Below are 227,300 nucleotides of genomic sequence, written 5' to 3'. Positions count from 1 at the left end.
CCCGCCGATATCAATGCGGCGGTCGTCGAATGCCTGACCAATGGCGAAGTGGTGGCCCGCTTTGCCGGGCGCGAGGAATTCGGCGCGCGCTCGCTCGGCAATCGCGCTATCCTGGCCGATCCGCGCAATTCGTCGATCATCCAGACCATCAACAAGATGATCAAGAGCCGCGATTTCTGGATGCCGTTCGCCAGTTCCCTTCAGGCGGAGTCCGAAAGCGACTATCTGATCAACGCCAAGGGCACGCCGGCGCCCTATATGATTCTGTCCTTCGATACGACGGAACTGGGCGCGAACTCACTGTCTGCAGGCGTGCATCCCTACGACAAGACCGTCCGTCCGCAGGTGGTGACGCGCGAAGGCAATCCGGATTACTGGGCGCTTATCGATCTGTTCCGCAGCAAGACGGGCGTGGGCGCGCTGCTCAACACCTCGCTGAACCTGCATGGGCTGCCGCTCGTCCATTCGCCAGCCGACGCCATCGAGGTACTGCGCCGCTCAGGGCTGGTGCGATTGCAGATCGGCCCGTTCCTGGTGACGAAGAACGTCTAGCCTGATGCGCGAAACAAGGCGCTCTGGCGAAGCAATATCCAGAGGGCCTTCGCGTGATTCTGGCGGCGAGCGAAATACTTGCCGCCAGAACACAACCGGGAACCGCGAGGCAACTTCCTCAGGATGGGCTTCCGAGCCGCTTGCGCATGATCGAAATCACCGCGGAGCGAACCGCATCGGTTTTCGATTCGAACAGGTGATAGATAAGCGTCGCCCACGCGATCGCCGCAACGCAATCCAAAGAAAATTTCGCGAGCAGGACCGGCGTCATGGGCGACATTTGCCACGGCGTATGGAGCAGCGCACACCCCAAAATCAGGAAGGGCAGGTGCGTCAGATAAAGCGAATACGAGATCTTTGAGGACCAGTCGGCAAACCGGCTATAGCGCTGCGATGTGCACGGCGTCGTCTGACACTTGACGGCATAGATCAGCGCGCAAACCGCTACCGCGACAGCCAGCTCCGCGAGATACAGCGGAAGATGAAGCCTTTTGACGCCGAGAAAGAACATCACAAATAGCAGGCCCGCGATCGAGGCCACCCGGTTTGCCTGTCGCGCGGGAATCCGGCGCGGCAATATCGACATTGCAGCGCCTGACAGCCACGTCAGGAACAAGATGCTGTTGTGAGCGCCGATTAGCCAGGCGATAACGGCGATGCCGACGCCATACGCGAGCCGGCTAAGCGTATCCGTGCCATAGCGGAACGCCAGCATGCCCATCGGGAACAGCATGTAGTACCAGAATTCGTTCGCCAGGCTCCACAACGTGACGTTAGTGCCGAGCGTCGGAACGAAGATTGTTTGAAGAAACAGGATATTTCCAGCGATCACTGGAATGCTGCGTATCTGGCTCCCATTCTCAGGCAAAACATAAATCTGTCCAGGCGGAGATGAGTAAATACTGCCGCTTCCAGCCAGATAATGAAATCCGATCGAATCGATCAGGACGCCGATAAACACGGCCGGGACCAGAACGACCCATAACCGCACAAGACGTTTGGTCAGGTAGGACGACCAGTTCCACGTGCCCGCTCTCATGTCCCTCAGGACACTGCCGCCCACGAGGTAGCCGCTCAACACGAAAAAGACCATGACCGCCTCGTCGCCGATGGTCAGCTCATGGAAACCGGTCTTTCCGGTCAGACTGGAAAAAAACAGTCCGCGCGCGTGGCCTAGCGTGACGATCAATGCCGCGGCGCCTCGAATCGCGTCGAGGTGGACCTTTGTCCATGTTGAATGCTGTTGGGCTGAAGATGTCACAATCACCCCGGTCCGCCGTTTGCCCGATGGTTCAGAGATTGAAATTCCGTCGTTCTGAAACGCCTTGATCCGCAGATGCGACTGCGGTGCGTCAGCGAACCCGGGTTAGCTGGATTTTTCTTGATCGTTGTGGCGCACACTATAGATGAAACTGAAGCGCCGTACATCTGCCAAACGTTTGCCGGCATAAAACTCCTTGATTGAGTTTCCCGGCTGTCCTCACGTGGCCGATTGGGATCGGGCGCAGACAGAGGTCGAAAGGCGGCCAAACTTCGAAGTGAAGCGCGCACCGGAAGCGGGTGTTCCGGCCAGGGGAATGGAAGCATACCGAACGAATATGACGTGATCGAATCGTTGACGGCAAGCCATGAACAACAGACGCTGGACCAGCCACGCTGATCCAGCTACGCCGCGCGAGCGCATGGTATCACGCCCGGCGCGGCAGACATCACGCCGGGCGAGGACGGCAAATAAGGGTCATGCGAGGGTCATGTGTGCGTCATGCGTGCGGGCGGCTGTCGTCGACGAATAAGCCTCGGCGTTCGATAAAGGCGATCACCTGATCGAGGCCGTCGAGCGCCTTGAGATTGCACATCACGAAGGGACGCTCGCCGCGCATCTTCTTTGCGTCCGACGCCATCACGTCCAGATTCGCACCTACCAGCGGCGCGAGATCGGTCTTGTTGATCACCAGCAGATCCGACTTCGTGATGCCAGGGCCGCCCTTGCGCGGAATCTTTTCGCCGCCCGCTACGTCGATCACGTAGATCGTCAGGTCGGACAGCTCGGGGCTGAAGGTGGCGGCGAGATTGTCGCCGCCCGATTCGATAAAGACGATGTCCGCATCCGGAAAGCGCGTGAGCATCTGGTCGACAGCTTCGAGGTTGATCGAGGCGTCTTCGCGGATCGCGGTGTGCGGGCAGCCGCCCGTTTCCACGCCCATGATGCGCTCGGCGGGCAGGGCGCCCGCGACCGTCAGCAGGCGCTGGTCTTCCTTGGTGTAGATGTCGTTGGTGATGGCCACGAGGTCATAGCGCTCGCGCATGGCCTTGCAGAGCATTTCGAGCAGCGTGGTCTTGCCGGAGCCGACCGGGCCGCCAACGCCGACGCGCAGCGGCGGCAGGTTCTTCGTGCGTTTGATGTTCATGAGTCGTGCGATGCAGGTGCGTGCAGATGAGTTCGGGAGCGAATTCAGAAGCGAATTCAGGAGCGGAACAAGCGCGAATACTGCGATTCGTGCCGCGCGGACAGAATGCCGAGTTGCGGCGCAAAGGTATTGAGCGAATCGGGCGGCGTGGCGAGTGCGCGCGCGAGCGCCGCTTCGATCTTCGGCCGCAGCGCCACCACGATGCGCTGGCCTGCGAGCTGGCCGAGCGGCACGGCCTTGAGCGCCGCCGCTGTCTGGTTCTCGACCCAGCTGAATGCATAGGCGGCGAGCGTGGCCTGCGTTGACGCATCGTGCGCCCACGCCGCGAAAGCGAAAGCGGTGGGCTGCGCGATCGGCGTCATGCGTTCGAGTGTGGCGCGCCGTTCGGGGTCGCCCCATTCAAGTTGCGCGCACAACTGACGCAGCGACCAGCCCATCTGCGCGGTCTCGCGCCGTAGTTCCGCCGATTCGCGGCTGGCGATGAATTCCGCATTGGCTTCGATCAGCGCTTGCGTAGCTCGTGCGTCGTGCGCGCGCCAGCGTTCGAGCTGGTGTGCGATGAAAGGGAGTTCGCCGGGCGCGAGTACGTTGTCCAGACCGTTGGCGATCCAGTGCGCGGCATCGTCCGCCTGAGCGATCAAGCCAGCCTCGATCGCCGCTTCGAGGCCCTGCGAATAGCTGAATGCGCCGATCGGCAGCGCGGGCGAGGCAAGATGCAGGAGCGCTGTGAATTCAGCGATGTTCATGGCTGTGATCGTGAGCGTGGCCGTCGCAGTGGGCGTGATCGTGGCCGCAGTCGTCGTCATGCGCGTGGCCGTGGGAATGCGCGTGACCGTGGTGCTCGTCGAACACGCGCTGCGCGAGCGCGTAGTCCTCGGCGAAGGTCTCGTCGTGACCATGCCGATGACCGCCGCCGAGGTGGCGTCCATACGCGCCGGACTCGGGCTCGAACGGCAATTCCACGCGCTCGACCAGCGCACCCAGGCGCTTGAGCATGTCTTCGAGCACCGGGTCGGCTTCGAGCTTCAGTTCTTCGGCGCTCACTTCCACCGGCGTGTGACGGTTGCCGAGGTGATACGCCGCGCGCGTGAGCGTGAGGCGATCGTGCGCGCGCACACGCAGCACGCTTTGCGCCGCGGCGACCACGCGCACGAGAGCGCCGTCGTTGGCCACGAGCATGTCGCCTTCGCGCAGGATCGTGCCGCGCGGCAGCACCACGCCCACTTCCTCGCCGCTGTCGAGCGTGGCCGCAAAGCGGCTCTTGCAGCGCATGTCATACGGCAGCGTGAGCGTGGGGGCGCGCTTCACCAGCACGCTGGCGAGCTTCGCGGTGAGTCGTTTGTCGATCGTACGCATATCAGTGCTTCAAAACGTGAGGGCAGAACTCAGAACAGGAAATAGCGCTGCGCCATCGGCAGGACCGTGGCGGGCTCGCAGGTGAGCAATTGTCCATCGGCGACGACCTGATAGGTCTCGGGATCGACGCTGATCGACGGCTGCCACGCGTTGTGGATCATGTCCGCTTTGGTGACGTTGCGGCAGTTGCGAACCGCGACGATACGCTTTTGCAGGCCGTAACGCTCGGGCATGCCTTTGTCGAGCGCGAGTTGCGAGACGAAGGTGAGCGACGTCTGCGTAAGCGCGCGCCCGCGCGTGCCGAACATCTCGCGATAGTGCACCGGTTGCGGCGTGGGAATCGAGGCATTCGGGTCGCCCATCTGCGCGAGCGCGATCATGCCGCCCTTGAGAATCAGCGAGGGCTTGATGCCGAAGAACGCCGGGTCCCAGAACACCAGATCGGCCCATTTGCCCGGCTCGATCGAGCCGACTTCGTGCGCGATGCCGTGCGTGAGCGCCGGGTTGATCGTGTACTTGGCGATGTAACGTTTGGCGCGGAAGTTGTCGTTGCGCGCGTTGTTGCCAACCTGATCCTCAGGCAGTGCGCCGCGTTGCACCTTCATCTTGTGCGCGGTCTGCCACGTACGGATGATGACTTCGCCCACCCGGCCCATTGCCTGGGAATCCGAAGAAAGCATCGAAAGCGCGCCAAGGTCATGCAGGATATCTTCGGCGGCGATGGTTTCGCGGCGGATGCGCGATTCGGCAAACGCGATGTCTTCGGCAATCGACGGGTCGAGGTGATGGCAGACCATCAGCATGTCGAGGTGCTCGTCGAGCGTGTTGACGGTGTAGGGGCGCGTCGGGTTGGTCGAGGAGGGCAGCACGTTGGCTTCGCCGCAGACCTTGATAATGTCCGGCGCGTGGCCGCCGCCCGCGCCTTCGGTGTGATACGTGTGGATCGTGCGGCCCTTGAATGCGCCCACGGTGGCTTCCAGGAAGCCCGATTCGTTGAGCGTATCCGTGTGGATCGCCACCTGCGTATCGGTTGCGTCCGCAACGGTGAGGCAATTGTCGATCGCGGCGGGCGTCGAGCCCCAGTCCTCGTGCAGCTTCAGACCAATTGCGCCAGCGGCGATCTGCTCTTCGGCGGGCCCGGGCAGGCTCACATTGCCCTTGCCGAGAAAGCCGAGGTTGATCGGCCAGCCGTCGGCGGCCTGCAGCATGCGCTCCATATGCCATGGGCCCGGCGTGCAGGTGGTGGCGTTGGTGCCGGTCGCGGGACCGGTGCCGCCGCCGAGCATCGTCGTCACGCCGCTGGCGAGCGCCTCGTCGATCTGCTGCGGGCTGATGAAGTGAATGTGCGTATCGATGCCGCCCGCCGTGACGATCTGGCCTTCGCCCGCGATCACTTCGGTCGACGCGCCGATCGGAATCGTCACGCCCGGTTGCACGTCCGGATTGCCGGCCTTGCCGATCTTCCAGATGCGCCCATCCTTGATGCCGATGTCGGCCTTCACGATGCCCCAGTGATCGAGGATCACGGCGTTGGTCACGACGGTGTCGGCCACGTCGGCGTGCAGGCGCTGCGACTGGCCCATGCCGTCGCGGATCACTTTGCCGCCGCCGAACTTCACTTCGTCGCCATAGACGGTGTAGTCGCGCTCGATCTCGATGAGCAATTCAGTGTCGGCGAGACGCACGCGGTCGCCGGTGGTGGGGCCGAACATCTCCGCATAGGCGCGGCGGCCGATCTTCAAAGTCATATCGGATTCCTGATGAATTCGAAACGTGATGCGGGCGCGCCGCTCAGAGCGGGCCCATCACCTTGCCGCTGAAGCCATAGACGGCGCGCTCGCCTGCAAGCGCGACCAGCTCGACCGTGCGCTCCTGGCCAGGCTCGAAGCGCACGGCCGTGCCCGCCGCGATGTTCAGGCGAAAGCCGCGTGCGGCCTCGCGGTCGAACGCCAGCGCGTCGTTGACTTCGTAGAAGTGGAAGTGCGAGCCGATCTGCACGGGACGGTCGCCCGTGTTCGCGACGGTTACCGTCACGGTGTCGCGGCCCACGTTGAGTTCGATTTCGCCATCGTCGATGAGCATTTCGCCGGGAATCATGCGCGCAGCCTCAGGGGATCGGATGATGGACGGTGACGAGCTTGGTGCCGTCGGGGAAGGTGGCTTCGACCTGGATGTCGGGGATCATCTCGGGCACGCCTTCCATCACGTCGTCGCGCGTGAGCAGGGTGGTGCCGTAGTGCATGACCTCGGCGACGGTCTTGCCGTCGCGAGCCGCTTCCATCAGCGCCGCGCTGATGAAGGCAACGGCCTCCGGGTAATTGAGCTTGAGGCCGCGGGCGCGGCGCCTTTCGGCGAGCAGCGCGGCGGTGAAGATCAGGAGCTTGTCTTTCTCGCGTGGCGTGAGCTTCATCGTTCTGGGTCTTGGGCGGTGTGCTGGGCGGTGTGGTGGGTGCGGGGTCCGGGGGCGGCCTCCAGCGCGCGAGCCGGCGAAGCTGATGCAAAGCGAATACGCGCGCCGTCCACGTTTGTGCCAGATCAGCTTACGGGAGGCAGGTTACGGCCAGCTTGCAGCCTCGCACGCCGCGCGCGCGAATCAATGCAAGCTAACAGCAAGGGTTGTGCCAATGAAGGGGACAGCGTGAATGCACCAGATGCGATGCGTTTTTGCACTGCATTGCCGATTGTGTGATGGCTTGTCGTGCGCGGGCGCGTGTACGTGCGCCGCAGTGGTGCACGCCGTTCAGGTTGTCCATAGGCGCAGTGGCGCGCCCTTGACGCCATGCACGAAGGGCCGTAGCTGAGACCAGCATTGCGCGAGCGTGTTTTGCAGCGGTTCCATCGAGCGTGCGACGACGCGCACGAGCAGGACGTCGGGCGCAACGCAGCTCGCGCCAGAACGCAACGCATCGTCGAAGGGCAGCGTCGCGGCCAGATCCTGCGCCAGCGCGTCGTTGCACGCCGGGCCGATTGCCCACAGCACGCCAAACGCCGGAAAGCCCGCAAGCCCTTGCGGCGCGTCGCGCAGCGGATCGGCGGCGTCGATCAGCGCGCGCTCGAACCACAGCAACTGTTCGCTGGCGGCTTCTTCGGCGTGTTCTTCTGTGCTTTCTTCAGCATGAGGCGTCGCGGCGCGGACCACGCGCGTGAGCGAACGCACCTTACCTGCGGACCAGCGTTCGCCTGCCGCCTGCCGCCCCAGTTGCATGGCGTCCCAGCCGATGGCCGTCGCGCCTTCTTCGAGCGTCAGCACAAAGTCCAGTTCCGCGTGGGCGTGATCGAAGACGAGATTGTTCTGCGGCAGCCAGTCGAACTTCGCGCCCGCGCCCACGCGCACGTGGATGCGCTGGCGCGCGGTCCGGCCGTTCGACTTGTACCACTTGGTCGCGCCTGGCGTGGTGATGACCGCATGCGCGCCATCGCCCACTTTGACGTCGATGTCGAGCCGGTCGCCGCCCGCGATGCCCGCAGGCGGATGCACGATCACCGCGTGGCAGATCGCATCGCCTTCGGGGTAGAGCGGTCGTTGCACGCGCAACGGACCGGAATGCAGCCGATGCGTGAGCGCCGTGCGCGCTTTCTGAAGCTCGAAGCCGAGTTCGAGTTTCGCGGCCCATTCGGGCGGCGCGGTGTTGCGCAACGTGGCGTCGGCGAGCGCGGCGTGGTCTTCGTGGAGCGACATGCGCGATGAAATGCAAAGGCGGGAAGGAGTGGGCGAGGATAGCACGCGGGCCCGTGCGCGCCGATTGGAGAAAAAATCAGGCGCTCAGCAGCCTGCGCGTAAGTAGCAATTGCATATCCCGTCGGCCATCGGCAATAACGTAGATAACGAGCTGCGTATCGATGATGCGATAAATCGAGCGGTAAGGCTTGAACATCGCTTGCCTTCATTGGCAATACGGTCGAATTCAGCAATGTAATCGTAAATGGACTCCAGATCGTGTTTGGCGCCCTCAGTCATGAGAACGTGCGAAACGCACACCCCGGACAGCCATCAGTCGGTGTTCCGTTTGGCTCGCAACCTTGCGATCACGTCGGAGCCGTCGGTCCCCATCAACGGCCCCTCAAACCGCAATCAACTCCCTAACCCCGTCCGCATCCATCTGTGCGCCCGCGCCGCCTGCGACGATCTCACCACGGCTCATCACCCAGTAGCGGTCTGCAATTTCCTTCGCAAAGTCGTAATACTGCTCCACCAGCAGCACGGTGAGATTCATCTCCTCCACGAGCCGCCGCAATGTGCGCCCGATATCCTGAATGATCGACGGCTGGATGCCTTCGGTCGGTTCGTCGAGAATCAGCAGTTGCGGATCGCTCATCAGCGCGCGGCCAATTGCAAGCTGTTGCTGCTGACCGCCCGACAGATCGCCGCCGCGCCGCGCCTTCATGTCCTTGAGCACGGGAAAAAGCGCGTAGATATGCTCGGGCACGCCTTTCGGCATGCGCTTTTTGCTCGCGGCGCCCACCAGCAGATTTTCTTCGACCGTGAGGCGCGGAAAAATATCGCGCCCCTGCGGTACATACGCAAGCCCTTGCGCCACGCGCACATGCGTGGGCAGTTTCGTGAGCGCGTGATCGTCCCACGCGATCGTGCCGCTCTTCGTCGGCACCACGCCCATCAGGCAGCGCAGCAGCGTGGTCTTGCCCACGCCATTGCGACCGAGCAGCACGGTGAGTTCGCCTTTGGGCACCGTCATCGAGACATTGCGCAGGATATGGCTGCCGCCGTAATACTGGTTCAGCGATTCGATATTCAGCATGGCTAATCAGTCAGGTTAGCGTCCCAGATACGATTCGATCACGGTCTCGTCGCGCTTCACTTCGTCAAGCGTGCCATGCGCGAGCACGCGGCCTTCGGCCATCACCGTGACGCGGCCGGTCTCGCCCGCAAGCGCAGCAACGAACTCCATATCGTGCTCGACCACCATCATCGAGCAACTCCCGCGCAGGCGGTTGAGCAGGGTGGCCAGCTCCATCGTTTCGTCGTCGGTCATACCGGCGGCGGGCTCGTCGAGCAGCAGCAATTGCGGCTTCTGCATCAGCAACATGCCGATTTCGAGGCGCTGCTTTTGCCCATGCGACAGCTCGCCTGCCAGACGCCGCGCATCGCTTTCGAGGCGGATGATTTCCAGCGTCTGCTCGATCTTCGCCTGCGCGTCGCGGTCCAGCCGCGCGCGCAGCGTCGCGAACCAGCCCTTGTCGGCCTTCATCGCGAGTTCGAGGTTTTCCCACACGGGATGCTGCTCGAACACCGTGGGTTTCTGGAACTTGCGCCCGATGCCCGCGCGCGCAATCGTCGGTTCGTTCATGCGAGTGAGGTCGAGCGTCTGGCCGAGAAACACCTTGCCCGAATCGGGCGAGGTTTTGCCGGTGATGACGTCCATCATCGTGGTCTTGCCCGCGCCGTTCGGGCCGATCACGCAGCGCAACTCGCCCGCGTCGATGGCGAGCGAGAGCTTGTTGAGCGCGCGAAAGCCGTCGAAGCTCACGCTCACGTCTTCCAGATAGAGGATGGTGCCGTGCGAGATGTCGATCACGCCTGGCTCGATCACATGGCCCATGCTGGCCACGCCCGAGACCGTGAGCGTGTCGGCTTCGTCGAATGGGTTGTGATTGAGCGGATCGTTGAGCAGGATGTGTCCGTTCATGCGCGCTTGCCTCCCAGGCGTTTCGCCGCCGCTTCGATCAGGCCCATGATGCCGCCCGGCAACAGCAGCGGCACCAGCACGAAGATCAGGCCGAGAAAGAACAGCCAGTACTCCGCGAAATACGCCGTGAAAAAGCTCTTCGCGCCGTTGACCGCGAACGCACCGATGATCGGGCCGATCAGCGTGCCGCGTCCGCCCACGGCCACCCAGATCGCCATTTCGATCGAGTTGCCGGGCGACATTTCGCTCGGATTGATGATGCCGACCTGCGGCACGTACAGCGCGCCCGCGATGCCGCACAACACCGCCGATAGGGTCCAGATAAAGAGCTTGTAGCCCAGCGGGCTGTAGCCGAGGAACATGAGCCGCGTTTCGCCGTCGCGCATGGCGGTCACCACGCGGCCGAGCTTCGAGGTGACGATCGCGCGCGCCGCCAGAAACGCGAGCACCAGCGTGGCGAAAGTCAGCAGGAACAGCACGGTGCGCGTGCCCGGATGTGTGATCGGCATGCCCGCGATGCGCTTGAAATCGGTGAAGCCGTTATTGCCGCCGAAGCCGGTTTCGTTACGATAGAACAGCAGCATCGCGGCGAAGGTCATGGCCTGCGTGATGATCGACAGATACACGCCTTTCACACGCGAGCGGAACGTGAAGAAGCCGAACACCCACGCAACCACGGCGGGCGCCAGCACGACCAGCAGCAACGCCACGCCCAGATGCTGCGTGCCCTGCCAGTACCACGGCAGCGCATGCCAGTCGAGAAACACCATGAAGTCGGGTAGATCGCTGCCGTATTTGCCGTCGTGGCCGATCTCGCGCATCAGATACATGCCGATGGCGTAGCCGCCCAGCGCGAAGAACAAGCCGTGCCCGAGGCTCAGGATGCCGCAATAACCCCACACGAGATCGAGCGCGAGCGCGGCGATCGCATAGCACATCAGCTTGCCCGCGAGCGTCATGGTGTAGGCGGACAGATGCAGTGCGCTCGATTGCGGCAGCACCAGCGCGCACAGCGGCACGCCCACGCCCATCGCGATGATGAGGGCGATCAGCGCGATCCAGGCGCGGCGCGAGAGCAGGGCGGGGCGTGCGGGCAGGCCAAGCGCGAAAGTTTCGGCGGCGCTCTCGCGCGCGCCGAGTGCGTGGGGCGAGGGAGTGTGCGTAACAGAAGTCATATCAAGCCTCCGCGCTACGGCCCTTGAGGGCGAACAGCCCCTGCGGACGCTTCTGGATGAACAGCACGATCAGCACGAGCACGGCGATCTTCGCGAGCACCGCGCCCCAGAACGGCTCGATGGCCTTGGACACCAGCCCCAGACCGAAGCCGCCGATCACCGTGCCGGCGATCTGGCCCACGCCGCCCAGCACCACCGCCATGAACGAATCGATGATGTAGCTCTGGCCGAGGTCCGGCCCTACGTTGCCGATCTGCGAAAGCGCGCAGCCGCCCAGCCCCGCGATGCCCGCGCCGAACGCAAACGCCCACGCATCCACGCGCGCGGTGCGCACGCCCACGCAGGCGGCCATGCGGCGGTTCTGTGTGACGGCGCGCACGAACAGGCCCAGACGCGTTTTTGTCAGCACGGTCCATGCGATGCCCACGACAATCAGCGAAAACGCCAGGATCGCGAGGCGGTTATACGGCAGGATCAGGTTTTGCATCACCGTCACGCCGCCACTCATCCACGCCGGGTTTTCGACCTGCACGTTCTGTGCGCCGAACAGCATGCGGGTGGCCTGGATCAGGATCAGGCTGATGCCGAAGGTGGTCAGCAGCGTTTCCAGCGGGCGGCCATAGAGATGACGGATCACCAGCCGCTCGATCACTGCGCCGATCAGCGCGGCGGTGACGAACGAAACGGGAATCGCCAGCAGCGGATACCAGTCGAACGCGCCGGGCGCGTAGCGCTGGAATAGCGTCTGCACCACATAGGTTGCGTACGCACCGATCATCAGGAATTCGCCGTGCGCCATATTGATGACGCCGATCAGGCCATAGGTGATCGCCAGACCCAGTGCGGCGAGCAGCAGCACGCTGCCCAGCGACAGCCCCGCGAACAGCGTGCCAAAGATCTGGCTGCGGCGCTGGATCGAATCGAGCGCATCGAGGCCTTGCTGAGCCGCGGCGCGCACATCGACGTCGGGTTCGTTGTACGCGCCGCTCGCGTTCTTCGCGACGAGCGGGCGCAGTAGTTCATACATGTCGAGATCGTGGCGCGCGGCAACCAGTTTTGTGGCTTCGAGGCGCGTTGCGGCGTTCGGATCGCGCAGGGCGCTCATGGCCCAGAGCGTGTCAAGGCGGCGCTTGAGCGTGGGGTCGGTTTCCTTCGCGCGCGCCGCGTCGATCATCGGCTTCATCGATGGATCGGGGTTCTTCAGCAGCTCCGCGATGGCCGCGCCGCGCGCCTGCACGTCGGGCGACGCCAGTTTCAGGCCCGAGAGCGCGCCGGCCACTTTGGCGCGCAGCTGGTTGTTCAAGGTGATCGACTGGGCGCTCGACGCTAGATTGGCAGCGACCGGTTTGCCGGTGGCGGCGTCGCGTGCACTATCGCCATCCTGAATCAGCACTTCGCCGCTATCCGTGGCCGCGACGTTGTCTTCCGACAAAGCCTTCAGGAGTGCTAGTGAAGCCGCGTCGTGCGTGGCGATAAGCTTGTCGATGGCAGCGGACTTCGCGTCGAAGTCATCGGCGCCCAGCGGCGCGACATCGGCGGTTTCGAGTGCATAGGCACTCGTGCCGAGCATCGCAAAGAGCGCAGCGGCGGCAAGCGCATGGCGCAGCCCCTGGCGGGTAAAACTCGGGGCGAACCTCGGGAATGAGAGAGCCATGATGTTTTCTTCTTGATGCGGGGCGCGGCGCTTATGTAACGCGGCGCGCCCCGTTCGGGCAGATCGCGCTTCCCGCAAGCCGCTGTGCGTGAAGCGCCGGTGCTTCAATCGAAACTCAATCGAAACTCAATCGAAACTCAATCGAAACTCAGGCGGATATCGAGCGGATATGAAGCGGATATCTAGCAGATATCAAGCCGTGCGCGCGCGGCGCAGCAAATCCGGCAGGACGTCCTGCGTGACGACATCGGGCTTGCCTTCGTTGCCGGCGATGAACGGGCTCCACGGTTGCGCGCGGATCGCCGTTTTGGTCTTCCACACCACGTTGAACTGACCGTCGCCGCGAATCTCGCCGATCATCACCGGCTTATGCAGATGGTGATTGCCGTCCATCGTCAGCGTGAAGCCCGAAGGCGCTGCAACGCTCTGGCCGATCATCGCGATGCGTACCTTGTCGACATCGGTGCTCTTCGCCTTTTCGACGGCCTGTTTCCACATGTGGATGCCCACATAAGTCGCTTCCATTGGATCATTGGTCACGCGCTTCGATCCGCCCGGCAGGTTGTTGGTGGCGACCCACTGCTCGAACTGTTCCTTGAACTTCGTGTTGTTCGGGCCTTTCACCGACATGAAGTAATTCCACGCCGCGAGGTGACCGACGAGCGGCTTGGTGTCGATGCCGCGGAGTTCTTCTTCGCCCACCGAGAACGCCACCACCGGCACGTCCGTCGCCTTGATGCCCTGGTTGCCGAGTTCCTTGTAGAAGGGCACGTTCGAATCGCCGTTGATGGTCGAGACCACCGTGGTCTTGCCGCCTTGCGAGAAGGTCTTGATGTTCGCGACGATGGTCTGGTAATCGCTGTGACCGAACGGCGTGTAGACCTCCTGAATATCGCTGTCCTTCACGCCCTTCGAATGCAGGAAGGCGCGCAGGATCTTGTTGGTCGTGCGCGGATACACGTAGTCGGTGCCCAGCAGGAAGAAGCGCTTGGCGCCGCCGCCTTCGGAGCTCATCAGATATTCGACTGCGGGGATCGCCTGCTGATTGGGCGCTGCACCCGTGTAGAACACATTGCGCGACATCTCTTCGCCTTCGTACTGCACCGGGTAATAGAGCAGGCCGTTGAGTTCTTCGAACACCGGCAGCACCGATTTGCGCGACACCGAAGTCCAGCAGCCGAACACGCACGCGACCTTGTCCTGGGTGAGCAGCTGGCGGGCTTTTTCGGCGAACAGCGGCCAGTTCGAGGCCGGGTCCACCACCACCGGCTGGATCTGACGACCCATCACGCCGCCGTTCTTGTTGATCTCGGAGATCGTCATCAGCGCCGTGTCCTTGAGCGACGTTTCCGAAATCGCCATCGTGCCCGAGAGCGAATGCAGAATGCCGACCTTGATGGGACCGCTGCCCGTGTCGGCGTGCGCGAACGGCACGCGCCCGGCGAGTGCGAGTGCGCCCGACATCGTCCCGAATTTCAACAGACTGCGACGTTTCATTGCATTGCCCCTTTGGGTGAAGTCATGGTCGTGGCGCAGCGGTGTCTCTGTTTTTGCGCCGGCTGTTCGTGTCAGTCTTGCCGGACCATTACTGCAAGGGCTATGCCAGTGCGCCGAATATGCGCGACGCGTGCAGCAGCAAGGCGCGCACGGTGTGCATGGCGCGCAGCGCGGCGCACAGCGCGGCCGAATCTGGTGCAATGCGACGCATGTTCGGGCGTGCTGCATCGTTGCAGTGCGCAAAGGCAGGGCGGTGCGGTGCATGACGATGCGCGAGGCGGCCATGCGCGCTGCTTCGTTGTGCATGTCATGGGCGCGCATCGACCGTCTTTCCCTGCCTACACTGCTTGTAGATGCTTCGTTGTTCTTCGATCGTTCTTCGATGCCCGCCAACTTCGAAAGGGAGATGCAGATGAATGCCAGCTTGCCCGATCTGTCCGCGTTCTGGATGCCCTTCACCGCGAACCGGCAGTTCAAGCGCGCGCCGCGTCTGCTGGTCGGTGCGAAGGGAATGCACTACACCTCGCACGATGGCCGGCAGATTCTCGACGGCACGGCGGGGCTGTGGTGCGTCAACGCCGGGCATTGCCGCGACGAGATCGTCGCCGCGGTGCAGGCGCAGGCCGCCGAAATGGACTTCGCGCCGACCTTTCAGATGGGCCACCCGATTGCCTTCGAGGCGGCCGGGAAAATCGCGAAGCACACGCCTGGCGATCTCAAGCACATCTTCTTCACGAACTCGGGTTCGGAAGCCGTGGATACGGCGCTCAAGATCGCGCTGGCCTTTCATCGCGCGCGCGGCGAAGGGCAGCGCACGCGCTTTATCGGGCGCGAGCGTGGCTATCACGGCGTGGGTTTCGGCGGCATTTCGGTGGGCGGCATCGCGCCAAACCGCAAGGTCTATTCGGGGCAACTGCTGCCCTCGGTCGATCATCTGCCGCATACGCTCAATATCCGCGAGGCCGGCTTTTCGAAGGGGCAGCCCGTGTGGGGCGCGCATCTCGCCGACGATCTGGAGCGCCTCTGTGCGCTGCACGATGCGTCCACCATCGCTGCCGTGATCGTCGAGCCGGTGGCGGGTTCGACCGGTGTGCTGGTGCCGCCGCAGGGCTATCTGCAGCGTCTGCGCGAGATCTGCGACAAACACGACATCCTGCTGATCTTCGACGAGGTCATCACGGGCTGGGGTCGTCTGGGCGCGCCGTTCGCGGCCAACTATTTCGGCGTCACGCCCGATCTGCTGACGATGGCCAAAGGCACCAATAACGCCGCCGTGCCGATGGGCGCCGTTGCCGCGAGCGCGCGCATACACGACCAGATCGTGGGCGCCGCGCCGGGCGGTATTGAACTGCTCCATGGCTACACCTACTCGGGCCACCCGCTTGCGGCGGCGGCGGCCTGCGCGGCGATCGATCTGTACGAGCGCGAGGGCTTGTTCGGCCGCGCCGCGCAGATGTCGCCGGTGTTCGAGCGCGAGATTCACAAGCTACGCGGCGAGCCGCATGTAATCGATGTGCGCAATATCGGCCTGGTGGGCGGGGTGGAACTGGAGCCGCGCGAAGGCGCGCCCGGCGCGCGCGCCTATGAGACCTTCGTGCGCTGTTACCAGAAGGGCGTGCTGGTGCGCTTCACGGGCGACATTCTGGCGTTCTCTCCGCCGCTGATCGCCGACGAGAAACAGATCGAGGAGATTTTCTCGACGGTGGCGCTGGTGCTGCGGGAAATCGACTGACGACGTCGCATTAAAAAGGGCGCGGCCTTTGCAAGCCGCGCCCTTTGCGCATCTGGACAGTGAGACGAGCCGCGATCGGGGGCGTTGTCGTGTCCTGAACGGATGGTGATCAGTAGGTCGGCACTTTAGGGTCGACCTGACGCGACCAGGCGTCGATGCCGCCTTGCAGGTTGAACACCTTGGTGAAGCCGCGCGACTCCAGGAACATCGCGACCTGGGCGCTGCGCGCGCCGTGATGGCAGATGCAGACGACTTCCGCTTCATCGTCCAGTTCTTCGCTGCGCGCGGGGATCTGCGCCATCGGGATCGAGACGATGCCGTCGATCTTCGCCGTTTCGATTTCCCACGGCTCGCGCACATCGAGCAGTACGGGCGCGGGGCGCGAGGAATCGGCGAGCCATTCGGCGAGGGCGGGGGCGGTCAGGATCTGCATGGAAGACTCAATTCTCTGGAATGAACCGGCCGGGCGCGCGGCCCGGCTTCGGCAATGAAGCGGTAGTGAAAGCCGATTTCAGAACTTGAAGCGCGACGGCTGGACGGCGTTTTCAAGCGCTTCGACATAGGTTTCGAAGACGCTGGCGACGCGGTATTGCTTGTCGTCCATGCGCGTGATGATCTGCGCTTCCATGACCGGCGCGCCGCCCACGAATGCGGCCAGGCGCCCGCCCACCTTCAGTTGTTCGAGCAGTTCCTGCGGCACCACGGGCAGGCCACCCGAGACGCAGATTACATCGTAGGGCGCGTTCGCAGCCCAGCCGCGCGAGGCGTCGCCGTGCACGACTTCGGCGTTGAGCACACCGTTCTTGACGAAGTTCGCGCGCGCGAACTCGGCCAGTTCCGCATCGATTTCGACCGTAACGACCTTTTGCGCACGGTGCGCGAGCAGCGCCGCCATGTAACCCGACCCCGCGCCGATCTCCAGCACGTTCTCGTGCTTCTTCACCGCGAGTTCCTGCAGCATGCGCGCTTCGACGCGCGGATGCAGCATGTGCTGGCCGTTGGGCAGCGGCAACTGAAGGTCGGCGAAGGCGAGATCCGCATAGGCAGCGGGGACGAAGTGCTCACGCTTGACGATCGAGAGCAGATTCAGCACGTCCTGGTCGAGCACCTCCCAGGGGCGGATTTGCTGTTCGATCATGTTGAAACGCGCTTGTTCGATGTTCATGGTGACTCGGCGTTGGGTTCTTTCGGATTCTGGGCAGGCAGCCGGGCGCTGAAAACGGTGCCAGGCAACCGCGAGATTGTACCAAAGCGCTTTCGCGCCGCGCCTTGCCGCCGACAGGGGAAAACGCGCAGCGTGCGATGGGAATAGCCATTCGGCTGAGTTTCGCGAATCCAGCCGGGCAGGGAAACTTGCAGCGTGTTTAACCTGCTTCAAGGAACCAGCATGTCTCATGTCATACAGATGAATTACAATGCGGCTTCGACCATCACGCGTAGGAGCTGGGGAATGACTGCAAGCGCATTGGTACAGGTCCGCATCGATCCGGCGTTGAAAGAGCGCGCGTCGACGGTGCTAGACAAGATGGGGCTCACCGTGTCCGACGCGGTGCGTATCCTGCTCACGCGCATCGCCAATGAAGGCGCGCTGCCGTTCGACTTTGCGATCGATCCGGCGACGCACGACGCCTGGTTTCGCGCCAGGGTGCGCGAGGCGCTGGAAGATCTCCGCCCGGCCATCGCGGCTGACGACGTGGAAGCGCATTTCGCGAAGCGGCGAGCGGCGACAGCGGCCAGCGCGCTGGAGGAGGACGGCGAAACGACCGCGCACACTGAAACACGGAAGCGTAAAAGTTGAAGGTCGAATGGTCGCCGCTCGCGCTGGCCGACCGCGAAGCGATCTTCGACTTCTCCGAAACCCGTAGTCCGCGCGTGGCTATCGTGCGCGACGAATACATTTCCGCCACGGTGCGGCGCTTACGCCTGTTTCCTGAAATCGGCCGTCATGGGCGTGTTGCGGGCACGCGAGAACTTGTCGTGCGGGGTGCGCCGTTTATCGTGGCTTACCGGCTGGAAGACCAGACCATCACCGTATTGCGTGTGCTCCATTGCTCGCGGCGTTGGCCTGGCGCGATCGACTAGCCGGGGAGTCGGGAAAGGCGCGGCGTCCAGCCCTGCGCCTACTGCCCCAGATACACAAACTTCCCGCCGCGGATCGTGCCCATCACGCTCGCGCGCTGGTCCAGACCCACGTGGTCCTTCTCGCTGGTGTTGACCATGCCGTTGGGCACGACCACTTCGTGCGCGTGTTCAAGCTCGCTGCGCAGCGCGACCCGGAACGCCTCGGTGCCCGGCTGCGCGCTCTTGAGCGCGCGCGCCACCGCATCCTGCAGGCGCGGATAGACGCCCGCCGCGTCGCCCGCGAACTGGGTGACCGTGCCGGGGCCGTATTTGGCTTCGTAAGCATCCACGAATGCCAGAGCGGCTTTCTGCGCCGGTTGATCGGCGGGCAGCGTGCGCGCGACCACAACGGGTTGAGTCGGGAACAGCGTGCCCTCGACGTCCTTGCCGCCCAGCTTGATGAACTCCGGCGTGGCGATGCCGTGAGTCTGATAGATCGCGCCCTTGTAGCCGCGCTCGACCAGCGTGCGCTGCGGCAGCACCGTGGGCGTGCCCGCCCCGGCGATCAGCACGGCGTCGGGCTTCGCGGCAATCAGCTTGAGGATCTGGCCGGTCACGCTTGCATCGGTGCGGTTGAAGCGCTCGCTCGCCACGATCTGGATGTTGCGTTCCTTCGCGAACTTCGTGAATTCGTTGAGCCAGCTATCGCCGTAACTGTCCGCGAAGCCGATGAAGCCCACTGTTTTCACGCCGTGTGCGGCCATGTAGCGCGTCATCACGTCGGCCATCGCGGCGTCCGTCTGCGCCATCTTGAACGCCCAGACGCGCGTGCCTTGCTGCGGCTCGACCACGGAGGCGGAGCCCACGAGCGTGATCATCGGCGTCCTGCTTTCCGCCACGGGATCGAGTGCCGCGAGCGCGGCGGGCGTGATGTTCGGCCCGACGATCACGTCCACGTGGTCTTCGTTGATGAGCTTGCGGATGTTGCGCACGGCCGCGCCCGGGTCGGAGCCGTCGTCGAGCACGATGTACTCGGCCTTTTGCCCCGCGATCGTCGGCGGCCACATCAGCATCGCATTCTTGCTGGTGATGCCGATGGCGGCGGCCGGGCCGGTGCTCGACAGGTCGATACCGACTTTCAGGTCGGCGTGCGCGGTGGGGGCGATCGTGGCCAGCGCGAGCGCGCAGGCCGTCAGGCAAGGACGCAGATACGACTTCATGCGACGGTCTCCAGGCAGGAAAAAAGCGGGAAGCGTTTTGTTATCTGGCGGTGCGATGCAACCAGGAGCGATTGGCGGCTAGCCATGGCGGCGCGGCCGCCGCGTCTTTACAGTTCGTAAGTCTCGTGTTCGCCCTTGAGCGCCTGTTCGATCAGCTTGCGGTTCAGGCTCGGCGAGAGCAGTTCGACCAGCGTGTATACATAACTGCGCAGATACGCGCCTTGCTTGAGCGCCACGCGCGTCACGTTGCTGCCGAACAGGTGGCCGACGGGCACCGCGCGCAGATGGCGGTCGCGCTCGGCGTTGAAGGCGATATCGGCCATGATCCCCACGCCCAGCCCCAGCTCCACGTAGGTCTTGATGACATCCGCGTCGATGGCTTCGAGCACGATGTCCGGTTGCAGCCCGCGCAGGCGAAACGCCTCGTTGATCTTGGTGCGGCCCGCAAAGGCGTTGTCGTAGGTGATCAGCGGATATTGGGCCAGATCGTCGAGCGAGAGCGGCTTGCGCTCCAGCAGCGGATGATCGGGCAGCATCACGGCCACGTGGTGCCAGGTGAAGCAGGGCAGCGAAACCAGCTCCTTGTAGTTGGAGATGGCTTCGGTGGCGATCGCCAGATCGGCCTGGTCGTGCAGCACCATCTCGGCCACCTGGGTGGGGCTGCCTTGCAGGATCGACAGATGCACCTTCGGAAAGCGCCGCTTGAACTCGGCGATGGCCGCGGGCAGGGAGTAGCGCGCCTGCGTATGCGTGGCGGCGATCACCAGGTTGCCCTGGTCCTGCGCCGCGTAGTCCTTGCCGACGCGCTTGAGGCTCTCCACTTCCTGAAGGATGCGCTCGACCGACGCCAGAATGATCCGGCCCGGTTCCGTGAGCGAGCGCACGCGCTTGCCATGGCGGGTGAAGATTTCGACCCCTAATTCGTCCTCGAGCTCGATGATGGCCTTCGAGACGCCCGGCTGGCTTGTATACAGTGCCTTGGCCGCTTCCGTGAGGTTGAAATTCTGTCGTACGGCCTCGCGGACGAAGCGGAACTGGTGGAGGTTCATATATAACCCCTTGGCATATCAACCTGATTTTTAGATCGTTTGAAATATAAGGCGAGTTTATTACCATTTCCCCAACTTTTCCAATATGGATATCTGTTTTGGTCATTAGCAAATGACCGGCGACTTGAAGGCGCCGGCCAGGCTGGAACAGAAATAGCGAAGTCGAAGTCGGAGAACGCGGCGTAACCGGAACGCCGCGATTGATACAACCCTGGGGTCCCCGAATGTACCAATACGATCAGTACGACCAGACCATCGTCGACGAGCGCGTCGCGCAATACAGCGACCAGGTTCGCCGCCGCCTGTCGGGCGAATTGAGCGAAGAAGAATTCCGCCCGTTGCGTCTGCAGAACGGCCTGTACTACCAGCGCCACGCCTACATGCTTCGCGTGGCGATTCCGTACGGCAATTTGCGTAGCGACCAGTTGCGCATGCTCGGCCAGATCGCGCGCGAGCACGACCGCGAATACGGCCACTTCTCGACGCGCTCGAACATCCAGTACAACTGGATCAAGCTCGAAGAAACGCCCGAAATCCTCGCCAAGCTCGCTTCGGTCCAGATGCACGGCATCCAGACCTCGGGCAACTGTATCCGCAACATCACCGCCGACCAGTTCGCGGGCGTGACGCCAGACGAAGTCGTCGATCCGCGCCCGTGGGCCGAGATCATGCGTCAGTGGTCGACGTTCCACCCCGAATTCGCGTGGCTGCCGCGCAAGTTCAAGATCGCCGTGTCCGGGTCGAAGCAAGACCGCGCGGCGGTGCAGATTCACGATCTGGGCGTGTACCTGGAGCGCAACGAGCAGGGCGAAATCGTCGCCAACATTCTGGCGGGCGGCGGTCTGGGCCGTACGCCGATCATCGGCGCGATCATCAAGCGCAATCTGCCGTGGCAGCATCTGCTGACCTACTGCGAAGCCGTGCTGCGCGTGTACAACCGCTACGGCCGCCGCGACAACCTCTACAAGGCGCGTATCAAGATTCTCGTGAAGGCGCTCTCGCCCGAGAAGTTCGCGCAGCAAGTGGAAGAAGAGTGGCAGCACATCAAGGACGGCCCTTCGACGCTCACGCAGGCCGAAGTCGATCGCGTCTCGCAATACTTCGCGCCGCCGGCCTACGAAAAGCTTGCCGATACCGACGCCTCGTATGAAACGCATCTGCTCGAAAACCGCGCGTTCGCGCGCTGGGTCGAGCGCAATACGCGTCCGCATCGCGTGCCGGGTTATGCATCGGTGACGATCTCGCTCAAGCCGCGCAACATCGCGCCGGGCGACGCCACCGACAAGCAGATGGAAGCGGTGGCCGACTGGGCCGACGAATACTCGTTCGGCCAGATCCGCGTCTCGCACGAGCAGAACCTGATTCTCGCCGACGTGAAGAAGCGCGACCTGTTCGCGCTGTGGGAAAAGGCCAAAGAGCAAGGTTTCGCGACCGCCAATATCGGCCTGCTGACCGACATCATCGCCTGCCCGGGCGGCGACTTCTGCTCGCTTGCAAATGCGAAGTCGATCCCCATCGCGCTGGCGATCCAGGAGCGCTTCGACAACCTCGATTTCGTCTACGACCTGGGCGACCTGTCGTTCAACATCTCGGGCTGCATGAACTCGTGCGGTCACCACCACGTCGGCAACATCGGCGTGCTGGGTGTGGATAAGGACGGCTCGGAGTGGTATCAGGTGTCGCTCGGCGGCGAGCAGGGCAACGGCGCCAACGGCGCACGCCTTGGCCGCGTGATCGGCCCGTCGTTCTCGGCGGAAGAAATGCCCGACGTGGTGTCCAAGGTGATCGACACGTTCGTCGAAAACCGCATCGACGGCGAGCGTTTCATCGACACGTACGACCGCATCGGCATGGCCCCGTTCAAGGAGCGCGTGTACGCCTCGCGCCAGCCGGCCCACGCCTGATCAACGAGAAACGAGAGTTAAAAGCATGACAACATTGATCATCAGGAACCGCGAGATCGTTGAAGACAACTGGCAGGTCGTGCGTGCAGCCGAAGACGGCGCGCTGCCCGACGTGGGCGCGCTGCCCGCGGGCAAGCTGCTGGTTCCGTTCGCGTACTGGCAGGCCAACCGCGAAGCGCTGGCCGCGCGCGGCAAGGACGATCTCGGCGTTTGGCTTGCGCCGGACAGCGAACCGGCTGACGTGGTCGCCGATTTCGACAAGGTCGCGCTGATCGCGATCGACTTCCCGGTGTTCCGCGATGGCCGCGGCTATTCGATCGCGCGCCTCTTGCGCGAGCGTTATGGCTACAAGGGCGAAATCCGCGCGATCGGCGACGTGCTGCGCGATCAACTGCGCTTCTACGAGCGCTGCGGCTTCAACGCCTACGCACTGCGCGCCGACAAGGACATCAACGACGCACTCAAGGCGTTCACCGAATTCACGGTGCAATACCAGGGCGCGTTCGACGAGCCGTCGCCGCTGTTCCGTCGCCGTCTGGCACAAGCGGGCGCCGCCGCATGAGCACCGCTTCTTCCACGCCAGCCAGCGAAGTCACGGCTGACTTGCAGGCGAAGATCGGGCGCCTCGATGCGCTGCTCGATTCGATCGCCGCACGTCACGCCAAGGTGAAGCTAGCCAGCAGCCTCGCCGCCGAAGACATGTTGCTCACCCACGCGATCCTGTCGCGCGGCGTGAACATCGGCATCTTCTCGCTGAATACGGGCCGCCTGCATGCGGAAACCCTCGGCATGATCGATACGGTGCGCGAGCGCTACGGCTACGAGATCGAGCAGTTCCATCCGCAGCAGGACGCAATCGACGAATACGTCACGCAGCACGGCTTGAACGCTTTCTACGAAAGCGTCGATCTGCGCAAGCGCTGCTGCGAGATCCGCAAGGTCGAGCCGCTCAACCGTGCGCTCTCGGGCGTGTCGGCATGGGTGACGGGCCAGCGCCGCGAGCAGTCGGTCACGCGCGCTGAGCTGCACGAGGAAGAACGCGATGAAGCCCGCAACATCGACAAGTTCAATCCGCTCGCGGACTGGACCGAAGCCGATGTGTGGGACTACCTGCGCGCCTTCGAAGTGCCCGTGAACCCGCTGCATGCGCGCGGCTATCCGAGCATCGGCTGCGAGCCCTGCACGCGTGCGATCCGTCCCGGCGAAGACAGCCGCGCGGGCCGCTGGTGGTGGGAATCGCGCGATACGAAGGAATGCGGACTGCACATCACCTCGGTGTCGGCGATTCCGGTGGTGGAGGCTTCCGGCGAGGCATCGCCGCTGGTTTCCCCAATCGGCCACGCAAGCTAAGATTGAAGTTTTCGCGCCGCTTTCAGCGTTACAGCGAACGGTAGCGAAGTCGAATACAGAGTAACGCGCCCTGATTTTTCCGAATCTCCGGAACGGGCGCGATCAGACGAAGGATTCCGAACATGAGCACGACGCTCGACTCCGCAGTGAACGCGCCGCTTCAGGTCACGGCGAATCGCATGGACCATCTCGACTGGCTCGAAGCCGAGTCGATCCACATCCTGCGCGAACTGGTTGCCGAGTGCAGCAAGCCCGCGCTGCTGTTCTCGGGCGGCAAGGATTCGGTGGTCGTGCTCGCACTCGCGCTGAAGGCGTTTGGTCTGGGCGCGAACCGCAAGACTTCGCTGCCGTTCCCGCTGGTGCACATCGACACGGGCCACAACTACGAGGAAGTGATCGACTTCCGCGATCGCCGTGCCGCCGAAATTGGCGCGGAACTCGTGGTCGGTCATGTCGAAGATTCGATCAAGAAGGGCACGGTGCGTCTGCGCCGCGAAACCGATTCGCGTAACGCTGCGCAAGCGGTCACCCTGCTTGAAACCATCGAGCAATACGGCTACACCGCGATGATCGGCGGTGCGCGCCGCGACGAAGAAAAGGCGCGTGCGAAAGAGCGCATCTTCTCGTTCCGCGACGAATTCGGCCAGTGGGACCCGAAGGCGCAGCGCCCGGAACTCTGGAGCCTGTACAACGCGCGTCTGCACAACGGCGAACACCTGCGCGTGTTCCCGATCTCGAACTGGACCGAACTGGATGTGTGGCAGTACATCGAGCGAGAAAAGCTCGAACTGCCGTCGATCTACTACGCGCACCAGCGCGAGATCGTGCGCCGCAACGGCCTGCTCGTGCCGGTCACGCCGCTCACGCCGATGAAGGAAGGCGAAGTCAGCGAAATGGCGCAGGTGCGTTTCCGCACCGTTGGCGACATCAGCTGCACCTGCCCGGTGGCGAGCGATGCCGACAACATCGAGAAGATCATCGCTGAAACGGCCGTGACCGAAATCACGGAACGCGGCGCCACGCGCATGGACGACCAGGCGTCGGAAGCCGCGATGGAACAGCGCAAGAAGCAAGGTTATTTCTAAAGAGCACGCAGAGGAAAGATTAGACATGGTTACGACGCATCAACCTGAAGACCTCGGCGTGCTGCGCTTCATCACGGCGGGCAGTGTGGACGACGGCAAGAGCACGCTGATCGGCCGCCTGCTGTACGACAGCAAGGCCGTTCTCTCGGATCAACTCTCGGCGCTTTCGCGTGCGAAGAACAAGCGCACCGTGGGCGACGAAATCGATCTCTCGCTGCTCACGGACGGCCTCGAAGCCGAGCGCGAGCAGGGCATCACGATCGACGTGGCGTACCGCTACTTCGCCACGGCCAAGCGCAAATTCATCATCGCCGATACCCCGGGCCACGAGCAGTACACGCGCAACATGGTGACGGGCGCGTCCACTGCGCACGCCGCGATCATCCTGATCGACCCCACGCGCGTGACGGTCGAAAACGGCGTCACGCAGTTGCTGCCGCAAACCAAGCGCCACAGCGCCATCGTCAAGCTGCTCGGCCTGCAGCACGTGATCGTCGCCATCAACAAGATGGATCTGGTCGATTACAGCGAAGCCACCTTCAACCTGATCCGCGAAGCGTATGTCGAACTCGCGCGTCAACTGGGTCTGGAGAACGTGCGCTTCGTGCCGGTGTCGGCGCTCAAGGGCGACAACATCGTCGGCCTGAGCGAACGCATGCCGTGGTATGCGGGCCAGCCGCTGCTCGACGTGCTGGAACAACTGCCGGTCGCGCAGGCAACGGGCGACGCGCTGCGCTTCCCGGTGCAGTGGGTGGCGCGCCAGGACGGTTCGAGCGCCGACGACTTCCGCGGCTACATGGGCCGTGTGGAAGCGGGCGAAGTGAAGCTCGGCGACGCCATCACGGTGCTGCCGGCCGGTCGCTCGGCAACCGTTGCGGAAATCATCGCGCCGGTGCCGGGCGGCACGGCGCAGGTCGATCGCGCCTTCGCGGGCCAGACCGTGACGATTCGCCTGTCGGAGGATGTGGACGTGTCGCGCGGCGATACCTTCGTGCCGGCCAGCGATGCGACGCAACCGGCGAAGAAGCTCGAAGCGGACCTCTGCTGGTTCGACGAGGAGCCGCTCTCGCCGCAGCGCAAGTACCTGCTCAAGCAGACCACCAGCACGGTGTTCGCGAAGATCGGCGCGATCAAGGAAGTGCTCGACGTGCATACGCTGTCGCACGCCGTGGACCGCCAGGACCTCGCCATGAACGACATCGGCCGCGTTTCGCTGACGCTGCAAAAGCCGGTGGTCGCGGACCTGTATGATGTGCATCCCGGCACCGGCGCGTTCGTGCTCATCGACGAGGCGACGCATCACACGGTGGCTGCGGGCATGATCCGCGCGCTGACGGCTTAAGCCGCTTCAAGCGCACGTGCTCGCTCCGGTCGATACAGGGTTCTGAAACATGGGTAAGGTCTATCTGATCGGCGCCGGACCGGGCGCCGCGGATCTCATCACCGTACGCGGCGCGCGCCTGCTTGGCCAGGCGCAGGTCGTGCTGCACGACGCGCTGGTCGAACCGGCGATGCTCGACTATGCGCCGCAGAGCGCGAAGTTCATCGCGGTCGGCAAGCGTTGCGGCCAGCGCTCGACGGCGCAGCAGTTCATCAACAAGCAACTGGTGGATGCGGCGCGCGAGCACGATATCGTCGTGCGTCTGAAGGGCGGCGATCCGATGCTGTTCGGTCGCGCGGATGAAGAGATGCGCGCGCTCGAAGCCGCGGGCATCGAGTTCGAAGTCGTGCCGGGCATTACGGCGGCGCTCGCCAGTGCGGCGACGCTGCAACGCTCGTTGACGCTGCGTGGCGTGTCGCGCAGCGTGGCGCTGGCCACCTATTCGCGCGCGGCGGGCAGCGACGAGATCCGCGAGCACGTGAACGCCGATTCGCTGGTGTTCTACATGGGCCGCGACAGTGCGCCCGATATCGCGCAGCAGTTGATCGATGCGGGCCGTCCGGGCTCCACGCCCGTGGCAATCGTCGAAGCGTGCAGCACGCCGCGCGAGCGCATGCTCACGCTCACGCTGGCGCGGCTGGCGGCGGGCGAGGCGCAGGACTGGCTCGATGCGGCGCAGCCGAGCCTGCTGATGATCGGCGAAGCATTCGCCGAGCGGGCACGGCAGCAGGCCGATGCCGACGAGGCCGGAGCCAACGCGCTGGCCGCCTGAAGAATCAAGACGGGGGTTGCGCCATAAGAAAGCAGAAGGGCCGCTGAAAAGCGGCCCTTCTTGCGTTTATAGGCGTGCTTTCAGGGGGCGTGCTTTATTGGCCGTGAGTCAGGCAGTACTGCACGATCGCGTCGAGCACGCCATCGTCTTCGCCCACGGCCGTCGCGCAATCGATCTTGATGTCCGGATGCTCCGCCTGGCACTGCGCGATCAGTTCGGGCAGATCGCGGCGGATATGGCCGCCCTGACCGAAGAACACCGGCACCACGGTGATCGCCGTGACGCCCTGCGCGAGCTGCGCGGCGACGGCTTCGGGCAGGCTGGGCGTCATCAGTTCGAGAAACGCGAGATCGACGGGACCGACGTTGCCTTGCGAAGCGCGCGATGCGGCCAGCTTGCCCGCAAGACGCGTGAACGGCTCTTTCCAGCGCGCGTCGCGCGCGCCGTGGCCGAAGAGAATCATGCCGTGTGAGCCTGTCGTCATCGTTATCGTCGCCGTCAGTGTCGATCCACCCACTTCAAGCCCAACAACCCAAGCGCCAGATAGATCAACGCTGGAGTCGCCGCCGTGAGCGGCGCGGGCCAGGTATTCAGATTGCCGATGTGCGAGAACAGCGTGTTGACGAGCTGGAAGCTCATGCCCAGCATGATCCCGCCGAACACCTTCACGCCCACCACGCCCGCGCGCGTATGCAGATACGCGAACGGCAGCGACAGCACCAGCATCACGAACACCGCGAACGGGTAGAGCAGTTTGCGCCACAGCGCGATTTCATAGCGCTGCGTGTCCTGGTGGTTCTCGGTCAAGTGCTGGATGTAGCGGAACAGATTGAACATCGACATGCGATCCGGCGACACCAGCAGCACCGACAGAATCTGCGGCGTGAGTTCCGAGCGCAGCGAGTATTCAGGCGTCGACGTCTGCGTGGCGCGATAGATCGGCGCGAGCGCGTCGCCCGGCTGATTCTGCGGCGGCGGCACGCTGATCAGTTCGGTGTCCGTCACGTCCTTGAGCAGCCAGTGGCCCGGCGGCTGGTACTTGCCGCTTTGCGCCACACGCACGTTCGACAGGCGGAACTGCGAATCGAATTCGTAGATGCGCACGTTGGTGATGGTCGCATCGGGCAACAACTGGCCGACGTTGACGAAGCGCGTGGCCTGCTCGCCATCGGCGCGCCTGGTCAGCGTGTCCTTGACCCACACACCCGACTTGAAGTCGGTCGAGACCGCCGAACCGAGTGCTTCCAGACGCACCTTTTCCGACAGCTGATCCGTGTACGGACCGACCACTTCGCCGATCAGATAGGTGAGCAGCACCAGCGGAATGCCGATCTTGAGCAGCGAGCGCAGCGCCTGGCCGGTTGCCAGACCCGAGACGCGGAAGATCGTGAATTCCGAGCTGGCGGCCATCTGCGCGAATACGTAGATCGCCGCGATCAGCGCCGCGACCGGGATGATTTCATAGAGCCGCGACGGCGCCTGCAGCGCCACGCGCAGCACCGCATAGGTGAACTTGTAGTTGCCGTGGCCGACCGAGTTCAGCTCGTTGATCAGGTCGAAGAAGAAGAACAGGCCGGAGAAGGCGAACAGAATGAAGATGAACGTCAGGTAGATCTGGCGCGCAAAGTATTTCTCGTAGATGCGCATCGGTCAGTTCCCCTGCGACGCGCGGCTGAACATCGCGCGGGTAAAGAGCGGCCGGTTGCGCACACGCAGCCAGAAAATAAACACGACGAGCGCGAGCACGATGATGTGCAGGATCACAAGGCCAACGCCGAAGGCCATCTTGCCTTGCTCGATCTGCGACTGCACCACGTTGAGCAGGTTCGAATAAGTGAGGTAGATCAGCACGGCCATCACGAGGTTGATGGTGCGGCTGCGGCGCGGATTCTGGTACGCGAGCGGGATCGCCAGCAGCATCAGATTGATCGCGATCAACGGCAGACCCATACGCCAGGCGAACTCGCCCAGGTTGTCGTTGGTCGGGTTGCGCAGCAGATCCGGCGTGGACGTGGTGCTGGACGTGGGCGTATTGACCACCGGCTGGCTCTGGATCTTCACGCCGTAGCGCTGGAATTCGGAGATGCGGAAGTCGGGGTGGCCCGGTTCGCCATCGTAACGGCGGCCATTCTCCAGCACGATGAAGCGGTCGCCGTCCCTGGTGATTTCCGTGTGGCCGGTCTTCGACACGATCACGTTGACCTTGCCGTTTTCCGTGCTGGTGACGAACACGTTCTCCACGCGCGCCTGGTCGGGGCTCATGCTTTCGATGAAGAACACGCGATGCGTGGTGGGCGATTCGCGGAACTGGCCAGGCGCGAGCAGCGACACTTCATCGCGCTGCTGGAAGCGCGCGCGAATCAGCTTGCTCTGCGCGTTCGACCACGGCCAGCCGATAAAGGCAAAGAACACGATCGCAAGGATGATCGGCGTGGAGAACACGGCGATCGGCTTGATCAGGCGCGTGAGGCTCACCCCGGAGGCGAGCCAGACGACCATTTCGGAATCCTTGTACCAGCGCGTGAGCACGAACAGGATCGACACGAAGAGCGTGACGATGAGCATCACGGCGAGATAGCCGATCACGGTCAGGCCGATCAGGACCAGCACGTCGCGCGGGTCGATCTGGCCCGATGCCGCGAAGCCGACGATGCGGATCATCATCGTCGTCAGCATGATCGTGAGCAGAACCATGAACACGGCGCCGGCCGTGTACGCGAGTTCGCGCTGCAGGGAACGTTCGAAGATCATTCTAGATGGGCAGGGCGGGCGGCCTGCGCCGGGCGCCGCGCAGCTTGCGCTACCACCCAGGAGCCGCCGCGGGAAAAATAGCGGATAATTGCGGCTTTCATCCTAAGCCCTGATTTTATCCGAGGACAAGCGCGATGGACTTTAGCATAAAAGCCTGTGATTGGAGCAAAGGCGGGGAAGGCCCCTTCCTGACCGGCAAGTCGGATTGCGTCGTGGTCGGTGTCTTCGAAGCGCAGACCCTCTCCGGCGCGGCGTTCGTGATCGACGGCGCGCTCGGCGGCACCATCGCCCGCGTGGTCAAGGCCGGTGACATGGACGGCAAGCCCGGGTCGACCTTGTTCCTGCCGGAAGTCACTGGCATCGGCGCCTCGCGCGTGCTGCTGGTCGGCCTCGGCAAGCAGGATGCATTTGGCCAGAAGGCCTATGGCGAAGCGGTCCGGGCGGCATGGCGCGCGATTCTCGGCACGCGCATCGCCCAGGTTACGTTCTCGCTCGCGCAGTTGCCCATCCAGGAACGCACCGGCGAATGGGCCGTGCGCGCCGCGATCCTCGCGCTGCGCAACGAGACCTACCGCTTCACGCAGATGAAGAGCAAGCCCGATGTGGCCCAGCGCGCGCTCAAGCGCGTCGTCTTCAGCGTGGACGCCGCCGACGAAAAGGCCGCCAAGGTTTCGGCCAAACAGGCGGTGGCGCTGGCCAACGGCATGGACCTCACGCGCGACCTCGGCAATCTGCCGGGCAACGTCTGCACGCCCACGTATCTTGCGGCCACGGCCAAGAAGCTCGCCCGCGACTGGAAGCTCAAGGCCGAAGTATTGGGCGAGCGCCAGATCGAAGCGCTCAAGATGGGCTCGTTTCTTTCTGTAACAAGGGGCTCCGTCGAACCGCCGCAGTTCATCGTGCTGCACTACCAGGGCGCCAGCGCCAAGGCCGCGCCGATCGTGCTGGTTGGCAAGGGCATCACGTTCGACACGGGCGGCATTTCGCTCAAGCCCGGCGAGGGCATGGACGAGATGAAGTACGACATGTGCGGCGCGGGTTCGGTGCTGGGCACGATGCGTGCGGTCGCGGAAATGGGCCTGAAGCTCAACGTGATCGGCGTGGTTCCGACCTGCGAGAACATGCCGGCCGGCAACGCCACCAAGCCGGGCGACATCGTCACGACGATGGCGGGCCTCACGGTGGAAGTGCTCAACACCGATGCCGAAGGCCGCCTGATCCTGTGCGACGCGCTCACGTACGTCGAGCGCTTCAAGCCGGCTGCCGTGATCGATATCGCCACGCTCACGGGCGCCTGCGTGATTGCCCTCGGCCATCACAACAGCGGTCTGTTCTCGAAGGACGATGCGCTCGCCGGCGAGCTGCTCGACGCGTCGCGCGAAGCGAACGACCCGGCCTGGCGCCTGCCGCTCGACGACGAGTATCAGGACCAGCTCAAGTCGAATTTCGCGGACCTCGCCAATATCGGCGGACGTCCGGGCGGAGCGGTGACGGCGGCGTGCTTCCTGTCGCGCTTTACCGAAGCGTATCCGTGGGCTCACCTGGACATCGCCGGTACGGCATGGAAGGGCGGCGCGGCCAAGGGTGCGACGGGTCGTCCGGTGCCGCTGCTCGCGCAGTTCCTGATCGATCGGGCCGCGGACGGTCGCGCGGGGCAATGACGTTGAACGTAGTGAAGGTAACGAAAGAAGGGCACGCGGCATGACGCGCATCGACTTCCACACCAACGTGGGCGATGCGCTGCTGTACGCTTGCCGCCTCGTGCGCAAGGCGTATCTGGCCGACCAGCAGGTTGTCGTGCTGGCCGAGCCGGCGCGCCTGCGTACCTTCGACGAGCTGCTGTGGACCTTCTCGCCGCTTGAGTTTGTGCCTCACTGCATGGCCGACAACGCGGAGGCCGTGCAGACGCCCATCGTGCTTACCGCCGATCTCGAACGTGCGCCGCATCATCGCGTGCTGCTGAACCTCGGCGCTGCGGTGCCGCCGCAGTTCGCGCGCTTCGAGCGTTTGCTGGAAGTGATCGGCGATGCGCCCGAGGAACTGGCGTCGGGCCGCGAGCGCTATCGTTTCTATCGCGACCGCGGCTATACGCTGAACAACTACAGGCAGGGTGGTTGAGCGCTCGCAGCAGCGCTCGCCTGCCGCGCCTGGTGATTTGCCGGATCGATATCCGAAGGAGGTGATCGTGTCCGACCTGCATGAGATCGAAGAGGCCCCGATCCCGCTTTTGAGCGACATCCTCGTGGCGGGCAATCTGCTGCGCGCGCGCTCGCCGTTCGAGCGTTCGCGGGTGCCGGAAGCGGCGGACGCAGCCGCGCTGGCCGGTTTGGTGCCGGCGTCCGCCCCGGAACCATTCGCGACGCCCACGTCTGCCGAGACGATGGCAGCGGTGCATTCGGTGCACGAGCCCACGCTCGCTCCTGAGCCAACACCTGAGTTCGCGCATCAAGCCGCGCATGGAGCCGCGAGCGAACCCGTCACCGCGCCCGTGCGCGAAGATTCCTATGCGCTCTACGCCCAGGATGCCGACGCGCTGGTCGAACGCCTGCGCGGACGTGCGCTGAGCTGGCTGACCGGCGAGGGGCGCGGTGTGATCGAACAGCGTTGCAGTGCAGCGATGCAGGAGCATTCGCACTGGATCGTGGGGCAGGTGTCGCGCGAGATTGGCCTCGCGCTCGAAACCGAGCTCAAGGGCTGGGTGAAGGCGGCGGTGCGCGAAGAACTGGCCGCGCGCGCCACGCATGGGACCACGACGGGTCAAACGCCCAGCGCGTGATCTCCAGGATCACTTCAACGTAAGAATCCAGCTCGCGAGCATGGCCGCCTGGCCCGGGCTCAGTTGCGTGTTGGCGGGCATCGGCACCATGCCCCATACGCCCGCGCTGCCTTCCATGATCTTGTGCGCAAGATAGGTCTGCGCTTCGGGCCTGGCTGCGTATTTCGACGCCACATCGCGCAGGGCGGGACCCATGAAGGTGCGCGTGACCGAATGGCAGCTCATGCAGTTCTGTTGCTGTGCGAGCGCAAGGCCGCCAGGGGTGCTGCCCGGTCCCCCTTGCGCGTGGGCGGCCGGGGCTGCAAACGTGCAGCTCAACGCCAATGCGGCTAGTGCTGCGATGCTCCGTGCCAGCGGGGCGGCTGGCGTCGCTGTCTTGTTCTTCGCTTGCGACTTCAGTTTCATGCTGGTCTCCGCCAGCGTGGTCGCCGGCTGTGTCGTCGCATTATAGAAGCAAAGGGCGCGCGTTCTGACAGCGCGCCCTTTTGTCTATTGATGCATGGCGACAAACACGCGTCCAGCCTTATCCCGTCACCGCTCCCAGGTTCGAGGGCCGCGTGAGTGCCGCGAACTTCGCCAGCACACCACGGGTGTAACGCGGCGCGGGCTGCTTCCATGCCGCCCGGCGGCGCGCCAGCTCGGCGTCGTCGATATTGAGTTGCAGCAGGAGTTGATGCGCGTCGATGGTGATCGAGTCGCCTTCCTGCACCAGCGCAATCGCGCCGCCCTCAAAGGCTTCGGGCGCGACGTGGCCCACCACCATGCCCCAGGTGCCCCCCGAAAAGCGCCCGTCGGTGATCAGGCCGACCGATTCGCCCAGCCCCTTGCCGATGATCGCCGATGTAGGCGCGAGCATCTCCGGCATGCCCGGCCCGCCCTTCGGCCCAAGGTAGCGCAGCACGACGATGTCGCCGGCCTTGATCTTGTCGGCGAGGATGGCTTCCATCGCGCTCTGCTCGTCGTCGAATACGCGCGCCGGGCCGGTGATGACGGGGTTCTTCAGGCCGGTGATCTTGGCGACGGCACCGTCGGTGGCGAGATTGCCCTTGAGGATCGCGAGGTGCCCTTCCTTGTAGAGCGCCCGCTCGATGGGGTAGATCACCTTTTGATCGGCGCGCGGCTTCGACGGCACATCCTTTAGTTCTTCGGCCATGGTGCGGCCGGTGATGGTCATGCAGTCGCCGTGCAGCATGCCCGCGTCCAGCAGCAGCTTGAGCACCTGCGGAATGCCGCCCGCCGCGTGCAGATCGGTCGCCACGTATTGCCCCGAGGGCTTGAGATCGCAGATCACCGGCACTTTCTTGCGCATGCGCTCGAAGTCGTCGATGCTCCAGTCGATTTCGGCGGCATGCGCGATCGCCAGATAGTGCAGCACGGCATTGGTCGAGCCGCCCGTGGCCATGATGAGCGCCACGGCGTTCTCGATCGACTTTTTCGTGATGATGTCGCGCGGCTTGAGGTCCTTCTTGACGGCTTCCACCAGCACGCGTGCCGATTCGGCCGCCGAATCGACCTTTTCCTGATCGGGATTGGCCATCGTCGACGAATAGAGCAGCGACATCCCCAGCGCCTCGAACGACGAACTCATCGTATTGGCGGTGTACATGCCGCCGCACGAACCGGTAGACGGACAGGCGTTTTTCTCGACGCCCTCGAAGTCCTCTTCGCTCATGCGCCCGGCGGTGAATTCGCCCACGGCTTCGAACGCGGAGACGATCGTCAGGTCCTTGCCCTTCCAGTGGCCCGGGCGGATCGTGCCGCCGTACACATAGATGCCCGGCACGTTGATGCGCGCCAGCGCGATCATGCCGCCCGGCATGTTCTTGTCGCAGCCGCCGATCACGACCACGCCGTCCATCCATTGCCCCTGCACGCAGGTCTCGATGCAGTCGGCGATCACTTCGCGCGAGACCAGCGAGTATTTCATGCCTTCGGTGCCCATCGACATGCCGTCGGAGATCGTCGGCGTGCCGAAGGTCTGGGCGTTGGCGTCGGCGCGCTTGACGGCTTCCACGGCCGCGTCGGCGAGGCGCTGCAGGCCCGCGTTGCACGGCGTGATGGTCGAATGGCCGTTGGCGATGCCGATCATCGGCTTGTCGAAATCGGCCTTCTCGTAGCCGAGCGCGTAATACATCGAGCGGTTCGGCGAACGCGCGACGCCTTGCGTGATGTGCTTCGAACGACGGTTGTAGGGCATGGGGAGTCTCCGTTGGACGTGTCTCGGCTCTGTCAAAACAGGATGGTCCTTGAAACGCCCAATGTCCAGGCTATTATTCGGGCCATATCTTTACAGGGGCTGCGACCAGGCGATGTGTCGCGCGCGCATGGCGCTTTCATATCCGGCCCCTAAAGTGCCCGATGTGCAAAATGGCTCGCGGCCCTGCGCGTCGGCGATAATGTCACGCTTCGGCGTCGCCAGGCGCGGCGCATCCTGCAATCCGCTTTCACAGCTCACCGCCGACAAGAACGCTTTCTACGATGCTCATTCACCCGAATTTCGACCCTGTCGCCATCCATCTGGGGCCGCTCGCCGTGCGCTGGTACGGCCTCATGTATCTCGTCGGCTTCATTCTCGCGATCGTGATCGGCCGTCTGCGCCTGCGCCTGCCGTTCGTGGCCGCGCAGGGCTGGACCGTCAAGGACATCGACGACATCCTGTTCTACGGCGTGCTGGGCACCATCCTCGGCGGTCGGCTGGGCTACGTGCTGTTCTACAAGGCGAGCTGGTACTTCGCGCATCCGCTCGACATCTTCAAGGTGTGGGAAGGCGGCATGTCGTTCCACGGCGGCTTCCTGGGCGTGACCTTCGCGATGGTGCTGTTCGCATGGCAGCGCGGGCGCACGTGGCTGCAGGTAACCGACTTCGTTGCGCCGATGGTCCCTACGGGCCTGGCCGCCGGGCGTCTGGGCAACTTCATCAACGGCGAACTGTGGGGTCGCGTGACTTCGCCCGATTCGCCCTGGGCGATGATGTTCCCGGGCGCGGCGAACGACGACGCCGCCTGGCTGCAGACGCATCCGGCGCTGGCTGCGAAGTGGCATCTGAACGAAGTGTTCGCGCAGTATCACCTGCTGCCGCGTCATCCGTCCGAACTGTATGAAATCGCGCTCGAAGGCGTGGCGCTGTTCATCGTGCTGATCCTGTTCTCGCGCAAGCCGCGTCCGGTGGGCGCGATCTCGGCGATGTTCCTGATCGGCTACGGTCTTGCGCGCTTCACGGTGGAGTTCGCGCGTGAACCCGACGACTTCCTCGGCCTGCTCGCGCTGGGCTTTTCGATGGGTCAATGGCTCTCGCTGCCGATGATCATCGCGGGCGTGTTGCTGATGGTCTGGGCGTATCGCCGCGCGAAGCGCAATCCGGCTTCGCAGCAGACGGTTGCCGCGAAGAGCTGATTCGGCGCGCTGATGCGCGCGCCGCCGCATTAAAAAAGCCACGGTTTTTGCCGTGGCTTTTTTAATGCGGCGGGCGCCGGGTGAGCCTTTACTTCATCTGCACCGAGCCCGACACGTTGACCGTGACCGTCGACGTACCGCCTTCCAGCGGCATCGGCGCCATCTTCGCATCGGCACTGGCGGCGCGTGCGCTCATCATCATCATCGGACGCGGCGCGACGCCGTTGTGGCCCACGTTCACGTCGCGGATCGAGTAGCTGCCGTAGCCGAATGCACGCGCGGCAGCGGAGGCCTGCTCGCGGAACGAGGCGATCGCTTCGCCGGAGAGCTTCTGTTCGGCGGCGCGCTGCGCTTCGGGCGACAGCGAGAACTGCACGTTGCCCACCTGCATCACCGAAGCCATCTCGCCTGCGAGTTTCGACGCCGCCGCGAAGTCATGCGACTCCAGCACGACTTCCGTGCGGCCGCGCCACGCGGAAATGCGGCCATCGCGATCGGTGGACGGATAGATCGAGAACTGGCCCGAGCGCGCGGTCACGCCCGCGACGCCCCTGGCTTTTTGCAGCGCCGAATCGGCGCGTTGATTGAGCGTGTTGGTCAGCGTGGCGGGATCGCTCGCTTCCTGCTCGTAGAACAGCGTGATCGTGACGACGTCCTGCGGGACTTCGGCGCTTGCCTGCGAGGACAGCGAGAGCACGCCCGAAGGTTGATAGCGCGCTTCGCTCTGTGCGTACGCAGCACGCGGCGCAAGCGTCATGGCCAGCGGTACAGCAGCGGCAAAAGCGGCGGCGAGCGTGACGGCGGTTGTTCTCTTCATTTTGGGCTCCTTGCAGAACGGATTGCGCAGGCGGCCGGCACACGTACATCGACACGACCATGGCCCGCGCGAGCGCATGATTGTGCGTAAGTTCGCGAGGGCGTGTCGGCTGTGTGTGCAGGGCCGTGCGTGTTCTTTGAGCGATGCGCCGCGCGCGCGGTTCCCGCTATCGGCAGGGCGTTTTGCAATCTTTAAAGATTGCCCCGAATGAAGTCGAAGCGTTACATCAGTCGCTTCGTAATGAAGTCCCACTCGGACTTCGTAACCGGCGTAATGGAAAGGCGATTGCCTTTGGCGAGCACGCGCATCCCGGCGAGTTCGTCATGCTCGCGCAAGGTGGCGAGCGGTATCAACGCAGACTTCTTCTTGAACACTACGTCGACGAGCATCCAGCGCGGATTCTCCTGCGTGGATTTCGCATCGTAGTAGGGGCTGTTCGGATCGAACTGGGTGGGATCGGGATACGGCGTCGACGACACCTGCGCGAGTCCCGCGATACCTGGCTCAGGACAGCTCGAATGATAGAAGAGCACGCCATCGCCGACCTCCATCGTATCGCGCATGAAGTTGCGCGCCTGATAGTTGCGCACGCCGGTCCACGGCAAGGTGCGTTGCGGCGCGTTCGCGAGATCGTCGATGCTTGCTTCGTCGGGTTCGGACTTCATTAGCCAGTAGCGCATGAGTCGAAGGAGAACGTCGGAAGAGGGAGAGGTGGGGGAGGCCCCAACGGAAAACGGCATCGGACGCAATGTCCGATGCCGTTTGAATAGGTCCCCGCCTTAGCCGCTAGGCCGGCATCCTGAACCGAGGGTTCAGAATTGGTCGCAGTTAGCAGCACTTCGGGTACATCAGACTAGTGACGCGCACACCCGTGCTACAAATTTCCGCAACCGTGCACATGGCATTGGTTCAAGGAATATATGACCTTGGCGAACCAGGCAGGGAAACTGACTAAACTGTTTCGAAACGTACTGTGTACGCTTCCATGAACTGCATTCTAGCGCATGATGAGGCTGCTTTTACAGCGCCAGGTATCGAATACTGTATTTCGAACACCGCGCTTATTGCACACCGTACTGCTGGATCACCGCGCCAAGCTGTTCATTCATTTGGCGCATTGTACGACGGATTTCTTCGGCTGGGAATGCTTCGCCGTGTCGCACGCTGGTCTGCAAACGCAGCAGTTCCGAGGCCAGCGAAAGCGCGGCCATCACTGCAATACGGTCCTGACCACGCACGTTGCTGTGATTGCGGATCTTCGACATTTCCGCATCCACGCGCGCGACGGCTTCAAGCAACGCGGCTTCGGTTTCCGGCGAACAGGCGAGGCGATAGGTCTGGCCCAGAATCGTCGCTTCGATCTGTTTGTTCGTCATGCATTTTCTCCGTGGCGAGCGGCATTGTCGTCGGCGGCGTCCTGCGATGGGGCGAGCAGATCGAGCTGGTTCTCGCGATCTGCACCCGCGCGGGCGCGGGGCAGCTTTTCGAGGATCGCGTTCAGTCGGACCTGCGCGTCGTCGATCTTGGCGGACAGGCCATCGCGCTCGGCCTGCAGCGCGTTGCGCTCTTCGCGCACCTGTTCGAGTTCGACGCGCGTCGCTTCGCATTGCGCGCGCAATTGCGCGAGTTGCTCTTCGAGCGCCACGCGTGCTTCATGATGGCGCTGATTGATCTCGATCAGCCGCCCGATGTTTTGTGAGAGTGTTTCGAGTTCGTTGAGCATGTGCTGCGTCCTCTAAAGACAGGCATTCTAGCGCGGATTGTCGCGTATTCCGACATCCGCGACGTTTCCAGACGTAACAACCCTACTTCTTGCCCGTATCTTGCAGTTTCAGGCACAAAATGCAGACCCGCGGCAATGCGATTGGACGGACGCGAAGCCCTCGCGAGTGCATGTGCGCCGCAATAATGACGCTTTGTTGACGCGCGCGATCGGGCGTTTCTACACACGAGAGCCATCCAGGGCCGCCTGAAAGAGGGCACAAGACGTGGCTGGCGCGGCCTTGTTGCGTGCATGTTGCGTGCATGTCGCGTGCTGCATTGCGCCCGTGATTTACGGCCATTTCATCTCAACAGGCAAAAAAACGGACAATAGCGAAACCTGCTAAGCAGACCTTCTGAGACTCGCCGATACCGACTGGATTTCGACCACCGCCCACGATGCGAACCGTAAGCTCCGACGAACCGCGCCATGCCCACGCGCCGCCGACATCGCGCGCGCCTGGCGCCGCTCGCCCGGCGATGCACGCGCGCCGTGCCGTGACGATCTGGTGCGTGCTCGCGCTCGCTTCCTGCGCGGTGTTTTTCGCGTCGCTCGTAATCGGCAGCGTGCCGGTGAGCTTCACTCAGGCAGTGCACGCGCTTTGGCCCGATGCAGGGCCGCGCGAACTTGCGGTCGAGATCGTGCAAACGCTGCGTCTGCCGCGCGCGCTTGGCGGCTTTGCGTGTGGCGCGTTGCTGGCGCTGGCGGGCGCGCTCTTGCAGGTGCTGCTGCGCAATCCGCTGGCGGAGCCCTACGTTCTGGGCGTCTCGGGTGGCGCCGCTGCTTTCGCCCTCGTTGCGATGATCGCGGGCTTCGCATGGTGGGCCGTGCAGGCAAGCGCCTGTGCGGGCGCCTTCGTGTCGATCCTGCTGGTGCTGGGCCTCGCGCGCCGCGAACTCTGGCGCGGTGAACCGCAGGACAGCTCACCGCGCCTGTTGCTCACCGGTGCGGTGACGGCAGCGGGGTGGGGCGCGCTCATCACCCTGCTGCTCACGCTTGCGCCCGACGCGCGGCTGCGCAGCATGCTGTTCTGGCTAACGGGCGATCTCGACGGTATCGGCAGGGCATGGCCCGCGTGGATCGCGCTGGCACTGGTGCTGATCTTCGCTGTGAGCGCGGCGCCGCGTCTGAACGTGCTGCTGCGCGGCGACGCCGCCGCGCAGGCGCTCGGCGTGCCGGTGCTGCGCCTGCGTCTGGGCGTTTATCTGGCGGCGTCGCTCGCGGCGGCCGCGGCAGTGACGACGGGTGGCACCATTGGTTTCGTCGGGCTCGTCGTGCCGCATGTGTTGCGGCTTGCGTTCGGCAACGACCAGCGCATGCTCGTGCCCGCGGCGGCGCTCGCGGGCGGCCTCGCCGTGATGGCCGCCGATCTCGCGGCGCGTACTCTGGCCGCGCCCACGCAACTGCCGGTGGGCGTCGTGACTGCGCTCGCGGGCGTGCCGATGTTCCTGTGGATGTTGCTACGCAGGCGCCCGACATGACCACGCACGTGCCATCGATGTTGGCCACGCATGCGCTCGCGTTGCGCGTGGGCTCACGCACGCTCGTCGAGAATCTCACGCAGTGCTTCGGCGCCGGCGAAATCTGGTGCGTGGCCGGAGCGAATGGCGCGGGCAAGACCACCTTGATCGCCACGCTTGCAGGCTTGCGTTCTCCCGCTGCGGGGCATGTCGAAATCGATGGCCTTGCCTTGCGCGACTGGAAGCCCGCACGTCTCGCGCAACGTCGCGCACTGATGCCGCAAGATGTGCGCGACGCCTTTAGCGCAAGCGTGCTCGACATCGTGCTGCTCAATCGTTATCCGCACCTCGCGGGCTGGGGCTGGGGGTGGGAAAGCGACGCGGACCGCGCCGCCGCGCATGCCGCGCTCGCACAGCTTGGCCTCGAATCGTTCGCGGCGCGCGACGTGTTATCGCTCTCGGGCGGCGAACGCCAGCGCGTGGCGCTTGCGGCGGCGCTGTGTCAGGACGCACCGCTGCTCCTGCTCGACGAACCGCTCGCGCATCTGGACCTGCATCACCAGATTGCCTGCCTCGAAGCGTTGAAGCGATGGGTATCGATCGAGTCGCGCACGGTGGTGCTGTCCTGCCATGATCTCAATCTCGCGCGCCGCTACGCGACGCATGCCTTGCTGCTCGACGGACGCGGCGCTTGCTGGGCCGGGCCGGTGCGCGACGTACTCACTGCCGCGCGCGCAAGCGAAGCATTCGGCCATCCGCTCGCACTGATACGCGACGGCCCGCACGAGGCGCTGGTGCCCGCGCTGGGGGCCGCTACGCCCATTGAACACACGTACGATCGCTGAATCGCGTTCGTACGAAACCGAACACATCGCATCGCATCCCATATAACCGAACCGCTATGACCATCACGCTTTCCGATCTGATCACTGTCGAGCCGCTGGATACTTCGCTGCGCGAAACGCTGCAGCATCTCATCGATACCAGGACCAAGCCGCCTGGCAGTCTCGGCCGCCTCGAAACCCTCGCGCGCCAGCTCGGCATGATCCAGCGCAGCACGCAGCCGCGCGTCGTGCGTCCCGCGATGATCGTGTTCGCCGGCGATCACGGCATTGCGCACGAAGGCGTGAGCCCGTATCCGCAGGCCGTTACCGCGCAGATGGTGGCGAATTTCCTGGCGGGCGGCGCGGCGATCAACGCGTTCAGCGGCGTGACGGGCCTGGAGCTTGAAATCGTCGATGCGGGTGTGGCGACGCCGCTGCCGGGCGTCGATACCTCGAAGCTGGTTTCGCTGCCCATTGCGCCAGGCACGCGCAACTTCGTACACGAAGCCGCGATGACGCGCGAGCAGGCCATCGCGGCACTCGCGGCGGGCGCGGCGCGCGTGCGTCATCACGCGGCGCTCGGCACCAATGTGATCGGCTTTGGCGAAATGGGCATCGCGAATACATCGGCGGCGGCATGCCTGATGAGCCGTCTGTGCGGCGTGCCGATCGACGAATGCGTCGGGCGCGGCACGGGTCTCGACAACGCGGGCCTCGCGAAAAAGCGCAACGTGCTGGCGGCGGCGCTCGCGCGCCACGCCGATGCGCGCGATCCGATCGATGTGCTCGCAACCTTCGGCGGCTTCGAAATCGCCATGATGGCGGGCGCGTATCTCGAAGCGGCGCGACAGCGCATGGCGATTCTCGTCGACGGCTTTATCGCGACCTCGGCGCTGGTGGTGGCCGATGCGCTCTCGCCGCATGTACGCGATTACTGCGTGTTCGCGCACGCGTCGAACGAAGCGGGGCATCGGCGCATGCTCGATCATTTCGGCGCGCGCGAACTCCTCACGCTCGATCTGCGCCTGGGCGAAGGCACGGGCGCGGCGCTCGCTGTGCCGTTGCTGCGTGCGGCCACGGCCTTCCTCAACGAGATGGCGAGCTTCGAATCGGCAGGCGTCGACGACCGCAGCGAGCGTGGGCGTTGAGCGAGCCGGATAAGAGCGCGAAAGGCGTGCAAGGCGGCGCGCGTGAAGCGCGTGCGAGCGCATTCAAGCCGCTCATGGAAGTGCGCTACTTCTTCACGGCACTTGGCTATTTCACGCGCGTGCCGGTGCCGCGCTGGGTCGGCTTCGAGCCGCCGTGGCTCAATGCGGCGGCGCGCTATTTTCCGCTCGTTGGCGTGTTGGTCGGCGTGCTGGCGGCGCTCGTCTATCTGGGCGCATTGCACGTGTTTCCCGCCGGCGTGGCCGTGCTGCTTTCGATGGCGGCAACCTTGCTGGTGACGGGCGCCTTCCACGAAGACGGTCTCGCCGATTGTCTCGACGCCTTTGGCGGCGCGTATCGGAAAGAGGACGTGCTGCGCATCATGCACGACTCGCGCATCGGCGCGTTTGGGGCGATAGGTCTGGTCGTGATGCTGGCCTTGAAGTGGCAGACGCTCGCCATGCTGCCGCCGCTACGCGCGGCCACGCTGATGATCGCGGGCCATGCGGCGAGCCGTGTGTTGGCGATCAGCTATCTGGCGTCGCTCGAATACGTGCGTCCCGAGGGCAAGGCCAAGCCGGTGGCGCAGCGCTTGAGCGCGTCTGCGCTGCTGCTGGCGGCCGGGTTCGGTTTGCCTTGGCTGTTCTGGCCCGCGTGGCCGGACTGGCGTGCGGCCATCGCGACGCTTGCCGTGCTCGGCGTGCTGCGCTTGGCGCTTGGGCGTTACTTCGTGCGGCGCATCGGCGGCTACACGGGTGATTGCCTGGGCTTTGCCCAGCAGATTTTCGAGCTCGCGATCTACCTCATGGGACTCGCATGGATCTCGTCCTGATCCGACATCCGGCCGTGGCGGTCGAGGCCGGCATCTGCTATGGCCGCTCCGATGTGGCGCTTGCCGCCGATGCCGAAGCGGGCGCGGCGTCGATTGCCGCGCGGCTGGCGGTGCTGGGCGTGCGTGCGCCCGCGCGCATCGCAACGAGTCCGCTCACGCGCTGCGCGAGTGTGGCGCGCGTGCTGGCGCGCGCGCACGGCGCGCTCGTGCCGCAAGAAGACGCGCGTCTCGCGGAAATGGATTTCGGCACGTGGGAGATGCAGCGCTGGGATGGCATCGAGTGCACGCAGATCGATGCGTGGGCCGCGAACTTTCTGCACGCGCGGGATCACGGCGGCGAGAGCGTTGCGCAATTCGATGCGCGTGTGACGGCGTGGTTCGAGGCGCTGGGTGCAGATCAAACGGATGCGCGCGCAACGATATGGGCGGTCGCGCATGCGGGCGTAATCCGCACGGTCGCCGCACGCGCGCTAGGCGTATCGCTCGAACGTTGCGTGCGCTGGCCGCTGGAAATGGCCGCGATCGTGGTGCTGCGTCGCGAATCGTCGAGCGGCGAATGGCTGCTTTCTCGCTGGAATGCCTGACGCGTGCGTGCCGATTGATTCGGATGCCGGATCAATTGGCGCGCGCACGCTGCAAATCTTCGCACAGCTTCTGCGCACCCTGGGCGATGCGCGGCCCCGCGCGCGAAAGCAGATCGCCGTCGATGGCGTAGAGCTTGTTGTGCGCGACCGCCTTCAACTGCGGCCACGCGCGCCAGCGCTCCAGCGCTGGCAAGGGGCGGTCCGGTGCGGTCGCGCCCGCCGAGGCGGTCACGATGGCATCGGGATTCGCGGCGATGACGGCTTCGGTCGAGAGCGTCGGCACCAGCGGGCGCAGCGCGGCGAACACGTTGCGCCCGCCGCATAGCGCGATCGCATCGGAAATCATCGATTCGCCGTTGATCGTCATGAGCGGTTGATCCCAGACTTCATAGAACACGCTTACCGGCGCGCGCTGCGCGTAGGTCGCGCGCAACTGCGCGATCTGGCGGCGGTAAGCGCTTGCCGCCGCCAGCGCTGTCGGCTCCGTGCCGAGCAGCACGCCCAGGCGCGTGAGCGAGGTCGCCACGTCGTCCAGCCGATGCGGTTCGCTGAAGAACAACGGAATATGCAGATCGCGCAGACGGTCGAGTTGCTGCTGGGCGTTGCCGTGTCGCCAGACGACGATCAGATCGGGTTTGAGCGCGGCAATGCGTTCGAGGTCGAGCGCGCGGTTGTCGCCCACGCGCGGCACGGCTTTCGCTTCGGGCGGGTAGTCGCTGTAGCTCACCGCGCCCACCAGCTTCGTGCCACCGCCCGCCGCGTAGATCAGCTCGGTGATGTGCGGCGCGAGGCTCACCACGCGCTGCGCGGGCGCGATGAGCGTGACGGTGTCGCCGTTATCGTCGACGGCGCTCACGGGCGCGGCGTGGGCGATATCGATGGTGAGCGCGGCGGTGAGCGCAAGCGCGAGACAGGCAAGCGTGAGGCGGCAAAGCGCGCGCATCAGCCGATTACCCGAACCGCTTGCGCGAGCGCGCTGGCAAAGCGCTGCCATTGCGCTTCGCAAGCCGGCAGACCGAAACGCAGGCTGGCGGGCGAATCGAAGCGGCGCGTCCATACCGCGCGTGCGGCGAGCGCGTCCTGCAAGTGCGCGGCGCGCGCGTCGGCGATCCATGCGTAAAGCGGCGTGGCGTGCGGCGTGAAGCCTTGCGCCGAAAGCAGCGCGGCGAGGCGCGCGCCTTCGGCGGCCAGACGCTCGCGCATTGCGGCTTGCCAGGCGGCGTCTTCGAACGCGTGCCTGACGGCGTGGCGCGCTGGGCCGCTCACCGTCCAGGCGCCCAGACGCGCGCGCAAGGTGGCGAGCAAGCCGGGCTGCGCGAGCGCGAAGCCGCAGCGCGCGCCCGCGAGGCCGAAGAACTTGCCCGGCGAGCGCAGCACCACGAGGCCGCCGCGATCGACCGCATCGGCCAGCGACTCGGCGCGCGCCTGAGCATAGGCATCGGCGAACGCTTCATCGACGATCAGCGTGCCGCCGCGCGCCGCCAGTTGCGCGAGCCAGCGCAGCAGCGTGTCGCGCGCGACGAGCGTGGCGGTTGGATTGTTAGGATTGACGACGACGGCGTGCGTGACGTCATCGGGCAACGCTGTAGCGCCGATGTCGAGCGGCACGACCGTGTGCCCCGCTTGTGCGAAAGCGGGCGCGTACTCGCCGTAGGTGAGCGGCGCGATGGCCACGCCCCCGGGCGGCAGCAGCGCGGGTAACGCGCGGATCGCCGCCTGGCTTCCCGCGACCGGCAAGACGTGTTGGGCATCGGGCGCGCCGTAATAACGCGCGGCGCAGGCGGCAAAACCATCGCCGTCATCGGGCAGACGTCGCCATGCCGAAGCCGGCACCGGCGGCACCGGATAGCCGTGCGGATTGATGCCGGTCGACAGATCGATCCACGTCTCCCAGCCGATGCCGTAGCGCTGCGCGGCCTCATGCAGATTGCCGCCGTGCGCGACCATGCGCGGTGTGTCAGACATGGGTCGCCACGCTCACGAAAGCCAGCGCGATCAGCGCGGCGAGCCAAAGGATGGTTGTACGTTCGACCAGGCGCAGCGCGGCTTGCACGTCCTGCGCACGCGGCGGCGAGCCCGCGCCCAATGGCGGGCGTTGCTCGATCGCACCGTGATACACCGCCGCGCCGCCCAGCAGCACGTTCAGGCTGCCGGCGCCTGCGGCCATCACCGGCCCGGCGTTCGGGCTTTCCCAGCGGCGCGCCTGCTCGCGCCAGCAGCGCAGCGCCACGCGCGTATCGCCGAGCAGCGCGTAGCTCGTGGCCGTGAGGCGCGCGGGAATCCAGTTGAGCACGTCGTCGATACGCGCGGCCGCCCAGCCGAAGCGCAGGAAGCGCGGCGTGCGGTAGCCCCACATCGCGTCCAGCGTGTTGGCGAGGCGAAACGCCAGCGCGCCCGGTCCGCCCGCGATGACGAACCAAAACAGCGCGCCGAAGATCGCATCGTTGCCGTTTTCGAGCGCCGATTCGCAAGCCGCGCGCGACAGCGCGGTGGCGTCGGCGTTGGCGGTGTCGCGCGAAACGATGCGCGCCGTGAGCGCGCGCGCCGTGGCGAGGTCGCGTTCGGCGAGCGCCTGGGCGATCGGCGCGATGTGCTCCTCGAGGCTGCGTGCGCCAAGCGCGAACCACAGCAGCGCGACATGCACCGCCCAGCCGAACGGCCAGGGCAGCGCCGCGCAAAGGAAGGCGGCCATCGCCACGGGCGGCGCGACGGCGAGCAGCCAGGCCAGCAGGCCGAGCGGACGGCCGCGTCGTCCCGTATTCAGACGTTTTTCGATGCGCCCGGCGAGCGTGCCGAAAGCGACTAGCGGATGCGCGCGGCGCGGCTCGCCCAACCAGCGGTCGACGGCAACGCCGGCCACGGCGAGTGCGGCGGTGACGGGTAGACTCAGCATGACGGATTGGACGGTGCCGGCGACTTCAGCACAAGCGGCAGTCCAGCCGCGACCAGCGTCGCGCGGTCTGCGATGGCGGCGATGCGCTGGTTCAGGCGGCCGAGTTCGTCCACGTAGAGGCGGGTGGCTGCGCCCATCGGCACGACGCCCATGCCGATTTCGTTGCTCACCACCAGCACCGTGCCGCGCGTGCGCTGGCAGGCCGCCGCGAACGCGTCGATGCGCTCGCGCCAGTCCGGGCGCGGATCTTCGGAATCGGGTGGGCACAGCAGCGTGGCGAGCCAGAGCGTGAGGCAGTCGATCAGCACGCAGCGGCCGGGCGCGGCGGCGGCGCCGAGCGCGCCCGCCAGATCGAGCGACGCTTCGACGAGGCCCCAGTGCGTGGGCCGCCGCGCGCGGTGATGGTCGATGCGCGCGTTGAATTCGGCATCCGCATGTGCGCCCGTGGGCACCGCGGCGGTGGCGATGTAGGTGACCGGCAGGCCGCTGTCGGCCGCGAGGCTTTCGGCGTAGGCGCTCTTGCCCGAGCGCGCGCCGCCGACGATAAAGGTGAGATCGCGTGAAATCATCGCGTGATTGTACTGGCTGCGTTCGCGGTATCCGCAGGCGGTAACCGCGCGCCGCGCAGGGGCGCGCTGTGGAGAGGGTAAAGGCGATGGGATAATGCGCCTTCGTCCGAACGCCCCAGCCACGATGTCAGCCGACTCTTCTGAACCCTCCGTTTCGTCCACCGTTACGTCCGCCGTGCCGCGCGGCACGCTCATGATCCAGGGCACCACGTCCGACGCCGGCAAGAGCACACTGGTGGCCGGACTGTGCCGTCTCGCGCGGCGCGCGGGGGTGCGTGTGGCGCCGTTCAAGCCGCAGAACATGGCGCTCAACAGCGCCGTCACGGCGGATGGCGGCGAAATCGGCCGGGCGCAGGCGTTGCAGGCCATCGCCGCAGGGATCGCGCCGCATACGGATCTGAACCCGGTGCTGCTCAAGCCCAATAGCGACATGGGCTCGCAGGTCATCATCCACGGCCGTGCGCGCATGAACCTCAATGCGCGCGCCTACCAGAGCTACAAGCCGATCGCGCGCGAGGCCGTGCTGGAGTCCTACGGGCGCTTGCGCGCGGGCTACGACACCGTGTTCGTCGAAGGCGCAGGCAGTCCCGCCGAAATCAACCTGCGCGCCAACGACATCGCCAATATGGGTTTCGCCGAAGCGGTCGATTGCCCGGTCGTGCTGGTCGCCGATATCGACCGGGGCGGCGTGTTCGCGCATCTGATCGGCACGCTCGCGTGCCTGTCGCCAGGCGAGCGCGCGCGCGTGAAGGGCTTCATCATAAATCGTTTTCGCGGCGACCCCTCGCTGCTCAAACCGGGCCTCGACTGGCTGGAGGCCCAGACCGGCAAGCCCGTGCTGGGCGTGGTGCCGTATCTGCACGGCCTCGCTCTGGACGCCGAGGATATGTTGCCGGGCGCGGCGCACACGCACGCGCAGATCGATGACGAACCCCGCGCCCAGACGCTGCGCGTGGTCGTGCCGGCGCTGCCGCACATCAGCAATCACACGGATTTCGACGCCTTGCGCGTGCACCCGCAGGTCGAATTCAGCTACGTGCGCGCGGGCAACGCGCCGCCGCCCGCCGATCTGGTGATCCTGCCGGGCTCGAAGAACGTGCGCGACGATCTGGCGTGGCTGCGCGCGCAGGGCTGGGACAAGGCGCTGGAGCGGCATTTGCGCTACGGCGGACGCGTGATCGGCATCTGTGGCGGCATGCAGATGCTTGGCCGTTCGATCGCTGATCCGCATGGCGTCGAAGGCGAGCCGGGCACGACGGCGGGTTTCGGCTGGCTCGACTACGAAACCGAACTCACGCGCGAGAAGGCGCTGCGCAATGTGACGGGGCGGCTCGTGCTGGGCGGGAGCGCCACGCCCGCGCCGGTGCGCGGCTACGAGATTCACATGGGCGTGACGCGCGGCGCGGCGCTGGATGCGCCGGCGTTGCGCATCGATTCGATCGAGGGTGAAGCGGAGGAAGCGGACGAAGCGCGTGGCCAGCTGCGCGTGGACGGCGCGCAATCGGCCGACGGGCAGATTCTGGCGACCTATCTGCACGGTCTGTTCGACACGCCGCAAGCCTGTGCCGCGCTGCTGGGCTGGGCGGGGCTGGCCGCCGCCCGGCAGCTGGACTATCCGGCGCTGCGCGAGGCCTCGCTCGAACGGCTCGCCGATACACTGGCGGCGAGCCTGGACCTGCCGCGTCTGTACGCGGCGATGCGCTGAACGCCGAGGGCTGCCCCCGCAATTCGGCTCCCGCAGTACAGCCCGCTCAGTGCAGCCCGCTCAGTGCAGCCCCCTCAGTAAAGCACCATCTGCGTGCAACGGAACAGGGCGGTGGTCTTGCCGTCCGGGCCGGTGACGGTGGCGTCCCAGATCTGCGTGCTGCGTCCCAGGTGCACGCCGGTCGCCACGACGCTCAGGCGCCCCTCGCGGGCGGTGCCGAGGAAATTGCTTTTCAGCTCGATGGTGGTGAAGTTCTTCGCGTTCGGCGGCAGGTGCGCGAGGCAGCCATAGCCGCAGGCGGTGTCGGCGAGGCAGACGACGGTGGCCGCGTGCAGAAAGCCGTTGGGCGCAAGCAGTTCGCTGCGGATATCGAGTTCCGCGCGCAGGATGCCCTGTTCCAGCGCGACCGGGCGAAAGCCGATCAGCGCCGGCAGGCAGCCTCGCTGGCGCTCGCGCAGGAAGTCGAGGGTGATGTCGGTGCGCAGCGTGCTCATGGGGCGAGGGTCTCCGTGGGACTCGATTTGATCGCGTGTTTGCAAACCGGGGGCTTCGACCCCGCGGCATTTGCCGATATTATCGGACGGTTGCGGAAACGGCCGTGCCCGAATCCGCAGTGGGAATCAGCAAAAGAAGGATTGGCAGAATCGGATTGGCAAAATCGGCAAACCGGCTGGCCCACGCGCCAGCCATCCTGACGGGAGCATTCATGACGGTGATCGTGGTGGCGAACCCCAAGGGCGGCGTCGGCAAAAGCACGCTGTCCACCAATCTGGCCGGCTATTTCGCGGCGCAAGGCGAGTGGGTCGCGCTCGCCGACCTGGACCGGCAGCAGTCGGCGCACGCGTGGCTCGACCTGCGCCCCGCGGCGCTGCCGGCCATCGAAAGCTGGCAGGTCGATCTGGATCATCCTGCGAAGCCGCCCAAGGGCCTGGAGCATGCCGTGATCGACACGCCGGCGGGTCTGCACGGCAATCGCCTGAACGCGATCGTCGAGCTGGCGGACAAAGTCATCGTGCCGCTGCAGCCGTCGATGTTCGACATTCTCGCGACCAAGGATTTCCTCGACCGTCTGGCCAAGGAAAAGGCGGTGCGCAAGGGCGCGATCAAGGTCGGCGTGGTGGGCATGCGGGTGGACGCGCGCACCCGTTCGGCCGAACAGCTGCAGCGTTTCGTGGAAGGGCTGGATCTGCCCGTGCTGGGCTATCTGCGCGACACGCAGAACTACGTGCAACTGGCGGCGCACGGCCTGACGATCTGGGACGTCGCGAAAAGCCGCGTGGAGAAAGACCTCGACCAGTGGCAGTCGATCCTGGCCTGGGCGAACGAGAAGTAAGCATCCTGACCGGAAAGAAGCGGGAAGAAAAACGGGAGCCCGAAGGCTCCCGTTTTTTCGACTGGCGTGCGTGAAAAGCGCTCAGGTCCAGTTCTGGGTCGGCACGTGGTCGCGGCTGCCCTTGATGCGGTTGTTTTCGTCGACGAACACGAGATCGGGCTTCCAGCCGGCCTTGAGTTCGGCTTCATCGACGTTCGCGAAGGCGGCGATGATGACCAGATCGCCCAGTTGCGCGCGGCGCGCTGCCGAACCATTGAGCGAAATCATGCCGCTGCCGCGCTCGCCCTTGATCGCGTAGGTCGAAAAGCGCTCGCCGTTGTTGATGTTCCAGATGTCGATGCGCTCGTTTTCGACGATGTTGGCCGCTTCGAGCAGGTTCTCGTCGATCGCGCACGAACCTTCGTAGTGCAGCTCGCAGTGCGTGACGGCGACGCGGTGGATCTTCGACTTCAGCATATGGCGTTGCATGGATGTCTCCTCAAGCGGGCGGGCGCTGGGCCCGCCGCGGCAGATTCGGAAATGGCGTGATGGAGGGGCCGGCGGCGCGAGGTCGCGCCGCTCAGATTTCCAGGTTGTCGATAAGGCGCGTGGGGCCGAGCTTCGCTGCGGCCAGCACGACGAGCGGGGCATCGGCGTCGGCGGCGACGCCCGGCGCCGGCGGCAGCAGGTTCGCGCGCTTGCGGATGGCGATGTAATCGGGCTTCCAGCCGCGCTGGGCGAGCTTCGCCATGGCGTCGAGTTCGAGCTGCTGGAGGTCGCGGCGGCCCGCCAGCACCGCTTCGCGGATGCCTTGCAGGGCGGCCGCCAGCTGCGGCGCTTCGGCGCGCTCGGCGTCCGAGAGGTAGCGGTTGCGCGAGCTGAGCGCGAGGCCGTCCTGATCGCGCACGGTCTCGGCGGCGATCACTTCGGTCGGCAGCGCGAACTGCTGGCACATCGCGCGCACGATCATCAACTGCTGGTAATCCTTCTTGCCGAACACGGCCACGCGCGGCTGCACACACGACATCAGCTTCATGACGACCGTGCACACGCCTTCAAAGAAGCCGGGACGGAATTCCCCTTCGAGGATGTCGCCCAGATCGTGCGGCGGGCGCACCCGGTATTCCTGCGGCTGGGGGTAGAGGTCGCGCTCGGTGGGCGCGAACAGCACGTAGACGTTTTCCTTCTGCAGCTTTTCGATATCGGCTTCGAGCGTGCGCGGATATTTGTCGAAATCCTCGTTCGGGCCGAATTGCAGACGGTTGACGAAGATGCTCGCGACCACCGGGTCGCCGTGCTGGCGCGCCAGGCGCATCAGCGAAAGGTGGCCTTCGTGCAGATTGCCCATGGTCGGGACGAACGCGGTGCGGTTTTGGCCGCGCAACTGGTCGCGCAGTTCCTGAATCGAGCTGATGACTTTCATGATCGGATGCGTTGTGCCTCGCGCGGGGCAAGACGGGGTTGCTGCACACGGCGGGCCCGCAAGGCGGCCGGCCGGAAGGCGTGCCAGTCCCTGTCAGGGCAGGCGCGGGCGATTGTAGAGGATTTGTGCGTGCTGCGCAGCCGCCCGGGATGGGGGATTGACCTGGACTGGAAAGAAGGGGACGCATGGCTTGTCCGCGATGCAATGACTGCGAAAATGGGGCCATTGCAGGCGGGACGGGTCGTGCACAGGGAACAAGCCTGCTTGGGCAGCTAAATCAGCAGGCAACTCAGGAAGCCAAATCAGGAAGCCAAATCAGGAAGCCAAATCAGGAAGCCAAATCAGGAAGCCAAATCAGGCAGGCAAATAAGCCAGACGCACGTAGATGGGCGCGAACGGTTCGGCCTGGGTGATTTCGAGCAGCGACTCGCGCGCCAGTTCCAGCATGGCGATGAAGTTGACCACCACCACGGGCACGCCGCGCGTGGTGTCGAAGAGTTCCGTGAATTCCATGAAGCGCGCGCCTTGCAGCTTGCGCAGGATCACGCTCATATGCTCGCGCACCGACAGTTCCTCGCGCGAGATCTTGTGATGCTGGACCAGCTTCGCGCGCTTGATGACGTCGGCCCACGCGGCGCGAAGGTCGTTGCTGTCGACATCGGGGAAGCGCGGCGTGATGCTTTGCTCGATATAGACCTCGGCGCGCAGGAAATCGCGGCCGAGTTGCGGCAGCTTGTCCAGCCGCTGCGCGGCAAGCTTCATCTGCTCGTATTCGAGCAGGCGGCGCACGAGTTCGGCGCGCGGGTCTTCGGCTTCATCGCCGGTGTCGGCCTTCTTGACTGGCAGCAGCATGCGCGACTTGATCTCGATCAGCATGGCCGCCATCAGCAGATATTCGGCCGCGAGTTCGAGATTGGTCTTGCGCAGTTGCTCAACATAACCGAGGTACTGCACGGTGACGTCCGCCATCGGGATGTCGAGCACGTTGAAGTTCTGCTTGCGGATCAGGTACAGCAACAGATCGAGCGGACCTTCGAACGTTTCGAGGAAAACCTCAAGCGCATCGGGCGGGATATAGAGATCTTGCGGAAGCTTGAAGAGCGGCTCGCCGTACAGACGCGCGAAAGCGACGCCGTCGACCGTGTCGGGCGTCGAATCCGTGGCGGGGGCGGCGAGCGCCTCGGCGGCGCTGGACGGCGCGGGAGGGGGCGGCTGGACGCCCTTATCACCTCTTTCGCCTTTTTCACCCGGTTCACCGCCCGCTGGACCCATGGACATCTCGGGGCGTTCGGCGCCGTCGGCTTCGGCCATCAGAAGTTCTGGTAGTAGACGTAGGGCGTCTGCTTGACGCGCGAAGCCTGCTGGCGCTCGCGTTCTTCGAGGTCGATCGGCTGCTTGTCCCACAGCAGCGAGCGGCCCTTGCGCTGCTGCTCTTCGAGTTGCGGCTTCTGCTCTTTGAGCTGGTTCAGGAACTGCGTGATGTCCGACTGATACATGGCTGACGTCCGTCGAGTGGGGCGGCCTGTGCCGTTTCGTCCAGTGTGTTGTGACGTCTGGCGGCCGCTGGTGATTCCGGTGTTTCTTGTCGGCGCCAATTTTACCGCATGCGCTGCGCGCGGAACATCCGCGCGGGCGATGCGTCGAAGCCGCGTTGCGGGCGGGCGCGGGGCCACATCGGCTGGCGCTCGCAGGCGTCTCGAAAATGCGTGCGGGTGTGCCGGTTCTGGCCGCAGTTGCAACCTGTTGCACACGTTTGCGCCTCCTCCTGGGGTTTTCACGCGCTGATGTGGTGAAATAATGCGTTTGCGCCGGTCCGGTCAGGGAACCGCACGGCAGTGGGGCGGCGCGCGTCGGGTACAACGAGAAGACAAACGAAAGCTGGAGGTCCTGTTTGGCGGGTAGGCTGATTGAAGCAGCACGCGTATGGCCGTTCGTGCGGCGCGTGAGCCATGCGTGGACAGGCCGCGCCGCGCGCTCCTCTGCGTGCATGGCCGCGTGGCTCGCCGCGGGATTCGCCTTCAGCCTGCTGGGCGCTGCGCCCGCGAGCGCCGCGCTCACCGACCTGCTGCCGTGGTCCCATGGCAAGACGTATTACGACGTCGATATCCAGGCCTCGCCGCGCGAACTGCGCAAGCTGCTCGAAGCGCATCTCGATATCGCGCGCTTCGCCAGACGCGAAGACATCAGCGACGACCAGTTCGAGTTTCTCGTTACCGCCACGCCGCAGCAGGTGCGTGATCTGGCGTCCACCGACGGCTATTTCACGCCGGTCGTGCGCACCGATGTCCACACCGACGAAAACGGCCGCCGCGTCGTGCACGTGATGGTCGATTCCGGGCCGCGCACGATGATTTCGTCGATTCAACTGGGTTTTGCGGGCCCCGTGCTGACCGAAGACCACGCGCAGGAAAACGCCACGCGCTTCGCGTTTTCGCTGCACGAAGGCGACGCCTTCACGCAATCCGACTGGGACGGCGCCAAGAACGCCGCGCTGCGCGCGCTGCAGTCGCGCCGCTATCTGGGCGCGAAGATCGTCCATTCGGAAGCGCGCGTCGATCCGCTCAAGCATGACGCGAAACTTTCTGTGACCTTCGACAGCGGCCCGACCTTCACGATGGGGCAGCTCGATATCTCCGGGCCGCGCCGGTATCCGGAAAAGATCGTCACCAATGTGAACCCGCTGTCGCCTGGCGAGATCTACGACCTCAACCGCGTGACCGAACTGCAACGCCAGCTGCAGAACACCCCGTACTACGCAAGCGTGGCCATCGACGTCGATGACAACACGCAAAAGCCGCTCAACACGCCCGTGCACGTGAAGGTGAGCGAGTACCCGTACAACAATTTCCGCGGCGGCGTGGGGTACTCGACCGACACCGGCGCGCACGTGCAGGGCTCGTACACCTATCTGGACACCTTTGGCGCGGCGTGGCCGTTCCAGGTCGCGGGGCGTCTGGACCAGATCCAGCAGTACGGGCAGATCCAGCTATCGATGCCGCCCGGGCCGCGCGCCTGGACCAATAGCGCGCTGGTTTCCTACACCACAACAGACGTATCCGACACCAACATCTATAGCCTGCGCATGGGCGTGCAGCGCACGCGCACCTCGCAGAACATCGACTACGCCTACTCGCTGCTCTACTACCAGGACCGGCTCACGCAGAACGCGGCGGGACCCACCACTAGCCGCGCGCTGGTGCCCTCGTGGTCCTGGACGCGCCGCAACGTGGACGATCCGCTGTTTCCGCGCTCGGGCAACCTGGTTCGCGTGGAAGCGGGCTTCGCGGTCAAGGGCGCGGCTGCGGACGCCACCTTCATGCGCGGCTATATGCGGGGCCAGCAATACCTGCCGATCGGGCGTAGCGACCTCGTGCTGTTCCGCGCGGAACTGGGCGGCGTGTTCACGTCGAGCAGTTCGTCGAACGTGCCCGCCTCGCTGCTGTTCCGCGCGGGCGGTTCGAACTCGGTGCGCGGTTATGGCTTCCAGAGCATCGGTAACGATGTCGACGGCTCGATCCTGCCGGCCAAATATCTCGTCACCGGATCAGCCGAGTATCAGCACTGGTTCAGCCACGACTGGGGCGGCGCGGCCTTCTTCGATGTGGGCACCGCCACCGATACCTGGGGCGAGAGAGTCTTTTATCCGGGCGCGGGCCTGGGCGCGCGCTGGCGCAGCCCCGTCGGCCCGGTCAACCTCGATCTGGCCTATGGCTTTCGCGAACGCAGAGTGCGGCCCTATCTGACGCTGGGAATCGCATTCTGATGATGAAGTCCGCTTCCGCTCCGTTCCTCCGCTTTGCCTCGTCGTCCCTATCGAGGGAGGCGGCATGAGCGTGCGCGACTGGCTGCGCTGCTGCGCCATTCCCGTGGCGACGTTCGCGGTGCCGCCGCAGGGCGAGGGCGCGCCATCGGCGCAAGGCGCAGACCCGCAAGCCGCGCCGCCTGCGCCGAGGCGCCGTGGCCGCACCTGGCTCAAAGCGCTCGTCTGGATCCTGGCGACGCTGTTGCTGATCGTCGCGCTGGTGGGCGGGGCGCTCTATGGCGCGCTGACTACCGAGCGCGGCACGGCCTGGGCGTGGCGCGCAGCGGTCAAGGTGCTGGGTGGCCAACTGGCGGGCACGCTCGATGGCGGAGCGCTTGCCACCGGCGTGCGCCTGCGCGACGTGAGCTGGCATGGCGCGGACGGCACGACTGCCGCAATCGACCGTGCGAGCGGCGAGTGGAAGCTGGAGATCAACCGGAAGCGGCCGTGGCGTTTCGTTGTGAGTTATCTGCACGTGGGCGATATCGACCTGCGAGTGGTGCCGTCGGGCGAGCCGTCTTCCTCGCCGCTGACGTTGCCCAGGGATCTGCGCCTGCCGCTCGCGCTCGACATTCGCGACGTGCATGTGAACAAGCTCACGCTGCATCAGGGCGCGACCGCCACCGAATTCTCGAACTTCTCGTTCCACGGCCGCAGCGACGGGCAGCATCACGAAGCCGCCGTCGAACAGCTCGATACGCCTTATGGCGCGGTGAGCGCCGAAGCGAAACTCGATGGCGTGCGGCCGTTCGCGCTCGCGGGCACGCTCGGCTATTCGGGCAAGGTCAACAACGAAGACGTGCAAGTGAACGCGAACCTCGGCGGCTCGCTGGAAGCACTGGGCGCGGATGTCACGGCGAGCGGCATGAAGCTCACCGGCCAGGCGCATCTGGAGGCTGCGCCGTTCGCGGCGGTGCCGCTCAAGCGCGCGACGCTGGCGTTCGATCACGTCAATCCGCAGGCCTTCGCGCCGGGCGCGCCGTTCGCCGATCTTGCGCTGCGCGCCGATCTGCAGCCCGCGCAAGCGGGCGTCAAACCGTTCGTGCCCGAGCCGCGGGCTGCGGTGGCGTCGGCTGCATCGGCTGCGTCCGTCGCGAAAGCGCAGGGCGCATCGGCAGGCGCGCGCGCCGATGCGCTCGCACCGGCGCCCGCATCGGGCCTCAAGTCCGCCAGTGAGAACCCCAATGCCGCGGACTTCACGGTCGCGGGCAGTGTCTCTATCGTCAACGCCAAACCTGGCGCGATCGACGCGCAATTGCTTCCGCTCATCGACGCCCGTACCGACGTCGTGCTCGACGCCCACACGCAGCGTCTTTCGAACCTCGACGTGCGGCTCGTGAAGAACGCGACTGTCACGGGCGGCGGCGTCATCAGCGGACGCAATGGCCGCTTCGATCTCAAGGTCGCGAACCTCGACCTCAACGCGCTGCAGGCGAGCGTGCGCCCGACTCAGCTCGCCGGGCCCATCACCGTGCGTCTGGCCGACGACGTGCAAAGCGTCACCCTCGATCTCGCCGATCCGAATTCCGCGCTGCGCGCCCAGGGCAAGATCACGCTGGACCCGGCCCGCATCGCCTTCAACGACGTGCGCGTGAGTTCGGGCGCGGGCCGCATCGATCTGTCGGGCGCGCTCAAGCACGACGCTAAATCGAGCTACAACCTCAAGGCCACGCTGACCAATTTCGATCCGCTTTCGCTGCTCTCGCAGGCGCCCAGCAAAAGCGCGGAACACCGGCCAGCAAGCGTGACGCCGCAGCCTTCTGGGCCGACCGAAGCGCGGCGCAAGGCGCAGGCCGATGCGCTCGATCCCAAACACAGTCTCGCGCTCAATCCGGCGGCGAATCCTGCGCTGAATCCGGCGCAATCGAGTGAACAGGCGGCCGCGCATAACGTCGCGCGCAATACGGTACAGCAGCCTGCGGGTGCGAAACCCGCACGCAAGCCCGCACGCAAGCCCGCTACCAAGGCCCCGGCGCGGCGCGTCGAAGCGCGCGTGAACGGCACGCTCACGGCCAGCGGCACACTCGCGCCGGAACTCACCGCCAAGGCCGAATTCAAGCTCGGTCCGAGCGTCTACGACAACCTGCCGCTCACCGGCGAAGGACTGATCCAGCTGGCGGGCATGCGCCTGCTGCCGAGTCGCGCGAATCTCTCGGTGGCCGGCAATACGGTGGATCTGCAAGGCAGCTTCGGCGCGCGCGGCGACCGCCTGCGCTTCAAGGTCGATGCGCCGCAGCTCGATCGGCTGGGTTTTGGCGTGGCGGGACAAGTTGCTGCGCATGGCGACCTGACCGGCACCATTGCGCACCCCGATGTCGCGCTCGACTACAAGGCCGATCACGTTGCGTTTGGCGAGAACCGCCTGGGCCATGCCGAAGGACACGCCGAACTGCACGACGGCGCGAACGGTGCGCTCGCTTTCACCGCCGACGCCAGCGGCATCGCGGCTGGCGGTGTGGAGATCGCCACGCTCACCGCGCGCCTGACCGGTACGCGGGCGAAACACGCGCTCACTGCGAGCGCGAAGGGCAAGGTGCAGGGCCAGGCGATCGACGTGCAGGTGGCGGCCAACGGCAAGCTCAGCGAAACGCGCGAAGGCACGCGCTGGGACGGCACCGTCACGCAGTTGCAGAACCGCGGCGCGCCGGACATCGATCTGCAAGCGCCGCTCGCCGTCAGCGCGGGACCGGGCAAGGTGACGCTTGGCGCGACGCGGCTTACGGCACTCGGCGCGACGCTCGACCTCAAGTCCTTCGATCTCGATCACGGCCGCATCCGCTCGGCGGGTTCGCTCACGACCGTGTCGCTCGCTCGCATCCTGCAGTTCCAGCAGCAGCTCACGGGCAAACCGTCCAGTCTCAAGACCGATCTCGTGTTCGATGGCGACTGGGACTTTTCGGTCGGGCCGACGGCCAGCGGTTATATCCAGCTCAAGCGCCGCTCGGGCGACATCACTGCGGAAATCGGCCGCGGGCTCGCTTCGGTTGGCATTGGCGATCTGAGCGCGCGCGCGGCCTTCAGCGGCGGCAATCGCCTCGCGCTCACGGCGCACGCGCAGGCCAGCCGCGTGGGCGTGATCGACATCGACGCCAATACGGCGCTCACGCCGCGCGACGGTATGCTCACGCTCGGCGACGAAGCGCCGCTGGGCGGCACCATCAAGGCCGATGTGCCTTCGCTCAAGACCACGGGCGGGCTGCTTGGACCGAGCTATCTGCTCGACGGCCACTTCGCGCTGCAACTCGCGCTGGGCGGCACGGTCGCGAAACCCAATCTCTCGGGTTCGCTGATTGGCGATGGACTTTCCGCGACGCTCGTCGATCAGGGGCTGCAACTCAAGGACGGCGTGGTGCGCGTGATGCTGTCGAAGAATCTGGTCGACTTCCAGCAGGTGGAGTTCCACGGCGGCGACGGCACGCTGCGCGCCACCGGCCGTGTGCGTCTGGACAATGACGAGCCCGATCTCACCGCGAGCATCGTCGCCGACAAGCTCGAATTGTTCGCCGCGCCCGATCGTCATCTGTCGCTCTCGGGCAGCGCGAGCATCGCCAACGGCGGCAAGCTGGGCGGCATGCAGATCGACGGCAAGTTCACGGTCGACCGCGCGCTGTTCGACATGCCGGAATCGGCCGCGCCAGAACTGGGCGACGATGTCGTGATCGTGCGCCCGGACGGCACCACGCGCGGCGGTACGCCGCCGCCCGCGGTGCAGGCGCAGCAGGCGGCGGACAAGCCCGCGCCGCGTTTCGCGCCGCGCGCCAATATCGACATCAATCTGGGCCGCAATTTCCGCTTCCGCGGCATGGGCGCGGACCTGGGCCTCGCCGGCACGATCACGGCGATGAGCGCGCCCGATGTGCCGCTGCGCGCCGTGGGTAACGTGCGCGTGACCGAGGGCTCGACTTACACCGCGTTCGGCCGCAAGCTCAATATCGAAAACGGCTTCTTTACCTTCAACGGGCCGGTGGCCAATCCCGGCATCAACATTCTCGCGATGCGCCGCAACCAGCAGGTGGAGGCGGGCGTGCAGGTGGTTGGCACGGTGCAGGCGCCGGTGGCGAAGCTGATCTCCGAACCCAATGTGCCCGATAACGAAAAGCTCTCGTGGCTGCTGTTCGGCCACGGCACGGACCAGGGCAATAACGTCGGCCAGCAGAGTGCAATGACGACGGCGCTGGCGCTGCTCGGCAGTGCGAGCGGCAAGCGCATCGCCCAGGAGGTGGGACTCGACGAATTCTCGATCGGACGCAGCGAAGTGGGTCTCACGGACCCGCAGGTGGTGATGCTCGCCAAGGCGATCAACGAATGGCTCGTGATCGGCTACGAGCAGGGCTTGCAATCGGCCTCGAACGCGGTCAAGGCCACGCTCAATCTGACGCGATACTGGTCGGTGACCGCCTATGGCGGCACGTTCTATGGCGCGGATATTCTCTATACGCGACGCTTCGACCGGATTCGCTGGTAGGAAGGCCGCCGCTCATCGAGCATAAAAAAAGCACACCCGTGGGTGTGCTTTTTTCGTTCGGCGGCGGCGCCTGATAACAGCGCTTAGCGCACGCGCATGCCCGGCTTCGCGCCGCTATGCGGTTCGAGGATATAGAGGCCCGGATCGGCCTTTTCATCCGCAGCCGAAGCCGCGAGCACCATGCCCTCCGACATGCCGAACTTCATCTTGCGCGGCGCGAGGTTCGCGACCATCACCGTCAGCTTGCCCTTGAGATCTTCCGGCTTGTAGGCCGAACGGATGCCCGAGAACACGTTGCGCGTCTTCTCTTCGCCCACGTCGAGCGTGAGTTGCAGCAGCTTGTCCGAGCCTTCGACGATATTGCAGTCGACGATCAGCGCCACGCGCAGGTCGATCTTCGCGAAGTCGTCGATGGAGATGACTTCCGGCGTTTCAGGTTCTGCGGCAGGCTTCTTCGCTTCCTTCGACGCCTTCGACTTCTTGTTGGCGTCGGCGGCAGCGGCGGGGGCGTCCGTGGCTTGCAGCGAGTCGCGGTTGGCGGCCAGCAACGCCTCGATCTGCTTCGGATCGACGCGCGTCATCAGATGCTTGTACGCGTTGATCGGCTGTTGCGAGGACAGCGCCTTTCCAGCATCGGCCCACGTGAGCGGCTCGATCGCAAGGAACTGCTCCACGCCTTGCGCCAGCTGCGGCAGCACCGGCTTGAGTGCGAGCGACAGCAGACGGAACGCTTCCAGGCTCACGCTGCACGATTCATGCAGCGCGGCCGCGTTGGCCGGATCTTTCGCCTGTTCCCACGGTTTGGCCGCATCGACGTAACCGTTGACCGCATCGGCCAGCTCCATCGTCGTGCGCAGCGCGCGGCTGTATTCGCGGGCTTCGTAGTTCGCGGCGATCTGCGGCACGGCGGCGCGCAGTTGTTCGAGCAGCGGATGCTTCATCGCGCTGTCCTGCACGCGGCCTTCGAAGCGCTTGATGAGGAAGCCCGCCGCGCGGCTGGCGATGTTGATGTACTTGCCCACCAGATCGCTGTTCACGCGCGCCTGGAAGTCTTCGAGGTTCAGGTCGAGGTCTTCCATCGTGCTGTTGAGCTTCGCGGCGAAGTAATAGCGCAGCCATTCCGGGTTCAGGCCCGTCGTGATGTAGCTTTCCGCCGTGATGAAGGTGCCGCGCGACTTCGACATTTTCGCGCCGTCCACCGTCAGGAAGCCGTGGGCGAACACGTTCGTGGGCGTGCGATGGCCCGAGAATTCGAGCATCGCCGGCCAGAACAGCGTGTGGAAGTACAGGATGTCCTTGCCGATGAAGTGGTACTGCTCCGTCTTCGAGCCAGGTTTGACCCACTCTTCGAAGTTCAGGCCGCGCTTCTCGCACAGGTTCTTGAAGCTCGCGTAGTAGCCGACCGGCGCGTCGAGCCATACGTAGAAGTACTTGCCCGGCGCGCCCGGGATTTCAAAGCCGAAGTAGGGCGCATCGCGCGAGATGTCCCAGTCGGCGAGCTTCGATTCGCCCGCGTCGCCCAGCCACTCGCGCATCTTGTTGGTGGCTTCCGGTTGGGCGAGACCGGCCACCCAGCCGCGCAGGAATTCTTCGCAGCGCGGGTCGGACAGACGGAAGAAGTAGTGCGTCGAGGTCTTGCGGATAGGCGTTGCGCCCGAAACCACCGAGTACGGATTCTTCAGGTCGGTGGGCGCATAGGTCGAGCCGCACACTTCGCAGCTGTCGCCATATTGGTCCTTCGCGCCGCACTTCGGGCATTCGCCCTTGATGAAGCGGTCCGGCAGGAACATGTTCTTGACCGGATCGTAGGCCTGCTCGATATCGCGCGTTTCGATGAAACCCGCTTCCTTGAGCGCCAGATACACCGATTCCGAGAGCACGCGGTTCTCGTCCGAATCGGTGGAGTAGTAGTTGTCGAAGAACACGCCGAAGCTGTCGAAATCGCGCTTGTGTTCCTGCCAGACGCGCGCGATCAGCTGCTGCGGCGTGAGGCCTTCCTTCTCGGCGCGCAGCATGACGGGCGTGCCGTGCGTGTCGTCGGCACCGACGTAGTAGACCTCGTGCCCATGCATTCGATGCGCGCGGACCCAGATGTCCGTCTGGATGTACTCGACCAGATGGCCGATGTGGATCTGGCCGTTCGCATACGGCAGAGCAGACGTGACGAGAATCTGGCGGCCGCTCTGGACGCTGGAGGCGCCGGCGGCGAGGTCGGTGGCGGGTGCTGACATAAGTGGCTGGACGTCCGATGTTGCGGGGAAACCGCGATTTTAGCAGGGCGGGCGCGCGACGCGGCTGGGCCCCGGCGCGGCGCGGTGCAGAAAACGCGGGCAAAAAAAACCGGGGCAGGATGGCCCCGGAGCAACAACGACAAGAGGAGAATGGTGACGCGGCGGCATGACCGCACACGTACCGTAAAGACAGACAGCGCTATTTCGCGAGAGTTCGAAAATTTTTTCACATTGCCGGAACGGCGTTGCAGCGGCCTTCCCGGCCGCGTCCGGTGGCTCGAAATGCAAAACGGGACGACTTTTCAGCCGTCCCGTTTGTTGTGTCGCTATTTATCCGGCGGCCTTCAGAGAACCGCCGGACGCGAAGCGCATTACTGCTGATGCTGTGCCGTGGCGCGCAGATAGATTTCCACGCGGCGGTTGGCCGTGCGGCCGGCTTCGGTGCTGTTGTCGGCGATCGGTTGCGTGTCGCCGCGACCTTCGGCGGCCATGCGCTGCATCTGGATGCCGCGGCCTGCCAGGTAGTTCACCACGCTTTGCGCGCGGTTGACCGACAGCGTCTGGTTGTACGCCGGCTGGCCGGTGTTATCCGTATGGCCCACCACCTGCGCGACCACTTCCGGGTTCTGCTGCAGCGTCTGCGCAACCTGGTCGAGCACCGGTGCGAACGACGGCTTGATCGCGTAGCTGTTGGTGTCGAACGTCACGTTGCTCGGGATGTTGAGCTTGAGCGAGCCGTCCGGCTGCTCGGTGATCTGCGTGCCGGTGCCCTTGGTCGCGCCCGACAGCTTGTTGTGAATGGCTTGCCAGTTGTAGCCGGTGATGCCGCCCACCAGCGCGCCGGCGCCCGCGCCGATCGCCGCGCCCTTGCCGCCGCCGAAGATCGCGCCGATCGCCGCGCCCGTGCCAGCGCCGACGCCGGTGCCCACGGCCGTGTTGGTGCCCTGCTGGGTCGCGCAGCCGGCGACGAGCGCGCCGGCGACAGCGAAGACGGACAGACGGGTCAAGATTCTTGTGTTCATTTTCAATCCTCTCTTGAGTGAAACGGGAAGGCTGCACTGTGCCGGCCGCCGGCCCCGACTGGGTTCAGGGTCATAGGACGGCGCGCGGCGGCAGCTACTACAATGACGGCTTGAGCGCTTGCAAAAGCGCTAGCCTGGCGCGAAAAGACTGCTGCCGCGAAGCGTGCCCTGCCGCAGGAATTTGCGCAATCCAGCTTAACAATTTCTTTCGATTTACGGCGTCTAAGCGGCACCCCACGGGCCGTTCGGGGCGCCGGGTCGTTTATCCCCACGGAGTTTCAATGAGCATTGATCGGGCATTGGTGGACGCCGCCCTGGCGGCCCTCGCGGATCCGAACACGGGCCGTCCCTACACGACGGCCAAGGGCGTGCGCAACGTCGCGATCGACGGCGAAACGGTCGACGTCGAGATCGTGCTCGGCTATCCCGCGAAGAGCCAGTACGAGGCGATCCGCGCCCAGGTCGCGGCCGCGCTCGCTGCCGTTCCCGGCGTGCAGGCGAGCCGCGTGACGGTGCGCCATGAAGTGACCGCTCACACGGTGCAGCGCGGCGTGAAGCTGCTGCCGAACGTGAAGAACATCGTGGCCGTGGCCTCGGGCAAGGGCGGTGTCGGTAAGAGCACGACCGCCGTGAACCTGGCGCTTGCGCTGGCCGCCGAAGGCGCGTCGGTGGGCGTGCTCGACGCCGACATCTACGGCCCGTCGTTGCCGATGATGCTGGGCATCGAGGGCCGCCCCGAGTCGCCCGACGGCCAGTCGATGAACCCGCTCGAAGGCCATGGCGTGCAGGCCAACTCGATCGGTTTCCTGGTCGACCAGGATAACCCGATGGTCTGGCGCGGCCCGATGGCCACCTCGGCGCTCGAACAGCTGCTGCGGCAGACGAACTGGCGCGAGCTCGACTATCTGGTGGTGGACATGCCGCCGGGCACCGGCGACATCCAGCTCACGCTCTCGCAGCGCGTGCCGGTCACGGGCGCCGTGATCGTGACGACGCCGCAGGACATCGCGCTGCTCGACGCGAAGAAAGGTCTGAAGATGTTCGAGAAGGTGGGCATCCCGATTCTCGGCATCGTGGAAAACATGGCCGTGCACGTCTGCACGAACTGCGGTCATGCCGAGCACATCTTCGGCGCGGGCGGCGGGGAGCGCATGGGCAAGGAATACGGCGTCGAGGTGCTGGGCAGCCTGCCGCTCGATATCTCGATTCGCCAACAGGCCGATTCGGGTGCGCCGACGGTGGTGGCCGCGCCCGATAGTCCCGTCGCGCAAACCTACAAGGCGATCGCTCGGCGCGTGGCGATCCAGATCGCCGAACGTTCGCGCGACATGAGTTCGAAATTCCCGACCATCGTGGTGCAGAACACCTGAGCACCTGAGCGCATTCGCGTATCTCAGCTGTTTTCAAGGCACGCCGCGTGCGCCTTGCATGACAAGGCCCGCGGCGTGCGCGTCTGCGCGCATGACGGGCTGTTCAAGGCCTCGGAAGGCCACCGAAGGCCCGCGACGGCGCGCGTGCGCGGTATCATGTTGGATTCATGGGTCCGGATCGACAGCCGCAAGGGGCGGGCGTGCGCCGGCAAGAGGAACGCATGGTTAAAGGAAACGACAGGCAGGCGGGGAATGCAGTCCTGGTGGCCGTGGTTGCGTGCATGCTGCTGGGCGGCTGCACGAGCTTCATGGGCCAGCAGGACAAGCGTGCGGGCACGCAGTTGCAGCCCACCGTCGGCAATCTGGTGCGCGGCACCGTGTCGTTCGTCGAACACTCTGACGGCGTGCAGGTGAGCTACAACCTCGCCGGCCTGCCGCCCGATTCCGACCATGCCCTGCAGATCCACGAGCGCGGCGACTGCAACGCCACCGACGCCTCCAGCGCCGGCCCGGTCTTCGCGCCCGCTGCTGAACGTCTGAAGCCCGGGGCGCGGGTTGCCGGCGACCTCGGCAATATTCATGCGGACTCCAACGGCGTGGCCACCGGCTTTCTGGTTGCGACCGACGTGTCGCTCGACGGCGTGCGCTCGGTGCTCCAGCGCGCGGTGATCGTGCATCACGACGCCATCGATCCTTACGCCTATCCGCAACGCGGCACCGGCGCGGCGCTGGCGTGCGGCGTGGTCAAGGTGCAATGAGCGGATGCCATGAGCAACGCGCAACGTACAGCGGGAAGCGCCTGTAAGCCGCCTGCAAAACGTCTCGAACGTGCCCGAAACCCCCGCTAAAGCGTCATGGCGGCGCATTCGAAGCGCACTTCCAGGCACACAGACTCACATCGCGTAAAATAGTCGCCTTTCGCAAGGCAACGCCACGGCCAGAGGGCCTCGGGCGGGTTTTGCGAGCCTTCTTCTTTTTTGTTCCCCGTTTTTTCTGGACCGTAGCGAAACATGGCAATCAAATCCGACAAGTGGATCCGGCGCATGGCCGAAGAGCAGAACATGATCGAGCCGTTCGCACGCGACCAGGTCCGCATGTCGGAAGACGGCCGCAAGATCGTGAGCTACGGCACCTCCAGCTACGGCTACGACATCCGCTGCGCCGACGAATTCAAGATCTTCACGAACATCAACTCGACCATCGTCGATCCGAAGAATTTCGACGAAAAGTCGTTCGTGGACTTCAAGGGCGACGTCTGCATCATCCCGCCCAATTCCTTCGCGCTCGCGCGTACGGTCGAGTATTTCCGCATTCCGCGCAGCGTCCTGACGGTGTGTCTGGGCAAGTCCACCTATGCGCGCTGCGGCATCATCGTGAACGTCACGCCGTTCGAACCCGAGTGGGAAGGCTACGTCACGCTCGAATTCTCGAATACGACACCTTTGCCTGCCAAAATCTACGCGAACGAAGGCGTCGCTCAAGTTCTCTTCTTCGAGAGCGACGAGGTCTGCGAAGTGTCTTACGCCGATCGCGGCGGCAAGTATCAAGGCCAGCACGGCGTTACCTTGCCCAAGACCTGACGTTCGAGCGCACTTAACCCACCGGATTTACGACATACGGGGACCGCTGCGCGTTACATGCAGCGGTCGTTTCATTTGGAGAATCGCCCATGAAGTTTCGTTTTCCCGTCGTCATCATCGACGAAGACTTTCGCTCCGAGAACATCTCGGGTTCCGGCATCCGCGCTCTCGCCGAAGCCATCGAGAAAGAGGGCGCGGAAGTCCTCGGGCTGACGAGCTACGGCGACCTCACCTCGTTCGCGCAGCAGTCGAGCCGCGCCGCGTGCTTCATCCTGTCGATCGACGACGACGAGCTGCTGCCCTACGTGGAAGGCTCGGACGGCGAAGCGCCGGAGCACGCACCCGCGATCGTCGCGCTGCGCGCCTTCATGGAAGCGGTGCGCAAGCGCAACGCCGACATCCCCATTTTCCTGTACGGCGAAACGCGCACCTCGCGCCATCTGCCCAACGACATCCTGCGCGAGCTGCACGGCTTCATTCACATGTTCGAGGACACGCCGGAGTTCGTCGCGCGCCACGTGATCCGCGAGGCAAAGGTGTATCTGGACGCGCTGTCGCCGCCGTTCTTCAAGGAGCTGGTCAAGTACGCCGACGAAGGCTCGTACTCGTGGCACTGCCCGGGTCACTCGGGCGGCGTGGCGTTCCTGAAGAACCCGCTTGGTCAGATGTTCCACCAGTTCTTCGGCGAAAACATGCTGCGCGCGGACGTCTGCAACGCCGTGGAAGAACTCGGCCAGCTGCTCGACCACACCGGCCCGGTTGCGGCGTCGGAGCGCAACGCCGCGCGCATTTTCAGCGCGGACCACGTGTTCTTCGTGACCAACGGCACCTCCACGTCGAACAAGATTGTCTGGCACGCAACGGTCGCGCCGGGCGACATCGTGCTGGTGGACCGTAACTGCCACAAGTCGATCCTGCACGCGATCACGATGACGGGCGCGATTCCCGTGTTCCTCAAGCCCACGCGCAACAACTTCGGCATCATCGGCCCGATCCCGCGCGACGAGTTCAAGCCGGAAAACATCCGCAAGAAGATCGAGGCGAATCCGTTCGCCCGTGAAGCGCTGGCTAAGAACCCCAACGTCAAGCCGCGCATCCTGACGATCACGCAGAGCACCTATGACGGCGTCGTCTACAACGTCGAGATGATCAAGGATCTGCTCGGCGACATGCTCGACACGCTGCACTTCGACGAAGCGTGGCTGCCGCACGCCGAATTCCACGAGTTCTACCAGGACATGCACGCGATCGGCGCGGGCCGTCCGCGCACCAAGGCGCTGGTGTTCGCGACGCACTCCACGCACAAGCTGCTGGCCGGCATCTCGCAGGCTTCGCAGATCGTCGTGCAGGACTCCGAAGACAGCGCGTTCGACCGCCATCGTTTCAACGAAGCCTATCTGATGCACACGTCCACCTCGCCGCAATACGCGATCATCGCGTCGTGCGACGTGGCCGCCGCCATGATGGAAGCGCCGGGCGGCCCGGCGCTGGTCGAAGAGTCGATCGCCGAAGCGCTCGACTTCCGCCGCGCCATGCGCAAGGTGGACGCCGAATACGGCGACGACTGGTTCTTCCAGGTCTGGGGTCCGGACGATCTGGCCGAGGAAGGCATCGGCTCGCGCGAGGACTGGATCCTGCGCCCGAACGACCACTGGCACGGCTTCGGTGCGCTGGCCGAAGGCTTCAACATGCTGGACCCGATCAAGGCGACCATCGTCACGCCGGGTCTGGACGTGGACGGCGAATTCGGCGAAACCGGCATTCCGGCCGCGATCGTCACGAAGTACCTGGCCGAGCACGGCATCATCGTCGAGAAGACCGGTCTGTACTCGTTCTTCATCATGTTCACGATCGGCATCACCAAGGGCCGCTGGAACTCGATGGTCACGGAACTCCAGCAGTTCAAGGACGACTACGACAATAACCAGCCGCTGTGGCGCGTGCTGCCCGAGTTCGTCGCGCAACATCCGATGTACGAGCGCGTGGGCCTGCGCGATCTGTGCCAGCAGATCCACAGCGTCTATCGCGCCAACGACATCGCGCGTCTGACGACCGAGATGTATCTGTCGACGATGGAACCGGCGATGAAGCCGTCCGACGCCTTCGCCAAGCTCGCGCACCGCGAGATCGATCGAGTGGCCATCGACGAACTCGAAGGCCGCGTCACGTCGATCCTGCTCACGCCGTACCCGCCGGGCATTCCGCTGCTGATTCCGGGCGAGCGCTTCAACAAGACGATCGTGAACTACCTCAAGTTCGCGCGCGAATTCAACGAGCGCTTCCCGGGCTTCCACACCGACATCCACGGACTCGTGGGCGAGACCATCAACGGCCGCATCGAGTACTTCGTGGATTGCGTGCGGGCCTGAAGCGGGAGGCGCGCGGCATGACGGTGCGGTTTCTGCGGGGTTCGGTGCAAGAGTCGTTGCATTCGCTGGTGAAGGCGGGATCGGTGGCGGCGGCGCTGTGGGTGGTGCTGGCGTCGCCGCTTGCGCACGCTGAAGTGTCGGCGGCCGATCCGATCGATGCGGGCATGCGCGCGTGTCTTGCGCGCGCCGATCGTTCCTCGACGGCGGGCCAGGTTCAGTGCATGGACGAGGCGCGTTCAGCCTGGCGCGCCGCCGCCGATGCCGCGCTCGCGCAGATGGTCGCGAGGCTGCCGGCGGCGCAGCAAAAGCGCTGGAAGGCGAGCCAGCAGAAGTGGGTCGCCTGGCGCGACGCCGAAGATACGATGCTGGGCGCGGCGTTCGCCACCTCCAGCGGCTCGTCGTATCAGCTTTACGAGGCCGATATGCGCCTGCAGCCCGTGCGCGATCGGGCGCTCGCGCTGCGCGCGTCGCTCGCCACGACCACAGGCAGGCCCGTGCGTGCGCGCGCCTGCAGTGCCGATGCCCGCTGCGAGCACGTGAGCTACGACCTGAACCGCTACTATCGGCAGCTATACGCGCGCATGCCGCAACACGCGCGGCCTGCGGTGGCGCGCGCGCAGAGCGCGTGGCGCGCCTACCGCGACGCGACCACGCCGCTCATCGACGAACATGCGCGGCTCGATCTGCTGGGCGCGCGACTGGCGACGCTCAAGCGTCTGTCGGAGACGGTGAATAATCGCTGAGCCGCTGTGAAACCTCATGCAAAAACGGGCGTGAATCCTTGCGATTCACGCCCGTTTTGTTTGGCGGTTTAGTTTTTCGGGCCGCGGCTAGTCGATGACGAAATCGTCGGGCGCATGAGTAGGCAGCGTCGTCGGATCGCCCAGCAGGTCGTGCAAGGCGGCCTCGATATAGATGGACATGGCGCTGAGCGCAAGGTCGTTGTCCTCGGTGCCGAACGGATCTTCGATCTGCGAAGCAATGGCTTCGTGCGCCATGAACGCATAGGCGACGAACACCGCGAAGATCGGCGTCAGCGCGCCGATGCTGTCCACCAGACCGAACGGCAGCAGCGCGCAGAAGAAGTACACCGTGCGGTGAATCATCACCGTGTAGGCGAAGGGTAGCGGCGTCGACGCGATGCGCTCGCAGCCGCCGATCACATCGGATAAACCGTTCAGATTGCGTTCGAAGGCGAGCACCGCGAAACCGTCGAGGCGGCCTTCGCGCGTTTCGTTGCGCACCCACTCGGAGGCGCAAAGCAGCAAGGTCATGGGCCTGAAGCGCGAGGCCATCACGCGCGCGAGCAAAGCGGGCGGCAGCAGCCGTTCGAGATCGGCTTGCGGGTCGGTGTGGCGCAATTGATGGCGCAAGGCGTGCGGCAGCGCGCTGAGCACGGTGACGAAGGCGCGTGCGCGCGCGATGGAGCCGGTGGCATCGCCGCCGTTGGTCAGCGTCAGGGCCTCGCGCGTGAGCGAGCGCGTTTCGTTGAGCAACTGGCCCCAGAGCTTGCGGCCTTCCCAGTAGCGGTCGTAGCTGGCGTTATTGCGAAAGCCGAGAAAAACGGCCAGCGCGATGCCGATCAGCGAAAACGGCACGGTACTCAGATTGACCGTCACGCGCAGGATGTGATCGTGCGCGGCCACGGCGACGAACGACAGGCACAGCACGATAAAGAGGCGTGGCAACAGTTGCGGCAACACGGAGCCGCGCCACGCCAGCAGCATGCGGAACCATTCGAGATGAGGGCGGACGATCATGAGTGCGAGCAGGTCGAGTCAGACGGGCAACCCTGCAACGATACGATGCCGTGGGCTGCTTCTGCAAAAAATCATAGCCGCCGCCGCACCCGCAGCAGGCGCACACTTCGCCCAATCTGGGGCGGGCACAGCGCCACGCCATGATGCGCGGATAGAAAAGCGGGGCGCGCCACGGTGATCGTCGCGCGCCCCGCTTTCAGGCATGTCCGCCGCTGAAGGCTTACTTCAGCGCCGCACGCGCCGCTGCCACAGCAGCGCGAACCTGTTCCGGTGCGGTGCCGCCCGGATGGTTACGCGCCGACACCGAGCCCTCCAGCGTCAACACTTCAAACACGTCTTCGGCGAGCAGATGCGCCACGGCCGGCAGTTCGCCGCGCATTTCATCGAGCGTCAGATCGGCCAGATCGCAGTTGCGGTCCACGCAGATACGCACGGCGTGCGCCACGGCTTCGTGGGCGTCGCGGAACGGCAGGCCCTTCTTCACGAGGTAGTCGGCCAGATCGGTGGCCGTCGAGAAGCCTTGCAGCGCGGCGGCGCGCATCGCATCGGCCTTGACCGTGATGCCCGCGACCATCTCCGCGAAAATGCGCAGCGTGTCCGCGACCGTATCGACGGTATCGAACAGCGGCTCCTTGTCTTCCTGGTTGTCCTTGTTGTACGCGAGCGGCTGGCCCTTCATCAGCGTGAGCAGGCCGATCAGATGGCCGTTCACGCGGCCGGTCTTGCCGCGCGCGAGTTCGGGCACGTCCGGGTTCTTCTTCTGCGGCATGATCGACGAGCCGGTGCAGAAGCGGTCGGCGATATCGATGAAACCGACGCGCGGGCTCACCCACAGCACCAGCTCTTCCGAGAAGCGCGACACGTGCGTCATGACCAGCGCCGCCGCCGCGGTGAATTCGATCGCGAAGTCGCGGTCGGACACGGCGTCGAGCGAGTTCGCGCAGATGCCGTCGAAGCCCAGCGTCTTCGCCACGGCATGACGGTCGATCGGGTAGCTGGTGCCCGCGAGCGCGGCCGCGCCCAGCGGCAGACGGTTCACGCGCTTGCGGCAGTCGATCATGCGCTCGGCGTCGCGCGAGAACATTTCGACGTAGGCGAGCAGGTGGTGGCCGAAGGTGACCGGCTGCGCCACCTGCAGGTGCGTGAAGCCCGGCATGATGGTGCCCGCGTGCTGCTCGGCGAGGTCGAGCAGCGCGCCGCGCAGATCGCCCAGCAGGCCGCCGATGCGGTCGATTTCGCCGCGCAGCCACAGACGGATGTCGGTCGCGACCTGGTCGTTGCGCGAGCGGCCAGTGTGCAGGCGCTTGCCGGCGTCGCCGATCAGCGCGGTCAGGCGCGCTTCGATGTTCAGGTGTACGTCTTCGAGGTCGAGCTTCCATTCGAACTCGCCGCGCTCGATCTCGCCCTTGATTTGCGCCATGCCGCCCTGAATGGCGGCGAGGTCGTCGGCGGAGATGATTTTCTGCGCGGCCAGCATCGACGCGTGCGCAAGCGACCCTTCGATGTCGACCAGCGCAAGGCGCTTATCGAAGAAGACCGACGACGTATAGCGTTTGACCAGCTCCGACATGGGCTCGGAGAAGCGAGCCGACCAGGCTTCGCCTTTTTTGTGCAGTTGGGACGTCATGGTGATGGGGCTTGAGCGAACGGTGAGAAAGCGTGCCGCGCGGCAGGGCGCTTCAGGGTGCATTCGGAGTGCATTCGAAGTGCGCTCCAGCGCCGCGCGCAGCGGGAAAGTTAGCGATTTTAACATCGGCGCGCGCCGTGCCCGAGGCGCCCGGCGCGGCGGGTCTCGCTTACAGGCGCACCAGCACGACCAGCTTGAGGTCTTCGCGATGCGCGGGCTTGAGCGTGATCTGGTCGTAGGCGATGCGGCCGTGGCGCGGATGGTTGAATTCGCGCCGCCCGCCCTCGCGCTCGAACACATCCTGCGAGCCCCAATAGCGCGCGAATTCGTCGCTGGTGGCCAGCAGCGAATCGATCAGCGCGCGGGTGGGCGCGTCGTTCAGATGACGGATCGAATCGGCGCGGAATTCGGCGGCCAGACGCCGCGCGCGCGTCTCCCAATCGACGATCAATGCGCGCCCGAGCGGCTGCGTGAAGGTGAAACGCAGCAGATTGCGGTCGTGCTCGCCGTCGAGCCAGCCGGTGAAGAGATCCGCTGCATGGGCGTTCCACGCGAGCGCGCTCCACTGGCGGTCGAGCACGTAGGCGGGCGCCTCGATCAGCTCCACGGTCTGCAGCAGCGTTTCGGGCGCCGCGCCCGCGCCCGGGGCGTCGGGCTCGGCGGGGTCGCGTTGCGCGGCCAGTTCGAACAGATAAGCGCGTTCGGCGCGCGACAGGCGCAACGCCGCGGCGATGCGCGCGAGCGCCTCCGCCGACGCCGACACTGGCCGACCCTGTTCGATCCACGTGTACCAGGTGGGACTCACGCCGCACAGCTGTGCGACTTCCTCGCGGCGCAAGCCAGGCGTGCGGCGGCGAGGGCCCGGCGGCAAACCGACCTCCTCGGGCGAGAGCCGCTCGCGATGGGCGCGGATAAATTCGCCGAGCGCGCGCGCGGGCGTGGCTTCGAGGGTTCTGGCGGAACCGCTTGCCGGGGAAGCGGGCGACGCTGCGGGGCTATCGATGCTCATAAGACTGGGACAGGTGCTGTTGATACCAGAATAAACGCTTAACTTGTACTGGTACAGATGGGGCTCTATTGTAGCGGCACGCCGTCCAATTCCCCACAGACAGGAGCATGCGATGAAGCATCACGATCAGGTCGCCGACGCCTTCGGCTCGACCGCTGCCGCCTACCTCACCAGCCAGGTCCACGCGAGCGGCGCGGATCTGGACAAGCTCGCCGCCACCTTCGCAGCCACCTGCGGCAACGCGACGGTGCTGGATATGGGCTGCGGCGCGGGCCACGCGAGCTTCGCGGTCGCGCCGCACGTGAAGGAAGTGGTGGCTTACGACATCGCGCCGCAGATGCTTGCGACCGTCGAAGCCGCAGCGAAAGAGCGCGGCTTGAGCAGCGTGCGCACGCAGCAGGGCGCGGCCGAGGCCCTGCCGTTCGACGATGCGCGCTTTGACTGGGCGATCAGCCGCATGAGCGCGCACCACTGGCGCGAGGTGCCGCGCGCGCTCGCCGAAGTGCATCGCGTGCTCAAGCCGGGCGGGCGGCTCAGGTTCATCGATATCGCCGGTATCGACGATCCGCTTTACGACACGTATATCCAGGCGGTCGAAGTGCTGCGCGACGCTTCGCACATCCGCGACTATCGCGCCGACGAATGGATCGCGATGCTCGACCGCGCAGGGTTCGATGCGAAGGTGAGCGAGCGCTGGCGCATAGACATCGATTTCGATACGTGGGTGGCGCGCATGCGCACGCCGCCCGAGCGCGTGACGGCGATCCGCTCGTTGTGGGGAAGTGCGCCAGATGAGGTGAAGCAGTATTTCGACGTCAAGGCCGATGGCTCGTTCAAGCTCGATGCGCTGACGATCGAGGCGACGCGGCGGGGGTGAGGAGGAGGGCTGCTCAGTGCATCGGCGACGTATGCGCCACGTCGAATCGTCCTGCGAGCGACTGAAGGCGTTTGTCGAGCGTCCACAACTGCGCACCTGGCGTGATCAGGACCGAGCCGAGCAACATCAGGTCGATCAGCCCGCAGCCCAGCCCGTAAAGCTTTTCCCGGTCGATAAAGGCGACGACTTCTTGCAGGCTGATCTGGTTCGCCGCTTGCAGGAGGGCAATATCGCCAAGCGTGCGCTCGCGAGGAGCGGGCGGCGTGCCGCACGCCAGTTCCGCGACGACGAGCGGGTGGCTCAGCGCCAGATCCCATGCCATCAGTTCGACCAATTCAGCGTTGCGGTGCCGGAAATGGTCAACCCAAACCGACGAATCGACGAGTACGTTCATGCCATGTCCGGATCCACGCGGCGGCGCGGGACGTCGTTCATATCGGGGACGCTGCCGCCGAGCGCGGCGAGCCGCTTGGCGGCCTGAACACGCACGAAGGTTTTAATGGCTTCGCGAAAGAGGTCAGATTTGTCCATGCCGGGATCGGCCATTTCGAGCGCTTTTTCGTAAAGCGCGTCGTCCAGCGTGACGGTTGTTCGCATAAAGTCCTCCGTGATTCCCTATTTGATGCAATTGTGCATCAAAATCAATCATCTCGTTATTGCCCTTAAAACAAAAAAGCCTCGCAGATCAACCATCTGCGAGGCTTTTCAATCAGTCAGGCACTAATCCACAACCCGCTCAACCCGTATTACGCAAGCCCGCCGCAATCCCGTTGATCGTCAGATGAATCCCTCGCCGCACGCGCGGGCTCGGGTCGCCGGCGCGATAACGCTTGATCAGCTCGACCTGCAAGTGATTGAGCGGATCGAGATACGGGAAGCGGTTCTTGATCGAGCGCGCGAGCAGCGGGTTATCGGCCAGACGTCCGTTCGAACCGGTGATCTCGTCGAGCACCCTGGTCGTGCGATCCCATTCGGCGACGATGCGCTCGAACACGTGCTTGCGCAGCTTTTTATCGGCGACGAGCTGCGCGTAGCGCGACGCCACCGCCAGGTCCGTCTTCGCCAGCGTCATGTCCATGTTCGAGAGCAGGTTCGAGAAGAACGGCCAGCTCTTGTACATCTTCTTGAACATCGCCAGACGGCGCGTGCGCTCGGCGTCGCTGCCGGCTTCGTCGAGATACGCCGACACCGCGCTGCCAAAGCCATACCAGCCCGTCAACAGCAGACGGCATTGGCCCCACGAGAAGCCCCAGGGAATCGCGCGCAGATCGTCGATCTTGCGGTTCTTCGGGTCCTGCAGCTTGCGCGAAGCCGGGCGGCTGCCGATGTTGAGTTCGGCGATTTCCGTGATCGGCGTCGAGGCGAAGAAGTAGTCGGTGAAGCCCGGCGTCTCGTAGACGAGCGAGCGGTATGCGGCCATCGCGTCATCCGAGAGCTTTTGCATCGTTTCTTCGAATGCGGCGAGCTGATCCGGCGCATGCGTGCCGGCCTGCTTGCCCATCGGCAGCAGCGTGGCTTCGAGCGTGGCGGCCACCACGGTTTCCAGGTTGCGTCGGCCGATTTCCGGATTGCCGAACTTCGAGGCGATCACTTCGCCTTGCTCGGTCAGGCGGATCTGGCCTTCGACCGTGCCCGGCGGCTGCGAAAGAATCGCGTTGTAGGTCGGGCCGCCTCCGCGTCCAACCGTGCCTCCGCGGCCGTGGAACAGGCGCAGCGTGATGCCGCGCTGCTTGTAGAGCGCCACCAGCGCGAGTTCGGCGCGATACAGCTCCCAGTTCGAGGTGAGGAAGCCGCCGTCCTTGTTGCTGTCCGAATAGCCGAGCATGATTTCCTGCTCGTTGCCCCAATGCTCGACCACACCGTCGATGCCCGGCAGCGCCAGCAGGTCGCGCATGATGCCCGAGGCGTGGCGCAAGTCGGGAATCGTCTCGAACAGCGGGATCACCATCAGCGCGGCTTTTGCGGGATCGTCCGCGTGACCCAGACGCCCCCTCAGCAGGCCGGTTTCCTTCTGCAGCAGCATCACTTCCAGCAGGTCGGAAACCGTTTCGGTGTGCGAGATGATGTAGTTGCGCACCGCGCGCGCGCCAAACTTCTCGCGCGTCACGCGCGCCATTTCCAGCACGCCCAGCTCGCTTTTCACCAGATCGGAATAGTCGAGATACGGCGAACGCAGTGTGCGCGGCTCGGCCAGTTGCGCGAGCAGCAGGTGCTGCTTGTCTTCTTCGGAGAGCGCGGCGTAATCGGCTTCGACGCCCGCGCGTGCGAGCAGTTCGGCGATGACGGCTTCGTGGATGTCCGAGCTTTGACGCAAATCGATCGACGCCAGATGGAAGCCGAACACTTCGACCGCGCGCAGAAGCGGCGCGAGACGCGGCGTGGCGAGCGACGCGCCGTGATGCTCGGCAAGCGAATCCATCAGGATGCGCAGGTCGCGCGAGAATTCCGCGGCATCGGCATAAGGCGTCGCGCGCACCGGCGCGGCGTTGCGGCCCGCGCTGCGCACGGCCACCACGCCTTCGCCCAGACGCACGCGCGCGCTTGCCGCCAGGCGCGTGTACACGCCGATCAGCGCACGGCGATAGGGCTCGTCGACGCGATGCGGCGACTGATCGGGCGAGGCGTCGGCCAGCGCCTTGAGTTCGTCGCTCGCGCCCGCGAGCAGGTCCGAGACGGACAGTTCCGCACCGAGCTTGTGCACTTCGTCGAGGTAGTGCTGCAGGATCACCTGAGCCTGACGCTCGCTCGCATCTTCGAGCGTGGCGGCCGTGACGTTCGGATTGCCGTCGCGGTCGCCGCCGATCCAGCTGCCCATCTGCAGGAAGGCGGGCAGACGCGCGGCCAGGCCGTGTTCCTTCAGCTGCGTTTCGATCTCGCCGTACAGCGCGGGAATTTCGCTGAGGAACGTCGTGTGGTAGTACGACAGCGCGTTCTCGATTTCATCGCCGACGGTCAGGCGCGCGTCGCGCAGCATGCGCGTCTGCCACAGCGAGGTCACGCGTGCGCGCAGCAGCGCTTCGTTGTGCTCGCGTTCGCGATGCGTGAGCGGCTGTTCGCGCTCGGCGAGCAGCCGCGCGATATCGTGCTGCGAATCGAGCGTGCTCTTGCGCTGCACTTCGGTGGGGTGCGCGGTCAGCACGGGCACGATCAGCGCGTCGTTGAAGAATTGCTGGAGCACCGGCGTGGCGGCCGCGCCCGCTTGCGCGAGACGTTCGAGCGAATGCGCGATGGTGCCCGCCTGCGGTGCGGAACCGGCCAGATCGTGGATGCGGCGGCGACGGTTGCGATGGCGGTCTTCAGCGATGTTCGCGAGGTGCGAGAAGTAGCTGAAGGCGCGCACAACGCTCACGGTCTGCTCGGGCGAGAGCGCGCGCAGCTGCTTTTCCAGCGCGAGCGCGGCGGCGTTGTCGTCTTCGCGGCGAAAGCGCACAGCGGTCTGGCGGATCGTTTCCACCACGTCGAACACGGCGTCGCCTTCCTGTTCGCGCAGCACCTCGCCGAGCAGGCGGCCCAGATAGCGGATGTCCTCGAACAGCGGCTGGTCCTTGTCGTCGCGCGCGCGGCCGTTGCGGCCAGATTGGGCGGACTTCGCGGCCTTGTCGGCGAGCCTGGGCGCCTTCGGCACCTTCGCGGCTTTTTCGGCCTTCTGCGCCTTTGGTTCCTTTTGTGCCTTTGGTGCTTTCACCGCCTTCGAGGCTTTCGCGGCTTTCGACGCGCTGGCGGATTCGGCCGCGCTGCGCGTCGTGGTCTGCGTGTCGGACTCAGTCGTGGCTTTCGCTGTCTTCGTGGTCTTCGTGCCAGTGGATTTTTCCGCCTGCACGTCGGCGGCGGAAGTTGCGTTCTGCGATGCGTTGTTGCGGCGCTCTGCGCGCGCCGATCCGGAAGACTTCACGATGTTTTCCTTAAGACAAGCCAGCAATTGCCCTGCACGGGCCTGATTCGGGCGCGATCGTCCCGCATCAGGCCCACAGGGGTGGACAGATTATTGTTTGGGGACTGCCAACTGCATGGCCGCGGCCGGGGCCGCGACTCAGTACGACTTCGAGGTACGACTTCGAGGTGCTACTTGGGGTGATGCCTGGGGTGCTGCCGGGGTGCTGCCGGGGTGCTGCCGGGGTGCTGCATGAGGTGCGACTCGGGTGCAACCAGGAGCGCTACGCGCGTGCTCAAACAAAAAAAGACGCAGTGGGCGAATCGGGAGCAGGCCTTGCGGGGCAGCGTCGCCGTGCGCACACATGACGGCCCGATGGACGGAAAGGGAGAGAATGAGGCAACGCGCGCGTCATGGCAATGCCATGGGGGCGCTTTGCCCGTGCATTGAAACGCACGTGCGGCCCTTGTGGAGCCCGGTCTCTTCCTTGCCGCCGCACACGCCTGGCTCGCCCCGTGTAAGGGCATGCCGCCGGGCGTTTCGCCCCTTTCGCTCGCCTGGCGGGCAAGCGGAAAAAGGGGCGCGTGCTAACATTGCCTGTTATCCGATTCTGTTTTTTTCGAACCCGTCATTCGATGTGCTTGCCATGAATTCCGAGACGTTATCCGCGCCTGATTCGGCTACACCGTCGGCCACACCGCGCACGCTGGTCATCGCGTCGCGAGAGAGCCGCCTTGCGATGTGGCAGGCCGAACATGTGCAAGCTGCGCTGCACAAATTATATCCATCCTGCGAGGTGAAAATCCTCGGAATGACGACCCGTGGCGATCAAATTCTCGATCGCACGCTGTCGAAAGTCGGCGGTAAGGGTCTGTTCGTCAAGGAGCTGGAGCAGGCGTTGGCTGAAGGCCATGCCGATCTCGCCGTCCACTCGCTCAAGGACGTGCCGATGGAGCTGCCCGAAGGCTTTGCGCTCACGGCCATCATGGAGCGCGAAGATCCGCGCGATGCCTTCGTCTCCAATGAGTACGACTCGCTTGCCGCGCTGCCGCCGGGCGCCGTGGTCGGCACCTCCAGCCTGCGCCGCGAATCGATGATCCGCGCGCGTTATCCGCATCTGGATGTGAAGCCGCTGCGCGGCAACCTGGACACGCGTTTGTCCAAGCTCGATCGCGGCGATTACGCGGCCATCATCCTGGCGGCGGCGGGGCTCAAGCGTCTGGGCTTGAGCGAGCGCATCCGCGCGCTGCTCGCGCCGGAAGACAGCTTGCCCGCAGCGGGGCAGGGCGCGCTCGGCATCGAGATTCGCGCCGACCGCGCCGATGTCGCCGCATGGCTCGCGCCGCTGCACGACGACGCCACCGCCAAGGCCGTCGAGGCCGAACGCATGGTGTCGCGGGCGCTGGGCGGCAGTTGCTCGGTGCCGCTCGCGGCCTACGCGCAGTGGCAGGACGGCAAGCTCGCGCTGCGCGGCACCATTGCCACGCCCAACGCGAGCCGCGTGCTGGCGGCGCAGGAAGCCGCCGCGCCCGCCACGGTGGCGGACGCGGTCGCGCTCGGCCGCAAAGTCGCCGACGATCTGATCGCCCAGGGCGCGCTAGAGATCGTGCGTGCGCTCGCCGAAGCCGGTCCCGACGAGCAGCGCGTGCCGAATCTGGCACCCTCGGCGGCGCCGTCGAAGCCCGCGTCCAGCGGCGCGGACGGACGATGACGAGCCCCTGGCAGCCGCGCCGCGACGGCACGCCCGGTTCGGCCCGGCCAGGTTCGGCCCGGCGCGATGAGCGGCGCGGGCCCGCCGATGGTGCGCAGTCCGAACCAGTTCAGGGCCACACCGGCGCGCCGTTCGCGGTCGTCATCACCCGGCCGGCCGGTCAGTCGGATACGCTCGCCAGCCAGCTCGCCGCACGCGGCCTCAAGCCGCTCGATTTCCCGCTCATCGCCATCGCGCCCGTGCGCGACGACGCGCCGCTGCGCGAAGCGCTCGGCGCGCTCGACCGCTATGCGCTGGTGGTGTTCGTTTCGCCCAATGCCGTCGAGCGCGCGTTCGATTGCTATCGCGAGATCTCGTCGATCTGGCCGCACGCGCTGCCGGTTGCTGTGGTCGGCCCGGCCAGCGTCGCCGCACTCGCACGCCAGGGCGTGCAAGCACCCGCTCATCGGGTCATCAGCCCCGCAGGATCCGCCGACGAAGAACCGGCGCGCTTCGATTCCGAATCGCTCTATGCCGCGCTCGAAAAGACGCTCGGGGAGAACGCCTTCGCTGGCAAGCGTGTGCTGATCGTGCGCGGCGATGGCGGGCGCGAATGGCTTGCCGACCGCCTGCGCGAAGCGGGCGCCGAAGTCGAGGCCGTGGCGGCCTACCGCCGCGTCGTGCCGGAGCCGCCGATCGGCGCGTGGGCGGCGGTGCATGCGCTGCTCGAAGGCGCGCCGCACGCCTGGCTCGTCACCAGTTCCGAAGGCGTGCGCAATCTCGACGAACTCGCGCGCGAACACCTCACGGCCGGCGAAATCGTCGAGCTGCGCCACGCGCACCTGGTCGCGCCGCACCCGCGGATCGCCGAGACCGCGCGCTCATTGGGTTTTGATAGGATTACGGTGTCCGGTGCGGGGGACGAGCGCATCGTCGACACGCTGGCCGGGCTCGCAGCGTCATCGTCCCCGTCAGCGCAATCAACATCAGCGGCATCCTCGGCTTCTTCAGAAGGATCCTCGGAAGTTTCCTCGGAAGGTTCTTCAGCCGCACAGTTCGCGGCTCAACCGGTTCAGAACACCCCGGCCTCGCCGCCGGCACAATCACGCATGACTGATCAGAACGATTCCAGCCACGTTCCCCATTCAGGCGCAACGCCCGCCGCCGCGTCCGCCGTGACGCAAAGCGCCGCTGCGGCTTCGTCAGCTTCTGCAGCCTCCGCGCGCCCTGCATCGTCGTCGTATGCATCGGCTCCGCCGCCGTCCAGTTCCAATGCGCGCCGCAGCGGCGCGGGTTCCGCGATCCTCTGGCTCGTGGTGGTGCTGGTGGCGGCAGGCGCGGGTGCGGGCGGCTACGCGCTCAACCGCAAGCTTGAGCGCATGGACGCAGCGCTCGTGCAGCGCCAGCAGAGCGCCGAACAGCAGACCGCCGCGCTGCGCGCGCGCGCCGATCAGGCCGTGACCAGCGCCCAGCAGATCGACAAGCAGATGGCGCAGCTCGAAGGCAAGATCGCCGATGCGCAGACCGCGCAGCAGGCGCTCGCGCAGCAATATGCCGATCTCGCCAGGAACCGCGACGACTGGACCCTTGCCGAAGTCGGCCAGATGCTCTCCAGCGCCAGCGAGCAACTGCAGCTGACCGGCAACACGCAGCTCGCGCTGTTCGCACTGCAAAGCGCCGATACGCGCCTCGCCGCCTCGGATAGCCCGCAGGCGCTCGCGGTGCGCAAGGCCATCGCGCAGGACACCGACAAGCTCAAGGCCGCGCCGTCCACCGACCTCGCCGGGATGGCGATCAAGCTCGATACGGCGCTCGCCGCGATCGACAAGCTGCCGCTCGCGGGCGAAGCGCTGGTTGCGCACACCCGGCCCGAAGCCGCCACGCCGGCGGATGTGACGAAGACCGCCGCCGCGACCGGCGAGCCGCGCTGGAAGGCCTGGCTCGATACGTTCGTGAACGGCATCGGCCAGCAGATCGCCAGCCTCGTGCAGGTGCGCCGCATCGATAACGCCGACGCCATGCTGGCCTCGCCCGATCAAGGCTACTTCGTGCGCGAGAACGTGAAGCTGCGCCTGCTGTCCGCGCGCCTCTCGCTGCTCTCGCGCAATGAGGCCACGCTCAAGTCCGACCTCGCCGCCGCCGACGCCGCGCTCGCGCATTACTTCGACAGTGCGTCGAAGGAAACGCAGAACGTGCGCGACCTGCTCAAGCAGGTCGATGCGGGCTCGGCTGCGGTGGCGCTGCCCACGCTCGACGAGAGCCTGAAGGCGATCCAGCAATACAAGAGCCGGGGGTAAGCATGGCGATCCGTGGACTTCTCTGGCTCGCGCTCCTTTTCGCGGTCGCTGTCGCGCTCGCAACGGTGGGGCGCTTCGACGCGGGGCAGGTGCTGTTCGTCTATCCGCCGTATCGCGTCGATGTCTCGCTGAACCTGTTCGTGGTCGGCATCGTCGTGGCGTTTTTGCTGCTCTACGCCATCCTGCGTTTCGCGCGCAATGTCGTGACGATGCCGCGCCGCGTGGCCGCGTATCGTGCGCGCGCACGCAAGGAAAAGGCGAATTCGGCGTTGCGCGACGCGGTGAGCAATCTCTATGCGGGCCGTTTCTCGCGCGCGGAGAAAGCCGCGCGCGATTCGCTCGTCGACGAGAAAAACAAGGGGGCGGCCGGCCTGATCGCCGCGAATGCCGCGCATCGTCTGCACGAGTACGCGCGCCGCGACGAATGGCTCACGCAGGTTGAAGATCCCGAGCTTCAGGAAGCGCGCCTGATGGCCACCGCCGACATGCGCGCCGATGGCCGCGACGCCGACGGGGCGCTTGCCGCGCTCACCGAAATGCGCACCCAGGGCGGCCGCCGCATCCACGCGCAGCAGATCGCGCTGCGTGCGCAGCAGCAGCTCAAGAACTGGGGCGAAGTGCTGAAGCTCGTCAAGACGCTGGAAAAGCGCGAGGCGCTGCATCCGGCCGTGGCGGTGCGCCTGCGTCAGCTGGCGGCGGAAAACCTGCTGCGCGATCGCCGTCATAACGCCGATGCCTTGCTCGAACTGTGGCACGCGCTCACGCCGGTCGAGCGCCATTCGCCGCGTCTGGCCGATTGCGCTGCTGAACTGCTGATCGCGCTGGAACGCCAGAACGACGCTCGCAAGATCGTCGAGGAAGCGCTGGCGCAGAACTGGGATGCACGTCTGCTGCGACGCTATCCGGATACCGCTGGCGACGATGCCTTGCCGCTGATCCAGAAAGCCGAAGCCTGGCGCAAGGATCGTCCCGAGGACGGCGACCTGCTGTTCGCGCTGGGCCGTTTGTGCCTGAAGCAGCAGTTGTGGGGCAAGGCGCAGTCGTTCCTCGAAGCGGCGCTCAAATCGGCCAACGCGGGCCATAACGAGCCGCTCAAGATCCGCTCGCATCGCGCGCTCGCGCGTCTGCATGAAGAGCTTGGCGATGCCGGCAAGGCCGCGGCGCACTATCGCGAAAGCGCGCTGGCGATGAACGTGGTTTAAGGCCTGGTTCGATCGTATCGTGATGCAAAAAGGCCGCTTTCCAGCGGCCTTTTTCGTTGCGCGAGAGGGGCGGTCGTATCAGCGATTCACAAGCTTTGCAGGCGCGCAAAGCGCCAGAAACCCGCCGAGTATCATGCACGCCGCGAGCAGGTACATGCCCGAGTCGTTCGCCGAGGTGGCCTGCTTGAGCCAGCCCACCGCGTAGGGACTCAAAAATCCCGCCAGATTGCCGATCGAATTGATCAGCGCGATGCCCGCCGCCGCGCCCGTGCCCGCGAGCCACGCGGTGGGCAGGCTCCAGAACAGCGGCAAGGTCGTGAGGATGCCGAAGGTTGCCAGCGTGAGCGCCGCCATTGCCAGCACGGTGTCGTGCGCCCACGCCACCGAGAGCACCAGACCGAGCGCGCCGATCGCAGCCGGAATCGCGATATGCCAGCGGCGCTCGCGCAGGCTGTCGGCGCTGCGTGCAACCAGCACCATGCCGAACACCGCCGCCGCGAACGGAATCGCCGATAGCAGGCCAATGGCGAGTGCATCCTTCACGCCCGTCGCCTTGATGATGGTCGGCAGCCAGAAGCTCACGCCGTAAAGCCCCATCACGAACGAGAAGTAGGTGAGGCTCATCAGCAGCACGCGCGGGCTGGTGAGCACCGTCGAGAGCGGCAGGTCTTCCTTGGTGGCGTCTTCGGCGGCGATATTGCGTTCGAGCAGCGCGCGCTCCTCGGGTGTGAGCCATTTGGCGTTGCCGATGCGGTCGTCCAGTACGAAAAACACCAGCACGCCGACGATCACCGAAGGCAGCCCTTCGAGCAGGAACAGCCACTGCCAGCCCTGCCAGCCGTGCGCGCCGTCGAAGGACTTGAGAATCCAGCCCGACACCGGCCCGCCGATCACGCCCGACAGCGCGATGGCCGTCATGAACCACGTCGTCATGCGCCCGCGCCGGTGCGCCGGATACCAGTACGTGAGGTAAAGAATGATGCCGGGGAAGAAGCCCGCTTCGCACAGGCCGAGCAGAAAGCGCATCACGTAGAACATGGTGGGCGTGGTGACGAACATCGTGAAGATCGACACGAGTCCCCACGTGACCATGATGCGCGCGATCCACACGCGCGCGCCCACGCGATGCAGGATCACATTGCTTGGCACTTCGAATAAAAAGTAGCCGATGAAGAAAATACCTGCGCCGAATCCATAAACCGCATCGGAGAGTCCGAGCGCCGTGCTCATCTGCAACTTGGCGAAGCCCACGTTCACGCGGTCCAGATAGGCGACCACATAGCAGAGCATCAGAAGGGGGATCAGACGCCACGCGACCTTGCGGTAAGTGGCTTCCTCGAAGGCGGGCAGGGGCGCGCCCGCGCCCGCATGCGGCAGGTGATTCGCTGGACTGGCCATGGTGTCTCCGTGCGGGCCCTGGATGCGCTCCGCTGGTAGTGCCGTCTTGTTATGGCGGCTATTCGTGGACAAAGCACGACCATTCTATACGCGCCGCCAGGCCCAGGCGGCGCGGGAAAACACCAATGCGTCAATGACTTAGGTGGAGGCTAAACGCAGCGCCCGCCATCCACTTCCACGCAGGTTCCTGTGATGAACGACGCTTCGTCGGACGCCAGATAGAGGCAGGCGTTGGCCACATCCTGTGGCGTGGAAAAGCGCCCGAGCGGGATCGTGGCGATAAAGCGCTGACGGTTCTCGGGCGTATCGGGCACGCCCATGAATTCGGCGGTCAAGCCCGTATCGCCGATCACGGGATTCACGCAGTTCACGCGGATGCGGTCGGGGCCAAGTTCGGCGGCCAGCGCCTTGCTGGCGACGATCATCGCGCCCTTGCTGCCGTTGTACCAGACGAGTCCAGGCCGCGGCCGGATGCCGGCAGTCGAAGCGATATTGACGAACGCGCCGCCGCCGCGCTCGCGAAAATGCGGCACGAACGCGCGCACGCTCCAGTAAAGGCCCTTCACGTTGACGGCGTAGACGCGGTCGAATTCGGCTTCGCTCACCTCCATCACGGGCTTGTTGCGATGCGTGGTGCCTGCGTTGTTGACGACGATGTCCACGCCGCCGAAGTCGTCGACGGCGGCTTTGCGCAGGGCGTGCCAGTCGGCCTCGCGCGTGATGTCGCCCTGCACGGCGATGGCCTTGCCGCCCGCGAGCGCGATTTCGCTGGCCACGCGCTGCGCGGCCTCGACATGGAGATCGTTGATAACGAGGTTCGCGCCCTCGCGCGCGAAGGTTTTGGCGATGCCTTCGCCGAAGCCCGAGCCCGCGCCCGTGACCACGGCCGTCTTGCCTTTGAGTCGCATGGTGTCTCCGTTCTTGTGAGGTCGATGGGCGATGTGACTAGCCGTGGCGGATCGCGATCGTCTTGAGCACGGTGAAGCCGTAAAGCGCTTCGAAGCCCTTCTCACGGCCGTGGCCCGACTGGCGGGTGCCGCCGAACGGCAGTTCGACCCCGCCGCCCGCGCCGTAGTTGTTGACGAACACCTGGCCCGCGCGCACGCGTCGCGCGAGGCGCATCTGGCGCGCGCCGTCGCGCGTCCAGATACCGGCCACCAGCCCGTAAGGCGTGCCGTTGGCAAGCGCCAGCGCCTCGCTTTCGTCGTCGAAGGGCATGGCGGCGAGCACCGGCCCGAACACTTCTTCCTGAGCCAGGCGGCTTTGCGGCGGCACGTCGCGCAACAGCGCCGGGACTTCGTAGAAACCGTGCTCGCTCGCGCGGGCATCGAGCTTGCCGCGCGCGACCACGGCGATGCGTTCGCCCTGCGCCTCGTCGAGGAAATCGCGCACGCGGCGGCGCTGTTTTTCGCTGATGAGCGGGCCGCAGTCGAGATCGGCCCCGGGCGGCCCGACACGCAACGCGTCGAACGCCGCCGCCAGCCGGTCGAGCAGCGGTTCGTACGCGCCGCGCTCGATCAGCACCCGGCTGCCCGCTGAGCAGGTCTGCCCTGCGTTCTGCACGATCGCGGCGACCAGCACGGGGAGCGCCGCGTCGAAATCGGCATCGGCGAAGACGATTTGAGGCGACTTGCCGCCCAGTTCGAGCGTCACCGGAACGTGATGCTCAGCGGCCATTCGCGCGACCAGCTTGCCGGTGAGCGGCGAGCCGGTGAACGAAATGTGGTCGATGCCGGGATGCGCGGCGAGCGCCGCGCCCGCTTCCTGACCGAGTCCCGTGACGATGTTGAGCGCGCCCGGCGGCAGGCCCGCCTCGCGCGCAAGCGCCGCGACGTGCAGCAGCGAGACGCAGGCATCCTCGGCGGGCTTGACCACGCAGGCGTTGCCCGTCGCGAGCGCCGCGCCCACGCTGCGCCCGAAGATCTGCATCGGATAGTTCCACGGCACGATGTGTCCGGTGACGCCGTGCGGTTCGCGGATCGTGAGCACCGTGTAGCCGGGCTGGTAGGGCAGCGTCTGGCCGTGCAGCTTGTCGGCGGCGCCCGCATAGAACTCGAAGTAGCGCGCCAGCGCGGCGACGTCGGCGCGGGCCTGCTTGAGGGGCTTGCCGGTGTCCTGGGCTTCGAGTTGTGCGAGTGCTTCCTGATCGCGCGTGACCAGACCCGCGAGCGTGAATAGCAGGCGGCCGCGTTCGGCGGGGGACAGAGCGCCCCAGGGGCCTTCGAAGGCACGGCGCGCGGCTGTGACGGCGGCGTCGATGTCGGCCGCATTGCCGCGCGCGAGCTGGGCGAAAGCTTGGCCGGTGGAGGGATCGAGCGCGGCAATCGTCTCGCCGCTGGCGGGCGGGCACCACTCGCCGCCGATGAAATGCTTTGCTGCTTCCATGCATGCGCCTCGCTGGTCAGGGAGTGAAACGCTGGACGGGACAGAAGGAAAAAGCAGACAGCCAGGGCATTATCGCGCCATTCGCAGCGGCGGCGCACGGGAATTCAGTAGACGCTTCATCCGGGCCGCCCCTCCGCGCGATGGAATGCTGCGGGCCGCCTCAGGGTTCGTCCTGGACGGCTTGCCAGATTGGCTATAATGCCCGACAACCTCGAACGTCCGGTTTCGCGCCGGCGCGCCCCGCGTGGTCTGCCTCGCGTGCGCCGCCGTGCCGTGCAACCGTCGCTTTTTTCCCTTTTCAACTGAGAGCGCTCATGAGCTTCGCAAACGTGCCCGCCGGCAAGGATCTGCCGCAAGACTTCAACGTCATCATCGAGATTCCGGCGCAAAGCGACCCGGTCAAGTACGAAGCCGACAAGGAAATGGGCGTGCTCGTCGTCGACCGTTTCGTCGGCACCGGCATGCGCTACCCGGTCAACTACGGTTTCATCCCGCAGACGCTGTCGGGCGACGGCGATCCGGTCGACGTCCTCGTGATCACGCCGTTCCCGCTGCTGGCCGGCTCGGTGGTGCGTTCGCGCGCCCTCGGCATGCTGCAGATGACCGACGAGTCGGGCGTCGACGCCAAGCTGATCGCCGTCCCGCACGACAAGGTTTGCCCGATGACGGCCAACATCAAGTCGCTGGACGACGTGCCCGAGTACCTGAAGGACCAGATCAAGCACTTCTTCGAGCAATACAAGGCGCTCGAAAAGGGCAAGTGGGTCAAGGTCGACGGCTGGGCAGGCATCGAAGCCGCTCACAAGGAAATCACGGAAGGCTTCGCGAACGCGCAGAAGTAATCGTTCCTGCGTAAGCGTTCCTGCCGTCCGCGAAATTCGCTGCGAATTTCGCCGGGAAAAAACCGCACGGGCCGCAAGGCCGTGCGGTTTTTTTATGCTTCGGGTTCGGCGCTTTCGACCGATTCCGCGGATTCTGCCGGTTCGGCAGGCTCCGGCGGCTCCGGCGGCTCGGGCTGCACCGGCAGCACCGAATCGATCGAGCGCTCGCCCAAAGCGAGCGCGCGCTTTTCGGTCGGCTTCAGTCGCTTGACCCAATATTCGGCGCTCGATGCGCTGGAGCGGTTGGCGAACTCGAATTGCGCAAGCACCTGCACCGGCTTGCGCGCACGCGTGTAGCGCGCGCCCGTGCCGTTGACGTGCTGGGCGAAGCGCGCTTGCACGTCGATGGCAATGCCCGTGTAGACGCTGCCGTCGGCGCATTCGAGCAGGTAGAGAAACCACGCCATGATCAGCTTCGGAAGGGATTGTGCTCGTTCAACTCGTGCACATACGCGTGGATCTGGTTGGTCTCGCTTTCCAGAAAGCGCGCGACCGCATCCGAGAAGGCCGGATGCGCGAGCCAGTGCGCGGAGCGCGTGACCGTCGGCATGAAGCCGCGCGCCATCTTGTGCTCGCCCTGCGCGCCGCCTTCGAACACGGCGAGCTTTTCCTCGATGCAGAATTCCAGCGGCTGGTAGTACGCGGTCTCGAAGTGCAGGCAGGGCACGTGTTCAAGCGCCCCCCAGTAGCGGCCGTAGAGCGTACCGCCTTTGCCATCGGCATCACGCTGATAGACCACCAGCGAGCTGGCGATCGGCTTGCCTTCGTATTCGGCGATCACGAGCAGCAGGTTCTCCGGCATGCTCGCGCCGATCATGCGGAAGAAGTCCAGATTCAGATACGGCGACGAAAAATGCTCGCGGTAGGTCTGGCGGTAGCAGCGGCTGAAAAAGCGCCAGTCTTCGTCGCGGATGTCTTCGCCGCGAATGCGCCTGAGCGTCACGCCCGCGTCGCGCACCTTGCGGCGTTCGGCGCGGATGTTCTTGCGCTTCTTCTGTTCGAGCGTCGAGAGAAAGTCCTCGAAGTCGCGATAGCCGTCGTTGAGCCAGTGAAACTGCACGCCTTCGCGCTGCATCATGCCCAGATCAGTGAGCGCGGCCGCGTCCTCCGCGGTCGGAAACAGCACGTGCAGCGAGGACACATCGGTCTGCTCGGCGAACGCGAGCAGCGTGGCGGCCAGATGGCGATGCGCGGTTTCGTCGGTGGCCATCAGGCGCGTGCCCTGGACCGGCGTGAACGGCACGGCGCACAGCAGCTTCGGGTAGTACTCCAGGCCGTTGCGCTTGTAGGCATCGGCCCAGGCCCAGTCGAACACGTATTCGCCGTAGGAGTGGCCTTTGAGGTAGACCGGCGCGGCGGCGGCCAGCCGGCCCGTGCGCGCATCGGTAAGCGTGACGAATTGCGGGGCCCAGCCCGCGTCGGGCGTGGCGCAGCGCGCGGCGTCGAGCGCCGCGAGGAATTCGTGGCGCAGAAACGGCGTCGGCTGCGCCTGGCGCGCGAGCAGAGTGTTCCATTCGGCGGCGTCCAGCTCCGACGGTGAGCCGATAATGCCCGTGCGATAATCGAAATGTTCCTTGTCCAACTGGCGTGCCCGTGTTTGCTGCGCTGTGCAAACGGCCATGGTAAAGCAAACGACCCGAACGGGTGAGGCCGCGGGTTGAGACCGCGAGGTTAGACCGCACTCGCCATCCTGCCTCCACGGCCTTCGAGCTATTCGCTTATCGGTTATCGAAATGAAAGAGCGCTTCTTCAATCTCTACTCGCACGGTTTCGCGCGCGTGGCCGTGGGCGTGCCGCGCTGCCGCGTGGCCGATCCGGCCTTCAATGCCGCCCAGACGCTCGCGCTCGCGCGCGAAGCCGCCGCCAAAGGCGCGGCGCTGGTCGCGTTTCCGGAACTCGGTTTATCGGCGTATAGCTGCGACGATCTTTTCCATCAGCAGGCGCTGCTCGATGCCTGCGAACAGGCGCTCGCGCAGATCGTGGAAGCTTCGGCGCAATTGCCGCTGGCGATGATCGTGGGCCTGCCGGTGCGCGTGGGGCATGCGCTCTTCAACTGCGCGGCGGTGGTCGCGGGCGGCCAGGTCGCAGGCATCGTGCCGAAGAGTTTCCTGCCGAACTACGGCGAGTTCTACGAGCCGCGCCAGTTCAGCGCCGCCGATTGCGCGAGCGTGGATAGCGTGCACATTGCGGGTGCCCAGGTGCCGTTCGGCGCGTCGCTGCTGTTCGAGGCGGCGCAGATTCCGGGGCTGCGCTTTCACGTGGAAATCTGTGAAGACGTCTGGGTGCCGATTCCGCCGTCGTCGTTTGCGGCGCTGGCCGGCGCTTCGGTGCTGGTGAATCTCTCGGCGTCGAACGTGGTGGTGGGCAAGGCGGGTTATCGGCAACAACTGGTGTCGCAGCAATCGGCGCGTTGTCTGGCGGCGTATCTCTACACCTCGGCGGGCCAGGGCGAATCGACCACCGACATGGCATGGGACGGCCAGGCACTGGTTTGCGAAAACGGTGAACTGCTCGCGCAGTCCGAGCGTTTTCTCGCCGGTTCGCATCTGATCTTCGCCGATGTCGATCTCGAACGGCTGCAGCAGGAGCGCATTCGCCAGACCACCTTCGGCGATTCGGTCCGCCGTTACGCCGACGAAGTCGCGAAGTTCCGCGTGATCCGCTGCGAACTGGGGAGCAAGTCGGCGGGCGAGGGCGCGTGGACGCGTGAGGTGCTCGCGCTCGAACGTCGCGTCGAACGCTTCCCGTACGTCCCGGCCGACCCGAAGCGCCGCGACGAGCGCTGCAACGAGGTCTACAACATTCAGGTGCAGGCGCTGGTGCAGCGCCTGCAACAGGCGGGCATCAAGAAGGTGGTGATCGGCGTGTCGGGCGGACTGGATTCGACGCACGCACTGCTGGTTTGCGCCAGGGCGATGGACCGCCTCGGGCTGCCGCGCGCCAATATCCTGGCGTACACCATGCCGGGCTTCGCGACCAGCGAGCGCACGCTGCGCCAGGCGCGCGAACTGATGAACCTCGTGGGCTGCACGGCGCGCGAGATCGACATTCGCCAGAGCTGCATGCAGATGCTCGAAGACCTTGGCCATCCGTATTCGGAAGGTAAGGAGGCCTACGACATTACTTTCGAAAACGTGCAGGCGGGCGAGCGCACCAATCACCTGTTCCGCCTCGCCAACTTCAATCACGCGATCGTGATTGGCACGGGCGATCTGTCCGAACTGGCGCTCGGCTGGTGTACTTACGGCGTGGGCGATCACATGTCGCACTACAACGTCAACGCCAGCGTGCCCAAGACGCTCATCACGCATCTGGTGCGCTGGGTCGCGGAAACCGGGCAGATCGGCCAGAACGGCGAAAGCGGCGCGGACGTGCTCGAAGCGATCCTCGCCACCGACATCAGCCCGGAGCTGATCCCCGGCAAGACCGACGGCGCGCCCGAGCAGAAGACCGAAAGCACCATCGGCCCGTACGAGTTGCAGGACTTCAACCTTTACTACACGCTGCGCTTCGGTTTCGCGCCCACCAAGGTTGCCTTCCTTGCGCGTCACGCCTGGGGTGACCGCGAGGCGGGCGCGTGGCCCGAGAACGCCAGGGTCGCGCGCAATGCTTACGATCTGGCGGCGATCAAGCGCAATCTGCGCATCTTCCTCGACCGCTTTTTCCGCACCAGCCAGTTCAAGCGCACCTGCATTCCGAACGCGCCGAAGGTGGGCTCGGGCGGCTCGCTCTCGCCGCGCGGCGACTGGCGTGCGCCGAGCGACTCGGAAAGCGTGGTGTGGCTCGCCGATCTCGATCGCGTGCCCACGCACGAGCCCACGGCGTGAGCGGCGCGCGCGCAGCGTAGAATTGCAGGATCAACGCCGTTTTAGCGTGACTGCTTAACCGAACAACACAACCTGCCTAGAGGTACGCCATGAAACGCATTACCGCCGTCATCAAACCGTTCAAGCTCGACGAAGTGCGCGAGGCGCTCGCCGAAGTGGGCCTCACCGGGCTGACCGTCACCGAAGTCAAGGGCTTCGGCCGCCAGAAGGGCCATACGGAGCTGTACCGTGGCGCCGAATACGTGGTGGACTTCCTGCCGAAGGTGAAGATCGAAGTGGTGGTCGCCAACGATCAGAGCGATCAGGTGATCGACGCGATCATCGGCGCGGCGCGCACGGGCAAGATTGGCGACGGCAAGATTTTCGTCACCGACGTCGAACGCGTGATCCGCATTCGTACCGGCGAAGAGAACGAAGCAGCGGTTTAAGCCGCGCGTCGATTCAAGCCGCAAAAGAACAAAGGGACGGCGCTGCAAGTCACACTCGCAGCCCGTCCCACAATAAAAAACGGTGCAGTACCCTTTCGGACACCGCACCGATACGCGCCTCTCGCAGCAGCGTGAAAACGTCGATGTAGCTGTTCTGTCTACACCCGGTTCAGGTGTTGGCGCGGGCTGCAACGCCCGCGCTCACACACTTAGAACGAGTGCTGGATGCCCGCGTACACACCGCTCTGGCTGTGGCCGACGAGCGGGTTGCCGGTCGCAGCCGACGTACCGTAGTTGTTCGCGTTCAGACCGAAGTTGGCCGACTTGCTGTTCTGCACCGTGGCTGCCTGAATATCGAGCAGCGTGCGCTTGGACAGGTTGTACGAGCCGCCGACCGTGTACAGCGTGGCGTTGCCGCCGCCGTTGTTGGCGTTCACGTGGTAGACCGCTGCGATCAGCGCGGCTGCCGGCGTCAGCTGCCACGTCACACCGCCCCATTCGTGATCGAGCGTGCTCGGCTGGCCGATTGCCAGACCCGTCATGCCCGACGAGCGGATGGCTTCATAGCCGCCTTGAATCTTGAACGGGCCCAGGAACACGTTGACCATCGCCATATAGTCACGCGAGAAGGCGAACACGCCTTGTCCCGTGTTGGCCGAGTTCACGCCGGTCGGATCGTATGCGCCGCCGAGCGTACCGTTGGTCGGGTTGCGGATTTCGTCGTACAGGCCGCGGATCTGGAACAGCGAGTTCGTGTACGTCAGTTGCAGACCGTCTTCACGACCTTGCGTGGTCGTACCGTTGCCGTTCCAGCTCGTTGCGTTCGAGAACGAGTACTGGCCGTACACGTCGAAGCCAGCGAACTTCGGCGACTGGTACGAAATGTTGTTGCTCGACTGCGGCCAGTTGCGGCCACGCACGAGCGACGCCGACGACCAGTTCGACTGACCGAACGGGTCGAAGTCCCAAATGCCGTTGGAGATGAACAGTTCGCGGCCCAGCAGCAGGGTACCGAACTGGTCGTTCGACATACCGACCGTTGCCCAACGATTGAAGAGACCGCCGCCGCCCGGGCCTTGACCCGTTGCGGTGCTGAAGCTGCCTTCCAACTGGAAGAGTGCCTTGTTGCCGCCGCCGAGGTCTTCAACGCCCTTCATACCCCAGAGGCTGGTGCCCCAGTAGCCGCTTTCGAGCTGAACCTGGCTCTTGCCGCTGGTTGCAGCGCCCGTGCCGCCGCCCGTGCCAACACCATTGATGTAGGCGAAACCCGCGTCGAGGCGGCCGTACAGCGTCACGCTGCTTTGCGCATGCGCGAGAACGCCAGCAGACATCAAAGCCGCGGCGAGCAATGCTTTCTTCATCTTCTCCTCCATACCCTGTCAAAGAGTCAACCTTAGTACTGCGAAAGACGTCCGCGCGCCTTCGGGGTGCTGCGGACAGAAATAGTCGCGTAAAGGGAGTGTGACCCGAGGGATCGGCGTATTACGGAACGATGCGAGCAGGACAACCTGTTCGAGTCGTCATGCAGATCCCCTGGTTGACTGGCATCTCCCGTTCTTATTTGAAGTGAAACTACTTTTAATGAACTTTGTTTTGCTACTTTGGTTACTAATTTAGCAAAAAAGGTCCGCTCTGGCGAACGAAATCGCGCGCGGCCTGCGGGGTGTCGTCAAATTGCAATATGCACTTCCTGGATGGTGGTCAGCGCAATCCGAAAAGTATGCCTAAATCCTTGTAGGACAAGGCACGCACGGATTCCACCAGGGCATCTTCAGGATTGCCACTATTGACGGACGAAACGGGCAGGAGTAATGCGAAAAGCGCGCTTTTTACCGAAAATTCCGCTCTGTCAGTGGTTCTGTGAAAGAAAAAAGAAAAGGCGCTGAAAGCGCCTTGAAATACTACTTTTACTACATCGCAAGTTGACGGATGCTGGCAACTACATGCCGTAGTTCGTCAGTCGACGATCACTTGAGGCTGCCCGAAAGGAACTGGCGCAGACGCTCGCTGCTGGGGTTGGCGAACACCTCGGCGGGCACGCCTTCCTCTTCCACGCGGCCTTGATGCAGGAACATCACGTGGTTCGACACGTTGCGCGCGAAACCCATTTCGTGCGTGACGACGATCATGGTGCGGCCTTCCTCGGCGAGCTTCTGCATCACCTTGAGCACTTCGCCCACGAGTTCGGGGTCGAGCGCGGAGGTGGGCTCGTCGAACAGCATCACGTCGGGGTTCATGGTGAGCGCGCGGGCGATCGCCACGCGCTGCTGCTGGCCCCCCGAGAGGTGCGAGGGATACTGCTTCTCGACGCGGGGCGCGAGGCCCACCTTCTCCAGATAGACGCGCGCGCGGTCCTCGGCTTCCTTGCGCGAGAGGCCGAGCACATGCACCGGCGCTTCGATCACGTTTTCCAGCACGGTCATGTGCGACCACAGGTTGAAGTGTTGGAACACCATCGCCAGCCTGGTGCGCACGCGCTGCAGCTGCTTGACGTCGGCGGCCACCAGCGCGCCGGTGCGGCGGTCGGTCCTGGTCGCGACTTCTTCGCCGTCCACCACGATGCGCCCGGAGTTCGGCTGCTCAAGAAAGTTAATGCAGCGCAGCATCGTGCTCTTGCCCGAACCCGACGAGCCGATCACGCTGATCACATCGCCCGCGTTGGCCTTGAGCGAGACGCCCTTGAGGACTTCGTTGTCGCCGTACTGCTTGTGGATGGAATCGACGAAAAGTTTTTGCTTCTGGGAATTCATCTATGACCTCGATGGCTCACTTGCCTTGCGGTCGCAGGTATGCGAGCCAGCGGCGCTCGGCCTGGCGGAACAGCCACACGAGCGTGAAAGAAATGATCAGGTACAGCACGGCGGCGATGCCGAAAGCGCCAAACGACTGATACGTGGCCGAATTGACGTCGCGTGCGATCTTCAGGATGTCCGGCACGGTCGCCGTGAAGGCCACGGTGGTGGCGTGCAGCATCAGGATGACTTCGTTGCTGTAGTAGGGCAGCGCGCGGCGCAGCGCCGACGGCAGGATCACGCGCCGATACAGCGTGAACGGGCTCATCCCGTACGCGCGCGCCGCTTCGATCTCGCCATAGGGCGTGGCCTTGATGGCGCCCGCGAAGATCTCGGTGGTGTACGCGCAGGTATTGAGCGTGAACGCAAGCAGCGTGCAGTTCATGCCGCTGCGAAAGAACGCGCTCGTCAGCTCGTGATTGCGGATGATGTCGAGGCTGTAGAGGCCCGTGTAGCACAGCAGCAACTGCACGTAGAGCGGCGTGCCGCGGAAGATGTAGGTGTAGAGCCACACGAGGCCCGACAGCCACTTCTTCTTCGAGACGCGCGCCACGGCGAGCGGCACCGAGAGGCAGAAGCCCAGGCCGATCGACACCACCAGCAGCCACGCCGTGATGGCGACGCCGCTGAAGTGATAGCCGTCGGAGTAGAGGTAGTTGCGCCAGTATTGCTGGATCAGCTCGATCAGGTCTTGCATTGTCGTTGGCCTTGTCCTGTGCCTGAGTCGCTTCAGAGATCCGCTTTGCGCACGCCGGTGGAGTAGCGCTTGTCGAGATACATGAGCACGAAGTTCGAGACGGTCGTGATGACGAGATAGATCGCGCCCGCGAGCAGCGTGAAGAAGAAGAACCGCAGCGTGCCCTTGCCGGCGTCCTGGCTGGCCTTCACCACGTCGGCCAGACCGATGATGGAGACCAGCGCCGTGGACTTCACCAGTACCTGCCAGTTATTGCCGATGCCGGGCAGCGCGAAGCGCATCATCTGCGGAAACATCACGCGCGTGAACACCTGCCAGTTGGTCATGCCGTAGGCGTGACCCGCTTCCAGTTGCCCGCGCGGCACAGAGAGAAATGCGCCGCGGAAGGTCTCGGTGAAGTACGCGCCGTAGATGAAGCCCAGTACGATCACCCCCGCGAGGAACGGATCGATGTCGATCTGATCCATGCCGAAGTGGTCGGTGACCATGTTCAGCCAGATCTGGATGCTGTAGAACAGCAGCAGCATCAGCACGAGATCGGGCACGCCGCGAATGATCGTGGTGTAGGCCGTGCCCGCGCCGTGCACGACGCGGTTTTTCGACAGCTTCGCCGCCGCGCCCAGCAGGCCCAGCACGAAGGACAGCACGAGCGAGAGGACGGCCAGCTTGACGGTCTGCCAGGTGCCGGCGAGGATCAGCGGGCCGTAGCCTTGAAGAAACATAGGTGAGTCCCTGACGGGGCGCCCTCGAAAAACGTGGGGCGTGTCCCGCGAAAGACGCGGCAGTCGCTGCCGCGGTTCAATTGCCGTTCATGCGCGACCGCAGAGGGTCACACTCCCCCTTGCTGGCCGCGTTCCCGTTGGTGCGATGGTCCGTTGTTCTGCCCGGGCACGGCGGATTGCCATTGCCCGGTTCCTGCGGTGAGCTTGCAACTGCGAGGTTGACGATGCGAGCTTGCCACTTTATACGATGGCCCCGCGCGGTCTATCGGGGCAGCCCCCCGGACGCTCCAGCCTGCTTACCTGCCTTTGTAGATATCGAAGTCGAAGTACTGCTTCGCGATCTTGTCGAAGGTGCCGTCCTTGTGCATCGAAGCGAGCGCCGCGTTGAACTTCGCCTTCAGGTCAGCATCGTCCTTGCGCAGGCCGATGGCGGTGCCGTCACCGATCGTTGCCAGATCCTCGACTTCAGGGCCGGCCCAGCCGAAGCCCTTGCCGCGCGGCGTCTTGAGGAAGCCGTAATCGGCCTGCACTTCATCCTGCAGCGTGGCGTCCAGGCGGCCCGACATCAGATCCTGGTAGACCTGGTCCTGGTTCGCGTACGAGACCACATTGACGCCCTTCGAGGCCCAGTGCACCTTGGCGTAGGCTTCCTGGGTCGAGCCTTGCTCGACCCCCACGTTCTTGCCCTTGAGCGATTCCGCCGTCGGCAGCAGCGGCGAGCCGGTGCGCGCGATCATGCGCGCGGGCGCGTCGAACATCTTGTCGGAGTAGTCGATCTGCTGGCGGCGCTGCGGCGTGATCGTCAGCGACGAGACGATCGCGTCGAACTTGCGGGCCTTGAGCGCGGGGATGATACCGTCGAGGTCGTTCTCGACCCAGACGCACTTCACGTTCATGCGCGCGCACAGCTGCTTCGTCAGATCGACGTCGAAACCGGTGATCTGGCCGCTGGCGGCCTTGGACTCGAACGGCGGATAGCTCGCATCGACGCCGATACGCACGGTTTTCCAATCCTTGGCCGCGACGCTGCCTGCAACGAGGGCGAGCGCGAAGCACACTGCGAACTTCTTCATCTTTCTCCTGATACACGGGCGCGGCTCGTCGCGGGGTGTCGCGAGGAGCCATTCGATCGACGCCGCGGCGCGGGCCGCTCGCCTGCGGGCCGGCTCATGACCGGGCGCCGCCATTTTAGGCGATCAAAAATGCGGGTCGGACGCGTGATGCGTCCCCGACCGATGCGTGCCGGCTGGCGGCCCCGAACGTAGTAAAGCCGTGCGAAGACGCGGACGGTGGCGCCGGCCGAAAAGGGCGGTATTTTACCCGAAGCGCAAGCCCGCGCGGATCGTTCCCAATGCCGCTGTGGCTTCGGTCTGACAGGGTAGCGCTCCAAATGAAGCTAATCGGCGTTCGGGGGACCTTGATTGATGTTGCTGGCGAAACGATCCGGTGCGCTGCTGCGGATTGTCCGCGCGCCCGATCGCCCCTATCTTCTGTCATCGACACGAACATGACCCCAGCGGAGAAACCCATGCTTGCCATCCGACGCTCCGACGAACGCGGCCACGCCAACCACGGCTGGCTCGACTCGTATCACAGCTTTTCGTTCGCCGACTATTTCGACGAAGAACACGTCCACTACGGCGCGCTGCGCGTGCTCAACGACGACCGCATCGCCGGCGGCCAGGGTTTTGGCGCGCATGGCCACCGCGACATGGAAATCGTCACCTATGTACTTTCGGGCGCGCTCGCGCACCGCGACAGCATGGGCAACGGCTCGACCATCCGTCCCGGCGACGTGCAGCGCATGAGCGCGGGCACCGGCGTGATGCACAGCGAATTCAACGCCTCCCAGGACGAAGAAGCGCATCTGCTGCAGATCTGGCTGTTGCCATCCGCACGCGGCGGCGCGCCGGGCTACGAGGAAAAGCGCTTCGACGACGCCGACAAGCGCGGCCGTCTGCGCGTGATCGCATCGCCCGACGGGCGCGATGGATCGGTCACGGTGCAGACCGACGCGTCGATCCACGCGGCGCTGATCGACGGCGACGAACGTGCCGACTACGCGCTGGTGGCGGGGCGTCGCGCCTATGTGCATGTGGCGCGCGGTACGCTCGATGTGAACGGCCGGCGCCTGGGCGCGGGCGACGCGGCGATGATCGAAGCCGAGGCAACGGTCACGCTTGCGAATGGCGACACGGCCGAGGTGCTGCTGTTCGATGTCGCTTGAGCGCCGACGCAAGCGCTAACAAAAAACGCCGCGGGATGCGAAATCCCGCGGCGTTTTTTTTCATTCAGGCGGGCAATCAACCCGCCGGTTCAGGCGCCTGGCTAATGCTCGCTGTCCAGCGCTTACTGTCCAGCCGGAGCCGACGCCGCGCCCTTTTCATGCTGCTCCCAGCGCTCGCGCATCCTCTCGTGGCGCTGTTCCATCTTCGCGAAGTGCTCCTTGAGCGCCGCGCTCACGGTGGTCTTCTGCTGATCGTTCAGGCCGTTGTAGAAGGTCAGCCAGGCCTGGGCGGTCTGCTCGCGCAGTTGCGCATCCTGCTGATCGATCTGCTGATGCGCGTTGTGCATTGCGCTCAGATCGAGGATCGGCTGGTTTTTCTGGGCGTCGAACTGCTGCTTGAGCTGCTCGTGGTTCCTGTGCATCGCTTCGCCGTTCTGCTTCATGGTGTCGACGGCGGCTTGCCACTGCTTTTCCTGGGTGGCGTTCAGGTTGAGCTTGTCGTGCAGCTTTTTGGCGGCCATCATGAAATCGCCGTGCATGCCCGGGCCGCCGGGCCCACCGTGGTGGCCGTGCATCATGCCGGGACCGCCCGCGGGCGGGGGCGGCGTCTGGGCGTGGGCGGCGGTGGCGCCGAAGGTCAGTGCGAGAGAGGCAGCGGCGATCGCGAGAAGGCGCAAAGGGGTCTTGTACATGGTGAAGCTCCTGACAAATCCTTGAAGGTTTGGTCCGGTGTGTCACGTCGCTTCGCTTCGCAAAAAGGTGCGGGCGTTCGCAACCGGTGCCCCTAGCGTATCGAGCGATTGCGCCCCACGTGTTACCGCCTGGGGCGCGGACATTACGCGACATTACGGCGCCCTTTCGCGGTAACTTCCCGTAACCCAAACCCGGTCCGTGTAAGCAAACGGCCCTCACACGCGCGTTAAACTTCGTCCCATGGCTACTCAAATTCTGGTCGTCGATGACGACGTCGAACTGCGCGATCTGTTGCGCGACTATCTGGCGCGGCAAGGCATGGAAGTGTCGGTGCTGCACGACGCGGGCTCGCTTGAGCGCCGCCTTGAGCGCGAGCGCCCCGATCTGATCGTGCTCGATCTCATGATGCCGGGCGTGGACGGCCTCACGGCGCTGCGCAAGCTGCGCGCGTCGGGCGACGACATTCCCGTGATCATGCTGACCGCGCGCGCGGACGACGTGGACCGCATCGTCGGCCTCGAACTCGGCGCCGACGATTACCTCGGCAAGCCCTTCAACCCTCGCGAGCTGCTGGCCCGCGTGCAGGCCGTGCTGCGCCGCCGCCGCACGGTGCCGTCGGCGGCCGCGCCCGAACAACGCGAGCCGTTCTCGTTCGGCCGCTTCACGCTCGATTTCCAGTCGCGCACGCTTCAGCAGGAAGGCAAGCCCATCATGTTGTCGGGCAGTGAGTTCGCGCTCCTGAAGATCTTCGTTAATCACCCCATGCGCACGCTCACGCGCGAGCGCCTGCTCGAACTGCTGCACGGTCCGGAATACGACGGCACCGACCGCGGCATCGACGTGCAGGTGTGGCGTCTGCGCCGCATTCTCGAATCCGATCCGTCCACGCCGCGCTTTATCCAGACGGTGCGCGGCCGCGGCTATGTGTTCGTTCCGGACGGCGAGCAGGGCAGCCATGCGCCGGCCGGTTGATTCGTTGTTCGGGCGGCTGGCGCTGCTCTTTATCGGCGTTCTGCTTTTCTCGCATGTCGCCTGGTTCGCGCTCATGCGTCTTGAGCGCGACCAGATGCAAACGCGCTACGCGGTGGAGGAGGCGATGTTCCTCGTCGACGCCGTGCGTCAGCACGTCGAACGCGAGCCGGACCAGCCGTTGCCGTCGCGCGTGCGCGTGGTCGAGGCGGATAGCCCCGACGTGCCCGCGCTGCGCGACGATTATCCCGAGCCGCTGCGCCGCTTTATCGACGACATGCGCGAGCGCATGCCGCCTGGCACCGAGGTGCGCGTGGGCCTGCCCGGCCGTGCGCCCACGCTGTGGGTGAAAGGCCCGGCCGACGCGCAATGGATCGTCGTGCCTGGCCAGCCGCTGCGCATCATGCGCCCGATCGACCGCGCGCCGTGGTTCATCATCATTTTCTCGGCGGCGCTGGTGGCCGCGCTGGTGGCGGCGTGGATGGTGCAAAAGCCGCTGCGCGCGCTCGCTCATGCGGTTGCGCGCTTCGGCCGCGGCCAGCCGGTTCCGCCGCTGGCCGAGCGCGGGCCGCGCGAGTTGCGTCAGCTCACGCGCGGCTTCAACCAGATGGTCAAGGAAGTCGAGCGCACCGATAAAGACCGCGCCGTGATGCTCGCGGGCGTGGCGCACGACCTCAAGACGCCGCTTGCGCGCTTGCGCCTGCGCGCCGAAATGATGGACGAGCAGAAGATGCGTGACGGCGTGGTGCGCGACGTCGAATCGATGGCGCATATCGTCGATCAGTTTCTGGTGTTCGCGCACGACGGCGCGGACCGCAGCGAACCGCTCGAAGTAGACGACCAGTGCGAGCGCATCGCTCGCAACTACCGCACGGTGGGCGGCGAAACGCTCATGATCGAGCGGCGCTTCAAGGCCGGGCCGGACTTTCGTCTGCCCGCGGCCACGCTCGACCGCGTGGTGTCGAATCTGCTCGACAACGCGCATGCCTATGGCGCGCCGCCGGTGGTGATCGAGACGTCGCGCGGTTCGCACGGCTTCACGCTCACCGTGCGCGATCACGGCAAGGGCATCGCCGATCAGGATCTCACGCAGGCCAGCCGGCCATTCGTGCGGCTCGATCCGGCGCGCGGCGGCAACGGCCATAGCGGTTTGGGGCTGGCGATCGTGGAGCGTCTGGTGCGGCGTGCGGGTGGCGAGATCGCCATCGGCAACGGTGAAAACGGCGGCCTGGCCGTGCGGATGACCTTCCCGTTCGAAGTCGTCGAGCGCACGGTCGCCGAGGCGGCGCAGATCTGGTGAGCGCCTCGCGGCGCAGATCTGGTGAGCGCTTGGGAGTGAGTTTCGGAGTGGGTTTCGGCGGGCGCGCCCGTGTTGCAGTCTGCAAGACGGGGCGCAAATCTAGCGCGGATCAGATCCGGCTCCAGCCTGAATCAAACGCCAATTGAGCGTCGATCAAACAGAAAACAGCGTGTCGAGCGCGGCGGCGGCTTCGTTGTCGACGGTGTTGTACGTCACGCTGCCCGCTTCGAAGATGTAATGCGTCGTGTACTTGCCCAGGCGCGCGAGAATCTCCTCCTGCACCAGTTCAGGCGCGGCCTCAAGCTTCAGGTACCACGCGGTCGATGACAGGCGCGTTTGAAACGCCCCGTATTCGACCATCAACTGGTCGAACGCGAGAGCATCCTGATCGCGACAGACGATGACCAGATTTCCCTTCATGCATGCCTCCTCAATGTGCTGTGACTACGGTGCATCGCTTCACGCACGCGCGCCGCATGACGCCGCACGGCACGGGCAAACGACGCACCCCGCTTGACTGATTTAACCGATGATACCGCGTTAGCGGCGATTGCCCCGGCCGAGTCTTGCAGCGCACCATGCGGGCGGCTTTCGGTTTGTTACGCAGATCACCATGTTTCGGCGGCAGTGCGCGGCGGCACCGCGCCATCGGCGGTCATGGCTTCGCAGCGGTCGCGCCCGCCCGCCTTGGCCATATAGAGCGCGAGATCGGCGCGGCTCATCAGGCGCTCGGGCTGATCCTGGGACGACGCGAGTTCGGTGATGCCGATGCTCACGCTCAGGTTGGCTTCGGCGGGCAGCCCCACGCAATGACTCGCCTTGACTTCGCGACGCAGCCGCTCGATGACGTCGTGGCCGGTGGCCAGCGCGGTGGCGGGCAGCAGGATGCCGAACTCCTCTCCGCCCAGCCGCCCGACCGCATCGTCCGAGCGCAGTTCGGCGCGGCAGGTTTCGACGAAATGCTGCAAGGCGCGATCGCCCGCCGGATGGCCGAAGCGGTCGTTGATCTGCTTGAAGTGATCGAGATCGGCGATCGCCATGCACAAGGGCTTGCCGCTTGCGTAGGCGGCGTCGATTTCGCGGCGCAGCAGGTCGAGGAAGTAGCGCCGCGACAGCGACCCCGTGAGCGCATCGTGGCGCGCCTCGGCGGCCAGCAGCGCATTCGCGGCCTGCAACTGGCCGGTCAGATCGCGGCTCGCGCGGTGCAGGCGCCGCTCGCGCACCCATGAAATCGAAATCACCGCGGCGAGCGCCGCGGAACCGGCCAGCGTCAGAAAAATCAGCAGCCGGTCGCGCCGATGATTGGCAAGCAGTTCGGGCCACGCGGTGACCGGCTCGACCAGATGCGCCGACAGACCCGAATTGAGGCCGCCGCGCTCCTCGTACAGCGCGGGGGCGTGATGGCCGGGCAGATCGACGAGCGACTGCGCGTCCGCCTCGGGCATCCACGGCGCCTGCGAGGTGGCGGCGCGCGCAGCGCTTTGCAGGGAAATCTCGCTGAAACGCTCGCGCAGATAGGTGTTCACGCGATCGACGGCGTTCATCTCCTCGACGTGCGAACCGGGCATCGCCAGTCCTTCGAGGCTGCTGTCGTGCGCCATCACTATCACGCCATTGCCGTCGGAGACAAAGGTGCCCGGATGCGTGACCCAATGCCGCAACCGCGCGATGCTGACCTTGGCGACTACCGCGCCGACCAGCAGGCCGTTGTCGTAGGCGGGGGCAGCCACGAAGATGCCGGGCTCGCCGCTGGTGCTGCCCACGCCATAGGTTTCGGAGAACGCGCCGAGCAGCGTGTCGGTGAGGTAGGCGCGCGGGCGCATGTCCACGCCCACGTAGGAAATCTTGTCCATCGCGTTGCTGGACGCGATGCAGATGCCGTTGGCGTTCACCAGCCAGATCGCGTCGAGGCCGGAGAAGCCCTGGGCGTCGTGCAGGAAGCGGTTGACGCCCGTGAGCTCGCTCACGTGCTGGAGTTCTTCGCGCCGCGCCAGTTCCGTCGAGGCGTGCGAGGCGGCATAATGCGCGGCCGTAGTCAGCGCCTGCTGAACAATTTGGGTTTCGGCCATGGTGGCGGGGATGGCGCGCGACATCGACAGGTCGCTGGCGATGACCTCGGCCATGTTGTCGACCACCGAGCGCGTCATCTGACGTTGCGAGGCGAGCGCACTATCGAGTTCCTGGCGCACCATGCGATCGGCGAGCCAGCCGGCGCCCAGCCAGCAGACGAGCGCGACCACCACGACCCCGATGGGTCCGGCAGCCTGACGCAAGAGTCTCCTGTTCATCGGCCTTCTGGTTCGTGAATGCGGGGGTGGGCGCTCGGGTAACCCGGCGTCGTGACACGGCATCCTTCGGCTCCCGGAATTGTCGGGACTGTCTGGACGGTCGGCGAGCCTTGCCGTGACGCGATTTTAACTCTCGAATGACAGGGAAGAAGGCGCAAAAGGTGCGCATAGGTCCGGTATACCTACACAAAACCTGCGCCTGCGACCTTTAGCGCTCTGTTTGGCGCTGCGCATCATGCAGTGCGCATGGCAGGGCGGGGCGGCAACGCAGCCGCGGCGAAATCGCCGCAAGGCCAGCAGCGCAACCGCGCCGACAGCCGCTGGAAGGTCGCCGGAATGCCCTCGAAAGCAGCCCGAAAGCCCCGTCTGGCGGGACTTTGCGGCGTATCGCCGATATCGCCTGCAAGGTTGAATCTGTCACGAATGTTGGTGTAGTGTCGTGCCGTTCCTGAGCAAGGCCGACCCGCGCCGCTTACCGCGCCCAAGCATATCCACGCTAACGAAACACCGAGTCCATGCGTCTTGCCTTTCCCGTCGGCGTTTTCCGCCTCTTCCTTTCTCCGCTGCAGCTTGCGCGTCGTGCCGTTGTGCGCAGCGCCTTTGTGTCTCGTATTCATCTACCGCAACGCGGGGAGGGCGCCTGAATGGACTTCAGCTTCAACCTGAGCCGCACGGCCAATGCTTCGGCGTGGCGCGTGCTGCCCAATCGCTGGGACTTCGTCGCGTTTCCGCTCATCATCTGCCTGATTGCGATGGCGGCCGTCGGGTTCCACGAGACCATGGCGCCGATCGCCGTGCTCAAGACCCAGGCGATTTCGCTCGATCCGGCCAATCTGCCTGAGTACGCGCTGCGCACCACGCTGCGCATGCTGGCGGCGATGGTCGCTTCGCTGATCTTCACGCTGGTGTACGGCACGCTCGCGGCCAAGAGCCGCCGTGCGGGCCTGGTGCTGGTGCCGATTCTCGACATTCTTCAGTCGGTGCCGGTGCTGGGCTATATCTCGTTTACGGTCACGTTCTTTCTCGCGCTGTTTCCCTCGCGCGTGCTGGGCGCCGAACTCGCGGCGATCTTCGCGATTTTCACCAGCCAGGCGTGGAACATGACCTTCAGCTTCTACCAGTCGCTGCGCACGGTGCCGCGCGATCTGGACGAGGTGTCGCGAGGCTTCCATCTGACCAGCTGGCAACGCTTCTGGAAACTGGAAGTGCCGTTCTCGATGCCGGGCCTCATCTGGAACATGATGATGTCGATGTCGGGCGGCTGGTTCTTCGTGGTGGCTTCCGAAGCCATCACGGTGGGCAACAACACCATCACGCTGCCGGGTGTCGGCGCGTATCTGGCTCAGGCCATCGCCGAGAAAAACATGCACGCCATCGGCTGGGTGATTCTGGCGATGACGGTCGTGATCCTGGCCTATGACCAGTTCCTGTTCCGCCCGCTGGTCGCCTGGGCCGACAAGTTCCGCATGGAAAACACCAGCTCGGGCGACGCACCGGAATCCTGGCTCCTGAACCTGTTTCGCCGCACCCATCTGATCCATCAACTACTGGTGCCGCTTGGCTGGCTCTTCGCCAAGGCCGCGCGCGTGCCGTTGCGTTTGCCGTTCGCGCTGCCCTCGTTCCCGGTGGTGCAGCGCGCCGCGCCCGCGAAGGCGGGTGCTGGCGGCCTGCGCGGCAAGCTCGGCGACGCGCTCTGGACGGTGTTCGTCATCGCGCTCACGGTTTATGTGGTGTGGCGCGTGGTCGCCTTTGTGCGCACGGGCGTGTCGCTCGACGAAGTGGGCCATGTGCTGGTGCTCGGCTTCATCACGCTGTTGCGCGTGATCCTGCTGATCGCGATTGCATCGGTGATCTGGGTGCCGCTGGGCGTGATCATCGGTCTGCGCCCGGCGCTTGCCGAAAAAATCCAGCCGCTCGCGCAGTTCCTCGCCGCCTTCCCCGCGAACCTGCTGTTCCCGGTGTTCGTGATCGTGATCGTGCGCTTTCACCTCAATCCTGACATCTGGCTGTCGCCGCTGATCGTGCTGGGGACGCAGTGGTATATCCTGTTCAACGTGATCGCGGGGGCGAGCGCCTATCCGAACGACTACCGCGAGGCCGCGAAGAACTTTCATATCCGCGGTGCGCAGTGGTGGCGTCAGGCGATGTTGCCGGGCATCTTCCCGTACTACATCACTGGCGCGATCACGGCGTCGGGCGGCGCGTGGAACGCGAGTATCGTCGCCGAGTTCGTGCAGTGGGGCGACACCAAGGTGGCCGCGCACGGTCTTGGCGCGTATATCGCGCAGACGACCGCCGCCGGCGACTATCCGAAGATCATCCTCGGCATCGCCGTGATGTCGTTGTTCGTCACGCTGTTCAACCGCGTGCTCTGGCGTCCGCTGTACACCTACGCCGAGTCGAAGCTGCGGCTGGACTGATCGCGATTGAGTCGCGACCGACGCATAAGCGCCATAAGCGCGCCACGAAACTGATCGAAAAATCGAACGCTGGAAGGCAAAGCGATGCAAAACCCGAAGACCCTCAGCACTCCGCACGGCGACGTTCAGACGGCGCCGAATCCGCCGCGCATCGGCGAAGAACTCCTGCGCGTGCAGAACGTATGCCGGGGTTTCAACAAGAACCAGGGCGAACTGCTCGTCCTCGACGACGCCAATCTGTCACTGCGCGAAGGCGAGATCGTCGGCCTGCTGGGCCGCTCGGGCTCCGGCAAATCGACGCTGCTGCGTATCATCGCCGGCCTGATCGAGCCGACGGCGGGCGAGGTGACGTGGCGCGGCAAGCCGCTGGACGGCCCCGCCGAAGGCGTGGCGATGGTGTTCCAGACCTTCGCGCTGTTCCCGTGGCTCACCGTGCTGCAGAACGTGGAAGCGGGCCTGGAAGCGCAGGGCGTCGGCGCACGCGAGCGCCGCGAGCGGGCGCTGGCCGCCATCGACCTGATCGGTCTGGACGGCTTCGAGAACGCCTATCCGCGCGAGCTGTCGGGCGGCATGCGTCAGCGCGTGGGCTTTGCGCGCGCGCTGGTGGTCGATCCGAATCTGATGCTGATGGACGAGCCGTTCTCGGCGCTCGACGTGCTGACCGCCGAAACGCTGCGCACCGACCTGCTCGACCTGTGGACGCAAGGTCGCCTGCCGATCAAGTCGATCCTGATCGTCACGCACAACATCGAAGAAGCGGTGTTCATGTGCGACCGCATTCTGGTGCTGTCGTCCAATCCTGGCCGGGTGGTCGCCGAGATCAAGGTGCCGTTCAAGCATCCGCGCAACCGCCTGGACCCGGCGTTCCGCAAGCTGGTGGACGACATCTACGCGAAGATGACCGCGCGCCAGACCGACGAATCGACGAAGAAGGGCCTGGAACTGGGTAGCTGGCTGCCGCGCGTGTCCACCAACCTGATGGCGGGTCTGATCGAAACGCTGGCGGCGGCGCCCTACCACGGCCGCGCCGACATGCCGGAAATCGCGCGCTCGCTGCATCTGGAAGTGGACGATCTGTTCCCGATCGCCGAAGTGCTCCAGCATCTCGGTTTCGCCGATGTGCGCGAAGGCGATGTGCTGCTCACGCCGCCCGCGCGCGTGTTCGCGGAGTTCGGCACCCAGGAGCGCAAGATGATGTTCGCGGAACATCTGCTGCGGCATGTGCCGCTCGCGGCGCGGATCAAGAAGGTGCTCAACGAGCGTCCGGGCCATCGTGCGCCGCGCGTGCGTTTCGAGCAGGAGCTGGAAGACTTCCTTTCGGACGGCGCGGCGGAAGAAACGCTCGATACCGTGATCGACTGGGGCCGTTACGGCGAAATCTTCTCCTACAACGACCAGTCGGAAGTCTTCAGTCTGGAAGACGTCGAGTCCTGATCCAGCGGTTTTTGCGGATCGGAAATGAAAAACGGTCGCTGCGGCGACCGTTTTTTTCGTGCAGCGCGAAGCGTTATTGCAGCGTGCCCCAGCGCTCGACGGCGGGTTCGGCGGTGGCCCATTTCCAGCCGCTTTCGTCCTGACAGGCGCTCGCGGTGTACCACTGCTCGGGCGAATCGGGTTTGTCGCCGCCCTGGACCGAGAACGCGAAGTCCTTGCACAGCGCCAGCGCCGACGCGAACGCGCGCGTCACGCGCACCTCGCCGTGACCGTTCTCGACCGGCAGCTTGTGCTTGATGCGCCAGCTGTCGCTGCCGCCCACGGGCAGGCGTCCGGCGGTTTCAGCGATCATTTCCTGCTGATCGGCGTGCATGCTCTTCATGAAGCGGGCGACGGCTTCGTCGGTGGCTGCCTGCACGGCGATGCCCACGCCCACGCCGATGGCGGGATTGGCCGTGGCGATGCCGGTGGCCGCTGCCGCCGCCGCGCCGCTCGCCGCGCCAATCGACGAGCAGCCGCTCGCGCCCAGCGCCACGCCCGTGCACAAAGCCGCGAGCGCCAGCAGGCGAGCGCCCGGCATGGCGAAGGCGGCGCGGGCGGCGCTCAGGCTTACGCGCATGGCGCCGCTCATTGCAGCGCGCCCCAACGGTCGGTGGCGGGTTCGGCCGAAGCCCACTTCCAGTTTTCGCCGTCGCGGCACACCGAAGCCACATAGAAGGCGCTGGCGGCGGCCTTGTCCCTGGTCGCGTCGTGATCGACCGAGAACACGATCTCCTTGCAGTCGAGCGCGCCCGTGCTGATCGCGCGGCTCACGGTCACGCGGCCATGCGCGGCTTCTTCGATCGGAAACGAATGGACGATGGACCAGGGCGCGACGCCGCCCACGTCGAGCGGGCCCGCAGCCTTGGCGATGCTGTCCTGGGTGTTGCGGTGCACGACGCGCTCGGAATACTGCACGCCGGCTTTGGCAGCGGCAACCGCGCCCAGACCGATGCCGGTGGCGACCGCGGCGTTGCTGGTGACCTTCGAGGCGATCGCCGCGCCGCCGATACCGGCGCCCGTGATCGCGCCTTCGGAGTAGAGCGAGCTGCACGCGGAGCAGGCGAGGCTGGTGGCTGCCGCGAGCAGCGTGAGCGACGCGCTGCGTCGCCAGCCTGCCACTGCCGTCATGAGGATTCGGGTCCGCGAAACCGCGAGGCCGAAGCCCGGCGCATTGCGCGGTGCCGACGATGGCGCATTGCACGCCCAGGCACGTCGTTCTTGCATGTTCATTCCCTGCAGCTGGCGGCTGGACGTCGCCCAGCGCAACGTTCCAGCACGTATTGAGGCACCTTTGAATGAGAACAGGGTGCTATTTCGTGCTGCGGATTGTGCAGGATGACAATTGCAAACGGGATAGGGAAAATGCAAGAAATTGCAAAAGGTCGTGCGCCGCTTGACGTTGCATGGTTGCGAGCACGACCTTTTTGTGCGTTTTAGCGCGGTTTTATCCTGCGTTTTTAATCACTCGGAGCTTAGCCGGCGTCGCGTGCCTCGTCGTCGTTTTCCCCATCGTCGGCCAGCGGCGCATCGCCGCCTTCCGCACCATAACTGCCCAGACGGTTGTAGAGCGTCTTCAGGCTCACGCCCAGCGTGCGCGCCGCGAGACGCTTGTCGCCGCCGCAAAATTTGAGCGTGCCGAGGATGATCTGCTTTTGCGCGTCGGCGAGCGGCGTGCCGATCCACACGCTCATCGCATCACCCTGCGTGACCGGTTTTTTCACCTTGGGCACGAGTTGCGGATGGGCGATCTCGACCTGCTTTTCGGCGAGGATGAACGCGCGGTACACGGCATTTTTCAGCTCGCGGACATTGCCGGGCCAGGACCAGTTGCGCACGGTTTCGAGCGCACGCTTGCTGAAGACCTTCTGCGTGCCGCTTTGCTCATTGAGCTCGGTGAGAAAGAGCTGGGCGAGCAGTTCGCGGTCGCGCTCGCGCTCGCGCAGCGGCGGAGCGCGCAGCGGGAATACGGCGAGGCGATACATCAGGTCCTCGCGTAGCGCGTTGTCCTTCACGGCCACGACGGGGTCGCGGTTGGTCGCCGCGATGATGCGCACATCGCCGTGGATCGTTTCGTTGCTGCCGACCGGACGATAGTCGCCGGTTTCGAGCGCGCGCAGCAGCTTGACCTGATGCAGCAGCGACATCTCGGTGACTTCGTCGAGGAACAGCGTGCCGCCGCGCGCGTGCTCGAAGTGGCCGTCGCGCGCCTGCACCGCGCCGGTGAAGCTGCCTTTCTCGTGGCCGAAGAGTTCGGCTTCGATCAGCTCGTCGGGGATCGCGCCGCAGTTCACGGCGATGAACGGACCATCGCGGCGATCGCTGCGGTCGTGGATCGTGCGCGCGACCAGCTCCTTGCCGGTGCCCGATTCGCCGACGATCAATGCAGTGGCGTCGGTGACCGAGACGCGCTCGATCTGCGCGTAGAGTTCCTGCATGATCGCCGACGAACCGTACAGCAAGCCATAGGATTGCAGACCTGGAACGCGTGGTTGAGCCGCAGGCGCTTCACGGCCAGATTCACGGCCAGATTCACGGCCTGCCTTGCGACTTTGTTCGTTACCCTTCTCGTTGCGGCGCGCTTCGCGTTCGTCACGCGTGGTGCGCGGTTCATCTCGTTCGGCGGCGGGCGAGCCCGGCTCGATTGACGCCATAGGTTATTCGTCCTGCAAAGTTGGTAAGTGGCACGGAGCCGGTATGCCCCAGGCCGATATGCATTCGTGTGGCGCGCCGCTTGCGCGCATTTGCGAACCTTGCTGCGCGCACGATGCTTCATATGGCCGGGTGCGCTGCTTCGGACGGGCCGCCGCCAGCCAGGATACGCGCGAACGATGTCGCGCCGGCGGTCGCAGGATTTCCATCTCGTAAACATTTAACCACTGCGACGCCTCGCAGGGCAATGGACGTGCCCGGATCTTCGCTCCAATGGCGGTTGCGGGCCGGTCTCAGGCGGCTGTCAGGCGGCTGTCAGGCGGCTGGGCGCTGGCTGCCCATTAGCGCACTATCGGTGTTTTTTGCAACGATCGCGTTATTTTTGCCGGTTTTCGGCCTGGCTGGCACGCCTCGTGCTGCGCAACTTCGATAGGGCGTACGCGTCTACGTTAGATGCGATGCGTCGAACCGGATAGCCGCACGCACGGTATGCGCCAACCTATCTGTCGCGCGTCTGGCAAAAATACTGGGAGAATCGAAATGTCGAAGAACAAGCCTGGCCTGTTCGGAACCCTGTTTGCGGTGGGCGCGCTCGGCGCGACGGCCGGCATGCTGGCCTTGCGCTGGTCGCAGCGTCACCGCATGCAGCGCCAACATCTGCATGGCGATTTGAGCCGTTGGGAGGACGAGGGCGGCTCGCTGTCCGAATCGGCCAATAAGGCGGAGCATGGAGCAACGGCGAAGTCAGCCTCGGCGACGGCGCCTGCATCGATGAACGAGCACAACGCGGCGCGCGACGATACCGGCGCCGCATGGCCGTTTCCGACCAGCGACGCGGATTCCGCAACGCGGCATTGATGCTACGGATGGACGTGAGGCCCGTTAGAGCGGGCCGCAGGGCGAGGCCCATCGCGCGCGCGGCGCTCGGCAGGTTTGTGCACGAGCGTTGGGAAACGCGCGCCGGGCGATCTCGAAACTGTCTATAATAGTGATATCTACAACAATCGAGGTTCGGGTTGCGCGTTGCGCGCGGTATTGTTGCGCATTGTCGCTACAGTGCAGCTAAAACCGCGCGTTAGCCGTCTTGAACGCACCCGACCGTTTCGCACCCCACTGCAGCGCATCACATGCACCGCCCAGGCTCGCGGCGCCGGCTGAGATTGTCCGGCGTGTCCGTCCTGCTCGCGGCGTGGCATGTATCGCGCATGGGAACCACTCACCTTTCAGGGCTGACGAGACGCGATGCCACATGTATTGATTGTCGATGACGACGCAGAAACGCGCGAAGCGCTGGCCGCCGTGGTGGGCGAAGACGGGCTCACCACCGCCCAGGCCGGCGATCTGCGCGAGGCGCGCATCCAGCTCATCCGGCAGATGCCCGACGTGGTCTTCACCGACCTGAAGCTGCCGGACGGCAGCGGCACCGACCTGTTCCAGGACCTCGATCCGCGCTCCGGCGTGGAGCTCGTCGTCATCACGGGCCACGCGACCGTGGAGACGGCCGTGGACGCGCTCAAGAACGGCGCGATCGACTACCTCGTGAAGCCGATCAACCTGCAGCGCGTAAAGGCGATCCTGAACCGCCTGCCGCGCGCGGGCGATCTCAAGGCCGAAATCGGCAATCTGCGCGGCGAACTGCGTCGCATGGGCCGCTTCGGTCTGATGCTCGGCAATTCGCCGGCCATGCAGGACGTGTACGACCAGATCAGCCGCGTGGCGGTCACGCCGGCTTCCGTCATGCTGGTGGGCGAATCGGGCACCGGCAAGGAAGTGGCCGCCCAAACCATTCACCAGCTGAGCCTGCGCCGCAAGCACGAATTCCTCGCCGTGAATTGCGGCGCGATCTCGCCGAACCTGATCGAATCGGAGATGTTCGGCCACGAGCGCGGGTCATTTACCGGCGCGGATCGCCAGCACAAGGGCTATTTCGAGCGCGCGAACGGCGGCACGCTGTTCCTCGACGAAATCACCGAAATGCCGATCGAGCTGCAGGTGAAGCTGCTGCGCGTGCTCGAAACCGGCATGTTCATGCGTGTGGGCACGACCAAGGAAATCGAGACCGACGTGCGCCTGATCGCGGCCACCAACCGCGACCCGGAGCAGGCCGTCGCCGAGGGCAAGCTGCGTCTGGACCTGTATCACCGCCTCAACGTGTTCCCGATCAACCTGCCGCCGCTGCGCGAGCGCGGCAAGGACGTCGAACTGCTGGCGCAGGCCTTCCTCGACGAACTGAACGAGCGTCACGGCACGAAGAAGCAGTTCCCGGCGGCGGTGCGCGAGATGCTGGCTACCTATCCGTGGCCCGGCAACGTGCGCGAACTGAAGAACTACGTGCAGCGCGCGCACATCATGGCCGGAAACGAGGGCGATCTGACGGCGGCGGTGCCGTTGCAGATTTCGCTGTCGAAGCCGGTGGCGGGGACGGCGGTGACGATCCCGTTTGGCACCTCGCTTGCCGATGCCGATCGCCAGCTGATTCTCGCGACGCTGGAGCAGTGCGGCGGCGTGAAAACACGCGCGGCGGAAATTCTCGGCATCAGCCTGAAGACGCTCTACAACCGCCTCGTCGAGTACGGCAATGAGACGGGCGGTGGCGGCGGCAAGAGCGAAGCGCCCGCGCGTGCCGCGAGCTGATGTTCCGCTCGTTTTGCCACTTGCTATCTCTTGAGCAGGCAGCGCCCATCTCGCGGCGCTTGCCTGCAAGCGATGTAAATCCCACCTCTGCGTAGTCTCTCCGCTTGCTCTGCATTTGCATCCTGCGATCCGTCGAGCGCCTCGCGCGCCGGGGCGCGCATGGCTTTGCGCGGTTCCCGGTGCACTGCTTGGGGTGCTGCTTAGTGCGCAGCTTGGTGCGCTGCTCTGTGCGCTGGTACGTGGCTTGCAATGCGCTCCATGGAACCTAGCGAGGAGCGCGCCATGCCAATCTGCCGACAATCCGATCCATCCCGCGTGAAGCCCTGGCTCGCGCACACCCCGCGACCCGATCCGCAGCCCGATCAACCCGGCACGCCCGACGTGCCGCCGGTGGGCGACCCGCCGCCGCAACCGGGCGAGGTGCCGCGCTCGATCGATCCGCGACTTTATCCGGCGATGCGCGTGGCGTCGTCTTCGCAACGGGCGCGCGAGGAATGGGCGCGTTTCGCGAGGACCGCCCAGTTGGCCACTCGCGCCGCGTGGGCTGGATGGGCTGGATGGACCGGGTGGGCACACTGGGCCGGCTGGACCTGTCACGCCGATTTAGGGCCGAAGCTCGCCGCGCAGGGCGTGGGCGCTTTCGACGTATCCGAATGAGCTTGTGGCGGCGCAATATCCGGCCGCCTGACGTCGCGAGCCGGACGATCGTTACCGATTCTGCCCTTTTATGTACGAGTTACAAACGCCCGGCCATATTTACCGGCAATTTCACGCGGCGATTCCTAGACTATAAAAATGCCACCGCCGTGTGACGGCCAGTACGCAGGAGACATCGACATGAGACATCCCGCTTTGCGCCGGTCCGCACGTCACTCGGGCAAACGTGGCCCGCGCGACGCCGATCAGAAGGCCGGCAACTTGGCCGATTTCGGTCGCAGCGGTGCTGCCGATAGTGCTGCCAATACTGCTGCCGGTTCCGGCGATCTCCCGCCGGCTCACACGCCCGATCCCGCCAGCCAGAATCGCCCCGCGCCCGGCGTGCCGCCCGATGGCGAGCACAACCAGGGCGGCGCGCGGGCGGAAGGAATCGACTATCAACGCGATCTCGGCTCCGAGCAGGACGCCTGATTTCATCGCCGTCGTCGCGCGCGCCGGACCTCGAAGATCGCTTTCGCTGCAACGCGATTGAACCGGCTCCAGCCGGTTTCGCGGCGCTTCGCTTCGTTCAAAAGCACCGTCGTCGGTGCTCAAAAATTCGTGCCAAGAATCCGCGCAAAAACGCAATAAGGTCGCGATCACGACGCGATTCACCAGGATGAGGCATGCATCTTGCGTGATCTTGCATTGCACCGTCTACGGACCCAACGAAACAGGAGGTTTAGCCGCAATGGGCAGACTGATCGTGGTATCGAATCGCGTTGCACCGACCCAGGAAGGGCGTCCCGCCGCTGGCGGCCTCGCGGTCGGCGTACTGGATGCGCTCAAGGAAACCGGTGGCGTTTGGTTTGGATGGAGCGGCGAGACCGTTGCCGAACCCACCGAGCCGGTCATCGAACAACAGGGCAGCGTCACATACGCGACGGTAGGTCTGACCCGGCGTGACTATGACCAGTACTACAAGGGCTTCTCGAATACGACGCTCTGGCCGACGTTCCACTACCGCAACGACCTGGCACGCTATGAGCGTCAGGAATACAACGGCTACCTGCGCGTGAACGTCACGCTGGCGCGCCAGCTCAAGCCGTTGATCCAGCCCGACGACATCATCTGGGTTCACGACTATCACCTGATTCCGTTCGCACGTTGCCTGCGCGACCTCGGCGTGAAAAACCCCATCGGCTTCTTCCTGCACATTCCGCTGCCGGTACCTGAAGTCATGCGCTCGGTGCCGCCGCACGAAGAGTTGATGAAGTTCATGTGCCACTACGATGTGGTGGGCTTCCAGACCGATGCCGATCGCCAGGCTTTCCTCGACTATGTGGAGCGCGGCGGTCACGGCACGTCGAGCGACGACGGCATGGTGCACGCGTGGGACCGCTTCCTCAAAGTGGGGGCGTACCCGATCGGCATCTATCCCGAAGCGATTGCCAAAGCCGCCACGCAGTTCACCGACCGCAAGCCGGTGCGCAGCCTGCGCGATGCGATGCGCGGCCGCAAGCTGATCATGAGCGTGGACCGCCTCGATTATTCGAAGGGACTCGCCGAGCGCTTCCAGGCCTTCGAGCGCATGCTGCAGAACGGCCCGGGCTGGCATGGCCGCGTCTCGCTGCTGCAGATCGCGCCGCCAACGCGCTCCGACGTGCAGACCTACCAGACGATTCGCCGCAACCTCGAAGGCGAGGCCGGGCGTATCAACGGGCGCTTCGCGCAGCTCGACTGGACGCCGATCCACTATCTGAACCGGAAATACGAGCGCAACCTGCTGATGGCGCTGTTCCGTCAGGCTCACGTGGGTTACGTTGCGCCGCTGCGCGACGGCATGAATCTGGTGGCGAAGGAATACGTCGCGTCGCAGAATCCGGAAGATCCGGGCGTGCTGGTGCTCTCGCAGTTCGCGGGCGCGGCTGAGCAGATGCCTGGTGCACTGGTTGTGAATCCTTACGATCTGAACCAGACCGCCGAGGCGCTGGAGCGGGCGTTGTCGATGCCGCACGCGGAGCGTCAGTCGCGCTACGAGGACATGATGGCGGCCCTGCGCGAGAACAATCTCTCGGTGTGGCGCGATACATTCCTCGCCGATCTGCGTAGCGTGGCGACCGCTGCATCTGTAACCGAAAAAGCGCGTAGCGCCGCGCCAGCGGCAAAGGCGCAGGTCGACACCGCCGCAAGCAAGGCGGCAAGCACGACCAGCAAGGCCAGCTAGCGCGCGCTTGCATGGCACACGCGTAACCCCACGGCGGCCTTCGGGCCGCCGTTTTTATTGCGCCGTGCTGCGCGTCGGCCGCGTCGGCCTCAGTGTGCCGCAGCGGCGTAGGGATGCGGCGCTTCGGTCGGATCAAAATCGGCCCAGTGACCGGCGTGCCATTGGCCTGTGGCGCGTTCGACGTCTTGCGCGCCGCACTCGCGCAGCACCTCGGCAGCCAGCGCCTGATTGTCGGGGCTGACATGCACGGTGAGCAGCACGCCCGACTGACGCATTTCGTGAAGCACGCGCGCCTCGTGCCTGGCAGGGCGTTGCCAGCCGCGGCCGATACGTGCGCCGATCCATGCGCCCACGCCCGCGGCGATCAGCACCGAGGGCAAGGAGGCGGACAGCAGCGCGCCAAACAACGCCACGCCGACCACCGCACCCGCCACCGCGCCCGCGGTGAGATTACGCATGCGATGGGGCGGTGCGGCGGCGATCGGAATGGGGTGAGGCGTATGGCGCGCATGTTGCCCGCGCGGATTGACGAAAAAGAGGTTGACGTCTTCCTCGACGAAACCGCGCGAGAACAGCTTCTCGGCGACGGATTCAGCGACGGGGAAGGTGGTGAACCGGCCAGCGATGATCAGAGACATGGGAATCCCCCTTGATGCATCAGGAAGGTTGACTCGCCAGAAGAACAGGACTACGGCGCGCGATGCGCCGTAGATTCATGGTAGTGCGTGCGGGCCGTAAAAACGAGGCGGCCCGCATCACCGTTGAAGAATCGACTGACAGGCTTCAGCGGCTTGCCTGCGCCGCGCGGCTAGGCACCAGCCGCATCATGCTGACAACCGCCGCAGCCGCCGCGAATGCCGTAGCCACGAATAGCGCAAGCGTCGGACCGTGTTGCGGCGCAACGCCGAAGATCAGCGCGACCAGCGCCGCGCCCAGCGTTTGCCCCGTCAGCCGCGCGGTGCCGAGCATGCCGCTCGCGCCGCCGCTGCGCTCGCGCGGCGCGGACGACAGAATCTGCCGGTTGTTCGGCGACTGAAAGATGCCGAAGCCCACGCCGCACAGCGCCATGCGCCAGGCGATTTCCACCTCGGTGGGATGCCCGTGCAGCGTCGCCAGCGACAACAGCCCGAGCGCGAACAGCGCGAGTCCGACGCCCCCCAGAATGCCGGCGGGATAGCGGTCGGACAGCACGCCCGAAACCGGCGCGGCGACGATGATGACGAGCGGCCAGGGCGTCATCAGCAGGCCGGTTTGCACCTGCGAGAAACCGTAGGCATCCTGCAGCATGAAGGGCAGCGCGACGAACGCCAGCATCTGCGCGCAGAACGAACAGACCGACGTGCTGATCGAAAGCGCGAAGAGCGGATTGGCGAGCAGATCGACGGGCAACAGCGGCGCGGGCTGATTGAGCTGGCGGCGCACGAAGAACCAGCCGATCACGACCGCGCCGGCGAATTCGAGGCCGATCAAACCATAGTTCTCGCCGTGGCCCAGACCATCGACGGCGAAGATCAGCAGTCCGAACACCAGTGCGTTGAAGAGCGCGCTCAGATAGTCGTAGGGCGCCGGATGACGCGCGTTGAGCGGCAGCGCGCGCAGGCCGAGCGTGAAGGCGGCGATGCCGATCGGCACATTGATCGCGAAGAGCCACGGCCACGCCGCAATCGACAGCACGCCCGAGGCGAGCGTCGGCCCGATCGCCGAGGCGATGGCCACCACCATCGCGTTGATGGCGACGCCGCGCCCGAGCTTCGCACGCGGATAAATCATGCGCACGAGCGCGGTGTTCACGCTCATGACGCCCGCGCCGCCGAAGCCTTGCACCATGCGCGCGATGGCCAGCGCTGGCAGCGAAGTCGCGAGCGCGCAGCCCAGCGACGCCACCGTGAAGAGCGCCAGCCCCCACAGATAGACGCGCCGGTAGCCGATGCGGTCGCCCAGCGAGGACAGCGGCAAAAGCGCGATCGTCACCGAAAGCTGGTACGCGTTGACGATCCAGATCGAGTTCGCGGCGCTCGCGTGCAGATGATGCGCGATGGTCGGCAGCGCGACGTTGGCGATGGCGCCGTCGAGCACCGCGAGCGTGATGCCGAGCGCGACGACGAGGATCGCGTGATAGCGCTGCGGGAAGGGCAGACCGCTTTCGGGGTCGTGCGGATCGCCAGCAGGCGCGGCGCGCATGGTTGCGGGCGGTGGGTAGTGCGTAGGTGTGGGCATTGATGAGCGGGACGTCGCGCATCTCCTCGCGCGCTGTCTTCAAGTCGATTCAAGGAGTGCAGAGCGTGGTGGTGGCGCGCGGCGCACGATGCGCCGCGCTGGCGGCTTCAAGCCTGATTCGTGCTCATTTCGGTGCTTGTGTGGGTACTTGTGTGAATGCTTACTTGAGCTCATAAAGCCCGACATACGTGGTCGAATCCAGCTCGTTCAGATGCGTCATGAAGCGCGCGACCGCGTTGGTGGTATCGGGCGTCACCGGCAGTTGCGGCGCCTTGAGCGCGTGGAGGCGGAAGATATAGCGATGCGGCTTGTCCCCGCGCGGCGGCGCCGCGCCGCCGAAGCCCACCGTGCCGTAATCGTTGCGCACCTGCACGGCGCCCGGTGGCAACAGGCTGCCATCGGCCTTGCCTGCGTTGCGGGCGAGCGCGCGCGCGTCGGGCGCGATATTCACGACCACCCAATGCCAGAAACCGCTACCGGTGGGCGCGTCCGGATCGTAGACGGTGAGGGCGAAGCTTTGCGTGTCGGCGGGCGGCGCGTCCCATTGCAGCGCCGGAGAGAGATTGTCGCCTTCGACGCCGAAAGCGCGATCGTCGAATTCCTGCGCTTTCGGCATGAAGCCGTTACCCGGAAATTCGTCGGACCAGAGTCGGAAATCAGCCATCGCTTGCCTCCTTTCTCATGAGTTCTGCTTATCCAATCGAGTTTAGCACCGCGATGCGCCGTGCTCAGTGGCAGGCTCCGCGACGCTTCAGGGCGCATCCTGTTGCGCGGCGCGCGCTTCGAACCAGCTCTGGCTGTCGTCGCGCAGCCACGCCGCGAGCCGCTCGACCACCGCTTGCGGGTCCTGCGAAGCACCGCGCAGCGCGCATTCCCAGATCACGGCGACGCGCCAGCCCTGCGCGGCGAGGGCGGCGATTGCTTTGGCGTCGTGGGTGCGGTTGCGGCCGATCTTGGCGCGCCAGAACTCGGGCCGTGTGGCTGGCCATTTGAAGAGCGCGCAACGGTGGCCGTGCCAGAAGCAGCCGTGCACGAAGACCACGGCGCGATAGCGCGGCAACACGATATCGGGGCGTCCCGGCAGTTCGCGCACGTCGAGCCGGAAGCGAAAGCCGCGCCGATGCAGCAGGCTGCGGATCAGGACTTCGGGCCTGGTGTTGCGCCCGCGGATGCCGGACATCATCCGGCTGCGGGTCGCGCTGTCGACGACGTCGACCATGAGGTGTCAGGCGGCCAGCGCCGCTTGGTCTTTCGCTTGGTCTTTCGACTTCCTGCCGGTGCTCGCGCGGGCGCGGCGCCGTGCAGCCGCTTTCGTTTTCGCCTTGGCGGGCGCGGCCTCGCGGGCCAGTGCGGCGTCGAGGTGCGGCATCATCGTGCGCGCGACTTCGCGCATCACCGGCATCACCACGCTGTTGCCGAACTGACGGTACGCCTGGGTATCGCTCACGGGAATGCGGAAGGTGTCGGGCAGGCCCATCAAGCGCGCGCACTCGCGCGGCGTGAGGCGGCGCGGACGCAGCCCTTCGCCCTGATGCACGAGGATTTCGCTGCCGTCCTTGTGATACCGCGCCGACAGCGTGCGCGTGACGCTATGCGGAAACGCCAGGCCGTAGCCGAAGCCATTACCCGCCGCGCGGTGCTTTTCGGCGTATTGCTGCAGATAGGCCCAGAGCCTGGGCGTGAGCGTGTACTTCGGCTGCACGCGGCGCGCGCTGTGATCGAAGAAGCGCTCGCCGTCCCACGGCAACAACGGCTCGCTGCCGTCGGTGCGATGCAGGACCGAGGCGAGACGCGGGCCTTCTTCGGGCAGACTGAGCGCGTCCCAACTGAACGGCGTCGGCTCCCGAAAGCCGACGATGATGATGCGCTCGCGATGCTGCGGCGTGAAATGACGGCCGTCGATCACGCGGTAATGCACGTCGTAGCCCAGCTCGTCGCGCAGCACTTGCAGGATCACCTCGAAGGTGCGGCCGTGATCGTGCGAGAGCAGGTTCTTGACGTTCTCCAGCAGGAAGGCGGCGGGGCGCTTTTCGGCGATGATGCGCGCGACGTCGAAAAACAGCGTGCCTTGCGTCGTGCACTCGAAACCGTGCGGACGGCCGAGCGCGTTCTTCTTGGACACGCCCGCAATCGAGAACGGTTGGCACGGGAAGCCTGCGAGCAGCACGTCGTGATCGGGCACTTCGGCGGCGGGAAACTCGACGATATCGCCCACGTAGGCATGGCCTTCGCCATCCTTCGGGCCGTAATTCTCCAGATAGGTCTTTTTCGAGAACGGGTTCCACTCGCTCGTCATCACGCAGTCGCCGCCGTGGGCCTCGAAGCCCATGCGGATGCCGCCGATGCCCGCGAACAGGTCGACGAAGCGAAAGCGTGCGGGCGCAGCAGGCGCGGCGGGCTTGGCGAAAGCGGGCTCGGTGCTGCGCAGCAACTCGCGCAGCGCGGCGTCGAGCATGGCGGGGCACGCCGTTTCGCCCTTTTCCCAACGACGCACGGTCTTGACGTCCTTGCCGACGTGGGTGGCGATCTGCTGCTGCGTGAATCGCTGACGTGCCTGCGCAAGCAGGTCTCGCGGATTGGCCGGGTGCACGAAGTCCTCTCTGGGTATTTTGGCGGACATTATGACCGATGCCTGACCCAGTGCGCCAGGAATTACGGGCGCGATCGTGCGTGATTGTGTGTGATTGTGCGTGTTTGTGCGCCAGGGTACGCAAACGCCTGCGCCCCGGCTCGCGGAGGGCGGACCGGGGAAGGCAGATCTTGAAGGGAACGACGCGAAACTATTGGTTCGCGATCTGACCCGCAGCCTGTTTTGCAAGCGTCGCGGTCATCGAGGCGGCGTTCAGCTCGTGCAAGTCGATCTGCACCAGCAGGCTGTCGATGTCGGCAAGCTGGCCTTTATTGATATGGCCAGTGTCGAGCAGCCGGTGCAGGCGTGCGCGCCAGTAATTCGCGGAGAGGATCGGTCCGCCGAGGTCGCCCGTGAGGGAGAGCGGCATGACGCGACGGATGTGGGCAATGTCCTGATCGATCAGATTCGACATCAGGTAGCCGGGCGGGAGGGGACGGAGCGTGTCCATGTAAGGAGATTACGACAGCTCCGACCCTAACTTTAATCGAATCATACTCCACGTTTACCCTGGTATCGTGCCCTTTTGTCCCGTTTGGTCTGTCAACGCGGACGATTCGACGCTGTGATCTGGCGCAAATTAGCGCCTGCCGGTTCAGCCAAGCAACAGCATCGTCAGCGACGAATAGACCACGGCGGTCAGCGCGGCGATCAGGGCGAAAATGTAGGGCGAGGTCATGGCGGAGGACTCCGATGGTCTGCGGCTTTGCGCCGGTGTGCTGGAGACCATCGTAGGCGAGGCGCGAGCGCGTGAAGGTTAACAATTGACAAACCTTGGTGCGCTCGCGGACGCAACCTTCAAGCGCTGCCGCGGACCTCCGCGATCCGCCGGGTTGCTTACTCGTCGGCGGCCGGGTCAGGTTCGGCGGACGTGGGTGCCGGTCCTTGCACGGCGCCTTCGAAGAAGCGGCGGGTCGCTTCGAACGATTGCAGCATTTGCTCGGGCCACGGCGATTGCAGCATCACGGCCTGATGGTTTTCGAATGTCGACGACAGCAGCTTGATCAGTTCCGGCGAGCTGAAATGGCGCAGCAGCACGCTCACGGCGATCGCGGTGGCCTGGCTCGCGCCGGCGGTCTGCAGTTCGGAGTGGGTGAGAGCGGCGACTTGCTTGTTGATGTCCATAATGGATCTGCCTCGAAAGAGCGCGCTGCGGCGCGCGTGGCTTCAAGCTCAAGCGAACCGCGTGCCGCGCAGCACTGGAAAATGGAAAACGGGAACCGGGATGGCTCTGGGTGAGAGCAGACTGAACGTGGGCGACGGCGGAGCGGGCGAAAGAGACTGGCGGCGCGATCGGCCGCGCCAATTGCGCGACATCGATCTGGTCCCCCTGGCAGGAATCGAACCTGCATCTAGCGCTTAGGAGGCACTTGTTCTATCCATTGAACTACAGGGAGCGCTCAGTAACCGCTCAGTAACCGCTCAAGGGCATCGGAAGCCCCGACTCCGCCCAACCGCCATGTTTCCCAAGTCACCCGTCATGGCGCGGAGTCCGCGCGAGGACGTTGCCTGCGCAGGCGCAAGAGTATAGCAAAGCCAATGCGGCTGGAAAACGTCGCCCTGAGGGTATTCAGGGGGCTGCCTAACTTCAGAACTCGACGACGGCGAACTCCGGCTTGCCCACGTCGCACAGCGGGCAACGCCAGTCGTCCGGGATATCCGCGAAGCGCGTGCCCGCCGCGATGCCTTCGTCGGGCAATCCTTCTTCTTCGTTATAGATCCAGCCGCAAATCAGGCAGACCCAGCTCTTGTACTCGATGACTTCGCTCACAACACACCTTTCTCAATGCAGTACGCGGCGCGCGGCCGCGGAGAAACCCTTTTATATGGCCCCGTTTAGCCGGGGCGAGGGCGAGCCGCGATGTTACCGGAAAACGGCAGGCGCACCTTCAGCTTGACGTTTGCAATGCTGCGGCAGGCGCGCGGCATCGCAGCGTCGCGTCATCGCTGCGGTGTATGCTTGGCCGCGAGTGGAGTTCACCCAAGGAGCGATCAATCATGAAAAAATCCTGGCTGGCCGGCATGACCTTCGCGGCGTGTCTTTTGGCAAACGGCTTCGCAAGTAGCGTCGCGCATGCCGAGGGCGTCTATTTCATCGAGCCGGCGGACGGTGCGACCGTGAGCAACCCGGTGCATATCAAGTTCGGCATCGACGGCATGACGGTCGCGCCCGCGGGCACTGTCACGCCCAATACGGGCCACCATCATCTGCTGATCGACGGGCAGCCGCTGCCGCAAGGCACGGTGGTGCCGGTCAGCGACAAATCGATTCACTACGGCAAAGGCCAGACCGAAGCCGATATCACGCTGCCGCCCGGCGATCACACGCTCACCGCGCAGTTCGCCAACGGCGCACACCAGTCCTACGGCCCCGAGTGGAGCAAGACGATCACGGTGCATGTGAAGTAAGCCGCGCGAAGTCCGCCGCCGGGGCGCACGCCGCGCCCCGGTACAATATGCGCTTGCTCTCCAACGCAGGCCACGGTTTCCATCCATGTCGCTTTACACCATCACCGGCGCGCAACTCGCGTTCGGCCACGTCGCGCTGCTCGATCACGCGGACTTTTCGCTCGAAGCCGGCGAGCGCGTCGGGCTGATCGGCCGTAACGGCGCGGGTAAATCCTCGCTGCTCAAGATCGTCGCCGAGCTCGCCCGTCCCGACGACGGCCTCGTCACGCGCCAGCAGAACCTCACGACCGTCTACGTGCCGCAGGAGCCGGATTTCGATACCGACGCCTCGGTGTTCGACACCGTCGCCTCGGGCCTCGCGCAGGTGCGCGCGCTGCTCGACGAATACGACGCGGTCGCGCATCGACTCGCGGAAACGCCCGAAGGCGCGGAACACGACGCGCTGATGGCCCGCATGAATTCGCTGCAATCGTCGCTCGACATGCACGACGGCTGGAACTGGCGCACGCGTGTCGCCACCACGCTCGCGCAGATCGGCCTGGAAGGCGAGGCCCGCGTGGGCGCGCTTTCGGGCGGCATGCAAAAGCGCGTGGCGCTGGCGCGCGCGCTGGTGCTCCAGCCCGACGTGCTGCTGCTCGACGAACCGACCAACCACCTGGACTTCGACGGCATTCGCTGGCTCGAAGAGCTGCTGGTCTCGCAGCGTTCGAGCCTGCTGTTCATCACCCACGATCGCGCGTTCCTCGACCGCGTGGCCACGCGCATCGTCGAACTCGATCGCGGCAAGCTGCTCTCGTATCCGGGCAACTTCTCGCAGTATCAGGAGCGCAAGGCGCTACAGCTCGAAGTCGAGCGCGTCGAAAACGAGAAGTTCGACAAGCTGCTTGCGCAGGAAGAAGTGTGGATCCGCAAGGGCGTGGAAGCGCGCCGCACGCGCAGCGTAGGGCGCATCGCGCGCCTCGTGCAGATGCGCAACGACCGCGCCGAGCGCCGCAACGTGCAGGGCAACGTCAAGCTCGACGTCGCGCAGGGCGAAAAGTCGGGCAAGATCGTCGCGGAACTCACGGACGTGGTGAAGCAGTATGGCGGCCGCCGCATCGTCGACCGCTTCACGGGCACGGTGATGCGCGGCGACAAGATCGGCTTTGTCGGCCCGAACGGCGCGGGCAAGACCACGCTGCTCAAGCTGATTCTCGGCGAACTCAAGCCCGATGAAGGCACGGTGCGCGTGGGCACGAACCTGCAGGTGGCGTACTTCGACCAGATGCGCGCGCAGCTCGACCTCGAAAAAACGCTCGCCGATACGATTAGCCCGGGCAGCGACTGGGTGGAGATCAACGGCGCGAAAAAGCACGTGATGAGCTATCTGGGCGACTTCCTGTTCGCGCCGGAGCGCGCGCGTTCGCCCGTGAAATCGCTGTCGGGCGGCGAGCGCAACCGTCTGCTGCTCGCGCGCCTGTTCGCGCGGCCCGCCAACGTGCTGGTGCTCGACGAGCCCACCAACGACCTCGACATCCCCACGCTCGAACTGCTCGAAGAGCTGCTCGCCGATTACGACGGCACCGTGCTGCTGGTCTCGCACGATCGCGCGTTCCTCGACAACGTGGTGACGTCGGTGATCGCGTCGGAGGGCGAAGGTAAGTGGCGCGAATATGTCGGCGGCTTCACCGACTGGCAGACCCAGAGCGCGCGCTCGCAGGAAATCGCCGAAGCGCGTGCGCCGAAGGACGCCGCCCCGGCTGCCGCAGCGCCCAAGGACAGTTCGGCGGGCCGCAACGCGCAGCGCAGCGTGAAGCTGTCGTTCAAGGAGCAGCGCGAGCTGGACGAGCTGCCGAAGAAGATCGAGGCGCTGGAAACAGAGCAGAAGACCATCGGCGCGCAAATCGAAGACGGTTCGATCTTCGCGAAGGACGGCAAGGAAGCGACGCGGCTGACGGAACGTTACGCGGCAATCGACGAGGAATTGCTCGTGGCGCTGGAGCGCTGGGAAGAACTGGAAGCGAAGCGCAAGTGATGGAGTGAGAAGGAAGCGGCCTGCGGGCCGCTTTTTTATGGCAGCGTTCAGGGATGGTCATCGCAAACCACGCAACGAACAGTCCAGCAAACCGCGCAAAATCTCCCTTAGACCCGCCGCCCCCAAGCCCCGGCCGCAAGCGGCCCATTCCACGCGAGTCGCCCTTGCGGGCGCCCGCTGGCCGAACGGCCGACCCTCAAGCAAATTGCCGCGCGGTCCCAAATCAGTACAATACCTCGCGAATACGGCGGACCGGCCTGGCGCGCCGCGCCTGCGCGCCAGGCGAGCAGTCTGTTCACGCCATTGTTTCGTCACGGTTTTTTTGAACACTCAACGCGTTTTCCCCGCAGATGTCCACAGGCTCTGTGGACAAGCGCGCGGACAACTCCCTGCGGATCACCATGTCAACGAAGAAGTCAAACGCTGCAAACGCTGGATATAGCGAAGCGTCGATCAAGGTGCTCAAGGGCCTCGAGCCCGTCCGGCAACGGCCGGGCATGTACACGCGCACCGAGAATCCGCTGCACATCATCCAGGAAGTCATCGACAACGCTTCGGATGAAGCGCTCGGCGGCTACGGCAAGCGCATCACCGTCACGCTGCACGCGGACCATTCCGTCTCCGTCGAGGACGACGGTCGCGGCATCCCGTTCGGCCTGCACCCCGAAGAAAAGGTGCCGGTCGTCGAGATCGTCTTCACGCGCCTGCACGCGGGCGGCAAGTTCGACAAGGCCGCTGGCGGTGCGTACACGTTCTCGGGCGGCTTGCACGGCGTGGGCGTGTCGGTCACGAATGCGCTGTCCACGCGTCTGGATGTGACCGTCTGGCGCGACGGCAAGGTTGCCGAACTCGGCTTCTCGCACGGCGACGTCACCCGACCGCTGACCACGCGCAACGCGGCGCGCGACGAGAAAAAGAGCGGCACGCGCGTGACCGCGTGGGCCGATCCGAAATATTTCGATTCACCGAATCTGCCGCTCGGCGAGTTGCAGCGTCTGCTGCGCTCGAAGGCCGTGCTGCTGCCGGGCGTCGAAGTCACGCTGGTGATCGAGAAGACCGGCGAGCGCCAGAGCTGGAAGTACGACGACGGCCTGCGCGGCTATCTGCTCGAAGGCATGGGCGGCGCCGATCTGCTGATTCCGCTGTTCGAAGGCGAGCGTTTCGCCGACGGCCGCAGCAACGACGACACTTTCGCCGAAGGCGAGGGCGCGTCCTGGGTGGTGGCATGGAGCGAGGAAGGCTCGCTCACGCGCGAGTCCTACGTCAACCTGATCCCCACGCCCGCCGGCGGCACGCACGAAAGCGGCCTGCGCGACGGCTTGTTTCAGGCGGTCAAGAGCTTTATCGAGCTGCACAATCTGCAGCCCAAGGGCGTGAAGCTGCTGCCCGAAGACGTGTTCGCGCGCGTGTCGTTCGTGCTCTCGGCCAAGGTGCTCGATCCCCAGTTCCAGGGGCAGATCAAGGAGCGCCTGAACAGCCGCGACGCCGTCAAGCTGGTGTCGTCGTTCTCGCGTCCGGCGCTCGAACTGTGGCTCAACCAGCACGTCGAGCACGGCAAGAAGCTGGCCGATCTCGTCATCAAGCAGGCGCAGGCGCGCACGCGCGCGGGCCAGAAGGTCGAGAAGCGCAAGAGCTCGGGCGTGGCCGTGCTGCCGGGCAAGCTGACCGACTGCGAAGCGACCGATATCGCGCGCAACGAACTGTTCCTCGTCGAGGGCGATTCGGCGGGCGGTTCCGCGAAGATGGGCCGCGACAAGGAATACCAGGCCATCCTGCCGCTGCGCGGCAAGGTGCTCAACACCTGGGAAACCGAGCGCGATCGCCTCTTTGCGAACAACGAAGTGCACGATATTTCGGTGGCGATCGGCGTCGATCCGCACAGCCCGGACGATACCGTCGATCTCTCGAATCTGCGCTACGGCAAGATCTGCATTCTCTCGGACGCAGACGTCGACGGTTCGCACATCCAGGTATTGCTGCTCACGCTGTTCTTCAAGCATTTCCCGCAGCTGATCGAGCGCGGCCACGTGTACGTGGCGCGTCCGCCGCTGTTCCGTGTGGATGCCCCGGCGCGCGGCAAGAAGCCGGCGCAGAAGCTCTACGCGCTCGACGAAGGCGAGCTCGAAGCGATTCTCGACAAGCTGCGCAAGGACGGCGTGCGTGAAACGCAATGGTCGATCAGCCGCTTCAAGGGGCTGGGCGAAATGAGCGCCGAGCAGCTGTGGGACACCACCATGAACCCGGACACGCGCCGCCTGTCGCCCATCCTGCTCGGCGACCTCGATTACGAGGCCACCGTGGCGCGCATGACGATGCTGATGGGCAAGGGCGAAGCGGCTTCGCGCCGTTCGTGGCTCGAAGAGAAGGGCAACGAAGTCGAAGCGGATATCTGATCCGCGCCTTCTACACAACCTGCCCCTACAGATTACGGACTGATTGAAACATGGACGATCTTTTTGTTGAAGCGAATGGCGCGGCCGACGGCGGCGACACGCTCACGCTCGGCCACTACGCGGAACGCGCCTACCTCGACTACGCCGTGAGCGTGGTCAAGGGCCGTGCGCTGCCCGACGTCTGCGACGGCCAGAAGCCGGTGCAGCGCCGCATCCTGTTCGCGATGAACGAGATGGGCCTCGCCGACAACGCCAAGCCCGTGAAGTCGGCGCGCGTGGTCGGCGACGTGCTCGGTAAGTACCACCCGCACGGCGACCAGTCGGCCTATGACGCGCTCGTGCGTCTGGCCCAGGACTTCTCGATGCGCTATCCGCTCATCGACGGTCAGGGCAACTTCGGTTCGCGCGACGGCGACGGCGCGGCGGCGATGCGTTACACGGAAGCGCGCCTCACGCCCATCGCCAAGCTGCTGCTCGACGAAATCGACATGGGCACCGTCGATTTCATGCCGAACTACGACGGTTCCTTCCAGGAACCCAGGACGCTGCCCGCGCGCCTGCCGATGCTGCTTCTCAACGGCGCATCGGGCATTGCCGTGGGGCTGGCCACCGAAATCCCTTCGCACAATCTGCGCGAAGTGGCGACGGCGGCGGTGGCGATGATCAAGAATCCGAAGCTTTCGCACGCGGAAATCATGGAGCGTCTGCCGGGACCGGATTTCCCGGGCGGCGGCCAGATCATTTCGAGCGAAGCGGAAATCGCGGCGGCTTATGAAACCGGCCGTGGCAGCCTGAAGGTGCGCGCGCGCTGGAAGATCGAAGACCTCGCGCGCGGCCAGTGGCAACTGGTCGTCACGGAACTGCCGCCGAACACGTCGGGCCAGAAGGTGCTCGAAGAGATCGAGGAGCTGACCAACCCCAAGCTCAAGCTCGGCAAGAAGACGCTCACGCCCGAGCAGTTGCAGAACAAGCAGACCATGCTCGGTCTGCTGGACGCCGTGCGCGACGAGTCGGGCAAGGACGCGCCGGTGCGTCTGGTGTTCGAGCCGAAGACCAGCAAGATCGATCAGGGCGAGTTCATCAATTCGCTGCTGGCCAACACCAGCCTCGAATCGAACGCGTCGCTGAACCTCGTGATGATCGGCGCCGATGGCCGTCCGCGCCAGAAGGGCATCAGCGAGATTCTGGGCGAGTGGATCGGCTTCCGTTTCGCAACGGTCACGCGCCGCACGAAGCATCGCCTCGCCAAGGTCGACGACCGCATCCACATCCTCGAAGGGCGGATGATCGTCTTCCTCAATATCGACGAAGTCATCCGCATCATCCGCGAGTCGGACGAGCCGAAGTCGGCGCTGATGAGCGCGTTCGGCCTTTCCGAGCGTCAGGCCGAAGACATCCTCGAAATCCGTCTGCGCCAGTTGGCGCGGCTGGAAAAGATCAAGATCGAGAAGGAACTGGCCGAGTTGCGCGAAGAGAAGGCGAAGCTCGAAGAACTGCTTGCCAACGAAGCGTCGATGAAGCGCCTGATCGTCAAGGAAATCGAAGCCGATGCGAAGCAGTATGGCGACGATCGCCGCACGCTGATCCAGCAGGAAAAGCGCGCGAGCTTCGAAGTGCGCGTGGCGGACGATCCGGTCACGGTGGTGGTGTCGCAAAAGGGCTGGGTGCGTGCGCTCAAGGGCCACGGTCTGGACCAGCAGGGCTTCACGTTCAAGGCCGGCGACGGTCTGTACGCGGCGTTCCAGTGCCGCACACCCGACACGCTGATCGCGTGGGGCAGCAATGGGCGCGTGTATTCGGTGTCGGTGGCGCAACTGCCGGGCGGTCGCGGTGACGGCGTGCCGGTCACCTCGCTGATCGAACTCGAATCGGGTTCGCATCTGCTGCATTACTTTGCGGCACCTGCGGACACGCAACTGCTGCTGGCGTCGAGCAACGGCTTTGGCTTTATCGCGAAGATCGGCGACATGGTCAGCCGCGTGAAGGCGGGCAAGGCCTTCATGACGATCGACGAAGGCAGCGTGCCGCTCGCGCCGATGCCGATGCTGCCGGACGCGATCCAGGTGGCGTGCCTGTCCTCGGGCGGTCGTCTGCTGGTGTTCGGCCTCGACGAGATGAAGACGCTCTCGGGCGGCGGTCGCGGCGTCACGCTGATGCAGCTCGAAGACAAGGAGACGCTCGTGCAGGCGCTGGCGATCAACGCGGCGGGTGTCGTGCTGGAAGGCACGGGCCGCGGACAGAAGCCGGGCGAAGACCTGATGGCCGGTCCGGTGCTCGCGCCGCAGATCGGCAAGCGGGCACGCAAGGGCCGCGCGCCGGACTCGAAGCTCAAGGTCATCACGGGCATGCGCCCAGTGCTGCCGCGCCAGGCCTGACGCGGCCTGCGCATGGCAACGCCTGGCCAGCCAAAGCGGGAGCCAGCCAACGTACGCCCGTGAACGGGCGTACACGTCCAGTGCGCGACCGTGGGCGGCATGAAATAATGCCGCCCACATTACATCCGGGCGTTCGCACCGGAAATCTTTTAAGTACAAGGAAATATCAGCATGGGTCACGCGATCGAAATCGCGCTGTTTGTGCATCTGCTGAGCGTCGCCGTGTGGGTGGGCGGGATGGTTTTCGCGCACTTCTGTCTGCGCCCCGCGCTCGAAGATCTCTCGCCGCAATTGCGGCTTCCGCTCATCGAATCGGTGTTTGGCCGCTTCTTCAACTGGGTGGGCATCGCCATCATCCTGATTCTGCTGAGCGGCGGTTTCCTGCTGATGCAGTTCGGCGGCGGCCATGCCACCTGGCAACTGCACGCAATGGCGGGCCTGGGCGTCATCATGATGCTGATGTTCGGCCATATCCGTTTTGCGCTGTTCCCGCGCATTCGCCGCGCGGTGCAGGCGCAGAAGTGGCCCGACGGCGCGCGCGCGGTGGGGTCGATGCGCCGCCTTGTGATGATCAATCTGGTGCTGGGCGTCGTGACTATTGGTGTTGCGGTGCTGGCGCGCGGGTATTGAAGCTGCTTGATCGTTGTTGATGCAACGTTCGCGCGGCGTTGCCTACAGCCGCTGCGCGAGCGCATAGCGCTGCATGCAGCGCTCCATCGCGCCGAAGAACGCCTCTTCGGCCGCATTGCGCTTTCGCTCGCGATGCCACAGCAAGTGGATATCCACATCCGCGAGACCTTCCTCCGGCGGCAATTGCCACAGACGCTGCCGCGCCAGATCGTCCTTCACGATATGTTCCGGCAGGCAGCCAATGCCATAGCCCGCGTAGATCAGCCGCCGCACTTCATCGAGACTCGGCGACGATGCCACGATGCGCCCCGTAAAGCCGCGCTGATCGCGGAACACCGTGAGCGGCGAAAGACTGTCGCCGATCTGGTCGCTGGTGAACGACACGAAATTCTCGGCCAGCAGATCCTCCATCGTCAGTTGCGATAGCCCGAACAGCCGGTGATGCCGGCCGCAATAAATCGCGTAGCGCTGGCGCAGAAAGCAGCGCATTTCCAGCTTGTCGACGGGCGTGCGGCACAGGCTCAGACCCGCTGTCGCGGTCTTTTGCAGCAGCGATGAAATGATGTCGGTCGAGCGCATCACTTCGATCTGCAACTCGATGCGCGGATAGGCGACGTGGAATTCCGCGAGGAATTCGTCGTAGACGCGCGATTCGATCCGGCTCACCGTGAGCAGGCGGATCGAGCCGGAGATATCGGCTGTGCGCTCGTCGAGCTCCGTTTCCAGCCGCGAAATATTGCCGTAGATGTCGTTGGCGATCCGATACACCTCTTCGCCCGCCTGGGTCGGCACGAAGTGCGCGCCGCGCCGCTCGATCAGCTTGCGGCCGAGCGCATCTTCGAGGCGCTTGAGCGCCTGGCTGACCGCCGGCTGCGTCACGTAGAGGCGCGCGGCGGCGCGGCTCAGGCTGCGCTCCTGCATGATCGCCAGATAGGTGCGCAGCAAATTCCAGTCGAGCCGGTCGTTGAGAAAGCGGGTGGTGTCGGCACGCATGCGCGGTTTCCGTCCAAGATATTAGCCAGATTTATGTGCTGAATAATAACGCGAAATTTGACTAATGTTTTCTGGCTGGCGATAAAGCCTGCATGGCGAATGCGCTGTTTTAGCGCCGCAAACCGCGCCTCGACCACACTCATACCGCACGCGCCCCGAAGGAGACTCACCTCATGGCCCTATCAGCCACCCCGCACCCGACCACACGCCAGCCCGTGCGCGCCGCCGCCGCGGCGTTCATCGGCACCATGATCGAGTGGTACGACTTCTACATCTACGCCACGGCCGCCGCGCTGGTGTTCGGCGAGCTGTATTTCCCCTCCGAAGACCGCTTCGTCAGCACCATGGCGTCGTTCGCCACCTTCGCGGTGGGATTTTTCGCGCGTCCGCTGGGCGGCGTGATCTTCGGCCATCTGGGCGACCGCATCGGCCGCAAGAAGGCGCTGATGACCACGCTGATGATGATGGGCGTGGCGACGGTGTGCGTCGGCTTGCTGCCGTCGTATGCGAAGGTGGGCGCGCTGGCGCCCGTGCTGCTGGTGCTGCTGCGCGTGGTGCAGGGCGTCGCCGTGGGAGGCGAGTGGGGCGGAGCGGTGCTGATGGCGGGCGAACACGCGCCCGAAGGCCGCCGCACCTTCTTCGCCTCGTTCGCGCAACTGGGCTCGCCTGCTGGACTGATTCTTTCGTTGCTGGCGTTTCGCTCGGTCACGTCGCTCGACAAGGCCGATTTTCTTTCGTGGGGCTGGCGTCTGCCCTTCCTCATCTCCGCCGTGCTGCTGATCGTCGGCATCATGATCCGGCTGGGCGTGAACGAATCGCCGGAATTCGAAAAGCTCAAGGATCAGCGCCGCACCGCCAAGCTGCCGATCGCCGAAGTGTTCAGTTCCTCGTGGGGTCTCGTGCTGCTGTGCATCGGCGCGAACACCATTGGCATCGCGGGCGTGTACTTCACCAACACCTTCATGATCGCGTACACCACGCAGTACGTCGGCATCACGCGGTCGATGATTCTCGACTGCCTCTTTATCGTCGCCTTCATCCAGTTCTTCTCGCAGCCGCTCGCGGCGTGGCTGGCGGAACGTCTGGGCGGCGCGCGCTTTCTCAAGATCGCGGCCATCGGCGCGATGCTATCGCCGTATCCGATGTTCGTGCTGGTGCAAAGCGGCCATGTCCTGCCGATGGTGATTGGCATCGCCATCGCCGTGGTCTGCATGGCCAGCTACTACTCGGTGATCGCGGGCTTCGTGTCGGGCGTGTTCCCCACGCGCGTGCGCTATTCGGCGATCTCGCTCTCGTACCAGGTGTGCGGCGCGATCGCGGGCGGCCTGACGCCGCTGGTCGGCACGTGGCTCGCGCATCGCTACACGGGACAGTGGTGGCCGCTCGCGGTGTTCTACACCTGCCTCGCGGCGATTTCGCTGCTGTGCATCGTCGGACTCGATGCGCGCCGCAGCCAGCACGCGCATGACGAAGCCACTACGCAGGCGCTCAGCTCGCACTGAGCCTGCGCGCAACCAACGATTCGATCTAAACGGAAGGACCGATGAAAGACCTCTTGCAAATCGACGGCCCGCGTCTGTGGGTGAGCCTCACGGAAATGGCGCGCATCGGCGCGACGGCGGGCGGCGGCGTGCGCCGTCTCGCGCTCAGCGAGGAAGATCGTCAGGGTCGCGAACTGTTCGCGCGCTGGTGCCGCGAAGCCGGCATGACGGTGTGGACCGACGAAATCGGCAACCTGTTCGCGCGCCGCGCGGGCACCGATGCCAACGCCGCCCCTGTGCTGATGGGCAGCCACCTCGACACGCAGCCCGAGGGCGGCCGCTTCGACGGCGTCTACGGCGTGCTGGCCGCGCTCGAAGTCGTGCGCGCGCTCAACGACGTCAGCGCGACCACGGAAAAGCCCATCGACATCTGCTCGTGGACCAACGAGGAAGGCGCGCGCTTCACGCCTGCGATGCTGGGCTCGGCGGTGTTCGCGGGCGCGATGACGCTCGCCGACGCCCTCGCGCGCGAAGATGCCGATGGCGTGACGCTCGGCGCGGCGCTCGATACGTGCGGCGCGCGCGGCGCGAAGCCGGTGCAAGGCGTCGCCATCGACAGCTACTTTGAAGCCCATATCGAACAAGGCCCGATTCTGGAGGCGAACGGCACGACCATTGGCGTGGTGACGGGCGGCCAGGCGATCCGCTGGTTCGACGTCCACGTGACGGGCGTGGCCGCGCATGCGGGCACCACGCCGATGCGCTACCGCAAGGACGCCTTCTTCGGCGCGGCGCAAATGGCGCTGGAAATCGAGCGCGTGATGGCGCGTTACGCGCCGCTCGGCCTCGTGACGATCGGGCAGATGCAGATCGCCAATTCGTCGCGCAACACCATCGCCGCGAATCTGACCTTTACCGTCGATTTGCGCCATCCCGACGATGCGCAACTCGATGCGATGGAGCGCGATCTGCGCGCGGCCTGCGCGGCGGTGGGCGGCTCGCGCGGCCTGGGCGTGAACATCGCGCATTGCTGGACCAGCCCGGCCACGCCGTTCGATCCCGCCTGCGTGGCGCTGGTCGCCGACGCGGTCGAGCGCCTGGGCTACTCGAACGAGCGCATTGTGAGCGGCGCGGGGCACGACGCGATCCACCTCGCACGCTACTGCCCGACGGCGATGGTGTTCATCCCCTGCGTGGACGGCCTCTCGCACAACGAAGCGGAAGACGCGCTGCCCGAAGACGTGACGGCGGGCGCCAATGTGCTGCTCAACGCGGTCGCCGCGCGAGCGGGCGTGCGCGTGCCGGAAGCGGTGGCGGTCTGAGCAAAAGCTAAGGAAAACGAAATATGAAAACGTGGTTCCATCCCGACCAACTGCTGCACCATCCGTGCACCTATCTGTCGCGCGGCCAGATGCGCGAGCCGCAGGAAGTGCCGCAGCGCGCCACGCGTCTGGCGGCGGCGGCACGCTCGCTGGACTTCGACGTGCGCGAGCCCGCCGATCTCGGCACCGCGCCGCTCGCGGCGGTGCACGATATGAGCTATCTGCGCTTCCTCGAAGAGGCGCACGCCGACTGGAAACGCATGCCCGATGATTGGGGCGACGAAGTGATGTCGAATATTTTCGTGCGCGAGCCGAATCCGCTGCGCGGCGTGCTGGCCCAGGCGGCGCGCTATCTCGCCGACGGCAGCTGTCCTGTTGGTGAGAATACGTGGCGCGCGGCCTACTGGTCGGCGCAAAGCGCGCTGGCGGCGGCACACTGCATCAACGATGGCGAGCGCGAGAGCTACGCGATCAGCCGTCCGCCCGGCCACCATGCGCGCGCCGATGCGGCAGGCGGTTTCTGCTACCTGAACAATGCGGCCATCGCGGCGCAGTCGTTGCGCAGCCGCTTCAGGCGCGTGGCGATCCTCGACACCGATATGCATCACGGCCAGGGCGTGCAGGAAATCTTCTATGGTCGCGACGACGTGCTTTACATCTCGATCCACGGCGATCCGACCAACTTCTATCCGGTCGTGGCGGGTTACGAGGAGGAGCGCGGCGCGGGCGAAGGCGAGGGTTACAACGTCAATCTGCCGATGCCGCATGGCGCGAGCGAAGCGCAGTTTTTCGAGCGGGTGGACGCGGCGCTGCGCGTGCTCAGGCGATTTGAGCCCGACGCACTGGTGCTGGCGCTGGGCTTCGATATCTACAAGGACGATCCGCAGTCGAAAGTGGCCGTGAGCACCGAAGGCTTCGGCAAGCTCGGTCAGGCGATTGGCGCGCTCGATCTGCCTTCGGTGATTGTGCAGGAAGGCGGCTATCACCTCGAAAGCCTGGAGGACAACGCGCGGGCGTTCTTCGGCGGCTTTATGGGGGCGAGGTCGCGCTAAAGGCGCGAAGGGTAGTGCGCTGTCTCGTTCAGCGCGCTGCCAGGGTTTAACGCGACTGCTGTGTGTCGCTCAAACGTTCGTTGCGCTGCTCGCCGGTCTCGTCCGGCGTATCGCCGCACACGCCAAAGCGCTCGATCAGCGCGGGCACGCCTTCCACCGGCACCGGACGCGAGAACAGGAAGCCCTGCGCCTCGATCGGCCCGAGCGCGGCGAGCCAGGCAATCTGCTCCTCGGTTTCGGTGCCTTCCACCACCACGGTCAGGCCCAGCGAGCGCGCCAGATTGACGATCGCCGAGACCATCACGCAAACGCTGCGGTCGGCGGGAATGGCTTGCACGAAGGAGCGATCGACCTTGAGCGTGTCCACCGCGAAGCGATTCAGATAGGACAACGACGAATAACCCGTGCCGAAGTCGTCGAGCGCGACGCGCACGCCCAGTCGCTTCAGGGCGAAAATTTTCTCGGAGACCAGTTCCGGATACTCCATCATCGCCGTCTCGGTGATTTCGAGTTCGAGCTTGTGCGCGGCGATGCCGGTTTCCTCGATGGCGCGCGAAATCGTCTCGTAGAGATCGCCGCGCCAGAATTGCACCGCCGATATATTGATCGCCAGCGACAGCGTCTCGTAGCCTTGCTGCTGCCACAGCGCAAGCTGCGCGCAGGCCGTGCTGATGACGAAGTCGCCCACCGGCACGATCAGGCCGGTCGATTCTGCCACCGGAATGAATTCGCTCGCGGGGATCAGGCCGTATTGCGGATGGTTCCAGCGCACCAGCGCCTCGAAACCCGTAATGCAGCGGCGGCGCAGATCGATCTTCGGCTGATAGGCGAGAAACAGTTGCCCTTCGGCCAGCGCCACGCGCAACTGCTGCTCCCACTTCATCAGATGATCGGCGCGATGCGCGAGCTGCGGCGAGTAAAAGCGGAAGCAGTTGCGGCCCGCTTCCTTGGCGGCGTACATCGCCAGATCGGCCTTCTTGAGCAGATCGATTTCGCTTTCGTGCGCCACGGCGAACAAGGCGATGCCGGTGCTCGCATGCAGCACGAAGGCGCTGCCGCGCACATCGAATGGATGCGTGAAGGCGGCGTTGGTGGTTTCCGCGAGCGTGCTGGCGCGCTTCTCGATCTCGTCGCCCTTGACGATCACCACGAACTCGTCGCCACCGATACGCGCGAGCGTGCCCGCGCCGCCCACCGCATCGGCCAGACGCGCGGCGCTCATCTGCAGCACGATGTCGCCCGCGTTGTGGCCAAGCGTGTCGTTGACGGTCTTGAAGTTGTCGAGGTCGATAAACAGAATCGCCAGCCGCCCGAGATTGCCCGGCTGCGAGACTTCGTGGCGCAGCCGTTGCAGCGTGGCATAGCGGTTGGGCAGGCCGGTGAGCAGGTCGTATTGCACGAGTTGCGACATCTCGCGCTCGCGCCCGAGCAGCTTGCCGATCAAACCCGTCGCCACCGCGAAGAACGACAGCATGGCGAGCGAGATGAACGTCGCCATCATCAGGTAGACGTCGCGCGTGTGGTTGTAGTCGGCGAATTCTTCGGCCTGCGAAAGGCCCACCAGCACGGCGAGCGGATAACCGTCGATATGGCGGTACGAAACGATGCGCGTCACGTGATCGATCGGATCGACATAGATGCCGGACACATGTTCCGAAATCGGATAGACGCCGCTGGCGGAGAACCCGCCTGACGCGTGTTCGGCGCTGCCGGTACGGCGGGCGAGCACGGCGCCGGTATCCGAGATCACGGCGATCACGCCGTCACGGCCAATCGCCGCATTGTTGTAGAAGTCGCTGGTGAAGTAGCCCGGATCTTCCGAGACCACCACCACGCCCGCGAAGGAGCCGTCCTGGTGATTGAGGCGGCGCGTCATCTGCAGGGTCCAGTGACCCGATACGCGGCCCAGCACCGGCTTGCTGATGAAGAGTTGGTCGTCGTTCTCGTGCTCGTGCACCTTGAAGTGCTCGCGATCCGAGAGATCGATGGGCTTGGGATTCGGGTCGGCGGTATTGGCGACCAGCCTGCCGTGCTCGTCGATGATCGACACCTGCACGAGCGAGTCGCTTTGCACCACGCCTTTTTCGACCGTGGTGGCGAGATTGAAGTGATCGGGCGTCTTCTCGAACTCGTACTTCACGAAGCGCGTGATCTGGTCGACCTGATGGATCGCCTTGACGGTGTGCTGTTCGAGCGCCGCGGAAAGGATTGCAGCGGAGGCCGTTGCCTCGCGCAGCGTCGCTTCCTTTTCGACCGAGAGGCGCGTGAAGATCACGGCCCACAGCAGGACCAGCACCAGCACGCCCAGCAGCGGAATCGCGAGCAGCGTGCGCGGGCGCGTATAAGCGGGATCGGGCGCGCCGCGCAAGGTGGCGTTGCGTGCGAAGGGGCGCCAGTTCGTGCTCATCTGGCCCGCCGCGCATGCGGGTTGCCGCACCGCAGATGCGGCGGCCGGGACGACTGCCGGGACGTCAGTACGGCGCTCGGTGGGATCGGCGGCATCGGATGCGAAACGGCTACGGAAGGAGCGCGAGACGCGCGGAAAAAAAGTCACGGCGGACGCCTCTTTTGCGTCCGATGTCTGGATCTTAATGGTTGGGGAATGATTAAGGAAGCGGTCCCCCCCCGGGTATACGCGAGTTGGAGGAACAAGGGCGTCGACGCTCGATGTGCGACGCATAGACGCGCGGACAGGCATAGCGTCGCGGCGAGCAGGGAGAGGGGCGGGGTGGCCGCTGGCGCAGCGGGCGCGCCGGGGCGTGCCCGGTGGTGCCCGTTACGCCCAAGTCCGCGCGAAATCCTGTGCCGCCGTTGTCCCGGCGACGCGTGGATGCAGCGTTCCCTGCGCGGGCCTGCATGCACGTACGCCACGCGTACTTATGCGATCTGAATCGAACCGTCCACGACGGTCAGCGCCGCGCCGCCGATCCAGATCTTGTCCGCTGCATCGTCGTAGTTGACCGAGATGCGTCCGTCGCGCCCCATCGCCGTGCCCTGCCGCACGGTGTAACGCTCGCCGGGGCGGCGGTTCTGCTGGGCGAGCAATAGTGCGATGGCGGCGTTGGCGCTGCCGGTCACCGGATCTTCGCCCTTGCCCAGGCCGGTCATGAGGCAGCGCACTTCGAAGCTGGCGGGGCCGTTGGCGGCGTGCGGGCCGTAGGCCGCGAGACCCTGGCCGCCCACGCTTGCGGCCACGGCGGCAAGTGCCTCGTAATCGATATCGAGCGCGAGCACATCCTGCGCCGACGCAAGACGCACGACGATCCACGGCGCACCGTTATCGACGCCGCACGGCTGCGCCTCGAAGTCGATCGCGTCCGAGCGCAGCGCGGCGCGCAGGGGCTCGTACTGGGTGGCGGGCAGCGGCGTTACCGTGGCGGGCGGCGCGGCGAAGGCCCACTGCGCGGGGATGCCACCATCATCGCCGGCGCGTGCCGCGCTCTGCTGCGCCAGTTCGATGAGACCCGCGCCGCATTCCTGCACGAGTCGGCCAGGCGTTTTCGGCGTGCGGCCGCTGTCGAGAAACGCATGCGCCGAACCGATGGTTGGATGGCCCGCGAACGGCAGTTCGCCCTGGGTCGTGAAGATGCGCACGCGATAATCGGCGCGTTCGTCGGTGGGTGCCAGCAGGAAGACGGTCTCGGACAGGTTGGTCCAGCGCGCGATGGCCTGCATTTGCGCGGTGTCGAGCGCATCGGCGTCGAAAATCACGGCCAGCGGATTGCCCTTGAAAGGCTGCGACGTGAACACGTCGACCTGTTTGAAGCGGACGCTGCGTAGAGTCATGGTCGGCACTATCAGGATAAAAACTCGCGGCGAAAAAGCGGCGAAAAAGCGGCGAAAAAGCGGCGAAAAAGCGGCGAAAAAGCGGCGAAAAAAAACCGCACCTTGCGGCGCGGTTCGAGATCACTGAGGCGCGCCGGCGCGAACTCGCGCACCGGCCGCATCGACATGAACGCTTACTCGACTTCGGCGATCAGTTCGATCTCGACGCATGCGCCGAGCGGGATCTGCGCGACGCCGAACGCCGAACGGGCATGCTTGCCCTTTTCGCCAAACACGTCGGCGACCAGTTCCGATGCGCCGTTCGTAACGATGTGCTGCTCGGTGAAATCGAACGTCGAGTTCACGAGGCTCATCAGCTTCACGATGCGCTTGACCTTGTTCAGGTCGCCCGTGTGGGCGTGCAGCGTGGCGATCAGATCGATGGCGATCGAGCGCGCGGCGGCCTTGCCTTCCTCGGTCGAGAGCGTGTCGCCGAGCTTGCCGGTCCACACCTTGCCATCCTTCTTCGCGATGTGACCCGACAGATAGACCGTGTTGCCGCTCTGTGCGCTCATCACGTAGGCGGCGGCGGGTGCGCCGGCCTGCGGCAGTTCGATGCCGAGCTGTTCGAGACGGTCGTAGATGTTGATGTCAGCCATGTTCAGGAGTCCTTGTACAGGTAACGGGTTGGTCGACGATGGGGCGTCAAATCACATGCGCGCGCGGATCAGCTTCGCGAGCTTCGCCACGCCTTCCTCGATCTTCGCCGGCGGCACGGTGACGAACGACAGGCGCAGCTTGTTCCGTTGCGGCTCGCGCGCGAAGAAGGGCGCGCCCGGCACGAAGGCCACGTTCTGCGCAACGGCTTCTTCCAGCAATTTCATACTGTCGATCTGTTGCGGCAGCGTGACCCAGATGAACATGCCGCCTTCCGGGCGGTTCCAGCTTACGCCTTCGGGCATGTTGCGCTTGAGCGAGTCGAGCATCGCTTCGCATTGGTCGCGGTAAAGCGCGCGCACCTTGGGGATATGGGTGTCGAGGAAGCCGTCCTTGACGACTTCGTAGACGATGCGCTGCGTGAAGCTGGGCGTGTGCAGGTCGGTCGCCTGCTTGGCCTGCACGAGTTTGAAGTGCAGGTCTTCGGGCGCGATGATGTAGCCCACGCGCAGGCCCGGAGCCAGCACCTTCGAGAACGAACCCAGATGGACGACGTGATCCGGCGCCATCGAGTGCACCGTCGGCAGCGGTTCGCCCGCGTAGAGCAGCGCGCCGTAGGGATCGTCTTCGATCACCGGGAACGGCGAGGTCTGCGCGAAGGCAGCGAGCGCCTGGCGGCGTTCGAGCGGCAGGCGGCGGCCCGTCGGGTTCTGGAAGTTCGGGATCGCGTAGAGCAGACGCGCGCCGGCCGTGATTTCGGGCGTGAGGCCTTCGGTCACCAGACCTTTGTCGTCGGTCGGCACCTGCACGTAGTTCGGCTCGTAGAGCGAAAACGACTGCAGCGCGCCCAGATAGGTGGGCGTTTCCACCAGCACGGGGCTATCGGGCGAGACCAGCACTTTGCCGATCAGGTCGAGCGCCTGCTGCGAGCCCGTGGTGATGAGCACCTGCGAGGGGCGCACCTTCGCGCCGTTCACCGAGTGGCGCTCGGCGACCCATTCGCGCAGCGGCATATAGCCTTCGGTCGCGCTGTACTGGAGCGCGCCCGACGGATCGTCGCGCAGGATGCGATCGGCGGCGGCGCGCATTTCCTCGGCCGGGAAGCTGGCCGGAGCGGGCAGGCCGCCCGCGAAGGAGATGACTTCGGGCCGTTCGGTGACCTTCAGGATTTCGCGAATCGCCGAGCTGGTCAGCTTGATTGCGCGCTCGGACAGTTGCCACGCGGGGGCGGCCTTGAGATCGCTCTGGTCCATGGGGTCTCCTTTTTAGGGTCGGGCGAATGTGACGGGAAGTACGGGGAAACGAGTGAATCTGCGTAGTCTGACTGGCGGTCGCGGGATCTTGTCCGCGACCGCCAAAACCTTCGATTATGACGCGAAAACCGCTCAAGCGCGCGCCGGCACAGGCGCGGTGCGGATCGCGGCGCGCCTGCCCACCATCACGGTGGCAATCACGGCGGCAGCGTAGAGCCATGCCGAGGGCGCGACCTGCTCGCCAAACGCCAGCGCGGAGAACGCCATCGTGAAGAAAATCTGCAGCAGTTGCACCTGGCCGACGCGCGCGGTGCCGCCCATGGCGAGGCCCGCGTACCAGGCGAAGAAGCCGATGAACTGCGAAAACAGCGTGACATAGCCGAACGCCAGCCAGGTCTTGAGCGCGACCGGTTCCGGGTGCGCGACGTGATGCGCCCACGCCAGCCAGCCCACCGGCAGGACGAGAAAGGGCGCCGACAGCACCAGCGCCCAGCAGATCACCTGCCAGCCGCCCAGTTGCCGCGCGAGGCGCGCGCCTTCGGCATACCCGAGCGCGCCGATGCCCACGGCCACCAGCATCCACGCGTCGCCGGCGTGCAGGGCCCCGCCGCCCGCCTGCAGCGCGAAGGCCACGACCAGCGCACTGCCGATCAGCGCGCTGATCCAGAATGCCTTCGAAGGACGTTCGTGCGAGAGCCACGCGGCGTAGATCGCCACGGCGAGCGGCTGCAGGCCGTTGACGATGGCGCCGTGCGAGGCGGGCACGCTTTTCATCGCCCAGGCGGAAAACACCGGATAGGCGACGATCACGCCCAGCGAGACGACGGCGAGACTTTTGACCTGCGGCCAGGTGGGCCGCTTTTCGCGGCGGATCCACAGCAGCAAAGCGGCGGGCACGGCGGCGGCGAGCGCGCGGCCCAGCCCGTTGAGCAGCGGATGGAATTCGAGGACGACGATGCGCGTCATCGGCAGGGTCAGACTGAAGATCATGACGCCGACGAGGCCGAGCAGCATGCCCTGGGTTTCACGTGCTTTCATGGTGGTGATTCACGCTCGTCAAACCAAAGTGCGGGGCGCGCCGAGCGATCGCGTTCCCGACGGGGTTTCGAACTGCGCGACCAGCGCAGGACTCAAGGAATCTTCCACATTAATCAGATGGGCCGCGCCCAGCCATTCGAGTTGCTCGCGCAGCGCCTGCGCTTGCGGGTGATACGAGGTGAGCGAGCGCAGGGCGATGCCGGTGTCGGCGAGTGTTTGCGACGGATGGCGCGGCGTGTCCCACTGGATCAGCGAGGGCAGCGCGCCGTCGCCCGCGCCTTGCCACTGCGGGAACGAGCCGTCCAGCGGCACGCTGAGTCGCCAGCTCAGGTCGCCGCGCGTCATCGGCACGAGTTCGGGGATGCGCTGCGGGTACTGCGCGCGCCAGCGGGCGAGATCCTTGGGCGGTTCCACGCGCGCGACCCAATGCGACAGGTACGGCCCTTTTTCGAGGCGCGCCTGCACGTCGGCAGTATCGAGTTCGAACAGGCGCGCGCGAGCGGGCGTCTGCGACGCGCCCGCGCCGCGCGCGTTGGGATCGGCGGCGATCACTTCCAGATAGATGCCGCCCCACAGGCCGAGCAGCCGGTTATGGGTGCGCATGAGCGGATGCGCGCCGCCGCCGGCGGGCGTCGCGCCGAGTTTGTCCGCGACATACTGGACACCTTCCTCCAGTGTGCGGGCGCTGACGACGAGATGATCGAGACGAAGCGGCGTGGCGGTCATGGAAGCAGCGGGAAGGGAGTCAGATGGACCGGAAAGCATACCGGTACGCGTGCGATCAAATGTACCGGTATGGTCGCGGACAGTAACGGTACAATCGGCCCGATAGTGTTCGGTACAGTTGGAGCCGCCATGTCGTCCGTCCCGCTTGACCAGATTCCCGCCCCGCATGACGCGGCCACCGTCACGCTGGTCGACCAGCTCGTACAGTGGGGCCGCCGCCGCATCGAGGAGCGCGTGTTCCGCCCCGGCATGCGCATGCCGTCGATCCGCAAGCTCGCGCTCGACAAGGGCGTGTCGCGCTTTACCGTCGTGGAGGCCTACGAGCGGCTGGTGGCGCAGGGCTATCTGGATTCACGGCGCGGCTCGGGCTTTTATGTGCGCGAGCGGCTGGCCGCCACCGTCACGCCGATCGACCGCCGCGCGGCCACCGCCGCCGCCGAACCGCACCAGCCGCCCACCATCGACGTGGTCTGGCTGCTGCGCAACATGCTCCATCAATCGACGCATCCGGAAAAAGGGCCGGGCCTCGGGTATCTGCCCGCGCGCTGGCTCGACGGCGAACTGCTCGCGGGCGCGATGCGCTCGCTGGGCCGCCAGAGCGGCTCGCAACTGCTCGGTTTTGGCTCGCCGCAGGGTTTTCTGCCGCTGCGCCAGCAATTGCAGACGCGCATGGCGGAAATGGAAATCGGCGCCACGCCGGACCAGATCGTGCTGGTCTCCGGCATCACCCAGGCGATCGACCTGCTGGCGCGCATCTACGTGCAGCCCGGCGACACGGTGATCGTCGGCGATCCTGCGTGGTTCCAGATGTTCGGGCGCTTCGCCTCGCAGGGCGCACGGCTGGTCGGCATGCCGTACACGCCGGACGGGCCGGATCTCGATGCGCTCGAAGCGCTGGTCGAGGCCTGGCGGCCGAAAATGCTCGTCATCAATTCGGTGCTGCAGAATCCCACCGGCACCTCGCTCACTGCCGCGCAGGCGTTTCGCATCCTGCGCCTGGCCGAGCAATACGATTTCATCGTGGTCGAGGACGATGTCTACGGCGATCTATGCCCGTCGGGCTATCCGGCCACGCGTCTGGCGAGCCTCGACCAGCTGCGCCGCGTGATCTATCTGGGCAGTTTCTCGAAGACGCTTGCGCCCAATCTGCGCGTGGGTTTCATCGCCAGCGCGCTGGACGTCACCCAGGCGGTCGCCGACCAGAAAATGCTGGTCGGCATGACGAGCCCCGAAATCAACGAGCGCGTGCTGTTCCGCGTGCTCACGGAAGGCCACTATCGACGGCACGTCGAGCGCCTGCGCGCGCGGCTGGATTCCGTGCGCGACAAGGCCGCGCGCATGCTGGAGCGCACCGGCTGCAGGCTCTTCACCGCGCCGGGCGCCGGGATGTTCCTGTGGGCCGACACCGGCGTGGACGCCGACGCGCTCACCGCAGCCGGCCACGAAGCGGGCTTTCTGCTGACGCCGGGCAGCCTGTTTTCGCCGCACCAGTCGCCTACCACGTGGATGCGCTTTAACATCGCGAACTGCGCGGATCCGGCGCTGCCGGGCTTTCTCGCCGGATATCTGGACGGCGTGGCGCGGCGGGGCTGAGTCGAGCTGAATCGAGCGCGGCGCTGCGTGCACGCCCCCCTTGAAATCACATCGTCCGCCCCTATCTGGGCGGGCAACGCGTCGCGCCGCAGGGAAAGCGCTTTTCCCGTGCGGCGCACGAATCGCTTACGGATCGACTGATCGGCAACGGATCAGCACTGCAACTGCAACGAAAGAGGACTAACGGGCATGGCACAAGAAACCAGGAGCTTTCAGGCCGAAGTGAAACAGCTTCTGCACCTGATGATCCATTCGCTGTACAGCAACAAGGAAATCTTCCTGCGCGAACTCGTCTCGAACGCCTCGGATGCGGCCGACAAGCTGCGCTTCGAAGCGCTCGAAAACAGCGCGCTCTACGAAAACGATCCCAACCTGCGCATTCGCGTGGGCTTCGACAAGGCGGCGCGCACCGTCACGATCGAGGATAACGGCATCGGCATGAGCCACGACGAAGCCGTTGCGAACCTCGGTACGATCGCGCGCTCGGGCACCAAGGAATTCTTCGGCAAGCTTTCGGGCGACCAGCAGAAGGATGCGGCGCTGATCGGCCAGTTCGGCGTGGGCTTCTACTCGGGCTTTATCGTCGCGGACAAGATCACGGTCGAAAGCCGCCGCGCCGGTCTGCCGGCCAGCGAAGGCGTGCGCTGGGAAAGCGCGGGCGAAGGCGAATTCTCGGTCGACACGATCGAGCGCGCGCAACGCGGCACCACCATCACGCTGCATCTGCGCGAAGGCGAAGACGAACTGCTCTCGTCGTACAAGCTCAAGTCGATCATCCAGAAGTATTCGGATCACGTCGGCCTGCCGATCGAGATGAAGGCCGAAGAATGGGATGCCGAAAAGAGCGAGATGGTCACGAAGGACGAATTCGAGACCATCAATCAGGCAAGCGCGCTGTGGACGCGTTCGAAGAGCGATATCAGCGACGAGCAGTATCAGCAGTTCTATCAGCACCTCGCGCACGATCACCAGAACCCGCTCGCCTGGACGCATAACCGCGTCGAAGGCCGCAGCGAATATACGCAACTGCTCTACGTGCCGGCGCGTGCGCCGTTCGACATGTGGAACCGCGATCACAAGAGCGGCCTGAAGCTCTACGTGAAGCGCGTGTTCATCATGGACGACGCCGAGCAACTGCTGCCGAACTATCTGCGTTTCGTGAAGGGCGTGGTCGATTCGGCCGATCTGCCGCTCAATGTTTCGCGCGAAATCCTGCAGGAAAGCCGCGACGTCAAGGCGATCCGCGACGGCGTCACCAAGCGCGCACTGTCGATGCTCGAAGAACTGGCCTCGGCGCAAACCGACGCCGAAGCTTCGGAAGAAGACAAGGCGAAGTACGCGACCTTCTGGGGCGAGTTTGGCCAGGTGCTCAAGGAAGGCATCGGCGAAGATCACGCCAACAAGGACCGCATTGCGAAGCTGCTGCGTTTTGCCTCGACGCATAACGACACGGCCGAGCAGAACGTGTCGCTGGCCGACTACGTCGCGCGCATGAAGCCCGAGCAGTCGAAGATCTACTACGTGACCGCCGACACCTGGCAGGCCGCCACCCACAGCCCGCACCTGGAAGTGTTCCGCAAGAAGGGCGTGGAAGTGCTGCTGCTCACGGATCGCGTCGACGAATGGATGCTGTCGTTCCTCAACGAATTCGACGGCAAGCCGCTGGCGAGCGTGGCGCGCGGCGACCTCGATCTGGGCGCGCTCAACGACGAAGAAAAGCAGCAGCAGGAAAAGGTGGGCGAAGCGTTCAAGCCGCTCGTCGACAAGATGAAGGAAGCGCTGCAAGGCAAGGCCAAGGACGTGCGCCTGACGTTCCGCCTGACCGATTCGCCGTCGTGCCTCGTCGCCGACGAGAACGACATGAGCGGCTACCTGCAGCGCATGCTCAAGGCGGCGGGCCAGCAGGCGCCCAATATGCAGCCGATCCTGGAAGTGAACCCGGAGCATCCGCTCGTCAAGGCGCTGCGCACCGATAGCGCGGAGTTCAACGACTGGGCGCATCTGCTGTTCGATCAGGCGCTGCTGGCGGAAGGCGGTGCGCTGGAAGATCCGGCGAGCTTCGTGAAGCGCACGAATGCGTTGTTGCTGGCGAAGGCCGGTTAATACGCGTATCGCTTGAGCCATTGCGTTCGAGTACGACCCCTCGTGGCCGCGCGCCACGAGGGGTTTTTTCTTGGGGTTTTGTCCGCTGGGCGGCACTGCGCCATATGGCCCGGCTGGCGGCGGATCGAAACCCTCGCAGCCTATAATGCCCGCCATGCCCATCCGATTCGATGCCGCCGACGCGCACTGGCGTGTCGCGCCCCTCGCGGCCTTCAGTGCCGATCAAAAAGACTGGCTCACGCGCGGCGGTTCGCTTACCGCGCATCTGCGTGCGCTGGGTGCCGTGGAAGTGCGCGTGACGCGTGAAGCCGTCGCGCTGCCCTGGTCCGACGAGTGCGACGCGCTGGGTCTCGCGCCCCGCGAACGCGCGTGGGTGCGCGAGATCGTGCTGGCCGTCGACGGCGTGCCGTATGTCGCTGCGCATAGCGCGACGCCGCTTGGCGCGAGTCACGGCGTCTGGCAGGCCATGCGCCGTCTGCGCACGCGGCCTTTGGCGGAACTGCTGTACACCGATAGCGGCGTGTCGCGCTCGGCGCTCGTGAGCCGCAGGGTGGGCGCGCGGCATCCGCTGCACGCGCTCGCCGCGCGCCAGACGGCGGGCGAAGCGCCGCATGCCTACGTTGCGCGCCGCTCGGTGTTCGAGCGGTACGGCGCGCCCTTGCTCGTTACCGAATGCATGCTGCCCGCGTTGTGGACACATCTCGCGCGCGATGCGCAGCCGGCGCTGCCCGCGCATTCGGCCCGCGAACGAGGGCCGCTCGGCCATACGGCGTCACGCGCGCGCGTTTCAACATGAGTTTCAAGCGCTGCTTTCCTCCTGTTGTCGATGCGCGCACGCGCGTGCTCATTCTCGGCAGCCTGCCGGGCGAGGCGTCGCTCGCGCATCAGCAGTACTACGCGCACAAGCAGAACAAATTCTGGCATCTGGTCGGCGAGGCGATCGATGTCGATCTGCCCGCGCTCGACTACGAGGCGCGCTTGCTGGCGCTGCTCGACCATCGCGTCGGGCTGTGGGACGTGGTGGCGCAGGCGCGTCGCGAAGGCAGCCTCGACGGCAATATCCGCGATCACGCGGGCAACGATCTCGTCGCGCTGATCGAAAGTCTGCCCGCGCTCAAAGCGATTGCGTTCAACGGCGGCACCGCCGCGCGCATCGGCGAACGTATCCTGGGCGTACATGCGCGGCGCTATCGTTTGCTCAATCTGCCGTCCAGTAGTCCTGCCTATGCGTCGATGAATTTCGCCACGAAGCTCGTGGCGTGGCGAGCGCTCGCCGATGTCATCGACGAGGCTGAGGATGCGCCCGCAACGAAGCGCGGCACGCCGTAAGCGCACTGCAATCTCACCGCGCTCGCATGGTCTCGCGCACGCCGAGGTGCACAATCCGAGGTGCACAATCAGAGCGCATCAAAGCGAGGCCATAATGAAAAAGAACCATCGGCTCCTGATCGCTTTTTCCTCCGCTTTGGCCTTGCTATTGGCCTTGAACGGCTGTGCATCCGACGACGCCGCTCCGGCGGGCCCGCACGTGCGCGCGACGCCGGAGCAGGTCATGAACCGCTGCCTGAATACCGTCGCGACGCAAGGTTTCGGCACGCCCACCGAATCGACGCTGAGTTCCTGGCAATGGAAGCGTTACGTGAGCTGCAAGTTGGGCGGCAATATGTGGATGAGTCAGAAGAAGGTGCCGCCCGACGGCGATGCCCTGGTGTCGATCCGACTCGCGAGCGACGGCTCGATCGTCTCCGTGAAGCTGCTGCATTCGAGTGGCAACGACGATCTGGACGACGCCGTTGCGCGCGCGATCGATGCGGCTTCGCCACTGCCGCCTGCGCCACTCGCCCTGCATCTTTCGCGCGTCGATCTGCACTTCCAAACGGCGCGCGTGAATCCGGCCTTTCTGCAAGGCGGCATGCCCGCGATTGGCGGCACGAATGCGGGCGGCGGTATCCACGACGAAACGCATTGGCGCATCAAGAATTGCAACATCGTCGGTGGTGTCGGCGCATGTGACTGAGCACAGGCGATCGGGTTTGTGTCCTGAAAAACGAGGCCGATGCGCGGCGAATGCTATGCTCTCGTTCGCCCGCGCAGATGCGTTCGAATCGCATGTGTTTCTCGCGGTTGAAACGACGCCGTAATACGCAGCGCGAATGCTCAGCAAAGCGCATCTGCACCCGCTCCTCACAAGCAAGACATCTTTACATGACGACTCTCATCAAGCGCGCTTCGGCCGAAGCGCGCGCATTCAACAAGACGCCCGCCACCACGACCGCAGATGCCGCAGCGCCTGAACAGGCTGCGCAGGCAGAGCAGGTCGCGCAGGCCGCACAGGCCGAGGTGGCTGCAGCGGTTGCGCCGCAAGTCGAAGCGCAAGCTGACGCACCGGCCGCGAAGCCGGCAGCCAGGGCGGCGGTCAAGCGCGCGAGCAAAGCCGCTGCGAAGCCGGCTGCAACGCCTGCTGCAAAGCCGGCAGCGAAGCGCGCAACGAAGGCAGCGGCAAAGGCAGCAGCAAAGGCTGAAGCAGCGCCGCAGGCAACTGAAGCGAAGCCGCAAGCAAAGGCCGCAGCAAAGCCTGCTGCAAAGCGCGCCGCCAGGACCGCAGTGAAGGACGTCGCCAAGGTCGTCACGAAGGTCGTCGCCGAGGAAGCCGCCAAGGAAGTCGCTCCTGCGAAGCCCGCGCGTGCAAAACGCGTCAGCGCGAAGGTCGCGAAGGCCGCTCGTGCCGAAGCCGCACCGAAGGTCGAAAAAATCACGAAGCGTGCGCGCCGCGCAGCCGACGCTGACGATCTGGACAACGCCCCGGTCATCGAAGCGCCGCGCAAGCCGCGTTTCGCGCCGGTCACGTTCTCGGAAGAGGGCGGCGTGCGTTACCTGCACTTCGGCACCGAATGGGTGCAGGGCGCGATGCGTCTGTCGAAGCCGCAACACATCGAACTCGAATACGCGCAGCAGATGATGTCCTGGCTGCTGTTCCTCGCCACGCCCGCACGCATCGTGCAACTGGGTCTGGGCGCCGCGGCGCTGACCAAGTTCTCGCACCGCTATCTGCGCCCGGCGAAGGTCGAGGCGATCGAGCTGAACCCGGCTGTCGTGGTCGCCGCGCGCACGATGTTCGATTTGCCGCACGACGACGCGCGTCTGAGCGTGCGCGAACTCGACGCATGGGATTTCGTGCAGGACCGCGCGAACCACGGCACCATCGGCGCGCTGCAGATCGACATCTATGACGCGACCGCACGCGGTCCGGTGCTCGACAGCGTGGCGTTCTACCGCGCCGTGCGCGCCTGTCTGAGCGATGCTGGCGTGGCAACGATCAACCTGTTCGGCGATCACCCCAGCTACGTGCGCAACATGAAGCGCCTGAAGGAAGCGTTTGATGGCCGCGTGATCGCGCTGCCGGAAGTGCACGATGGCAACCGCGTGGCGCTGGCGTTCTCGGGCCCGGCGCTCGACGTGAGCTGGACGGCGCTGGACAAGCGCGCGCGTCTGCTCGAAAGCAAGCTCGGCCTGCCCGCGAACCAGTGGGTCAAGGCGCTGCGCGCAGCGAGCAAGGAAATCGGCAAGGAAGGCGCATCGTTCTCGATCTAAACCATCGATGAATTGCGCGGTCTGACGCTTTTTAGCGTTGGATGAAAACCGGCCCCGCTTCACGCGAGGCCGGTTTTTTTTCGCCTCTCGGATGCTAGTGCTTTCGGATAGCTGACAATTTCGGGTCCGAAATGTTGGAAAAGGTTGGGGTGAGCCCCGGCTTGACCCGCCGTCATGGCGTCGGTAGTCTTTTCAGCGCTTTCGGGGACCTTGCGAGGCCACAAGCTCGCGGGCCTGCACCGGCCTTGATTGCCGCAATGAGGCCGCATAACTACATATAAGTCGCGAGGAGGAGACGTCATGGCTCACGACGCCGACGCCGCAAAGGCCAGCAAGCGCTGGCTCTGGCTGCTGCTCTTGCCCTGGATCGCCATGATCTGGGTCCCGTCGTACAACAAGGTGGAACCCACCTTGTGGGATTTCCCGTACTTCTACTGGTATCAGCTCCTCTGGGTGCTGATCAGCGCCGTCATTACCGCGCTCGTCTACTTCAAGACCAAGGACCGCTCGAAGGGCGGCAAGGCAGGAGGCGCGCGATGAATGCCACTGCAACCTTCGTCTTTATCCTCTTTTTCGTCGGCGTGACGATCATCGGCTTTCTGGCCGCGCACTGGCGCAAGGGCGACCTTGGCCATCTGGAAGAGTGGGGCCTGGGCGGCCGGCGTTTCGGCACCGTCGTCACCTGGTTCCTGCTGGGCGGCGATCTCTATACCGCGTACACGTTTGTCGCGGTGCCGGCGCTGGTGTTCGGCGCGGGCGCGACGGGTTTCTTCGCGCTGCCGTACACGATCCTGATCTATCCGTTCGCCTTCGTGGTGTTCCCCAAGCTCTGGGCCATCGCCAAGCGTCACCAGTATGTGACCTCCGCCGACTTCGTCAGCGCACGCTACGGCAGCCGCATGCTGGCGCTGGCGATCGCGGTGACGGGCATCGTCGCGACCATGCCGTATATCGCGCTGCAGCTGGTGGGGATCGAAGTGGTGATCGGCGCGCTCGGCTTCGATACGACCGGTTTTGTCGGCGACCTGCCGCTCATCATTGCGTTCGCGATTCTCGCGGCCTACACCTACACCTCGGGCCTGCGCGCGCCGGCCATGATCGCGGTGGTGAAGGACGTGCTGATCTATATCACCATCGCCGTGGCGATCATCGTGATTCCGGCGCAGATGGGCGGCTTCGGCCATATCTTCGGCTCCGTGCCGCCGGCCAAGTTGCTGCTCAAGGCACCGGACGCGTCGAGCCTGAACGGCTATAGCGCCTACGCGACGCTGGCGGTGGGGTCGGCGCTCGCGCTGTTCCTGTATCCGCACTCGGTCACGGCGATCCTGTCGTCGTCGTCGGGCAACACCATTCGCCGCAATATGGCGATGCTGCCCGCGTACTCGCTGGTGCTCGGTCTGCTCGCGCTGCTCGGTTATATGGCGCTCGCCTCGGGCGTGAAGGACATGCCGCAATACGCGCCGTACTTCAAGGCCTTCGGTCCGAACTTCGCGGTCCCGGCACTGTTCCTGCACTTCTTCCCGTCGTGGTTCGTGGGCGTGGCGTTCGCGGCGATCGGCATCGGCGCGCTGGTGCCGGCGGCGATCATGTCGATCGCCGCCGCCAATCTCTACACGCGCAACATCCACAAGGAGTTCGTCAACCGCAACATGACGCACGAGCAGGAGACCAATATCGCCAAGATGGTTTCGCTGATCGTGAAGGTGGGGGCGGTGGCGTTCATCCTGGGTCTGCCGCTGACCTACGCGATCCAGCTGCAACTGCTCGGCGGCATCTGGATCATCCAGACGCTGCCCGCGATCGTGCTCGGCCTGTACACGCGCATGCTGGACTGGCGCGGCCTGCTGATCGGCTGGGCGGTGGGTATCGCCACGGGCACGTGGATGGCGATTTCGCTGCACCTGAAAGGCTCGATTTTCGTTCTGCATCTGTTCGGCATGGACGTGCCGGGCTACGCGGCGGTGTGGTCGCTGATCGTCAATCTGGTGGTGTCGGTGGTGGTCTCCGCGCTGGTGCATCTGTTCGGTATGCAGAAGGGTCAGGATCGCACCCGCCCCGAGGATTATCTGGACGTGCTCGAAAGCTGATCCGGTTCCGTGCGTTTCAAACGATGAGGGCCCGCAACTTCACGGTTGCGGGCTTTTGTTTTTCTGGTGCACGATGTTTGCCATGGCCGAATCCGATTCTGAAACCCGTCTCTCACGTGGTCCCCTGCGCCCGCGCTCGCGCGTGGCGCGCATGTGGCGCGCGCTCACTTCGCCGTTCTATCGTTACCGCAATGCCGGCTTGATCCACGCGGTGCGCGTGGGACTGGCGATGCTGGTATCGATCCTCGCGACCACGGGCATCGACATTCCGCATGGCATCTGGTCGTCGGTCACGTTGCTGGTGGTGATCGGCGGTCTGCAGCATCACGGCAATATCCGCAAGAAGGCCACCGAGCGGGCGCTCGGCACGCTGCTCGGCGCGTTGATTGGCTTGACGCTGATCGTGGTGCAGGCCGTGACCGGATCGACGTGGCTCACGTATTCGCTGATGTCGATCGTCGCGGCCGTGTGCAGCTATTACGCGATCGGCAAGCCGGGCTATGTGGCGCTGCTGACGGCCATCACGATGTGCATCGTCGCCGGCCACGGCGACAATCTCATCGACACGGGCCTGTGGCGCACGCTCAACGTGATGGTCGGCATCGTGATCGCGCTGGCGTTCTCCTTCGCGCTGCCGCTGCACGCAACGTACTCATGGCGCTATCGCCTCGCCGACAATCTGCGCGAATGCGCGCGCGTGTACGCGCAGATCGTGAGCGGCCAGCACGTCGAAACCGAAACCCAGGTTGCGCAGTTTCGCCGTCTCAACACGCGGCTCGTGGAGTTGCGGGCATTGATGCCATCGGTGGCGAAGGAGATCGACGTGCCGGTGGCGCGGCTCGAACACGTGCAGCGCCTGCATCGCTCGATCCTCAGTTCGCTGGAAATGATGTCGACGGGACTTGGGCACTACGAGCAGCAACTCGTGCGCGTGGCGTTTGCCGAGCGCAGCGCGTGCGTGCGTGAAGCGCTGCTGACGACCGCACGGGCGCTGCGCTTTGGCGGCGCGCGTCATCCGCAAGCGGCGGCCCGGGCCTTGCGTTCGAGCCCGCTCGACACGGGCGGCGAGGCGGCGTTGGCGCCATCCGCGCCGCTCGCGCCGGAAATGCAGGGACCTTACTGGCTCGAACAGCGTTTCGAGGAGCAGGTGGGGCAACTGCGTGCCGTGCTCCTTGAAACCGAGCCGAGATGGAATATCGAGCGCGCCCATCTGCACCGCATGGTGTGAGGCGCGTGCGTTTTCAGGACATCAAGGCGCAGGGTTTTCGAGCGGCGGCGCGGTGATCATCCACGGTACGCCGAACTTGTCGGTCAGCATGCCGAAGCCGGGCGACCAGAAAGTCTTCTGGAACGGCATGCCGATCTGCGCGCCCTTCGAAAGCGCATCGAAATAGCGCTGCGCCGCGGCGGCGTCGGGCGCCGTGAGCGAGACGTTGAAGCCCGCAAACTTGTCCTGTTGCGTCATGCAGCCGCCGTCGGACATCATCAGTTGCGCGTCGCCGATCTGGATCGTCGCGTGCATGATCTTGTCGGCGATTTCTGGCGGCATGGGGCGCTGCGGATCGGGCGGGCCTTCCTTGAAGCGCATCTTGAACAGCTCCGTGGCGCCGAGCGCTTCGCGATAGAACGCGATCGCCTCCTCGCAGGTGCCGTTGTAGAACAGATAGGGCTGGATTTGCATCGTCATCTTCCTTGACGGATGGACGTCTGGCCGGTCCCTTGAGCCGCGTTCATGCGTTGCATGCGCGGCGCGTCGTTGCGCGTCTGTGGGGTCACGTCGCCCGACATCGGAGACCGGAATCGCGCGGCTCGTGGGCCGCTGCCCTGATTCTAGGCGTGCGCGTGCACCATACGGATGAACGTGTCGCCAGGGTTTGCGAGAGCGCAGAGTGGAATAGAGGTTGCAGGACGCGCTGGGCATGAAAAAGGCCGCCCGTCGGGTAACGGGCGGCCTTTGCTGCGTGCCGCATACAGCGCTTAAAGCAGCGCTTACTTCGTGCGCAGTTCCTCGACCATCTTGTCGAGTTTGACGGCATCGGCGGCGAATGCGCGGATGCCTTCGGCGAGCTTCTCGGTCGCCATGGCGTCTTCGTTGAGCAGGAAGCGGAACGACGGTTCGTCGACGGCCACGCGCTCGATCTGCTCGTTCGCGAACGCTTGCGGCGAGAGCTTGCGCTCGATCTTTTCGCTGCTGTCATGGAGCTTTTGCAGCAGATCGGGGCTGATCGTCAGCAGGTCGCAGCCTGCCAGTTCGACGATCTGGCTCGTGTTGCGGAAGCTCGCGCCCATCACTTCGGTCTTGTAGCCAAACTTCTTGTAGTACGCGTAGATCTTGCGCACCGACTGCACGCCCGGATCGTTGGCGCCGCCGTCCTTCGCGTCGTCCCAGTCCGCGCCCTTGGCCTTCTTGTACCAGTCGTAGATGCGGCCAACGAACGGCGAGATCAGCTGCGCGCCCGCTTCGGCGCACGCCGCGGCCTGCGCGAGCGAGAACAGCAGCGTCATGTTGCAGCGGATGCCTTCCTTCTGCAGCACTTCGGCCGCGCGGATGCCTTCCCACGTGGAGGCGAGCTTGATCAGCACGCGCTCTTTTTCGATGCCGGCCTTCTTGTAGAGGTCGATGAGGTGATGGGCCTTGTCGATCGACTTCTGCGTGTCGAACGACAGGCGCGCGTCGACTTCGGTCGAGACCCGGCCCGGAATGATCTTGAGGATTTCGGTGCCGAAAGCGATCAGCAGATGGTCGATGATCGCTTCGACCGACTCGCCTGCGTGATCGCGCACGGTTTTTTCGAGCAGCGGACGGTATTCCGCCTTCTGCACGGCCTTGAGGATCAGCGACGGGTTGGTGGTCGCGTCCTGCGGCTTGTACTGGACGAATTGCTGGAAGTCGCCCGTATCGGCGACGACGGTGGTGTACTGCTTGAGCTGATCGAGTGCGGTAGTCATGTCTGGCCTTGTGGGCGCGTGCGCGCCGGCGTCGGTAAAAATTTAACGGCCTGCGCGCGCGAGCGGCTGGCTCGTGCTGTGCAGGGCGGAACGCAAAACGCTAAGCGTCGATTACGCCTGAATGCGAAAGGGCGATGCTGCGCCGCGGGCCTCGAGCGGCAGTTGGGTCGGCGCGGCTCACACATTATTTTATGGCGGATCGGCAGGCGGTGCGATGACGCGGGCGTGCCGAACAAAAATAGGCGCAAATTGGGTGCCGGGGCTTTCAATCCGCCCACGACCCCGCTATTTCGCGCCGTCTCGCGCCCTCACGCTTTGCGCGCGTTCAGCACGACCTGCGTGAGCACGCCCGCGACCAGCCCCCAGAACGCCGCGCCGATCGACAGCAGCGTCAGGCCCGAGGCCGTCACCATGAAGGTCACGAGCGCCGCCTCGCGCTCTTTGGGGTTCTGCATCGCATTGGTGAGGCCGCTCATGATCGAGCCGAACAGCGCCAGCGCCGCGATCGACACCACCAGCGCCTGCGGAAATGCCGCGAACAGCGCAGCGATGGTCGCGCCGAAAATGCCCGCGATCAGATAGAAGATGCCGCACCAGACGGCGGCCATATAGCGCTTGTTGCGGTCCTCGTGCGCGTGCGGCCCGGTGCAGATTGCCGCCGTGATGGCCGCGAGGTTGATGCCGTGCGAGCCGAACGGCGCGAGCAGGAGCGAGGCCAGACCCGTGGTCGCGATCAGCGGCGAGGACGGCGTGTCGTAGCCATCGGCGCGAATCACGGCGATGCCGGGCACGTTCTGCGAAGCCATCGCCACCACGAACAGCGGAATACCGATGCTGACGATTGCCTGCACCGAGAACGCGGGCATCGTGAACACGGGCTTCGCCACGGCCACGCGGAAGTGGCTGAAATCGAGCAGGCCCAGCGCCGCCGCAGCCGCGATGCCCACCACCAGCGTGCCGACAATTGCATAGCGAGGCATGAAGCGCTTCATCAGCAGGTAGGCGAAGAACATGGTGAGGACGAGCGGCGTCTGCACCTGGGCGGCGTGGAAAATTTCGATGCCGATTTCGAACAGGATGCCCGCGAGCAGCGCCGCCGCAATGCCGGCGGGAATGCGTTTCATCAGCGTATCGAACCAGCCGGTCAAGCCCACGGCAGTCAGCAGCAGTGCACAGACGATATACGCGCCGATGGCTTCGGCATACGGCACATGCGGCAGCGAGCTGATCAGCAGCGCCGCGCCCGGCGTGGACCACGCGACCACGGTGGGCGCGCGGAACCACAGCGACAGCCCGATGGTGGTCACCGCCATGCCGATCGACAACGCCCAGATCCAGGAGGAAATCTGCGCGTCGGTCAGGTGCGCGGCCTGCCCGGCCTGAAACATCAGCACCAGCGAACTGGTGTAGCCCGTCATCATCGCGACGAAACCGGCCACGATGGTGGCCACCGACGTATCGGCGAGCGGCCGCAGCGGTGCCGGCCGGACGCTCGCCGGCAGGTCGGGGGATGAAGGCGCGGTCATGCTGAAAACTCCTGATTTGTTGTTGTGTGCGCAACCGTCTGGTCAAGCGGCGCGGTGATGCGAGGGGGAGGGAAGGGTTACTTGCTCAGCACGCGCATGGCCGTTTCCAGCCCGGCGACGGTCAGCGGATACATGCGATGCCCGAGAATCTCGCGGATCACGGAGACAGACTGGCGGTATTCCCATAGCCGCTCGGGCTCGGGATTGAGCCACGCGAAATGCGGGAACTGGTCGGCAAGACGCCGCAGCCATACGGCGCCCGCTTCCGGATTGTTGTACTCGACCGAGCCGCCCGGCTGCAGCACTTCATACGGGCTCATGGTGGCGTCGCCCACGAAGATGAGCTTGTAGTCGGGCGTAAATTTGTGCAGCAGATCCCAGGTGGGCGTGCGTTCCGCGTGACGGCGGCGGTTGTTCTTCCACAGGTAGTCGTAGACGCAATTGTGGAAGTAGTAGAACTCCAGATGCTTGAACTCGGCCTTGGCGGCCGAAAAGAGTTCTTCGGTGCGTTTGATGTGATCGTCCATCGAGCCGCCCACGTCGAGCAGCATCAGCACTTTCACATTGTTGTGGCGCTCCGGCACCATCTTGAGGTCGAGCCAGCCCGCGTTGGCGGCCGTGCTGCGGATCGTGTCGTTCAGATCGAGTTCTTCGGCCGCGCCTTCGCGCGCGAAACGGCGCAGGCGGCGCAAGGCCACCTTGATATTGCGCGTGCCGATTTCGAGCTGGTCGTCGTAATCGCGATACGCGCGCGCGTCCCACACCTTCACCGCGCTGCGCTGACCGCCTTCGCCGCCGATGCGGATGCCCTCCGGGTTATAGCCGCCGTTGCCGAACGGCGACGTGCCGCCCGTGCCGATCCACTTGCTGCCGCCTTCGTGGCGCTCCTTCTGTTCCTCGAACAGCTCTTTCAGGCGCTCCATGAGCTTATCGAGCCCGCCCATCGCTTCGATCTGCGCGCGCTGTTCGGGCGTGAAATCGCGTTCGAGCTTTTTCTTGAGCCAGTCTTCCGGAATCTCGAAGGCCTGCTCGGACTTCTTTTCGATGCCGCGAAAATACGCGCCGAAGGCCTGATCGAAACGGTCGAAATACTGCTCGTCCTTCACCAGCGTCATGCGCGCGAGATAGTAGAAGTCGTCGAGCGACGGCGCGATCACGCGTTCCTTGAGCGCCTCGACCAGCGTGAGGTACTCCTTCACGGAAACCGGCAGCTTCGCGTCGCGCAGCGTGTAGAAGAAGTCGATCAGCATGCGGTGTCTCCGTGCTTTTTTCCGTTTCCGGCGCGGCCTGGCGGCCTAGCGGTTGTGGCGGTTCATGTAGATCAGGCGCTCGAACAGCGTCATGTCCTGTTCATTCTTGAGCAGCGCACCGGCGAGCGGCGGCATTGCCTTCGAACCATCCACGGCGCGCAGCGCTTCGGGCGGAATATCTTCGGCGAGCAGCAGCTTGAGCCAGTCGAGCAGTTCGGACGTCGAAGGTTTTTTCTTCAGGCCCGCGACGTTACGCAGTTCGAAGAAGCTTTCCATCGCGGCGGCCAGCAGCTCTTTACGGATGCCCGGATAGTGGACTTCGACGATGCGCTGCATGGTGGCCGGATCGGGGAAGCTGATGTAGTGGAAGAAGCAGCGGCGCAGGAAGGCGTCCGGCAGTTCCTTCTCGTTGTTCGAGGTGATGATGACGAGCGGGCGCTGCTTAGCCTTGATGAGTTCGCGCGTCTCGTAGACATAGAACTCCATGCGGTCGAGTTCGCGCAGCAGATCGTTGGGGAATTCGATGTCGGCCTTGTCGATCTCGTCGATCAGCAGCACGCTTTGCTGCTCCGACTCGAATGCCTGCCACAGCACGCCCTTGACGATGTAGTTGCGGATGTCCTTGACGCGCTCGTCGCCCAGCTGCGAATCGCGCAGGCGCGAAACCGCGTCGTATTCGTAAAGACCTTGCTGCGCCTTCGTGGTGGACTTGATGTGCCATTGCATCAGCGGCATGTCCAGCGCGGCGGCCACTTCTTCGGCCAGCATGGTCTTGCCGGTGCCGGGCTCGCCCTTGATGAGCAGCGGCCGCTTGAGGGTGATGGCGGCATTGACCGCAAGCTTGAGATCGTCGGTGGCGACGTACTGCGAAGAGCCTTCGAAACGCGTGGCGCGCATGATGAACCGCTCGCTGAAAAAAATCCCAGTATAAGTCAGATGGGGTGTTGCTTCAGAGGGGGCTCGCGTATCGTTTCCTGCGCCCGATGCGGTACTCATTGAGCGCCGCCTCACCCATGTTTGCGGACCGAACCGTCAGGGTTTTATCCGTCGTTGCGTGCGGCATGCAGGTCGCGTGCAGCGCATCAGGGATGACCCGCACGAGTCGCCGCAAAGGCCGTCCGCATAACGCCCGAGCCCCGTCTGGCGGGCCTGAGCGGGCACGCGACGGGCGGCAGCCCCGTGGACGGGCTGCGCGGCGTCGCGGTATACTCAGACCGATTTTTTTCGGCCTGCACGGCGACCCAAAAGTAAAACAGCAGTAATGCGGCGCAGGTCGTGGCCTGCGGTTCGGGCGTTCGAATCCCCTCAAGCCAGGTTGGATGCTATGAAAAAAATTGTCGGCAAGCGCGTCATGCTCGGCGTTGTGACCGCGCTGGCGGGCTTCGCGGCCACGGCACACGCGGATGTCGTGGGCGACGCGAAGGCAGGTCAAGGCAAGGTTGCGATGTGTATCGGCTGTCATGGTATTCCCGACTACCGCACCGCCTATCCCGAGGTCTACCACGTGCCGATCCTGGGCGGCCAGAACGCGCAGTACATCCAGAACGCGCTGCACGGCTACAAGAAGGGCGATCGCCACTTCGAAACGATGCACGCCATCGCGACCACGCTGACCGACCAGGATATCGCCGATATCGCGGCTTATTACGCGTCGCAGACGGCCACGTCCAAGAACAACCCCGAGAAGTAACCGGCACGGGAGACAGGAATCCATGAACAAGCCCTTTATGGCCGTGCGTGCCGGTGCGCGCGCCACGACGCTTCGCGAATCGATCTTCAAGGCCGCCGTGCTGGCGTCGGGCGCCGCTGCGCTGGCGGCAACGCTCGCGCTGCATCCGGCGCATGCCGCCGATGCCTCCAACGGCAAGGTGCTCGCCGACAGCCACAACTGCGCGGCCTGTCACGGCGTGAACCTGAACAAGCCCGTGAGCCCCGAGTATCCGAAGCTCGCCGGCCAGCACGCCGATTACATCTACTGGGCGCTGCGCCAGTACCAGATGGGCAACGGCAACCCGCATCTGGGCCGCAACAACCCGATCATGCAGGCGCAGGTGCAGAGCCTCTCGCAGGGCGACATGAAGGATATCGCCGCCTATATCGAATCGCTCAAGGGCGATCTGATCGACAAGAAGTAAGTGAGTCGGCGCGCGATTCTAGACGCGAAGCGATGCGCACTGCATAAGACGCGCGCGAAACGACAACACCCCGCTCGTAGCGCTGGAAATCGCGCTGCGAGCGGGGTGTTTGTTTATGCGATTGCGCGTTGGCGCGCTGGAAACGCTTAGTCACGCGTGGCGCGACGTTCGATGCGCTGCAGATAGGCGTCGGTGTCGGGCGGCGTGTTGGTGCGCTGCGCTTCCCAGATGGTTTCGCCCAGACATTCCATGATTGCGTGCTGCGCGTCGTGCGTGGAGCCCATGCGCGCCGCGAGGCGCTCGTGCGCCGCGCGGATGCCCGGCGGCTGGTCGATCGACAACTGTTCGCTGATCGCCAGATGCATCGACAGATGCAGGAAGGGGTTGGTCTGGCCGCGCTCGGGCGAATAATCCTGCGCGGCGGCCTGGTCGGCGTCGGCGAGTTCCGCGTGATATTCGGGATGCTCGACGATCCAGTCGGCGGCGATCGCTTCGAGCGGCGTGAGGATTTCGCCTGCGCGCTGCTTGCGCCAGGTCTCGGTGAAGAAGCGGCGGACTTCGTCGCGGCTGGGATTGAACATCGTGATTCGTGGGGTGGTGGGATCTTTACGGGGCCAGAAGGCACGCGGCCACCGGGCGCTTCATTCTACGTCGCGGCGCGCAGCCGCGCTGTCACAGCTCGGGCGGCGGCGTCTTCGGCTTGAATTCGCACAGCGGCTCGATCACGCAATGCCAGCATTCGGGACGGCGCGCCTTGCAGACGTAACGTCCGTGCAGGATCAGCCAGTGGTGCGCGTCCTGCAGGAACTCCTTCGGCGTGAATTTTTCCAGCGCGATTTCCACCGCCTTCACGTCCTTGCCCGGCGCGAGTCCCGTGCGGTTGGCGACGCGGAAAATGTGCGTATCCACGGCGATGGTCGGGTGCCCGAAGGCCGTGTTGAGCACGACGTTGGCCGTCTTGCGGCCCACGCCCGGCAGACTTTCGAGCGCCTCGCGCGTCTGCGGGACCTCGCCGCCGTACTGCTCGACGAGAATCCGGCAAGTGGCGATCACGTTCTTCGCCTTGGTGCGATACAGGCCGATGGTCTTGATGTAATCGGCCACGCCTTCCTCGCCCAGCGCAAGCACCGTTTCCGGCGTGTTCGCGACAGGAAACATCCGGCGCATGGCCTTGTTCACCGAGACATCGGTGGCCTGCGCGGACAGCAGCACGGCGATCAGGAGTTCGAACGGCGTCGAAAACTCCAGCTCGGTCGTCGGGTTCGGATTGAGGCTTTGCAGCGTTTCGTAGATGGCGCGGCGCTTGGTGGCGTTCATGGCTCGTGTGGGGGCCGTGGGTTGTCAGGCGGGCTTGTCGTCCGAGCCGCGCGGGTCGCTTTTGCTGGCGTCGCCGGCATCCTTGTCGTCGAGGCCCAGACGCTTGCGGCGGGCTTCGGCGGCATCGATCTGCGCCTGCACGTCGGCGCTCACCTGATCGGTGTTGCGCGGACCTTCGCCACGCGCGGCCAGCTCCGCTTTCTTCTGACGTGCACGTTCGAGCGCGGCCTGGATGATCGCTTTCTTCTTCGCTTCGGCGTCGTTGGCCGGGGCGGCGGCAGCGGTGTCGCCCGGCGCTTCGGCCGTGGCCGGCGTTGCCGCGGGTGCGGCCGCTGCCGCGCGGCGGGCGGCAGCGCGCGCTTCGGCGGCGTCGCGCTCGGCTGCCAGACGCGCCTGATGGCGGTCGTGGCGCAGACGCGCCGCGTCGGCCTGCTGTTGCGTCCAGGCGTTCCAGCCGGTTGCTTCGCCGGTCACGGGGATCATCGCGATGCAGTCCACCGGGCAGGGCGCCACGCACAGATCGCAGCCCGTGCAGAGATCCTTGACGATGGTGTGCATCTGCTTGGGTGCGCCAACGATCGCATCGACCGGGCAGGCCTGCATGCATAGCGTGCAGCCGATGCACACCTGCTCGTCGATCAAGGCGACGGGGCGCGGGCGCTCGACGCCGTTGGCGGGATTGATCGGAATGACGGGTTTGCCGAGCAGATGCGCGAGGCGCGCGACGCCTTCGGCGCCGCCCGGCGGGCACTGGTTATAGCTGGCGGCGCCATCGGCGACGGCTTCGGCGTAGGGCCGGCAGCCGTCGTAGCCGCACTTGGTGCATTGGGTCTGGGGCAGCAGATCTTCGATGCGATCTGCGAGTGTTCTGGAATTGTTCACGGTCGCTATTTCTACGCTGCCCCGGCTACGCTGGCCCAGTGGGGTTCAGACGGGCAGTCGGGCAGTCACGCAAGGCGGGCGAAGCACAGGCGCGCGCAAGCCGGAGGCGTCACTTCGAACGCAGGGAGGTGCGTGCATGACAGGGCTACGTCGGCACCTGTCGGATCATCTGCGGGGGCTGCGCGCGTGCGGCGCCAAAGCTCGCATTATCGCCGATTTCCCGCATTGCCATCGGCAGGGCATGTGCCATAATCAAAGTGCTTAATTCGAATGTCCTGGCCGTCGAATGGCTGGCCCTTGCGGCGAGCCTTCTCGTGCAGGTCATGCGAATGGGGCATTGCCGGACGGCTTCAAACATGCAGCGCCGCACGAGGGCTCCAGGCGGTCTGCGAAAAACGAAAACTAACGAAGATCGAAAACGAAGGGTGTCAGTCCATTAACCTGGCTCGCCCCGTGAATCGCTGCCGCTACATGGGTTTTTTGGAGAGGCCCGGCAGTGCCCAGCGGGAACCCGCGCGCCTATCGAGCGATCCTGCCACCATGAATCAGCCGAAAATCAAAAGAGATCCTGAAGGGACACGCCGTCGCATCCTGCTCGCAGCGGCCGAAGAATTCGCGAGCGGCGGCCTGTTCGGCGCACGCGTCGACCAGATCGCGCGCCGCGCCGAAACCAACGAGCGCATGCTCTATTACTACTTCGGCAGCAAGGAGCAACTGTTCACCGCCGTGCTGGAGCACGCCTTTGGCGCACTCAACGAGGCCGAACGCGCGCTCGATCTCGCGGGCCTCGCGCCCGTCGAGGCCATCACGCGGCTTGCGCATTTCGTCTGGGATTACTATCGCGATCATCCCGAACTGCTGCGACTCGTCAACAACGAGAACCTGCACGAAGCGCGCTACATGCTCAAGTCCACGCGCATCCACGAGATGGTGTCGCCGATCGTCGCCACGCTGGGCAGCATCCTCTCGCGCGGCGAAGCAGCGGGCCTGTTCCGCGCGAACATCGACCCGCTGCGTTTGTACGTGACGCTCTCGGGCATGGGCTATTACATCGTGTCGAACCGCTATACGCTCAACGCCACGCTGCGCCGCGACTTCAGCACGCCCAGCGAGCGCGCCGAAATCATCCAGCTCAACACCGACATGCTGCTCGCGTTCCTGTTGCGAAAATAAGTAAGACTACTAACTGGATCGGTACAGAAAAAACGCCGCGCTCTCATCTTCATGAGGCGCGGCGTTTGTGTATTCAGCGGGCGCAACAGGTGGAGAAAACCTGCCACAAGCCCGTGAGAGGCTTACACGACAGCGCTTTCCTTGGCCGCCTGCTTCGCGTGCGGCTGATGCTGACGGATGAAATCGCGCAGCTGCGGATAGATGATGGTGCGCCAGCGGCGGCCCGAGAAAATGCCGTAGTGGCCGCACTTCTCCGCGGTCAGATGATGTTTGTCCTGTTCCGGAATACCCGAGCACAGGTCATGGGCGGCGCGCGTCTGTCCGGAGCCCGAAATATCGTCGAGTTCGCCTTCGATCGTAAACAGCGCCGTGTCGCGGATATCCTGCGGCCGCACGCGCTCGCCCGCGACGTCCCAGGTGCCTTCGGCCAGGCTGAATTCCTGGAACACCGTGCGGATCGTCTCGAGGTAATACTCGGCAGCCATGTCGAGCACCGCGTTGTATTCGTCGTAGAACTGACGATGTGCTTCGGCATCCTCTTCGTCGCCGCGCAGCAGGCTCTTGTAGAAGTCCCAGTGCGCCGTGGTGTGGCGGCCCGGGTTCATGGCGACAAAGCCCGCGTGCTGCAGGAAGCCCGGATAGACCTGGCGGCCTTCACCCGGATAGTTGGCCGGCACCGGATGGATCACGTTGTTGGCAAACCATTCGAGCGAGTGTTCGGTGGCGAGCGAGTTGACGGCGGTGGGACTGCGGCGCGCATCGATCGGGCCGCCCATCATCGTCATGGTGAGCGGAGTGGGCTCGCCGCGGCTCGCCATCAGCGAAATGGCCGCGAGCACCGGCACCGTCGGCTGGCAAACCGACAGCACATGCAGATTCTTCGCGCCGATATGGCGGATGAATTCCTGGATGTACGCGATGTAGTCGTCCAGATGGAACGCGCCTTCGTCGAGCGGCACCATGCGCGCGTCGATCCAGTCCGTGATGTAGACCTTGTGGTCCTGCAGCAGCGTGCGCACGGTGTCGCGCAGCAGTGTCGAATGGTGGCCGGACAGCGGCGCGCACACCAGCACCGAAGGCTCGTCCTTGAGCGCGGTCACGGCAGCGGGATCGTCCGCATAGCGCTTGAAGCGCAGCAGGCGGCAGAACGGCTTTTCGACGATCGTCTGTTCGACGATCGGGATGTGATGACCATCCTTTTCGATCTGCTTGATATTGAATTCGGGCTTTTCGTAGTCCTTGCCGAGCCGGTAAAGCAGTTCATAGCCGGCGGCCAGACGCGAGGCGCCCGGCACGAGCGAGAACGGGCTCGACGGGTTGGTGAACGACTTGGAAGCAGCCTCGGCCCACGCGGTGAGTGGACTAAGCAATGCGCGCTGGTATTCGCGGATTTGGTAGAGCATGGATGCTCCAGCATCAGGGGCCGGATCGAATCCCATACGCGCGTGTCAGGCGCGGCGAGGATACGGCCCGCATGTTGATCGGTCAGGCCTTGAATCAGGCTTTAGTCATACTGTAGACAGGCTATATATCGGCTGCGCATCGCGCCGCTTGAGCGAAAAATCAGCGGCGCGCCGCGGTCGTACCTGCCCTCATCACCTGACAGGCTGCACGACTGCGGGTCATCCTATCGGACCCCAGAACGTTGTGCAACGCAGCAAGTCAAGTTTAGCGCACCTCCTACAAACGTGTCGGCGTGTTCCTGCGTTGACGCGTCGTTCAGTCCTTTCTGATCCTGACTGCGCGCCATCCTCACGATGACGCGGCAGCCTCGAAATCGGCTTCCAGCGGCGGCACGCCCTCGGGATGGCCGGTCTCGCTGGCCATTTGCTGCTCATGACGCATCAGGTTCAGGCCGGTGTGAACGAGCGCAACGTGCGAGAAGGCCTGTGGGAAATTTCCCACAAGGCGGCCTTCGACCGGATCGTATTCCTCGGCCAGCAGGCCGACGTCGTTGGCGAGCGCGAGCAGGCGCTCGTACATCTTGCGCGCATCGTCCATGCGGCCCTGGAGCGCGAGGTTGTCGACCATCCAGAAACTGCAGGCGAGGAAGGTGCCTTCGCCGGGCGGCAGGCCGTCGTTGAACTCGGTGGTGCGATAGCGCATCACAAAACCTTCACACATGAGATCGCGCTCGATGGCCGCGACGGTGCCCGCGATGCGCGGGTCGTCGGCGGGCAGGAAGCCCACCAGCGGCATGAGCAGCAGGCTGGCGTCGAGGTCGGTGCCGCCGTAGATCTGCGTGAAGGAATTCAACTCCTTGTTGAAGCTGCGCTCGCAGATCTGCGCATGGATGGTTTCGCGCAACTCGCGCCAGTGAGCAAGCGGGCCGGGCAGATCGAACTTTTCGGCGCTGCGCACGCAACGGTCGAAGGCGACCCACGCCATCACCTTCGAGAAGGTGAAATGCTGGCGTCCGCCGCGCGTTTCCCAGATGCCTTCGTCCGGCTCGGTCCAGATCGTTTCGAGGTGTTCGAGCATCGCGCACTGGATCGACCAGGCGGTGTCGTCGGCTTGCAGCCCGCCCACGCGCGCGAGGTGCAACGCGTTCATCACTTCGCCGTAGACGTCGAGCTGTAGTTGCCCGACCGCGTTGTTGCCCACGCGCACGGGCTTCGAATTCTCGTAGCCCGGCAGCCAGTCGAGCTCGATCTCGGGCAGGCGGCGCTCGCCCGCGATGCCGTACATGATCTGCAATTGCGAGGGCGAACCGGCCATCACGCGGCCCAGCCATGCACGCCAGGCGCGCGCTTCGTCGTAGTAGCCGCCTCGCATCATGGCGAGCAGGGTGATGGTGGCGTCGCGCAGCCAGCAATAGCGGTAGTCCCAGTTGCGCGTGCCGCCCAGTTGCTCGGGCAGCGAGGTGGTGGGCGCGGCGACGATGCCGCCGGTGGGCTCGTAGGCCAGCGCCTTGAGCGTGATGAGCGAGCGGCGGATCGGCGCGGCCCAGCGGCCCTCGACGGTGCCGCGGGCGGCCCATTCCTCCCAGAAGTTTTCGGTGCGCGCGAGCGCAGTGAACGGATCGCGCGGCGGCGGCAGACGCAGATGCGAGGGTGCATAGGCCATCGAGAACGGCACGCGCTCGCCTTCCTTGACCTCGAATTCGGCGACGGTGCGCATGTTCTCGCCTTCGAGGTCGACCGGCGTGCGCAGCACGATGGTGTCCGGGCCGACGGTCGCCTTGATGCCGCTTTCGTAGGTCAGACGGCTGACCCATGGCACCGAAAAGCCGTAGTCGAAGCGCAGCACCAGATCGCATTTCATCCGCACGGTGCCGCGGCGGCCCACCACGATGCGCACGAGCTCGGTCCAGCCATTGCCGGGCGGCATGAAATCGATCAGCGTGACCGCGCCTTCGGGCGTTTCGAAATCCGTTTCGAGGATCAGTGTCTCGCCGCGATAGCGGCGCGTGGCGGTGATCTTCGCGGCAGCGGTGGTTGTCGGCGTGCCGTCGGCGGCGAGAGCGGAAGTGGGAGTGGGTGCGGGAGCGATCTGCCAGCGGCCGTTTTTCTCGTCGCCGAGCAGTGCCGCGAAGCAGGCGCCCGAGTCGAAACGCGGCCAGCAGAGCCAGTCGATGGAACCTTCGCGGGACACAAGCGCGGCCGTGTGGCCGTCGCCGATCAATGCATAGTCTTCGATGAGTGCGGGCATGGTAAGCGGATTGACAGCTTCTTGTTGCGGTAGATGAGTCGATCGGGAGCGTCGACTTACGGCGACAGCGCATGCACGCACAAGAGTAGTGGCTGCGGGGCCGAATGCGCAACGCGTTTCGCGGCGCAAGGCTCGCCGGCGCACGCAGGCCAAGGCTGCGGGAGCTTTCGCGGCGCGCCGCTCAGGGCGCGCGCATGCGCATCACGGTGGGCCAACGGCGGCGCGCGCGTCGCTCAAAAATGCCCGCCTGTGCCAAACAGACCAATGATGCCGATGATGATGAGATAGAGCGCAACGATGTAGTTGAGCAGGCGCGGCACAACCAGAATCAGAATGCCGGCGATGAGCGCGACAAGCGGGCCGATGGCGACATGGATATTCATCTTCACTCCTTGGTGGGCGAGGTCGCGCGATGCGCGCCGGGAGCGCGATGGCGCGCAACCTCTCGTATACTTGCCTTCCAACCCTCATAAGATCCGGCTCGCGCAAACCGCGTTGAACAAGGCTTGCGCGCCGCCGGTCAGCTCCAGATTCGACAGTTCGACAAGAAGAAAGGAGGTCGACATGTTTCAAGGCCATGCAGCCGCAATCGCCGTGCCCATGCAGACGCGCAAGCGCGGGCTCGTTCATCAGATCATCAAGGGTATTGCCATGATGGCCACAGCCGCCGCATCCGTTGCCGCTCCCCAGGCGTTCGCGCAATCCGGCGCGGGTGCAGCGACCGCCGCCAACGGCGTCTACGATCTGATCGTCGGCACCTATACGGGCGGCAAGAGCGAAGGCCTCTATGTCTACCGCTTCGACTCGAAGACGGGCGACGCGCAGCAGGTGAGCGTCGCGAAGACGGTGAATCCGTCCTACCTGGTCGTGAGCCACGACAAGCGCTTCGTCTACGCGGTGAACGAACTGCCCGGCGACAACGGCCCGGCCACCACGCGCGGCGACGTGAGCGCATTCGGCTTCGATGCCGCGAGCGGCCAGCTCACCTTTCTCGACAAGGTCTCGGCCCAGGGCAACGATCCGTGCTACCTGAGCCTGTCGCCGGACGGCAAGTATCTGTTCGTTGCCAACTATTCGGTGGCGGCCGATCCGGGCGGCAGCTTCGCCGTCTTGCCGGTTGAACCCGACGGCAAGCTCGGCCAGTCGGTGCTGAGCGTGCATCACGAAGGCGGCGGCCCGGTGAAGGGGCGCCAGGACAACGCGCACGTGCATTCGACGGTGTTCTCGCCGGATGGCCGTTATCTGTTCACGCAGGATCTGGGCACGGACAAGCTCTGGACCTACCGCTACACGCCGGACGGCACGCGCGGCCTGGTGAGCCCGGCCGAGTGGCGCTACACCGACGTGAAGGCGGGCAGCGGCCCGCGTCACCTCGTGTTCGGCAACGACGGCCGTCACGCGTACCTGACGAGCGAACTCTCGGGCACCGTGAGCGTGTACAACTATGACGACGGCCGCCTCAAGCTCGAACAGGTCGAGAAGCTGGCGGACCCCGACTTCAAGGGCGCGGTGGGCGCAGCGGCGCTGCATCTTTCGCCGGACGGCAAGTTCCTGTATGTCTCGAATCGCGGCGACGCCAACGACATTTCGATCTTCGCGGTCGATCAGACGAGCGGCAAGCTCAAGCGCGTCGGCCGGCAGGCGAGCCTTGGCAAGGCGCCGCGCGAGTTCGCCATCGACCCGACTGGGCAGTGGCTGATCGTCGGCAACCAGAACAGCGATACGATGTATGTGTTCCGCCGCGATCAGGAAACGGGTTTGCTCGAAGCGAATCCGAAGAAGATCGACATCGGTTCGCCGGTCGACTTCAAGTTCGTGACGCCTTGATGCGCTCGCGTTAGTCGTTAGCCATCAGCCTGCTGACAAAAAACGCCGCGTGGATCAGCTCCACGCGGCGTTTTTCTTTGCAGCTTCAGACGAGGCGGTTTATTCCGGCTGCCCCGGCACGAGCACTTCGCGGCTGCCGTTGATGCCCATCGGCGAGACAAGGCCCGCCGCTTCCATCTGTTCGACCAGCCGGGCCGCGCGGTTATAGCCGATGCGCAACTGACGCTGCACCGATGAGATCGACGCGCGCCGCGTGCGCACGACGAACGCGACGGCTTCGTCGTAAAGCGGATCGGCTTCGGCCTCGGGCGACTCGCCGAACAGGTCTTGCGGCGCGCCTTCGCCAGCCGGGCCGTCGAGAATGCCGTCGACGTATTCCGGCTCGCCGAACTGTTTCAGATACTCGACCACCGCATGCACTTCCTCGTCGGCGACGAATGCGCCGTGGATGCGCTGCGGATAGCCCGTACCCGGCGGCAGGAACAGCATATCGCCCTGACCGAGCAGCGATTCCGCACCCATCTGGTCGAGAATCGTGCGCGAGTCGATTTTCGACGACACCTGGAACGCCACGCGCGTCGGAATGTTCGCCTTGATGAGACCCGTGATGACGTCCACCGACGGACGCTGGGTGGCGAGAATCAGGTGGATGCCCGCCGCGCGGGCCTTCTGCGCGAGGCGCGCGATCAGTTCTTCGATCTTCTTGCCCGCGACCATCATCAGGTCGGCGAGTTCGTCGATCACCACGACGATCATCGGCAGCGGCGAGAGTGGCTCGGGCGCTTCCGGCGTGAGCGAGAACGGGTTGCCGATCTTGCGCTCGTTGGCTTCGGCGTCCCGGATCTTCTGGTTGAAGCCGGCGAGATTGCGCACGCCCACCGCCGACATCAGCCGGTAGCGCTTTTCCATTTCGCCCACGCACCAGTTGAGCGCGTTGGCCGCGAGCTTCATGTCGGTCACGACCGGCGCGAGCAGATGCGGAATGCCTTCGTAGACGGACAGCTCCAGCATCTTGGGGTCGATCATGATGAGGCGCACGTCTTCGGGCGTCGCCTTGTAGAGCAGCGAAAGGATCATCGCGTTGATCGCCACCGACTTGCCCGACCCGGTGGTGCCCGCGACCAGCATATGCGGCGCCTTGGCGAGATCGGTGACGACCGGCAGGCCGACGATGTCCTTGCCCATCGCGATCGTGAGCTTCGATTGCGAGCGCTGGTACGGCGTCGATTCGAGGATCTCGGACAGACGAATCATCTGACGGCGCGCGTTGGGCAATTCGAGACCCATGCAGGTCTTGCCGGGAATCGTTTCGACCACGCGGATCGACGTGAGGCCGAGGCCGCGCGACAGATCCTTCATGAGGCCGACGATCTGGCTGCCGCGCACGCCCAGTGCAGGCTCGACTTCGAAGCGCGTGATGACCGGGCCCGCGGACGCACCGACCACCGTGACCGGCACCTTGAACTCCTGCAGGCGCTGCTCGATCAGCTGGCTGGTTTCGGCGAGCTTTTCCTCGGAGACGTATTCGATTTCCTGCGACGAGCGCTCCAGCAGATCGAAGCCCGGCAGTTCGACCGCCGAGGCGCTGAGCGGCTGGAATTCGAACGACGTCGGCGCGTGGCCGCGCACCGGCTGGCGTGCGGATTCTGCCGTGGGCGCGGGTGGCGGCGCTTCGGCAGGTGCGGCAAATGTGACTGGTGCTAAGGCCGTGGGCGCAATCGCGGGTGCCTGCGCGGGCGCTTGCTCCCACGGTGGCGTGAGGCCTGCGGGCGGGGCGATGGGCGCGATCGGCGCAATCGGCGCAATCGGCGCAATCGGCACGATAGGGTCGAGCGGAGCGAAGCTGGTCGCCGCGCCCGGTTCCGGCGGAAGGTGCCATGCGGGCGCAGGCGGGATCGGCGCGATGGGAACGACTGCTGGTGGCTCGACCGATGCTGCTGGCGTGAGTGCCTGTTCCCACGGCGGCACGACCGGCGAACCCGGCTCGATTGCGCCTGGGGGCTGAATGATCGGCATGTGCCACGCAGGCGAGGCCAGCTCGACTTCGAGAGCTTCGGTGGTGCTTGCACCGGCAGGAACTGCAGACGTGATCGCGTCGGTTGCGGCTGCAGCCGTTTGGGGCGCAACGATGGCTGGAGCAATCACGTCGATTGCCGCACTCGCGGCTTCCGGCGTGACGGCTGCCACGGACTCAACAGCGGCCGCTGCGGCGACTGGCGCGGCGTTGGCAAACGGCTCGCTGACTGGCTGCGGCTCGACTGGTGCGCTTTCAACCGGAGCAGGGGCCGGACGAACCAGCTCGATAGCTGGCGCTTCGGTCGCGAAGCTGGCTTGCGCAATGAGAGGCTCGGGTTCGGGCTCTTGTTCTGCCGGTGCGGATTCAATCGGTTCAACGTCAGAGGCGACGGGTTCTTCAACCGGCACGGCTTCGTGAACAGGCGTTTCGTCGTGCACTTGCGGCGCGTCAGCGGTCACGACGCCCGGGCAGGGCTGAGCTTCGACGATGGCCGGTGCATCGGCCTCGACATTGGGTTCTTCCGCGGCATTCGCTTCTTCCTCTTCGGCGGCTCTCGCAATGAACGTCGGCAGCGCAGCGCTGAATGCGGCAGTGAAGGCGTCGACGGCAGGCAACAGCGGAGCGACTTCGGGCTGCGGCGTTGCGATGCTCGTCACGGGCGCGTGCGCAATCTGCGCTTCGACTGCCGGTTCCTCGATTGCCGGTTCATCGATTGCCTCCTGCGGTTGCGCGACCTGCGCCAGTGCCGTCACGAGGCGCGGGAAGCGCACGATGTTGCTGGCGGACTCGAGCGCCGGTTCCGGTTGCGAGACTTCGGGCTCCGGTGCGCGCTCGACGGCCTGCGCCGTGTCGACGTGCGCGAGCGCAGGCTCGGGCGCTTCGGCTTCGGCTTCGTCGGCCACCGGTTCGTCGTCGAGCATCACCCACGGCATGCCGTTGTCGAAGTTCGGCCAGTTCACCGGCGTGTCCTCGGTCGCGGCAGGCTCCGCAGCGGGGGCAGGCTCATTCTCTTGTGCACCGACGAGGAAATCGGGCAGATCGGGGGCCGTGCCCTCGCTTGTGTCGATAGACGGTGCTTGCGCTTGCGCGGTCGCAACGGGCTCGGGCCCGGTATGAACGGTTTCAGGCAATGCAACCGGCGCTTCGCGAACTTCAGGCGCGGGTTCGTGCCCGGCCGCGCTCGACGGTTCCGCGAGGGTGTGGGCAGGCGCTTCGGGTACTTCAGCGGCAACGTGCTCGCTGTGATCCACTACGTCAACCGGCACTGCAATCTGCGGCGCGGCCAGCGGCGCTTGCACGAGTTCAGGCGACGCCGCCGGCGACTCGGCAACGTTGGCGACCGGCGCTGCGTCGGCCTGCACCACCGGCTCATCGACACTGTTGCGGCGCGCGAGGCTCGCGCCTGCCAGCGACGTCCAGCGCGCGGCGTTCTCTTCGATCGAGCGCAGCGTTTCGAGCACGCTGGAGGAGAGCGGCGCCTGTTCGGCGGCGGGCGCGGGCGTGGTCGGGCGCGAGTAGGCGGGCGTGACTGGGCTGACCTCGGCCAGCGGTGCGGTGACCGGCGCGGCGATTTGCGGGCTGATAGGGGTCGGCGTGCGTACGGCGGTGCTGGGCGTCGTTTTGGTCGGCCACACGAAGGGGCGCGCTGGCTTGGCCTGGTGGCGCGGTTGCGGCGCGGCGGCGGCAGCCGCGCGTGCGGCCGTGCTGCCCGCGACCGGCGGCGGCGCGCTGCGGCGCGCGGGAGCCGGGCTCGCATAGGGCGAAACGATCGGATCGACCATGGCCGGCGCAACGCTGCGCGGCATGACGGGCACAGAAGCGGTTGACGCGAGCGGCGCAGCCTTTGCGGCTTGCGGCGCGAGCGGCGTGGGAGGAGCCGGCGGGCGCATCGAAGGTGCGCGAATCGGCGTGCTGCCGGGCGTCGCGGCCATGGCACCGCCCGACGTGGGGCGTGCGGGGGCAACGCGCCAAGGCGGCGTCCCGCCCGCAGCGCCAGCCATCGCGGCACCCGCCATCGCCGCGCCTTGCGCGCCGGAACCTGCGGCTGCCACCGCGACACCGCCCAGACCGGTCATCGCCTGACGCTGAACATCGGCAGGGAAGGGCGCGGCGGCGGCCGGCATCGGCGCGCCACGGCGAATCTCGCCAGCCATCGCGCCCGCTTGACCGGATTGGCCAGCCTGGCCCCCGCGCAGCCAGCCAGCGGGCGCAGTCGGTTCGCTGCGCGCCCACGCGGCCGAGTGGCTCGGCGGCGGCGAAGCGAAATCCGGCTCGGTGCGCCACGGGGAATTGCCCGTCGGCGCGACGCCAGGTGCGCGTGCCGCGCCTGCGCCCTGCGCGGCATTCGCGCCCGCCGCTGATGCACCCGTTGCAGCAGCACTCGCTGCCGCGCGCTTGCCCGGCATCTGCGGACGCCAGACCGTCGGGCGCTTGCGCGGCGGGTCGTCGTGCGGAGCGGGGGTGCCTGCGCCCGAGCCGATATTCGGCCCTTCGCCCGCGGCGAGACCGCCGCCCAGTCCGAGCGCGCTACCCAGACTGCCCAGGCCCGCGAGCCCGGCGCTCATGCCGGTCGCTGCGCCCGACGCCTTCGCGCCGTCCTGCGCCGCGCGGCGGCTGCGGCGCGACACGCGCTCGCCGTCCTCGTCGTCGTCATGGGACGGTCGGATGTTCAGGCCAAGGCCGAGCGAGACGTCGGCCCAGACGAAAAAGTCGCGCCAGCGGAACTCGATCAGCCACGGCAGGCTGATGAAGAACAGCGCCGTCATCGCGAGCGGGGCGGCGACGTGGCCGATCAGTTTGCTCAGGCCACTACCCAGCGCGTGGCCGAGCGCGTCGAACCCCTCGATATTCAGGAGCGAGGCTTCGAGCGCGCAGCTCGACAGCAGCACGCAAAAAAAGCCGAGCCACAGGCGGATCGTGCCGGGGCCGCGCAGTCCCGCGCCGCCGGGCAGCACCGACTTCACGAGACGCCAGATCAGAGGGATGAACCAGACGGCCGATAAGCCGAACCAGCCAGGAACTACCGTGTGCATGCCAGAGATCTACGATGAAAGTTTGGGCAAGGTGTCGAGTGTAACCGCTCGACCCTGGTGCGCCGCCATGCGCGTTGTCGCGGCGCCGCGTTGGCGGGGGAGCATCGTCAGGGAAGCAGTCGGCCAGTCGACAGGAAACCTGGAAAACGCGAAGGAAACACGCGACGAATATTCGGAGCAAGCAGGAGCAAGCAGCAGCAGTCGTCAGCAAAGTCAGCAGCAAAAAAACAGCCGCGCGGGATGAGCGCGCGGCTACGGGGCAGTGCGCTAGCGCTTCACTGACCCTGCTGACCTTGCGTCGCGGAGGCAGCCGCGGGGACGGCTGCGCCAGCCTGTGCAAACGTCAGGTGATCGCCGTTTTCCAGGATGAGCAGCAGCGCCTGCGGCGAGCGCATCTGCACGCCGGTGCGGGCGATATGCGCGAGCGCGTCCAGATACGGGCCTTCGATCTCGCCCCCCGCGCCGACGCACGCCATGCGCGTGCCCGCGAGCTGGTCGAACGACAGCAGGCCGTTCTTGAGCGTGTAGCGGCCCATGTAGCGGTTGCAGCCCGAGAAGCCGCTGGCGCGGCGCTGGCCGTTCGCCGTGGACAGATCGAGGGTGAGCGGACGCGCGGGCGGCGCGGCTGCCGCGCCGGCATCGGCGCTCGCGCCCGGAATGGCGCGCAGCGTACCGTCGGCGCGCTTCCATTCGACGAGCTGCCATTGCGTGTTGTCGAGCAACTGCGTGGCGGCGGGATTGAACGGGTCGGGCGCGGGTGCGGAAGCGTCCTGGTGAACCGGCAGCTTGCATGCGGCAAGCATCAGTGCTGCGCCGATGGCGGCCGCGAGCGGCGCCGCGCGCGACGCGAGCAGGCGCGTCATCGTTTGCCCGGCGGGGCGTGTGCTCAAGCGGTGGGACATCGCATTTCCTCGTAACTGGCGAAGGCGTAAGCGTAACGCACCAGGAGACGCCATGCGAGCGCAAACGTTCGCTATTGGGTGACTTCTTCGCGCGAAAGCCCTTCACCTGTAACAGTTAGTTGGAAACAGCGGCGATGGACCGCATTGCACCCGCATTGGCCATCCGGCCAGGCAAAACGCATGGGGTGCGCGTGTTAACATCGACGCTTCCTCGCATTCGTGCGTCATCCATGGAGCGCGCGCCCGTCGTGCGCCTCGTCGTCATTTTTCACCGTGATTTCTGGAGACATCATGCAGACCGGCCCCCGCATCGGCACGCCGCTTTCCGCTTCCGCCACCCGTGTCATGCTGCTCGGCGCTGGCGAGCTGGGCAAGGAAGTGATCATCGCGTTGCAGCGCCTTGGCGTCGAGGTGATCGCCGTCGACCGTTACGAGAACGCGCCCGGCCACCAGGTCGCGCATCGCGCGCACGTCATCGACATGGCCGATCCCAAGGCGCTGCGCGCGCTGATCGACGCTGAGCGTCCGCATCTCGTGGTGCCGGAAATCGAGGCCATCGCCACCGATGCCCTGGCCGCGGTCGAATCCGAAGGCGTGGCCGAAGTCATCCCCACGGCGCGTGCAGCCCAGCTCACGATGAACCGCGAAGGCATTCGCCGTCTCGCCGCCGAGGAACTCGGTCTGCCGACCTCGCCGTATGCGTTCGCCGATTCGCTCGACCAACTGAAGGCCGGCATCGCCACGGTGGGTTACCCGTGCGTGGTGAAGCCGGTGATGTCCTCGTCGGGCAAGGGGCAGTCGGTGCTGCGCAGCGACGCCGATGTCGAGCACGCGTGGCAATACGCGCTTGCGGGCGGCCGCGTCAATCATGGCCGCGTGATCGTCGAAGGCTTTATCGATTTCGAATACGAAATCACCCAGTTGACGGTGCGCGCGACCGACTCGGGCACCGGCCAGGTGCAGACGTATTACTGCGACCCGATCGGCCACAAGCAGGTGGACGGCGATTACGTCGAATCGTGGCAGCCGCAGCCGATGAGCGCGAAGGCGCTGGAACGCTCGCGCGAGATCGCCCACAAGGTTACCGAGGCGCTGGGCGGGCGTGGTCTGTTCGGCGTCGAGCTGTTTGTGCGCGGCGACGAAGTGTGGTTTTCGGAAGTCAGCCCGCGCCCGCATGACACGGGGCTGGTCACGCTGGCTTCGCAGCGCTTCTCGGAGTTCGAACTGCACGCACGCGCGATTCTCGGTCTGCCCGTCGATACGACGGCGCGCGGCCCGAGCGCATCGGCGGTGATTTACGGTGGCATGGATGCGCGCGGCATCGCTTTCGAAGGCATCGCCGATGCGCTGGCCGTGCCGGGCGCGGACCTGCGCCTGTTCGGCAAGCCGGAAAGCTTCGTCAAGCGCCGCATGGGCGTTGCGCTCGCGACCGGCGCCGATCTCGAAGAAGCGCGTGCACGCGCGCGGGCCGCCGCGGCGGCGGTGCGTCCGGTGGCGGCCGAGGCGTCGAAGTAAAGCGTCGAAGTAAAGCGTCGAAGTAAAGCGTCGAAGTAAAGCGTCGAAGTAAAGCCGCGCGGCGGCGCTCATGGTCGCCGCCCAGGCGCGCGCAGCTTGATGTCGCGTAAGCCGCGCGCGCCGCATATGCCCGATAATCGCGCGCTCGGTCGACGCGCACTCGCAACACGCCGTCGGCGTATCGCAGCTTATTGTGTCGGCAGAGGCAGGGAGGTGAGGATGAGCAGGTCGCGTGTGTTTCGTTTTGCTTGCTGGGTGAGCGCGCTGTCGTGCGCTTTTGCGTTGTCGGGTTGCGGGCTGGCGGCAGCGCCTTGCCGCGTGGCGTCGGCGGGACTGAAGATCGTGCCACTGGTCGGCCACGTCGCGGCGGCGCCCACCGATGCCTGCGCCGACGTGATCGATCCTTGATCCGCGGTTCCGATTTTTCCTCCCAACCGGCTCCAACCGGCTCCAACTGGTATGCCACCTCAGGAGTACGCCTTGATCGATCCCCGCAGCGGTGTATCCCGTTTCCTCGCGCTCTGTAGCGCGCTCGCGGCAGTTGCCGTCCCGGCCGCACATGCGGCATCGGGCAATGGCAATGGCGGCGCGCCGCTCGCCGTGCGCGACATCCACGTGCAGTCGCGCCAGACCTTCAGCTATACCTGCGCCAGCGGCAAGACCTTCAAGGTCAGCTATTTCAACGCGTCCAACGGCCAGAGTTTCGCGCTCGTGCCGGTCGACGGCCGCAAGATGCTGCTCGTCGGCGTGGTGGCGGCCTCGGGCGTGAAGTATGTCGGCGACCGCTATGCGTGGTGGACCAAAGGCCCCGGCGGCGATCTCTACGACACCATGGCCGACCCCAATGCCAAGCCCATCGTCGCCGGTTGCGCGACGATCATGCGCTAGTCCCGCCGCCCTCACACCTTCACACCTTCACGCCTGCGCGCCTGGCGACGCATTCCGTCCTGCGGGAGTAATCTGTCGGCCATGCGATGGGCGGCGGCCCTCGCTCCTATCTGCGAGGTGGTCGATGAAGGCATCGGATCTGTTCGTGAGGGCGCTCGAAGCCGAGGGCGTGGAGTACATCTTCGGCATTCCGGGCGAGGAAAATCTCGATCTGCTTGAGTCGCTGCGGCGCTCGAAGATCCGTCTGATTGTTACGCGCCACGAGCAGGCCGCCGGTTTCATGGCCGCCACCTATGGGCGGCTGACAGGACGCACGGGCGTGTGTCTTGCCACGCTTGGCCCCGGCGCGACCAATTTCGTGACCGCCGCCGCCTACGCGCAACTGGGCGGCATGCCGATGCTGATGGTCACCGGCCAGAAGCCCATCAAAACCAGCAAGCAGGGCCATTTCCAGATCGTCGACGTGGTGCGCATGATGGAGCCGCTCACCAAATACGCGCGCCAGATCGTCTCCATCGGCAATATTCCGGCGCTCGTGCGCGAGGCGTTCCGGCAGGCCGAGCAGGAGCGCCCGGGTGCGGTGCATCTGGAGTTGCCCGAGGACGTCGCCGATGAAGAGGGCGACGGCAAGCCCATTCCCAAGAGTTTTAGCCGCCGCCCGGTTGCCGAGGAAAAAGCGGTCGCGCATGCGGTGGCGGCGATCTGTTCGGCACGCCATCCGGTCCTGATGATCGGCGCGGGCGGCAACCGCAAGACCACGCGCAACGTGTTGCGCGAATTTGTCGATCAGACCGGCATCCCGTTTTTCACCACGCAGATGGGCAAGGGCGTGATCGACGAGTCGCATCCGCTGTGGCTGGGCAACGCCACGCTCTCGGATGGCGACTTCGTGCACCGCGCCATCGAGCACGCCGACTGCATCATCAACGTCGGCCACGACGTGATCGAAAAGCCGCCGTTCTTCATGCGCAGCGCCGAAGGCAAGACCGTGATCCACGTGAACTTCCTGGGCGCGGAAGTCGATCCCGTCTATTTCCCGCAGATCGAAGTGGTGGGCGATATCGCCAACGCTGTCTGGCAACTGAAGGAAGCGCTCAAGCCGCGCCAGCACGAATGGGATTTCGCGCGTTTCGAGGAGATCAAGCGCCACTTCGACGCCCATCTCGCCAAAGGGCAGCACGACGAACGGTTCCCGATCTATCCGGTGCGGCTCGTGCACGATGTCTATCAGGCAATGCCCGAGGACGGCATCCTGTGTCTCGACAACGGCATGTACAAGATCTGGTTCGCGCGTTACTACCGGGCCCGCGAGCCGAATTCGGTGCTGCTCGATAACGCGCTGGCCTCGATGGGCGCGGGTCTGCCTTCGGCCATCGCCACCAAGATCGTGCATCCCGAGCGCAAGGTGGTGGCGGTATGCGGCGACGGCGGCTTCATGATGAATTCGCAGGAACTGGAGACGGCGGTGCGCCTGAAGCTCGACATCGTTGTGCTGCTGCTGCGTGACGACGCTTTTGGCATGATCCGCTGGAAGCAGGAAAACATGAATTTCCCCGATTACGGCATGACGCTGCAGAACCCCGATTTCGTCGATTACGCGCGCAGTTATGGCGCGCACGGGCATCGCGTGACGGCGGCGGACGAACTCGGGCCGCTGGTCACGCGCTGTTTCGCCGAGCCCGGCGTGCATGTGATCGACGTGCCGATCGATTACTCGGACAACGAGCGCGTGCTCAATCGCGAGATCAAACGGCTGAGCGCGCAGCTTTAACCATCGCATTGGTATTGCAAACATCGTCGGCGCGGCCTCACCTGCTGTGACGTGGCGCGCCGCGTTTTTCCGGAGAACGCGTCATGCTCAAAGCGACTTATCCGTACTACCTGGCGAACGAGGCCGTCGCCGCCAACACCGACCTGGAAGTGACCGACAAATACAGCGGCGAAGTCGCCACGCGCGTGGCGCTCGCCGACGGCCGGGCGATCGACCAGGCTATCGCCGCCGCCGAGGCCGCCATGCCCGCGCTGCGCGCCTTCCCGCCGTTCAAGCGCCAGGCCGTGATCGATCACTGCGTCGCGCGTTTTCGCGAGCGCTTCGACGAACTGGCGATGGCGCTGTGCATCGAGGCCGGCAAGCCGATCAACGATGCGCGCGGCGAGGTCACGCGCCTGATCGACACCTTCCGCGTGGCCGCCGAAGAAAGCGTGCGCATCGACGGCGACATCGTGAATCTGGAAATTTCAGCGCGCGCCAAGGGCTATCACGGCTACGTCAAGCGCGTGCCGATCGGCCCGTGCTCGTTCATCTCGCCGTTCAACTTCCCGCTCAATCTGGCCGCCCACAAGGTTGCGCCCGCGCTGGCGGCGGGCGTGCCCTTCGTGCTCAAACCCGCGAGCCGCACGCCCGTGGGCGCGCTCATCATCGGCGAGATTCTGGCGGAAACGGATTTACCCAAGGGCGCGTTTTCGATCCTGCCCGCCCATCGTGACGGCGCCGATCTCTTCACCACCGACGAGCGTTTCAAGCTGCTGTCCTTCACCGGTTCGCCGGCCGTGGGCTGGGATCTCAAGAAGAAGGCGGGCAAGAAGAAAGTGGTGCTGGAACTGGGCGGCAACGCGGCCGCCATCGTCGATGCGGACCAGGGTGCGAAGCTCGATTACGTGGTGGATCGGCTTGCGTTTGGCGCGTACTACCAGTCGGGGCAAAGCTGTATCGGCGTGCAGCGCATTCTCGTGCACGCGTCGCTCTACGACGCGCTGCGCGACAAGCTGATCGCCAAGGTCAAGACGCTGAAAATGGGCGATCCGAAGGACGAAACCACGTTCGTCGGGCCGATGATCTCGGAGTCGGAGTCGAAGCGTCTGGCGGGCTGGATGGAGAGCGCGGTGCTGGCGGGCGCGAAGATCATTGCGGGCGGCAAGGTGGACGGCGCGATGTTCGAGGCGACGCTGCTGGAAGACGTGGGCCGCGGCACCGATCTGTATCGGCGCGAGGCGTTCGGGCCGGTGGCGATTCTCGAACGTTTCGACGATTTCGGCCAGGCGCTCGACATCGTCAACAAAAGCGATTTCGGCCTGCAGGCAGGCGTGTTCACCGATTCGCTGGCCCATGCGCATCGAGCGTGGGACGGGCTCGATGTGGGCGGCGTGGTCATCAACGATATTCCGTCATTTCGCGTCGATAACATGCCGTATGGCGGCGTGAAGGATTCGGGCCTGGGCCGCGAAGGCGTGCGCTACGCCATCGAGGATATGACCGAGTTGCGGCTCATGGTGATGCGTCAAACGTGGTGAAGCGTTAAAGCAGGGCAGGGCGGCGCTGCGGATCTGGCCGGGCCGTAACCAGTCAAGGGGCCTGACCATAAGCGCCGCGCCGTTGCAGAAGGCCGCCCTTGGGGCCATAGGGATTTATGCCAAGGTGTTACAATACCGGCCTTTCGCCGGATTGCGCCTGCTCGATCGAGCGCCGCGCCGGCAGCACCCAGGCGGCCAGGTCAAACCGGCACGAGCCGCTACGCAGCCAGGTGCGCGCGCCGTCAGGGCCCGTGCATCGATGCGTAAATAAGGGAACGAGCCCCGGTGATCTCACCGGGTAAGTCGAGCGCAGTGGGTGCAAAAGCGGGTCGAGCGCGGCAGCAAGCCTGCGCACCCCGTGCCAGAGCACTCCCGTCCGCGCAAGCGGCCCGTTCCGCAAGCTGTCCGCCACGACCGGCGCTGCCGGTCGCTCCCGGGCAATCCAGAGAGACAAGGCCGCGCGCCTTGCACCATCTGCCAGCACGACCGCAGTCCCGCAGTGATTATTTGAGGCGCATGGCGCCTCGTGCGCCTAGCGCCTTTATAGCGAAACCCACCATGTCCGACACCGACGTCAAGCCCAGCACTGCGACCTTCGATCAGTTCGGCCTCGCGCCCGACATCCTCAAGGCGATCCAGGAGCAGGGCTACACGACGCCCACGCCGATCCAGGCGCAGGCCATTCCCGTGGTCCTCACGGGCCGCGACGTGATGGGCGCCGCCCAGACCGGCACCGGCAAGACCGCCAGCTTCTCGCTGCCGATCCTGCAGCGCCTCTTGCCGATGGCGAGCACGAGCGCCTCTCCCGCACGCCATCCGGTGCGCGCGCTGATCCTCACGCCCACGCGCGAGTTGGCCGACCAGGTGGCCAGCAACGTGCGTACCTACGCGCAGCACACGGCGCTGCGCAGCGCCGTGGTATTCGGCGGCGTCGACATGAACCCGCAGTCGGACGAGCTGCGCCGCGGCGTCGAAATCCTGATCGCCACGCCCGGCCGTCTGCTCGACCACGTCCAGCAGAAGACCACGAATCTCGGCCAGGTGCAGATGCTCGTGCTCGACGAAGCGGACCGCATGCTGGACATGGGCTTCCTGCCGGACCTGCAGCGCATCCTGAACCTGTTGCCGAAGGAGCGTCAGACGCTGCTGTTCTCGGCCACGTTCTCGCCGGAAATCAAGAAGCTCGCCGCCACCTATCTGCGCACGCCGCAGACCATCGAAGTCGCGCGCAGCAACTCGACCAATGCGAACGTCACGCAGATCGTCTATGAAGTCGCCGAAGGCGACAAGACCGGCGCGGTGGTGCAACTGATCCGTTCGCGCGGTCTGAAGCAGGTGATCGTGTTCTGCAACAGCAAGATCGGCGCGAGCCGTCTGGCGCGCCAGATCGAGAAGGCCGGCATCGTGGCCGCCGCGATTCACGGTGACCGCTCGCAGAACGAACGCATGCAGGCGCTCGACGCCTTCAAGCGCGGCGAGATCGAAGCGCTGGTGGCCACCGACGTGGCCGCTCGGGGTCTCGATATCGCCGAATTGCCGGCCGTCATCAATTTCGACCTGCCGTTCAACGCCGAAGACTACGTGCACCGTATCGGCCGTACCGGCCGCGCGGGAGCGACCGGCGATGCGCTGTCGCTGTGCAGCTCGAACGAGAGGAAGCAACTGGCCGATATCGAGAAGCTGATCAAGCGTCCGCTGACGGTCGAGCATCTGGTCGTGGATACGCCGGTGGCGCATCACGAAGGCGGCAGCCGCCGCCGTGAGCGCGACGGCCACGAAGGCCGTGAAAGCCGCGAAGCGCGCGGTGATCGCGAGGGTCGTGGCGAGCGCAGCGAGCGTGGTCATCGCCGCACGGGGAGTTTCGATCGTCCGCATCATCACCGTTCGCAGCCTGTCGACGACTTCTTCCTGAAGCCCTACGAGCCGTCCGCCGCCGCGCGCAGCAAGACCGAGAGCAAGCCCGAGCAGGCCGCCGCGCCGCAAAAGTCGAAGCAGCCGCTGGCCGCGCTGCTCGGCGGACTGGGTTCGTCGTGGCGCAACAAGCCGACGCCTTCGTCGTCGTCCTGATCTGACGCGTTCCAGACGTGAAAACGGCGTGCGGGTGAAAACCCGGCACGCCGTTTTTTTCGCCTGCGCTTTTATGCTGGCAGGTGCGTGAGACGCCGCTTCCAGGCGTCGATTGCATCAACCTGAAAGGCGTCGATCGAGACGGGCGCGGGTTCGCACAGTTCGAGCCCCAGATGTTTCGCAGCGGCGAGTAAGGCTTCCAGCGGGCGCGACACGTCGAGCGCCTGCGCGCCGGTCTGCTTCGAAAGCTTTTCGCCTTGCGCATTGGTGACGACGGGCACGTGCAGATACGTTGGCGTCGGCGCTTTCAGGCACTGTTGCAGCCAGATCTGGCGCGCGGTGGAGTCGAGCAGGTCCGCGCCGCGGACGATGTGCGTGATGTCCTGCGCGGCATCGTCCACGACCACGGCGAGTTGATAGGCCCATTGCCCATCGGCGCGCAGCAGCACGAAATCGCCCACTTCGTTCGCCAGATCCTGGTGCTGCGGACCTTGCCAGCGATCGTCGAAGCGGATCAGCGCGGGGTTCCCGGCGTTTTGATCGGCGTTTTGATCGGCGTTTTGGTCGGCGTTTTGGTCGGCGTTTTGGTCGGCCTGATCGGCCTGATCCGGCTGATCGTCCGGCACGCGCAGGCGCCACGCGCGCGCGGTCTTGCCGTGCAGGCCGTCGCGGCAGGTGCCGGGATAGATCAGCGTGGTATTGCGCCGGTGCGCGTGCAATTGCGAATCGGCGATTTCCTTGCGGGTGCAACCGCACGGGTAGACGTGGCCCGCAGCGATCAGCGCGTCGAGCGCCTCGCGATACAGGCCAATGCGCTGGCTTTGCCGCACCGGCGGTTCATCGGCGTGAAAGCCGAAGCGCCCGAGCGTGGCGAGAATGTCCGCAGCCGCGCCGGGCACGGTGCGCGGGCCGTCGATATCCTCGACGCGCACGAGCCACGCGCCGCCATGCGCGCGCGCGTCGAGCCAGCTCGCCAGCGCTGAAACCAGCGAGCCGAAATGCAAAGGGCCAGTGGGCGAGGGCGCAAAGCGCCCACGATACCCACGTTTGCGGCTGGCGGGTGCGCTCACGCGCGTGTTACGCGGCGTGCGCTGCGGCGGGGGTGCCTGCTGCCTGCTCGCGCGCCGGATGGCACGCCGGGCAGCTCTTGCCGATTTCGTACAGCGGCGAGGCCTGTTCCTCGGCCGTCACCACGGCGCGGCACGCGAAGCACTGCACCTTGTCGGTGGGTTCGAGTTGCGGGTTCAGCGCGGTGCGCTGGTCGAACACGAAGCAATCGCCGTTGTAATGCGCGCCGCCCACTTCTTCGAAGTACTTGAGAATGCCGCCTTCGAGCTGATAAACGTGCTCGATCCCCACTTCCTTCATGTGGATCGCGGCCTTTTCGCAGCGGATGCCGCCGGTGCAGAACGACACCACGGTCTTGCCTTCGAGATCGGCGCGGTTGGCTTCGATCACAGCGGGAAATTCGCTGAACTTCGTCAGACGGTAATCGAGCGCCTTGTCGAAGGTGCCGACGTCGATTTCGAAGTCGTTGCGCGTATCGAGCATGACGACAGGACGGCCTTCGTCGTCGAAGCCGCGATCGAGCCATTCCTTGAGCACGACCGGCGCGACCGACGGCGCGCGGCCTTCTTCGGGACGGATCGCCGGCTTCTTCATCGTGATGATTTCGCGCTTGAGGCGCACCAGCATGCGATTGAATGGACGGTCTTCGGAGAAGCTCTCCTTGAACTGCAGCGTGGCGAATTTGCCTTCGAAAAGCGGGTCGGTACGCAGGTAATCCATGAAGGCGCGCACGTTCGGCTCGTCGCCGGCGACGAACAGATTGATGCCTTCGGGCGCGAGCAGGATCGTGCCCCGCAGATCGAGTTCATTGCAGCGCGCGAGCACGAGCGGACGCCATTCGGCGGTCTTGTCGAGCGTCGCGAACTGGTAGGAGGAAAGGTTGAGGATACGCATGGCCAACAAACACTCAAAGCTGATTCGGACGGGCCCGCAGTCAGAGAAGCAGTTAGAGCAGCGGTCAGTGAGGCGGGCGCAATCCACTATTATCCCTCAACCGGGCGGCGAGTCGCCTGCAGCGCGTTGTCCCGGCGGCCACAGTGTCGCGCGGCGCTGACGGTGCGCAAGTTCGCGCGCTGATTTCGCCTCGCTGTCGGCACGCGCGCAAACTCGCCGAAACCGCTGCGCCCAAGCCGCCGGCGGCGAAAATCGCCGGACCGTAGAGGTACAATAACGCCCATGTCAGATCCCCGCTTCGTCCATCTCCGCGTCCACTCCGAATTCTCGATTGCCGACGGCATCGTGCGCCTCGACGACCTCGTCAAGGCTGCGGCCAAAGACGGTCAGGGCGCGCTCGCGCTCACCGACCTCGGCAACGCATTCGGCCTCGTTCGTTTTTATTCGGAAGCCCGTGGCAAAGGGGTCAAACCCATTGCCGGCTGCGACGTCTGGATCATGAATCCGGACGACCGCGACAAGCCTTCGCGCCTGCTTTTGCTCGTGAAGGACAAGACCGGTTACCTGAATCTGTGCGAACTGCTGTCCAAAGCCTGGCTCACGAATCAACATCGCGGGCGCGCGGAAGTCGATGTCGCGTGGCTCGAAAGCGGCCTGGGCGAAGGTCTGCTGGCGCTCTCGGGCGCGCAGCAGGGCGACGTGGGTCTCGCACTCGCTGCGGGCAATGTCGAAAGCGCGAAGCGTCACGCGCAGCGCTGGGCCGGGCTGTTCCCGAACGGCTACTACATCGAACTGCAGCGCTGCGGCCAGCCCGGCGGCGAGCAATACGTCGAGCAGGCCGTCGCGCTTGCCGCGGATCTGCAACTGCCGGTGGTCGCGACGCACCCGATGCAGTTCATGACCGCCGAGGAATACACCGCGCACGAAGCCCGCGTGTGTATTTCGGAAGGCGACATCCTCGCCAATCCGCGCCGTCAGAAGCGCTTCACGATCGATCAGCGTTTTCACACCCAGGAAGAAATGGCCGCGCTGTTCGCGGACATTCCCTCGGCGATCGCCAACACCATCGAAATCGCCAAGCGCTGCAATCTGACGCTCGAACTCGGCAAGCCCAAGTTGCCGCTGTTCCCGACGCCCGACGGCATGTCGCTCGACGATTACCTCGTGCAACTGTCGCGCGAAGGGCTGGAAAAGCGCCTCGTGCAGCTTTATCCGGGCGAAGCGGAACGCGAAAACGAACGCGCGCGCTACAACGAACGGCTGGATTTCGAGTGCGGAACCATCATCAAGATGGGCTTCCCGGGCTACTTCCTGATCGTTGCCGACTTCATCAACTGGGCCAAGAACAACGGCGTGCCGGTAGGGCCGGGCCGGGGTTCGGGCGCGGGCTCGCTGGTGGCGTACGCGCTGGGCATTACCGATCTGGATCCGCTGCGCTACAACCTGCTGTTCGAGCGTTTCCTGAATCCGGAACGCGTCTCGATGCCCGACTTCGACATCGACTTCTGCCAGCACGGCCGCGACCGCGTGATTCAGTACGTGAAGGAGAAATACGGCGCCGATGCGGTCTCGCAGATCGCCACCTTCGGCACCATGGCGGCGAAGGCGGCGGTGCGCGACATCGGCCGCGTGCTGGACCTCGGCTACAACTTCACCGACGGCGTGGCCAAGCTGATTCCGTTCAAGCCGGGCAAGCACGTCACCATCGCCGACGCGATGAAGGAAGAGCCGCTGCTGCAGGAGCGCTACGACAACGAAGACGAAGTGCACCAGCTGCTCGACCTCGCGCAGCTGGTGGAAGGTCTCACGCGTAACGTCGGCATGCACGCGGGCGGCGTGCTGATCGCGCCGGGCAAGCTCACGGACTTCTGCCCGCTCTACACCCAGGGCGACGAAAGCGGCGTGGTGAGCCAGTACGACAAGGACGACGTGGAGGCCGTCGGCCTCGTGAAGTTCGACTTTCTGGGTCTGACCACGCTGACGATCCTCGACTGGGCCGAGCGCTATATCCGCATGCTCGACCCGTCGAAGAAAGACTGGTCGCTCGCGGAAGTGCCGCTCGACGATGCACCGTCGTTCCAGATCCTCAAGAAAGCGAATACGGTCGCCGTGTTCCAGCTGGAAAGCCGCGGCATGCAGGGCATGCTGAAGGACGCACAACCTGACCGCTTCGAGGACATCATCGCGCTGGTGGCGCTGTATCGTCCGGGCCCGATGGATCTGATCCCCAGCTTCTGCGCGCGTAAGCACGGCCGCGAAGTGGTGGAGTATCCGGATCCGCGCGTCGAACCTGTTCTGAAAGAGACCTACGGCATCATGGTCTATCAGGAGCAGGTGATGCAGATGGCGCAGATCATCGGCGGCTACTCGCTGGGCGGCGCGGACTTGCTGCGTCGTGCGATGGGTAAAAAGAAGCCCGAGGAAATGGCCAAGCACCGCGAGATTTTCGCGGAAGGCGCGGCGAAGAACGGCCTCACGCGCGAGAAAGCCGACGAAACCTTCGACTTGATGGAAAAGTTCGCGGGCTACGGCTTCAACAAGTCGCACGCGGCCGCGTATGCCTTGCTCGCGTATCACACGGCATGGCTCAAGGCGCACCATCCGGCCGAATTCATGGCGGCGAATATGTCGCTCGCCATGGACGACACCGACAAGGTCAAGATCCTTTTCGAAGACTGCGCGACCAACAACCTCAAGGTGTTGCCGCCGGACGTCAACGCGTCGGCGTATCGCTTCGAGCCGGTCGCCGATCAACACGTGGCCGAGGGCAAGCGCTCGCGCACCATCCGCTACGGTCTGGGCGCGATCAAGGGCAGCGGCCAGAACGCCATCGAAGAAATCCTGCGCGCGCGCAAGGAAGGCGGCCTCTTCAAGGATCTATTCGACTTCTGCGAGCGCATCGACCGTCGTCTGGTCAATCGCCGCACGATCGAAGCGATGATCCGCGCGGGCGCGTTCGACACGATACATGCCAATCGCGCGCAGCTGATCGCCTCCGTGCCGATGGCGATGGAAGCCGCCGATCAGGCCAGCGCCAACGCCATGCAGGCAGGTCTGTTCGATATGGGCGACGCGCCGCTGGCGGCGCACGAACTGGTCGACGAACCGGCGTGGGACGAAAAGCGCAAGCTCCAGGAAGAGAAGGGCGCGCTCGGCTTCTATCTGTCAGGCCACCTGTTCGATGCGTACAAGGACGAAGTGCGCCGCTTCGTGCGCCAGAAGATCGGCGAACTGAAGGAAGGCCGCGACAAGCTGGTGGCGGGCGTGATCGCCTCGCTGCGCACGCAGATGACGCAGCGCGGCAAGATGCTGATCGCGCTGCTCGACGACGGCACCGGCCAGTGCGAGGTGACGGTGTTCAACGAGCAGTACGAGGCACACAAGGCGCTCTTCAAGGAAGACGAGCTGCTGGTCGTGCAAGGCGGCGCGCGCAACGATGCGTTCACGGGCGGCATCCGTTTCACGGTGGATACCGTGATGGATCTGGAGCGCGCGCGCAGCCGCTATGCGCAGGCCGTGAAGGTGCAGATGAACGGTAATGCCGATGCGCTGGCGCTGCGTTCGGTGCTCGAAGCGCATCGCGCCAAACCCGACGATTCGCTGCCCGCGCCGGTGGTCGAGACGCGTGGACGAGGCGGGCGCGATGGCGGCGGTGGCGGATATGGCGGCGGCCGTGGCCGCGAGCGCGAACAGGTGGTGATCCCGAACGGCCTCGCGGTGCAGATCGTCTATCGCAACGAGCGCGCGCAAGGCGAGGTGCGTCTGGGCGACGCCTGGCGCGTCAAGCCCAGCGACGAACTGCTGGCCGCACTGCGCGGCGAGTTCGCCGGTAGCTCGATCGAGATCGTTTATTGATCCGGGGACGCGCTGCGGCGGTTGAGCAGCGCGAGCTTGAGGAAGCGGTAGTACACCGTTTCCGCGTTGAACACCGCAATCATGAAGCCCGCGCGACCGTCGAGGAAGCCCGCGCGCAGCACGTAGGTGCGCACGAAGGCCCAGGCGCCGCGCGCCACCGCCTTGCCGAAGCTGCCGCGCTTGCCGGCCGCGGCGCGTTGCTCGGCGCCCGCGCTCGAATAGGCGTCGAGCTTGCGCAGCACGCCGTCGAAATCCTCGTAAGAGTAGTGCAGCAGCTTGCCTTCGAGACGTTGGGCGCTCGCGCTGAACACCAGTCGTTCGTGCACCAGATCGTCCGAGAAGCGCGCCGCGCCGCGCCGGAACAGACGCGGGATCCAGTCGGGATACCAGCCGCTGTGGCGGATCCACGCGCCGCAGAAGCTCGACAAACGATCGACCGCATACACGTCCGTTTGCGGCGCCGCGATGGCCGCGCACATGGAAGCGGCGAGTTCGGGCGAGACGATTTCGTCGGCGTCGATGGACAGAATCCAGTCGGTGGCAAGGGCGTCGAGCGCGCGGTTCTTCTGCGGGCCGAAGCCCGGCCAGTCGGTCTGCTCGATGACGCGCGCGCCGTGAGCGCGGGCGATCTGCGCGGTGCCGTCGGTGCTGCCGCCGTCGATCACGACGATGTCGTCGGCGAACGACAGCGCGTCGAGGCATTGAGCGAGCCGCAACGCGGCGTTTTTCGTGATGATGGCGACGCCGAGCGTGGTCTGTGTCATGCAGCGGTGAAAGAGTCGAGGTGCGCGCAAAGGCGCGCGCGCCGGCAGGCAGTATACACACCGCGCATACCTGCGCGCGGCCTTCTCGCAGGTATGCCGGGCGCTCCCGCCAACCGTATACAATGCGTACCGCGCTGACGCGGCGTCTTCCCGACGCTGCCGCGCCCCGTTTTCAGAACACGCTTTCCAGAGGATTCCTTGAGCGAGCAGCCCCGACAATCTACCCTCAGCAAGCCGATCGGCGAAGGTGAGGCCTCGAACCCCGGCTCCGTAGGCCGTCGGCTGTGGCCGTATCTGAAGCCGCTCATCTGGGTGGCGATCGGCGCCGTCGCGACGCTGGCAATCGTCGCCGCGACCGAGGCCGGTATCCCCGCGTTGCTCAAGCCGCTGCTCGACCACGGCTTCGGCACCAAGGGCAGCCCGAGCGCGACCTGGATCGTGCCGGTCGCCGTGATCGGCCTTTCGCTGGTGCGCGGCCTTGCACAATACGCGTCCGGCTATCTGCTCCAGTACGTGTCGAACAAGATCCTGCTTGAACTGCGCCTCAAGATGTTCGAGCGCATGATTCACGCGAGCGTCGGATTCTTCCAGCGCGAGACGGCGAGCACGGTCATCAACGCCATCGTGTTCGAGGTCAATCAGATCCTGAACGTGCTGATGTCGGTGCTGGTCACGGCGGTGCGCGACTCGCTCACGGTGGTCTTTCTGCTCGGCTACCTGTTCATTCTCAACTGGCGTCTCACGCTGATCGTGGCCGTGCTGCTGCCGCTGATCGGCTGGCTCGTCAGCAAGATCAACCGTCGCCTGCGTCGCCTGAACCGCGATTACCAACTGCTCACCAACGACCTGTCGTACATCGTCGAAGAGACGGTGGGGGGCTACAAGGTGGTCAAGGTGCACAACGGCGAGCAGTACGAGATCGACCGCTTCACCGAACTCAGCAAGCGCCTGCGCGGCTACCAGATGCGCATGACGGTCTCCGGCGGCCTGGCCCAGCCGATCACGCAGTTCCTCGCCTCGATCGCGCTCGCGGTGGTGGTGACGATCGCCGTGGTGCAGGCTTCGCACGACCAGACCACGGTGGGCGGCTTCGTCTCTTTCGTGACCGCGATGCTGCTGGTGATCTCGCCGCTCAAGCACCTGATCGACGTGAACCAGCCGCTGCAACGCGGCATGACCGCCGCCGAACTGATTTTCGGCCTGATCGACGAGCCCGCCGAACCCGAAGGCGGCGGCAAGCCGCTCCAGCACGCGCGCGGCGAAATCGAGTTCCGTAATGTCTCGTTTGCCTATGGGCCGGAAGGGCGCCCGATCCTCGAAAGCGTGCATTTCACTGCCGCGCCGGGCGAGATGATAGCGCTGGCGGGCCCCTCGGGCAGCGGCAAGACCACGCTGGTGAACCTGCTGCCGCGCTTTTTCGATCCGAGCGGCGGCCAGATTCTTGTCGATGGCGTGTCGGTCGCCGACTACAACGTGCATGCACTGCGCAGCCAGATCGCGATGGTGAGCCAGGACGTCACGCTGTTCAACGACACGGTCGCGAACAACGTGGCCTACGGCGAAACCGCCGATCTGGAGCGCGTCGAACGCGCGCTGCGCGCCGCCAATCTGTGGGACACGATCGCGGCGCTGCCCGAAGGCGTCAACACGCTGGTCGGCGACAACGGCATGAAGCTCTCGGGCGGCCAGCGCCAGCGTCTGGCGATCGCGCGCGCGATCTACAAAGACGCGCCGATCCTGATCCTGGACGAAGCGACCTCGGCGCTGGATTCGGAATCGGAGCGTCACGTGCAGGCCGCGCTGGAAACGCTGATGAAGGGCCGCACCACGCTCGTGATCGCCCACCGTCTGTCGACCATCGAGCGCGCGGACCGCATCCTCGTGATGGAAGCCGGTCGCATCGTCGAGCGCGGTTCGCACCAGCAACTGCTCGAACAGCGCGGTCTCTACGCGCATCTGCACCAGATCCAGTTCCAGCAGAGCGCGGCTTAAGCTCAGCGCTCAGCGGCTCTCAAGGCCGCTGCAGCTGGACAAACGGCCCATCGCGTCAGACGCGATGGGCCGTTTTTTTATTGGCTTGATTTGAGGCTGGAGAAGCAGCGGCGGATCAGTTGCCGGCCGCGATCTCGCGCCGGCGCGACACGATGGTTGCGAGGAAGGTCGCGGTGAGCAGCGAGATCAGCACCATCACCTGGATCGGCACCAGCACGTCGATCGTGAGGCCGAACAGGATCGTGCTGAACGAAACGGCGAGGCCGCTGCACGCTGCCGTGCGGATCACGGCATCGGTGTCGCGGCGTGCGCGCCAGAAGTACACGGAGGTGCCGAAGTAGATCGTCAGCAGGCTCAGCGCGCCGATCGCGCCCATTTCGGCGATGGCCGAGAAGAAGTCGCTGTGCGCGCGCTCGTTGACGATGGCCTGGGCAGCTTCGCCGTGGCTCGCGAGATCGCCGAGCGCCGCTTCCAGATGGCCCTTGCCGACGCCATAGACCGGATGGCGCTCGAACAGGCGGATCGACGCGCTCCAGAGTTGCAGGCGCAGGCCCGTGGAGGTGTCCTTGTCGCCGTGCTGCATGAGCGCGACGTCGGAGCTGACATCGGCGAGACGGTGCTGGATGCGCTCGGTCGACAGCAGCGCGCCCGCGGCCACCGCTACCAGCACCAACGCCACGACGACGCGTTTCCAGTGCGTGAACCAGCCATATTGCACGCCCAGCACGAACATGAACACGGGGATCGCGATCCAGCCGCCCCGCGTACCCGAGAGGTAGGAGACGAAACCGCCCGCGAGCAGTGCGGCGAGCTTCACGACGAGCGCGAGCGGACGCGCCTTGCGGTCCCAGCCGAACGTAAAGACGGCGAGGAAGGCGAACAGCAGGGCCGTATCGCCGAACGGGATGGCGTTTGTGTAGTAGTTGTTCAGGCGTTCCGCATCGCTCCAGCCGCCCACGGGACGATCGACGAACACCCATGCGCTGGCCGCGAGCGCGCCGAATGCGCAGCCCCAGCCGATAGCCGTGAGATTGCGCGAAGGCACGCGACTGAGCAGCAGGAAAACCGGCAGGGCGAGCGTGAAGCGCGACAGCGCGTCGAATTGATGGGGCGCCCAATAGCCCATCAGGAGCTGCTGCACGACGACCACGGCGAGCGGCACGAGCATGGCGGCCGTGTACCAGCGATACTCGCGCCATGGCGCGAAGTAACCCGGCTCACGCCGGCAGGCGTACAGGCCCCAGAGCGCGAATGCCAGCAGCAGGAAAAAGCAATAGCCCGTGCCGCCGCGCCAGACCAGATTGGTAGCCGGGCCGAGGATCAGCAGCAGGGAGACGATTGGAGCCAGGCGGCGAGGGAGGGTGGTTGTTTCGTGATTCATGGCGGCCGGCGCAAATCGGACGGGCAGTCAGTTTTCAGGTCGATGTGGCCGGTGGCGCGTTGCCGACGCCGGGCGGCCAGGGATGGACGCTCTTGTGCCCAAAGTCATGCTCAAAGCCGGTCGATTATACCGGACGGCCTTTTGCCCACGCGCTTGCGGCCTGGGCGGCGCGCGGGGCCGGGCATTACGGTGGCTTTCCTTCGGCGATGCCTGGATGTGGGGCTATATAATCGGGCCCACGCGATTTATGCAAAAAATTCACATGTCGGACGGTTCATGAAGGTTGGTATTTCCGCAAACGCGCTCAAGCATAGCGGCGGCCTCGAACGGTATGCGATGGACCTCGTCCAGGGGCTGGCTGCGCGGCGCTTGCGGCCTGCGTTTTTCGCACGCAAGTTCGACCCGTCTCTGGCCGAATATGCGCTGGTCGAGCCGCATCGCATCAACGTGTCGCTGCTGCCGGGCAAATGGCGCGATGGCTGGTTCTCGCGGCGGCTGACCACGCTGCGCCGCCGCGCTGGTGTGGATGTGCTGATCGGCTGCAATCGGGTCGATACGTCGGAGATCGCAATCTGCGGCGGTACGCACCGCGGTTTTCTGCGCGCGACGGGGCGTCCTGCGCGCGGCTCGGACCGACGCCAGATCGAACTCGAAAGCCGGCAATATGCGCGATCGCGCGTGATCGTCGCGCATTCTGCGCTCATGCGCGAAGAACTTCTCGAACTCTACGGCGTGGACGACGCGAAGATCCGTGTGCTTTGCCCGCCGGTCGACGGTACGCGCTTTTCGCCCGTCGACGACGCGGCGCGCGCTGCGCTGCGCCGGCAATATGGCTTTGGCGAACACGAAACCGTGCTGCTGTTCCCGTCGAGCAGCCACGAGCGCAAAGGCTTGCCGTTGATCCAGTCGGTGGTGGACGCGATCGACGCGCCCGTGGTCGTGGCGGTGGCGGGGCGAGCGCCGGAGCGCACCAGCGAACGCGTGCGCTACATCGGCTACGTGAAGGATCTGGAGAACGTCTACCGCGCAGCGGATTACACGATTCTCGCCTCGAAGTACGAGCCGTTTGGCCTTGTCGGCATCGAATCGGTCATGTGCGGCACGCCGGTGATCTTTTCGTCGAATATCGGCTGCTGTGACGCCATCGCCGACGATGCCAAATACGTGTTCCGTCCCGATGACGCCGCCGATCTGCGCCGTGTGCTGGACGCGGCGCTTGCCGCGCGTGGCCAGCGCATTGCCGGGCTTGCCGGGATTGCCGGAATCACGGGTTCGAGACTGCACCCGGCCATTCGCTACGACATCAGTGTGACGGCCCACGTCGACGCGCTGCTCGGCCTCGCGGCGGACATCCTTTCGTCTCGCTAATTGCCTGCCGCGCCCGCTTCCTGCGGGCGCAACTACATCGGACCCTGCGCAATCGCCCGCCCCGTGGGCTTTCCCGCGATCCTTCCACCAGATGGAAAAGTCTTGTTTGGATTTAGGGGTTAACCCTAGGGATCGGGAAGTCTACGATGTGTACATCGGTCGCATGCACATACCGTCGCACGTCGACCGCTCAGTCCAAACTGGAGGTCGCATCATGAAGTCCCTGATTCAAGCCGTTGCCGTTGCCGCTGCCCTTATCGTTCCGGTTGCTTCGTTCGCCCAGCAGGCACCCGTCACCCGCGCCTCGGTGCGCGCCGAACTGGTTCAACTTGAGCAAGTCGGTTACCACGTTGGCGATGGCGACCAGGCTCACTACCCGGAAGCGATTCAGGCCGCCGAAGCCAAGGTTGCCGCGCGTAACGGCAACAGCGCCTACGGCGGTGTCGCGAATGCGTCGGAATCGGGTGTGCGCGGCGCCACGGTGTCGCAGCAAGACTGGAACGCGATGTACACGCGCTAAGCGCATCGCAGTCTCGCAGTCTGATAGTGCGTGCGCGTATCGCTGGAGGGCGACGCGGCGCGAGTGGCAGGCGGGTAGCGATGCGGTGTGAAGACACTGGCTCAGCGCGCTATCCACCTGAGAACACTTTGCAAGATACCTCCACCATCGGTCACTCCGATGGTTTCGCCCGGGCACGGAATGGGTGTCCGGGCGCTTTTTCGTGAAGGCCGCCGGGCGTGATTGCTGGCGGCCTTCGTGCATTTGAGGGGCGTTATCGGCTGGAGAAGTCGCTGGTCTGAACGGTGCTTTCCAGTTGCGCGAGCAGTGAACGCGCTTCTTCGACGCAATCCGCCGACATCGGATGGAACGTGAAGTGCGGCGCGCGGGCGAGCGCCTCGAAGTGCTTGCGCGTGCTGCGCGCATAGGCCGGATCGTAGTGCTGCATCACGAGCGCCTCGGACAACTCGGCACGGCGGTCCTCATCGAGCAACTGGCACCATGCCGCGATTCGCTCGCGCCCATGCAGCGGCGTGAGCTTGTGCAACTGCTCGCGAAAGTATTCGCGCTCGTTGAGCAGATGGCCGTACTCCTCCAGCAGCAGCGCGACACGTTCGTCGCGCGCCACATCGACGACAACGCACGGCGCGCCGTGCAGGCCTTCGACCAGCGCAATCGGCAAGGTGATCGCGCCGATGCGGCGGCTCTCGGCTTCGACGAAAACCGGCCGCGTGGTATCGAAACCGTGCAGCACCTGCACGAGCGAGGTATCGAACGCCTTCTGCGGCGGCTGCGCACGCGAGGGCAGCGCACCGAGCAGCGAGCCGCGATGCGCGGCGAGCGCCTCCAGATCGAGCGTTTGCGCGCCGGCGCGGGCCAGTGCCTGCAGCAGACGCGTCTTGCCGCTGCCCGTCGGCCCGGTGAGCACGATGAAGCGGAACTGCGCGGGCAGCGTGTGCAGCGCTTCGAGCACGCTATGGCGGTACGACTTGTAGCCACCTTCGAGTTGACGCGCGCGCCAGCCGATCATGTTGAACATGGCCGTCATCGACCCGGAGCGCTTGCCGCCGCGCCAGCAGTAGATGAGCGGGCGCCAGTTGAGCGGCCGCCCGGCGAAGGTGGTGTCCAGGTGCATCGCGATATTGCGCGCGGCGATGGCCGCGCCCACGCGCGTCGCGTCGAACGGAGACTGCTTGTAGAGCGTGCCGACAAGCACACGCTCTTCGTTGCTCAGCACGGGGGCGTTGATGGCGCCGGGGATGTGATCCTCCGCGTATTCGAGCGGCGTGCGCACGTCGACGACTTCGTCGAATTCGCCGAGCTGGGACAGGGTGACGCGCTGGTGATTCAACTGCGGTGCTCCGGTGAGGCGGATGATGCTTTGTGCGCTGCATCAGGATGCCCGTTAGTGGGCATTGGCGTAGATACGGGATGATACACACTGGCTGGCCGCAGGCGTTGCGGGAGCAAGGCCGGGCGTTGCAAAAGCTGGCGGTTCACTGCACGTGAAAACCGCTCCGCACCTGAACAAAACTGAACATTCCGCCAGGCGCGAATGAGGCGCTTTTGCTGTTCCCAACTGGTGCCGTGACAGCAGCCCGGCGTGGACGCATCCCGCAAACCTTCACCGGCCGATGCGTTCGGCATCAAGTCAACTGGCCTCCCGCTTATCGCAAGGTGCGGCACGAGGGCGCGTGCTAGATATACGCGCCTCAGATTGATGCGGAGGCGAGATGTCGTTACCCGAATGGGGATATTCATACAACGCGCTGCGCGTACCGCTCACGAGCGACTGGCAATGCTCGCGTGTGCCTGCCCGCGACGTAGGAGAGCCCACCTCATGGTGGAGCTTGTCTTACGATGAACGTCAGCAGAGGCGAAAGGACCGCGAAAAGCAAATCGAACACGATCGGCGGGACTTCGACCGGCTGTTCCGCGTTTCCACCAGCCGCCGCGCTGCGCGGGCCTGTGGCGATTTCAGTGCCTGCACTGCATTTATCCGCGAATATCTACTTATCTCGGGATTGTCCGCGCCCGTTGATGGGAACGGTGTGACGCGCATCCTTCGCGACGCGGTGCGCGATGGCTCGATCATCCCGGCAATTGACCGGGCTTGGCGCGGGAGTCGGCGAGTCAGCAGGTTCTACGCGCCGCAAAGCTGGCCAAAGCGGGCGCCGGACCCGAAGCCCACTGTCTACGGTGTGCGCGACGCCCAGTTCATCCGCTCGACGCTTATGGCCGCTTTATCGACAACACGCCATACGTCCCGCTCAAAGATCGGGTTGCTGCTGCTGCGGCTGCTGCGGCTAGCAGCGCCGCCGGGGCTGGCGGCGGGCTTGATTGGTCAGGCGCGGTCGAAACAGCGGCGGCTCGGGTTCTGGGTGGCGCTGCCGCGTTGGGTGATGATGCAGCATTCGACGGTGATTTCGCGAGCGGCGTGGGGGAGGATTCAACGCCGCTTGATGATGTGCAGGCATTTGACTATCAGCGGGATATGCCGGATGGCGACGTCGATGAACTCGCTGGGATGCCCTTCAACGGTGAGCCGGGGACGTGGATCTCAAGTATGCCGTGGACGATGCCGCAAATGCGCCAGTACGGGCCGAACGGCACGCCGCTAACCGATTTCGACTTTGAGGCGCATCACGGGAACCCCAATCCGCACGCGCATAACGGGGATGGCTATAACCGCGACGAGGGCGCGCCGGTCTCCCTGCTTCCTTGGTAGATCAACATGACAGACGAACTATTGAAGGCGTGGGGCTACTTCCACGATTGGTCTCTGGATAGCGTAACCGTCGGAGCGAATGCCGAGCCACGTACGCTAACGCTCGGCCTGTACATCGGTGAGAGGCGCGTCGCCCTGACCTTCAGGGGCGTGACCTGTGTTTCGGTCAAGCAATTTGGCTTACTGAACATCGTCTACGGGATTCATGTTGTAGGGCCCGGTGACACGAAGCACGCGCGAGCCAGTGCTGTGCTTGAGACCGGCGAGCGGCTCACGCACAGGCGAGCCGCGCTGCTCGTTTTCGTCTATTCGACACTTGGCGCGGAACTCGCCATTGAATGCGATTCGCTGGAGGTTCGCGAGACCGAAAGTGGGCCGGTTCTTTGAGAGTGAAACGGATGCGGGCGCGCCTGGCTGTCGAACTGGGGCGCTTCGTTCAGCAATACGGCTGCAAAGCACACCGGGGCTTGCTTAACCCAAACGACCGCCGCTATGACAAGAAGGTCGAGAAGGCGATGCGGGCGTTACGCCCTGACGAGCTTTCCGATTTACTGTCTGGCGACGGCGACGAGACCGGGCAGCCAGCGATGGAATGCCCAATCGAGATTGATGAGAATCACTGAGGGCTAGAGCTGGCGTGCCACACCACGGCAAAACTGCGCTGAACCTGAACATTCCGCTAGCAACGAAAAAGCAGCTTTGCTGTTGCTGGCGGCGCAGCGGCCCCAACGCCTCGCCGGTCTATTCATCCGGCATCTAGTCATGCAACTTCGGTTTGCCGCAAGGCTGGACGCGCGTGCGCGTGTTATCAATACCGCCCACGACAACCGCGTTTGACGGTAAGACCATGAGCTACAACAGCCTTTCCGTTCCGCTGGCCATGGGCTCCTGGAGTTGCGAGCTCGTGCCGGTCCGGGACTACCGAAGCCCTTCTGGAGAGGCACTGCCGTTCATCCCGGCAGACGAGAAGCGACAGCTTGAAAGCGACCGCAGCGACTTCGCACGGTACTTTCGTCCCAACTACGATTTTCGGCGAACTATTACCTGCGACATCGACGAGATCCGGGCCTTCGCGCGTGACTGCATAAGCCTTTCGAGCGGGAACCAGCTCACCGACAACGACAATATCCGGCGCATCCTTTGCGAGGCCGTTAGCAGCGGCCGGATCGTGCCAGTGGTCGACCGTGAGCGCCGCACGCCTGTTCGTACCGCACGCGCTTCTTTTGCGCCGCAGTCCTGGAGCGAGGCCGCACCGATCATGCGCAGCGGCAGCGGTGGTGCTGCCGCTCCAGCCAGCCGGTCATTTCACCAACTGGCGATGGACTGGTTGGGGCTGGACTCAGATGGCGCATATGCCTATATCGAGAAGTACAACGCGATGGTCCAGCGCGTCGAGGAAGTGGCGGCCAGGACGGCAGCCGCACGCGCGGCCGCTTTGGCCGAGAGCGATAGCGGCCTGTTTGATGCGGCCGAGGACGTAGCTAGTTCAGCGTTGACCAGCCTGGACGCTGGATTCGGTGATGATGCCGCGAGTGCTGACGATGGCGGGGATTCGTCGCCGTTCAGCGATGCGCAGCCGTTCGACTATGAGTCTGATATGCCGGATGGCGACGCAGAGGAATTAGCGGCGAGGACTAACGACGAAAACTATGCCGCCAAGATGCTGGGCTATAACCGAAAGACCTTTGGAACGATGATTCACGTAATGAAGGAAGAAAACCAGTTGCGCGGCGACGACAATGTGATCTGGCACGACGACGGCGGAGTCGAGTTTGGTGGTGAGATCATAGACAACATGCACAGCTACGCGCCTTGAAAGGAATAAAGCAATGACGGACAGGCATCAACTTGCTCACGCTACTTTCAACATCTATCAAGACATCGAGCCGCCCGAGTTTTGGACCAGTTATTTTGGTGTCTCGCCATCACGCGCTGGGGCGAAAGGACAACAACGCGTGATGGCATCAGGGCGAGTGAGTGAATACCCATGGCGACAGGGCACGTGGAGCCTATCGAGTGGACTGGTAGTGGAAAGTGACGAACTCACCCCTCACCTTCGTTATCTCGTGGATCGCCTCGCACTTCCCCGAGCAGACCTGCGCGGACTCGTCGAACGCACGGGCGCTCGAATGCGCTTCTTTTGCTACTGGATGAACGAGAGCGGCGACCGCGTACCCGACGTGCCCGACGACATTCGGATGATGATGGAAGCGATGGGCGGCACGGTTGAAATCGACGAGTACCGTTAGCTCGAATCGAGTCGCCTTTGCGGATACCGAGCGGCGACCATCGCAGAAAGCGCAGATCACCGCCCCCATCCCCTACATCAGCACAATGTCGTACTGCTCCTGACTCAAATTCGACTCCACCTGCAGCGAAACCGGCTTGCCGATAAAGTCGATCAGCATCGCCAGATGCTGCGATTCCTCTTCCAGAAACAGATCGATCACCTGCTGCGACGCCACCACGCGGAACTCGCGCGGATTGAACTGGCGCGACTCGCGCAGAATCTCGCGCAGCACGTCGTAGCACACCGTACGCGAAGTTTTCACCTGCCCCTTGCCCAGGCAAGTCGGGCACGGCTCGCACAGCACGTGCGCGAGCGATTCGCGCGTGCGCTTGCGCGTCATCTCCACCAGACCGAGCTGCGAGAAACCATTCACGGTCACGCGCGTGCGATCGCGCGACAGCGCTTTCTTCAGCTCGCCGAGCACCTGATCGCGATGCTCGATGTTCTCCATGTCGATGAAGTCGATGATGATCACGCCGCCCAGATTGCGCAGCCGCAATTGACGCGCGATCGTATGCGCCGCTTCCAGGTTGGTCTTGAAGATCGTGTCGTCGAAGTTGCGCGCGCCCACGTAGCCGCCCGTGTTCACGTCGATCGTCGTCATCGCCTCGGTCTGGTCGATCACGAGATAGCCGCCCGACTTCAGATCGACGCGGCGTGACAGCGCGCGCTGGATTTCGGCCTCGATGTTGTAGAGGTCGAACAGCGGTCGCTCGCCGGTGTAGTGATGCAGCTTGGGCTGCACGGCCGGCGTGAATTCAGTGGCGAATTCGCTGAGCTTCTGGAACGTTTCGCGCGAATCCACCTGGATGCGCGTGGTCTCGTCGTTGACGAAGTCGCGCAGCACGCGCTGGCCCAGGTTCAGGTCCTGGTAGAGCAGGCTGGTCGCGGGCAGGCGCTGTGCCTGCGCGAGGATGGTCGCCCACGTCTTGCGCAGATAGGCCACATCGGCGGCGAGTTCTTCGCTGCTCGCGTCTTCGGCGATCGTACGCACGATGTAGCCGCCTTTTTCATCGGCGGGCAGCACGGCGGTCAGACGCGCACGCACGGCTTCGCGTTCGGCCTCGCTCTCGATCTTCTGCGAGATGCCGATATGCGGTTCCTGCGGCAGATACACGAGCGTGCGGCCCGCGATGCTCACCTGCGTCGACAGGCGCGCGCCCTTGGTGCCGATCGGATCCTTCACGACCTGCACCATCAGCGTCTGGCCTTCGAAAACGGTCTTCTCGATGGGCTGATGATGGGCGCTCGTATGCGGTTCGCCAGCCAGACGCGGATGCCAGATATCGGCCACGTGCAGGAAGGCGGCGCGTTCGAGACCAATGTCGATGAACGCGGACTGCATGCCCGGCAACACGCGCACGACCTTGCCGAGATAGACGTTGCCGACGCGCCCGCGCGACAGCGTGCGCTCGACGTGAAGCTCCTGTACTGCGCCTTGCTGGACCAACGCGACACGCGTCTCCTGAGGCGTGACGTTGATCAGGATTTCTTCATTCATGATTGGTTTTAGAAGTCGATGCCCGCGGCGCGCAGGAGGGCGGCTGTTTCGAAAAGCGGCAAACCCATGATACCCGAATAGGAACCGTCGATTCGCTCGATGAATTCGGCGGCGCGGCCCTGGATGCCATAGGCGCCGGCCTTGCCGAACGGCTCCTTGCTGGCCACATAGTGGGCGATGGCGGCGGGCAGGACGGGGGCGAAGCGCACGTGCGAGCGTGACACCGCCACCGGCAGGCACACGCCTTCGGCGTTGACCACGGCCACGGCGGTGAGCACCTCGTGCTCGCGTCCGACGAGGCGTTCGAGCATCGCGAAGGCGTCGGCGGCGTCGTGCGGCTTGCCGAGGATGTGGCCGTCGATGCTCACGGTGGTATCGGCGGTGAGGATCGGCGCGTGCGCATGGGCGCCCGCCACCAGCCGGGCGCGCGCGGCGTCGGCCTTGGCCGCGCACACGCGCTCGACGTAGACGGCGGCGCTCTCGCCGGGCAGCACCGCTTCGAGCGCTTCGGCGTCTTCGTCGGGACGCGGCAGCAGCAGCTCGAATCGCACGCCGAGCTGCTGCAACAGTTCCTGGCGGCGCGGGCTCTGCGAGGCGAGATAGACGAACGGATAAGTCGCGGAATGGTTCATCGGGCGTAGTGACGTCAGAGGAGGCGGAGTTCGGATGAGCGCCTCTACGTGCACGTAACGGCCCGCACGCGCCGCAAGATGCGGCGTGCATGGCCCGTTACGTGCTTCAGGCGCGCTTAGACGCGATGATAGGGGTGATTCTGCGTGATGGTCCAGGCGCGGTAAAGCTGCTCGGCGAGCAGCACGCGCACCATCGCATGCGGCAGGGTGAGGGACGAGAGGCGCAGCAGCGTGTCGGCGCGCGCCTTGAGCTGCGGATCGAGCCCGTCCGCGCCGCCGATCAGGAACGCCACGTCGCGTCCGTCCTGCTGCCAGCCGGGCAGCGCCTGGGCGAGCTGCATCGTGGTCCAGTCGCGGCCGCGTTCGTCCAGCGCGACGATGCGCGCGTTCTTCGGCAACGCCGCTTCGATGCGCGTGCGCTCGGCGGCCATCACGCTTTCGGCTGCGCGGCCTGACGAGCGCTGCTCGGGCTTCACTTCGCGCAGCTCGATACGCAGCTCGGGCGGCATGCGCTTCGTGTACTCCTCGAAGCCTTCGGCGATCCAGTCCGGCATCTTGTGGCCGACGGCGACGATATGCAGTTTCATATGCCAGGCAGTGCGAACGTGCGGCGCTTACTTCGCGGTCTTGCGCGCAGCCGTCTTGCGGGCGGGTTTCTTCGCCGCGACCGGTGCCTTGTCGCTGCCTTCGTCTTCGTCTTCCTCGTCCATCGGCTCGCTCGGACGTGCGCCCACGAAGCCCGTGTTGGCCGCGAGCTTCAGACGCACCGGCTTGTCGCCCCAGATTTCTTCGAGGTTGTAGTACTGGCGCAGCGCCGGTTGCAGGATGTGCACGACCGCGTCGCCGCAATCGACCAGCACCCATTCGCCGATGTCTTCGCCTTCGGTGCTGACGATGTCGCCGCCGGCTTCCTTGACCGCTTCGCGCACGCTATTGGCGAGCGCCTTGGTCTGGCGGTTCGAGGTGCCGCTCGCCACGACCACGCGGTCGAACAGCTCGGTCAGATGGCTCGTGTTGAAGACGCGGATGTCTTGCGCCTTGACGTCTTCCAGAGCGTCGACGATGGTGCGTTGAAGTTTGCGGATGTCCATATTTACCCGTGGTGCCTGTACAGATGATGTTGATGAATATAGTCCCACACGGTTGCGGGGACTTTCCCGGCGGCCAGGCCACCGGGCGTCGTTGTTTGCGCGCCGCTCATATCGTCTTGACCGGACGAGCCGACGGCGCGGCGGATTTCGGTCGCCGAGACATCGAGCGCAAGCGTCTCGTCGATCAGCAGATGGCCGCAGCGCGTGGCCGCGAGGGTGGCGGCGTCGGCGCGGCGTGCGGCGACTGTTGCGCCCACTTCGGGCGGCAGCGCCGCGAAATCGAAACCGGGGCGGCTTGCCACGCCCAGATGCGCGAGCGCAAACAGCTCGCGCCATTCGTGCCAGGAATCCAGATGCAGCAGTTGGTCCGCGCCCATCAGCAGCGTGAGCGCGGCGTTGGCGTTGCTCGCGCTCTTCGCGCGCCAGCGGCGCAGCGTCTCCACCGTGTAGGTGGGACCGTCATGCTCGATCTCGTCGGCGTCGACCGTGACCGTCACGCCCGGCAGATAGAGCGTGGCGGCGGCCAGACGCGTCATCGCCAGGCGATGCGCGGCGGCGCTCACTTCCGGCTTTTGCCACGGCTGGCCGGCGGGCAGCAGGATCACTTCGGTCAGATCGAGCACGCGCGCGAAATGGCGCGCGAGCGCAAGATGGCCGTCGTGGATCGGATCGAAGGTGCCGCCGAGCAGGCCGACACGGCGCTCAGGTGCAACAGGCGCGACAGGCGCCTGCGTTGCCGGGGTGACAGTCGAAGTCGTCACGGTGTCAGATCCAGTCGCGCACCGGCAGGAAGTCGCTGTAAAGGCGCGCTTCCGGCGTGCCCGCCTGCGGCTGCCAGTCGTAGCGCCAGCTCGCGCCCGGCGGCATCGACATCAGGATCGATTCGGTGCGTCCGCCGCTTTGCAGGCCGAAGTGCGTGCCGCGATCCCAGACGAGATTGAATTCGACGTAACGACCGCGCCGGTATGCCTGGAATTCGCGCTGCGCTTCGTCATAGGGCATGACGCGGCGCTTTTCGATGATCGGCAGATAGGCCTTCAGGAAGCCGTCGCCGACGCTGCGCATCATGGCGAACGCCTGGTCGAAGCCGCCTTCGGCGTAATCGTCGTAGAAAATGCCGCCCACGCCGCGCGCTTCGTTACGGTGCTTGAGGAAAAAGTACTCGTCGCACCAGCGCTTGAAGCGCGGGTAGAGCGTCTCGCCGTAAGGCGCGAGCGCGTCGCGGCAGACCCGGTGGAAATGCTGCGCGTCTTCCTCGAAGCCGTAGTAGGGCGTCAGATCCATGCCTCCGCCGAACCAGAACACAGGCGGCTCGCCGGCCTTGGTCGCCAGCAGCAGGCGCACGTTCATGTGCACGGTCGGGCAGAACGGGTTGCGCGGATGCATCACGAGCGAGACGCCCATCGCCTCGAAGCCGCGCCCGACCAGCTCGGGGCGTGCGGCGGTGGCGGAGGGCGGCAGGGCGTCGCCCTGAACGTCCGAGAAGCCGATGCCGCCGCGCTCGAAAAACTGGCCGTTTTCGAGGATGCGCGTGCAGCCGCCGCCGCGCAGTTTTTCGCCGGGCGCGCGCTGCCATTCGTCGGTCGCGAAGGGCGTGCCGTCGAACTCGCCGAGCGCGTCGGCGATGCGCGTCTGCAGGCCGGAAAGCCAGCTGCGCACTGCAGTGCTGTCATGCGTCGCGCCCGCGGGCGTCACGCCGGATTGAATCGTTTCGGTCATCGATGAAAGGGCGCTCGCGGCCGTTGTGGCCGGCGCATCGCCAGGATTGCTTTCGGATTCGGAATGCAGACCGCGCGCGGCGCGGTTTTGTCGGAGTACTTGTGCTGCTGGAGCAACAAGTGCAATAAGTTTACGCCGATCTGCGCGGGTTTAGCCTCTTACGCGACCCTTGGGCAGCGCTCCGGACGCCCGTTGGGGCCGGATGACGCGGCTGGGCCGCAGGGTGGCTGACAGGGCTATTCACCCAACAGCGTCAGCCCGATCGCGCGGCGTGCCCATGCGTCCTGCGCTAGAGCAACAAGTCGCATGGGCACACCGCGAGTCGGGCGAAGGCCTGCGACAAACGCCGCAAGCCCGCGCCCGCCACAGCGTTACTGCTTGCGTCCCGCGGCGCGGTAGCCGATGTCGTGGCGATACTGCATGCCATCGAACGAGATGCGGTTCACCGTTTCATACGCCACGTTCTGCGCGCTGCGCACCGAATCGGCCAGGCCGACCACGCACAGCACACGGCCGCCCGAGGTCACGAGCTTGCCGTCGACGAACTGCGTGCCCGCGTGGAACGTGACCGAATCGGCCGTTTCCGCCGGGATGTCGCTGATCCGGTCACCCTTGCGCGGCGTATCCGGATAGTTGTGCGCGGCCAGCACCACGCCCAGCGCCGTGCGGCGGTCCCATTCGAGCTCGACCTGGTCGAGCGTGCCGGCGATGGCGTGCTCGAACACCTTCGAGAAGTCGCCCTTCAGACGCGCCATGATCGGCTGCGTTTCCGGGTCGCCCATGCGGCAGTTGAATTCGAGCGTCTTCGGGTTGCCTTGCGCGTCGATCATCAGACCGGCGTACAGGAAGCCCGTGAAGCGAATGCCTTCCTTCTCCATGCCTGCGACGGTCGGCAGGATGATTTCGCGCATCACTCGGGCGTGCAATTGCGGCGTGACGATCGGCGCGGGCGAGTAGGCGCCCATGCCGCCCGTGTTCGGGCCCTGATCGCCGTCCTGCAGGCGCTTGTGATCCTGGCTCGACGCCAGCGCCAGCACGTGCTTGCCGTCGACCATGACGATGAAGCTCGCTTCTTCGCCCGCGAGGAATTCCTCGATCACGACGCGCGCGCCGGCATCGCCGAGCTTGTTGTCGGCCAGCATCGAATCGATCGCCTGATGCGCTTCTTCCAGCGACATCGCCACCACCACGCCCTTACCTGCGGCGAGGCCGTCGGCCTTGATGACGATGGGCGCGCCGTGGGTGTCCACGTAGGCGTGCGCTGCGGCTGCGTCCGAGAAGGTCTCGTAGGCGGCCGTCGGGATGTTGTGGCGCTTCATGAACGCCTTGGCGAAATCCTTCGAGCTTTCGAGCTGCGCGGCTTCTTTCGTGGGGCCAAATACCTTCAGGCCGCGCGAACGGAACACGTTGACGATGCCCGCTGCGAGCGGCGCTTCCGGGCCGACCACGGTGAATGCCACCTGTTCGCGCTCGGCGAAATCGGCGAGCTCGTTGATGTCCGTGATGTCGACGTTGGCGAGCCGCTCGTCCTGCGCGGTGCCGCCATTGCCCGGTGCGACGTAGACGAGCTGGACACGTTGCGCCTGGGCGAGCTTCCACGCCAGTGCATGTTCGCGGCCGCCAGAACCGACGACGAGTAACTTCATGAGAATCCCCGAAAGACCAGAACCAGAAACAGTTGCGGCTGACGCACGATGCGTCAGCCGTGAAAAGCGGTGGGGCGCGCCGCTGCGCATGAGCCGATCTTGCCCGTTGCGCGCGCGCCGCCGTTGCGCCCGGGACCCGCCCGCGGCGCCGCGCCGATGCCGTTATTCGTCGGCGATCGAGGCGTTGGTGTAGACCTCCTGGACGTCGTCCAGGTTTTCGAGCGCGTCCAGCAGCTTCTGCATCTTCACGGCGTCGTCGCCCGTGAATTCCACTTCGGTCTGCGGCTTCATCGTGACTTCGGCCATTTCCGCCTTGAAGCCGGCGGCTTCGAGCGCGTCCTTGACCTTCTGGAACTCGAACGGCGGGCAGACCACTTCGATCGAGCCGTCTTCGTTGGTCACGACGTCTTCGGCGCCGGCTTCCAGCGCGGCGTTCATGAGGTCGTCTTCCGGGGTGCCCGGCGCGAACACGAACTGGCCGACGTGATCGAACATGAAGGCGACCGAGCCGTCCGTGCCCATGTTGCCGCCGAACTTCGAGAACGCGTGGCGCACTTCCGCGACCGTGCGGGTGCGGTTGTCGGTCATGGTGTCGACGATCACGGCCGCGCCGCCGATGCCGTAGCCTTCGTAGCGGATTTCTTCATAGTTCGCGCCATCGACGCCGCCCACGCCGCGCTGGATCGCGCGGTTGATGTTGTCCTTGGGCATGTTGGCGTCATAGGCCTTGTCGACGGCCAGACGCAGACGCGGGTTCGAATCGATGTCGCCCCCGCCCATGCGCGCCGCCACCTGGATTTCCTTGATCAGGCGCGTCCAGATCTTGCCGCGCTTCGCGTCAGCAGCGGCTTTCTTGTGCTTGATGTTGGCCCATTTCGAATGACCCGCCATACCTTTCTCCGTCGCACGCTACCTGCGTGCATGGTGCAATTGTCGTTGCTGCAGTGTCGAAGCCGCAGTGCTCAAGTCACGATGACAGGGCGCGGCACGGTGCGCTTCGCGCGCCATGCGGCCTCAATGTCTTCGAGTGTCTGTCCGCCTGGGGCCGGTGCGCCGTGCGTTGCATCCGGGGCGCTGCGCGTTGCTGCTTCGCGCAATAGGGCAGGTGCGCCCGCTGTGCGAGGGCGGCCGGGGCTGGCAGGGCGTCGCCGCCGTCTTTGCCCTGTTTTTCGCACCGCTTGTTGCGCCGCTCGTTGCCCCGTTGTCGCCATTCGGAGCCGTCGCGACCGTCAGGTGGACCAGAATTTTATCACGCCGCACCTGCGCGGCTGCGGCCGTCCGGGAGATTGCGCGCGGATTCGGCATCCGGCGGCGGCGATCCGCGCGCGCCGGGGCATGCCGCCCCGAAACGCTCAGTTCTTGGTGCCGAACAGGCGGTCGCCCGCGTCGCCCAGACCCGGAATGATGTACGCGTGGCTGTCCAGATGCGAATCCAGCGACGCCACGTAGAGCTTGACGTCCGGATGCGCCTTCTGGAACACCTCCACGCCTTCGGGCGCGGCCACCAGCGCGAGGAACAGGATGCGATCGCCCGGCACGCCGCGCTGCTTGAGCACGTCGATGGCGTGCGCGGCGGAGTAGCCGGTGGCGACCATCGGATCGCACAGGATGAAGGTGCGGTCTTCCAGGTCCGGCAGGCGCACGAGGTATTCGACCGGGCGGTGGTCGTCGGCGCGATACACGCCGATGTGGCCCACGCGCGCCGACGGCACCAGCTCCAGCAAGCCGTCCGACATGCCGACGCCCGCGCGCAGCACCGGCACGATGGCGAGCTTCTTGCCGGCGATCACCGGCGCATCGACTTCGACGAGCGGCGTCTGCACGCGGCGCGACGCGACCGGCAGATCGCGGGTGATTTCATAGCCCATCAGCAGCGTGATCTCGCGCAGCAGCTCGCGGAACGTGCGCGTGGACGTGTCCTTGTCGCGCATATGGGTGAGCTTGTGCTGGATCAGCGGGTGATTGAGGATGAAAAGATTCGGGAAACGGCTGTCCTGTTTCATGGCGGGGCGCACAAGGCTGCAAGAGATATCGGGGGATTCGGGCGGGCCGGCCGCACGCGGCGGCCGTGGCGGACGGGGCGTCCGGGCGGCTCGCGGCAGCGCCGGGCCGCGCTACAGCCGCAAGTATACGGGAAGCGGGCGCGAACCGATCCACGAACTGCGAGGGCAGTGGCTTCCTGGGGGCGCTCCACGCGCTTTGGCCGATTCTTCTAGAATCGCAAAAATCGGGCGGGGTGGACGACGCCGTTATCGGATTGAACTGAAGTCAAGCGACGAGGAAGATCAGCATGGACATGGGCATCGCAGGACGCAGCGCGCTGGTGTGCGCGGCCAGCAAGGGATTGGGGCGCGGCTGCGCCGAGGCGCTCGCCGCCGAAGGCGTCAACGTGACGATCGTGGCGCGCACGCTGAGCACGCTTGAGGAAACCGCCGCGCGGATCCGCGCGAGCACGGGCGTCGAGGTCAAGGCCGTGGCCTGCGACATCACCACCGAAGCGGGCCGCGCCGCCGCGCTGGCCGCGTGCCCGTCGCCGGATATTCTGGTGAACAACGCGGGCGGGCCGCCGCCGGGCGACTTCCGCAGCTTCACGCGCGAGCAGTGGCTCGCCGCGCTCGACGCCAATATGCTCACGCCGATCGCGTTGATCCAGGCCGTGATCGACGATATGACCGCGCGCGGGTTCGGGCGCATCGTCAATATCACCAGTTCCTCGGTGAAGGCCCCGATCGATGTGCTGGGCCTGTCGAACGGCGCGCGCTCGGGCCTCACGGGCTTCGTCGCGGGCGTGGCGCGCCAGGTGGCGAGTACAGGCGTGACGATCAACAACCTGCTGCCGGGCGTGTTCGACACCGATCGCATCAAGACCACCATCCTCGCGCAGGCCGAGAAAAACCAGCTTTCGCTCGACGAGGTGCGCGCGCGCCGCATGAAAACGATTCCGGCGGGGCGCTTCGGCACGCCGGACGAGTTCGGGCGCGCCTGCGCGTTCCTGTGCAGCGTCCACGCGGGCTATATCACAGGGCAGAACTGGCTCATCGACGGCGGCGCCTATCCGGGCACCTTCTGACGTGCGAGGATGCGCACGATTCGTCCGCATTCGTCCGGATCCGGATGAATCGATCACGCCAACCCTATAAACCAGGCCAGGAGCCGAACCCATGCTTACCCGCGTCGCACTGATCGCGCACGATCACAAGAAAGACGAAATCGTCAAACTGACGGGCGAATACGTCGATACGCTGCGCCGCTGCGTGCTGCTCGCGACCGGCACGACGGGCGGGCGTATCGCCGCCGCGCACGGTCTGGACGTCGAGCGCCTGCTCTCGGGCCCCCACGGCGGCGATTTGCAGATCGGCGCGCGCCTGGCCGAAGGCAATGTCGACGTGGTGATTTTCCTGCGCGACCCCATGACGCCGCAGCCGCACGAACCCGATATCAATGCGCTGGTGCGCGCCTGCGACGTGCACGACGTGCCGTGCGCGACCAATATTTCCACCGCGCGCATGATTCTCGACGCGCTCACGCTGCGTATGAAAGACGTGATCTGAGTGTTACGCCCGCAGGCGCAGACCAACTCTTGACTGGAGACATGATGACCAAGGCAATCCGATACGATCGCACCGGCGGCCCGGAAGTGATGCAGTGGGTCGATGTCGAAGTGGGCGAGCCTGGCGAGGGCGAAATCCGCGTGAAGCAGAGCGCGTGCGGCCTCAACTACATCGACGTGTATTTCCGCTGCGGGCTGTATCCGCAGCAGTTGCCCGCCGGGCTGGGCATGGAAGCAGCGGGCGAGGTGACGGCGGTCGGCCCTGGTGTGAGCGGCGTGAAGGTGGGCGAGCGCGTGGCCTATGTGGGCCGCCCGCCCGGCGCTTACGCGCAGGAGCGCGTGCTGCGCGCCGACCAGGTGATCCGTCTGCCCGATGCGATCAGCGACGAGCAGGCCGCCTCCGTCATGCTTCAGGGTCTCACCGCGCAATACCTGCTGCGCCGCACGTACCGCGTGAAGGCTGGCGACACGATTCTGATCCAGGCGGCCGCGGGCGGTGTGGGCCTGATCGTGTGCCAGTGGGCCAAGGCCTTGGGCGCGACCGTGATCGGCACTGTGGGCTCCGATGAAAAGGCCGAAATCGCCAGGGCGCACGGTTGCGATCATCCGATCGTCTACACGCGCGAGGACTTTACCGCGCGTGTGCGCGAGATCACCAACGGCGCGGGGGTGCCGGTGGTGTACGACTCGATCGGTAAGGATACGTATGTGAAGTCGCTCGACTGCCTCGCGCCGCTGGGCATGTTCGTGAGCTTCGGCAATGCGTCGGGTCCGCTGCCGCCGATCGATTCGTCGGAATTCTCTTCGCGTGGTTCGCTGTTCTTCACGCGCCCGACGCTGTTCTCGTACATCGCCCGTCGCAGCGACTACGAGGCGATGACGGCGGAACTGTTCGAGGTGATTACATCGGGGCAGGTGAAGACCTCGATCAACCAGCGTTATGCCTTGCAGGATGTGGGCCAGGCGCACACCGATCTCGAAGCGCGACGCACCACGGGGTCAACGGTCTTGACGCCCTAAATCGATACATTTCAAGGTGCGCGTTTGCGTAGCTTGCGTATGCCGCGCACAACTGCGACGTGCTGCACGAGCCAGGCATGCCGGTTCAGGCGGTGCCGGCTTCGTGCGCGGCGTCGTCGGCAGGCGCATACCCGGTGACGACGTCGCTGCCGATACCACGGGCGACGCCGCGCCTGCCAACGCGCCCGGCCCCTTCGTCCACGCCATCCTCGACGCCGCCAAGGCGTGATTTCCGCACGCCAACGCGCCCTGTTTACGCGTTTTTTATACGCGCGCCCCAAGCTTTGATCCGGATTTAACGCGATAAACCTTACCTTACGGCCATCCATCAATGGAGAACACGAAAATGGATGTGCTGTATATCGGGGGGCTGGCGGTCTTCGCCGCGCTCACATACGCGTTGATCGCCGGCTGCGCGAAGCTCATGCAGTACCGTCGCGTCGATCAGACGGCCACGGGAGCGCGCTCATGACCTGGATCTTCTGGCTTTCGGGAGCGGCGACGCTGTTGCTGTTCGTCTATCTCGTCCATGCGCTGCTGCGCGCGGAGGAGATCGAATGAACGCCAACAATCTGCTGCAGACGGGGATCTTCCTCGTTGTTCTGCTTGCGCTGGCGGTGCCGGTGGCGGGCTATATCACGCGTGTGCTCGATGGGCGTTCGCGCGTCGTGCGTCTGTTCGCGCCGGTGGAGAATCTGCTGTACCGCATCGCGGGCGTCGATCCGAACGCGGAGATGAACTGGAAGCGCTACGCGTTCGCCACCATCTCGTTCAACGTGCTGGGCGTGGGCTTTCTGTATGTGCTGCTGCGCGTGCAGGGCTGGCTGCCGGGTAATCCGCAGGCGTTTAGCGCGATGACGCCGGACGGCGCGTTCAACACGGCGGTGAGCTTCGTCACCAACACCAACTGGCAGGACTACACGCCTGAGCAGACCGTGAGCTATCTCACGCAGATGCTTGGTTTCACCGTGCAGAACTTCCTGTCGGCGGCCACCGGCATTGTCGTGGTGATCGCGCTGATTCGCGGTTTCGCGCGCCATTCGGTGCAAACCATCGGCAACTTCTGGGTCGACCTCACGCGCACGACGTTTTACATTCTCGTGCCGATGTCGGCGCTCATCGCCGGGCTCCTGATGAGCCAGGGCATGATCCAGAACTTCAAGTCGTATCAGGACGTGCCGACGCTGCAGACCACCACCTACGCCGCGCCGAAGCTGGACGCGCAGGGCAACGCCATCAAGGACGCCAAGGGCAACCCCGTCACCGTCGATACCAAGGTGACGACGCAGACGCTCGCAATGGGGCCGGTCGCTTCGCAGGAAGCGATCAAGATGCTCGGCACCAACGGCGGCGGCTTCTTCAACGCCAATTCCGCACATCCGTTTGAGAATCCGACGCCGTTCGCGAACTTCGTCGAAATGTTGTCGATCCTGATCATTCCGGCGGCGCTGTGCCTCGTGTTCGGCAATGTCGTGGGCGACCGCAGGCAAGGCGTGGCGGTGCTCGCGGTGATGACGATCGCGTTCGCGGTGGCGGTGGGCGTGGAAGTGTCGGCCGAACAGGCAGGCAACCCGATGCTCACGACGCTCAACGTCGATCAGCACGCCAGCGCCCTGCAGACGGGCGGCAACATGGAAGGCAAGGAAACGCGCTTCGGCATCGCGCAGACGGGCATTTTCGTCGTCGCGACCACAGCGGCCTCGTGCGGCGCGGTCAATGCGATGCACGATTCGCTCACGCCGATCGGTGGTCTCGTCCCGCTGCTCTTCATCCAGCTGGGTGAAGTGATCTTCGGCGGCGTGGGTTCGGGTCTCTACGGCATGCTGGTGTTCGCGCTGCTCGCGGTGTTCGTGGCGGGTCTGATGATCGGGCGTACGCCGGAGTATGTGGGCAAGAAGATCGAATCGTTCGAGATGAAGATGGTCTCGATCGTCATTCTGCTCACGCCGCTGCTGGTGCTGCTCGGCACTTCGATTGCGGTACTTTCCGATGCGGGCAAGGCCGGCATCGCTAACCCGGGCGCGCATGGCTTCTCCGAAATCCTCTACGCGTTCAGTTCCGCCGCCAACAACAACGGCAGCGCGTTCGCCGGCCTGACCGTCAGCACGCCGTTCTACAACTCGCTGCTCGGTATCGCGATGTGGTTTGGCCGCTTCGGCACCATCGTGCCGGTGCTCGCCATCGCGGGTTCGCTTGCGAGCAAGAAGCGCATCGCCGTGACGGGCGGCACGCTGCCCACGCACGGCCCGCTGTTCGTCGTGCTGCTGCTCGGCTGCGTGCTGCTGGTGGGCGCGCTCACCTATGTGCCGGCGCTTGCGCTCGGTCCGGGTGTCGAGCATCTGATCATGCTCGGCGTGCATTGAACGGGGATCTTTCGAAATGACACAACATAGTGCAACACGGTCCATGTTCGATCCGGCGCTGGTGCGTCCGGCCATCGTGGATTCGTTCAGGAAACTCAAGCCGCGCACCCAGTTGCGCAACCCGGTGATGTTCTGCGTCTACGTGGGCAGCGTGCTCACGACGATTCTCTGGATCGCGGCGCTGATGGGTCAGGCCGAAGCGCCCGCGGGCTTCATTCTCGCGGTCGCGCTGTGGCTTTGGTTCACGGTGCTGTTCGCAAACTTCGCGGAAGCGCTTGCCGAAGGCCGTTCGAAGGCGCAGGCCGCGTCGCTGCGCCAGGCCAAGCGCGACGTGATGGCGAAAAAGCTCAACGAGCCGCATCCGAAAGCGCCGATCCGCATCACCACCGCCACCGATCTGCGCAAGGGCGACGTGGTGCTGGTCGAAACCGGCGATGTGATTCCCGCCGATGGCGAGGTGATCGAAGGTGTCGCCTCGGTCGACGAATCGGCGATTACGGGCGAATCCGCGCCGGTGATCCGCGAGTCGGGCGGCGACTTTTCGTCGGTGACGGGCGGCACGCGGGTGCTGTCCGACTGGATCGTCGTGCGTGTGACGGCCAATCCGGGCGAAGCCTTCCTCGACCGCATGATCGCGATGGTCGAAGGCGCCAAGCGCCAGAAGACGCCGAACGAGATCGCGCTGACGATTCTGCTGGTCGCGCTGTCGATCGTGCTGCTGCTGGCAACCGCCACGCTGCTGCCGTTCTCGATGTTCTCGGTCGAAGCCGCGAAGATGGGGCATGTGGTGACGATCACGGCGCTCACCGCGCTGCTGGTGTGCCTGATTCCGACCACCATCGGCGGGCTGCTGTCGGCGATTGGCGTGGCGGGCATGAGCCGCATGATGCAGGCCAACGTGATCGCCACCTCGGGCCGCGCGGTGGAGGCCGCCGGCGACGTGGACGTGCTGCTGCTCGACAAGACCGGCACGATCACGCTGGGCAACCGTCAGGCATCGGCCTTCGTGGCCGCGCCGGGCGTGAACGAGGAAGCGCTCGCGGACGCCGCGCAACTCGCCTCGCTCGCCGACGAAACGCCGGAAGGCCGCAGCATCGTCGTGCTGGCCAAGCAGCGCTTCAATATTCGCCAGCGCGATATGGCCGCGCTGCACGCCGTGTTCCTCGCCTTCAGCGCGCAGACGCGCATGAGCGGCGTGGACATGCCGGGCCGCGAGATCCGCAAGGGCGCCGCCGACGCCGTGAAGAATTACGTCGAGCAGCACAATGGCCGCTTCCCTTCGGAAGTGAGCACGGCCGTCGACGAAGTCGCGCGCCGTGGCAGCACGCCGCTGGTGGTCGCTGAACTCAACGATGGCGTCGCGCGCGTGCTGGGCGTGATCGAGTTGAAGGACGTGGTGAAGGGCGGCATCAAGGAGCGTTTCGCCGAACTGCGCAAGATGGGCATCAAGACCGTGATGGTGACCGGCGACAACCGCCTGACCGCCGCCGCGATCGCCGCCGAAGCGGGCGTGGACGATTTCCTCGCGCAAGCCACACCGGAAACGAAGCTGGCGACCATTCGCGAACATCAGGCGCAAGGCAAGCTGGTGGCGATGACGGGCGACGGCACCAACGACGCCCCGGCGCTCGCCCAGGCCGATGTGGCCGTGGCGATGAACACGGGTACGCAGGCCGCGAAGGAAGCGGGCAACATGGTCGATCTCGATTCGAACCCGACCAAGCTCATCGAGATCGTCGAGATCGGCAAGCAGATGTTGATGACGCGCGGTTCGCTGACCACGTTCTCGATCGCCAACGACGTCGCCAAGTATTTCGCGATCATTCCGGCCGCGTTTGCTTCGACCTATCCGCAACTGCGCGTGCTCGACGTCATGCATCTGACTTCGCCTTCGTCGGCGATCCTGTCGGCGGTGATCTTCAACGCGCTGATCATCGTGATGCTGATTCCGCTCGCGCTCAAGGGCGTGAAGTACCGCCCGCTCGGCGCGGCCACGCTGCTGCGCCGCAATCTGCTGATCTACGGTCTGGGCGGCATTCTTCTGCCGTTCCCGTGCATCAAGCTGATCGACATGGTGCTGACCGCCTTCGGTTGGGTTTAAGCCGCGCGCGCGACTTTTTAGACAGGAATGCATATGAAAGCGCAATTTCGTCCCTTGATCGTGCTGTTCGCCGTGCTCGCGGTGATCACCGGTCTCGTCTATCCCGCCGTGATGACGGCGTTCGGCCAGGCGGTGTTTCATCGCCAGGTCAACGGCAGCCTGGTGGAGGTGAACGGCAAGGTGGTGGGCAGCGAGTTGATCGGCCAGCAGTTCGACGCGCCTCAATACTTCTGGGGCCGTCTGTCGGCCACTTCGCCGATGCCGTACAACGCGCAAGGCTCGGGCGGCTCGAATCTCGGGCCGACCAACCCGGCGCTCGCCGATGAGGTCAAAGGCCGCATCGAGGCGCTGAAGGCCGCAGGCACCGACGTCTCGCAGCCGATTCCCGCCGATCTCGTGACCTCGTCGGCCAGCGGTCTCGATCCTGAGATTTCGCCTGCCGCCGCCGCGTATCAGGTCGCGCGCGTGGCCAAGGCGCGCCATATCAACCCCAGCGATGTGCAGGCGCTGGTGGACCGCTACACGAAGGGCCGCCAGTTCGGCCTGTTCGGCGAGCCGCGCGTGAACGTGCTGAAACTGAATCTGGCGCTCGACGGCAAAGATGTGAGCTGAGCGATCTTGCTCGATGGGATGGTGCCGCACGCCGTGCAAGCGGCGTGCGGTTTGCCATTCTGCGGCCGCAGTGAGACCATCGACTCCTGGCGCGCTACCTATGAAATCGACGTATCAATCGGGCTAAATTCGGCCTGAATTCGGCATATACCGGCATAAAACTGCATGAACCGCCCCGATCCCGACGAACTCCTCGACCGCCTGCAGCGCGAGGAAGAAAAACGCCGCCGCGGCAAGCTCAAGATTTTCTTCGGCGCCTCGGCGGGCGTCGGCAAGACCTATGCGATGTTGCAGGCCGCGCGACGCCGCGCCGAAGACGGCGTGGACGTGGTGGTCGGCATCGTCGAAACGCATGGGCGCAGCGAAACCGCCGCGCTCACCAATGGCCTTGACGTGTTGCCACGCCAGCGTCTCGCGTATCGCGGGCGCATGCTCGACGAATTCGATCTGGACGCCGCGCTCGCGCGCAAGCCGCAACTCGTGCTGGTCGACGAACTCGCGCATTCGAACGTGCCCGGTGCGCGGCACCTGAAACGCTGGCAGGATGTCTACGAACTGCTGGACGCGGGCATTGACGTGTACACGACCGTCAACGTCCAGCATCTGGAAAGCCTCAACGACGTAGTGGGACAGATCACCGGCATCCGCGTCTGGGAGACGGTGCCCGACCGCGTGTTCGACGGCGCGGACGAAGTCACGCTGGTCGACCTGCCCGCCGAGGAACTGCTCGATCGCATGCGCGACGGCAAGGTCTATCTGCCTGCCCAGGCCGAGCGCGCGGTGCGCAACTTCTTCCGCAAGGGCAATCTGATCGCGCTGCGCGAGCTGGCGCTGCGCCGCACCGCCGACCGCGTCGATGCGCAGATGCACGAGTACCGCGCCGACCGCTCGATCCAGCATGTCTGGCAGGCGCGCGAGCGGCTGCTGGTGTGCGTCGGCCCCGGTCCCGAAGCGCCTGCGCTGGTGCGCGCGGCGGCGCGTCTGGCCGCGAGTCTGCGCGCCGACTGGATCGCCGTGTATGTGGAGACGCCCAGACTTCAGCGTCTGCCCGATGCGATTCGGGAGCGCACGCTGGGCGCGCTCAAGCTCGCCTCGGAACTGGGCGCGGAAACCTCGACGCTCGCCGGGGAGGACGCCGCCGTCACGCTCGCGGGCTACGCGCGGCTGCGCAATGTGTCGAAGCTGATCGCGGGCGCGTCGCTGCGCTCGGGGCTTTCGCGCTGGCTCAAGCGTCCGTTCGGCGAGCGCCTCGCCGAAAAAGCGGGTGACGCCGATCTGACGCTGGTGCGCGCCACCGGCAACGAGATCGACCGCCTCAACGGCCGCGAACTCGAAGGCGGCTCGGCGGCCGCGCGCGCGGCCAACGCCTGGCGCGCTGCGATCGGGCAGGGCGGCGCGAACCGCTCGCCGCCGCGCGCCTATGCGGCGGCAATGGTGATCTGCGCCTGCATCACCTTGCTCGCGAACCAGTTGAACGACCGCATCGCGCTGGCCAATCTGGTGATGCTGTATCTGCTCGGCGTCATTTTCACGGCGACGAAGCTCGGGCGCGGCCCGGGCGTGCTGCTCTCGTTCGCGAGCGTGGCGGCCTACGACTTTTTCTTCGTGCCGCCGCGGCTGTCGTTTTCTGTGAGCGACACGCAATATCTGCTGACCTTCGTGGGCATGCTGCTGACCTCGCTGGTCATCAGCCATCTCACGTCGAGCTTGCGGCGCGAGGCGAGCGTCGCGCAGCGGCGCGAACAGCGCACCGGCGCGATGTACGCGATGGCGCGCGAACTGGCGGCGGCGCTGGCGACCGAGCAGATCGTCGCGATCGGCAGCCGCCATGTGAGCGAGGTGTTCGGCGCGCGCGTGGCGATCCTGCTGCCCGATAGCGCGGACAAGGTCCAGCAAAAGATCGAGGACCCCGATCCGCAGATCATGCTCGATGCGTCGAGTCTCGATATCGACGTCGGCCAGTGGGTCTACGACCAGCAAAAGCCCGCCGGCCACGGCACCGACACGCTGCCTGCGGCGGCGGCGCGCTATCTGCCGCTCAAAGCGCCGATGCGCACGCGCGGCGTGCTCGCCGTGGTGACGCGCGATGCGCGCGAATTGCAGGTGCCGGAGCAGCAGCGCATGCTCGACGCCTTCGCCGCGCAGATCGCGCTCGCGCTGGAACGCGTGCACTACGTCGAGATCGCGCGCGACGCGCTCGTCAATATGGAGTCGGAGCGGTTGCGCAATTCGCTGCTGTCGGCGATCTCGCACGATCTGCGCACGCCGCTTACGACCATCGTCGGTTTCTCGTCGATGCTCGCGCAGACGCACGAGCCGAGCACTGCTACGCACGATCCGCAAACCGCGCGCGAGGGCGAGCTGATCGAGGCGATCCACGACGAGGCGCTGCGCATGACCGGCATCGTCACGAATCTGCTCGATATGGCGCGGCTGCAGGCGGGCAGTCTCAAGCTCAACCGCCAGTGGACGCTGCTGGAGGAAACGGTGGGCGCGGCGCTGGCTGCGTGCCGACGTGTGCTGGCGCGTCACCCGGTCCAGGTGAAGCTCGAAGAAGGTCTGCCGTTGCTGCAACTCGACGCCGTGCTGATGGAGCGGCTGTTTTCCAATCTGCTGGAAAACGCCGCGAAATACACGCCCGCCGATACGCCGCTGACGATTGCCGCGCGTCGCGTTGACGAAGGCGGCCAGTCCTTCGTGCGTGTGAGCATCGACGATCGCGGGCCGGGCCTGCCGCACGGCATGGGCGAGCGCGTGTTCGAGAAGTTCACGCGCGGCGAGAAGGAGTCGGCCAAGCCGGGCATCGGCCTGGGGCTCGCGATCTGCCGCGCGATCGTGGAGGCGCACGGCGGTACAATCGGCGCGTCCAATCGCGTGGATGCCGATGGCCATGTGCTGGGCGCGTCGTTCTGGTTCGCGCTGCCGGTCGAAGAGCCGCCGCCGCTGCCCGCCGATGTTCCTGACGATGCGCACGACGAGGCACACGAAGAAGCAGACGACGGCGCACAGCTCGATCACGCGGACGATCCGCACGCAGTCTCCACCAAACCTCTCGATTCGAATGCCGCCCATGAGTGACCCGAGTCTCGCCGTTGTTCTGATCGAAGACGAAAAGCAGATCCGCCGCTTCGTGCGCGCCTCGCTGGAAGGCGAGGGCATCGCCGTCTACGACGCCGAAACCGGCAAACAGGGGCTGGTGGAAGCGGCCACGCGCAAGCCCGATCTCGTGATCGTCGATCTGGGGCTGCCCGATACGGACGGCCTCGACGTGATCCGCGAACTGCGTGGCTGGAGCGATCTGCCGGTGATCGTGCTGTCCGCGCGCACCCAGGAAAGCGAGAAGGTCGCCGCGCTCGACGCCGGGGCCGACGATTATCTGACCAAGCCGTTTGGCGTATCCGAACTGCTCGCGCGCATTCGCGCGCATCTGCGCCGCCGTAATCGAGGCGGCGCGAACGAGGAACCGCAAGTGAGCTTTGGCGCAGTGACGGTCGATCTGGGGCTGCGCCAGGTGACGCGCGAGGGCGCGCCCGTGCATCTCACGCCGATCGAATACCGGCTGCTCGCCACGCTCGTGCGCGACGCGGGGCGCGTGCTGACGCACCGGCAATTGCTGCGCGAAGTCTGGGGGCCGTCGCACGTGGAAAGCAGCCACTATCTGCGTATCTATATGGCGCATCTGCGCCAGAAACTGGAGCGCGATCCCGCCCAACCCGAGCACATCATCACCGAGACAGGCGTGGGTTATCGGCTCGTGGGCGTGCAGTAAGCGAAGTGAGCGGGCGCAGTGGGCCAGCTTTGACGCCCTTTGATATACTTACAAAAGCGTAAGGACGACCTGGCGCTTTTCTTTTTTCGGGGACGGCCCCATTTTGCTTATGGAGCGTTCCTGATGCCCTGGCTCTATCTCCTCATTGCCGGCGTGCTCGAAGTGGCTTGGGCCACCGGTCTCAAATCTTCCGAAGGTTTTACGCGGTTGTGGCCGTCGGTCTTCACCGTCGTAACGGCGCTCGGCAGTTTCTGGCTGCTCGCGCTGGCCATGCGCCAGTTGCCGCTGGGCACCGCCTATGCGGTCTGGACCGGTATCGGCGCGGTCGGCGCGTTCGTGCTCGGCATCGTCGTGATGGGCGAAGCCGTCAGCGTCGCCCGCGTGCTGAGCGCCTTGTTGATCGTGGCGGGTCTGGTTGGTCTCAAGCTTTCGTCGGCGGCCTGAACTGGGCGGGTCCTGAGCGCGGCACCGTGATGCGGCGCGCATTTTCGCGCCATTTATCGTGCGATCGGCGTGGTTTCGACGCACCAGGATGCAAAAACCGCACTGCGGCGGCGCAGCGTGCGTGGCTATAATGGGACGGTCACCACCCGAGTCCACCCCATAACACTCAAGCGCCGCGGACGCCGCGAGCGCCGCTGTCTTTTTGTCCCCGGCTTTCTGGGCCGCGCCGGACGAAACTGGACGCCGCGCTACGCCTCGTTTCGTGGGGAACGGCGCCGCGCGAGCCTCGCGCGAGGAGGCAGTCATGCTGGAACCCTTATCTCTCGCCGCAGGCCTGTCCTGGGGCAGCGGCCTGCGCCTCTACCTGACGGTGCTGATGGCCGGCGTGATGCAGCGTCTGGGCATCATCCATCTACCCGACACGCTCGCGATCCTGTCCTCGCCCTGGGTGATCGGCTTTGCCGCCGCGTTCACCGTCCTCGAATTCCTCGCCGATAAAATCCCCGCGCTCGATTCGCTGTGGGATGCCGTGCATACGTTTATCCGCATTCCGGCCGGCGCCGTGCTGGCGGCGGGCGCACTGGGCCACGCCGATCCGGCCATGCTGACGATTGCCGCGCTCGCCGGCGGCACGCTCGCCGGCACCGCGCATCTGGCCAAGGCCGGCACGCGCGCGCTCATCAATCTGTCGCCCGAGCCGGTGTCGAACGTCGTCACCTCCAGCGCCGAGGACGGCATGACCTTCGTCGGCGTGCTGCTGGCGTTCTTCGTGCCCTTGTTGTTTCTGGTGATGCTGCTGGCGTTCCTGCTGGTGGCGACCTGGGCGCTGCCGCGTCTGTGGCGTGGCGTGCAGGGCGGCTTTCGCGGCATGGCCATGCATATGGTCACGCGGTTTTCATTGCGGAGCCGTCACGATTGAACGGCGCTCATCCTTCCTCGTCTGCATCGTCTTCTGCTGCGGTAACGCCCGCACGTGCCTCCCTGAGCGGGTCCGACCTCGTGCGCCTTGCTGCGCGCATGAGCGCGCGCGACTGGCGCGCGGGCGAACTGACCATGTTGCTGCTGGCGCTGGTGCTGGCCGTGGCGGCGCTTTCCAGCGTGGGCTTTCTCGCCGATCGCCTGCAACGCGGCCTGGAGCGCGACGCCAAGCGCATGATCGCCGCCGATTTCATCGTGCGCGCCGATCACCCGCTCGATCCGATATTCGCGCGCGAGGCGCAGGCGCTCGCCTTGCAAACCGCGACGACGGCGATCTTCCCCAGCATGGTGAGCGTGCCCGCCGCGGATGCGGCGAGGCAGGCGCCTGCGCGACTTGCCGCCGTCAAAGCGGTGTCGCCGCGCTATCCGTTGCGCGGCGCATTGCGCATTGCATCCGCGCCCGGCGCGCCGGACCATGAGGCGCAGGGCATTCCGCCGCCCGGCACCGTCTGGGTGGACGACGAATTGCTCGATGCGCTCAAGCTCCGCGTGGGCGGGGCGGTCAAGGTCGGCACCCGAACCCTGACCGTGGGCGCGATCATCACGCGCGAACTCGACCGCGGTTTCTCCTTCGTCAACTTCTCGCCGCGACTGCTGCTCAACGCGGCCGATCTGCCCTCGACGGGCCTCACCGGCTACGGCAGCCGTGTCACTTACCGGCTGCTGGTGGCGGGCGCCGATCCCGCCGTCGCACGGTTCTCCACGTGGGCGCGCGAGCAGGTCGACGGCGACAAAACGCGCGGCAAGATGCGCGGCGTCGCGCTCGAATCGCTCAAGGACGGCCAACCGCAGGTGCGCCAGACGCTCGAACGCGCGCGCCATTTCCTCACGCTCGTGTCGCTGTTGACCGCGCTGCTCGCGGCGGTGGCCATCGCGATGGCCGCGCATCGCTACACGCGCCGCCACCTGGACACTTGCGCGACGATGCGTTGCCTTGGCGCGAGCCAGCGCACGCTGCGCGCGATCTTCGTGCTCGAATTCGCGGGCCTCGGTCTGGTTGGCGGGGGCGTGGGCGTGGCGTTCGGTTACGCGGGGCATCTCGCGCTGCTAGCGTGGCTGGGCACGCTGATCGACGTGGCGCTACCGTATCCGGGGCCGCTGCCCGCGCTCGAAGGTGTCGCGGCGGGGCTCGTGCTGCTGCTCGGCTTCGCCTTGCCGCCGCTGCTGCCGCTCACACGCGTGCCGCCGGTGCGCGTGCTGCGCCGCGAATGGGGCGATGAGAGCCGCACCGCCTGGGCCGCTTACGCCATCGGCATCGTGCTGTTCGCGGGGCTGCTGGTGCTGGCGGCGGGTGAACTGAAGCTTGGCGGCATCGTGGCGGGCGGCTTTGCGCTCGGCCTGCTGGTGTTCGCGGCGATCGCGCGCGTGGCGCTCTGGGGCGCGGCGCGCCTGGCGCGCAGCCAGCGCAACGGTCTCGATTCGCGCGCGGGCGTGGGCTGGCGCTATGCGCTGGCCTCGCTGGAGCGGCGGCCCGGCGCGAGCGCGTTGCAAATCACGTCCCTCGCCATCGGCCTGATGTGTCTGCTGCTGATCGCGATGACGCGCAACGATCTGATCGACGGCTGGCGCAAGTCCACGCCGCCCGACGCGCCCAACGAATTCCTCATCGATATCCAGCCCGCGCAGCGGGACGCCGTGGCCGCGTGGCTGCGCGCGCACGGCATTGCCGATCCCGATCTGGAGCCGATGGTGCGTGGTCGTCTCACGTCGATCAACGGCCAGCCCGTGAACCCCGATCAGTACAAGAGCGAGGATGCGCGGCGTCTGGTCGATCGCGAGTTCAACCTCTCGTACACCACGCAGTTGCCCGACGACAACCGGATCGAAGCCGGTTCCTGGTACGGCGATTCGGCCTCGCCGCAGTTGTCGATCGAGCAGGGCCTCGCGAAAATCCTCAACGTGAAACCCGGCGACGTGCTGACGTTCGATGTGACCGGCCTCGAAGTGAGCGCGCCCGTCACAAGCGTGCGCAAGCTCGATTGGGGTTCGTTCAAGGTCAACTTTTTCGTGCTGATGCCGCCCGCGCTGCTGCACGATTTCCCGGCCACGTTCATCACGAGTTTCCATCTGCCCGAGTCGCAGCGCGCCGTGATCGACGGGCTGGTCGCGCAGTATCCGAACGTTACGGCCATCGATATCGGCCCGATCCTCGCGCAGATCCAGCGCATGCTGGAGCAGGTGATCGGCGCGGTGCAGTTCCTGTTTCTCTTTACGCTCGCGGCGGGCGTCCTGGTGCTCTACGCGGCGCTCGCGGGCACTCGCGACGAACGCATGCGCGAGTCGGCGTTGTTGCGCGCCTTGGGGGCCTCGCACGCCCAGGTGCGTTCGGTGCAGATCGCCGAGTTCGTGGCCGTGGGCGCGCTCGCGGGCCTGATGGCGGCGGTGGGCGCGCAGATCGTCGGCTCGGTGCTGGCGACGCGCGTGTTCGATTTCGATCTTCCCTTCGATCCGTGGCTCATTCCTGCCGGCATCGTCGCGGGCGTGGCGTGCGCGGGCGTGGGCGGCTGGATCAGTCTGCGTCATGTGCTGGCGCGGCCCGCGCTGCAGTCGCTGCGCGACGCTTGAGGGCCGCGGTGCGGCGCAGGTCGCGCCGCGCGCTATGCGAAAATGGCCGCTCGCCCGGCAGCGCCTCGTTAACTGAGCATCCGTGAAGGTGTTGCCGCCCCCGTTTTTTGTACCGATTCCACTGTATGACCGATCCAGCCGACGAAGCGCCGCAGCAACCCACGGCCTTCGAACTTGTCGGCGGCGAGGCGCGCTTGCGCGAGCTTGTCGACCGTTTCTACGACCTGATGGACCTCGAACCCGAATTCGCAGGCATCCGCGCGCTCCATCCGCAAACGCTCGACGGCTCGCGCGACAAGACCTTCTGGTTCCTGTGCGGCTGGATGGGCGGCCCCGATCACTACATCTCGCGCTTTGGCCATCCGCGTCTGCGCGCGCGGCATCTGCCTTTTGCGATTGGCTCGTCGGAGCGCGATCAATGGCTGCGCTGCATGGCGTGGGCGATGCAGGACATCGGCCTGGCCGAACCGCTGCGCGAGCGGCTGCTGCATTCGTTCTTCGAAACCGCCGACTGGATGCGCAATCGTCCGGGTTGATCGAGGTCTCGCTGCGGACTGGCCCGGTTAGCTGACCGGTACAGTCCGGGCATGGGCGTCTGGGGTTGTATTTTGCGACTGCGCGCGCGTCGCGATAATGAACGTCTGCGCCCGAAAGGCGACAACAAACCGGAGACCGCCCCCATGACGACCGCCACGCGCACCCGCGCACTGTTCCGCGAAGACGCCTATCTGACGCACTGCGACGCCACCGTGCTCGCCGTGGGCGAGGAGGGCGTGCTGCTCGACCAGACGGTGTTCTATCCGCTGGGCGGCGGCCAGGCGGGCGATACCGGCGCGCTGGTGCTGGCGGACGGCACGCGCATCCCGATCGCCGATACCCGCAAGGCGAAATTCGAAGGCGCGACCCCCGACGACGCCCTGCATCTTCCCGCGCCAGGCCAGCAAGCGCTGCTCGCGCGCCTGGCGGTGGGCGAGCGCGTGCGCGCGGAGATTGACTGGACGCGCCGCCACCGGCATATGCGTTTGCATACGGCCAGTCATCTGATGTGTGCGGTGCTGCCTTACGCCGTGGACGGCTGCAGCATCACGGCCGACTACGCGCGGCTCGATTTCGCCACGGTCGAGCCGATCGAGCGGGAGCAGGTCGAAGCGCGTCTGGCGGAACTGGTGGCGGGCGCGCATGCGGTGGCGACCGAATGGATCACCGATGAAGACATGGCGCAGCGTCCCGAACTCGTGCGCACGATGAGCGTGAAGCCGCCGATGGGCTTGGGGCGCGTGCGCCTGTTGCGCATCGAAGGCGTCGATCTGCAGCCGTGCGGCGGCACGCATGTGCAGAACACGCGCGAAATCGGCGGCCTGCGCGTCGCGAAGCTGGAGAAGAAGAGCGCACGCACGCGCAGGCTCGTGCTGGAACTGGTGGAATGAGCGACTACTCGCTCGATGCGCGGGCTCGTGAAGTGCTCGACTTCTGGTTCGGCGCGCCGGATTCGGCGGAGTATGGCCGCAAGCGCAAGATGTGGTTCAAGAAGGATGCGGCGTTCGATGCGCTGTTGCGCGAGCGCTTCGGCGCATTGCTCGACGCCGCCTGCGCGGGCGAACTCGACGCCTGGTGCGCCACGCCCGAAGGCGCGCTGGCGCTGGTAATCGTGCTCGACCAGTTCTCGCGCAACTGCCATCGCGACACGCCGCGCGCGTTCGCCGCCGACGAGCGCGCGCTCGCCATTGCGAGGGCAATGGTCGCTAACGGTGCCGATCTGCGCCTGCCCACCGTCGAACATCGCGCTTTCGCTTATTTACCGTTTGAACATGCCGAATCTGCCGAGGCGCAGCGCGAGTCGCTGCGCTTGTTCGGAGAGCTTGCGAAGGACCCACAAGCGAAGGGCTATTTCGACTACGCGCAGCGCCACGCCGAGGTGATCGCGCGTTTTGGCCGCTTTCCGCATCGCAATGCGCAGCTGGGCCGCGAAAGCAGCGAAGCCGAGACCGCGTTCTTACTTCAGCCCGGCTCACGCTTTTAAACCGGCGTTTGGATCGCGCTGTAAATCAGCGCCCGCCGCTCACGTCGAGCAACGCGCCGGTCACGTAAGACGCCGCATCGCTCAACAGCCACACGATGGTTTGCGCGACTTCGTCCGCGCTGCCCGGACGGCCGAGCGGCGTCTGCGCGCCCAGCACGGCGGCGCGCTCGGGGCGTCCGCCGCTGGCGTGAATTTCCGTGTCGATCAGGCCAGGGCGCACCGCATTCACGCGCACGCCCTGCGGCCCGAGTTCCTTGGCGAGGCCGATCGTCATCGTATCGATCGCGCCTTTGGACGCGGCATAGTCAACGTATTCGTTGGGCGAGCCCAGCCGCGACGCCGCCGACGAGACATTGACGATCGCGCCGCCATCGCCGCCGCGATCCTTCGACATGCGCCGCGCCGCTTCGCGCGCACACAGGAACGCGCCGAACACGTTGACGTCGAACATCCGCTTCAGACGCGCGGCGTCCATATCGGCGACCTGACTGCCGGGCGCGACGATGCCCGCGTTGTTGACGAGCGCATCGATGCGCCCATAAGCCGATTCGAGCGCGTCGAACATCGCGATCACATCGGCCTCCCTGGCCACATCGCCGTGCAGCACGCGCGCGTGGCCGCCGGCGCGGCCCACTTCAGCGGCGGTTTCCTCGGCGGCGGGGGCGTTATGCAGATAGTTGACGCCCACGGTCCAGCCGCGTGCGCCGAGCAGGCGGGCGCACGCGCGGCCAATGCCGCGGCTCGCGCCGGTGATCAGGACGACCTTACCCATCGCATTTCTCTCCGCTCTTGAGCCTCGGACGTCGCGACTCAGACGCCGCGCCTTAAACGTTTTCGCGCTGAACGGCCCACTTGTCCGCCACGGGCGCGTGATAGCGCTGCAGCTTGCCGATCAGCGCCGCAGGATCGCTGTCGATCTGCAGCATGTCCAGGTAGGCCTGGCGCATGAAGCCTTCGCTTACCGTGTGTTCGAACAAGGTGATGAGCGGATCGTAGAAGCCGTCGATATTGAGGATGCCGACCGGCTTGTGGTGATAGCCAAGTTGCGCCCACGTGAAGACTTCGAACAGCTCTTCGAGCGTGCCCGCGCCGCCGGGCAGCGCGACGAAGCCGTCCGAGAGATCGGCCATCATCTTCTTGCGGTGGTGCATGTCGGGCACGACATGCAGTTCGGTCAGGCCATTGTGGCCCACTTCCTTGTCCAACAGCAGCTCGGGAATCACGCCGATCGCGCGGCCGCCTTCGGCCATCACGGTATCGGCGATCACACCCATCAGGCCAACCTTGCCGCCGCCGTAGACGAGGCCCAGATCGGCCTGCACGAGCGCGCGGCCGAACGCCTGCGCCGCTTCGTTGTAGACCGGCTTGGCTCCAGACGAGGAGCCGCAATAGACGCAAACGGCTTTCATTCGCGGGTTTCCTTGCTGTCTCTGGCGACGCCGTCGCGCGGCGGCAGATAGTCGTAGAACTCGCGCTGCGGGTGTTTGCCCGAAACCAGATCGTCGAACAACTGCTTCGCGCGGCCGCGCAGGTACGGCGCCATCAGCGAAACGATCTGCACGCTGACCTGGTGCAGCTCGACGCGGATCGCTTCCTGATCGTTGTACTTGCGCGGGTTCATCACGAACTGGTACGAGAGCCAATACGTGGCGATCACGCCGATGTTGGTCGAGATCACCGCGATCTCTTCCGGCGTGGCGACCATCTCGCCATCTTCCTTCAACTGGTCGCAGAACTGCTTCGCGAACGCAACCTTGTGGCTGATGATCTGCTTGAAGTGCATCTCCAGCGTGCGGTTGCGCGCCAGCAGATCGTTCAGGTCGCGATAGAGAAAGCGGTAGCGCCATGTGAAATCGACCATGTATTGCAGATACGCCCACATCTCGTCGATGGTGGCGCGATGGTCGTCCGGGAAGCGCAGACGCTTGTCGATCTCCTGCTCGAACTGGCTGAAGATGCTGTTGATGATGTCGTCTTTGTTGCGAAAGTGATAGTACAGGTTGCCTGGACTGATCTCCATTTCCTCGGCGATGGTCGTCGTGGTGACGTTGGGCTCGCCGATCTCGTTGAAGAGTTTCAACGACAGTTCGAGTATCCGTTCGCGTGTGCGGCGGGGAGGTTTGGCATCCATGTCGTCCGGCCCTGAAAGTACGGCGTCGGGCGAACAACGCTGCGGCCTGCTATGGCTGCGTGGCTGCTGCGTGGGTGCCCGGACGCGGTTGGTCGTTTTTTAAGACTGTCGTTCGATTATAAACCGACGCCAGGGGCGCGACAGGAGCCAACGGGGAATGAAGAAAATCGGCTACCGCATGCGCGCTTGCCGCATGCGTGCGTTGTGTAGTCCGTGCGGCGCTATCCGCGCGCGCCGATCCAGTGCATCAGCGTCGGGCCGAAACGCGGCACGAGGATCAAGCCCCAGGTCATCACGCAGGTGACGAGCGCGACCGTCACCGCCGCGCTGCCCAGATCCTTGGCGCGGCCCGAGAGTTCGTTGCGTTCGAGACCGATACGGTCGACGGCGTTCTCGATGCTCGAATTGAGCAGCTCGACGATCAGCACCAGCATCACCGAGCCAAGCAGCAGCACGCGCTCGACCGGTTCGACCGGCACGAATACGCCGATTGGCACCATGATGGCCGCGAGCGTGAGTTCCTGGCGGAACGCGCTTTCGTTGTGGATCGCGGTGCGAAAGCCCTTGATCGAGTACTGGAGCGCTTTCCACGCGCGCGTGACGCCGCGGTTGCCCTTGTACGGGTTGAACGGCAGCGGGGCGAGCGGATCGTCGGGGCCG

The 227,300-nt window shown here is 65.2% G+C and carries 207 protein-coding genes, 1 tRNA gene and 1 other RNA gene (2 of these 209 cut by a window edge); 99 read left to right on the top strand and 110 right to left on the bottom strand.

The window, feature by feature from the left end:
- Positions 1-552, top strand: the final stretch of a protein-coding gene (locus tag F4827_RS18690; protein ID WP_183725772.1) for a carbamoyltransferase C-terminal domain-containing protein. Its footprint begins 1,158 nt before the window's first position; only the last 552 of its 1,710 coding nucleotides appear in the window; the start codon falls outside the window, past its left edge; its stop codon occupies positions 550-552.
- 118 nt (positions 553-670) lie between these two features.
- Here the strand turns inward: F4827_RS18690 and F4827_RS18685 are convergent, their stop codons facing one another.
- From F4827_RS18685 to urtA, 13 genes are all read right to left on the bottom strand, one after another.
- Positions 671-1,819 carry an acyltransferase gene (locus F4827_RS18685; protein WP_221303725.1) on the bottom strand — a complete coding sequence of 383 codons (1,149 nt, stop codon included), beginning with the start codon at positions 1,817-1,819 and terminating at the stop codon, positions 671-673.
- Between the two features lie 493 nt (positions 1,820-2,312).
- Positions 2,313-2,960 carry an urease accessory protein UreG gene (gene ureG / locus F4827_RS18680; protein WP_183725768.1) on the bottom strand — a complete coding sequence of 216 codons (648 nt, stop codon included), beginning with the start codon at positions 2,958-2,960 and terminating at the stop codon, positions 2,313-2,315.
- 56 nt (positions 2,961-3,016) lie between these two features.
- Positions 3,017-3,706 (bottom strand): urease accessory protein UreF, encoded by a 690-nt coding sequence (locus F4827_RS18675; protein ID WP_183725839.1) that lies wholly within the window; start codon positions 3,704-3,706, stop codon positions 3,017-3,019.
- On the bottom strand, positions 3,693-4,316 hold the full coding sequence (gene ureE / locus F4827_RS18670; protein ID WP_183725766.1) for an urease accessory protein UreE: 624 nt from the start codon (positions 4,314-4,316) through the stop codon (positions 3,693-3,695). Before ureE ends, F4827_RS18675 begins: the two co-directional genes overlap by 14 nt.
- A gap of 29 nt (positions 4,317-4,345) precedes the next feature.
- Positions 4,346-6,064, bottom strand: a complete 1,719-nt coding sequence (ureC, locus tag F4827_RS18665; RefSeq protein ID WP_183725764.1) for an urease subunit alpha — start codon at positions 6,062-6,064, stop codon at positions 4,346-4,348.
- 43 nt (positions 6,065-6,107) lie between these two features.
- Positions 6,108-6,413 (bottom strand): urease subunit beta, encoded by a 306-nt coding sequence (locus F4827_RS18660; RefSeq protein ID WP_183725761.1) that lies wholly within the window; start codon positions 6,411-6,413, stop codon positions 6,108-6,110.
- 10 nt (positions 6,414-6,423) lie between these two features.
- On the bottom strand, positions 6,424-6,726 hold the full coding sequence (gene ureA, locus F4827_RS18655) for an urease subunit gamma (protein WP_017773123.1): 303 nt from the start codon (positions 6,724-6,726) through the stop codon (positions 6,424-6,426).
- Positions 6,727-7,056: 330 nt separating this feature from the next.
- Positions 7,057-7,995 carry an urease accessory protein UreD gene (locus tag F4827_RS18650; RefSeq protein WP_183725759.1) on the bottom strand — a complete coding sequence of 313 codons (939 nt, stop codon included), beginning with the start codon at positions 7,993-7,995 and terminating at the stop codon, positions 7,057-7,059.
- A gap of 382 nt (positions 7,996-8,377) precedes the next feature.
- Complete coding sequence (urtE, locus tag F4827_RS18645) at positions 8,378-9,073, bottom strand: urea ABC transporter ATP-binding subunit UrtE (protein ID WP_183725757.1); 696 nt, start codon at positions 9,071-9,073, stop codon at positions 8,378-8,380.
- 15 nt (positions 9,074-9,088) lie between these two features.
- A complete protein-coding gene (urtD, locus tag F4827_RS18640) occupies positions 9,089-9,874 on the bottom strand; it encodes an urea ABC transporter ATP-binding protein UrtD (protein ID WP_260175293.1) in 786 nt (261 codons plus the stop codon).
- Between the two features lie 83 nt (positions 9,875-9,957).
- The gene (gene urtC / locus F4827_RS18635) at positions 9,958-11,136 is read right to left on the bottom strand and encodes an urea ABC transporter permease subunit UrtC (RefSeq protein ID WP_183725754.1); all 1,179 of its coding nucleotides are present in this window, start codon (positions 11,134-11,136) and stop codon (positions 9,958-9,960) included.
- Position 11,137: 1 nt separating this feature from the next.
- Positions 11,138-12,790, bottom strand: coding sequence for an urea ABC transporter permease subunit UrtB (gene urtB, locus F4827_RS18630; RefSeq protein ID WP_183725752.1), 1,653 nt, complete (start codon positions 12,788-12,790; stop codon positions 11,138-11,140).
- Positions 12,791-12,982: 192 nt separating this feature from the next.
- Positions 12,983-14,287: an urea ABC transporter substrate-binding protein gene (urtA, locus tag F4827_RS18625; RefSeq protein WP_183725750.1), complete on the bottom strand. Its 1,305-nt coding sequence runs from the start codon at positions 14,285-14,287 to the stop codon at positions 12,983-12,985.
- 412 nt (positions 14,288-14,699) lie between these two features.
- On the opposite strand from urtA, the gene F4827_RS18620 reads away from it, so the two are divergent.
- On the top strand, positions 14,700-16,019 hold the full coding sequence (locus tag F4827_RS18620; protein ID WP_260175283.1) for an aspartate aminotransferase family protein: 1,320 nt from the start codon (positions 14,700-14,702) through the stop codon (positions 16,017-16,019).
- 109 nt (positions 16,020-16,128) lie between these two features.
- Here the strand turns inward: F4827_RS18620 and F4827_RS18615 are convergent, their stop codons facing one another.
- Together F4827_RS18615 and F4827_RS18610 are read right to left on the bottom strand one after the other, a co-directional pair.
- A complete protein-coding gene (locus tag F4827_RS18615) occupies positions 16,129-16,452 on the bottom strand; it encodes a rhodanese-like domain-containing protein (protein WP_167062464.1) in 324 nt (107 codons plus the stop codon).
- Between the two features lie 78 nt (positions 16,453-16,530).
- The gene (locus F4827_RS18610) at positions 16,531-17,184 is read right to left on the bottom strand and encodes a protein-L-isoaspartate O-methyltransferase (RefSeq protein ID WP_183725746.1); all 654 of its coding nucleotides are present in this window, start codon (positions 17,182-17,184) and stop codon (positions 16,531-16,533) included.
- A 285-nt stretch (positions 17,185-17,469) separates the two neighbouring features.
- On the opposite strand from F4827_RS18610, the gene F4827_RS18605 reads away from it, so the two are divergent.
- Both F4827_RS18605 and F4827_RS18600 read left to right on the top strand, forming a co-directional pair.
- Entirely contained in the window at positions 17,470-17,817 is a 348-nt protein-coding gene (locus tag F4827_RS18605; RefSeq protein ID WP_183725744.1) for a type II toxin-antitoxin system RelB/DinJ family antitoxin, read from the top strand.
- Entirely contained in the window at positions 17,814-18,101 is a 288-nt protein-coding gene (locus F4827_RS18600) for a type II toxin-antitoxin system RelE/ParE family toxin (RefSeq protein WP_183725742.1), read from the top strand. The genes F4827_RS18605 and F4827_RS18600 overlap by 4 nt, the downstream gene beginning before the upstream one ends.
- A gap of 38 nt (positions 18,102-18,139) precedes the next feature.
- Here F4827_RS18600 and F4827_RS18595 read toward each other — a convergent pair whose 3' ends face one another.
- Positions 18,140-19,300: an ABC transporter substrate-binding protein gene (locus F4827_RS18595; RefSeq protein ID WP_183725740.1), complete on the bottom strand. Its 1,161-nt coding sequence runs from the start codon at positions 19,298-19,300 to the stop codon at positions 18,140-18,142.
- A 107-nt stretch (positions 19,301-19,407) separates the two neighbouring features.
- Positions 19,408-20,349, bottom strand: a complete 942-nt coding sequence (locus F4827_RS18590) for a CysB family HTH-type transcriptional regulator (RefSeq protein ID WP_183725738.1) — start codon at positions 20,347-20,349, stop codon at positions 19,408-19,410.
- 224 nt (positions 20,350-20,573) lie between these two features.
- Between F4827_RS18590 and F4827_RS18585 the strand changes: the two genes are divergently transcribed.
- From F4827_RS18585 to cobA, 6 genes are all read left to right on the top strand, one after another.
- Entirely contained in the window at positions 20,574-22,253 is a 1,680-nt protein-coding gene (locus F4827_RS18585; protein WP_183725736.1) for a nitrite/sulfite reductase, read from the top strand.
- 25 nt (positions 22,254-22,278) lie between these two features.
- Entirely contained in the window at positions 22,279-22,815 is a 537-nt protein-coding gene (locus tag F4827_RS18580) for a DUF934 domain-containing protein (protein WP_183725734.1), read from the top strand.
- Positions 22,812-23,603, top strand: coding sequence for a phosphoadenylyl-sulfate reductase (locus F4827_RS18575; RefSeq protein ID WP_183725732.1), 792 nt, complete (start codon positions 22,812-22,814; stop codon positions 23,601-23,603). Before F4827_RS18580 ends, F4827_RS18575 begins: the two co-directional genes overlap by 4 nt.
- A gap of 122 nt (positions 23,604-23,725) precedes the next feature.
- Complete coding sequence (cysD, locus tag F4827_RS18570; RefSeq protein WP_143886539.1) at positions 23,726-24,688, top strand: sulfate adenylyltransferase subunit CysD; 963 nt, start codon at positions 23,726-23,728, stop codon at positions 24,686-24,688.
- A 25-nt stretch (positions 24,689-24,713) separates the two neighbouring features.
- Positions 24,714-26,030 carry a sulfate adenylyltransferase subunit 1 gene (locus F4827_RS18565; protein WP_183725730.1) on the top strand — a complete coding sequence of 439 codons (1,317 nt, stop codon included), beginning with the start codon at positions 24,714-24,716 and terminating at the stop codon, positions 26,028-26,030.
- Between the two features lie 49 nt (positions 26,031-26,079).
- On the top strand, positions 26,080-26,841 hold the full coding sequence (gene cobA, locus F4827_RS18560; protein WP_183725728.1) for a uroporphyrinogen-III C-methyltransferase: 762 nt from the start codon (positions 26,080-26,082) through the stop codon (positions 26,839-26,841).
- 94 nt (positions 26,842-26,935) lie between these two features.
- Here the strand turns inward: cobA and F4827_RS18555 are convergent, their stop codons facing one another.
- Genes F4827_RS18555 through lptF form a run of 3 tightly spaced genes read right to left on the bottom strand, consistent with a single transcriptional unit; the run spans position 26,936 to position 29,592 of the window.
- Positions 26,936-27,325: a sirohydrochlorin chelatase gene (locus F4827_RS18555; RefSeq protein ID WP_183725726.1), complete on the bottom strand. Its 390-nt coding sequence runs from the start codon at positions 27,323-27,325 to the stop codon at positions 26,936-26,938.
- Between the two features lie 14 nt (positions 27,326-27,339).
- Positions 27,340-28,488 (bottom strand): LPS export ABC transporter permease LptG, encoded by a 1,149-nt coding sequence (gene lptG / locus F4827_RS18550; RefSeq protein ID WP_183725724.1) that lies wholly within the window; start codon positions 28,486-28,488, stop codon positions 27,340-27,342.
- Positions 28,489-28,491: 3 nt separating this feature from the next.
- Complete coding sequence (gene lptF, locus F4827_RS18545; protein WP_183725722.1) at positions 28,492-29,592, bottom strand: LPS export ABC transporter permease LptF; 1,101 nt, start codon at positions 29,590-29,592, stop codon at positions 28,492-28,494.
- A 134-nt stretch (positions 29,593-29,726) separates the two neighbouring features.
- On the opposite strand from lptF, the gene F4827_RS18540 reads away from it, so the two are divergent.
- The 3 genes from F4827_RS18540 (at position 29,727) to F4827_RS18530 (ending at position 32,368) form a co-directional block, all read left to right on the top strand.
- Entirely contained in the window at positions 29,727-31,253 is a 1,527-nt protein-coding gene (locus F4827_RS18540; protein WP_183725720.1) for a leucyl aminopeptidase, read from the top strand.
- Between the two features lie 40 nt (positions 31,254-31,293).
- Positions 31,294-31,710: a DNA polymerase III subunit chi gene (locus F4827_RS18535; protein ID WP_183725718.1), complete on the top strand. Its 417-nt coding sequence runs from the start codon at positions 31,294-31,296 to the stop codon at positions 31,708-31,710.
- Between the two features lie 67 nt (positions 31,711-31,777).
- Positions 31,778-32,368 carry a DUF2486 family protein gene (locus tag F4827_RS18530; protein WP_183725716.1) on the top strand — a complete coding sequence of 197 codons (591 nt, stop codon included), beginning with the start codon at positions 31,778-31,780 and terminating at the stop codon, positions 32,366-32,368.
- Positions 32,369-32,377: 9 nt separating this feature from the next.
- On the opposite strand, the gene F4827_RS18525 is transcribed toward F4827_RS18530, so the two are convergent.
- A complete protein-coding gene (locus F4827_RS18525; protein ID WP_183725714.1) occupies positions 32,378-32,773 on the bottom strand; it encodes a c-type cytochrome in 396 nt (131 codons plus the stop codon).
- A 118-nt stretch (positions 32,774-32,891) separates the two neighbouring features.
- Positions 32,892-34,565, bottom strand: a complete 1,674-nt coding sequence (gene ilvD, locus F4827_RS18520; RefSeq protein WP_183725712.1) for a dihydroxy-acid dehydratase — start codon at positions 34,563-34,565, stop codon at positions 32,892-32,894.
- Positions 34,566-34,846: 281 nt separating this feature from the next.
- Here ilvD and lgt point away from each other — a divergent pair, with 281 nt between their 5' ends.
- Positions 34,847-35,761, top strand: a complete 915-nt coding sequence (lgt, locus tag F4827_RS18515; protein ID WP_183725709.1) for a prolipoprotein diacylglyceryl transferase — start codon at positions 34,847-34,849, stop codon at positions 35,759-35,761.
- Positions 35,762-35,849: 88 nt separating this feature from the next.
- Here lgt and F4827_RS18510 read toward each other — a convergent pair whose 3' ends face one another.
- The 5 genes from F4827_RS18510 to F4827_RS18490 all read right to left on the bottom strand — a co-directional run bounded on the left by F4827_RS18510 (position 35,850) and on the right by F4827_RS18490 (position 38,301).
- The gene (locus F4827_RS18510) at positions 35,850-36,578 is read right to left on the bottom strand and encodes an SIMPL domain-containing protein (RefSeq protein ID WP_183725707.1); all 729 of its coding nucleotides are present in this window, start codon (positions 36,576-36,578) and stop codon (positions 35,850-35,852) included.
- A 221-nt stretch (positions 36,579-36,799) separates the two neighbouring features.
- On the bottom strand, positions 36,800-37,258 hold the full coding sequence (locus F4827_RS18505; protein ID WP_183725706.1) for an EVE domain-containing protein: 459 nt from the start codon (positions 37,256-37,258) through the stop codon (positions 36,800-36,802).
- Between the two features lie 87 nt (positions 37,259-37,345).
- Positions 37,346-37,526, bottom strand: a non-coding RNA gene (gene ssrS, locus F4827_RS18500) — 6S RNA.
- A gap of 113 nt (positions 37,527-37,639) precedes the next feature.
- Positions 37,640-37,954: a cell division protein ZapA gene (locus F4827_RS18495; protein ID WP_167062519.1), complete on the bottom strand. Its 315-nt coding sequence runs from the start codon at positions 37,952-37,954 to the stop codon at positions 37,640-37,642.
- Entirely contained in the window at positions 37,951-38,301 is a 351-nt protein-coding gene (locus tag F4827_RS18490) for an ATPase (RefSeq protein ID WP_183725704.1), read from the bottom strand. The genes F4827_RS18495 and F4827_RS18490 overlap by 4 nt, the downstream gene beginning before the upstream one ends.
- Positions 38,302-38,819: 518 nt before the next feature.
- On the opposite strand from F4827_RS18490, the gene F4827_RS18485 reads away from it, so the two are divergent.
- The 5 genes from F4827_RS18485 (at position 38,820) to cobC (ending at position 43,186) form a co-directional block, all read left to right on the top strand.
- Positions 38,820-39,821 carry an iron ABC transporter permease gene (locus F4827_RS18485; protein WP_260175291.1) on the top strand — a complete coding sequence of 334 codons (1,002 nt, stop codon included), beginning with the start codon at positions 38,820-38,822 and terminating at the stop codon, positions 39,819-39,821.
- Complete coding sequence (locus F4827_RS18480) at positions 39,818-40,645, top strand: ABC transporter ATP-binding protein (RefSeq protein ID WP_260175282.1); 828 nt, start codon at positions 39,818-39,820, stop codon at positions 40,643-40,645. Before F4827_RS18485 ends, F4827_RS18480 begins: the two co-directional genes overlap by 4 nt.
- A 56-nt stretch (positions 40,646-40,701) precedes the next feature.
- Positions 40,702-41,772, top strand: a complete 1,071-nt coding sequence (gene cobT, locus F4827_RS18475) for a nicotinate-nucleotide--dimethylbenzimidazole phosphoribosyltransferase (protein WP_183725700.1) — start codon at positions 40,702-40,704, stop codon at positions 41,770-41,772.
- 74 nt (positions 41,773-41,846) lie between these two features.
- Positions 41,847-42,602 (top strand): adenosylcobinamide-GDP ribazoletransferase, encoded by a 756-nt coding sequence (locus F4827_RS18470; protein ID WP_183725835.1) that lies wholly within the window; start codon positions 41,847-41,849, stop codon positions 42,600-42,602.
- Positions 42,587-43,186: an alpha-ribazole phosphatase gene (gene cobC / locus F4827_RS18465; protein ID WP_183725698.1), complete on the top strand. Its 600-nt coding sequence runs from the start codon at positions 42,587-42,589 to the stop codon at positions 43,184-43,186. The genes F4827_RS18470 and cobC overlap by 16 nt, the downstream gene beginning before the upstream one ends.
- A 31-nt stretch (positions 43,187-43,217) precedes the next feature.
- Here the strand turns inward: cobC and F4827_RS18460 are convergent, their stop codons facing one another.
- The 4 genes from F4827_RS18460 to cobU are packed head-to-tail and all read right to left on the bottom strand — an operon-like array spanning position 43,218 to position 46,648.
- Positions 43,218-44,129, bottom strand: coding sequence for a cobalamin-binding protein (locus F4827_RS18460; protein WP_183725696.1), 912 nt, complete (start codon positions 44,127-44,129; stop codon positions 43,218-43,220).
- Complete coding sequence (gene cobD, locus F4827_RS18455) at positions 44,129-45,151, bottom strand: threonine-phosphate decarboxylase CobD (protein ID WP_183725694.1); 1,023 nt, start codon at positions 45,149-45,151, stop codon at positions 44,129-44,131. Before cobD ends, F4827_RS18460 begins: the two co-directional genes overlap by 1 nt.
- Positions 45,144-46,079 (bottom strand): adenosylcobinamide-phosphate synthase CbiB, encoded by a 936-nt coding sequence (gene cbiB, locus F4827_RS18450; RefSeq protein WP_183725692.1) that lies wholly within the window; start codon positions 46,077-46,079, stop codon positions 45,144-45,146. The genes cobD and cbiB overlap by 8 nt, the downstream gene beginning before the upstream one ends.
- A complete protein-coding gene (gene cobU / locus F4827_RS18445; protein ID WP_183725690.1) occupies positions 46,073-46,648 on the bottom strand; it encodes a bifunctional adenosylcobinamide kinase/adenosylcobinamide-phosphate guanylyltransferase in 576 nt (191 codons plus the stop codon). Before cobU ends, cbiB begins: the two co-directional genes overlap by 7 nt.
- 124 nt (positions 46,649-46,772) lie before the next feature.
- Between cobU and F4827_RS18440 the strand changes: the two genes are divergently transcribed.
- Complete coding sequence (locus tag F4827_RS18440) at positions 46,773-48,353, top strand: cobyric acid synthase (RefSeq protein WP_260175281.1); 1,581 nt, start codon at positions 46,773-46,775, stop codon at positions 48,351-48,353.
- A 74-nt stretch (positions 48,354-48,427) separates the two neighbouring features.
- On the opposite strand, the gene F4827_RS18435 is transcribed toward F4827_RS18440, so the two are convergent.
- On the bottom strand, positions 48,428-48,847 hold the full coding sequence (locus F4827_RS18435; protein ID WP_183725686.1) for a PaaI family thioesterase: 420 nt from the start codon (positions 48,845-48,847) through the stop codon (positions 48,428-48,430).
- Between the two features lie 212 nt (positions 48,848-49,059).
- Between F4827_RS18435 and F4827_RS18430 the strand changes: the two genes are divergently transcribed.
- Positions 49,060-49,686: a ParA family protein gene (locus F4827_RS18430; protein ID WP_183725684.1), complete on the top strand. Its 627-nt coding sequence runs from the start codon at positions 49,060-49,062 to the stop codon at positions 49,684-49,686.
- Positions 49,687-49,767: 81 nt separating this feature from the next.
- Here the strand turns inward: F4827_RS18430 and panD are convergent, their stop codons facing one another.
- From panD to F4827_RS18410, 4 genes are all read right to left on the bottom strand, one after another.
- Positions 49,768-50,154 carry an aspartate 1-decarboxylase gene (gene panD / locus F4827_RS18425; RefSeq protein ID WP_027816621.1) on the bottom strand — a complete coding sequence of 129 codons (387 nt, stop codon included), beginning with the start codon at positions 50,152-50,154 and terminating at the stop codon, positions 49,768-49,770.
- Positions 50,155-50,245: 91 nt separating this feature from the next.
- Positions 50,246-51,088 (bottom strand): pantoate--beta-alanine ligase, encoded by an 843-nt coding sequence (panC, locus tag F4827_RS18420; RefSeq protein ID WP_183725682.1) that lies wholly within the window; start codon positions 51,086-51,088, stop codon positions 50,246-50,248.
- A gap of 354 nt (positions 51,089-51,442) precedes the next feature.
- Positions 51,443-52,366, bottom strand: coding sequence for a ScpA family protein (locus tag F4827_RS18415; protein ID WP_183725833.1), 924 nt, complete (start codon positions 52,364-52,366; stop codon positions 51,443-51,445).
- Positions 52,367-52,398: 32 nt separating this feature from the next.
- On the bottom strand, positions 52,399-52,584 hold the full coding sequence (locus tag F4827_RS18410) for a DUF3460 family protein (RefSeq protein ID WP_183725680.1): 186 nt from the start codon (positions 52,582-52,584) through the stop codon (positions 52,399-52,401).
- 395 nt (positions 52,585-52,979) lie between these two features.
- Between F4827_RS18410 and F4827_RS18405 the strand changes: the two genes are divergently transcribed.
- Entirely contained in the window at positions 52,980-54,851 is a 1,872-nt protein-coding gene (locus tag F4827_RS18405; RefSeq protein WP_409258810.1) for an autotransporter assembly complex protein TamA, read from the top strand.
- A gap of 64 nt (positions 54,852-54,915) precedes the next feature.
- Complete coding sequence (locus F4827_RS18400) at positions 54,916-59,355, top strand: translocation/assembly module TamB domain-containing protein (RefSeq protein WP_183725678.1); 4,440 nt, start codon at positions 54,916-54,918, stop codon at positions 59,353-59,355.
- 83 nt (positions 59,356-59,438) lie between these two features.
- Here the strand turns inward: F4827_RS18400 and metG are convergent, their stop codons facing one another.
- On the bottom strand, positions 59,439-61,586 hold the full coding sequence (gene metG, locus F4827_RS18395; protein WP_183725676.1) for a methionine--tRNA ligase: 2,148 nt from the start codon (positions 61,584-61,586) through the stop codon (positions 59,439-59,441).
- A 371-nt stretch (positions 61,587-61,957) separates the two neighbouring features.
- Positions 61,958-62,608, bottom strand: a complete 651-nt coding sequence (locus F4827_RS18390) for an OmpA family protein (protein WP_183725674.1) — start codon at positions 62,606-62,608, stop codon at positions 61,958-61,960.
- 281 nt (positions 62,609-62,889) lie between these two features.
- Here F4827_RS18390 and apbC point away from each other — a divergent pair, with 281 nt between their 5' ends.
- The 5 genes from apbC to F4827_RS18365 all read left to right on the top strand — a co-directional run bounded on the left by apbC (position 62,890) and on the right by F4827_RS18365 (position 68,670).
- Positions 62,890-63,978, top strand: a complete 1,089-nt coding sequence (apbC, locus tag F4827_RS18385) for an iron-sulfur cluster carrier protein ApbC (RefSeq protein WP_183725672.1) — start codon at positions 62,890-62,892, stop codon at positions 63,976-63,978.
- Between the two features lie 221 nt (positions 63,979-64,199).
- Positions 64,200-64,736: a superoxide dismutase family protein gene (locus tag F4827_RS18380; RefSeq protein ID WP_183725670.1), complete on the top strand. Its 537-nt coding sequence runs from the start codon at positions 64,200-64,202 to the stop codon at positions 64,734-64,736.
- Between the two features lie 252 nt (positions 64,737-64,988).
- On the top strand, positions 64,989-65,558 hold the full coding sequence (gene dcd / locus F4827_RS18375) for a dCTP deaminase (protein WP_027816608.1): 570 nt from the start codon (positions 64,989-64,991) through the stop codon (positions 65,556-65,558).
- 89 nt (positions 65,559-65,647) lie between these two features.
- Positions 65,648-67,927 (top strand): arginine/lysine/ornithine decarboxylase, encoded by a 2,280-nt coding sequence (locus F4827_RS18370; protein ID WP_183725668.1) that lies wholly within the window; start codon positions 65,648-65,650, stop codon positions 67,925-67,927.
- 17 nt (positions 67,928-67,944) lie between these two features.
- Entirely contained in the window at positions 67,945-68,670 is a 726-nt protein-coding gene (locus tag F4827_RS18365) for a lysozyme inhibitor LprI family protein (protein ID WP_183725666.1), read from the top strand.
- Between the two features lie 87 nt (positions 68,671-68,757).
- On the opposite strand, the gene F4827_RS18360 is transcribed toward F4827_RS18365, so the two are convergent.
- The 3 genes from F4827_RS18360 to F4827_RS18350 all read right to left on the bottom strand — a co-directional run bounded on the left by F4827_RS18360 (position 68,758) and on the right by F4827_RS18350 (position 72,323).
- On the bottom strand, positions 68,758-69,687 hold the full coding sequence (locus F4827_RS18360; protein WP_183725664.1) for a bestrophin family protein: 930 nt from the start codon (positions 69,685-69,687) through the stop codon (positions 68,758-68,760).
- A 220-nt stretch (positions 69,688-69,907) separates the two neighbouring features.
- Positions 69,908-71,314: an argininosuccinate lyase gene (gene argH / locus F4827_RS18355; RefSeq protein ID WP_183725662.1), complete on the bottom strand. Its 1,407-nt coding sequence runs from the start codon at positions 71,312-71,314 to the stop codon at positions 69,908-69,910.
- Positions 71,315-71,483: 169 nt separating this feature from the next.
- Entirely contained in the window at positions 71,484-72,323 is an 840-nt protein-coding gene (locus tag F4827_RS18350; protein WP_183725660.1) for a helix-turn-helix transcriptional regulator, read from the bottom strand.
- Positions 72,324-72,435: 112 nt separating this feature from the next.
- On the opposite strand from F4827_RS18350, the gene F4827_RS18345 reads away from it, so the two are divergent.
- On the top strand, positions 72,436-73,200 hold the full coding sequence (locus F4827_RS18345; protein WP_183725658.1) for a class I SAM-dependent methyltransferase: 765 nt from the start codon (positions 72,436-72,438) through the stop codon (positions 73,198-73,200).
- Between the two features lie 13 nt (positions 73,201-73,213).
- On the opposite strand, the gene F4827_RS18340 is transcribed toward F4827_RS18345, so the two are convergent.
- From F4827_RS18340 to ppc, 3 genes are all read right to left on the bottom strand, one after another.
- Positions 73,214-73,594: a type II toxin-antitoxin system VapC family toxin gene (locus F4827_RS18340; RefSeq protein ID WP_183725656.1), complete on the bottom strand. Its 381-nt coding sequence runs from the start codon at positions 73,592-73,594 to the stop codon at positions 73,214-73,216.
- The gene (locus tag F4827_RS18335) at positions 73,591-73,797 is read right to left on the bottom strand and encodes a type II toxin-antitoxin system VapB family antitoxin (RefSeq protein ID WP_183725654.1); all 207 of its coding nucleotides are present in this window, start codon (positions 73,795-73,797) and stop codon (positions 73,591-73,593) included. The genes F4827_RS18340 and F4827_RS18335 overlap by 4 nt, the downstream gene beginning before the upstream one ends.
- A 139-nt stretch (positions 73,798-73,936) precedes the next feature.
- Positions 73,937-76,885 carry a phosphoenolpyruvate carboxylase gene (gene ppc, locus F4827_RS18330; RefSeq protein WP_409258814.1) on the bottom strand — a complete coding sequence of 983 codons (2,949 nt, stop codon included), beginning with the start codon at positions 76,883-76,885 and terminating at the stop codon, positions 73,937-73,939.
- Between ppc and F4827_RS35840 the strand changes: the two genes are divergently transcribed.
- From F4827_RS35840 to F4827_RS18315, 4 genes are all read left to right on the top strand, one after another.
- Positions 76,797-77,138 carry a hypothetical protein gene (locus F4827_RS35840; protein ID WP_311735597.1) on the top strand — a complete coding sequence of 114 codons (342 nt, stop codon included), beginning with the start codon at positions 76,797-76,799 and terminating at the stop codon, positions 77,136-77,138. The two genes, ppc and F4827_RS35840, sit on opposite strands and share 89 nt — an antisense overlap.
- 579 nt (positions 77,139-77,717) lie before the next feature.
- The gene (gene hemC / locus F4827_RS18325) at positions 77,718-78,782 is read left to right on the top strand and encodes a hydroxymethylbilane synthase (protein WP_183725650.1); all 1,065 of its coding nucleotides are present in this window, start codon (positions 77,718-77,720) and stop codon (positions 78,780-78,782) included.
- On the top strand, positions 78,779-81,058 hold the full coding sequence (gene hemDX, locus F4827_RS18320) for a fused uroporphyrinogen-III synthase HemD/membrane protein HemX (protein WP_183725647.1): 2,280 nt from the start codon (positions 78,779-78,781) through the stop codon (positions 81,056-81,058). Before hemC ends, hemDX begins: the two co-directional genes overlap by 4 nt.
- Before the next feature lie 2 nt (positions 81,059-81,060).
- Positions 81,061-82,260, top strand: coding sequence for a heme biosynthesis protein HemY (locus tag F4827_RS18315; RefSeq protein WP_183725645.1), 1,200 nt, complete (start codon positions 81,061-81,063; stop codon positions 82,258-82,260).
- A gap of 78 nt (positions 82,261-82,338) precedes the next feature.
- Here F4827_RS18315 and F4827_RS18310 read toward each other — a convergent pair whose 3' ends face one another.
- The 3 genes from F4827_RS18310 to F4827_RS18300 all read right to left on the bottom strand — a co-directional run bounded on the left by F4827_RS18310 (position 82,339) and on the right by F4827_RS18300 (position 86,043).
- Positions 82,339-83,658 (bottom strand): MFS transporter, encoded by a 1,320-nt coding sequence (locus F4827_RS18310; RefSeq protein ID WP_183725643.1) that lies wholly within the window; start codon positions 83,656-83,658, stop codon positions 82,339-82,341.
- A 149-nt stretch (positions 83,659-83,807) separates the two neighbouring features.
- Entirely contained in the window at positions 83,808-84,566 is a 759-nt protein-coding gene (locus tag F4827_RS18305; RefSeq protein ID WP_183725641.1) for an SDR family oxidoreductase, read from the bottom strand.
- A gap of 37 nt (positions 84,567-84,603) precedes the next feature.
- Complete coding sequence (locus F4827_RS18300; protein WP_183725639.1) at positions 84,604-86,043, bottom strand: aldehyde dehydrogenase family protein; 1,440 nt, start codon at positions 86,041-86,043, stop codon at positions 84,604-84,606.
- 314 nt (positions 86,044-86,357) lie between these two features.
- Between F4827_RS18300 and ppa the strand changes: the two genes are divergently transcribed.
- Positions 86,358-86,885 (top strand): inorganic diphosphatase, encoded by a 528-nt coding sequence (gene ppa / locus F4827_RS18295; protein ID WP_167062617.1) that lies wholly within the window; start codon positions 86,358-86,360, stop codon positions 86,883-86,885.
- Between the two features lie 92 nt (positions 86,886-86,977).
- Here ppa and F4827_RS18290 read toward each other — a convergent pair whose 3' ends face one another.
- Together F4827_RS18290 and F4827_RS18285 are read right to left on the bottom strand one after the other, a co-directional pair.
- Positions 86,978-87,331, bottom strand: a complete 354-nt coding sequence (locus F4827_RS18290) for a GIY-YIG nuclease family protein (RefSeq protein ID WP_183725637.1) — start codon at positions 87,329-87,331, stop codon at positions 86,978-86,980.
- A 2-nt stretch (positions 87,332-87,333) separates the two neighbouring features.
- Positions 87,334-88,506 (bottom strand): GNAT family N-acetyltransferase, encoded by a 1,173-nt coding sequence (locus F4827_RS18285; protein WP_183725634.1) that lies wholly within the window; start codon positions 88,504-88,506, stop codon positions 87,334-87,336.
- Between the two features lie 151 nt (positions 88,507-88,657).
- Here F4827_RS18285 and F4827_RS18280 point away from each other — a divergent pair, with 151 nt between their 5' ends.
- A complete protein-coding gene (locus F4827_RS18280; RefSeq protein WP_183725632.1) occupies positions 88,658-90,751 on the top strand; it encodes an NAD(+) synthase in 2,094 nt (697 codons plus the stop codon).
- A gap of 89 nt (positions 90,752-90,840) precedes the next feature.
- Positions 90,841-91,179, top strand: coding sequence for a P-II family nitrogen regulator (locus tag F4827_RS18275; protein ID WP_027816588.1), 339 nt, complete (start codon positions 90,841-90,843; stop codon positions 91,177-91,179).
- Positions 91,180-91,388: 209 nt separating this feature from the next.
- On the opposite strand, the gene F4827_RS18270 is transcribed toward F4827_RS18275, so the two are convergent.
- The 5 genes from F4827_RS18270 to F4827_RS18250 all read right to left on the bottom strand — a co-directional run bounded on the left by F4827_RS18270 (position 91,389) and on the right by F4827_RS18250 (position 96,463).
- Positions 91,389-92,540 (bottom strand): porin, encoded by a 1,152-nt coding sequence (locus F4827_RS18270; RefSeq protein WP_183725629.1) that lies wholly within the window; start codon positions 92,538-92,540, stop codon positions 91,389-91,391.
- Positions 92,541-93,146: 606 nt separating this feature from the next.
- A complete protein-coding gene (locus F4827_RS18265; protein WP_183725627.1) occupies positions 93,147-93,929 on the bottom strand; it encodes an ABC transporter ATP-binding protein in 783 nt (260 codons plus the stop codon).
- Positions 93,930-93,945: 16 nt separating this feature from the next.
- Positions 93,946-94,659 (bottom strand): ABC transporter permease, encoded by a 714-nt coding sequence (locus tag F4827_RS18260; RefSeq protein WP_183725829.1) that lies wholly within the window; start codon positions 94,657-94,659, stop codon positions 93,946-93,948.
- A gap of 41 nt (positions 94,660-94,700) precedes the next feature.
- Positions 94,701-95,390 carry an ABC transporter permease gene (locus F4827_RS18255; protein WP_183725625.1) on the bottom strand — a complete coding sequence of 230 codons (690 nt, stop codon included), beginning with the start codon at positions 95,388-95,390 and terminating at the stop codon, positions 94,701-94,703.
- Positions 95,391-95,686: 296 nt separating this feature from the next.
- The gene (locus tag F4827_RS18250; RefSeq protein ID WP_183725623.1) at positions 95,687-96,463 is read right to left on the bottom strand and encodes an ABC transporter substrate-binding protein; all 777 of its coding nucleotides are present in this window, start codon (positions 96,461-96,463) and stop codon (positions 95,687-95,689) included.
- 455 nt (positions 96,464-96,918) lie between these two features.
- On the opposite strand from F4827_RS18250, the gene F4827_RS18245 reads away from it, so the two are divergent.
- Complete coding sequence (locus tag F4827_RS18245) at positions 96,919-97,617, top strand: pirin family protein (RefSeq protein ID WP_183725621.1); 699 nt, start codon at positions 96,919-96,921, stop codon at positions 97,615-97,617.
- A 122-nt stretch (positions 97,618-97,739) separates the two neighbouring features.
- Here F4827_RS18245 and F4827_RS18240 read toward each other — a convergent pair whose 3' ends face one another.
- Positions 97,740-98,309 (bottom strand): periplasmic heavy metal sensor, encoded by a 570-nt coding sequence (locus F4827_RS18240; protein ID WP_183725619.1) that lies wholly within the window; start codon positions 98,307-98,309, stop codon positions 97,740-97,742.
- 241 nt (positions 98,310-98,550) lie between these two features.
- Between F4827_RS18240 and F4827_RS18235 the strand changes: the two genes are divergently transcribed.
- Both F4827_RS18235 and F4827_RS18230 read left to right on the top strand, forming a co-directional pair.
- A complete protein-coding gene (locus tag F4827_RS18235) occupies positions 98,551-99,282 on the top strand; it encodes a response regulator (protein WP_027816580.1) in 732 nt (243 codons plus the stop codon).
- Positions 99,266-100,579 carry an ATP-binding protein gene (locus tag F4827_RS18230; protein ID WP_183725617.1) on the top strand — a complete coding sequence of 438 codons (1,314 nt, stop codon included), beginning with the start codon at positions 99,266-99,268 and terminating at the stop codon, positions 100,577-100,579. Before F4827_RS18235 ends, F4827_RS18230 begins: the two co-directional genes overlap by 17 nt.
- A gap of 153 nt (positions 100,580-100,732) precedes the next feature.
- On the opposite strand, the gene F4827_RS18225 is transcribed toward F4827_RS18230, so the two are convergent.
- Together F4827_RS18225 and F4827_RS18220 are read right to left on the bottom strand one after the other, a co-directional pair.
- The gene (locus tag F4827_RS18225; RefSeq protein ID WP_027816578.1) at positions 100,733-100,999 is read right to left on the bottom strand and encodes a hypothetical protein; all 267 of its coding nucleotides are present in this window, start codon (positions 100,997-100,999) and stop codon (positions 100,733-100,735) included.
- 188 nt (positions 101,000-101,187) lie between these two features.
- Positions 101,188-102,867, bottom strand: coding sequence for a sensor domain-containing diguanylate cyclase (locus F4827_RS18220; protein ID WP_183725615.1), 1,680 nt, complete (start codon positions 102,865-102,867; stop codon positions 101,188-101,190).
- A gap of 644 nt (positions 102,868-103,511) precedes the next feature.
- Here F4827_RS18220 and F4827_RS18215 point away from each other — a divergent pair.
- Entirely contained in the window at positions 103,512-105,287 is a 1,776-nt protein-coding gene (locus F4827_RS18215) for an ABC transporter permease subunit (protein ID WP_183725607.1), read from the top strand.
- An 84-nt stretch (positions 105,288-105,371) separates the two neighbouring features.
- Entirely contained in the window at positions 105,372-106,721 is a 1,350-nt protein-coding gene (locus F4827_RS18210; protein WP_183725605.1) for an AAA-associated domain-containing protein, read from the top strand.
- A gap of 73 nt (positions 106,722-106,794) precedes the next feature.
- Here the strand turns inward: F4827_RS18210 and F4827_RS18205 are convergent, their stop codons facing one another.
- From F4827_RS18205 to F4827_RS18195, 3 genes are all read right to left on the bottom strand, one after another.
- Positions 106,795-107,340, bottom strand: coding sequence for a hypothetical protein (locus F4827_RS18205; RefSeq protein ID WP_183725827.1), 546 nt, complete (start codon positions 107,338-107,340; stop codon positions 106,795-106,797).
- Between the two features lie 8 nt (positions 107,341-107,348).
- Positions 107,349-107,891: a hypothetical protein gene (locus F4827_RS18200; RefSeq protein WP_183725603.1), complete on the bottom strand. Its 543-nt coding sequence runs from the start codon at positions 107,889-107,891 to the stop codon at positions 107,349-107,351.
- A gap of 344 nt (positions 107,892-108,235) precedes the next feature.
- Positions 108,236-109,414 (bottom strand): sigma-54-dependent Fis family transcriptional regulator, encoded by a 1,179-nt coding sequence (locus tag F4827_RS18195; RefSeq protein ID WP_183725602.1) that lies wholly within the window; start codon positions 109,412-109,414, stop codon positions 108,236-108,238.
- A 538-nt stretch (positions 109,415-109,952) separates the two neighbouring features.
- Here F4827_RS18195 and F4827_RS18190 point away from each other — a divergent pair.
- The 5 genes from F4827_RS18190 to otsA all read left to right on the top strand — a co-directional run bounded on the left by F4827_RS18190 (position 109,953) and on the right by otsA (position 114,909).
- A complete protein-coding gene (locus F4827_RS18190; protein ID WP_183725601.1) occupies positions 109,953-110,270 on the top strand; it encodes a hypothetical protein in 318 nt (105 codons plus the stop codon).
- Between the two features lie 384 nt (positions 110,271-110,654).
- Positions 110,655-112,046 (top strand): sigma-54 dependent transcriptional regulator, encoded by a 1,392-nt coding sequence (locus F4827_RS18185; protein ID WP_183725600.1) that lies wholly within the window; start codon positions 110,655-110,657, stop codon positions 112,044-112,046.
- A gap of 282 nt (positions 112,047-112,328) precedes the next feature.
- Positions 112,329-112,703: a hypothetical protein gene (locus F4827_RS18180; RefSeq protein ID WP_183725599.1), complete on the top strand. Its 375-nt coding sequence runs from the start codon at positions 112,329-112,331 to the stop codon at positions 112,701-112,703.
- A 180-nt stretch (positions 112,704-112,883) separates the two neighbouring features.
- Positions 112,884-113,174 (top strand): hypothetical protein, encoded by a 291-nt coding sequence (locus F4827_RS35365; RefSeq protein WP_260175278.1) that lies wholly within the window; start codon positions 112,884-112,886, stop codon positions 113,172-113,174.
- Positions 113,175-113,433: 259 nt separating this feature from the next.
- A complete protein-coding gene (gene otsA, locus F4827_RS18170) occupies positions 113,434-114,909 on the top strand; it encodes an alpha,alpha-trehalose-phosphate synthase (UDP-forming) (RefSeq protein ID WP_183725597.1) in 1,476 nt (491 codons plus the stop codon).
- 89 nt (positions 114,910-114,998) lie between these two features.
- On the opposite strand, the gene F4827_RS18165 is transcribed toward otsA, so the two are convergent.
- The 10 genes from F4827_RS18165 to F4827_RS18125 form a co-directional block, all read right to left on the bottom strand.
- Positions 114,999-115,547 carry a hypothetical protein gene (locus tag F4827_RS18165; protein ID WP_183725595.1) on the bottom strand — a complete coding sequence of 183 codons (549 nt, stop codon included), beginning with the start codon at positions 115,545-115,547 and terminating at the stop codon, positions 114,999-115,001.
- A 145-nt stretch (positions 115,548-115,692) separates the two neighbouring features.
- Positions 115,693-117,090 (bottom strand): MFS transporter, encoded by a 1,398-nt coding sequence (locus F4827_RS18160; protein ID WP_260175289.1) that lies wholly within the window; start codon positions 117,088-117,090, stop codon positions 115,693-115,695.
- Between the two features lie 196 nt (positions 117,091-117,286).
- The gene (locus F4827_RS18155) at positions 117,287-117,790 is read right to left on the bottom strand and encodes a YbhB/YbcL family Raf kinase inhibitor-like protein (RefSeq protein WP_183725591.1); all 504 of its coding nucleotides are present in this window, start codon (positions 117,788-117,790) and stop codon (positions 117,287-117,289) included.
- A gap of 87 nt (positions 117,791-117,877) precedes the next feature.
- Positions 117,878-118,345 (bottom strand): very short patch repair endonuclease, encoded by a 468-nt coding sequence (locus F4827_RS18150; RefSeq protein WP_183725589.1) that lies wholly within the window; start codon positions 118,343-118,345, stop codon positions 117,878-117,880.
- Positions 118,346-118,351: 6 nt separating this feature from the next.
- The gene (gene dcm / locus F4827_RS18145; protein ID WP_183725587.1) at positions 118,352-119,746 is read right to left on the bottom strand and encodes a DNA (cytosine-5-)-methyltransferase; all 1,395 of its coding nucleotides are present in this window, start codon (positions 119,744-119,746) and stop codon (positions 118,352-118,354) included.
- Between the two features lie 160 nt (positions 119,747-119,906).
- On the bottom strand, positions 119,907-120,170 hold the full coding sequence (locus F4827_RS18140; RefSeq protein WP_183725585.1) for a hypothetical protein: 264 nt from the start codon (positions 120,168-120,170) through the stop codon (positions 119,907-119,909).
- Between the two features lie 180 nt (positions 120,171-120,350).
- Positions 120,351-120,485 carry a hypothetical protein gene (locus F4827_RS35360; protein WP_260175277.1) on the bottom strand — a complete coding sequence of 45 codons (135 nt, stop codon included), beginning with the start codon at positions 120,483-120,485 and terminating at the stop codon, positions 120,351-120,353.
- Between the two features lie 107 nt (positions 120,486-120,592).
- Entirely contained in the window at positions 120,593-120,880 is a 288-nt protein-coding gene (locus F4827_RS18135) for a hypothetical protein (RefSeq protein WP_183725583.1), read from the bottom strand.
- Positions 120,881-121,077: 197 nt separating this feature from the next.
- Positions 121,078-121,152: transfer RNA gene (locus F4827_RS18130), tRNA-Arg, on the bottom strand.
- A gap of 191 nt (positions 121,153-121,343) precedes the next feature.
- Entirely contained in the window at positions 121,344-121,526 is a 183-nt protein-coding gene (locus tag F4827_RS18125; protein ID WP_167062713.1) for a rubredoxin, read from the bottom strand.
- A gap of 224 nt (positions 121,527-121,750) precedes the next feature.
- On the opposite strand from F4827_RS18125, the gene F4827_RS18120 reads away from it, so the two are divergent.
- From F4827_RS18120 to F4827_RS18100, 5 genes are all read left to right on the top strand, one after another.
- Complete coding sequence (locus tag F4827_RS18120) at positions 121,751-122,164, top strand: DUF4399 domain-containing protein (RefSeq protein ID WP_409258813.1); 414 nt, start codon at positions 121,751-121,753, stop codon at positions 122,162-122,164.
- A gap of 85 nt (positions 122,165-122,249) precedes the next feature.
- Positions 122,250-124,178 carry an ATP-binding cassette domain-containing protein gene (locus F4827_RS18115; RefSeq protein ID WP_183725579.1) on the top strand — a complete coding sequence of 643 codons (1,929 nt, stop codon included), beginning with the start codon at positions 122,250-122,252 and terminating at the stop codon, positions 124,176-124,178.
- Between the two features lie 401 nt (positions 124,179-124,579).
- Positions 124,580-126,571: a DNA topoisomerase IV subunit B gene (locus tag F4827_RS18110; RefSeq protein WP_183725569.1), complete on the top strand. Its 1,992-nt coding sequence runs from the start codon at positions 124,580-124,582 to the stop codon at positions 126,569-126,571.
- A gap of 50 nt (positions 126,572-126,621) precedes the next feature.
- Entirely contained in the window at positions 126,622-128,946 is a 2,325-nt protein-coding gene (parC, locus tag F4827_RS18105; RefSeq protein ID WP_183725567.1) for a DNA topoisomerase IV subunit A, read from the top strand.
- 171 nt (positions 128,947-129,117) lie between these two features.
- Positions 129,118-129,576 carry a CopD family protein gene (locus tag F4827_RS18100; protein ID WP_183725565.1) on the top strand — a complete coding sequence of 153 codons (459 nt, stop codon included), beginning with the start codon at positions 129,118-129,120 and terminating at the stop codon, positions 129,574-129,576.
- Positions 129,577-129,618: 42 nt separating this feature from the next.
- On the opposite strand, the gene F4827_RS18095 is transcribed toward F4827_RS18100, so the two are convergent.
- Positions 129,619-130,569 (bottom strand): LysR family transcriptional regulator, encoded by a 951-nt coding sequence (locus F4827_RS18095; RefSeq protein WP_183725563.1) that lies wholly within the window; start codon positions 130,567-130,569, stop codon positions 129,619-129,621.
- A gap of 173 nt (positions 130,570-130,742) precedes the next feature.
- On the opposite strand from F4827_RS18095, the gene F4827_RS18090 reads away from it, so the two are divergent.
- The 3 genes from F4827_RS18090 to F4827_RS18080 are packed head-to-tail and all read left to right on the top strand — an operon-like array spanning position 130,743 to position 134,424.
- A complete protein-coding gene (locus F4827_RS18090) occupies positions 130,743-132,071 on the top strand; it encodes an MFS transporter (RefSeq protein ID WP_183725561.1) in 1,329 nt (442 codons plus the stop codon).
- A 41-nt stretch (positions 132,072-132,112) separates the two neighbouring features.
- On the top strand, positions 132,113-133,372 hold the full coding sequence (locus tag F4827_RS18085) for a Zn-dependent hydrolase (protein ID WP_183725559.1): 1,260 nt from the start codon (positions 132,113-132,115) through the stop codon (positions 133,370-133,372).
- Positions 133,373-133,395: 23 nt separating this feature from the next.
- Complete coding sequence (locus F4827_RS18080) at positions 133,396-134,424, top strand: histone deacetylase family protein (protein WP_183725557.1); 1,029 nt, start codon at positions 133,396-133,398, stop codon at positions 134,422-134,424.
- 46 nt (positions 134,425-134,470) lie between these two features.
- On the opposite strand, the gene F4827_RS18075 is transcribed toward F4827_RS18080, so the two are convergent.
- The 7 genes from F4827_RS18075 to F4827_RS18045 all read right to left on the bottom strand — a co-directional run bounded on the left by F4827_RS18075 (position 134,471) and on the right by F4827_RS18045 (position 141,863).
- Positions 134,471-136,831, bottom strand: a complete 2,361-nt coding sequence (locus tag F4827_RS18075; protein ID WP_183725554.1) for an EAL domain-containing protein — start codon at positions 136,829-136,831, stop codon at positions 134,471-134,473.
- A gap of 470 nt (positions 136,832-137,301) precedes the next feature.
- The gene (locus F4827_RS18070) at positions 137,302-138,210 is read right to left on the bottom strand and encodes a PhzF family phenazine biosynthesis protein (RefSeq protein ID WP_183725552.1); all 909 of its coding nucleotides are present in this window, start codon (positions 138,208-138,210) and stop codon (positions 137,302-137,304) included.
- 11 nt (positions 138,211-138,221) lie between these two features.
- Positions 138,222-138,362, bottom strand: a complete 141-nt coding sequence (locus tag F4827_RS18065) for a hypothetical protein (RefSeq protein ID WP_183725550.1) — start codon at positions 138,360-138,362, stop codon at positions 138,222-138,224.
- Between the two features lie 21 nt (positions 138,363-138,383).
- Complete coding sequence (locus F4827_RS18060; protein WP_183725548.1) at positions 138,384-138,848, bottom strand: RidA family protein; 465 nt, start codon at positions 138,846-138,848, stop codon at positions 138,384-138,386.
- Between the two features lie 51 nt (positions 138,849-138,899).
- Positions 138,900-140,099 (bottom strand): PLP-dependent aminotransferase family protein, encoded by a 1,200-nt coding sequence (locus F4827_RS18055; protein ID WP_183725546.1) that lies wholly within the window; start codon positions 140,097-140,099, stop codon positions 138,900-138,902.
- Positions 140,100-140,231: 132 nt separating this feature from the next.
- Positions 140,232-141,137 (bottom strand): DMT family transporter, encoded by a 906-nt coding sequence (locus tag F4827_RS18050; protein ID WP_183725544.1) that lies wholly within the window; start codon positions 141,135-141,137, stop codon positions 140,232-140,234.
- Between the two features lie 18 nt (positions 141,138-141,155).
- Positions 141,156-141,863 (bottom strand): VOC family protein, encoded by a 708-nt coding sequence (locus tag F4827_RS18045; RefSeq protein ID WP_183725542.1) that lies wholly within the window; start codon positions 141,861-141,863, stop codon positions 141,156-141,158.
- A gap of 129 nt (positions 141,864-141,992) precedes the next feature.
- On the opposite strand from F4827_RS18045, the gene F4827_RS18040 reads away from it, so the two are divergent.
- The 9 genes from F4827_RS18040 to F4827_RS18000 all read left to right on the top strand — a co-directional run bounded on the left by F4827_RS18040 (position 141,993) and on the right by F4827_RS18000 (position 152,465).
- On the top strand, positions 141,993-143,456 hold the full coding sequence (locus F4827_RS18040; RefSeq protein WP_183725540.1) for a PLP-dependent aminotransferase family protein: 1,464 nt from the start codon (positions 141,993-141,995) through the stop codon (positions 143,454-143,456).
- Positions 143,457-143,645: 189 nt separating this feature from the next.
- Entirely contained in the window at positions 143,646-145,559 is a 1,914-nt protein-coding gene (gene htpG / locus F4827_RS18035; protein WP_183725538.1) for a molecular chaperone HtpG, read from the top strand.
- 154 nt (positions 145,560-145,713) lie between these two features.
- Entirely contained in the window at positions 145,714-146,355 is a 642-nt protein-coding gene (locus F4827_RS18030; RefSeq protein ID WP_183725536.1) for a chorismate lyase, read from the top strand.
- Positions 146,352-146,888 (top strand): DNA-deoxyinosine glycosylase, encoded by a 537-nt coding sequence (locus F4827_RS18025; protein ID WP_183725534.1) that lies wholly within the window; start codon positions 146,352-146,354, stop codon positions 146,886-146,888. Before F4827_RS18030 ends, F4827_RS18025 begins: the two co-directional genes overlap by 4 nt.
- A 94-nt stretch (positions 146,889-146,982) precedes the next feature.
- Entirely contained in the window at positions 146,983-147,576 is a 594-nt protein-coding gene (locus F4827_RS18020) for an energy transducer TonB (RefSeq protein ID WP_183725532.1), read from the top strand.
- A gap of 587 nt (positions 147,577-148,163) precedes the next feature.
- The gene (locus F4827_RS18015) at positions 148,164-149,150 is read left to right on the top strand and encodes a spermidine synthase (protein WP_311673819.1); all 987 of its coding nucleotides are present in this window, start codon (positions 148,164-148,166) and stop codon (positions 149,148-149,150) included.
- A gap of 300 nt (positions 149,151-149,450) precedes the next feature.
- Positions 149,451-149,690 (top strand): DUF3311 domain-containing protein, encoded by a 240-nt coding sequence (locus F4827_RS18010; protein ID WP_183725530.1) that lies wholly within the window; start codon positions 149,451-149,453, stop codon positions 149,688-149,690.
- Positions 149,687-151,237, top strand: coding sequence for a monocarboxylate uptake permease MctP (mctP, locus tag F4827_RS18005; protein ID WP_183725528.1), 1,551 nt, complete (start codon positions 149,687-149,689; stop codon positions 151,235-151,237). The genes F4827_RS18010 and mctP overlap by 4 nt, the downstream gene beginning before the upstream one ends.
- Before the next feature lie 82 nt (positions 151,238-151,319).
- A complete protein-coding gene (locus tag F4827_RS18000) occupies positions 151,320-152,465 on the top strand; it encodes an FUSC family protein (protein WP_183725526.1) in 1,146 nt (381 codons plus the stop codon).
- 21 nt (positions 152,466-152,486) lie between these two features.
- Here F4827_RS18000 and F4827_RS17995 read toward each other — a convergent pair whose 3' ends face one another.
- From F4827_RS17995 to F4827_RS17975, 5 genes are all read right to left on the bottom strand, one after another.
- The gene (locus F4827_RS17995; protein ID WP_183725524.1) at positions 152,487-152,918 is read right to left on the bottom strand and encodes a VOC family protein; all 432 of its coding nucleotides are present in this window, start codon (positions 152,916-152,918) and stop codon (positions 152,487-152,489) included.
- Between the two features lie 308 nt (positions 152,919-153,226).
- Positions 153,227-154,186 (bottom strand): transaldolase, encoded by a 960-nt coding sequence (gene tal / locus F4827_RS17990; RefSeq protein ID WP_183725522.1) that lies wholly within the window; start codon positions 154,184-154,186, stop codon positions 153,227-153,229.
- Between the two features lie 308 nt (positions 154,187-154,494).
- Complete coding sequence (locus F4827_RS17985) at positions 154,495-155,712, bottom strand: benzoate/H(+) symporter BenE family transporter (protein WP_183725520.1); 1,218 nt, start codon at positions 155,710-155,712, stop codon at positions 154,495-154,497.
- 77 nt (positions 155,713-155,789) lie between these two features.
- Positions 155,790-156,962, bottom strand: a complete 1,173-nt coding sequence (locus F4827_RS17980) for a VWA domain-containing protein (protein ID WP_167062798.1) — start codon at positions 156,960-156,962, stop codon at positions 155,790-155,792.
- A 45-nt stretch (positions 156,963-157,007) separates the two neighbouring features.
- On the bottom strand, positions 157,008-157,859 hold the full coding sequence (locus F4827_RS17975) for a MoxR family ATPase (protein ID WP_183725518.1): 852 nt from the start codon (positions 157,857-157,859) through the stop codon (positions 157,008-157,010).
- Positions 157,860-158,286: 427 nt separating this feature from the next.
- On the opposite strand from F4827_RS17975, the gene F4827_RS17970 reads away from it, so the two are divergent.
- Together F4827_RS17970 and F4827_RS17965 are read left to right on the top strand one after the other, a co-directional pair.
- Positions 158,287-158,652, top strand: coding sequence for a cytochrome c (locus F4827_RS17970; protein WP_183725516.1), 366 nt, complete (start codon positions 158,287-158,289; stop codon positions 158,650-158,652).
- Between the two features lie 22 nt (positions 158,653-158,674).
- Complete coding sequence (locus tag F4827_RS17965) at positions 158,675-159,097, top strand: cytochrome c (protein WP_260175276.1); 423 nt, start codon at positions 158,675-158,677, stop codon at positions 159,095-159,097.
- Between the two features lie 146 nt (positions 159,098-159,243).
- Here F4827_RS17965 and F4827_RS17960 read toward each other — a convergent pair whose 3' ends face one another.
- The 3 genes from F4827_RS17960 to rsxB all read right to left on the bottom strand — a co-directional run bounded on the left by F4827_RS17960 (position 159,244) and on the right by rsxB (position 161,335).
- Positions 159,244-159,678, bottom strand: a complete 435-nt coding sequence (locus tag F4827_RS17960; protein ID WP_183725514.1) for a DUF1841 family protein — start codon at positions 159,676-159,678, stop codon at positions 159,244-159,246.
- Positions 159,679-159,769: 91 nt separating this feature from the next.
- A complete protein-coding gene (gene nth, locus F4827_RS17955) occupies positions 159,770-160,414 on the bottom strand; it encodes an endonuclease III (protein ID WP_183725512.1) in 645 nt (214 codons plus the stop codon).
- Between the two features lie 24 nt (positions 160,415-160,438).
- A complete protein-coding gene (rsxB, locus tag F4827_RS17950; RefSeq protein WP_221303729.1) occupies positions 160,439-161,335 on the bottom strand; it encodes an electron transport complex subunit RsxB in 897 nt (298 codons plus the stop codon).
- 501 nt (positions 161,336-161,836) lie between these two features.
- Here rsxB and F4827_RS17945 point away from each other — a divergent pair.
- Complete coding sequence (locus F4827_RS17945; RefSeq protein ID WP_183725508.1) at positions 161,837-162,469, top strand: TetR family transcriptional regulator; 633 nt, start codon at positions 161,837-161,839, stop codon at positions 162,467-162,469.
- A gap of 122 nt (positions 162,470-162,591) precedes the next feature.
- On the opposite strand, the gene F4827_RS17940 is transcribed toward F4827_RS17945, so the two are convergent.
- From F4827_RS17940 to F4827_RS17930, 3 genes are all read right to left on the bottom strand, one after another.
- Entirely contained in the window at positions 162,592-163,872 is a 1,281-nt protein-coding gene (locus F4827_RS17940) for a polyhydroxyalkanoate depolymerase (RefSeq protein WP_183725505.1), read from the bottom strand.
- Positions 163,873-164,221: 349 nt separating this feature from the next.
- Positions 164,222-166,120 (bottom strand): glycoside hydrolase family 15 protein, encoded by a 1,899-nt coding sequence (locus tag F4827_RS17935; RefSeq protein ID WP_183725503.1) that lies wholly within the window; start codon positions 166,118-166,120, stop codon positions 164,222-164,224.
- A 233-nt stretch (positions 166,121-166,353) separates the two neighbouring features.
- Positions 166,354-166,503, bottom strand: coding sequence for a DUF3096 domain-containing protein (locus F4827_RS17930; RefSeq protein WP_103701522.1), 150 nt, complete (start codon positions 166,501-166,503; stop codon positions 166,354-166,356).
- Between the two features lie 217 nt (positions 166,504-166,720).
- On the opposite strand from F4827_RS17930, the gene F4827_RS17925 reads away from it, so the two are divergent.
- On the top strand, positions 166,721-167,947 hold the full coding sequence (locus F4827_RS17925; RefSeq protein ID WP_409258812.1) for a lactonase family protein: 1,227 nt from the start codon (positions 166,721-166,723) through the stop codon (positions 167,945-167,947).
- Between the two features lie 99 nt (positions 167,948-168,046).
- Here the strand turns inward: F4827_RS17925 and F4827_RS17920 are convergent, their stop codons facing one another.
- Positions 168,047-172,996 carry a DNA translocase FtsK gene (locus tag F4827_RS17920; RefSeq protein WP_183725499.1) on the bottom strand — a complete coding sequence of 1,650 codons (4,950 nt, stop codon included), beginning with the start codon at positions 172,994-172,996 and terminating at the stop codon, positions 168,047-168,049.
- Here F4827_RS17920 and F4827_RS17915 point away from each other — a divergent pair.
- Positions 172,995-173,240, top strand: coding sequence for a hypothetical protein (locus F4827_RS17915; RefSeq protein WP_183725497.1), 246 nt, complete (start codon positions 172,995-172,997; stop codon positions 173,238-173,240). The genes F4827_RS17920 and F4827_RS17915 overlap by 2 nt on opposite strands.
- A gap of 31 nt (positions 173,241-173,271) precedes the next feature.
- Here F4827_RS17915 and F4827_RS17910 read toward each other — a convergent pair whose 3' ends face one another.
- Positions 173,272-173,898, bottom strand: coding sequence for an META domain-containing protein (locus F4827_RS17910; protein ID WP_183725495.1), 627 nt, complete (start codon positions 173,896-173,898; stop codon positions 173,272-173,274).
- Between the two features lie 291 nt (positions 173,899-174,189).
- On the opposite strand from F4827_RS17910, the gene purT reads away from it, so the two are divergent.
- The 6 genes from purT to F4827_RS17880 all read left to right on the top strand — a co-directional run bounded on the left by purT (position 174,190) and on the right by F4827_RS17880 (position 181,659).
- Positions 174,190-175,413 carry a formate-dependent phosphoribosylglycinamide formyltransferase gene (gene purT, locus F4827_RS17905; protein WP_183725493.1) on the top strand — a complete coding sequence of 408 codons (1,224 nt, stop codon included), beginning with the start codon at positions 174,190-174,192 and terminating at the stop codon, positions 175,411-175,413.
- A gap of 219 nt (positions 175,414-175,632) precedes the next feature.
- Positions 175,633-175,821 carry a DUF6726 family protein gene (locus tag F4827_RS17900; RefSeq protein ID WP_183725491.1) on the top strand — a complete coding sequence of 63 codons (189 nt, stop codon included), beginning with the start codon at positions 175,633-175,635 and terminating at the stop codon, positions 175,819-175,821.
- Between the two features lie 72 nt (positions 175,822-175,893).
- Entirely contained in the window at positions 175,894-176,301 is a 408-nt protein-coding gene (locus F4827_RS17895; protein WP_260175275.1) for an MliC family protein, read from the top strand.
- A gap of 124 nt (positions 176,302-176,425) precedes the next feature.
- Complete coding sequence (locus tag F4827_RS17890; protein ID WP_183725486.1) at positions 176,426-178,072, top strand: acetolactate synthase large subunit; 1,647 nt, start codon at positions 176,426-176,428, stop codon at positions 178,070-178,072.
- An 83-nt stretch (positions 178,073-178,155) separates the two neighbouring features.
- The gene (locus F4827_RS17885) at positions 178,156-179,592 is read left to right on the top strand and encodes an aldehyde dehydrogenase family protein (RefSeq protein ID WP_183725484.1); all 1,437 of its coding nucleotides are present in this window, start codon (positions 178,156-178,158) and stop codon (positions 179,590-179,592) included.
- Between the two features lie 558 nt (positions 179,593-180,150).
- Positions 180,151-181,659 (top strand): DEAD/DEAH box helicase, encoded by a 1,509-nt coding sequence (locus tag F4827_RS17880; RefSeq protein WP_183725482.1) that lies wholly within the window; start codon positions 180,151-180,153, stop codon positions 181,657-181,659.
- A gap of 71 nt (positions 181,660-181,730) precedes the next feature.
- Here the strand turns inward: F4827_RS17880 and gluQRS are convergent, their stop codons facing one another.
- On the bottom strand, positions 181,731-182,729 hold the full coding sequence (gene gluQRS, locus F4827_RS17875; RefSeq protein ID WP_183725479.1) for a tRNA glutamyl-Q(34) synthetase GluQRS: 999 nt from the start codon (positions 182,727-182,729) through the stop codon (positions 181,731-181,733).
- A gap of 7 nt (positions 182,730-182,736) precedes the next feature.
- Entirely contained in the window at positions 182,737-183,621 is an 885-nt protein-coding gene (locus F4827_RS17870) for a sulfurtransferase (RefSeq protein ID WP_183725477.1), read from the bottom strand.
- A gap of 273 nt (positions 183,622-183,894) precedes the next feature.
- On the opposite strand from F4827_RS17870, the gene dnaE reads away from it, so the two are divergent.
- Positions 183,895-187,476, top strand: a complete 3,582-nt coding sequence (gene dnaE / locus F4827_RS17865; RefSeq protein ID WP_183725823.1) for a DNA polymerase III subunit alpha — start codon at positions 183,895-183,897, stop codon at positions 187,474-187,476.
- Here the strand turns inward: dnaE and F4827_RS17860 are convergent.
- Positions 187,470-188,240, bottom strand: coding sequence for a glycosyltransferase family 2 protein (locus tag F4827_RS17860; RefSeq protein ID WP_183725475.1), 771 nt, complete (start codon positions 188,238-188,240; stop codon positions 187,470-187,472). The genes dnaE and F4827_RS17860 overlap by 7 nt on opposite strands.
- A 237-nt stretch (positions 188,241-188,477) precedes the next feature.
- On the opposite strand from F4827_RS17860, the gene msbA reads away from it, so the two are divergent.
- Complete coding sequence (msbA, locus tag F4827_RS17855; protein ID WP_409258811.1) at positions 188,478-190,232, top strand: lipid A export permease/ATP-binding protein MsbA; 1,755 nt, start codon at positions 188,478-188,480, stop codon at positions 190,230-190,232.
- A 115-nt stretch (positions 190,233-190,347) separates the two neighbouring features.
- Here the strand turns inward: msbA and F4827_RS17850 are convergent, their stop codons facing one another.
- Complete coding sequence (locus tag F4827_RS17850) at positions 190,348-191,613, bottom strand: O-antigen ligase (protein WP_183725470.1); 1,266 nt, start codon at positions 191,611-191,613, stop codon at positions 190,348-190,350.
- Between the two features lie 276 nt (positions 191,614-191,889).
- On the opposite strand from F4827_RS17850, the gene F4827_RS17845 reads away from it, so the two are divergent.
- Positions 191,890-192,981 (top strand): glycosyltransferase family 4 protein, encoded by a 1,092-nt coding sequence (locus F4827_RS17845; RefSeq protein WP_183725468.1) that lies wholly within the window; start codon positions 191,890-191,892, stop codon positions 192,979-192,981.
- A 214-nt stretch (positions 192,982-193,195) separates the two neighbouring features.
- Positions 193,196-193,501: a DUF4148 domain-containing protein gene (locus tag F4827_RS17840; RefSeq protein WP_183725466.1), complete on the top strand. Its 306-nt coding sequence runs from the start codon at positions 193,196-193,198 to the stop codon at positions 193,499-193,501.
- Positions 193,502-193,754: 253 nt separating this feature from the next.
- Here the strand turns inward: F4827_RS17840 and mnmH are convergent, their stop codons facing one another.
- Positions 193,755-194,831: a tRNA 2-selenouridine(34) synthase MnmH gene (gene mnmH, locus F4827_RS17835; RefSeq protein ID WP_183725464.1), complete on the bottom strand. Its 1,077-nt coding sequence runs from the start codon at positions 194,829-194,831 to the stop codon at positions 193,755-193,757.
- A 382-nt stretch (positions 194,832-195,213) separates the two neighbouring features.
- On the opposite strand from mnmH, the gene F4827_RS17830 reads away from it, so the two are divergent.
- From F4827_RS17830 to F4827_RS17810, 5 genes are all read left to right on the top strand, one after another.
- Positions 195,214-196,101 carry a hypothetical protein gene (locus tag F4827_RS17830; RefSeq protein WP_183725463.1) on the top strand — a complete coding sequence of 296 codons (888 nt, stop codon included), beginning with the start codon at positions 195,214-195,216 and terminating at the stop codon, positions 196,099-196,101.
- A gap of 113 nt (positions 196,102-196,214) precedes the next feature.
- Entirely contained in the window at positions 196,215-196,595 is a 381-nt protein-coding gene (locus tag F4827_RS17825; RefSeq protein WP_260175274.1) for a hypothetical protein, read from the top strand.
- Positions 196,596-196,606: 11 nt separating this feature from the next.
- The gene (locus tag F4827_RS17820; protein WP_183725462.1) at positions 196,607-196,831 is read left to right on the top strand and encodes a hypothetical protein; all 225 of its coding nucleotides are present in this window, start codon (positions 196,607-196,609) and stop codon (positions 196,829-196,831) included.
- 224 nt (positions 196,832-197,055) lie between these two features.
- On the top strand, positions 197,056-198,024 hold the full coding sequence (locus F4827_RS35355) for a hypothetical protein (RefSeq protein WP_260175273.1): 969 nt from the start codon (positions 197,056-197,058) through the stop codon (positions 198,022-198,024).
- Between the two features lie 13 nt (positions 198,025-198,037).
- Positions 198,038-198,457, top strand: a complete 420-nt coding sequence (locus F4827_RS17810; RefSeq protein ID WP_183725461.1) for a DUF4279 domain-containing protein — start codon at positions 198,038-198,040, stop codon at positions 198,455-198,457.
- A 72-nt stretch (positions 198,458-198,529) separates the two neighbouring features.
- On the opposite strand, the gene rng is transcribed toward F4827_RS17810, so the two are convergent.
- The 9 genes from rng to upp form a co-directional block, all read right to left on the bottom strand.
- Positions 198,530-199,999 carry a ribonuclease G gene (gene rng, locus F4827_RS17805; protein ID WP_183725460.1) on the bottom strand — a complete coding sequence of 490 codons (1,470 nt, stop codon included), beginning with the start codon at positions 199,997-199,999 and terminating at the stop codon, positions 198,530-198,532.
- A gap of 8 nt (positions 200,000-200,007) precedes the next feature.
- Positions 200,008-200,631, bottom strand: coding sequence for a nucleoside triphosphate pyrophosphatase (locus tag F4827_RS17800; RefSeq protein ID WP_183725459.1), 624 nt, complete (start codon positions 200,629-200,631; stop codon positions 200,008-200,010).
- A gap of 116 nt (positions 200,632-200,747) precedes the next feature.
- The gene (rlmH, locus tag F4827_RS17795) at positions 200,748-201,218 is read right to left on the bottom strand and encodes a 23S rRNA (pseudouridine(1915)-N(3))-methyltransferase RlmH (protein ID WP_183725458.1); all 471 of its coding nucleotides are present in this window, start codon (positions 201,216-201,218) and stop codon (positions 200,748-200,750) included.
- A 27-nt stretch (positions 201,219-201,245) separates the two neighbouring features.
- Positions 201,246-201,722 carry a ribosome silencing factor gene (gene rsfS / locus F4827_RS17790; protein ID WP_183725457.1) on the bottom strand — a complete coding sequence of 159 codons (477 nt, stop codon included), beginning with the start codon at positions 201,720-201,722 and terminating at the stop codon, positions 201,246-201,248.
- Between the two features lie 2 nt (positions 201,723-201,724).
- On the bottom strand, positions 201,725-202,483 hold the full coding sequence (locus F4827_RS17785) for a nicotinate-nucleotide adenylyltransferase (RefSeq protein ID WP_183725455.1): 759 nt from the start codon (positions 202,481-202,483) through the stop codon (positions 201,725-201,727).
- 4 nt (positions 202,484-202,487) lie between these two features.
- Positions 202,488-203,441, bottom strand: coding sequence for an oxygen-dependent coproporphyrinogen oxidase (hemF, locus tag F4827_RS17780; RefSeq protein WP_183725453.1), 954 nt, complete (start codon positions 203,439-203,441; stop codon positions 202,488-202,490).
- Positions 203,442-203,812: 371 nt separating this feature from the next.
- Positions 203,813-205,087, bottom strand: a complete 1,275-nt coding sequence (gene purD, locus F4827_RS17775; protein ID WP_183725451.1) for a phosphoribosylamine--glycine ligase — start codon at positions 205,085-205,087, stop codon at positions 203,813-203,815.
- Positions 205,088-205,249: 162 nt separating this feature from the next.
- A complete protein-coding gene (locus F4827_RS17770) occupies positions 205,250-205,978 on the bottom strand; it encodes a YebC/PmpR family DNA-binding transcriptional regulator (protein ID WP_183725449.1) in 729 nt (242 codons plus the stop codon).
- A gap of 461 nt (positions 205,979-206,439) precedes the next feature.
- Positions 206,440-207,090, bottom strand: coding sequence for a uracil phosphoribosyltransferase (gene upp, locus F4827_RS17765; RefSeq protein WP_183725447.1), 651 nt, complete (start codon positions 207,088-207,090; stop codon positions 206,440-206,442).
- 287 nt (positions 207,091-207,377) lie between these two features.
- Between upp and F4827_RS17760 the strand changes: the two genes are divergently transcribed.
- The 3 genes from F4827_RS17760 (at position 207,378) to F4827_RS17750 (ending at position 209,657) form a co-directional block, all read left to right on the top strand.
- Positions 207,378-208,157 carry an SDR family oxidoreductase gene (locus F4827_RS17760; RefSeq protein WP_183725445.1) on the top strand — a complete coding sequence of 260 codons (780 nt, stop codon included), beginning with the start codon at positions 207,378-207,380 and terminating at the stop codon, positions 208,155-208,157.
- 91 nt (positions 208,158-208,248) lie between these two features.
- Positions 208,249-208,638, top strand: a complete 390-nt coding sequence (locus F4827_RS17755; RefSeq protein WP_183725443.1) for a methylglyoxal synthase — start codon at positions 208,249-208,251, stop codon at positions 208,636-208,638.
- A 44-nt stretch (positions 208,639-208,682) separates the two neighbouring features.
- A complete protein-coding gene (locus F4827_RS17750) occupies positions 208,683-209,657 on the top strand; it encodes a quinone oxidoreductase (protein WP_183725441.1) in 975 nt (324 codons plus the stop codon).
- Positions 209,658-209,742: 85 nt separating this feature from the next.
- Here the strand turns inward: F4827_RS17750 and F4827_RS17745 are convergent, their stop codons facing one another.
- On the bottom strand, positions 209,743-209,895 hold the full coding sequence (locus F4827_RS17745; protein WP_183725439.1) for a hypothetical protein: 153 nt from the start codon (positions 209,893-209,895) through the stop codon (positions 209,743-209,745).
- Positions 209,896-210,003: 108 nt separating this feature from the next.
- Between F4827_RS17745 and F4827_RS17740 the strand changes: the two genes are divergently transcribed.
- The 13 genes from F4827_RS17740 (at position 210,004) to F4827_RS17680 (ending at position 224,509) form a co-directional block, all read left to right on the top strand.
- Positions 210,004-210,129: a potassium ABC transporter ATPase gene (locus F4827_RS17740; RefSeq protein ID WP_183725816.1), complete on the top strand. Its 126-nt coding sequence runs from the start codon at positions 210,004-210,006 to the stop codon at positions 210,127-210,129.
- Complete coding sequence (gene kdpF / locus F4827_RS17735) at positions 210,126-210,218, top strand: K(+)-transporting ATPase subunit F (protein WP_028218560.1); 93 nt, start codon at positions 210,126-210,128, stop codon at positions 210,216-210,218. Before F4827_RS17740 ends, kdpF begins: the two co-directional genes overlap by 4 nt.
- Positions 210,215-212,020 carry a potassium-transporting ATPase subunit KdpA gene (kdpA, locus tag F4827_RS17730; protein WP_183725437.1) on the top strand — a complete coding sequence of 602 codons (1,806 nt, stop codon included), beginning with the start codon at positions 210,215-210,217 and terminating at the stop codon, positions 212,018-212,020. Before kdpF ends, kdpA begins: the two co-directional genes overlap by 4 nt.
- A 16-nt stretch (positions 212,021-212,036) precedes the next feature.
- Entirely contained in the window at positions 212,037-214,121 is a 2,085-nt protein-coding gene (kdpB, locus tag F4827_RS17725) for a potassium-transporting ATPase subunit KdpB (protein WP_183725435.1), read from the top strand.
- Positions 214,122-214,154: 33 nt separating this feature from the next.
- Positions 214,155-214,733: a potassium-transporting ATPase subunit KdpC gene (kdpC, locus tag F4827_RS17720; RefSeq protein WP_183725433.1), complete on the top strand. Its 579-nt coding sequence runs from the start codon at positions 214,155-214,157 to the stop codon at positions 214,731-214,733.
- 165 nt (positions 214,734-214,898) lie between these two features.
- Positions 214,899-217,811: a sensor histidine kinase KdpD gene (locus F4827_RS17715; RefSeq protein ID WP_183725431.1), complete on the top strand. Its 2,913-nt coding sequence runs from the start codon at positions 214,899-214,901 to the stop codon at positions 217,809-217,811.
- Positions 217,804-218,502: a two-component system response regulator KdpE gene (kdpE, locus tag F4827_RS17710; RefSeq protein WP_167069692.1), complete on the top strand. Its 699-nt coding sequence runs from the start codon at positions 217,804-217,806 to the stop codon at positions 218,500-218,502. The genes F4827_RS17715 and kdpE overlap by 8 nt, the downstream gene beginning before the upstream one ends.
- A 123-nt stretch (positions 218,503-218,625) precedes the next feature.
- On the top strand, positions 218,626-218,946 hold the full coding sequence (sugE, locus tag F4827_RS17705) for a quaternary ammonium compound efflux SMR transporter SugE (protein ID WP_183725429.1): 321 nt from the start codon (positions 218,626-218,628) through the stop codon (positions 218,944-218,946).
- 304 nt (positions 218,947-219,250) lie between these two features.
- Positions 219,251-219,865 (top strand): DUF4126 domain-containing protein, encoded by a 615-nt coding sequence (locus F4827_RS17700; protein WP_183725427.1) that lies wholly within the window; start codon positions 219,251-219,253, stop codon positions 219,863-219,865.
- Positions 219,866-219,963: 98 nt separating this feature from the next.
- Positions 219,964-222,489, top strand: coding sequence for an ABC transporter permease (locus F4827_RS17695; RefSeq protein WP_183725425.1), 2,526 nt, complete (start codon positions 219,964-219,966; stop codon positions 222,487-222,489).
- A gap of 125 nt (positions 222,490-222,614) precedes the next feature.
- Positions 222,615-223,025 carry a group II truncated hemoglobin gene (locus tag F4827_RS17690; protein WP_183725423.1) on the top strand — a complete coding sequence of 137 codons (411 nt, stop codon included), beginning with the start codon at positions 222,615-222,617 and terminating at the stop codon, positions 223,023-223,025.
- Positions 223,026-223,169: 144 nt separating this feature from the next.
- A complete protein-coding gene (locus F4827_RS17685) occupies positions 223,170-223,916 on the top strand; it encodes an alanyl-tRNA editing protein (protein ID WP_183725421.1) in 747 nt (248 codons plus the stop codon).
- Positions 223,913-224,509, top strand: coding sequence for a DUF924 family protein (locus F4827_RS17680; RefSeq protein ID WP_183725419.1), 597 nt, complete (start codon positions 223,913-223,915; stop codon positions 224,507-224,509). Before F4827_RS17685 ends, F4827_RS17680 begins: the two co-directional genes overlap by 4 nt.
- Positions 224,510-224,534: 25 nt before the next feature.
- Here F4827_RS17680 and F4827_RS17675 read toward each other — a convergent pair whose 3' ends face one another.
- The 4 genes from F4827_RS17675 to F4827_RS17660 all read right to left on the bottom strand — a co-directional run.
- On the bottom strand, positions 224,535-225,281 hold the full coding sequence (locus tag F4827_RS17675; RefSeq protein WP_183725417.1) for an SDR family oxidoreductase: 747 nt from the start codon (positions 225,279-225,281) through the stop codon (positions 224,535-224,537).
- 52 nt (positions 225,282-225,333) lie between these two features.
- The gene (locus F4827_RS17670) at positions 225,334-225,918 is read right to left on the bottom strand and encodes a TIGR00730 family Rossman fold protein (protein ID WP_183725415.1); all 585 of its coding nucleotides are present in this window, start codon (positions 225,916-225,918) and stop codon (positions 225,334-225,336) included.
- On the bottom strand, positions 225,915-226,640 hold the full coding sequence (locus F4827_RS17665) for a TetR/AcrR family transcriptional regulator (protein ID WP_183725413.1): 726 nt from the start codon (positions 226,638-226,640) through the stop codon (positions 225,915-225,917). Before F4827_RS17665 ends, F4827_RS17670 begins: the two co-directional genes overlap by 4 nt.
- Before the next feature lie 221 nt (positions 226,641-226,861).
- Positions 226,862-227,300, bottom strand: partial view of a diacylglycerol kinase gene (locus F4827_RS17660; protein WP_260175272.1) — the 3' portion only. 203 nt of this gene lie beyond the right edge of the window; the window shows 439 of its 642 coding nt (coding positions 204-642); its start codon lies off the right edge, out of view — the gene reads right to left on this strand; it ends in the stop codon at positions 226,862-226,864.

The organism is Paraburkholderia bannensis, from assembly GCF_014200455.1.
In the GTDB taxonomy this organism is placed as follows: domain Bacteria; phylum Pseudomonadota; class Gammaproteobacteria; order Burkholderiales; family Burkholderiaceae; genus Paraburkholderia; species Paraburkholderia bannensis_A.
Note: the sequence above shows the minus strand (reverse complement) of the source record. Positions and strands in the feature narration are given on the sequence as shown.

Excerpts from the sequence above, each read along its gene's own strand:
- ureG (WP_183725768.1), bottom strand. The coding sequence starts at position 2,960 with ATGAACATCAAACGCACGAAGAACCTGCCGCCGCTGCGCGTCGGCGTT.
- F4827_RS18675 (WP_183725839.1), bottom strand. The coding sequence starts at position 3,706 with ATGAACATCGCTGAATTCACAGCGCTCCTGCATCTTGCCTCGCCCGCG.
- ureE (WP_183725766.1), bottom strand. The coding sequence starts at position 4,316 with ATGCGTACGATCGACAAACGACTCACCGCGAAGCTCGCCAGCGTGCTG.
- ureC (WP_183725764.1), bottom strand. The coding sequence starts at position 6,064 with ATGACTTTGAAGATCGGCCGCCGCGCCTATGCGGAGATGTTCGGCCCC.
- F4827_RS18660 (WP_183725761.1), bottom strand. The coding sequence starts at position 6,413 with ATGATTCCCGGCGAAATGCTCATCGACGATGGCGAAATCGAACTCAAC.
- ureA (WP_017773123.1), bottom strand. The coding sequence starts at position 6,726 with ATGAAGCTCACGCCACGCGAGAAAGACAAGCTCCTGATCTTCACCGCC.
- F4827_RS18650 (WP_183725759.1), bottom strand. The coding sequence starts at position 7,995 with ATGTCGCTCCACGAAGACCACGCCGCGCTCGCCGACGCCACGTTGCGC.
- urtE (WP_183725757.1), bottom strand. The coding sequence starts at position 9,073 with ATGCTGAATATCGAATCGCTGAACCAGTATTACGGCGGCAGCCATATC.
- urtD (WP_260175293.1), bottom strand. The coding sequence starts at position 9,874 with ATGGGCCATGTGATCGAGCCAGGCGTGATCGACATCTCGCACGGCACC.
- urtC (WP_183725754.1), bottom strand. The coding sequence starts at position 11,136 with ATGACTTCTGTTACGCACACTCCCTCGCCCCACGCACTCGGCGCGCGC.
- urtB (WP_183725752.1), bottom strand. The coding sequence starts at position 12,790 with ATGGCTCTCTCATTCCCGAGGTTCGCCCCGAGTTTTACCCGCCAGGGG.
- urtA (WP_183725750.1), bottom strand. The coding sequence starts at position 14,287 with ATGAAACGTCGCAGTCTGTTGAAATTCGGGACGATGTCGGGCGCACTC.
- F4827_RS18620 (WP_260175283.1), top strand. The coding sequence starts at position 14,700 with ATGAATGCCAGCTTGCCCGATCTGTCCGCGTTCTGGATGCCCTTCACC.
- F4827_RS18615 (WP_167062464.1), bottom strand. The coding sequence starts at position 16,452 with ATGCAGATCCTGACCGCCCCCGCCCTCGCCGAATGGCTCGCCGATTCC.
- F4827_RS18610 (WP_183725746.1), bottom strand. The coding sequence starts at position 17,184 with ATGAACATCGAACAAGCGCGTTTCAACATGATCGAACAGCAAATCCGC.
- F4827_RS18605 (WP_183725744.1), top strand. The coding sequence starts at position 17,470 with ATGACTGCAAGCGCATTGGTACAGGTCCGCATCGATCCGGCGTTGAAA.
- F4827_RS18595 (WP_183725740.1), bottom strand. The coding sequence starts at position 19,300 with ATGAAGTCGTATCTGCGTCCTTGCCTGACGGCCTGCGCGCTCGCGCTG.
- F4827_RS18590 (WP_183725738.1), bottom strand. The coding sequence starts at position 20,349 with ATGAACCTCCACCAGTTCCGCTTCGTCCGCGAGGCCGTACGACAGAAT.
- F4827_RS18585 (WP_183725736.1), top strand. The coding sequence starts at position 20,574 with ATGTACCAATACGATCAGTACGACCAGACCATCGTCGACGAGCGCGTC.
- F4827_RS18580 (WP_183725734.1), top strand. The coding sequence starts at position 22,279 with ATGACAACATTGATCATCAGGAACCGCGAGATCGTTGAAGACAACTGG.
- F4827_RS18575 (WP_183725732.1), top strand. The coding sequence starts at position 22,812 with ATGAGCACCGCTTCTTCCACGCCAGCCAGCGAAGTCACGGCTGACTTG.
- cysD (WP_143886539.1), top strand. The coding sequence starts at position 23,726 with ATGAGCACGACGCTCGACTCCGCAGTGAACGCGCCGCTTCAGGTCACG.
- F4827_RS18565 (WP_183725730.1), top strand. The coding sequence starts at position 24,714 with ATGGTTACGACGCATCAACCTGAAGACCTCGGCGTGCTGCGCTTCATC.
- cobA (WP_183725728.1), top strand. The coding sequence starts at position 26,080 with ATGGGTAAGGTCTATCTGATCGGCGCCGGACCGGGCGCCGCGGATCTC.
- F4827_RS18555 (WP_183725726.1), bottom strand. The coding sequence starts at position 27,325 with ATGACGACAGGCTCACACGGCATGATTCTCTTCGGCCACGGCGCGCGC.
- lptG (WP_183725724.1), bottom strand. The coding sequence starts at position 28,488 with ATGCGCATCTACGAGAAATACTTTGCGCGCCAGATCTACCTGACGTTC.
- lptF (WP_183725722.1), bottom strand. The coding sequence starts at position 29,592 with ATGATCTTCGAACGTTCCCTGCAGCGCGAACTCGCGTACACGGCCGGC.
- F4827_RS18540 (WP_183725720.1), top strand. The coding sequence starts at position 29,727 with ATGGACTTTAGCATAAAAGCCTGTGATTGGAGCAAAGGCGGGGAAGGC.
- F4827_RS18535 (WP_183725718.1), top strand. The coding sequence starts at position 31,294 with ATGACGCGCATCGACTTCCACACCAACGTGGGCGATGCGCTGCTGTAC.
- F4827_RS18525 (WP_183725714.1), bottom strand. The coding sequence starts at position 32,773 with ATGAAACTGAAGTCGCAAGCGAAGAACAAGACAGCGACGCCAGCCGCC.
- ilvD (WP_183725712.1), bottom strand. The coding sequence starts at position 34,565 with ATGCCCTACAACCGTCGTTCGAAGCACATCACGCAAGGCGTCGCGCGT.
- lgt (WP_183725709.1), top strand. The coding sequence starts at position 34,847 with ATGCTCATTCACCCGAATTTCGACCCTGTCGCCATCCATCTGGGGCCG.
- F4827_RS18510 (WP_183725707.1), bottom strand. The coding sequence starts at position 36,578 with ATGAAGAGAACAACCGCCGTCACGCTCGCCGCCGCTTTTGCCGCTGCT.
- F4827_RS18505 (WP_183725706.1), bottom strand. The coding sequence starts at position 37,258 with ATGCGCTACTGGCTAATGAAGTCCGAACCCGACGAAGCAAGCATCGAC.
- F4827_RS18495 (WP_167062519.1), bottom strand. The coding sequence starts at position 37,954 with ATGACGAACAAACAGATCGAAGCGACGATTCTGGGCCAGACCTATCGC.
- F4827_RS18490 (WP_183725704.1), bottom strand. The coding sequence starts at position 38,301 with ATGCTCAACGAACTCGAAACACTCTCACAAAACATCGGGCGGCTGATC.
- F4827_RS18485 (WP_260175291.1), top strand. The coding sequence starts at position 38,820 with ATGCACGCGCGCCGTGCCGTGACGATCTGGTGCGTGCTCGCGCTCGCT.
- F4827_RS18480 (WP_260175282.1), top strand. The coding sequence starts at position 39,818 with ATGACCACGCACGTGCCATCGATGTTGGCCACGCATGCGCTCGCGTTG.
- cobT (WP_183725700.1), top strand. The coding sequence starts at position 40,702 with ATGACCATCACGCTTTCCGATCTGATCACTGTCGAGCCGCTGGATACT.
- F4827_RS18470 (WP_183725835.1), top strand. The coding sequence starts at position 41,847 with ATGGAAGTGCGCTACTTCTTCACGGCACTTGGCTATTTCACGCGCGTG.
- cobC (WP_183725698.1), top strand. The coding sequence starts at position 42,587 with ATGGATCTCGTCCTGATCCGACATCCGGCCGTGGCGGTCGAGGCCGGC.
- F4827_RS18460 (WP_183725696.1), bottom strand. The coding sequence starts at position 44,129 with ATGCGCGCGCTTTGCCGCCTCACGCTTGCCTGTCTCGCGCTTGCGCTC.
- cobD (WP_183725694.1), bottom strand. The coding sequence starts at position 45,151 with ATGTCTGACACACCGCGCATGGTCGCGCACGGCGGCAATCTGCATGAG.
- cbiB (WP_183725692.1), bottom strand. The coding sequence starts at position 46,079 with ATGCTGAGTCTACCCGTCACCGCCGCACTCGCCGTGGCCGGCGTTGCC.
- cobU (WP_183725690.1), bottom strand. The coding sequence starts at position 46,648 with ATGATTTCACGCGATCTCACCTTTATCGTCGGCGGCGCGCGCTCGGGC.
- F4827_RS18440 (WP_260175281.1), top strand. The coding sequence starts at position 46,773 with ATGTCAGCCGACTCTTCTGAACCCTCCGTTTCGTCCACCGTTACGTCC.
- F4827_RS18435 (WP_183725686.1), bottom strand. The coding sequence starts at position 48,847 with ATGAGCACGCTGCGCACCGACATCACCCTCGACTTCCTGCGCGAGCGC.
- F4827_RS18430 (WP_183725684.1), top strand. The coding sequence starts at position 49,060 with ATGACGGTGATCGTGGTGGCGAACCCCAAGGGCGGCGTCGGCAAAAGC.
- panD (WP_027816621.1), bottom strand. The coding sequence starts at position 50,154 with ATGCAACGCCATATGCTGAAGTCGAAGATCCACCGCGTCGCCGTCACG.
- panC (WP_183725682.1), bottom strand. The coding sequence starts at position 51,088 with ATGAAAGTCATCAGCTCGATTCAGGAACTGCGCGACCAGTTGCGCGGC.
- F4827_RS18415 (WP_183725833.1), bottom strand. The coding sequence starts at position 52,366 with ATGTCCATGGGTCCAGCGGGCGGTGAACCGGGTGAAAAAGGCGAAAGA.
- F4827_RS18410 (WP_183725680.1), bottom strand. The coding sequence starts at position 52,584 with ATGTATCAGTCGGACATCACGCAGTTCCTGAACCAGCTCAAAGAGCAG.
- F4827_RS18400 (WP_183725678.1), top strand. The coding sequence starts at position 54,916 with ATGAGCGTGCGCGACTGGCTGCGCTGCTGCGCCATTCCCGTGGCGACG.
- metG (WP_183725676.1), bottom strand. The coding sequence starts at position 61,586 with ATGTCAGCACCCGCCACCGACCTCGCCGCCGGCGCCTCCAGCGTCCAG.
- F4827_RS18390 (WP_183725674.1), bottom strand. The coding sequence starts at position 62,608 with ATGAACACAAGAATCTTGACCCGTCTGTCCGTCTTCGCTGTCGCCGGC.
- apbC (WP_183725672.1), top strand. The coding sequence starts at position 62,890 with ATGAGCATTGATCGGGCATTGGTGGACGCCGCCCTGGCGGCCCTCGCG.
- F4827_RS18380 (WP_183725670.1), top strand. The coding sequence starts at position 64,200 with ATGGTTAAAGGAAACGACAGGCAGGCGGGGAATGCAGTCCTGGTGGCC.
- dcd (WP_027816608.1), top strand. The coding sequence starts at position 64,989 with ATGGCAATCAAATCCGACAAGTGGATCCGGCGCATGGCCGAAGAGCAG.
- F4827_RS18370 (WP_183725668.1), top strand. The coding sequence starts at position 65,648 with ATGAAGTTTCGTTTTCCCGTCGTCATCATCGACGAAGACTTTCGCTCC.
- F4827_RS18365 (WP_183725666.1), top strand. The coding sequence starts at position 67,945 with ATGACGGTGCGGTTTCTGCGGGGTTCGGTGCAAGAGTCGTTGCATTCG.
- F4827_RS18360 (WP_183725664.1), bottom strand. The coding sequence starts at position 69,687 with ATGATCGTCCGCCCTCATCTCGAATGGTTCCGCATGCTGCTGGCGTGG.
- argH (WP_183725662.1), bottom strand. The coding sequence starts at position 71,314 with ATGACGTCCCAACTGCACAAAAAAGGCGAAGCCTGGTCGGCTCGCTTC.
- F4827_RS18350 (WP_183725660.1), bottom strand. The coding sequence starts at position 72,323 with ATGAGCATCGATAGCCCCGCAGCGTCGCCCGCTTCCCCGGCAAGCGGT.
- F4827_RS18345 (WP_183725658.1), top strand. The coding sequence starts at position 72,436 with ATGAAGCATCACGATCAGGTCGCCGACGCCTTCGGCTCGACCGCTGCC.
- F4827_RS18340 (WP_183725656.1), bottom strand. The coding sequence starts at position 73,594 with ATGAACGTACTCGTCGATTCGTCGGTTTGGGTTGACCATTTCCGGCAC.
- F4827_RS18335 (WP_183725654.1), bottom strand. The coding sequence starts at position 73,797 with ATGCGAACAACCGTCACGCTGGACGACGCGCTTTACGAAAAAGCGCTC.
- hemC (WP_183725650.1), top strand. The coding sequence starts at position 77,718 with ATGAATTCCGAGACGTTATCCGCGCCTGATTCGGCTACACCGTCGGCC.
- hemDX (WP_183725647.1), top strand. The coding sequence starts at position 78,779 with ATGACGAGCCCCTGGCAGCCGCGCCGCGACGGCACGCCCGGTTCGGCC.
- F4827_RS18315 (WP_183725645.1), top strand. The coding sequence starts at position 81,061 with ATGGCGATCCGTGGACTTCTCTGGCTCGCGCTCCTTTTCGCGGTCGCT.
- F4827_RS18310 (WP_183725643.1), bottom strand. The coding sequence starts at position 83,658 with ATGGCCAGTCCAGCGAATCACCTGCCGCATGCGGGCGCGGGCGCGCCC.
- F4827_RS18305 (WP_183725641.1), bottom strand. The coding sequence starts at position 84,566 with ATGCGACTCAAAGGCAAGACGGCCGTGGTCACGGGCGCGGGCTCGGGC.
- F4827_RS18300 (WP_183725639.1), bottom strand. The coding sequence starts at position 86,043 with ATGGAAGCAGCAAAGCATTTCATCGGCGGCGAGTGGTGCCCGCCCGCC.
- ppa (WP_167062617.1), top strand. The coding sequence starts at position 86,358 with ATGAGCTTCGCAAACGTGCCCGCCGGCAAGGATCTGCCGCAAGACTTC.
- F4827_RS18290 (WP_183725637.1), bottom strand. The coding sequence starts at position 87,331 with ATGGCGTGGTTTCTCTACCTGCTCGAATGCGCCGACGGCAGCGTCTAC.
- F4827_RS18280 (WP_183725632.1), top strand. The coding sequence starts at position 88,658 with ATGAAAGAGCGCTTCTTCAATCTCTACTCGCACGGTTTCGCGCGCGTG.
- F4827_RS18275 (WP_027816588.1), top strand. The coding sequence starts at position 90,841 with ATGAAACGCATTACCGCCGTCATCAAACCGTTCAAGCTCGACGAAGTG.
- F4827_RS18270 (WP_183725629.1), bottom strand. The coding sequence starts at position 92,540 with ATGAAGAAAGCATTGCTCGCCGCGGCTTTGATGTCTGCTGGCGTTCTC.
- F4827_RS18265 (WP_183725627.1), bottom strand. The coding sequence starts at position 93,929 with ATGAATTCCCAGAAGCAAAAACTTTTCGTCGATTCCATCCACAAGCAG.
- F4827_RS18255 (WP_183725625.1), bottom strand. The coding sequence starts at position 95,390 with ATGTTTCTTCAAGGCTACGGCCCGCTGATCCTCGCCGGCACCTGGCAG.
- F4827_RS18250 (WP_183725623.1), bottom strand. The coding sequence starts at position 96,463 with ATGAAGAAGTTCGCAGTGTGCTTCGCGCTCGCCCTCGTTGCAGGCAGC.
- F4827_RS18245 (WP_183725621.1), top strand. The coding sequence starts at position 96,919 with ATGCTTGCCATCCGACGCTCCGACGAACGCGGCCACGCCAACCACGGC.
- F4827_RS18240 (WP_183725619.1), bottom strand. The coding sequence starts at position 98,309 with ATGTACAAGACCCCTTTGCGCCTTCTCGCGATCGCCGCTGCCTCTCTC.
- F4827_RS18235 (WP_027816580.1), top strand. The coding sequence starts at position 98,551 with ATGGCTACTCAAATTCTGGTCGTCGATGACGACGTCGAACTGCGCGAT.
- F4827_RS18230 (WP_183725617.1), top strand. The coding sequence starts at position 99,266 with ATGCGCCGGCCGGTTGATTCGTTGTTCGGGCGGCTGGCGCTGCTCTTT.
- F4827_RS18225 (WP_027816578.1), bottom strand. The coding sequence starts at position 100,999 with ATGAAGGGAAATCTGGTCATCGTCTGTCGCGATCAGGATGCTCTCGCG.
- F4827_RS18220 (WP_183725615.1), bottom strand. The coding sequence starts at position 102,867 with ATGAACAGGAGACTCTTGCGTCAGGCTGCCGGACCCATCGGGGTCGTG.
- F4827_RS18215 (WP_183725607.1), top strand. The coding sequence starts at position 103,512 with ATGGACTTCAGCTTCAACCTGAGCCGCACGGCCAATGCTTCGGCGTGG.
- F4827_RS18210 (WP_183725605.1), top strand. The coding sequence starts at position 105,372 with ATGCAAAACCCGAAGACCCTCAGCACTCCGCACGGCGACGTTCAGACG.
- F4827_RS18205 (WP_183725827.1), bottom strand. The coding sequence starts at position 107,340 with ATGCGCGTAAGCCTGAGCGCCGCCCGCGCCGCCTTCGCCATGCCGGGC.
- F4827_RS18200 (WP_183725603.1), bottom strand. The coding sequence starts at position 107,891 with ATGACGGCAGTGGCAGGCTGGCGACGCAGCGCGTCGCTCACGCTGCTC.
- F4827_RS18195 (WP_183725602.1), bottom strand. The coding sequence starts at position 109,414 with ATGGCGTCAATCGAGCCGGGCTCGCCCGCCGCCGAACGAGATGAACCG.
- F4827_RS18190 (WP_183725601.1), top strand. The coding sequence starts at position 109,953 with ATGTCGAAGAACAAGCCTGGCCTGTTCGGAACCCTGTTTGCGGTGGGC.
- F4827_RS18185 (WP_183725600.1), top strand. The coding sequence starts at position 110,655 with ATGCCACATGTATTGATTGTCGATGACGACGCAGAAACGCGCGAAGCG.
- F4827_RS18180 (WP_183725599.1), top strand. The coding sequence starts at position 112,329 with ATGCCAATCTGCCGACAATCCGATCCATCCCGCGTGAAGCCCTGGCTC.
- F4827_RS35365 (WP_260175278.1), top strand. The coding sequence starts at position 112,884 with ATGAGACATCCCGCTTTGCGCCGGTCCGCACGTCACTCGGGCAAACGT.
- otsA (WP_183725597.1), top strand. The coding sequence starts at position 113,434 with ATGGGCAGACTGATCGTGGTATCGAATCGCGTTGCACCGACCCAGGAA.
- F4827_RS18165 (WP_183725595.1), bottom strand. The coding sequence starts at position 115,547 with ATGTCTCTGATCATCGCTGGCCGGTTCACCACCTTCCCCGTCGCTGAA.
- F4827_RS18160 (WP_260175289.1), bottom strand. The coding sequence starts at position 117,090 with ATGCGCGCCGCGCCTGCTGGCGATCCGCACGACCCCGAAAGCGGTCTG.
- F4827_RS18155 (WP_183725591.1), bottom strand. The coding sequence starts at position 117,790 with ATGGCTGATTTCCGACTCTGGTCCGACGAATTTCCGGGTAACGGCTTC.
- F4827_RS18150 (WP_183725589.1), bottom strand. The coding sequence starts at position 118,345 with ATGGTCGACGTCGTCGACAGCGCGACCCGCAGCCGGATGATGTCCGGC.
- dcm (WP_183725587.1), bottom strand. The coding sequence starts at position 119,746 with ATGTCCGCCAAAATACCCAGAGAGGACTTCGTGCACCCGGCCAATCCG.
- F4827_RS18140 (WP_183725585.1), bottom strand. The coding sequence starts at position 120,170 with ATGTCGAATCTGATCGATCAGGACATTGCCCACATCCGTCGCGTCATG.
- F4827_RS35360 (WP_260175277.1), bottom strand. The coding sequence starts at position 120,485 with ATGGTCTCCAGCACACCGGCGCAAAGCCGCAGACCATCGGAGTCCTCC.
- F4827_RS18135 (WP_183725583.1), bottom strand. The coding sequence starts at position 120,880 with ATGGACATCAACAAGCAAGTCGCCGCTCTCACCCACTCCGAACTGCAG.
- F4827_RS18115 (WP_183725579.1), top strand. The coding sequence starts at position 122,250 with ATGTCGCTTTACACCATCACCGGCGCGCAACTCGCGTTCGGCCACGTC.
- F4827_RS18110 (WP_183725569.1), top strand. The coding sequence starts at position 124,580 with ATGTCAACGAAGAAGTCAAACGCTGCAAACGCTGGATATAGCGAAGCG.
- parC (WP_183725567.1), top strand. The coding sequence starts at position 126,622 with ATGGACGATCTTTTTGTTGAAGCGAATGGCGCGGCCGACGGCGGCGAC.
- F4827_RS18100 (WP_183725565.1), top strand. The coding sequence starts at position 129,118 with ATGGGTCACGCGATCGAAATCGCGCTGTTTGTGCATCTGCTGAGCGTC.
- F4827_RS18095 (WP_183725563.1), bottom strand. The coding sequence starts at position 130,569 with ATGCGTGCCGACACCACCCGCTTTCTCAACGACCGGCTCGACTGGAAT.
- F4827_RS18090 (WP_183725561.1), top strand. The coding sequence starts at position 130,743 with ATGGCCCTATCAGCCACCCCGCACCCGACCACACGCCAGCCCGTGCGC.
- F4827_RS18085 (WP_183725559.1), top strand. The coding sequence starts at position 132,113 with ATGAAAGACCTCTTGCAAATCGACGGCCCGCGTCTGTGGGTGAGCCTC.
- F4827_RS18080 (WP_183725557.1), top strand. The coding sequence starts at position 133,396 with ATGAAAACGTGGTTCCATCCCGACCAACTGCTGCACCATCCGTGCACC.
- F4827_RS18075 (WP_183725554.1), bottom strand. The coding sequence starts at position 136,831 with ATGAGCACGAACTGGCGCCCCTTCGCACGCAACGCCACCTTGCGCGGC.
- F4827_RS18070 (WP_183725552.1), bottom strand. The coding sequence starts at position 138,210 with ATGACTCTACGCAGCGTCCGCTTCAAACAGGTCGACGTGTTCACGTCG.
- F4827_RS18060 (WP_183725548.1), bottom strand. The coding sequence starts at position 138,848 with ATGGCTGACATCAACATCTACGACCGTCTCGAACAGCTCGGCATCGAA.
- F4827_RS18055 (WP_183725546.1), bottom strand. The coding sequence starts at position 140,099 with ATGGACCAGAGCGATCTCAAGGCCGCCCCCGCGTGGCAACTGTCCGAG.
- F4827_RS18050 (WP_183725544.1), bottom strand. The coding sequence starts at position 141,137 with ATGAAAGCACGTGAAACCCAGGGCATGCTGCTCGGCCTCGTCGGCGTC.
- F4827_RS18045 (WP_183725542.1), bottom strand. The coding sequence starts at position 141,863 with ATGACCGCCACGCCGCTTCGTCTCGATCATCTCGTCGTCAGCGCCCGC.
- F4827_RS18040 (WP_183725540.1), top strand. The coding sequence starts at position 141,993 with ATGTCGTCCGTCCCGCTTGACCAGATTCCCGCCCCGCATGACGCGGCC.
- htpG (WP_183725538.1), top strand. The coding sequence starts at position 143,646 with ATGGCACAAGAAACCAGGAGCTTTCAGGCCGAAGTGAAACAGCTTCTG.
- F4827_RS18030 (WP_183725536.1), top strand. The coding sequence starts at position 145,714 with ATGCCCATCCGATTCGATGCCGCCGACGCGCACTGGCGTGTCGCGCCC.
- F4827_RS18025 (WP_183725534.1), top strand. The coding sequence starts at position 146,352 with ATGAGTTTCAAGCGCTGCTTTCCTCCTGTTGTCGATGCGCGCACGCGC.
- F4827_RS18020 (WP_183725532.1), top strand. The coding sequence starts at position 146,983 with ATGAAAAAGAACCATCGGCTCCTGATCGCTTTTTCCTCCGCTTTGGCC.
- F4827_RS18010 (WP_183725530.1), top strand. The coding sequence starts at position 149,451 with ATGGCTCACGACGCCGACGCCGCAAAGGCCAGCAAGCGCTGGCTCTGG.
- mctP (WP_183725528.1), top strand. The coding sequence starts at position 149,687 with ATGAATGCCACTGCAACCTTCGTCTTTATCCTCTTTTTCGTCGGCGTG.
- F4827_RS18000 (WP_183725526.1), top strand. The coding sequence starts at position 151,320 with ATGGCCGAATCCGATTCTGAAACCCGTCTCTCACGTGGTCCCCTGCGC.
- F4827_RS17995 (WP_183725524.1), bottom strand. The coding sequence starts at position 152,918 with ATGCAAATCCAGCCCTATCTGTTCTACAACGGCACCTGCGAGGAGGCG.
- tal (WP_183725522.1), bottom strand. The coding sequence starts at position 154,186 with ATGACTACCGCACTCGATCAGCTCAAGCAGTACACCACCGTCGTCGCC.
- F4827_RS17985 (WP_183725520.1), bottom strand. The coding sequence starts at position 155,712 with ATGACCGCGCCTTCATCCCCCGACCTGCCGGCGAGCGTCCGGCCGGCA.
- F4827_RS17980 (WP_167062798.1), bottom strand. The coding sequence starts at position 156,962 with ATGCTGATCGACTTCTTCTACACGCTGCGCGACGCGAAGCTGCCGGTT.
- F4827_RS17975 (WP_183725518.1), bottom strand. The coding sequence starts at position 157,859 with ATGCGCGCCACGCGTTTCGAAGGCTCTTCGCAGTACGTCGCCACCGAC.
- F4827_RS17970 (WP_183725516.1), top strand. The coding sequence starts at position 158,287 with ATGAAAAAAATTGTCGGCAAGCGCGTCATGCTCGGCGTTGTGACCGCG.
- F4827_RS17965 (WP_260175276.1), top strand. The coding sequence starts at position 158,675 with ATGAACAAGCCCTTTATGGCCGTGCGTGCCGGTGCGCGCGCCACGACG.
- F4827_RS17960 (WP_183725514.1), bottom strand. The coding sequence starts at position 159,678 with ATGTTCAATCCCAGCCGCGACGAAGTCCGCCGCTTCTTCACCGAGACC.
- nth (WP_183725512.1), bottom strand. The coding sequence starts at position 160,414 with ATGAACGCCACCAAGCGCCGCGCCATCTACGAAACGCTGCAAAGCCTC.
- F4827_RS17945 (WP_183725508.1), top strand. The coding sequence starts at position 161,837 with ATGAATCAGCCGAAAATCAAAAGAGATCCTGAAGGGACACGCCGTCGC.
- F4827_RS17940 (WP_183725505.1), bottom strand. The coding sequence starts at position 163,872 with ATGCTCTACCAAATCCGCGAATACCAGCGCGCATTGCTTAGTCCACTC.
- F4827_RS17935 (WP_183725503.1), bottom strand. The coding sequence starts at position 166,120 with ATGCCCGCACTCATCGAAGACTATGCATTGATCGGCGACGGCCACACG.
- F4827_RS17930 (WP_103701522.1), bottom strand. The coding sequence starts at position 166,503 with ATGAATATCCATGTCGCCATCGGCCCGCTTGTCGCGCTCATCGCCGGC.
- F4827_RS17925 (WP_409258812.1), top strand. The coding sequence starts at position 166,721 with ATGCAGACGCGCAAGCGCGGGCTCGTTCATCAGATCATCAAGGGTATT.
- F4827_RS17915 (WP_183725497.1), top strand. The coding sequence starts at position 172,995 with ATGCCAGAGATCTACGATGAAAGTTTGGGCAAGGTGTCGAGTGTAACC.
- F4827_RS17920 (WP_183725499.1), bottom strand. The coding sequence starts at position 172,996 with ATGCACACGGTAGTTCCTGGCTGGTTCGGCTTATCGGCCGTCTGGTTC.
- F4827_RS17910 (WP_183725495.1), bottom strand. The coding sequence starts at position 173,898 with ATGTCCCACCGCTTGAGCACACGCCCCGCCGGGCAAACGATGACGCGC.
- purT (WP_183725493.1), top strand. The coding sequence starts at position 174,190 with ATGCAGACCGGCCCCCGCATCGGCACGCCGCTTTCCGCTTCCGCCACC.
- F4827_RS17900 (WP_183725491.1), top strand. The coding sequence starts at position 175,633 with ATGAGCAGGTCGCGTGTGTTTCGTTTTGCTTGCTGGGTGAGCGCGCTG.
- F4827_RS17890 (WP_183725486.1), top strand. The coding sequence starts at position 176,426 with ATGAAGGCATCGGATCTGTTCGTGAGGGCGCTCGAAGCCGAGGGCGTG.
- F4827_RS17885 (WP_183725484.1), top strand. The coding sequence starts at position 178,156 with ATGCTCAAAGCGACTTATCCGTACTACCTGGCGAACGAGGCCGTCGCC.
- F4827_RS17880 (WP_183725482.1), top strand. The coding sequence starts at position 180,151 with ATGTCCGACACCGACGTCAAGCCCAGCACTGCGACCTTCGATCAGTTC.
- F4827_RS17870 (WP_183725477.1), bottom strand. The coding sequence starts at position 183,621 with ATGCGTATCCTCAACCTTTCCTCCTACCAGTTCGCGACGCTCGACAAG.
- F4827_RS17860 (WP_183725475.1), bottom strand. The coding sequence starts at position 188,240 with ATGACACAGACCACGCTCGGCGTCGCCATCATCACGAAAAACGCCGCG.
- F4827_RS17850 (WP_183725470.1), bottom strand. The coding sequence starts at position 191,613 with ATGAATCACGAAACAACCACCCTCCCTCGCCGCCTGGCTCCAATCGTC.
- F4827_RS17845 (WP_183725468.1), top strand. The coding sequence starts at position 191,890 with ATGAAGGTTGGTATTTCCGCAAACGCGCTCAAGCATAGCGGCGGCCTC.
- F4827_RS17840 (WP_183725466.1), top strand. The coding sequence starts at position 193,196 with ATGAAGTCCCTGATTCAAGCCGTTGCCGTTGCCGCTGCCCTTATCGTT.
- F4827_RS17830 (WP_183725463.1), top strand. The coding sequence starts at position 195,214 with ATGTCGTTACCCGAATGGGGATATTCATACAACGCGCTGCGCGTACCG.
- F4827_RS17825 (WP_260175274.1), top strand. The coding sequence starts at position 196,215 with ATGACAGACGAACTATTGAAGGCGTGGGGCTACTTCCACGATTGGTCT.
- F4827_RS17820 (WP_183725462.1), top strand. The coding sequence starts at position 196,607 with ATGCGGGCGCGCCTGGCTGTCGAACTGGGGCGCTTCGTTCAGCAATAC.
- F4827_RS35355 (WP_260175273.1), top strand. The coding sequence starts at position 197,056 with ATGAGCTACAACAGCCTTTCCGTTCCGCTGGCCATGGGCTCCTGGAGT.
- F4827_RS17810 (WP_183725461.1), top strand. The coding sequence starts at position 198,038 with ATGACGGACAGGCATCAACTTGCTCACGCTACTTTCAACATCTATCAA.
- rng (WP_183725460.1), bottom strand. The coding sequence starts at position 199,999 with ATGAATGAAGAAATCCTGATCAACGTCACGCCTCAGGAGACGCGTGTC.
- F4827_RS17800 (WP_183725459.1), bottom strand. The coding sequence starts at position 200,631 with ATGAACCATTCCGCGACTTATCCGTTCGTCTATCTCGCCTCGCAGAGC.
- rlmH (WP_183725458.1), bottom strand. The coding sequence starts at position 201,218 with ATGAAACTGCATATCGTCGCCGTCGGCCACAAGATGCCGGACTGGATC.
- rsfS (WP_183725457.1), bottom strand. The coding sequence starts at position 201,722 with ATGGACATCCGCAAACTTCAACGCACCATCGTCGACGCTCTGGAAGAC.
- hemF (WP_183725453.1), bottom strand. The coding sequence starts at position 203,441 with ATGACCGAAACGATTCAATCCGGCGTGACGCCCGCGGGCGCGACGCAT.
- purD (WP_183725451.1), bottom strand. The coding sequence starts at position 205,087 with ATGAAGTTACTCGTCGTCGGTTCTGGCGGCCGCGAACATGCACTGGCG.
- F4827_RS17770 (WP_183725449.1), bottom strand. The coding sequence starts at position 205,978 with ATGGCGGGTCATTCGAAATGGGCCAACATCAAGCACAAGAAAGCCGCT.
- upp (WP_183725447.1), bottom strand. The coding sequence starts at position 207,090 with ATGAAACAGGACAGCCGTTTCCCGAATCTTTTCATCCTCAATCACCCG.
- F4827_RS17760 (WP_183725445.1), top strand. The coding sequence starts at position 207,378 with ATGGACATGGGCATCGCAGGACGCAGCGCGCTGGTGTGCGCGGCCAGC.
- F4827_RS17755 (WP_183725443.1), top strand. The coding sequence starts at position 208,249 with ATGCTTACCCGCGTCGCACTGATCGCGCACGATCACAAGAAAGACGAA.
- F4827_RS17750 (WP_183725441.1), top strand. The coding sequence starts at position 208,683 with ATGACCAAGGCAATCCGATACGATCGCACCGGCGGCCCGGAAGTGATG.
- F4827_RS17740 (WP_183725816.1), top strand. The coding sequence starts at position 210,004 with ATGGATGTGCTGTATATCGGGGGGCTGGCGGTCTTCGCCGCGCTCACA.
- kdpF (WP_028218560.1), top strand. The coding sequence starts at position 210,126 with ATGACCTGGATCTTCTGGCTTTCGGGAGCGGCGACGCTGTTGCTGTTC.
- kdpA (WP_183725437.1), top strand. The coding sequence starts at position 210,215 with ATGAACGCCAACAATCTGCTGCAGACGGGGATCTTCCTCGTTGTTCTG.
- kdpB (WP_183725435.1), top strand. The coding sequence starts at position 212,037 with ATGACACAACATAGTGCAACACGGTCCATGTTCGATCCGGCGCTGGTG.
- kdpC (WP_183725433.1), top strand. The coding sequence starts at position 214,155 with ATGAAAGCGCAATTTCGTCCCTTGATCGTGCTGTTCGCCGTGCTCGCG.
- F4827_RS17715 (WP_183725431.1), top strand. The coding sequence starts at position 214,899 with ATGAACCGCCCCGATCCCGACGAACTCCTCGACCGCCTGCAGCGCGAG.
- kdpE (WP_167069692.1), top strand. The coding sequence starts at position 217,804 with ATGAGTGACCCGAGTCTCGCCGTTGTTCTGATCGAAGACGAAAAGCAG.
- sugE (WP_183725429.1), top strand. The coding sequence starts at position 218,626 with ATGCCCTGGCTCTATCTCCTCATTGCCGGCGTGCTCGAAGTGGCTTGG.
- F4827_RS17700 (WP_183725427.1), top strand. The coding sequence starts at position 219,251 with ATGCTGGAACCCTTATCTCTCGCCGCAGGCCTGTCCTGGGGCAGCGGC.
- F4827_RS17695 (WP_183725425.1), top strand. The coding sequence starts at position 219,964 with ATGAGCGCGCGCGACTGGCGCGCGGGCGAACTGACCATGTTGCTGCTG.
- F4827_RS17690 (WP_183725423.1), top strand. The coding sequence starts at position 222,615 with ATGACCGATCCAGCCGACGAAGCGCCGCAGCAACCCACGGCCTTCGAA.
- F4827_RS17685 (WP_183725421.1), top strand. The coding sequence starts at position 223,170 with ATGACGACCGCCACGCGCACCCGCGCACTGTTCCGCGAAGACGCCTAT.
- F4827_RS17680 (WP_183725419.1), top strand. The coding sequence starts at position 223,913 with ATGAGCGACTACTCGCTCGATGCGCGGGCTCGTGAAGTGCTCGACTTC.
- F4827_RS17675 (WP_183725417.1), bottom strand. The coding sequence starts at position 225,281 with ATGGGTAAGGTCGTCCTGATCACCGGCGCGAGCCGCGGCATTGGCCGC.
- F4827_RS17670 (WP_183725415.1), bottom strand. The coding sequence starts at position 225,918 with ATGAAAGCCGTTTGCGTCTATTGCGGCTCCTCGTCTGGAGCCAAGCCG.
- F4827_RS17665 (WP_183725413.1), bottom strand. The coding sequence starts at position 226,640 with ATGGATGCCAAACCTCCCCGCCGCACACGCGAACGGATACTCGAACTG.